Annotated in this window: 154 protein-coding genes, 2 tRNA genes and 4 pseudogenes (1 of these 160 cut by a window edge); 75 read left to right on the top strand and 85 right to left on the bottom strand. The window is 69.4% G+C overall.

Going from position 1 to position 165,713, the window contains the following annotated elements; all coding sequences use genetic code 11:
• Nucleotides 1-459 precede the first annotated feature (459 nt).
• Nucleotides 460-2,286 carry an acyl-CoA dehydrogenase gene (locus ACZ5U5_RS32275; protein WP_469028729.1) on the bottom strand — a complete coding sequence of 609 codons (1,827 nt, stop codon included), beginning with the start codon at nucleotides 2,284-2,286 and terminating at the stop codon, nucleotides 460-462.
• 144 nt (nucleotides 2,287-2,430) lie between these two features.
• Between ACZ5U5_RS32275 and ACZ5U5_RS32270 the strand changes: the two genes are divergently transcribed.
• The 3 genes from ACZ5U5_RS32270 (at nucleotide 2,431) to ACZ5U5_RS32260 (ending at nucleotide 5,117) form a co-directional block, all read left to right on the top strand.
• Entirely contained in the window at nucleotides 2,431-2,919 is a 489-nt protein-coding gene (locus ACZ5U5_RS32270) for an SseB family protein (protein ID WP_363210398.1), read from the top strand.
• Nucleotides 2,920-3,044: 125 nt separating this feature from the next.
• The gene (locus ACZ5U5_RS32265) at nucleotides 3,045-4,001 is read left to right on the top strand and encodes a pirin family protein (protein ID WP_469028727.1); all 957 of its coding nucleotides are present in this window, start codon (nucleotides 3,045-3,047) and stop codon (nucleotides 3,999-4,001) included.
• A 60-nt stretch (nucleotides 4,002-4,061) separates the two neighbouring features.
• Complete coding sequence (locus ACZ5U5_RS32260) at nucleotides 4,062-5,117, top strand: AI-2E family transporter (protein WP_469028724.1); 1,056 nt, start codon at nucleotides 4,062-4,064, stop codon at nucleotides 5,115-5,117.
• Nucleotides 5,118-5,189: 72 nt separating this feature from the next.
• Here ACZ5U5_RS32260 and ACZ5U5_RS32255 read toward each other — a convergent pair whose 3' ends face one another.
• Nucleotides 5,190-7,361 (bottom strand): SpoIIE family protein phosphatase, encoded by a 2,172-nt coding sequence (locus tag ACZ5U5_RS32255; protein WP_469028722.1) that lies wholly within the window; start codon nucleotides 7,359-7,361, stop codon nucleotides 5,190-5,192.
• Between the two features lie 199 nt (nucleotides 7,362-7,560).
• Here ACZ5U5_RS32255 and aspS point away from each other — a divergent pair, with 199 nt between their 5' ends.
• Entirely contained in the window at nucleotides 7,561-9,345 is a 1,785-nt protein-coding gene (gene aspS / locus ACZ5U5_RS32250) for an aspartate--tRNA ligase (protein ID WP_469028720.1), read from the top strand.
• A gap of 103 nt (nucleotides 9,346-9,448) precedes the next feature.
• On the opposite strand, the gene ACZ5U5_RS32245 is transcribed toward aspS, so the two are convergent.
• Entirely contained in the window at nucleotides 9,449-9,889 is a 441-nt protein-coding gene (locus tag ACZ5U5_RS32245; protein ID WP_469028717.1) for a hypothetical protein, read from the bottom strand.
• Between the two features lie 27 nt (nucleotides 9,890-9,916).
• On the bottom strand, nucleotides 9,917-10,828 hold the full coding sequence (locus tag ACZ5U5_RS32240) for an NAD(P)-dependent oxidoreductase (protein WP_469028715.1): 912 nt from the start codon (nucleotides 10,826-10,828) through the stop codon (nucleotides 9,917-9,919).
• 103 nt (nucleotides 10,829-10,931) lie between these two features.
• Between ACZ5U5_RS32240 and ACZ5U5_RS32235 the strand changes: the two genes are divergently transcribed.
• Entirely contained in the window at nucleotides 10,932-11,573 is a 642-nt protein-coding gene (locus tag ACZ5U5_RS32235) for a TetR/AcrR family transcriptional regulator (protein WP_469028714.1), read from the top strand.
• A 134-nt stretch (nucleotides 11,574-11,707) separates the two neighbouring features.
• Here the strand turns inward: ACZ5U5_RS32235 and ACZ5U5_RS32230 are convergent, their stop codons facing one another.
• The 3 genes from ACZ5U5_RS32230 to ACZ5U5_RS32220 form a co-directional block, all read right to left on the bottom strand.
• Complete coding sequence (locus ACZ5U5_RS32230; RefSeq protein ID WP_451215099.1) at nucleotides 11,708-11,893, bottom strand: hypothetical protein; 186 nt, start codon at nucleotides 11,891-11,893, stop codon at nucleotides 11,708-11,710.
• Between the two features lie 201 nt (nucleotides 11,894-12,094).
• Nucleotides 12,095-13,723, bottom strand: a complete 1,629-nt coding sequence (gene metG / locus ACZ5U5_RS32225) for a methionine--tRNA ligase (protein ID WP_469028711.1) — start codon at nucleotides 13,721-13,723, stop codon at nucleotides 12,095-12,097.
• A 106-nt stretch (nucleotides 13,724-13,829) separates the two neighbouring features.
• Entirely contained in the window at nucleotides 13,830-15,428 is a 1,599-nt protein-coding gene (locus ACZ5U5_RS32220; RefSeq protein ID WP_469028710.1) for a VWA domain-containing protein, read from the bottom strand.
• A gap of 257 nt (nucleotides 15,429-15,685) precedes the next feature.
• Here ACZ5U5_RS32220 and ACZ5U5_RS32215 point away from each other — a divergent pair, with 257 nt between their 5' ends.
• A complete protein-coding gene (locus tag ACZ5U5_RS32215; RefSeq protein WP_469028708.1) occupies nucleotides 15,686-17,785 on the top strand; it encodes a PhoX family protein in 2,100 nt (699 codons plus the stop codon).
• Between the two features lie 79 nt (nucleotides 17,786-17,864).
• Here ACZ5U5_RS32215 and ACZ5U5_RS32210 read toward each other — a convergent pair whose 3' ends face one another.
• Entirely contained in the window at nucleotides 17,865-19,019 is a 1,155-nt protein-coding gene (locus ACZ5U5_RS32210) for a hypothetical protein (RefSeq protein ID WP_469028706.1), read from the bottom strand.
• A 218-nt stretch (nucleotides 19,020-19,237) separates the two neighbouring features.
• Entirely contained in the window at nucleotides 19,238-20,176 is a 939-nt protein-coding gene (locus ACZ5U5_RS32205) for a LysR family transcriptional regulator (RefSeq protein WP_469028704.1), read from the bottom strand.
• Nucleotides 20,177-20,396: 220 nt separating this feature from the next.
• On the opposite strand from ACZ5U5_RS32205, the gene snpA reads away from it, so the two are divergent.
• Nucleotides 20,397-21,062, top strand: a complete 666-nt coding sequence (gene snpA / locus ACZ5U5_RS32200) for a snapalysin (RefSeq protein ID WP_469028702.1) — start codon at nucleotides 20,397-20,399, stop codon at nucleotides 21,060-21,062.
• 122 nt (nucleotides 21,063-21,184) lie between these two features.
• Here snpA and ACZ5U5_RS32195 read toward each other — a convergent pair whose 3' ends face one another.
• Together ACZ5U5_RS32195 and ACZ5U5_RS32190 are read right to left on the bottom strand one after the other, a co-directional pair.
• Nucleotides 21,185-21,577, bottom strand: a complete 393-nt coding sequence (locus ACZ5U5_RS32195; RefSeq protein ID WP_469028699.1) for a hypothetical protein — start codon at nucleotides 21,575-21,577, stop codon at nucleotides 21,185-21,187.
• 108 nt (nucleotides 21,578-21,685) lie between these two features.
• Complete coding sequence (locus tag ACZ5U5_RS32190) at nucleotides 21,686-22,129, bottom strand: SH3 domain-containing protein (protein WP_469028697.1); 444 nt, start codon at nucleotides 22,127-22,129, stop codon at nucleotides 21,686-21,688.
• Nucleotides 22,130-22,321: 192 nt separating this feature from the next.
• Between ACZ5U5_RS32190 and ACZ5U5_RS32185 the strand changes: the two genes are divergently transcribed.
• The 5 genes from ACZ5U5_RS32185 (at nucleotide 22,322) to ACZ5U5_RS32165 (ending at nucleotide 28,387) form a co-directional block, all read left to right on the top strand.
• Nucleotides 22,322-23,326: an ATP-binding cassette domain-containing protein gene (locus ACZ5U5_RS32185; protein ID WP_469028695.1), complete on the top strand. Its 1,005-nt coding sequence runs from the start codon at nucleotides 22,322-22,324 to the stop codon at nucleotides 23,324-23,326.
• Nucleotides 23,323-24,174: an ABC transporter permease gene (locus tag ACZ5U5_RS32180; RefSeq protein ID WP_469028692.1), complete on the top strand. Its 852-nt coding sequence runs from the start codon at nucleotides 23,323-23,325 to the stop codon at nucleotides 24,172-24,174. The genes ACZ5U5_RS32185 and ACZ5U5_RS32180 overlap by 4 nt, the downstream gene beginning before the upstream one ends.
• A gap of 123 nt (nucleotides 24,175-24,297) precedes the next feature.
• Nucleotides 24,298-25,152, top strand: coding sequence for a hypothetical protein (locus tag ACZ5U5_RS32175; protein ID WP_469028690.1), 855 nt, complete (start codon nucleotides 24,298-24,300; stop codon nucleotides 25,150-25,152).
• A gap of 165 nt (nucleotides 25,153-25,317) precedes the next feature.
• Nucleotides 25,318-26,349, top strand: coding sequence for an endonuclease/exonuclease/phosphatase family protein (locus ACZ5U5_RS32170; protein ID WP_469028687.1), 1,032 nt, complete (start codon nucleotides 25,318-25,320; stop codon nucleotides 26,347-26,349).
• A 70-nt stretch (nucleotides 26,350-26,419) separates the two neighbouring features.
• The gene (locus ACZ5U5_RS32165) at nucleotides 26,420-28,387 is read left to right on the top strand and encodes an FUSC family protein (RefSeq protein ID WP_469028685.1); all 1,968 of its coding nucleotides are present in this window, start codon (nucleotides 26,420-26,422) and stop codon (nucleotides 28,385-28,387) included.
• 213 nt (nucleotides 28,388-28,600) lie between these two features.
• On the opposite strand, the gene ACZ5U5_RS32160 is transcribed toward ACZ5U5_RS32165, so the two are convergent.
• Nucleotides 28,601-29,911, bottom strand: a complete 1,311-nt coding sequence (locus ACZ5U5_RS32160; protein WP_469028683.1) for an SGNH/GDSL hydrolase family protein — start codon at nucleotides 29,909-29,911, stop codon at nucleotides 28,601-28,603.
• A 166-nt stretch (nucleotides 29,912-30,077) separates the two neighbouring features.
• Here ACZ5U5_RS32160 and ACZ5U5_RS32155 point away from each other — a divergent pair, with 166 nt between their 5' ends.
• Complete coding sequence (locus tag ACZ5U5_RS32155; protein ID WP_469028681.1) at nucleotides 30,078-30,989, top strand: LysR family transcriptional regulator; 912 nt, start codon at nucleotides 30,078-30,080, stop codon at nucleotides 30,987-30,989.
• 16 nt (nucleotides 30,990-31,005) lie between these two features.
• Here the strand turns inward: ACZ5U5_RS32155 and ACZ5U5_RS32150 are convergent, their stop codons facing one another.
• From ACZ5U5_RS32150 to ACZ5U5_RS32140, 3 genes and pseudogenes are all read right to left on the bottom strand, one after another.
• Nucleotides 31,006-32,304 (bottom strand): ion channel protein, encoded by a 1,299-nt coding sequence (locus tag ACZ5U5_RS32150; RefSeq protein ID WP_469028679.1) that lies wholly within the window; start codon nucleotides 32,302-32,304, stop codon nucleotides 31,006-31,008.
• A gap of 178 nt (nucleotides 32,305-32,482) precedes the next feature.
• Nucleotides 32,483-32,881 (bottom strand): annotated as a pseudogene (locus ACZ5U5_RS32145) (DUF7144 family membrane protein); the annotation flags it as partial.
• A 67-nt stretch (nucleotides 32,882-32,948) separates the two neighbouring features.
• Nucleotides 32,949-33,413, bottom strand: coding sequence for an ATP-binding protein (locus tag ACZ5U5_RS32140; RefSeq protein ID WP_469028676.1), 465 nt, complete (start codon nucleotides 33,411-33,413; stop codon nucleotides 32,949-32,951).
• Between the two features lie 85 nt (nucleotides 33,414-33,498).
• Between ACZ5U5_RS32140 and ACZ5U5_RS32135 the strand changes: the two genes are divergently transcribed.
• Both ACZ5U5_RS32135 and ACZ5U5_RS32130 read left to right on the top strand, forming a co-directional pair.
• Nucleotides 33,499-34,347 carry a helix-turn-helix domain-containing protein gene (locus ACZ5U5_RS32135; RefSeq protein WP_469028675.1) on the top strand — a complete coding sequence of 283 codons (849 nt, stop codon included), beginning with the start codon at nucleotides 33,499-33,501 and terminating at the stop codon, nucleotides 34,345-34,347.
• Nucleotides 34,307-34,648 carry a DUF397 domain-containing protein gene (locus ACZ5U5_RS32130; protein WP_469028671.1) on the top strand — a complete coding sequence of 114 codons (342 nt, stop codon included), beginning with the start codon at nucleotides 34,307-34,309 and terminating at the stop codon, nucleotides 34,646-34,648. Before ACZ5U5_RS32135 ends, ACZ5U5_RS32130 begins: the two co-directional genes overlap by 41 nt.
• 51 nt (nucleotides 34,649-34,699) lie before the next feature.
• Here the strand turns inward: ACZ5U5_RS32130 and ACZ5U5_RS32125 are convergent, their stop codons facing one another.
• Both ACZ5U5_RS32125 and ACZ5U5_RS32120 read right to left on the bottom strand, forming a co-directional pair.
• Nucleotides 34,700-35,677 (bottom strand): SGNH/GDSL hydrolase family protein, encoded by a 978-nt coding sequence (locus ACZ5U5_RS32125; RefSeq protein WP_469028668.1) that lies wholly within the window; start codon nucleotides 35,675-35,677, stop codon nucleotides 34,700-34,702.
• Nucleotides 35,678-35,752: 75 nt separating this feature from the next.
• The gene (locus ACZ5U5_RS32120; RefSeq protein WP_160506205.1) at nucleotides 35,753-36,118 is read right to left on the bottom strand and encodes a PH domain-containing protein; all 366 of its coding nucleotides are present in this window, start codon (nucleotides 36,116-36,118) and stop codon (nucleotides 35,753-35,755) included.
• A gap of 159 nt (nucleotides 36,119-36,277) precedes the next feature.
• On the opposite strand from ACZ5U5_RS32120, the gene ACZ5U5_RS32115 reads away from it, so the two are divergent.
• Both ACZ5U5_RS32115 and ACZ5U5_RS32110 read left to right on the top strand, forming a co-directional pair.
• Nucleotides 36,278-36,751 (top strand): carboxymuconolactone decarboxylase family protein, encoded by a 474-nt coding sequence (locus tag ACZ5U5_RS32115; RefSeq protein WP_469028665.1) that lies wholly within the window; start codon nucleotides 36,278-36,280, stop codon nucleotides 36,749-36,751.
• A 60-nt stretch (nucleotides 36,752-36,811) separates the two neighbouring features.
• Entirely contained in the window at nucleotides 36,812-37,489 is a 678-nt protein-coding gene (locus ACZ5U5_RS32110) for a TetR/AcrR family transcriptional regulator (RefSeq protein ID WP_469028663.1), read from the top strand.
• Nucleotides 37,490-37,504: 15 nt separating this feature from the next.
• Here ACZ5U5_RS32110 and ACZ5U5_RS32105 read toward each other — a convergent pair.
• Nucleotides 37,505-37,578, bottom strand: a tRNA-Gly gene (locus tag ACZ5U5_RS32105).
• Nucleotides 37,579-38,088: 510 nt separating this feature from the next.
• Here ACZ5U5_RS32105 and dcd point away from each other — a divergent pair.
• The 5 genes from dcd (at nucleotide 38,089) to ACZ5U5_RS32080 (ending at nucleotide 40,991) form a co-directional block, all read left to right on the top strand.
• Entirely contained in the window at nucleotides 38,089-38,664 is a 576-nt protein-coding gene (gene dcd, locus ACZ5U5_RS32100; RefSeq protein ID WP_363210436.1) for a dCTP deaminase, read from the top strand.
• A gap of 8 nt (nucleotides 38,665-38,672) precedes the next feature.
• Entirely contained in the window at nucleotides 38,673-39,176 is a 504-nt protein-coding gene (locus tag ACZ5U5_RS32095) for a phosphoribosyltransferase (RefSeq protein ID WP_469028660.1), read from the top strand.
• A gap of 268 nt (nucleotides 39,177-39,444) precedes the next feature.
• Nucleotides 39,445-39,651: a hypothetical protein gene (locus ACZ5U5_RS32090; protein ID WP_469028658.1), complete on the top strand. Its 207-nt coding sequence runs from the start codon at nucleotides 39,445-39,447 to the stop codon at nucleotides 39,649-39,651.
• Complete coding sequence (locus tag ACZ5U5_RS32085; RefSeq protein ID WP_469028655.1) at nucleotides 39,635-40,159, top strand: DUF6879 family protein; 525 nt, start codon at nucleotides 39,635-39,637, stop codon at nucleotides 40,157-40,159. The genes ACZ5U5_RS32090 and ACZ5U5_RS32085 overlap by 17 nt, the downstream gene beginning before the upstream one ends.
• Nucleotides 40,149-40,991, top strand: coding sequence for a helix-turn-helix domain-containing protein (locus ACZ5U5_RS32080; protein WP_469028652.1), 843 nt, complete (start codon nucleotides 40,149-40,151; stop codon nucleotides 40,989-40,991). Before ACZ5U5_RS32085 ends, ACZ5U5_RS32080 begins: the two co-directional genes overlap by 11 nt.
• Before the next feature lie 918 nt (nucleotides 40,992-41,909).
• Here the strand turns inward: ACZ5U5_RS32080 and ACZ5U5_RS32075 are convergent.
• From ACZ5U5_RS32075 to ACZ5U5_RS32065, 3 genes are all read right to left on the bottom strand, one after another.
• Nucleotides 41,910-42,824 (bottom strand): major capsid protein, encoded by a 915-nt coding sequence (locus ACZ5U5_RS32075; RefSeq protein WP_469028650.1) that lies wholly within the window; start codon nucleotides 42,822-42,824, stop codon nucleotides 41,910-41,912.
• A gap of 48 nt (nucleotides 42,825-42,872) precedes the next feature.
• On the bottom strand, nucleotides 42,873-43,106 hold the full coding sequence (locus ACZ5U5_RS32070; RefSeq protein WP_469028964.1) for a helix-turn-helix domain-containing protein: 234 nt from the start codon (nucleotides 43,104-43,106) through the stop codon (nucleotides 42,873-42,875).
• A gap of 2,554 nt (nucleotides 43,107-45,660) precedes the next feature.
• Nucleotides 45,661-47,313, bottom strand: coding sequence for a recombinase family protein (locus ACZ5U5_RS32065; protein WP_469028647.1), 1,653 nt, complete (start codon nucleotides 47,311-47,313; stop codon nucleotides 45,661-45,663).
• 100 nt (nucleotides 47,314-47,413) lie between these two features.
• Between ACZ5U5_RS32065 and ACZ5U5_RS32060 the strand changes: the two are divergent.
• Nucleotides 47,414-47,494 (top strand): annotated as a pseudogene (locus ACZ5U5_RS32060) (phosphoribosyltransferase); the annotation flags it as partial.
• 100 nt (nucleotides 47,495-47,594) lie between these two features.
• On the opposite strand, the gene ACZ5U5_RS32055 reads toward ACZ5U5_RS32060, so the two are convergent.
• The 6 genes from ACZ5U5_RS32055 to ACZ5U5_RS32030 all read right to left on the bottom strand — a co-directional run bounded on the left by ACZ5U5_RS32055 (nucleotide 47,595) and on the right by ACZ5U5_RS32030 (nucleotide 57,487).
• Nucleotides 47,595-48,566: a Yip1 family protein gene (locus ACZ5U5_RS32055; protein ID WP_469028645.1), complete on the bottom strand. Its 972-nt coding sequence runs from the start codon at nucleotides 48,564-48,566 to the stop codon at nucleotides 47,595-47,597.
• A gap of 134 nt (nucleotides 48,567-48,700) precedes the next feature.
• A complete protein-coding gene (locus tag ACZ5U5_RS32050) occupies nucleotides 48,701-50,167 on the bottom strand; it encodes an FG-GAP and VCBS repeat-containing protein (RefSeq protein ID WP_469028642.1) in 1,467 nt (488 codons plus the stop codon).
• A 245-nt stretch (nucleotides 50,168-50,412) separates the two neighbouring features.
• Nucleotides 50,413-51,897, bottom strand: coding sequence for an FG-GAP-like repeat-containing protein (locus ACZ5U5_RS32045; protein ID WP_469028640.1), 1,485 nt, complete (start codon nucleotides 51,895-51,897; stop codon nucleotides 50,413-50,415).
• A 291-nt stretch (nucleotides 51,898-52,188) separates the two neighbouring features.
• Nucleotides 52,189-53,562 (bottom strand): FG-GAP-like repeat-containing protein, encoded by a 1,374-nt coding sequence (locus tag ACZ5U5_RS32040; RefSeq protein ID WP_469028638.1) that lies wholly within the window; start codon nucleotides 53,560-53,562, stop codon nucleotides 52,189-52,191.
• 109 nt (nucleotides 53,563-53,671) lie between these two features.
• Nucleotides 53,672-55,054 carry an FG-GAP repeat domain-containing protein gene (locus tag ACZ5U5_RS32035; protein WP_469028636.1) on the bottom strand — a complete coding sequence of 461 codons (1,383 nt, stop codon included), beginning with the start codon at nucleotides 55,052-55,054 and terminating at the stop codon, nucleotides 53,672-53,674.
• A gap of 147 nt (nucleotides 55,055-55,201) precedes the next feature.
• Nucleotides 55,202-57,487, bottom strand: coding sequence for a (Fe-S)-binding protein (locus ACZ5U5_RS32030; protein WP_469028633.1), 2,286 nt, complete (start codon nucleotides 57,485-57,487; stop codon nucleotides 55,202-55,204).
• Between the two features lie 344 nt (nucleotides 57,488-57,831).
• Here ACZ5U5_RS32030 and dnaK point away from each other — a divergent pair, with 344 nt between their 5' ends.
• The 6 genes from dnaK to ACZ5U5_RS32000 all read left to right on the top strand — a co-directional run bounded on the left by dnaK (nucleotide 57,832) and on the right by ACZ5U5_RS32000 (nucleotide 63,264).
• Nucleotides 57,832-59,706 carry a molecular chaperone DnaK gene (gene dnaK / locus ACZ5U5_RS32025; RefSeq protein ID WP_469028631.1) on the top strand — a complete coding sequence of 625 codons (1,875 nt, stop codon included), beginning with the start codon at nucleotides 57,832-57,834 and terminating at the stop codon, nucleotides 59,704-59,706.
• Nucleotides 59,703-60,443: a nucleotide exchange factor GrpE gene (gene grpE / locus ACZ5U5_RS32020; RefSeq protein ID WP_469028629.1), complete on the top strand. Its 741-nt coding sequence runs from the start codon at nucleotides 59,703-59,705 to the stop codon at nucleotides 60,441-60,443. The genes dnaK and grpE overlap by 4 nt, the downstream gene beginning before the upstream one ends.
• Nucleotides 60,444-60,484: 41 nt before the next feature.
• The gene (dnaJ, locus tag ACZ5U5_RS32015) at nucleotides 60,485-61,693 is read left to right on the top strand and encodes a molecular chaperone DnaJ (RefSeq protein ID WP_469028626.1); all 1,209 of its coding nucleotides are present in this window, start codon (nucleotides 60,485-60,487) and stop codon (nucleotides 61,691-61,693) included.
• 1 nt (nucleotide 61,694) lies between these two features.
• Complete coding sequence (locus tag ACZ5U5_RS32010) at nucleotides 61,695-62,159, top strand: heat shock protein transcriptional repressor HspR (RefSeq protein ID WP_469028623.1); 465 nt, start codon at nucleotides 61,695-61,697, stop codon at nucleotides 62,157-62,159.
• A gap of 92 nt (nucleotides 62,160-62,251) precedes the next feature.
• Complete coding sequence (locus ACZ5U5_RS32005; protein ID WP_469028620.1) at nucleotides 62,252-62,758, top strand: hypothetical protein; 507 nt, start codon at nucleotides 62,252-62,254, stop codon at nucleotides 62,756-62,758.
• Nucleotides 62,758-63,264 (top strand): nucleoside deaminase, encoded by a 507-nt coding sequence (locus tag ACZ5U5_RS32000; protein ID WP_469028618.1) that lies wholly within the window; start codon nucleotides 62,758-62,760, stop codon nucleotides 63,262-63,264. Before ACZ5U5_RS32005 ends, ACZ5U5_RS32000 begins: the two co-directional genes overlap by 1 nt.
• A gap of 5 nt (nucleotides 63,265-63,269) precedes the next feature.
• Here the strand turns inward: ACZ5U5_RS32000 and ACZ5U5_RS31995 are convergent.
• Both ACZ5U5_RS31995 and ACZ5U5_RS31990 read right to left on the bottom strand, forming a co-directional pair.
• Nucleotides 63,270-63,923, bottom strand: a pseudogene (locus tag ACZ5U5_RS31995) (helix-turn-helix transcriptional regulator); the annotation flags it as partial.
• A 38-nt stretch (nucleotides 63,924-63,961) separates the two neighbouring features.
• Entirely contained in the window at nucleotides 63,962-64,945 is a 984-nt protein-coding gene (locus ACZ5U5_RS31990; protein ID WP_469028615.1) for a helix-turn-helix transcriptional regulator, read from the bottom strand.
• A gap of 316 nt (nucleotides 64,946-65,261) precedes the next feature.
• Between ACZ5U5_RS31990 and ACZ5U5_RS31985 the strand changes: the two genes are divergently transcribed.
• Nucleotides 65,262-65,627, top strand: coding sequence for a hypothetical protein (locus tag ACZ5U5_RS31985; protein WP_453446072.1), 366 nt, complete (start codon nucleotides 65,262-65,264; stop codon nucleotides 65,625-65,627).
• 123 nt (nucleotides 65,628-65,750) lie between these two features.
• Here ACZ5U5_RS31985 and ACZ5U5_RS31980 read toward each other — a convergent pair whose 3' ends face one another.
• Nucleotides 65,751-66,179, bottom strand: coding sequence for a pyridoxamine 5'-phosphate oxidase family protein (locus ACZ5U5_RS31980; protein ID WP_469028612.1), 429 nt, complete (start codon nucleotides 66,177-66,179; stop codon nucleotides 65,751-65,753).
• A gap of 189 nt (nucleotides 66,180-66,368) precedes the next feature.
• Here ACZ5U5_RS31980 and clpB point away from each other — a divergent pair, with 189 nt between their 5' ends.
• Nucleotides 66,369-68,990 (top strand): ATP-dependent chaperone ClpB, encoded by a 2,622-nt coding sequence (clpB, locus tag ACZ5U5_RS31975; protein ID WP_469028963.1) that lies wholly within the window; start codon nucleotides 66,369-66,371, stop codon nucleotides 68,988-68,990.
• 103 nt (nucleotides 68,991-69,093) lie between these two features.
• Complete coding sequence (locus ACZ5U5_RS31970) at nucleotides 69,094-69,633, top strand: type III secretion system chaperone family protein (RefSeq protein WP_469028609.1); 540 nt, start codon at nucleotides 69,094-69,096, stop codon at nucleotides 69,631-69,633.
• Between the two features lie 99 nt (nucleotides 69,634-69,732).
• Here the strand turns inward: ACZ5U5_RS31970 and ACZ5U5_RS31965 are convergent, their stop codons facing one another.
• A complete protein-coding gene (locus ACZ5U5_RS31965) occupies nucleotides 69,733-70,941 on the bottom strand; it encodes a pyridoxal phosphate-dependent aminotransferase (protein WP_469028606.1) in 1,209 nt (402 codons plus the stop codon).
• A 167-nt stretch (nucleotides 70,942-71,108) separates the two neighbouring features.
• Here ACZ5U5_RS31965 and ACZ5U5_RS31960 point away from each other — a divergent pair, with 167 nt between their 5' ends.
• The 11 genes from ACZ5U5_RS31960 (at nucleotide 71,109) to ACZ5U5_RS31910 (ending at nucleotide 81,091) form a co-directional block, all read left to right on the top strand.
• A complete protein-coding gene (locus tag ACZ5U5_RS31960; protein ID WP_469028603.1) occupies nucleotides 71,109-71,357 on the top strand; it encodes a hypothetical protein in 249 nt (82 codons plus the stop codon).
• Between the two features lie 309 nt (nucleotides 71,358-71,666).
• Nucleotides 71,667-72,185 carry a DUF2617 family protein gene (locus tag ACZ5U5_RS31955; RefSeq protein ID WP_469028601.1) on the top strand — a complete coding sequence of 173 codons (519 nt, stop codon included), beginning with the start codon at nucleotides 71,667-71,669 and terminating at the stop codon, nucleotides 72,183-72,185.
• 86 nt (nucleotides 72,186-72,271) lie between these two features.
• Nucleotides 72,272-73,840: a polyamine aminopropyltransferase gene (locus tag ACZ5U5_RS31950; protein WP_469028598.1), complete on the top strand. Its 1,569-nt coding sequence runs from the start codon at nucleotides 72,272-72,274 to the stop codon at nucleotides 73,838-73,840.
• A gap of 54 nt (nucleotides 73,841-73,894) precedes the next feature.
• Nucleotides 73,895-74,668 (top strand): SRPBCC domain-containing protein, encoded by a 774-nt coding sequence (locus tag ACZ5U5_RS31945; protein ID WP_469028596.1) that lies wholly within the window; start codon nucleotides 73,895-73,897, stop codon nucleotides 74,666-74,668.
• Between the two features lie 203 nt (nucleotides 74,669-74,871).
• On the top strand, nucleotides 74,872-75,669 hold the full coding sequence (locus ACZ5U5_RS31940) for an aldose epimerase family protein (RefSeq protein WP_469028594.1): 798 nt from the start codon (nucleotides 74,872-74,874) through the stop codon (nucleotides 75,667-75,669).
• A gap of 30 nt (nucleotides 75,670-75,699) precedes the next feature.
• Nucleotides 75,700-76,251 (top strand): orotate phosphoribosyltransferase, encoded by a 552-nt coding sequence (gene pyrE / locus ACZ5U5_RS31935; protein WP_351167044.1) that lies wholly within the window; start codon nucleotides 75,700-75,702, stop codon nucleotides 76,249-76,251.
• A gap of 131 nt (nucleotides 76,252-76,382) precedes the next feature.
• On the top strand, nucleotides 76,383-77,414 hold the full coding sequence (gene fbaA / locus ACZ5U5_RS31930) for a class II fructose-bisphosphate aldolase (protein WP_451215145.1): 1,032 nt from the start codon (nucleotides 76,383-76,385) through the stop codon (nucleotides 77,412-77,414).
• Nucleotides 77,415-77,492: 78 nt separating this feature from the next.
• Nucleotides 77,493-77,906, top strand: coding sequence for a DUF3151 domain-containing protein (locus ACZ5U5_RS31925; protein WP_361829148.1), 414 nt, complete (start codon nucleotides 77,493-77,495; stop codon nucleotides 77,904-77,906).
• Nucleotides 77,907-78,064: 158 nt separating this feature from the next.
• Nucleotides 78,065-78,886, top strand: coding sequence for a tryptophan 2,3-dioxygenase family protein (locus ACZ5U5_RS31920; protein ID WP_469028591.1), 822 nt, complete (start codon nucleotides 78,065-78,067; stop codon nucleotides 78,884-78,886).
• The gene (kynU, locus tag ACZ5U5_RS31915; RefSeq protein ID WP_469028589.1) at nucleotides 78,879-80,090 is read left to right on the top strand and encodes a kynureninase; all 1,212 of its coding nucleotides are present in this window, start codon (nucleotides 78,879-78,881) and stop codon (nucleotides 80,088-80,090) included. Before ACZ5U5_RS31920 ends, kynU begins: the two co-directional genes overlap by 8 nt.
• Before the next feature lie 122 nt (nucleotides 80,091-80,212).
• Nucleotides 80,213-81,091, top strand: coding sequence for an alpha/beta hydrolase family protein (locus ACZ5U5_RS31910; RefSeq protein ID WP_469028586.1), 879 nt, complete (start codon nucleotides 80,213-80,215; stop codon nucleotides 81,089-81,091).
• 11 nt (nucleotides 81,092-81,102) lie between these two features.
• On the opposite strand, the gene ACZ5U5_RS31905 is transcribed toward ACZ5U5_RS31910, so the two are convergent.
• From ACZ5U5_RS31905 to ACZ5U5_RS31885, 5 genes are all read right to left on the bottom strand, one after another.
• The gene (locus tag ACZ5U5_RS31905) at nucleotides 81,103-82,320 is read right to left on the bottom strand and encodes a cytochrome P450 (RefSeq protein ID WP_469028584.1); all 1,218 of its coding nucleotides are present in this window, start codon (nucleotides 82,318-82,320) and stop codon (nucleotides 81,103-81,105) included.
• A gap of 19 nt (nucleotides 82,321-82,339) precedes the next feature.
• On the bottom strand, nucleotides 82,340-83,008 hold the full coding sequence (locus tag ACZ5U5_RS31900; RefSeq protein ID WP_469028581.1) for a response regulator: 669 nt from the start codon (nucleotides 83,006-83,008) through the stop codon (nucleotides 82,340-82,342).
• Entirely contained in the window at nucleotides 83,005-84,279 is a 1,275-nt protein-coding gene (locus tag ACZ5U5_RS31895; protein WP_469028961.1) for a sensor histidine kinase, read from the bottom strand. The genes ACZ5U5_RS31900 and ACZ5U5_RS31895 overlap by 4 nt, the downstream gene beginning before the upstream one ends.
• A 160-nt stretch (nucleotides 84,280-84,439) precedes the next feature.
• Nucleotides 84,440-86,050, bottom strand: coding sequence for an ABC transporter permease (locus tag ACZ5U5_RS31890; protein WP_469028578.1), 1,611 nt, complete (start codon nucleotides 86,048-86,050; stop codon nucleotides 84,440-84,442).
• Nucleotides 86,047-86,967 (bottom strand): ABC transporter ATP-binding protein, encoded by a 921-nt coding sequence (locus ACZ5U5_RS31885; protein ID WP_469028576.1) that lies wholly within the window; start codon nucleotides 86,965-86,967, stop codon nucleotides 86,047-86,049. Before ACZ5U5_RS31885 ends, ACZ5U5_RS31890 begins: the two co-directional genes overlap by 4 nt.
• Nucleotides 86,968-87,085: 118 nt before the next feature.
• Between ACZ5U5_RS31885 and ACZ5U5_RS31880 the strand changes: the two genes are divergently transcribed.
• Nucleotides 87,086-87,607, top strand: a complete 522-nt coding sequence (locus ACZ5U5_RS31880) for a GbsR/MarR family transcriptional regulator (protein WP_469028574.1) — start codon at nucleotides 87,086-87,088, stop codon at nucleotides 87,605-87,607.
• A 31-nt stretch (nucleotides 87,608-87,638) separates the two neighbouring features.
• On the opposite strand, the gene ACZ5U5_RS31875 is transcribed toward ACZ5U5_RS31880, so the two are convergent.
• Nucleotides 87,639-88,499, bottom strand: coding sequence for a diacylglycerol kinase family protein (locus tag ACZ5U5_RS31875; RefSeq protein WP_469028571.1), 861 nt, complete (start codon nucleotides 88,497-88,499; stop codon nucleotides 87,639-87,641).
• Nucleotides 88,500-88,630: 131 nt separating this feature from the next.
• On the opposite strand from ACZ5U5_RS31875, the gene ACZ5U5_RS31870 reads away from it, so the two are divergent.
• Entirely contained in the window at nucleotides 88,631-89,914 is a 1,284-nt protein-coding gene (locus tag ACZ5U5_RS31870) for an adenylosuccinate synthase (protein ID WP_249588735.1), read from the top strand.
• Between the two features lie 6 nt (nucleotides 89,915-89,920).
• Here ACZ5U5_RS31870 and ACZ5U5_RS31865 read toward each other — a convergent pair whose 3' ends face one another.
• The 4 genes from ACZ5U5_RS31865 to ACZ5U5_RS31850 all read right to left on the bottom strand — a co-directional run bounded on the left by ACZ5U5_RS31865 (nucleotide 89,921) and on the right by ACZ5U5_RS31850 (nucleotide 93,756).
• Complete coding sequence (locus tag ACZ5U5_RS31865; protein WP_469028568.1) at nucleotides 89,921-90,502, bottom strand: substrate-binding domain-containing protein; 582 nt, start codon at nucleotides 90,500-90,502, stop codon at nucleotides 89,921-89,923.
• Nucleotides 90,503-90,540: 38 nt separating this feature from the next.
• Entirely contained in the window at nucleotides 90,541-92,517 is a 1,977-nt protein-coding gene (locus ACZ5U5_RS31860) for a serine/threonine-protein kinase (protein ID WP_469028566.1), read from the bottom strand.
• 79 nt (nucleotides 92,518-92,596) lie between these two features.
• Nucleotides 92,597-93,163 (bottom strand): MarR family winged helix-turn-helix transcriptional regulator, encoded by a 567-nt coding sequence (locus tag ACZ5U5_RS31855; RefSeq protein ID WP_469028564.1) that lies wholly within the window; start codon nucleotides 93,161-93,163, stop codon nucleotides 92,597-92,599.
• Entirely contained in the window at nucleotides 93,160-93,756 is a 597-nt protein-coding gene (locus ACZ5U5_RS31850) for a DJ-1/PfpI family protein (RefSeq protein WP_469028562.1), read from the bottom strand. The genes ACZ5U5_RS31855 and ACZ5U5_RS31850 overlap by 4 nt, the downstream gene beginning before the upstream one ends.
• Nucleotides 93,757-93,907: 151 nt before the next feature.
• Between ACZ5U5_RS31850 and ACZ5U5_RS31845 the strand changes: the two genes are divergently transcribed.
• Together ACZ5U5_RS31845 and ACZ5U5_RS31840 are read left to right on the top strand one after the other, a co-directional pair.
• Complete coding sequence (locus ACZ5U5_RS31845) at nucleotides 93,908-94,573, top strand: DUF4956 domain-containing protein (RefSeq protein WP_469028559.1); 666 nt, start codon at nucleotides 93,908-93,910, stop codon at nucleotides 94,571-94,573.
• Nucleotides 94,570-95,382 carry a VTC domain-containing protein gene (locus tag ACZ5U5_RS31840; RefSeq protein ID WP_469028557.1) on the top strand — a complete coding sequence of 271 codons (813 nt, stop codon included), beginning with the start codon at nucleotides 94,570-94,572 and terminating at the stop codon, nucleotides 95,380-95,382. The genes ACZ5U5_RS31845 and ACZ5U5_RS31840 overlap by 4 nt, the downstream gene beginning before the upstream one ends.
• Here ACZ5U5_RS31840 and ACZ5U5_RS31835 read toward each other — a convergent pair.
• Together ACZ5U5_RS31835 and ACZ5U5_RS31830 are read right to left on the bottom strand one after the other, a co-directional pair.
• Nucleotides 95,315-96,706, bottom strand: coding sequence for a sensor histidine kinase (locus ACZ5U5_RS31835; protein ID WP_469028555.1), 1,392 nt, complete (start codon nucleotides 96,704-96,706; stop codon nucleotides 95,315-95,317). The two genes, ACZ5U5_RS31840 and ACZ5U5_RS31835, sit on opposite strands and share 68 nt — an antisense overlap.
• Entirely contained in the window at nucleotides 96,706-97,434 is a 729-nt protein-coding gene (locus ACZ5U5_RS31830; RefSeq protein ID WP_469028552.1) for a response regulator transcription factor, read from the bottom strand. The genes ACZ5U5_RS31835 and ACZ5U5_RS31830 overlap by 1 nt, the downstream gene beginning before the upstream one ends.
• A 72-nt stretch (nucleotides 97,435-97,506) precedes the next feature.
• On the opposite strand from ACZ5U5_RS31830, the gene ACZ5U5_RS31825 reads away from it, so the two are divergent.
• The 5 genes from ACZ5U5_RS31825 (at nucleotide 97,507) to ACZ5U5_RS31805 (ending at nucleotide 103,885) form a co-directional block, all read left to right on the top strand.
• Nucleotides 97,507-98,001, top strand: a complete 495-nt coding sequence (locus ACZ5U5_RS31825; protein WP_469028549.1) for a hypothetical protein — start codon at nucleotides 97,507-97,509, stop codon at nucleotides 97,999-98,001.
• 275 nt (nucleotides 98,002-98,276) lie between these two features.
• On the top strand, nucleotides 98,277-99,644 hold the full coding sequence (locus ACZ5U5_RS31820) for an aminotransferase class III-fold pyridoxal phosphate-dependent enzyme (protein ID WP_469028547.1): 1,368 nt from the start codon (nucleotides 98,277-98,279) through the stop codon (nucleotides 99,642-99,644).
• 330 nt (nucleotides 99,645-99,974) lie between these two features.
• A complete protein-coding gene (locus ACZ5U5_RS31815) occupies nucleotides 99,975-100,688 on the top strand; it encodes a GntR family transcriptional regulator (protein ID WP_469028545.1) in 714 nt (237 codons plus the stop codon).
• Complete coding sequence (locus ACZ5U5_RS31810; protein WP_469028542.1) at nucleotides 100,685-103,135, top strand: dolichyl-phosphate beta-glucosyltransferase; 2,451 nt, start codon at nucleotides 100,685-100,687, stop codon at nucleotides 103,133-103,135. Before ACZ5U5_RS31815 ends, ACZ5U5_RS31810 begins: the two co-directional genes overlap by 4 nt.
• A gap of 99 nt (nucleotides 103,136-103,234) precedes the next feature.
• Nucleotides 103,235-103,885, top strand: coding sequence for a hypothetical protein (locus tag ACZ5U5_RS31805; RefSeq protein WP_365829027.1), 651 nt, complete (start codon nucleotides 103,235-103,237; stop codon nucleotides 103,883-103,885).
• Nucleotides 103,886-104,046: 161 nt separating this feature from the next.
• On the opposite strand, the gene ACZ5U5_RS31800 is transcribed toward ACZ5U5_RS31805, so the two are convergent.
• On the bottom strand, nucleotides 104,047-104,853 hold the full coding sequence (locus ACZ5U5_RS31800; protein ID WP_469028539.1) for an SLATT domain-containing protein: 807 nt from the start codon (nucleotides 104,851-104,853) through the stop codon (nucleotides 104,047-104,049).
• Between the two features lie 281 nt (nucleotides 104,854-105,134).
• On the opposite strand from ACZ5U5_RS31800, the gene ACZ5U5_RS31795 reads away from it, so the two are divergent.
• The 7 genes from ACZ5U5_RS31795 (at nucleotide 105,135) to ACZ5U5_RS31765 (ending at nucleotide 111,853) form a co-directional block, all read left to right on the top strand.
• Nucleotides 105,135-105,476 (top strand): YbaB/EbfC family nucleoid-associated protein, encoded by a 342-nt coding sequence (locus tag ACZ5U5_RS31795; RefSeq protein WP_125514106.1) that lies wholly within the window; start codon nucleotides 105,135-105,137, stop codon nucleotides 105,474-105,476.
• 101 nt (nucleotides 105,477-105,577) lie between these two features.
• The gene (gene recR / locus ACZ5U5_RS31790) at nucleotides 105,578-106,177 is read left to right on the top strand and encodes a recombination mediator RecR (protein WP_125514107.1); all 600 of its coding nucleotides are present in this window, start codon (nucleotides 105,578-105,580) and stop codon (nucleotides 106,175-106,177) included.
• 88 nt (nucleotides 106,178-106,265) lie between these two features.
• Nucleotides 106,266-106,919 (top strand): DUF5063 domain-containing protein, encoded by a 654-nt coding sequence (locus ACZ5U5_RS31785; protein ID WP_469028959.1) that lies wholly within the window; start codon nucleotides 106,266-106,268, stop codon nucleotides 106,917-106,919.
• 278 nt (nucleotides 106,920-107,197) lie between these two features.
• Nucleotides 107,198-108,469: an aspartate kinase gene (locus ACZ5U5_RS31780; RefSeq protein WP_249588720.1), complete on the top strand. Its 1,272-nt coding sequence runs from the start codon at nucleotides 107,198-107,200 to the stop codon at nucleotides 108,467-108,469.
• On the top strand, nucleotides 108,466-109,530 hold the full coding sequence (locus ACZ5U5_RS31775; RefSeq protein ID WP_469028535.1) for an aspartate-semialdehyde dehydrogenase: 1,065 nt from the start codon (nucleotides 108,466-108,468) through the stop codon (nucleotides 109,528-109,530). The genes ACZ5U5_RS31780 and ACZ5U5_RS31775 overlap by 4 nt, the downstream gene beginning before the upstream one ends.
• A gap of 383 nt (nucleotides 109,531-109,913) precedes the next feature.
• Nucleotides 109,914-110,573: a SigE family RNA polymerase sigma factor gene (locus tag ACZ5U5_RS31770; RefSeq protein WP_363210486.1), complete on the top strand. Its 660-nt coding sequence runs from the start codon at nucleotides 109,914-109,916 to the stop codon at nucleotides 110,571-110,573.
• A complete protein-coding gene (locus ACZ5U5_RS31765; protein WP_469028533.1) occupies nucleotides 110,570-111,853 on the top strand; it encodes a hypothetical protein in 1,284 nt (427 codons plus the stop codon). Before ACZ5U5_RS31770 ends, ACZ5U5_RS31765 begins: the two co-directional genes overlap by 4 nt.
• Before the next feature lie 79 nt (nucleotides 111,854-111,932).
• Here ACZ5U5_RS31765 and ACZ5U5_RS31760 read toward each other — a convergent pair whose 3' ends face one another.
• On the bottom strand, nucleotides 111,933-112,787 hold the full coding sequence (locus ACZ5U5_RS31760) for an SURF1 family protein (protein ID WP_469028530.1): 855 nt from the start codon (nucleotides 112,785-112,787) through the stop codon (nucleotides 111,933-111,935).
• A gap of 95 nt (nucleotides 112,788-112,882) precedes the next feature.
• Entirely contained in the window at nucleotides 112,883-114,658 is a 1,776-nt protein-coding gene (locus ACZ5U5_RS31755; RefSeq protein WP_469028956.1) for a S9 family peptidase, read from the bottom strand.
• A gap of 179 nt (nucleotides 114,659-114,837) precedes the next feature.
• Between ACZ5U5_RS31755 and ACZ5U5_RS31750 the strand changes: the two genes are divergently transcribed.
• The gene (locus ACZ5U5_RS31750; RefSeq protein ID WP_469028527.1) at nucleotides 114,838-115,677 is read left to right on the top strand and encodes a class I SAM-dependent methyltransferase; all 840 of its coding nucleotides are present in this window, start codon (nucleotides 114,838-114,840) and stop codon (nucleotides 115,675-115,677) included.
• A 147-nt stretch (nucleotides 115,678-115,824) separates the two neighbouring features.
• Here the strand turns inward: ACZ5U5_RS31750 and ACZ5U5_RS31745 are convergent, their stop codons facing one another.
• The 3 genes from ACZ5U5_RS31745 to ACZ5U5_RS31735 all read right to left on the bottom strand — a co-directional run bounded on the left by ACZ5U5_RS31745 (nucleotide 115,825) and on the right by ACZ5U5_RS31735 (nucleotide 117,559).
• On the bottom strand, nucleotides 115,825-116,424 hold the full coding sequence (locus ACZ5U5_RS31745; RefSeq protein WP_469028524.1) for a GNAT family N-acetyltransferase: 600 nt from the start codon (nucleotides 116,422-116,424) through the stop codon (nucleotides 115,825-115,827).
• A gap of 134 nt (nucleotides 116,425-116,558) precedes the next feature.
• Entirely contained in the window at nucleotides 116,559-117,233 is a 675-nt protein-coding gene (locus ACZ5U5_RS31740) for a TetR/AcrR family transcriptional regulator (RefSeq protein ID WP_469028954.1), read from the bottom strand.
• A 41-nt stretch (nucleotides 117,234-117,274) separates the two neighbouring features.
• Nucleotides 117,275-117,559 (bottom strand): hypothetical protein, encoded by a 285-nt coding sequence (locus tag ACZ5U5_RS31735; protein ID WP_469028521.1) that lies wholly within the window; start codon nucleotides 117,557-117,559, stop codon nucleotides 117,275-117,277.
• A 186-nt stretch (nucleotides 117,560-117,745) separates the two neighbouring features.
• Between ACZ5U5_RS31735 and ACZ5U5_RS31730 the strand changes: the two genes are divergently transcribed.
• On the top strand, nucleotides 117,746-118,612 hold the full coding sequence (locus ACZ5U5_RS31730) for a VOC family protein (RefSeq protein ID WP_469028953.1): 867 nt from the start codon (nucleotides 117,746-117,748) through the stop codon (nucleotides 118,610-118,612).
• Nucleotides 118,613-119,075: 463 nt separating this feature from the next.
• Here ACZ5U5_RS31730 and ACZ5U5_RS31725 read toward each other — a convergent pair whose 3' ends face one another.
• The gene (locus ACZ5U5_RS31725; RefSeq protein WP_469028519.1) at nucleotides 119,076-120,092 is read right to left on the bottom strand and encodes a hypothetical protein; all 1,017 of its coding nucleotides are present in this window, start codon (nucleotides 120,090-120,092) and stop codon (nucleotides 119,076-119,078) included.
• A gap of 527 nt (nucleotides 120,093-120,619) precedes the next feature.
• On the opposite strand from ACZ5U5_RS31725, the pseudogene ACZ5U5_RS31720 reads away from it, so the two are divergent.
• Nucleotides 120,620-121,071: pseudogene (locus tag ACZ5U5_RS31720) on the top strand (LacI family transcriptional regulator); the annotation flags it as partial.
• A 56-nt stretch (nucleotides 121,072-121,127) separates the two neighbouring features.
• Here the strand turns inward: ACZ5U5_RS31720 and ACZ5U5_RS31715 are convergent.
• The 5 genes from ACZ5U5_RS31715 to ACZ5U5_RS31695 all read right to left on the bottom strand — a co-directional run bounded on the left by ACZ5U5_RS31715 (nucleotide 121,128) and on the right by ACZ5U5_RS31695 (nucleotide 125,263).
• Nucleotides 121,128-121,883: a hypothetical protein gene (locus ACZ5U5_RS31715; RefSeq protein ID WP_469028516.1), complete on the bottom strand. Its 756-nt coding sequence runs from the start codon at nucleotides 121,881-121,883 to the stop codon at nucleotides 121,128-121,130.
• 161 nt (nucleotides 121,884-122,044) lie between these two features.
• Nucleotides 122,045-122,833: a DUF1883 domain-containing protein gene (locus ACZ5U5_RS31710; RefSeq protein WP_469028513.1), complete on the bottom strand. Its 789-nt coding sequence runs from the start codon at nucleotides 122,831-122,833 to the stop codon at nucleotides 122,045-122,047.
• Between the two features lie 235 nt (nucleotides 122,834-123,068).
• A tRNA-Pro gene (locus ACZ5U5_RS31705) sits at nucleotides 123,069-123,142 on the bottom strand.
• 49 nt (nucleotides 123,143-123,191) lie between these two features.
• Nucleotides 123,192-123,974: a Pr6Pr family membrane protein gene (locus tag ACZ5U5_RS31700; RefSeq protein ID WP_469028511.1), complete on the bottom strand. Its 783-nt coding sequence runs from the start codon at nucleotides 123,972-123,974 to the stop codon at nucleotides 123,192-123,194.
• A 359-nt stretch (nucleotides 123,975-124,333) separates the two neighbouring features.
• A complete protein-coding gene (locus ACZ5U5_RS31695; protein WP_469028509.1) occupies nucleotides 124,334-125,263 on the bottom strand; it encodes a metallophosphoesterase in 930 nt (309 codons plus the stop codon).
• Nucleotides 125,264-125,338: 75 nt separating this feature from the next.
• Between ACZ5U5_RS31695 and ACZ5U5_RS31690 the strand changes: the two genes are divergently transcribed.
• Nucleotides 125,339-125,803 (top strand): GatB/YqeY domain-containing protein, encoded by a 465-nt coding sequence (locus ACZ5U5_RS31690; RefSeq protein ID WP_363210525.1) that lies wholly within the window; start codon nucleotides 125,339-125,341, stop codon nucleotides 125,801-125,803.
• 140 nt (nucleotides 125,804-125,943) lie between these two features.
• Here the strand turns inward: ACZ5U5_RS31690 and ACZ5U5_RS31685 are convergent, their stop codons facing one another.
• Nucleotides 125,944-128,229 carry a transglycosylase domain-containing protein gene (locus tag ACZ5U5_RS31685; protein ID WP_469028505.1) on the bottom strand — a complete coding sequence of 762 codons (2,286 nt, stop codon included), beginning with the start codon at nucleotides 128,227-128,229 and terminating at the stop codon, nucleotides 125,944-125,946.
• A 417-nt stretch (nucleotides 128,230-128,646) separates the two neighbouring features.
• Between ACZ5U5_RS31685 and ACZ5U5_RS31680 the strand changes: the two genes are divergently transcribed.
• Complete coding sequence (locus ACZ5U5_RS31680) at nucleotides 128,647-128,991, top strand: WhiB family transcriptional regulator (RefSeq protein ID WP_167828965.1); 345 nt, start codon at nucleotides 128,647-128,649, stop codon at nucleotides 128,989-128,991.
• A 104-nt stretch (nucleotides 128,992-129,095) separates the two neighbouring features.
• Here ACZ5U5_RS31680 and bagB read toward each other — a convergent pair whose 3' ends face one another.
• A complete protein-coding gene (bagB, locus tag ACZ5U5_RS31675; RefSeq protein WP_469028503.1) occupies nucleotides 129,096-130,520 on the bottom strand; it encodes an ATPase BagB in 1,425 nt (474 codons plus the stop codon).
• Nucleotides 130,517-131,497, bottom strand: coding sequence for an ATPase BagA (bagA, locus tag ACZ5U5_RS31670; protein WP_469028500.1), 981 nt, complete (start codon nucleotides 131,495-131,497; stop codon nucleotides 130,517-130,519). Before bagA ends, bagB begins: the two co-directional genes overlap by 4 nt.
• Before the next feature lie 82 nt (nucleotides 131,498-131,579).
• Here bagA and ACZ5U5_RS31665 point away from each other — a divergent pair, with 82 nt between their 5' ends.
• The 4 genes from ACZ5U5_RS31665 (at nucleotide 131,580) to ACZ5U5_RS31650 (ending at nucleotide 134,084) form a co-directional block, all read left to right on the top strand.
• A complete protein-coding gene (locus ACZ5U5_RS31665) occupies nucleotides 131,580-131,741 on the top strand; it encodes a DUF4177 domain-containing protein (protein ID WP_010986011.1) in 162 nt (53 codons plus the stop codon).
• Nucleotides 131,738-132,208: a RidA family protein gene (locus ACZ5U5_RS31660; protein WP_363210529.1), complete on the top strand. Its 471-nt coding sequence runs from the start codon at nucleotides 131,738-131,740 to the stop codon at nucleotides 132,206-132,208. Before ACZ5U5_RS31665 ends, ACZ5U5_RS31660 begins: the two co-directional genes overlap by 4 nt.
• Before the next feature lie 87 nt (nucleotides 132,209-132,295).
• A complete protein-coding gene (locus ACZ5U5_RS31655; protein ID WP_469028496.1) occupies nucleotides 132,296-133,189 on the top strand; it encodes an NUDIX hydrolase in 894 nt (297 codons plus the stop codon).
• A gap of 64 nt (nucleotides 133,190-133,253) precedes the next feature.
• Nucleotides 133,254-134,084 (top strand): MBL fold metallo-hydrolase, encoded by an 831-nt coding sequence (locus tag ACZ5U5_RS31650; protein ID WP_469028494.1) that lies wholly within the window; start codon nucleotides 133,254-133,256, stop codon nucleotides 134,082-134,084.
• 191 nt (nucleotides 134,085-134,275) lie between these two features.
• Here the strand turns inward: ACZ5U5_RS31650 and ACZ5U5_RS31645 are convergent, their stop codons facing one another.
• Nucleotides 134,276-134,950 (bottom strand): Crp/Fnr family transcriptional regulator, encoded by a 675-nt coding sequence (locus tag ACZ5U5_RS31645; protein WP_016642758.1) that lies wholly within the window; start codon nucleotides 134,948-134,950, stop codon nucleotides 134,276-134,278.
• 183 nt (nucleotides 134,951-135,133) lie between these two features.
• On the opposite strand from ACZ5U5_RS31645, the gene nth reads away from it, so the two are divergent.
• Genes nth through ACZ5U5_RS31630 form a run of 3 tightly spaced genes read left to right on the top strand, consistent with a single transcriptional unit; the run spans nucleotide 135,134 to nucleotide 138,267 of the window.
• Nucleotides 135,134-136,180 (top strand): endonuclease III, encoded by a 1,047-nt coding sequence (nth, locus tag ACZ5U5_RS31640; RefSeq protein ID WP_469028491.1) that lies wholly within the window; start codon nucleotides 135,134-135,136, stop codon nucleotides 136,178-136,180.
• Between the two features lie 55 nt (nucleotides 136,181-136,235).
• Nucleotides 136,236-137,015: an NUDIX hydrolase gene (locus ACZ5U5_RS31635; RefSeq protein ID WP_469028488.1), complete on the top strand. Its 780-nt coding sequence runs from the start codon at nucleotides 136,236-136,238 to the stop codon at nucleotides 137,013-137,015.
• A 49-nt stretch (nucleotides 137,016-137,064) separates the two neighbouring features.
• Entirely contained in the window at nucleotides 137,065-138,267 is a 1,203-nt protein-coding gene (locus tag ACZ5U5_RS31630) for a MarP family serine protease (protein WP_469028485.1), read from the top strand.
• 72 nt (nucleotides 138,268-138,339) lie between these two features.
• Here the strand turns inward: ACZ5U5_RS31630 and ACZ5U5_RS31625 are convergent, their stop codons facing one another.
• From ACZ5U5_RS31625 to ACZ5U5_RS31585, 9 genes are all read right to left on the bottom strand, one after another.
• Nucleotides 138,340-138,531 carry a hypothetical protein gene (locus tag ACZ5U5_RS31625; protein WP_469028482.1) on the bottom strand — a complete coding sequence of 64 codons (192 nt, stop codon included), beginning with the start codon at nucleotides 138,529-138,531 and terminating at the stop codon, nucleotides 138,340-138,342.
• 138 nt (nucleotides 138,532-138,669) lie between these two features.
• The gene (locus tag ACZ5U5_RS31620; RefSeq protein WP_451215196.1) at nucleotides 138,670-139,617 is read right to left on the bottom strand and encodes an alpha/beta fold hydrolase; all 948 of its coding nucleotides are present in this window, start codon (nucleotides 139,615-139,617) and stop codon (nucleotides 138,670-138,672) included.
• Nucleotides 139,614-140,120: a phage holin family protein gene (locus tag ACZ5U5_RS31615; RefSeq protein ID WP_469028478.1), complete on the bottom strand. Its 507-nt coding sequence runs from the start codon at nucleotides 140,118-140,120 to the stop codon at nucleotides 139,614-139,616. Before ACZ5U5_RS31615 ends, ACZ5U5_RS31620 begins: the two co-directional genes overlap by 4 nt.
• A 98-nt stretch (nucleotides 140,121-140,218) precedes the next feature.
• On the bottom strand, nucleotides 140,219-141,628 hold the full coding sequence (nhaA, locus tag ACZ5U5_RS31610) for a Na+/H+ antiporter NhaA (protein ID WP_469028476.1): 1,410 nt from the start codon (nucleotides 141,626-141,628) through the stop codon (nucleotides 140,219-140,221).
• 211 nt (nucleotides 141,629-141,839) lie between these two features.
• A complete protein-coding gene (gene acs, locus ACZ5U5_RS31605; protein WP_469028951.1) occupies nucleotides 141,840-143,777 on the bottom strand; it encodes an acetate--CoA ligase in 1,938 nt (645 codons plus the stop codon).
• A gap of 260 nt (nucleotides 143,778-144,037) precedes the next feature.
• Complete coding sequence (locus ACZ5U5_RS31600) at nucleotides 144,038-145,171, bottom strand: methyltransferase domain-containing protein (RefSeq protein WP_469028474.1); 1,134 nt, start codon at nucleotides 145,169-145,171, stop codon at nucleotides 144,038-144,040.
• On the bottom strand, nucleotides 145,168-146,040 hold the full coding sequence (locus ACZ5U5_RS31595) for a radical SAM/SPASM domain-containing protein (RefSeq protein WP_469028471.1): 873 nt from the start codon (nucleotides 146,038-146,040) through the stop codon (nucleotides 145,168-145,170). The genes ACZ5U5_RS31600 and ACZ5U5_RS31595 overlap by 4 nt, the downstream gene beginning before the upstream one ends.
• Nucleotides 146,041-146,113: 73 nt before the next feature.
• The gene (locus tag ACZ5U5_RS31590; RefSeq protein WP_469028469.1) at nucleotides 146,114-146,587 is read right to left on the bottom strand and encodes a hypothetical protein; all 474 of its coding nucleotides are present in this window, start codon (nucleotides 146,585-146,587) and stop codon (nucleotides 146,114-146,116) included.
• Between the two features lie 26 nt (nucleotides 146,588-146,613).
• On the bottom strand, nucleotides 146,614-146,853 hold the full coding sequence (locus ACZ5U5_RS31585) for a DUF7848 domain-containing protein (protein ID WP_469028467.1): 240 nt from the start codon (nucleotides 146,851-146,853) through the stop codon (nucleotides 146,614-146,616).
• Between the two features lie 412 nt (nucleotides 146,854-147,265).
• Here ACZ5U5_RS31585 and ACZ5U5_RS31580 point away from each other — a divergent pair, with 412 nt between their 5' ends.
• Both ACZ5U5_RS31580 and ACZ5U5_RS31575 read left to right on the top strand, forming a co-directional pair.
• Complete coding sequence (locus tag ACZ5U5_RS31580; protein WP_469028464.1) at nucleotides 147,266-148,129, top strand: helix-turn-helix domain-containing protein; 864 nt, start codon at nucleotides 147,266-147,268, stop codon at nucleotides 148,127-148,129.
• Entirely contained in the window at nucleotides 148,126-148,338 is a 213-nt protein-coding gene (locus tag ACZ5U5_RS31575; RefSeq protein ID WP_469028462.1) for a DUF397 domain-containing protein, read from the top strand. The genes ACZ5U5_RS31580 and ACZ5U5_RS31575 overlap by 4 nt, the downstream gene beginning before the upstream one ends.
• A gap of 62 nt (nucleotides 148,339-148,400) precedes the next feature.
• Here the strand turns inward: ACZ5U5_RS31575 and ACZ5U5_RS31570 are convergent, their stop codons facing one another.
• From ACZ5U5_RS31570 to ACZ5U5_RS31550, 5 genes are all read right to left on the bottom strand, one after another.
• Complete coding sequence (locus tag ACZ5U5_RS31570) at nucleotides 148,401-148,742, bottom strand: hypothetical protein (RefSeq protein WP_469028459.1); 342 nt, start codon at nucleotides 148,740-148,742, stop codon at nucleotides 148,401-148,403.
• Nucleotides 148,739-148,978: a hypothetical protein gene (locus tag ACZ5U5_RS31565; RefSeq protein WP_469028457.1), complete on the bottom strand. Its 240-nt coding sequence runs from the start codon at nucleotides 148,976-148,978 to the stop codon at nucleotides 148,739-148,741. The genes ACZ5U5_RS31570 and ACZ5U5_RS31565 overlap by 4 nt, the downstream gene beginning before the upstream one ends.
• A gap of 132 nt (nucleotides 148,979-149,110) precedes the next feature.
• On the bottom strand, nucleotides 149,111-150,031 hold the full coding sequence (locus ACZ5U5_RS31560) for a peptidoglycan recognition protein family protein (protein WP_469028455.1): 921 nt from the start codon (nucleotides 150,029-150,031) through the stop codon (nucleotides 149,111-149,113).
• A gap of 236 nt (nucleotides 150,032-150,267) precedes the next feature.
• Nucleotides 150,268-151,857, bottom strand: a complete 1,590-nt coding sequence (locus tag ACZ5U5_RS31555; protein ID WP_469028452.1) for a right-handed parallel beta-helix repeat-containing protein — start codon at nucleotides 151,855-151,857, stop codon at nucleotides 150,268-150,270.
• Between the two features lie 395 nt (nucleotides 151,858-152,252).
• Nucleotides 152,253-154,826 (bottom strand): hypothetical protein, encoded by a 2,574-nt coding sequence (locus ACZ5U5_RS31550; protein ID WP_469028449.1) that lies wholly within the window; start codon nucleotides 154,824-154,826, stop codon nucleotides 152,253-152,255.
• Between the two features lie 127 nt (nucleotides 154,827-154,953).
• Between ACZ5U5_RS31550 and ACZ5U5_RS31545 the strand changes: the two genes are divergently transcribed.
• A complete protein-coding gene (locus tag ACZ5U5_RS31545) occupies nucleotides 154,954-155,484 on the top strand; it encodes a hypothetical protein (RefSeq protein WP_469028446.1) in 531 nt (176 codons plus the stop codon).
• A 411-nt stretch (nucleotides 155,485-155,895) separates the two neighbouring features.
• On the opposite strand, the gene ACZ5U5_RS31540 is transcribed toward ACZ5U5_RS31545, so the two are convergent.
• The 12 genes from ACZ5U5_RS31540 to ACZ5U5_RS31485 all read right to left on the bottom strand — a co-directional run bounded on the left by ACZ5U5_RS31540 (nucleotide 155,896) and on the right by ACZ5U5_RS31485 (nucleotide 165,136).
• The gene (locus ACZ5U5_RS31540) at nucleotides 155,896-157,956 is read right to left on the bottom strand and encodes a phage tail protein (protein WP_469028443.1); all 2,061 of its coding nucleotides are present in this window, start codon (nucleotides 157,954-157,956) and stop codon (nucleotides 155,896-155,898) included.
• A 248-nt stretch (nucleotides 157,957-158,204) separates the two neighbouring features.
• On the bottom strand, nucleotides 158,205-158,675 hold the full coding sequence (locus tag ACZ5U5_RS31535; RefSeq protein WP_469028440.1) for a DUF7426 family protein: 471 nt from the start codon (nucleotides 158,673-158,675) through the stop codon (nucleotides 158,205-158,207).
• Nucleotides 158,675-159,202 (bottom strand): phage tail tube protein, encoded by a 528-nt coding sequence (locus ACZ5U5_RS31530; protein ID WP_469028438.1) that lies wholly within the window; start codon nucleotides 159,200-159,202, stop codon nucleotides 158,675-158,677. Before ACZ5U5_RS31530 ends, ACZ5U5_RS31535 begins: the two co-directional genes overlap by 1 nt.
• 12 nt (nucleotides 159,203-159,214) lie before the next feature.
• Entirely contained in the window at nucleotides 159,215-159,646 is a 432-nt protein-coding gene (locus ACZ5U5_RS31525; protein WP_469028436.1) for a minor capsid protein, read from the bottom strand.
• A complete protein-coding gene (locus ACZ5U5_RS31520) occupies nucleotides 159,643-159,993 on the bottom strand; it encodes a hypothetical protein (protein WP_469028433.1) in 351 nt (116 codons plus the stop codon). Before ACZ5U5_RS31520 ends, ACZ5U5_RS31525 begins: the two co-directional genes overlap by 4 nt.
• Complete coding sequence (locus ACZ5U5_RS31515; protein WP_469028431.1) at nucleotides 159,990-160,307, bottom strand: hypothetical protein; 318 nt, start codon at nucleotides 160,305-160,307, stop codon at nucleotides 159,990-159,992. Before ACZ5U5_RS31515 ends, ACZ5U5_RS31520 begins: the two co-directional genes overlap by 4 nt.
• Nucleotides 160,304-160,693, bottom strand: coding sequence for a head-tail connector protein (locus ACZ5U5_RS31510; protein WP_469028429.1), 390 nt, complete (start codon nucleotides 160,691-160,693; stop codon nucleotides 160,304-160,306). The genes ACZ5U5_RS31515 and ACZ5U5_RS31510 overlap by 4 nt, the downstream gene beginning before the upstream one ends.
• A 4-nt stretch (nucleotides 160,694-160,697) precedes the next feature.
• Nucleotides 160,698-160,886, bottom strand: a complete 189-nt coding sequence (locus ACZ5U5_RS31505; RefSeq protein ID WP_469028427.1) for a hypothetical protein — start codon at nucleotides 160,884-160,886, stop codon at nucleotides 160,698-160,700.
• A 3-nt stretch (nucleotides 160,887-160,889) separates the two neighbouring features.
• Nucleotides 160,890-161,897: a major capsid protein gene (locus ACZ5U5_RS31500; protein WP_469028424.1), complete on the bottom strand. Its 1,008-nt coding sequence runs from the start codon at nucleotides 161,895-161,897 to the stop codon at nucleotides 160,890-160,892.
• 15 nt (nucleotides 161,898-161,912) lie between these two features.
• Complete coding sequence (locus ACZ5U5_RS31495) at nucleotides 161,913-162,617, bottom strand: hypothetical protein (protein ID WP_469028422.1); 705 nt, start codon at nucleotides 162,615-162,617, stop codon at nucleotides 161,913-161,915.
• A 111-nt stretch (nucleotides 162,618-162,728) separates the two neighbouring features.
• A complete protein-coding gene (locus tag ACZ5U5_RS31490) occupies nucleotides 162,729-162,899 on the bottom strand; it encodes an Rmf/CrpP fold protein (RefSeq protein ID WP_469028420.1) in 171 nt (56 codons plus the stop codon).
• Nucleotides 162,900-162,901: 2 nt separating this feature from the next.
• Nucleotides 162,902-165,136, bottom strand: coding sequence for a phage minor capsid protein (locus tag ACZ5U5_RS31485; RefSeq protein ID WP_469028417.1), 2,235 nt, complete (start codon nucleotides 165,134-165,136; stop codon nucleotides 162,902-162,904).
• Between the two features lie 94 nt (nucleotides 165,137-165,230).
• On the opposite strand from ACZ5U5_RS31485, the gene ACZ5U5_RS31480 reads away from it, so the two are divergent.
• Nucleotides 165,231-165,713 carry the 5' portion of a hypothetical protein gene (locus ACZ5U5_RS31480; RefSeq protein WP_469028415.1) on the top strand. It continues 30 nt past the right edge of the window, so the window shows 483 of its 513 coding nt (coding positions 1-483); its start codon is at nucleotides 165,231-165,233; the stop codon falls past the right edge of the window.

The following is a 165,713-nucleotide window of genomic DNA, read 5'->3' as shown; positions in this document are numbered from 1 at the left end:
TGCCGCCGCTTCGCGCCGGGTCTTTCCCGCCCACCCGCCCGTTTGCCCGGCGTCCTGTCCTGAACGGACGTCGTCTGCGGCGCCGTCCCGGCCTGTGCCGCCGCTTCGCGCCGGGTCTTTCCCGCCCACCCGCCCGTTTGCCCGGCGTCCTGTCCTGAACGGACGTCGTCTGCGGCGCCGTCCCGGCCTGGCCCGCCGCTTCGCGCCGGATCTCTCCCGCCCACCCGCCCGATTGCCCGGCATCCCGCCCTGACCGGGCCCTGGATGACGCGGGGCGATCGGGTGGGTGGGCGGGAAAGTCTGCGCCGCGAAGCGGCGGGTCAGGACTGCCGGTGGAGAACGGCGGTGGCCCGCCCCCGCAGCCTGCGCCGCGAAGCGGCGGGCCAGAGCGGGCGGTGGAGGACGACGGCGGCCCGCCCCCGGTATCCGGGAGCGGGCCACAGCAAAGCATCGCGGAGGCTAGAACGCAGCCTCGTCCAGCTCCATCAGGCCCAGGTCCACGCCCTCGGCGAGCTTCCGCTCGGCGGAGACGCCCGGCAGGACGTTCGCGGCGAAGAACTTGGCCGCGGCGATCTTGCCCTCGTAGAAGGGCTTGTCCTTCGCGGAGGCCGTGGCCAGCTTCTCCGCGGCCACAGCCGCGCCCCGCAGCAGCAGGTAGCCGACGACCACGTCGCCGGAGACCATCAGGAGGCGGGTCGTGTTGAGGCCGACCTTGTAGATGGACTTGACGTCGGACTCCGTGGCCGCGAGGTCCGTCAGCATGACGCCGACGATGGCCTCAAGATCGACCGCGGCCTTGGCCAGCTCCTCGCGGGCCCCGGCCAGCGTGTCACCGCCCGTGCCGACGGCGAGGAACTTCTTGATCTCCTCGGCGAGGCCGTTCAGGGCGGCACCCTGGTTGCGGACGATCTTCCGGAAGAAGTAGTCCTGGCCCTGGATCGCCGTCGTGCCCTCGTAGAGGGTGTCGATCTTGGCGTCACGGATGTACTGCTCGACGGGGTACTCCTGGAGGTACCCCGAGCCGCCGAACGTCTGGAGCGACTGCGCCAGCTGCTCGTACGACTTCTCCGAGCCGTAGCCCTTGACGATCGGGAGCAGGAGGTCGTTGAGCGCGATCAGCGCCGACGCGTCCTCGCCCGCCGCCTCCTTGACCTGGATGTCGTCCTGGACGGCCGCGGTGTGCAGCACCAGGGCGCGCATGCCCTCCGCGTACGCCTTCTGCGTCATGAGGGAGCGACGGACATCGGGGTGGTGGGTGATCGTCACCTTCGGCGCCGTCTTGTCCATGAACTGGGCCAGGTCCGGACCCTGCACGCGCTCCTTGGCGTACTCCAGGGCGTTCAGGTAACCCGTCGACAGCGTCGCGATGGCCTTCGTGCCGACCATCATGCGGGCGAACTCGATGATCATGAACATCTGGCGGATGCCGTCGTGCTTGTCGCCGATCAGCCAGCCCTTGGCGGGGTGTTGGTCGCCGAACGTCATCTCGCACGTGTTGGACGCCTTGAGGCCCATCTTGTGCTCGACGTTCGTCGCGTACACGCCGTTGCGCTCGCCCAGCTCGCCGGTCTCCCAGTCGAACTCGTACTTCGGGACCAGGAAGAGCGAGAGGCCCTTCGTGCCGGGGCCGTGGCCCTCGGGGCGGGCGAGGACGTAGTGGAGGATGTTCTCCGACATGTCGTGCTCACCGGACGTGATGAAGCGCTTCACGCCCTCGATGTGCCAGGAGCCGTCCTCCTGCTTGATCGCCTTGGTGCGGCCCGCGCCGACGTCCGAACCGGCGTCCGGCTCGGTCAGGACCATCGTCGAGCCCCACTGCTTCTCGACGGCGATCGCGGCGATCTTCTTCTGCGCGTCGTTGCCCTCGTCGTGCAGGATGCCCGCGAACGCCGGACCCGAGGAGTACATCCACACGGCCGGGTTGGCGCCGAGAAGCAGCTCCGCGTAACCCCAGATCAGGGAGCGGGGCGCGGTCGTGCCGCCGATGCCCTCGGGCAGGCCGAGGCGCCAGTACTCGGAGTCCATGAAGGCCTGGTAGCTCTTCTTGAAGGACGCCGGTACGGGAGCGGTGTTGGTGGCCGGGTCGAAGACCGGCGGGTTGCGGTCGGCGTCCTCGAAGGACTCGGCCAGCTCGTTCTCCGCGAGGCGGCGCAGCTCCTCGAGGATGCTCTTGGCGGTGTCGACGTCCATCTCGGCGAACGGGCCGGTGCCGTACAGCTTGTCGCGCCCGAGCACCTCGAAGAGGTTGAACTCGATGTCGCGGAGATTCGACTTGTAGTGCCCCATGGCGACGGCTCCGTAAGCAGAAAGGGATCAACAGGATCAGTACCAGCAAGTAGCTACGATGATGCTACCCGCCAGTAATAAGAAGCAACCCCTAATAGGGCATCTGTGACTCAGTCCTCGTGCGGGCTCAGTACTCTTGCGGTCATGTACGGCTACGACCAGAGCCCAGGCGCCCAGCAGCAGTACGCCCCGCCCGGGGCCCAGCCGCCGCCGCAGCAGATGCCGGGCGGCGCGCAAGGGTACGCACAGCAGCCTCCGCTCTACCCCGAGCCGTCGCCCCCGTCCCTTGCGGACGCGGTGCGCGCCTTCACCACGGGCTCGATGTCCGCCGAGGACTTCCAGCAGGCCTTCGCCACCTCGAAGGTCTACTGCCCGCGTGGCGACAACCCCGGCTTCCTCGCCCTGCACAACACCCAGCAGCCGGTCATCCCGATGTTCACCTCCCTCAAGGAGCTGCGCCGGTACGCGGGCAAGGAGTCCAAGTACTTCGTGATCACGGGCGCGGAGGTCATCGACCTGCTCCCCACCGGCTACGGCTTCGTCCTGGACATGGAGGGCGAGCACCGCATGGTCTTCGACGCCAAGGCGGTCGAACAGATGGTCGACTTCGCGATGCGAAGGATGTACGGCTAGCCGCCGCCCGCGGAATCAGGCCACCCCGGACGCCCGGAGGGAATTCCCTCCGGGCGTTCCGCGTTCCCGGTGGCAAGAAGTTCTACGTTCAACTAAAGTGAGCGTACGAAGAAGGAGGCACCGACATGCCCGCTGTGACCGTCGAGAACCCGCTGACCCTGCCCCGTGTGGCCGCGTCCGGCGACGCCGTGGCCCGCCCCGTGCTCGCCGTGACGACCGCGCCCAGCGGTTTCGAGGGCGAGGGCTTCCCGGTGCGCCGGGCCTTCGCGGGGATCAACTACAAGTACCTCGACCCGTTCATCATGATGGACCAGATGGGTGAGGTGGACTACGGAGCCGGTGAGCCGAAGGGCACGCCCTGGCACCCCCACCGCGGCTTCGAGACGGTCACGTACCTGATCGACGGCACCTTCGTGCACCAGGACTCGAACGGTGGCGGCGGCACCATCCAGAACGGCGACACCCAGTGGATGACCGCCGGCAGCGGCCTCCTGCACATCGAGGCGCCGCCGGAGTCCCTCGTCCAGTCCGGCGGCCTCTTCCACGGCCTCCAGCTGTGGGTGAACCTGCCCGCGCGGGACAAGATGATGGACCCCCGCTACCAGGACATCCGCGGCGGCCAGGTCCAGCTCCTCACCTCGCCCGACGGCGGCGCGCTCCTGCGCGTCATCGCCGGTGAGCTCGACGGACACCAGGGCCCCGGCATCACGCACACGCCGATCACGATGATCCACGCGACGGTCCGCCCCGGCGCCGAGGTCACCCTGCCCTGGCGCGAGGACTTCAACGGCCTCGCGTACGTCCTGGCCGGGCGCGGCACGGTCGGTGCCGAGCGCCGCCCGGTCCACGTGGGCCAGACGGCCGTCTTCGGCGCCGGTGGCTCGCTGACCGTCCGCGCGGACGAGAAGCAGGACGGGAACACCCCCGACCTGGAGGTCGTGCTGCTCGGCGGACAGCCGATCCGTGAGCCGATGGCGCACTACGGCCCGTTCGTGATGAACAGTCAGGCCGAGCTCCAGCAGGCGTTCGAGGACTTCCAGAAGGGCCTGCTCGGCACGGTCCCGGCCGTGCACGGCATGTAGCAACCGGCTGTTCGGCGTACACGAAGTGCGGGGCCACGCGGCCCATGCTCGGGTAGGAGGGTGAGCACCCTTCTGCCCGAGCCCGTACGCCGTACCGCCGCCTGGTGCGTGGTCCTCCTGCTCGTCACCGGCGTGGCAGCCGTGGCGATCTGGCTCTTCGTCACCTTCAAGACGGCCGCGACGCCGGTGCTGCTCGCCCTCCTCGGCACGGCACTCCTTGGGCCCGTCTACCGCTGGCTCCTGAAGATGAAGGTGCAGCGGTCGCTGGCCGCCGGGCTCACCTGCGCGGCCGTCGTCGCGGTCGTGGGCGGTGCCATGTACATCGTGGTCAAGGCCCTCATCGACACCGGCGACCAGATCGTCGCCTCCCTGAAGCAGGCCGCCACCGACCTCTCGGAGCACTTCGGCGCCGCGGGGACCTCCCTGGACGACATGGCGTCCAACGCCAAGGACCTGCTCGGCAAGTTCGGCGGCTCGGCCGCGTCCGGAGTGATCAGCGGGCTCAGCGTCGTCGGCGAGATGATCGCCATGGCCGTCCTCGCGCTGCTGCTCGTCTTCTTCTTCCTGCGCGACTCCGACCGCGCCCTCGGGTCCATGCGCTCGCTCGCGCCACGCGGCACCGCCGACACCGTCGAGGCCATGGGGCGGCGCGCCTTCGAGGCCGTCGAGGGCTTCATGCGCGGGACCACGTTCATCGCCCTGATCGACGCCCTCTGCATCACCGTCGGACTCCTGATCCTGGGGGTGCCGGGGGCATGGGGGCTCGGCGCGCTCGTGTTCATCGGCGCCTACATCCCCTACCTGGGTGCCTTCATCTCAGGCGCCGTCGCCGTCCTGGTCGCGCTCGCCGACCGGGGCTTCGTCATCGCGCTGTGGGCGCTCGGGGTGGTGCTGGCCGTCCAAGTACTGGAAGGGCACGTCCTGCAGCCGGTGATCCAGTCACGGACCGTGCAGATGCACCCCGCGATCGTCATGCTGGCGATCGCCGCGGGGGCGTCCGTGGCGGGAATCCTGGGGATGCTGCTCGCCGTGCCGGTGACGGCGGCGGTCTTCGGGGTGATCGCCGAGCTCCGCGAACGCCATGCCGAGGAGGGATCAAGCCCGTCCGGCGTTTGAGGACGAACTCGGCGGAGCTGGTGATGGGCGGTGCCCGGGGCTTCGGGCTTAGGGAGCTTCGGGGCGCCGGACTCACTCGCCCGCGGCGCCTTCGTACAGCTCGAACCAGATGCTCTTGCCCTCGCCCCGCGGCTCCACCCCCCACTCGTCGGCGAGCAGCTCCATCAGGACCAACCCCCGCCCGGACGAGGCCAGTTCACCGGGGTGGCGCCTGTGCGGCAGGTCGTCGCTGCCGTCCGAGACCTCGGCCCGCAGGCGCCGCGAGCCCGGCTCCCCGATGACCTCGGCGACGAGCAGCGCGTCGCCGTCCGTGTGCACCAGTACGTTCGTGATCATCTCGGAGACCATCAGGACCGACGAGTCGACCTGGTCGGGGACCGCCCAGTCGTGCAGCAGCTCCCGCACATGACGCCGCGCCCCCGCGATCCGCTCCGGCTCGGCCTGCGCGACGGTCAGGACGGTGCGCCGGGCGGGCGTGCGGTGGGCGGGGTGGCCGGCCCTGCGCAGCAGCAGGACCGCGATGTCGTCCTCGCGCCGGTCCACCAGGGGCCCCGTGGTGTGGTGCGAGGAAGGCCCGTGCACGGCTTGTACGAGGGTGTCGGCGAGCTCTTCGAGGCCGTCGTCGTCACCGTCGCCGCCGTGCTCCTCCAGGATCTTGCGGATCCTCGTCCAGCCGCTGTCCAGGTCGTGGCCGCCGGTCTCGATGAGGCCGTCGGTGCAGATCAGCATCGTCTCGCCGGCCTCAAGGACGAGCCGGGTCGTGGGGTAGTCCGCGTCCGGATCGATGCCGAGCGGCAGGCCACCGGCCGTGGGCCGGAGCAGGACCGTTCCGTCGCTCATCCGTATCGCCGGCTCCGGGTGGCCCGCGCGGGCGATCTCCAGGACGCCGGTGACCGGGTCCGCCTCCACGTAGAGGCAGGTCGCGAAGCGCGGGTCGGCGGGGTCGCCGCCCGCGTCGCCGTCCGACCCGATCGCGATGCCGTCCGTGATCCCCGAGAGGAAGCGGGTCGCCCGGGAGAGCACGGCGTCCGGGCGGTGCCCCTCGGAGGCGTACGCGCGCAGGGCGATCCGCAGCTGGCCCATGAGCCCGGCCGCACGCACGTCGTGCCCCTGCACGTCGCCGATGACGAAGGCGATGCGGCCGTTGGGCAGCGGGATCATGTCGTACCAGTCGCCGCCCACCTGGAGCCCGCCACCGGTGGGCACATACCGCGCGGCCACCGTCATCCCCGGGATGCGCGGCCCGAGCAGCGGCAGCATCGAGCGCTGCAGCCCCTCCGTGAGCTCCCGCTCCGACTCGGCGACCCCGGCCCGCGACAGGGCCTGGGCCAGCATCCGGGCCACCGTCGTCAGGACGGAGCGCTCGTCCGGCGTGAACGAGACGGGGTAGGCGAAGGCCGCGAGCCAGGCGCCCATCGTGCGGCCCGCGACGGTCAGCGGCAGGAACGCCCACGACTGCCGGTCGAAGGGGCGGGCCAGCGGCCACGTGGCGGGATAGCGGCGGTGGTACTCCTCGGGCGAGGAGAGATAGACCGCGCGGCCCGTGCGGACCACCTCGGCGGCCGGATAGTCCGTGTCCAGGGGCATTGCCGAGAAGGGCAGATCGTCCCCCGGCTGGTGCCCGTAATGCCCGATGATCTTCAGCCGGTCGCCCTCGACCCCGAAGACACCGAGACCGTCGGGCGAGAACCCCGGCATGGAGAGCCCGCTGGCCACCCGCAGCACTTCCTCCGTGGACCGCGCCTCGGCGAGCGCGCGCCCCGCGTCGAGCAGGAAGGCCTCGCGGGAGCGCCGCCAGTCGCCGGTGACCGGGCTGCGGGCGGCGGCGCCCGGCGGCGGCTCGGTGACCTCCTGGAGGGTGCCGATGAGCTCGTACGCATGCGTGACCTGGTCCACGACCGGCTTGGAGCGGCTGCGCACGATGCGGATCACCCGCCCCTGGTCGTCCATGATCCGCAGGCGGGCCTCGGCGAGGGTGCCCTCGGCGACGGCGAGCTGGACGATGCCGTCGATCTCGTTCCAGTCGACGGGGTGGAAACGGGAGCGCACGCCGGCCTCGGTGAGGGTCTGGCCGTGCGGAGGGAGGCCGAGGAGCCGGGCCGCCTCGGCGTCGAGCGTGACGACGCCGGCTGCGTTGTCCCAGCGCCACAGGCCGGTGGCGATCGCGGCAAGGACGTCCCGGACGGGAGGCAGGGGTTCGTCCCCGGCCTGCCCCGCCTGCTGCAAGGGATCGTCGGTGCGCATTGACCCACTTTAGGAAGATCGATGGACAAGCCGCCACCGCCGGGGGCGGCGGGGAGGCCTTCGCGGGTGATGCTTCACGGGTGCACGGTGATGCTTCACGGGTGACCGCGGAGGTAATCCGGAAAGCGATCTCCGCCCGGACGGTAGCCTTAAGGCTTGTCTGCTCTCTCCCCTATTCGCGAAGACTGGATGAACGAAGATGCATCGGTACAGGTCCCACACCTGCGGCGAGCTCCGCGCCTCTGACGTCGGCTCCGACGTCCGGCTGAGCGGCTGGCTGCACAATCGCCGAGACCTGGGTGGCATCCTCTTCATCGATCTGCGCGACCACTACGGCATCACGCAGCTGGTGGCCCGCCCCGGCACGGCCGCCGCCGAGACGCTCGACAAGCTCTCCAAGGAGACGGTCGTCCGTATCGACGGCAAGGTCGTCTCGCGCGGCGCGGAGAACGTGAACCCCGAGCTGCCCACCGGCGAGGTCGAGATCGAGGCCGCCGAGGTCGAGGTGCTCGGCGCCGCCCAGCAGATCCCGTTCACGATCAACGCGGACGACGGCGTGAACGAAGAGCGGCGCCTTGAGTACCGCTTCCTGGACCTGCGCCGCGAGCGCATGCACCGCAACATCATGCTGCGCTCGTCCGTGATCGCCTCGATCCGCTCGAAGATGGTGGCCCTCGGCTTCAACGAGATGGCGACGCCGATCCTGGCCGCGACGTCCCCCGAGGGCGCCCGCGACTTCGTCGTCCCGTCCCGCCTGAACCCGGGCAAGTTCTACGCCCTGCCCCAGGCCCCCCAGCAGTTCAAGCAGCTGCTGATGATCTCGGGCTTCGACCGCTACTTCCAGATCGCGCCGTGCTTCCGCGACGAGGACGCACGCGCGGACCGCTCGCCGGGCGAGTTCTACCAGCTCGACGTCGAGATGAGCTTCGTCGAGCAGGAAGACGTCTTCCAGCCGATCGAGAAGCTGATGACGGAGATCTTCACGGAGTACGGAGGCGGCCGCGAGGTGACCTCCCCCTTCCCCCGCATCCCGTTCCGCGAGTCGATGCTGAAGTACGGCAACGACAAGCCGGACCTGCGCGCGAAGCTCGAGCTCACCGACATCACGGACATCTTCGCCGACTCGGAGTTCAAGGCGTTCGCGGGCAAGCACGTCCGCGCGCTGCCGGTCCCGGACACGGCGTCGCAGTCCCGCAAGTTCTTCGACGGCCTCGGTGACTACGCGGTCGAGCAGGGCGCGAAGGGCCTCGCGTGGGTGCGCGTGGCCGAGGACGGCTCGCTGACGGGCCCGATCGCGAAGTTCCTGACGGAAGCGAACGTAGAGGAACTGACGAAGCGCCTTGGGCTTGAGGCGGGCCACGCGGTCTTCTTCGGGGCGGGCGAGTTCGAAGAGGTCTCCAAGATCATGTCCGCCGTCCGCGTCGAGGCCGCCAAGCGCGCGGGCCACTTCGAGGATGGCGTCTTCCGCTTCTGCTGGATCGTCGACTTCCCGATGTACGAGAAGGACGAGGAGACCGGGAAGATCGACTTCTCCCACAACCCCTTCTCGATGCCGCAGGGCGGCATGAAGGACCTGGAGGAGAAGGACCCGCTCGACATCCTCGCCTGGCAGTACGACATCGTCTGCAACGGCATCGAGCTGTCCTCCGGCGCGATCCGTAACCACGAGCCCGAGGTCATGCTGAAGGCCTTCGCGATCGCGGGCTACGAAGCGGAGACGGTGGAGCGGGAGTTCGCGGGCATGCTCCGCGCCTTCCGCCTCGGCGCCCCGCCGCACGGCGGCATCGCCCCCGGCGTCGACCGCATCGTGATGCTCCTCGCGGACGAGCCGAACATCCGCGAGACGATCGCCTTCCCGCTGAACGGCAACGCCCAGGACCTGATGATGGGCGCCCCGTCGGAGCTGGAGGAGACCCGCCTCCGCGAGCTGAACATCCAACTCCGCAAGCCGGTCGCTTCCGGCAAGGGCGAGACGGAGAAGTAGCGCTCAGCTACAGAAAAATCCCGGCCCGCACCCCAGATCGGGGTGCGGGCCGGGATTTTTCTGCGATCGGACCTCGACGCGAGCGACGTACCGACGCGTCGGGTCAGTCGGCCCGCGTGCGCACGGTCTCGATCGCCGCGGCGATTGCCCGGCTGCGGAGGCCGGCCGCGATGAGTTCCATCTCGACCAGAGTGCCGACGAGCCCGGCGTCCCGGAGTTCGTCGGCCATCACACGTGCCTGGCCCAATGGCAGTTGAAGCACCTCGCGCAGGACGCGGAGCACCGGGGTGAGGCTCGGCACGGTGTCCGCGAGGCGGAGCCGGGCGGGCCCGTGCCGGTCGAGGAGAGCGAGCCGGATGTACTCGGGAGTCGGGCCCCCGGTGTCCTGCTCGCACCACGCGTTGGGGCAGGAGGCGCACGCGCCGTCGTCGGCCCACCACAGGCGCCCGTTGTCGATGAACTGGCCGAGGTCGCGCGTCAATACGCCCCCGCAGTCCTCGCACCGCGCGTCGACTGCGGTGACGGTCACCCCTTGTGCGATCACCGTGCTCCTCGGCGGCGTGGCACCGCATCAGCTCGTGGGTGTCTTCTCCTGGCTCAAGAGTTCCACGATGCTGGAGAAGCTGTCCTTTGCGTGGCCTGCCGCCATTCCACGGCGGAACAGGTCCGCCACCGCCGACGGGAGGGCCGCGTCCACCCCGGAGTCGGTGTGGGTGTCCACGACGTGCTCCATGCTCGCGAGGCCCATCGCCAGGCGGTCCACGTCGCCCTCGTGGTTGCCCGCGTCGATGCGCGACGAGTAGAAGGACAGGAACTCCGGCATCCCGGTCATGTTCAGCGAGGCGTACGGGAGGATGTCCGCCGCCGAGAGGCCGTTGGCCTTGGCGAGGGCGACCGCGTACCAGTAGCTCGACACGCTCGTCCAGAAGATGACCATGTTGAGCTGGTACATCAGCGCCGCGAGGCCCGGGTCCTCGCCCCGGTAGTCCGTCTCGCCCGTCAGCACCTCAAGGGTCGTGCGGTGCTTGTCGTACGCCTCGCGCGGGCCGCTGTAGAAGGTGGAGGCGTCCGGGGTTCCGATGCCGGAGGGTGGAGCGAGTACGCCGCCGGTGAGGTGCGCGGCGCCGTGGCCCGCGGCCCAGCTCGCCGCCTCGCGGGCCTTCTTCGGGGTGTCCGAGCTGAGGTTGACGATCACCCGGCCGGAGAGCGCGCCCGCCGCCGGTTCCAGTACGCGGTACATCGCGTCGTAGTCCGTGAGGCTCAGGATCACCAACTCGTTGGCGGCGACGGCCTCCTCGGGGGTGCCGGCGAGGATCGCGCCGCGCCTCACCAGGTCGTCCGCGCGGGACGCCGTGCGGTTCCAGAGGGTGACCTGGTGGCCCTTGTCGAGCAGCGCTGTTGCCATCGCGTGGCCCATGGGGCCGAGTCCGATGAGGGTGACAGAAGTGACAGGGGTGACAGAGGTGACAGGGGTGGTGTTCACGTGTGCCTCCAGGGCTAGAACGAGCGCTCTATTTAGCATGCTGGCACAACGTAGCACGGCTCTGGAACGAACGCTCTAATTAGGCGCGGGGTAAAGTGACCGCATGGCCAAGACCAGCGCAGCCGCAACGACCGGCACCCGCGACCGCATCGTCATCGCCGCCGCACGCCTCCTCCAGCGCCAGGGGTATGTCGGCACCGGCATCAAGCAGATCGCGAAGGACGCGGAGGCCACCCTCGGCTCCGTCTACCACTTCTTCCCCGGCGGCAAGGAAGCCGTCGCGGTGGCCGCGATCACCTACAGCGGGGAGGAGTTCGCCGACATGCTGCGCGCCGCCCTCGCCACGGCCGACGACCCGGGCGCCGCGATCGACGCCTGCGCTGCGGAACTCGCCGTAGGGCTGCGGGAGTCGGGCTGGGTCGACGGCTGCCCCGTCACCGCCGCCGCCCTGGAGACGCTGGGGACGGACTCGGAGATCCAGCGCGTGTGCGCGGCCGCGCTGGGGAGTTGGGAGCGCCTGGTCGAGGAGAAGCTGCTCGGCTCGGGCTTCGCCGCGCCGGACGCGCGGGACCTCGCGACCACCGTGATCAGCGCCCTGGAGGGCGCGGAGGTGACCGCCCAGGTCAACCGCAGCGAGGAGCCGCTACGGGCGGCAGGGCGCCAACTGGCGCGCCTCGTGGGGTCGTACGGGGTGCAGGGTGAGGATGAGAGTGAGAGTGAGAGTGTGGGTGCCGGGGGGCGTTAGCCCGCCTGGCGGGCGGGAGGTGTGCCCCGCTGGCCCCGTCGCCCCTGGTTCGCCGATGTTGGAACGCGTCCGCGGTGGCTCATGAAAGCCCGCTCAGTTGTTGAATCGCGTCGCGGCCGGGGCGCGCTGTCCGCTCATACGGCCGGGGAGTGCGAGGCCGCCGCAGCTGTCGCCTCGGCCCACTCCGCGACGAGCTTCTCGTACTCAAGGTGTTGTTCGGGGCGAAGATATCCGCCCGTCCGCAGCCAGAGCGCGCGTATCTCCTCGTTCACCTCGGCCGCGGGGCGCGGCCGGTCGGGGGTGTCGGGAGTCGTGGTCATACAGTGAAGCGTACGTACGAAGATGTGAAGACGGCGTGAGTTCTGGTCGAATGTGATCGGTATCGCTATTGGACCCACATGAATCAGCCAAGTTGGGCAAGAAGCAGGGGCCCGCGACGTGAATCGCGAGCCCCTGTGGGTCAGTTCAGGCCCGGCGGTCATAGCCGGACAGTCCAGCCGATTACGGCTGTCGGCGACCGCTTACGACTGCTTCGGCTCCTCCAGGCGCGGGAAAAGCACCGCACCCTTCGTGACCGTCGCGCCCACCGGCAGCTGACCCCACGTGCCCGCGTCCTGGACGTGCTGCTCGGCGAGCGCGCCGAGTGAGGCCTCGGCGCCGAGGGAGTCCCACAGCTTCTGCGAGGTCTCGGGCATGACGGAGTTGAGGAGGACGGCCACCGCGCGCAGCGACTCAGCCGCCGTGTAGAGGATCGTCGCCAGGCGGGCCTGGCCCTCCGGGGAGTCGTCCTTGGCCACCTTCCACGGCTCCTGCTCCGTGATGTAGCCGTTGACCTGCTTGACGAAGGCGAACACCGCGAGAATGCCGGCCTGGAAGTCCAGCTCCTCGCCGATCTTCGCGTCGGCCGTCGCGACGGCCTTGGCCAGGCCTTCCTGGACGGCCTGCTCAGCCGGGCCGACCGCCGTCGCCTCGGGAAGCGCGCCGCCGAAGTACTTGCCGACCATGGCCGCCACGCGCGAGGCGAGGTTTCCGTAGTCGTTCGCGAGTTCGCTCGTGTAGCGGGCGGTGAAGTCCTCCCACGAGAACGAGCCGTCCTGGCCGAACGCGATGGCACGCAGGAAGTACCAGCGGTACGCGTCGACACCGAAGTGCGAGGTGAGGTCCTGCGGCTTGATGCCCGTCAGGTTCGACTTCGACATCTTCTCGCCGCCGACCATCAGCCAGCCGTTCGCCGCGATGCGGCCCGGCAGCGGGAGACCCTGCGCCATCAGCATCGCGGGCCAGATGACCGCGTGGAAGCGGAGGATGTCCTTGCCGACCAGGTGCACGTCGGCGGGGAAGGTTGACTTGAACTTTTCCTCGTCCGCGCCGTAGCCGACGGCCGTGGCGTAGTTGAGGAGGGCGTCGACCCAGACGTAGATGACGTGCTTGTCGTCCCACGGGACCTTGACGCCCCAGTCGAACGTCGAGCGCGAGATGGAGAGGTCCTGAAGGCCCTGCTTGACGAAGTTCACGACTTCGTTGCGGGCCGACTCGGGCTGGATGAAGTCCGGGTTCGCCTCGTAGTGGGCGAGGAGCCGCGGGCCGTACTCGCTCAGCTTGAAGAAGTAGTTCTCCTCCTTGAGGAGCTCCACCGGCTTCTTGTGGATCGGGCAGAGCTTCTGCCCCTCGTACTCACCCTCGCCGTCGATGAGGTCGCCGGGGAGCTTGTACTCCTCGCAGCCCACGCAGTACGGACCTTCGTAGCCGCCCTTGTAGATCTCGCCCTTCTCGTAGAGATCCTGGACGAACTCCTGGACGCGGTCGGTGTGACGCTTCTCCGTCGTGCGGATGAAGTCGTCGTTCGCGATGTTCAGGTGCTCCCAGAGAGGCCGCCAGGCCTCGTCCACGAGCTTGTCGCACCACGCCTGGGGCGTGACGTCGTTCGCCTCGGCAGTGCGCATGATCTTCTGACCGTGCTCGTCCGTGCCGGTGAGGTACCACACCTTCTCGCCGCGCTGACGGTGCCAGCGCGTGAGCACGTCCCCTGCAACGGTCGTGTAGGCGTGGCCCAGGTGAGGAGCGTCGTTTACGTAGTAGATGGGGGTCGAGACGTAGAACGCCTTCGCGTTCTCGCCCGCTCCCTGCTTCTCGGATCCAGTGGCCGCCATGGTCGAAATCCTAACGGCCCCGGAGCGGGCGATTCACCTCGATTCCAGGGGGTGGACCCCGGGGGTCCGCCCCCTGGGGTCCACCTCGTGGGTCCCCTTGTGGGGGTTACGGGCGCCAGGCCGCCAGCAGGCCCTCGTACAGCTCCGCGTCCGTGAGCTCGCGGGGGGTGGGGCCCGCGTGGAAGAAGGCGGCGTTCTCCGCCTTCAGCTTGCGGAGGTAGTCGAAGCCCTTCGCCTCGTGCTCGCCGAACGCGACGAACTGGAAGAAGAGGGGGTGCTTGGCCGCGTCCGCGAGGGCCTGGTTGGCGGGGCCCTTCGCGTCCGGGGGGCCGTCCGTCTGGAAGACGACGAGGGCGGGGCTGCCCTTGTGCTCCGACTTCTCGTAGTGGGACACGACCTCTTCGATCGCGGCGTGGTAGCTGGTGCGGCCCATGCGGCCCGCTGCCGCGTGCAGCTCGTCGATACGGCCCTCGTGCTGGGGGAGGGTGAGGGTGCCGGTGCCGTCGATCTCGGTCGAGAAGAGGATGACGTGCACGGTGGCTTCTGGGTCGGTGTGCGCGGCCAGGGCGAGGACCTGTTCGCCCAGGCTCTGGGCGGAGCCGTCCTTGTAGTACGAGCGCATGGAGCCGGAGCGGTCCAGTACGAGGTATACGGGGGCGCGGACCCCCGTGAGCTCCCTCTTCTGGAGGGCTTCGGCTGCTGCCTTGTACGCGGCGGCGAGGGCTGGCTGCGCCAGGGCTGCGGCGATCTCTTCCCCACCCGAAGCTTCGGGCTCCGCCGGTGTTTCGGGCTCCGCGGGGGCTTCGGCAGCCGGCGGTTCCTCCGCCGCGGCGGCTTCGGCCTCCACCGGGGCTTCGGGCTCCGCGAGCTCCTCTGCGAGGGGGGCTTCCGGCTCCACGGGGGCTTCGGCAGCCGGCGGTTCCTCCGCCACGGCGGTTTCCGGCTCCGCCGAGGTCACGTGTACTTGCGTCGCTTCATCGGCACCCGGCGCCGAGGGCTGTGCCCACCCGTCCCGCCCAGCGGGACGATTGCCCACAGCGGTGGCGTCGACATCCTCGGCGCCGGCTTCGGGGGAGGCAGCGGCGTCGATGTCGGCGGTGGCTTCCTTCGCCTCGGCTTCGGGCGCGGCAGTGGCGGCAGCCTTGACGTCCTCTGCCCCGGGCTCGGTGCTGGTGGGGGTCGCCTGTTGTGGGCATTCGTCCCGCTGGGCGGGACGGGTGGGCACAACTGACGGTTCCGATTCAGCGGCGTCGGCGACAACTGCCTCGGGGGCGACAACCTCGGGGGTCACGGTCTTGGCTTCCGGGGCGGCAGCCTCCGCCTCGGGGGCGACAGCCTCCGGGGTGACCGCCTCCGCCTCCGGGGCAGCAGCCTCGGGCTCCGCGGCAGGCTTCGGCTCGGCCGCAGCCGCAGCCGCAGCCGCAGCCTCCGGCGCCGGCGAAGGCGAAGGGACCGATACCCGGTCCCTGTCGAACGCCGCCGCGACGAGATCATCCACCGCCGAAGGCGAAGGCTCGGACGAAGGCGACGGAACCGTCGCCTTCGGCTCGGCCGCCGGAGGCACCCGCTCGGACGAGGGCGCCGGCACCGTGGCGGAGGGGACGGCCTCCGAAGCCTCCGGAGTCACCGCCTCAGGCTCCGGAGCCTGATCCCCCTTGCGTGAAGACCGTCCGAACGCGTTCCGCAGGACACTCAGAATGCCCATGGGTGCACCCCTTCGCGTGAGTTGATTCCCGATAACCCCTGGCCAGGGCGGACACGTAAGGTTAGCCGTCGCGGCAGGCGATCTTGGTGAGGGTCGCCCAAGCGTCACCCCCGCCGGAATCCGGCCCCGCACACACAGCTCAACTGCCCTCTGTGCGCCCTCGGTTCACTTCCCGTTCACCCTCAGGCCGTCGCCCTGCCGACCTCCGCGCCTAGCGTCACGGCGGAATCAAGCCACGCCACACAACGGAGGAACCCGTGCGCAAGCTGCTGCCGATCATCACCTCGCACCAGGGGAGCGGCAACCGGTCCGCCCTGACCTGCCGGTTCCGTTGTGGTGACGCCTGCTTCCACGAGGTGCCCAACACCAGCGACAACGAGTACGTCGGCGACGTCATAGCGGGCGCGCTCAGCCGCCGCTCGGTGATGCGCGCCGCCGCGGTCGTGACCGTGGCGACCGCCGCGGGCAGCGCTGTCATCGCCGGGCCCGCCGCCCCCGAGGCGGCAGCCGCCGTACAGAAACCCGTGGCCCCGACGAGCAGTAAGAGCAAAAAGGGGGCGCGCGGTCTCCGCTTCACGCCCGTCGCGCCCAACAAGACCGACTCCGTGACGATCCCGGACGGCTACGCCCAGAACGTCGTCATCCGCTGGGGCGAGCCCATCCTCCGTGGCGCCCCCGCCTTCGACCCGGACAAGCAGACCGCGAAGGCGCAGGCAGGCCAGTTCGGCTACAACAACGACTTCCTGAGCCTCCTGCCGCTGCGCCGCGAGCGCGGCCGCCAGGTCCTCGTCGCCAATCACGAGTACACCGACGAGATCCTGATGTTCAAGGGATACGACGCCGCCAACCCAACCCGCGAGCAGGTTGAGATCGCCTGGGCCGCCCACGGCCTCTCCGTGGTGGTCGTCGAGGAGGAGCGCAGGAGCGGCAAGCTGACCGCCGTCAGCCGCCACCAGCTCAACCGCCGCCTCACCGCCACCAGCGAGTTCCGCCTCACCGGCCCCGCCGCGGGCAGCGAGTACGTCCGTACGAAGGCCGATCCGCGCGGCACCAAGGTCCTCGGCACGCTCAACAACTGCGCGGGCGGCACCACCCCGTGGGGCACGACCCTGCACGGCGAGGAGAACTTCAACCAGTACTTCGCCAACGCGGAGAAGGTCACCGAGCCCACCGCCGCCGCGCGCCTCAAGCGGTACGGCGTCATCGGTGCCGCGTCCGAGCGGAAGTGGGAGCGGTTCGACGACCGCTTCGACCTCGCCAAGGAGCCCAACGAGGCGAACCGCTTCGGCTGGGTCGTCGAACTCGACCCGTACGACCCGGAGTCGACCCCGCGCAAGCGCACCGCGCTCGGCCGCTTCAAGCACGAGGCCGCGCAGCCGCGCCTCACGCACGACGGGCGCCCGGTGGTCTACATGGGCGACGACGAGAAGTTCGACTACTTCTACAAGTTCGTCAGCAGCAAGCGCGTCGCCAAGGGGCAGTCGCGGGCCGCGCACGAGCACAACCTCACGCTCCTCGACGAGGGCACGCTGTACGTCGCCAAGCTGACCGGCGACTCCCCGGCCGCCGACATCGACGGCTCCGGCAAGCTGCCCGCCGACGGCGAGTTCGACGGCAGCGGCGTCTGGATCCCGCTCGCCACCGCGGGCCCCAAGGGCCACGCCGTCTCGCACGTCGACGGCATGACCGCCGATGAGGTGTACGTCTTCACGCGCCAGGCCGGTGACAAGGTCGGCGCCACGAAGATGGACCGCCCCGAGGACGTCGAGCCGTCGCCGCACACCGGCAAGGTCTACGTCGCGCTCACCAACAACTCCGACCGCGGCAAGGCGGGCAAGGCCGGTGCCGACGAGGCCAACCCGCGCAACCTGAACAAGCACGGGCAGGTCCTTGAGCTGACCGAGCGCCGCAACCGGGCCGAGGCGACGTCCTTCGCCTGGTCGCTCTTCCTCGTCGCGGGCGACCCCGAGGACCCGGCCACGTACTTCGCGGGCTTCCCGAAGGAGAAGGTCAGCCCGATCTCCTGCCCCGACAACGTCGCCTTCGACCCGCACGGCAACCTGTGGCTCTCGACGGACGGCAACCAACTCGGCTCGCACGACGGCCTGTTCGGTGTCGCGACCAAGGGTGAGCGGCGCGGTGAGCTCAAGCAGTTCCTGACCATGCCGAACGGCGCGGAGACCTGCGGCCCGATCATCCAGGACAACCGCGTGCTCGTCTCCGTGCAGCACCCGGGCGAGGTCGACGGCGCGTCCGTCGAGAAGCCCGCGAGCGCGTGGCCCGACGGACCGGGGAAGATCGTCCGGCCGTCGGTCGTCTCCGTGTGGCGCAAGGACGGCTGCGACATCGGCGTCTGAGCAGCGGTTCCATCGGGACGTACGTACGTGATGGGGGCACCCCGCGCCCGCGGGGTGCCCCCATCGGTGAGCCGCTACGTCAGTCGTTCTGCTTGCGGCGGTACAGCGCGAAGCCCAGGCCGGCCGCGCCCAGCGCCGCCATGCCGCCGCCCGCCGCCATCAGCGGGGCGCTGTCGCCTGCCGGGGACATGCCGTCGGCTCCGGCCTTGACGCCGCCCTTCGGGACGACCTGGGAGGTGCCGTTCTTCGGCTGGGTGTGCGACTGGGGCTTCGGCTGCGGCTTCGGTGTCGCCTTGCCCTCGGTCCAGCCCTTCATGGTGCCGTCCGGGTTGAGCACGAAGTGCGCGCCGTTGTGCTGTCCGTACGCGGGCTTGTCGCCCGACTGCTTGATCGTGTCCCAGACCGTCTTCGTGCCGGTGTCGGGAGCCTTGGCGATCATGTCGGCCTCGAAGCCGCTCCTGGTCTCGTAGACCTTCGCGTCGAAACCGCTGCCGCCGAGGTTCGTGTACTGGCGGACGAAGGTGCGCTCGTGGCCCGGCTTCGGGGTCGGCTCGGGCTGCGGCTTCGGTGCGGCGCCGGTCCGGGTGATGGTGCCGTCCGCCGAGAGCTTGAAGGTGTTGCCGTCGATCGTGGTGGTCCGCGGGCCGACGTACGCCTCCAGGGAGCCCTTGGCCTTGCCGTGGAGGGAGATCGCGGCTTTGGCGGTGCGCGCGGAGGCGTTGACGTCTACCTTCGCGGACCAGCCCTTGCCGAGGTCGGTGGTGCCCTTGGAGACCCAGCCGCCGGGGACGGGCTTGTCCTTGTCTTGGTCCGTCGTGTCCTTGTCCGTCGTGTCCTTGAGCTTCGCGGTGACCGTGCCGTCGGGCGTCAGGGTGAAGGTGTTGCCTTCGATGGCGGTGCTCGCGGACTTCTCGTACGCGGTGAGTGAGCCCTTGGCGGTGCCGTCGAGGGAGATCGCGGCTTTGGCGGTGCGCGCGGAGGCGTTGACGTCTACCTTCGCGGACCAGCCCTTGCCGAGGTCAGTGGTGCCCAGCGACTCCCAGCTGCCGGGCTGTGGCGTCTCCGTGTCCGTGTCCGTGCCGGTGTCCGTGTCCGTGGGCTTGTCCTGTTCCACCTGGCCCTGCGGGCTCGGCGGGGTGTCGGCGGCGAAGGCTGCCGTCGTCGGGACGGCGAGAGCGGCGATCGCCCCGGTGGCGATGGCGGCGGTGCGGAAGGTACGGCGGGTGGCGCGCATAGCGGATCCCTTGTGACTGGTCGGTCGAACTGTCCGTCTTTATGCCTCTTTGCGGCGGCGACAGACATGAAGCTACGGGCGCTGTGTGTGCGTCATCCGTAGGGAACGTAACAACCGGCCGCACAAGGCGACGCGGGACCGTGAGGTAGGAGAAACTGCAGGTCAGGAAGGGTTAGGTCGAAGGTCACCACTTCTCCGGGACCTACGTCACGCCGCCGTCACGCCGCCGTCGCCCGCCCTGCGAGCCACTCCCCGTAAGCGGGTGACTGGCGTGCCGCCTCCCAGTACGAGGCTTCGAGATCCCCGTACACCGCGTCGAGCGCCTGCACCGTACGGGCCGCCACCAGCAGCCGCACACCGAGCGGGTCGCCGTGCAGCCGCCTGACCGCCATGTCGGGCCTGTCGTGCGAGGTCGGCTGGCAGACCGTGACGACCTCGCCGGTGGCGACGAGCGAGGACGCGGTGAGGTAATCGCCGTGCAGGACACGGGGGTTGAGCCCGGCGGCCCGCAGCACCCGGAGCAGTCCGTCCCACTCGCCGTCCACCGTCGGGTCCACCATCCACCGGTCGGCGGCGAGGTCGGAGAGGTGGACGACGGGCTGCGCCGCCGCCGGATGGTCGGCCGGCAGGAAGACGAACTGCGGCTCACGCTCGACCAGTACGCGCCACCGCAGCCCCTCCGGCATCCGCAGCGGGCTCCCCTCCACCTCGTGCACGAAGGCCACGTCGAGCTGCCCGCCCGCGACCATCCGCAGCAACGCGTTGGCGGAGACGTCCATCTGGAGCGAGGTCTCGGTGGCGGGCAGGCGCACCCGAAGCCGCCGCAGCCAGCCCGGTATGGCACGGCTCGCGGTGGACCCGATGCGCAGTTGCGGCCCCTCGGTGGCGCGCGCGGCGGCCGCCTTGGTCTCGCTGACCAGTGCCCGCATCTCGCTGACCAGGGGGCGGGCGCGGCTGAGGACGACACGGCCGAGCGGGGTCGGGCGGCAGCCGGTGCGCTCGCGGGCGAAGAGCTGGCCGCCGATCTCCTGCTCGATGCGGCGCAACTGCGTCGTCAACGAGGGCTGGCTCATGCCGAGTTGGCGCGCCGCCTTGTGCAGGCTGCCGGTGTCGGCGATGGCGCACAGCGCGCGGAGGTGCCTCACCTCAAGCTCCATGGCCGTGAGCGTAGAGCGGTAAGGGGCGCCGCACCAGACTCACAAACCCCACGGGAACCACCTGAGTTGGGCACGCGTGGAACCCTGCGGCAGGTTGGCGGGCGGCAGCCGATAGCTCCGCGCTATCGCCACTTGCCATCATCCGCTCAGGCCCCCGGCTCCCTGACACTCCCGTTACCGAACCGTTCACCTTTCACCGAACGAGTAGGGAGCCCCCCACATGAACAAGCGTTACCTGTCCGTCGCGGCCGTCATCGGCCTCGCGGCAGCCGGTCTCGGCACGACGTCCGCGACGGCAGCGACCCCCACCGCGCCGTCCGCCACCTCCGCGTACGCCAACTACGCGGGCTCCGGCGAGGAAGCCGCGGCCAACAAGGCGTTCTTCGACGCCGTCCTCAAGTCGGTCGCCGAGAAGCGCGCGGCCAACCCGGGCGCGAAGCAGGTCACCGTGGTGTACGACGCCTCCGGTGCCCCGACCTTCGCACAGCAGATAGCCAGCAGCACCTCCATCTGGAATGGCGCGGTGTCCAACGTGAAGCTCCAGGAGGGGAGTGGCGGTGCGAGCTTCGAGTACCGCGAGGGCAACGACCCGCGCGGTTCGTACGCGAGCACGGACGGCCACGGCCAGGGCTACATCTTCCTGGACTACGCGCAGAACCAGCAGTACGACTCGACCCGTGTGACCACGCACGAGACGGGTCACGTCCTCGGCCTGCCGGACCACTACGAAGGCCCGTGCAGCGAGCTGATGTCCGGAGGCGGTCCGGGCCCTTCGTGCACCAACGCGCAGCCGGACGCGAACGAGCGGGCCGAGGTCGACCAGTTGTGGGCCAACGGTCTCGCGAAGGCGCTGGACAAGCTGGACAGACTGGAGAAGGTCGGCTGAGGCGAGCCGGGCTGAGGTGAGCCGAGAGCTGACCTCCTGCTGAACGCTGTACGACCCACTGTGCCCATCGGCGCGCTCGACGCCGGTGGGCACAGTGCGTTACGTGTGTGACGAGCGACCGGTCACTCGCGCGTGTAGTAGCGGTAGAACGTCATGGCGAACACCCCGGCCGTCACGCCGAGTGCCATGAAAACGGACCGCAGGATCGTCGCGTCCGTCAGGCTGTAGATGTAGCCGAAGGAGATTCCGGCGAAGGTGGCCCAGGCCGCCGCGCGCAGTTCACGAGGCAGGCCGGGCGCGGCCCTCCACAGGCCCATGAAGACCGCGGCGAAGACGATTCCGGCCACGAGGCCGAGCATGACGTTGCCGGTGGTGATGGGGCCGGCGTCCCGCGCGATCTGGGCGGCCCAGACGCCGTAGACGAGGCCGAGGACCAGCGCGACCGGCGCGATTCCGGTGACGTGGGAGCCCCCGCGGACGCGGGGTACGGACGGCGTGGATGCCACGTGAGCCATGACGGTTCCTCCAGACTCCTCCGCCCCCGGTCGCCCCCGGTCCTGCGTTTCACGCCCGCCCCACCATCCAGGGCACACCCGCCGACGCCGCCCGGCAACTCGGCGGCCTCAGTGGTCGCGGTTGTAGCCGCCCTCGCAGGTGTCCCAGCAGGGCTTGTACTCCTGGCACGGGTCCGCGGTGGCGCAGCTGGGCACGTGCTTCCCGCCGGTGTCGACGTACGCGGCGCTCGCCCAGCCCTTCACCCCGCCGAGCCAGTACCAGTACGAGTTGCCCCAGACGCTCGAACCCCGCGTCTGGCACTCGACGCGGTCCTGGCTCTCCCCGGGGAGCTTCGCGACGACCGAGGCGCTGGTGGAGGGCGCGTCCCGGATCTTCAGGTCCTTGGGGGCGACGATGGTCCCCCAGACCACGTCGTGGTCGTTGTGCGTGGGTGGCGCGGTGGCGGATGCTGGAGCGGCACCTCCGAGGGACAGCGCTCCCGCGGTCAGGAGCGCGGTGACGAGAGTTCCCAGGACGGCCGGAGTGGTTCTCAGGGCCGGAGTGGTCCGCATGTTCGACCTCCTCTTTCCGGAATTTCCCCGATTTCCCCCGATGTCCCCCTGTTCCCACCCTCTTCTCCCCCCTCCAGCAAACACCCGTTCGGGCTAAGGCTCCACCGGACGATGAGTTTGAGCCGCGCGGACGGTCTGACCTCGTAACGGAACGACACGTACTACCCGTACTGACGTGAGAGGGCGTACGACATGAACAGCGTGGCCATCGAGACCGCGGGCCTGGTGAAGACCTTCGGGGACAACCGCGCCGTCGACGGCGTGGACCTCACCATTCCGGCGGGCACGGTCTACGGCCTGCTCGGCCCGAACGGCGCCGGCAAGACCACCACCGTGAAGATGCTCGCCACCCTGCTGCGCCCGGACGGCGGCGACGCCCACGTCTTCGGTCACGACGTCGTGCGCGAGGCCGACGCCGTACGCAGCAGGGTCAGCCTCACCGGGCAGTACGCCTCGGTCGACGAGGACCTGACCGGCACCGAGAACCTGGTGCTTCTGGCCCGTCTCACCGGACACGGCAAGAAGGCGGCGTACAGCAGGGCGGCGCAGCTCCTGGAGGCCTTCGGCCTGACCGACGCGGCCGCCCGCCAGGTGAAGCACTACTCCGGCGGCATGCGCCGCCGCATCGACATCGCGGCGTCCATCCTCAACACCCCTGACCTGCTCTTCCTCGACGAGCCGACGACGGGCCTCGATCCGCGCAGCCGCAACCAGGTCTGGGACATCGTCAGGGCCGTCGTCGCGCACGGCACGACGGTCCTGCTCACCACGCAGTACCTCGACGAGGCCGACCACCTCGCGTCCCGCATCGCCGTCATCGACGACGGCAAGGTCATCGCCGAGGGCACCAAGGGCGAGCTGAAGGCGTCGGTCGGCGCGGGCTCGGTGCACGTGCGGCTCCGGGACGCGGACCAGCGCGAGGACGCGGCGCGGGCGCTGCGTGCCGCACTCGACGCGGAGGTGCAGCTCGAACCCGACCCGGTGGCCCTCACCGCCCGCGTCGGCAACGGCGAGGCGAACGGCTCGGGCGCCGCGGAGAAGGCGTCCCGCGCCCTGGCCGAACTGGCCCGGGCGGGGATCATCGTGGACAACTTCTCCCTCGGCCAGCCCAGCCTGGACGAGGTGTTCCTGGCCCTCACCGGCACACCCCATCACGCGACGGACATGGCGGAGAAAGAGAAAGAGGCACAGGCATGAGCACCGCGACCACCACATCCGAGGCCCAGGACCTGGCGCCCGTCAGCACCGAGTCACTCGCCGAACTGCTCGTCGCCGGTGACCGGCCGGCGCGCCCCAGCGCGCTCTCCGCGTCCCTGACGTTCGGCTGGCGCGCCATGCTGAAGATCAAGCATGTGCCGGAGCAGCTCTTCGACGTGACGGCGTTCCCGATCATGATGGTGCTGATGTACACGTACCTCTTCGGGGGCGCGCTCGCCGGGTCGCCGGGCGAGTACATCCAGTACCTGCTGCCCGGCATCCTCGTGATGTCCGTCGTCATGATCACGATGTACACGGGCGTCTCGGTGAACATCGACATCGAGAAGGGCGTCTTCGACCGCTTCCGCACGCTGCCGATCTGGCGCCCCTCGGTGATGGTCGGCTACCTGCTCGGCGACATGCTGCGCTACGCCATCGCGTCCCTGGTCATGCTGGCCGTCGGCATGATCATCGGCTTCCGCCCGGACGGCGGCGTCCTGGGCGTCGTGGCCGGGGTGCTCCTCCTGCTCGTCTTCTCCTTCGCCTTCTCGTGGGTGTGGACGATGTTCGGCCTGCTGCTGCGCACGGAGAAGTCGGTGATGGGCGTCAGCATGATGGTGCTCTTCCCGCTGACGTTCCTGAGCGACATCTTCGTGAAGCCCGAGACGATGCCGGGCTGGCTCCAGGCCTTCGTGAACAACAACCCCATCACCCATGTCGCCTCCGCGGTCCGCGATCTGATGGCGGGCACGTCTCCGGGCTCGTCGCTGGTGTGGGCGCTCGGCTGGGCGGTGCTGCTCGTCGCGGTCTTCGGCCCGGTGACGATGCGGCTCTACAACCGCAAGTAGGAGTTTTCGCTCCACGTTTCCGCCCCGCATCTTCGCTCCACAGGTGGGAGTTCTTGCCCCGTATGCACTCGTCCCGGTCGCGCCAGGCGTGACCGGGACGTCGCGGGACTTCTCCTGGGAGGCGTGTTCAGACGACCGCTGTCCGCCCTCCTCCTCGTCATCGCCGTCCTCCTCGTGCCGCTCGGCGCGCTCTCCACGTGGGCCAAGTACGAGATCGAGGACGCCGACGCGTACGTCGCCACGATGGCGCCGCTCGCCTCCGATCCCGACGTACGGGACGCGGTGGCCACAGCGGTCACGGACTCGGTGATGAAGGAGATCGACGTGGGCCCGCTGCAGGGCACCGTCGAGTCGTTCCTCGGGGACGCGGCGCGGTCCTTCGCCGGGACGAAGGCCTTCAGGACGGCCTGGGACGCGGCGAACCGTGCCGCGCACGACGCCGTGCAGCGGGCGCTCAGCGGCCAGTCGGACGGCGGCGCCGTCACCATCGATCTCGCGCCGATCACCGAGCAGGTCAAGCGCCAACTGGCCGCCGACGGCGTGCCGTTCGCCGACAGCATCCCCGTCACCCACACCGAGGTGACGCTCATGGAGTCGTCGGACCTCGGCCCCTTCGGGAAGGGATTCCACATGCTCCAGATGGCGGGCCTCTGGCTCCCGGCCGCGGCGGTGCTCCTCGCCGTGGCCGGCATCTCCCTGGCGGTCCACCGCCGCCGCGCGATCGTCCGCACGGCGCTGGGCGCGGCCCTCGGCGGGGCGGTCCTCGGCGTCGCGGTCATGGTGGGCCGGGGGCTGACCCTGGACGACCTGCCGAAGGACGTCTCGCGGGCGGCGGCGGGCGCGGTATATGACGCGTTGACGTCTTCGCTGAGCGTTGCGGCGTGGGTGATTCTCGGGGTGGGCCTTGCGGTGGCGCTTGCCGCGTGGCTGCTTCGGCGCCGGCGGTCAGCTGGCAGGTCAAGCCCGTCCGGCGTTTGAGGACATCTTTTCGGGGGTCCAGGGGGCGGAGCCCCATGCCGCGCGGCGGAGCCGCAAATCAGATGCAGCGGGAAGGGGCGGGCCTGGGGAAAATGCAACCCTCCCTCGCCCCCCACCGTCTCTAGGGGAAGATTCGCGCAGGACCCCCAGACGGAGAGGCCGGCCTTGGACAGCGCAACGGCAGCGAGGACGGCCCCCCAAGAGGACTGGCCCGAGCCGCAGGCGAAGCGGCGGCCTCGCCAGAAGCCCTCCGCCTGGCTCGCGGCTCTCCTCCTGGCAGGCGTCAGCGCACTCCTCGGTTTCCGTGTCGCCGACTCCGACGGCGCCACCCCCGTACCGCAGTTGCTCGCCTTCCTGCCCTGGTTCCTGGCCCCGGTGATCGCCGCCCTGCTGCTCGCGGCCCTCGCCCGCTGGCGCGTCGGCCTCGTCTGGGGCGTCGTCGCGCTCGGCGGTGTCGCCTGGTTCCTGGAGCCGTACGGGAAGACGGACGAACCGGCGGGGCCGGCCGTCGCCGAGATCCGCGTCATGGCGTCGAACGTGGAGTACGGCAGGGCCACCCAGGGGCTCCTCAAGGCGGTCCGCGAGGAGAAACCCGACCTCCTCTTCGTCCCGGAGTGCGACTACACCTGCTCGGACACCCTGCGCGACGAACTCCCCCGCGCCGACTACCCCTACCGCACCGCCAGCGAGGCAGGCGGCGCCGAAGGCTCGGTCATCGTCAGCAAGCTGCCCCTGAAGAAGGCGAGCGGCCTCGCGGGCACCCTGGGCATGCCCGGCGCCGTCGCCGAGCTGAAGAGCGGCCACCAGATCCGCGTCCAGCTCGCCCACCCGATGCCGCCGCTGCCCGAGCAACTCTCCACCTGGCGCACCGAACTCGCCGAACTGCGCGACTACGCCGCCGAGGGCAAGCGCGCGAAGCGGTCCACCATCATCGCGGGTGACTTCAACGCCACTCAGGACCACGCGGCCTTCCGCGACATCCTGGACACCGGCGGCGTACGTGACGCCGCCCGCCTCGCGGGATCGGCCCGCACCCCGAGCTGGCCCGCCGACCTGATGAAACCGCTGGGCACCCAGATCGACCACGTCCTTGCCACCCCGGACTTCGCGGCCCGTGACGCCCGCTTCCTGGACATCGGCGACACGGACCACCGGACGCTGGTGGTGGACCTGACGTTGCACGAGGCGGACCAGTAGTAGGTCCTAGGACCGGTAAAACGCAGGTCAGACCAGGCGTAGTGGCATCAGGCGCGGCAATAATGGCCGCATGCCCCGCCGCGATTCACCCGCACCACCGGGCCCTCTGAGCGCACTCGCCCCGCCTCCCTGGCTGGTCAGGACGCTCAAGCCGCAGACGGCGCCGGTCCCGTGGGCCGCGGTGGCGCGCGCGTCGGCCGGCCTGTCGCTGCCCCTTCTCGTCGGCCTCGCGGCGGGGCAGCCCGCGTACGGGGCGCTCGCCTCCATGGGCGCCCTGTCGGGGGTCATCGGCGACACCGCCGACGCGTACCGCATGCGGATCTTCAACATCGCGGTCCCGCAGCTCTTCGGGGCGCTCGGTGTCACCATCGGCTCGCTCGTCTTCGGGCACGGCTGGGTGGCGGTCGGCGTGGTCACCCTCGTGGCGCTGGTCTCCGGGATGATGTCCACGATCGGCGCCGTGGCGTCCGTGTCCGGCCTGCTCCTGCTGCTCAACTCCGTGGTGGGGGCGGGGCTTCCGATGCCGGGGGAATGGTGGCTCGCCCCGGTCCTGATGACCGGCGGCGGCCTCCTGGTCCTCGTCCTCGCGCTGCTCGCCTGGCCGTTCAGATCCGGCATCCCGGAGCGGGCCGCCGTCGCGGCGACCTACCGCAGCGTGGCCGCGCTGCTGGAAGCGGCGGGCACCGAGCGGTACGGCGAGGCGCGCACGGCCGTCACCACCTCCCTGAACCAGTCGTACGACCTCGTCCTCGCCCGGCGCACCCGCGCGCACGGCCGCAACCCTGACCTGGTCCGTCTTGTCGCCCAACTGAACGCGATCACACCGGTCATCGAGGCCGCGCCCGCGGCGCACCAGTGCGGGGTCCCGATGCCGCCGGAGTTCCCCGCGGAGGTACGGCGCCTGGCGGACGCGGTGGCGGCTCCCGGCCCCGCCCCGGTCCCCGACCCCGTGCTCCCCGAGCCCCTCGACCCCTCCGCGGACGCCGTCGACCACGCCCTGCGCCACGTGGCCGAACTCCTCAACGACGCGGACCCGCACGGCGTGGTGAACACCGACGACCGTCTCGGCCGCCCCGCAGCCCTGCGCGTCAGGGCCCGCAGGGCCGCCCGCAACGTGATCCTGTCGAGCGCGTCCTGGCGCTACGGCCTGCGCCTCGCCCTGTGCATCGGCATCGCGCAGGCACTGGTGTCCCTGGTCGAGGTGCCGCGCTCGTACTGGGTGGCGCTCACCGTCACGTTCGTCCTCAAGCCTGACTTCGGCTCGGTCTTCTCGCGGGCGGTGCTGCGGGCGCTGGGCACGGCGGCGGGGCTCGTGGTGGCGGCCGCGGTGCTCTCGCAGGTGCCGCGGGGGTGGTGGGACGTGCCGGTGATGCTGGTGCTCGCGGCGCTCATCCCGGCGCTCACACCGCGGGGTTACGGCTACCAGACGGCCGCCATCACCCCGGTGATCCTCCTCCTCTCGGACGTCCTGAACCACCAGGGCTTCGGGCTCGTCGTGCCGCGCCTCGTCGACAGCCTCATCGGCTGTGCGATCTCCCTGGTGGCCGGGTACTTGCTGTGGCCGGAGAGCTGGCACACGCGGATCGGCGACCGTCTCGCGGACGCGGTCGCCGATACGGCGTCGTACGTGGAGAGCGCGTTCGGGACTGCGGTGGATGTGGGGGCGCGGGCGCGGATGCGGAGGGGTCTGTACCGGGACCTGTCCGTCATCCGCACCGAATTCCAGCGCGCCCTGACCGAACCGCCCCCGATGGGGGCGAGGGCCGCGGCGTGGTGGCCTCTGGTGATCGCGGTCGAACGGATCGTGGACGCGACTACCGCTGCGCGGGTGCGGATTCGGCATGGGGCGGGGGAGCCGGGGCTCACTGAGGTGGGGGAGGTGGCGCGGCAGCTGCGTGAGCTTTCGCAGGGTCTGCGGGGTTCGGAGATCCTGGAGGAGGTTTCCGCGTCCTTCACCGGCCCTCAGGAGAGCGTCCTGGAACCTTTGCGCCAGGAGGTGGCGGCAGCCAGGGCGATTGCGTCGCCGCCGCGGGGGTGAGGTCAGGGCTTTCCCTGCGGGGCATTCCCCAATCCCGCCCCTTCCCGAAACTGGGGCTCCGCCCCAGACCCCGTACAAGATGGCCTCAAACGCCGGCCGGGCTGAGTGGTTCAGCCCGTCCGGCGTTTGAGGACGAACTCGGCGGAGCCGGTGATGACGGCGCCCAAGGCCCCCGCGCCAGAGCAGGTTTTCGGGAAGGGGCGGGGTTGGGGACTAAATCTTGGTCAGGTCCACCGCGTGGGCCATCGCCCGATACCCCGCGTCATTCGGGTGCAGGTGGTCCCCGCTGTCGTACTGGGGAGCAATCCGCTCACCGTCCGCCGGATCCGCCAGAGCCTTGTCGAAGTCCACGACCGCGTCGTACTCCCCAGAAGTCCGCACCCACTCATTGAACTCATCGCTCACCTTCGCCGCCCGCTCCCCGTAGTGATCAGAACCCCCCAGCGGCAGCAACGTAGCCCCCACCACCCGAACCCCCTTCGCCTTCGCGGCCCGGATCAACTTCCGGTGCCCCGCGATGAGTTCAGCGGCGCTCACCTCCGGCGCAGGCTTGTACGTGGGCGTATCGCTCTCGCTGAAACCGATGTCGTTCAGGCCCTCAAGGACGACCACGGTCCCCACCCCCGGCAGGTCCAACGCGTCCCGCCCGAAGCGGGCCGTACCCCGCTCCCCGTACCAGGCCGAGTCGTTGAGGACGAGATTGCCGCCGATGCCCGCGTTCAGGACGGGCCGGGGCGTCCCCGCCTTGGCGAGGCGCTCGGCCAGGGCGTCGGACCACCGGCGGTTGAGGTCGGTGGAGGAGGCGAAACCATCGGTGATGGAGTCGCCGAAGAGAACGATGCCGCCCCCGCCGCGCCGACCCCGGTCAGAGCCCGCGCCCGCACCCGCGCCCGCACTCACCCCCACGTCCACGCCCGACAGGAAGTACCAGGACTCCGTCGACTCGTCGAACGCCCCCGCCCCGGCCTCCCCGAGCCGATCCCCCTCCGCCCGGTAACTCGTCGCGAAGGATTGGGCGTGGAAGGTCGCCGGCCCCGTCGTACGGGCCAGGTGCAGCGTCACTGTCACCGACTCGAACGGCTTCAGCCGCAACCCAGCCGCGTCGCTGGAGAGTTGCCCGTGCGCCGGGATCGCGACCGACCGCCTCCCCTCGAACGTGAGGCGCCGCACCGAACCCTCCTCGACCGCAGCCCCCTTCTTCGTCCGCGCGATGGTCGCCCCCGCGATGTGCAGCGGCGACGTCCCGTACGCGTTGGAGAGCCGGATACGGGCTCTGTCGCCGCCCTCGGTGACGCGGACGACCTGGCGCAGGGTCTGGCCGGAGAATCCGTCTTCCGACCAGTTGGGCTTGAAGCCCGTGCTCGCGCGCTGCGGCGACGCCGCCCAGGCGGCGGTCCAGGCGGGCCCGGAAGACCCGGGGCCCGGCTTCGAGCCCGAGGCGTGGGCACCTGTCACCGCGAGACCGGCGGTCAGGGCGAGCGCGGCGGTGGCGGCGAGAACGGAAGTACGCGTACGTGAAAGCATCTGAATCTCCGGGAGTTGCGAGGAATCGAGAAGAGTTAAAGGCGTCCGTCGACCGGACTCCTCAAAGATCCGCCCCCACCAACCCCCGATCAACGACGATCCGTGAAACGATTGGTGCGATCAGGCTTATAGATGCAGGTCAGAGGCGGACGGGTGGTGCTGGACCATGGAACGGCAAGAGCTTGAGACCTTCCTGACCCTCGCCGAGGAACTCCACTTCGGCCGCACCGCCGAACGCCTCCTCCTCTCCCAGGCCCGCGTCAGCCAGACCGTCAAGAAACTGGAGCGCAAGATCGGCGCCCCGCTCTTCGAGCGCACCAGCCGCAAGGTCGAGATGTCCCCGCTGGGACGGCAGTTGTACGAGGACCTGGCGCCCCTGCACGTGCGGATGGAGGCCGCGGTCGCCCGCGCCAAGGACGTGGCGCGTGGCGTCGAGGGCGAACTGACCGTCGCCTTCCTCGGCTCGGGCGCGGGCTCGCTGACCTCGGCGATCCTGGGCACGTTCCGCGAGCGCTGCCCGCGCTGTGACATTCGGATGCGGGAGACCCAGTACGGCGACCCGCTCGGCGCGCTCCGCGGCGGTGAGGCCGACGTGCTGTTCACCTGCCTGCCCGTCGAGGAGCCGGACCTCACGGTCGGGCCCGTCGTCATCAACGAACCCCGCAGGCTCGCCGTGCCGCTCGGCCACCGCTTCGCCGGGCGCGACAGCGTCTCCCTCGAAGAGTGCGCGGGCGAGACGTTCTTCGGTGTCGTGAACGGCGCGCCCGCCTACTGGTGGGACTTCCACATCCCGCCCCGCACCCCCAGCGGCCTCGCGATCCGCCGCGGTCCGTCCGTCGCCGGTTTCCAGGAGCTGATGACGCTGGTGGCCACGGGCCAGGGGGTCTCGCCGGTCGTCGCGTCCGTGGAGAAGTACTACGCGCGGCCGGACATCGTCTTCGTGCCCCTCGTCGACGTCGCGTCCGCCGACGTCGCGCTGATCTGGCGTACGGCTGCCGCGGGCACCCCGCGCATCGACGCGTTCGTCCGCGCGGTGCGGGACGCCGTCGCGGCGAACGGAGGACCGGCGCCGTTCTGACGACGGCGCGCCGGGCTCAGCCCGCTGTCCGCGGCCGACTCTCCGTCTTCTTCTCCTCGATCAGCATCTCCGGGCGTCCCGTCACCAGCAGCCACGCGGGCAGGGCCGCGACACACAGCAGCGGCAGCACGGCGATGTCCATCACCACGACCGCCGCCGTGAACAGACTCAGCCAGCCCTGCCGCGTCGTGGCGAGCAGCACGCCGAGAATGGCGCAGGTGATTGCGAGGGCGGGCGGCACCGCGTCGACGAGCGCGTGCGCGAACATGCCGAGCGCGACGCCCACGAAGACCGCGGGGAAGATCCGCCCGCCCCGGAAGCCGCAGGTGGCGGCCACGCAGAGCGCGAGGAGCTTGACCAGGGCGAGCAGCAGCAGGTTGCCCGCGTCATGGTCGGAGGCGGTCGCGGTCAGCTCCTTCATCTCGTCCAGGCCCTTGAAGAGCGTCAGATGGCCGCCGAGCGCGCCAAGCGCGCCGAGCACGAGCCCGCCCACCGTCAGCATCAGCACGGGGTGCCCGAGCTGGCGGAAGGCGCGGTGGAGGTGGGGGAAGACGTACACCGCGCACAGCCCGACGGCCGCCGCCGCGGTGCTGATGACCATCGCGGAGAGGATGTCGCCCCAGTGCGGCCCGTCGTACGGCGCGATGTCGATCTGGAACGTGGGGTGCGCGATGAGCACGGTGGTCAGCGCACCCGCACCCGCCGCGACCAGCGGCGCGAACAGCCGGTCCCACAGGGGGCGCGGGTCGTTGCCGAGCACGATCTCGGAGAGGACGAGCGCCGCAGCGACCGGTGTACCGAAGAGCGCGCCGATCGTCCCCGCCGCCGCGAGCATGATCCAGTCCGTGGCGGGCGTACGCGGCATGGCCGCCATGCCGAGCGCGTACGCGAGGGCGATGTTGATCGCGGTGATCGGATTCTCCGGGCCGAGGCTGACCCCGCCCGCGAGCCCCACGATGACGGCGAGCGCGATGCCGGGCAGCATCCGCAGCGGCAGCGGCGGATCGACCAGGCCGAGCGTCGCCGGGTCGGGCCCCGCGTGCCCCGGGATCTTCCACACGATCAGGCCGACGACAAGGCCCGCCGCGGTGAGCACGGCGAAGATCCATCCGGCCGACGTGCCGGACACCCCGACCGCGTCCGGCAGCACGTCCCACAGCAGATCCTGCAGCCGCTCGGCGATGAAGCTGAGCAGCAGCAGGATCAGGCTGGACCCGACGCCGACGAGCAGGGCGGGCAGGACGAGCGGGAGCAGGGCGCGGGCCTGCGGTGTCCAGAGGGAGGGCCCGCGGCCGGACGTGGTCGTGTCGGTCATGGGCCCTCCGGGGCAGCTCCCGCCGCGCTGTCGGTCAGGTGGTGGGAGGCGGGGTGCGGCCGCCGGGGGGACCGGGGTCGGCGCCGGCGGAGCCCTCGGCGAACGGGCCGGGGCCGCTGGAGGTCTTGCGGGCCTCCCAGCCGCCCGGGGCCCCCGGGCCGCCATGGCGGGCGTCGCGGTCCGAGTGGTCCGTGCACAGCGCCCAGATGACGAAGGTGCCGATCGCGATGGCGATCAGCGCCCAGATCGGCTGATACGGCAGCCACATGAAGTGCAGGATGACGTAGAGCGAGGCGAGCGCGACACCGCACGCCTTGGCCCAGCCCGCGCCCTTGAGGATGCCGTAACCGGCGACCGCGACCAGGATGCCGAGGATCAGATGGATCCAGCCCCACGTCGTGAGGTTGAACTTGTAGACGTAGTCCCCGATGCGCGTGTAGACGTCGTCCTTGGCGATCCCCGCGATGCCTTCCAGGATGCCGAGGATGCCGCTGACCAGCATCAGGACACCCGCGAACGCCGTGCCGCCCGTCGCCCAGGGGCTCGCGCCCCGCGGGTTGCTCGCTCCGCTGCTCATGGGCACCCTTTCTTCGTCGTACAGGAGTTCACAGCGTGTGACAGCGCTACGGGCCTCGCGAGCGGGCTTAGGCCGAACGGGTGGGCCCCGCCTCCGTGGCATCGCACGTGGCATCGCCCTTGGCGTCACACTCGAACCAGGCCGTTTTCCCGGCGCCGTCCGCCCGCGGATCGAAGCCGCAGCGATCGGTGACTGCCGCGACGATGAGGAGGCCGCGCCCGCCTTCGTCCAGCTCCTCGCCGCCGCCTTGCGCGGGCAGCTGCGGGCACCGGTCCGCGACCTCGACCCGCAGCCCTCGCGGGCGCCGCAAGATGAGGAGGTCACAGCGACGGTCCGGCACGTGGCGCACGACGTTCGTGACGAGCTCGGTGAGGGCAAGCTCGGCGCAGTCGCGCAGCTCGCCCATGCCCCAACTCCCGAGATAGGCCCGCAGGATGAACCGCAGATGCCGGGCCGAGTGCTCACCGAGCGTGAGGCTCATCCGGTACGTGCCGCGAACGGGCAGGGGCGGAGGGGGAGTTACGTGATTCATGTCACCAGCGTGGAGTCGAATGATTACGCTGGGCTACGACTTGAACTGAACGCCGCGAGGCGTTGGTTATGGGGGTGGCCCGAGCATGGTCAACATCCGCGACCTCGACCCCAGCGCGTCACCGCTGGACTACTACGGCTCGGAATTGCGCCGCCTGCGGGAAGCGGCGGGTCTGAAGCAGGGGCAGTTGGGCAGCTGCATCTTCTGTACGGCGTCCTTGATCGGCCAGATCGAGACGGCGAAGAAGGTGCCGACGCGGGATTTCTCTGAGCGGGTGGATGCGGCGCTCGGTACTGACGGGGTGTTTTCGCGGTTGGTGGGGCTGGTGTTGAAGAGCCAGCTGCCTACGTGGTTTCAGGCTTATGCGGAGATGGAGGCGCGGGCGGCCTACATCTCCACGTATCAGTGCCAGTTGGTGCACGGACTGTTGCAGACGGCGGAATACGCGCGGGCGCTGCTGGGCGTAGACCATCCGGGCAGAATCGAAGAGTTGGTCGCGGCTCGTATGGAACGGCAGCGCATCCTGGAGCGCCAGCAGCCCCCTGCCCTGTGGGTCGTTGTGGACGAAGCTGTGCTGCACCAGGAGGTCGGAGACCGGGATGTCATGCGAGGCCAACTAGCGCGGCTGTTGGAGTTCCGTGACCGCCCGTGGGTGCAGGTGCAGGTGCTCCCGTACTCGATTGGCCAGCACGCCGGGATGATGGGGTCATTCACCCTCATGCGTTTCGATGACGACCCGGACCTGTTCTACTCCGAGAGCTACGACGCCGGCCATATGACCGCCAATTCGCAAGTGATCAGGGAGCGTTCGGTCGGCTACGCTCGCTTGCAGAGCTGTGCCCTCTCGACAGAAGGCTCGGCAAAACTGATCGCTCGTGTGATGGAGGAACGCTATGGGCACCGCACGGCACCTGACGGGCGCACAGTGGCGTAAGTCGTCCTACAGCGGGACCAGTGGCGGCGAATGCGTCGAATGCTCCCCCCTCAACGGCGCCGCATGGCGTAAGTCGACGTACAGCGGCAGCAACGGCGGCGACTGCATCGAACTCGCCCCCCTGCACGGCGCCGCGTGGCACAAGTCGTCCTACAGCGGCAGCGGAGGCGGCGACTGCGTCGAATTCACCCCCCACCAAGGAGCAATAGCTCTGCGCGACAGCAAGAACCCCGAGGGCCCCACCCTCACCGTCTCCGAAGGCGCCTTCGCCCGCTTCGTGCGGGCGGTCGCCGCGCCCTGAAGGGGCGCGGGGAACTGCGCGACAAGCCACGACGCACCCCGCAGGAAGGCGCTACCCGGCTGAGCCCACGGCCCGCACAATCTCCGCCGCCATTCGGTGGATCCCCGGTGAACGGGCGGGGCAAGGCCGGGACTTGGGCGTCGTCGGCGCCAGGCAGAAGTGCAGGTAGTCGTCCCCCCGGTGCAAGGCCGCGCGGCCAGACCCCGTGCAATAGGCCGGGTGGGACCTCTCCCACGCCGTGCACGGAAGCTTCTCCACCCAGGTGTAGCGCCCCGAGGCGGGGGCGACCGTACGGCCCGCGTCGGCCACGACATCACCCGAGGCTTCGGCCTGCGCCGCGTAGATCTCGTTGACGCGCCGTACGCGATCGGGCGTGATCGGATCGGGGCCCTGGAGGACCCACACGATGCGGGGCCCGCCGGCCCCGGCCCCGGACCCACCCGCACCATGGATCTGCGCGGCCAGCGCCTTCGCGTCGGCGGCGTACCGGTCGAAGTACTTCTGCTGTGCCTTGTCGTACGTGATGCCGTCCATGCAGGGCGTGTAGCCCCACGCGTTGCCCCAGAACTGGAGCACCACGTAGTCGGGCCGCTCCGCGCGGACCAGCGCGGCGGCCTTGTCCTTGTCGGGGACGAGGGAGTCGTCGCCGGTGCCGTCGAGGTAGTCGCAGAGGGTGGTGCCGGAGTAGGGCGCGCTGCGGTAGCGCGCGCCGAGGTCGTCGCGAAGCAGGTCGCCGAGGACGTTCTGGTTCTCCATGGCGAGGGAGTCGCCGAGGTACAGCACCTTGGGCGCGCCCCCACGCGGTGGCTTCTTCGCGGCGCGCTGCCGGGTGGTGGACGAGGGCGGCGACGAGGGCCGGGAGGCGGACGGCTCGGCGGCGGGCTCGCCCCGCCCGGCCCGCCCGGCGTCCGAGCTGCGCGCGGCGGGAGGCTCCGGGGCGTCGCCGGACGACCCCCCGGAGCCGGGGTCACCGCACGCGCCGAGAAGCAGCACAGCGGCCAGCACCCCACCGATCCACGGCTTGCGCATACGCCAACTCCCGTTCAGGCGACCGAAACAGCCCCTTAGGCAAGCACAGTCACCCGCGCGTGAGAAGGCGGCGTGTCAGCGCGCCACGTACTGCGTGAGGATCGCCTGCACCTCGTAGATGTCGACGCCCTTGGTGAAGGTCTTCTGGATGGGCTCGGGAGTGCCGGAGATCCAGATCTTCAGCTCGGCGTCGAGGTCGAAGTGCCCGGCGGTCTCCACCGCGAAGTGCGTGATGCTGCGGTAGGGGACCGAGTGGTACTCGACCTTCTTGCCGGTTATCCCCTGCTTGTCGACGAGGACGAGGCGGCGGTCGGTGAAGAGCATGGTGTCGCGGATCAGCAGGAACGCGGCCTGGACCTGCTCGCCGTGGCCAAGCAGCCGCGCGTAGTCCTGCTGCGCGGTCATCGGATCGATCGTGTGCGCGTTTCCGAACAGTGCCATGAGAAACCCCCCATTTAGTTGAACTCACAGGAAAAACCGACTGTAACGCGCACCCCTGAGGTACGGGCCACGGATCTGCGTGCTCCTCCTGCTGTCACATCTTGCCGAGCGCATCCGTCGTAGGGGTGGAAGCATCGTCATCGGCATTAGGAGATCACCATGGAAGCTCGGCTGAACCTGTTCGGCAGCCCGCTCGCGGGCAAGGTCCTCAAGCACATCAACGCGGCGGGCAAGGTCGTGGCCGACTCGGCGCTGCCCCCGGCGACACAGGAACTGGTGAAGATCCGCGCGAGCCAGATCAACGGCTGCGGCTTCTGCACCGACATGCACACGAAGGACGCAACGCACGCGGGCGAGACCTCGACGCGCCTCAACCTCGTCGCTGCCTGGCGCGAGGCGAAGGTGTTCACCGAGGCCGAGCGCGCCGCGCTGGAGCTCACCGAGCAGGGCACCCGGATCGCCGACGCGGCGGGTGGGGTCACGGACGAGGCCTGGGCGAACGCCGCCAAGCACTACGACGAGACCCAGCTGGCGGCTCTCGTGTCGCTCATCGCCCTGATCAACGTCTACAACCGGGTGAACGTGATGGTCCAGCAGCCGGCGGGGGACTACCAGCCGGGCCAGTTCGGCTGACGGCTCCCACCGATAGCATCCCTGCCGGGGAGTGGTCCCCGCTTGGCAGGGAGAGTGACGATGACCGGCGGCTCACACCGTGCGACGCCCCCACGGCGACGCGATGCGCGACGCAACTGGGATCTCCTGGTGGGGGCGGCCCGCGAGGTCTTCGCGGAGCAAGGGCTTGAGGCGCCGCTGGACGTGATCGCCCGCCGGGCGGGCGTGGGGAACGCGACGCTGTACCGGAATTTTCCCACCCGCGCCGCCCTCGTGGACGCCGTCTTCCGCGATCTCCTGACGGGCACGATGACCGCCGGTGAGGAGGCGCGGAAGGCGCCGGACGCGTGGGCGGCGCTGAACGCGTACCTGCGGGCCGTGTTCGTCACGCTGGCCGCGGACCGGGGCGCCAATGACCTCATGACCACGCACCTGGAGGGCGTCGAGGCGCTGCAGGCCGTGCACGCGCACAACCGCGAGACGATGGACGTCCTGCTGAGCCGGGGCCGCGAGCAGGGCACGATCCGCGCGGACGTCACCACCGAGGACGTCCTGTTCGCACTGGCGGCCCTGGGCCGAGCCATCCCGGCCCTGACGACGGCCACCACCCCCGAAGCCTGGCACCGCCCCTTGGCCCTGCTCCTGGCCGGCCTGCGCACCCAGCCGACCACACCCCGGCTGCCCGCCCCGCCCCTGACCGCCGAGCAGCTCGGCTCGGTCCTTCAGGAGCTGGGCGCGCAAAAAGGCCCAGGTCGCTGACCTGGGCCTCAACTGTGGAGCGGGTGACGAGAATCGAACTCGCACTCTCAGCTTGGGAAGCTGATGTTCTACCACTAAACTACACCCGCGAAAGACGCCGTCTGTGGCGGTGTCGTAACGTCGCACACTCTACCTCATCCCAGGCCCCGGGCGCTTTTGCCGCGGGGCCTGCGTGCTGTCCGGGGCGTGGATGGCGATGCGGGGCGCGGGAGTTGGGGCGTACCGTGAGTGGCCGGAGTGCCGCCTGGAGGGGCGCCCCATTCGTCCCGTAATGTGGCCTTTCGTCGCGCTCGCGAGCGGAGCACGGCGAGCTACGAGCTCAACCACGGCTTTGGGGAAGGGACTCAGGGACTTGATGGACCACACCGTCGTCCGATGTGCCGAAGGGCACGTGTTCAGCACTGCTTCGTTCCCGATGCAGAAGGCCGACCGGCTCGGACCCGGCCGGCTCATCCGCTGCCCACGATGCGCCCGATTGCGGCATGCCGTGCCGGTCGCGTCGCAGAAGCGGTAGCGAGGGCGCGGGGGAGAGCGGACAACGACAGCGCGCGGGACCGTCCGATTGGGGCGGTCCCGCGCGCTCTGCGTATCCTCGGTGCGTGCTTCTCTCAGACAAGGACATCCGGGCCGAGATCGACACCGGACGAGTACGGATCGATCCGTACGACGAATCCATGGTGCAGCCCTCAAGCATCGACGTGCGGCTCGACCGCTACTTCCGGGTGTTCGAGAACCACCGCTACCCCCACATCGACCCCTCCGTGGAGCAGGCCGACCTGACGCGGCTCGTGGAGCCCGAGGGCGACGAGCCGTTCATCCTGCACCCCGGCGAGTTCGTGCTGGCCTCGACGTACGAGGTCATCAGCCTGCCCGACGACCTCGCGAGCAGGCTGGAGGGGAAGTCCAGCCTGGGGCGGCTGGGCCTCGTGACACATTCCACGGCCGGTTTCATCGACCCCGGCTTCTCCGGGCACGTGACGCTCGAACTCTCCAACCTCGCGACGCTGCCCATCAAGCTCTGGCCGGGCATGAAGATCGGGCAGCTCTGCCTGTTCCGCATGACCTCGCCCTCCGAGGCGCCCTACGGCTCGGAGCGTTACGGATCGCGATACCAGGGACAGCGAGGCCCTACCGCCTCCCGCTCCTTCCTCAATTTCCATCGGACACAGGTGTGACATCCAGCATGAGTGACGTGCGCGAGAACCTTACGTACGAGAAGTTCGGCGGCGCGGTGCGCGAGCTCGCGCAGATGATCGCCGACGACGGCTACCAGCCCGACGTCATCATCTCCATCGCCCGAGGTGGCGTCTTCGTCGCGGGCGGGCTCGCGTACGCGCTCGACTGCAAGAACATCCACCTGGTCAACGTGGAGTTCTACACGGGCGTCGGGACGACCCTGGAAATGCCGGTCATGCTGGCGCCCGTGCCGAACGTGATCGACTTCACCGACAAGAAGGTGCTCATCGCGGACGACGTCGCCGACACCGGCAAGACGCTGAAGCTCGTGCACGACTTCTGCCTCGACCACGTGGCGGAGGTGCGGTCCGCCGTCATCTACGAGAAGTCGCAGTCGCTCGTGAAGTGCGAGTACGTCTGGAAGCGCACCGATGAGTCGGTCTGGATTAATTTCCCCTGGTCGGTTGAGCCGCCCATCACCAGGAAGCACACCACCGTTCTGGACGCGTAGCAGCAGGTCAGAGCCGGGGGACCACCGTGATGGTGGTCCCTCTTGCTATGTCCGGATCTGGGAGAGCAGGTGTGCCCTAGGCCATGCTCAACCCAGGGTGCCCCCGCCCTCTGCGCAGGGCGGGGGTCTGGGAAGCGTAGGCGCCCCGCGCTGCTCCCGTCTTTATGCGACTACGCGAATATCCGCGCTACCGCATAGACGCTCCTCACGGCCGCTCGTACGGTCAGCACAGACGCCCCAACAGGGGCCAGCCGAAGGGGTTTCCGGCATGACACGCGAGGAACTGACCCGACTGACAGGCAACGGCAACGGCGAGTGCGGCAAGGACGACTGTCCCAACGTCTACCGGACCGCCTCAGGTTCGTTCGTCGTCCAGGGCGACGTGTCCCAGGCATTCACACCGCCCGAGGGGGAAGGGCTCGTGGAGATCCCGGAAGCTGTACTCAGGGAGGCTTTCCATGCTCTTGGCTGGTGAGCAGTGGGCAGCACGATTCGAGGGCTTCACACACGAAGCATGGCGCCTGGAGACCCTGCCGCAGTACCTCATGCCGCAGGAAGAAGAAGAGTTCGCCGTGTTCCGGGCGGGCGCCCGTATAGACCCTGGCACGGTGGCGAACGAGTACACCGACCGGCTACGCCGACAAGCCGCAGAGGGCCGCACACAGGGACGCGTCCATGTGGTCACTCAGCCTCTGTCCGACTATCTCAGGTTCGAGTTCCACCACTACTACAAGGCCCATTCCTTGGCCGGTGAACAGATCCGCATTCTCGATGTGACCGAAAGGGCCAACCCCCTTGAGGGGGCCCAGGACTTCTGGATGTTCGACCGTGCCGAAGTGGTGCTCATGAACTACCACCCGGACGGTAGGCAGATCAGCCGTGAAGTGCACGACGGAGACACGGCACCATTCATCGAATACCAGCGGATCGCGGTAGCTGAGTCGGTGCCCTTTGAGGAGTACGTGAAGGGTCTTGAGCTTTGAACCTGAGCAGCTAGGCCAGTCAAGGTCAGACCTAGCGACCACCCTAAAGGACCAGCGAAAGCGGGCCGGTTGGACTCAAATCCGGCTCGCTAAGCGCTGCAACATGTCACAAACCAAGATCAGTAACATTGAGAGCGGAAAGCTCACCCCCGCCATTGTTGACGTTGAGCTAATCCTTGAAGCACTTGGTGCAGAGGGGCCCCTTGCGGGCGAGATACTGACTCTTGCCCGATCAGCGAATACAGAATGGCAAGACCACTGGGCATCTCGCCGTCGGGGCTTGGACAAGAAGCAGAACGAACTCGCGAGGCTCGAAGCAGTATCGATAGAGTTCCGGTACTTCCTACTCTCCATGATTACCGGCCTACTCGCCACGCCTGAGTATGTGCGTGCCAGCATCGCCGACGTTCCTGGGGACCAGTCCAAGACCATTGCGAAGAAGCTTGAGCGGCAGAGTGTCCTACTCGACCCCGAGAAAGCGTTCACCTTCCTACTCACAGAGCAAGCTGTCAGGTGGCCTCTCCTGCCACCCCTGGCAATGGCTATGCAACTTGACCGCATAGCGTCCGTCTCCCGGCTCCCCAATGTCCGCCTAGGTGTAATCCCTCTAAGCGGCCAAATCCCGGAAAGACCCCTCAACACGTTCACGGTCTACGACCGGCGCCTAGCCACTGTCGAAACCGGCACAGGCGCGCTCATCCTCCGTGACCACAGAGATGTGACCGCGTATCGACAAGACTTTGAGAGGTACGAGCAGTACGCCGTGTTCGGAGATGCCTGCCGGGAACTCTTGTCCGAGTGGTCCGAGATCTTTACCCGACAACGCGAATAAGAATAGGCCCCCGTCATCCGCAGGGCGACACTGGTTGGGTGTTCAGGACGGATGGCGGGGAGGCCACATCGTGACGCAGAAACCGCAGACCTACAGCGTACTGACGGAGCTTCCCCCCGAGCCCCGTGCAGTACCCGGTTGTAAACGCTGTTTGGGGCTCTGCAACAAGCGAGAGAACTTCAGATCGACTGGCAACTACAGCGCAGTTTCTGACACGAACGTGGAACTCAGGCAGCACCACCTAGACGACCACAGGTGAGGCCCGTGGACATCGATATGAATACATGGCGAGACAGCCTCAGGACAGCGTCTGACGCCAGCAACGCGCTCCAAGAGGCGCTCGCCGCCCTAGGACTCCCCCAAGAGGTCTGCGACGGCATCCGACCCATGGTGGGTCGCCCACAGGGGCACGCGTACGTCGCACTGCCCGCGCTTAAAGCAGAGCATGTTCAGCGGATAGCGGAGGCCGTGCGTATCTCGCCATCAGTCCGTTCGTGAGGGCCGTCCTGTGCGTGCAATGCCGCAGCGTTCACGTGATCCTGTCCCGCCCCCATGACCCTGCGACACGTAAGCCACGATGGCGCTACAGGTGCCTTGATTGCACCGTGGCGTGGTGGGTGGACGAGCACGGCGGACAGCCGGACGAGTACCGAGTTAGCCGCTAAGGACCCTGGTGCGCGAGGGACGGCAAAGCTCCAACTACGCCTAAGCGGACCAGGTTGGGAGTCAACCCGGACCCTGTTGACCCCAACACAGAGCCCCCTTCCGGCCGGAAGGGGGCTCTTGTGTTCTCTTTGGGAGCCATTTGACCGGTGTCCTGCTCCCACTCAATACTCAGATCGACGGACTATTCAATCCAGGGCTTCCCCTTCTCGGGAATCGGGTTAGGCCGGGGGTGATCCGGCCAATCCTTAGCCATTACTTCTTCGTAGTCTTGGCGTTCATGGCCTCGGCATTGAATGCACCAGACGACAGCTTCAGTCCAACCGAACGGGCGGGGTCGATCTCAGCCGTACCGACGAAAGCCTCAGCAATGATTCGCTGAGTGAGTGTGTCGTCGTGGAATGCTTGAAGAACGGTGAGCGCGTAGCCAACACTCGAAGTGGAGTCAGAGAACTCGGCAGATGCCCCGTTAGAGCCAGGCGGAGCGTACGGAGCGCGGATAGCCACGGCGAATGCGTCCTGCGCGTAAGCAACTGCACCGGCATCCAGGTAAGGCGAAACGACAACGTTGAAACCATGGAGCCTACCGATGACAGCATCTGCCAGAGCATCGTCACCACCAGAGGAATTGACCGCAGCCAGCATCGGATCAGCCAAAAGCAGCTTCTTGACATCAGGGGAAACAGCCAGCCAGCGGGTACCCGGAACCTTGGCCTTATCCAGCTTGACACCGGCGTCCAGGATCGCATTACGGACATTGGCAGGATCGATAATCAGGGCGTCAGTCGCAGCAATCTTCGGGTTAAGGCGTTCGGTCGCAATTGCATTCTCGATGTACTCGGCAACACCCTGGGAAGTCGGAACGACTGCCTGAACCTGAGTCGAGAAGACATTCAGGCTGTAGTCCTTCGGGCTCAGCGATACCGCAGAAACAGCGTGAGTACTGAGCTTGAGGGGAACAGTGCCCTCATTCACTGTCTGGACAATATCCGTGATGGTGGTCGTGCCTTCGATGAAAGGCTTGGCCGGAATAGCCTTAGGAACTCGGATGCGAATAGTGTCACCGTACCCACCCTCAAATTCCTTCTCTACATCGCGGAAGACGGTACGACCGAGAACCAGAGAGGCGCCCAGGGAAGCGGCGGCAACAGATGCCACCTTGTCAGTCACTGCAAAATTGTTAGCCATTTTCAATCTCCGTTCTTAGTGATCAATGGATCAGGCAGCGTCAGTGACGCGGACCTGGGTAACGAGCTGGCGGATTGCACCGTGTTCCGGCTGAGTGAAGCCACCGGGGCACAGTGCGGCAATCTCACGCTCGTTCTCACCCGCATAGGCCAGAAGTACCGAGATAGGCATACGGACCGCCTGAGCCCACTTCACAAGGTGTTCGTGAGTAGGGGCGTGCTGGTCCGACTCCCACCGGCCAACCGTCTGGCGGTCAACACCCACCAGGTCGCCAACATCTTCCTGAGTCAGGCCCAGGTTCCGGCGACGCCGCGCAAGGTCAAAGTTTGGAATCACTTGAATCACTTCACTTTCAGCTGATTGGGATGAATCAATCCCATCAATGGGCAATAAAAAGGGGTCCGTTGCTCCCAGGTGGACCAAGCCTGCTGTGACTCTTGCTTAGGGCCGGTGGTCACAGATACCGGCACCTCTCCGTATGCCAGTGAGAGGTAGGAATGAAAGGGGGTTGTTGCATCAGCCCATAAAGCGGCGGCCACATTCAAGACGCCGTGACCAAAGTCAAGACGTCCATCCCCCTCGCGAAGCTATGGGGTGGATGTTGAAGGCTGGTCATCGGTGGATGGAATGAAATGGAAACTGCCATCAGCACGCCCGAGCGTAAGGAATCCACCGTTAAGCACCGGAGTGCAGCGCAGGAGGTGTAGGTGGATTCGTGTAGTGAGGTTGCTAAGGTGCTGATGTCCATATCGAGCACGGAGCCGTAGGCGGAGTGTCAAGGTAGTGAAACCAGGAGGACAGATCCGCCCGGAGATGACTGCAAGGAATCTCAGGATCTAGTACCGACTGGGTATTTACTCATCTACCTGCCGCCTCAAAGCGGCATAGTCTTTCAGTGAGTAGAGACTGAGCATCTGGCTCCAATGGCCAGATGCAGCACCTGAGACACTGACTCCGCCGCCTTTAAGCGGCACAGCACTAAGCCCCTGGGGTTCATGTCCCAGGGGCCGGTCTCTCTATTCTTCAGATGAGTACTCACTCAGTCGTGATCTCCCTTGGTTCCGATCACTCTCTACTCTCAGTCGACGGGCGGGTTGAGCCGGTCTCTTACTATGTACATTGCTAGAACCACTACCTATGTACATTGCTAGCCGGATCCAACCGGGAGTCCCAGCTACCAGGCTCTTCTCTGTACATTGCTAGCTGTCGTCATCCAACCCCATGTGGGACCAGTCGATTCGGTCCCCCACTTGCAGAGTGAACGTCGTCTTAGCAGTACATCCCGCACCGATGGTGTGGTGAGTCAGCCATCCGGCATCCACCAGGCAACGCACTCCCCGTTGGGTATAGGCGATCTCCCTTCCCTGCTTGTCAGCCACGCCGACCGCATCCGCCAGTGAGCGCCACGTGACAGTCACCTGGGAGCCCTCTCGTGCCAGCCTGGCTATCTGCCTGGCTACGTCCCTGCCACTCCTGGGTACGTACTGCATGACTTCCTCATACCAGTGGGCAGCTTGTCCCGTTGGTGGGGTGTGGTCAGCAGCCAGAGGGAATCCCCTCTTACGCAGCTTCCAACTGTGCTCCCCAATCTCGACTGCATGGGTAGAGAGGAATCCACCCTGGACCCCCGCCACAGTGGGGGGTTCCTCTGACTCAGTGTCCGGAGCATCATCGGGGCATCCCCGGTAATGGCCCACCACGCTCCCGCAGGTATCGCAACCAACGGCGGCTGGGGCAGGAGGCTTCTCCGAGCACAGGTCCTGGTTCGTGTTCTTGTAACCCCCGTGGGTTCCATGCAGAGGATTCGTGGTACCGCAGTAGTCGCACTGCCACTCAGGCTGCTTGGGAATGACATCAAAGGGGCTGATAACAGTAGACATAGCTTCTCCATTAGGAAATAGAAAAGGGACCCAGCTCGAATAGCTAGGTCCCTCAATTGCCACCTAATTTTAGGCAGACCACTCCGGTGGCGGTTTGGTGGTCTCACTGGGTGCATCGCTGTAGAGAACAGATTCATTACAGCTTCTGGCTGTGTTGTGGGTCACAGGGTAGGGGGTGCCCCCTCTGACGCTCTCGGTCTCTGCAAGCCAGCCCCCATCTGAACAGGACCCCTGTGGTGCCTCTCTGCTCACTGCCAGGGGCTTACCCCCCTGCCCTCTCTCAGGATGCCTGGGTACTCCTTGGCTAGCCAGGCCCCCCACCTCTGCTAGCTCCCGCCCCCTTGGTGGGGGCAACGGACATCCGTTGTGGACATCACAACGGATGAATCCGAGAGGGGTCATGACTTCGTGATGCCCCCCGGTGGCCAGACAGCAGCTCAGGCCATTAGCGAGGCTCTTCAATCATGAATCAGAGAGCCGACCAAACAGAGCAGCTCAACAGCCCTGGCTGTACTTCTCAGAGCGGAACAGGCGGTGAACGAGCCAGAGGTTCAGCGGCTTCTATCGAGTCGCTTAGGCAAGCGTTCAGGCCGTTTAGCAATCATGTGATTAGAGACCTTGTCGCGGCTCATTCAAATTTGTTTACGAAGCGTGATGATGAGCACAGAGGGTAGCGGGGGTAGGGGGAGGGGTCCGGCTACCTGCATTACATTGATCGGGACGTCATAGCAAGCGAGATCCTGTACGGGTTTCCGTGACCAATGATGCCCCCAAAATGAATGCCATAAAGTGCTGTGGCCAACATCACGTGCCCTTGTGGCGACTGGCGAGCCAGCACTTCTGCCGACAAAGTGTCGACATTCGCTGTTCCTTATTTTGCAACAGGACAACGAAAAGGGAGGCCCCGGTGGAGACCTCCCTAGCGGCTGTCTTCGGCTCTAGATGCCGTCGTACTCCGCGTGCCTCTCGTTCTTCAGTTCCTGTATCTCCTCGTGTTTAGCTATCATGCCCTGAATCGTCTTCCGGTACGTTTCATGTACAAATTGGTCGTACTCCTTGGAGTCGTACTCTGTGCCTTCCGTGCTCACGATTTCTGTGGGAGATACCAGGACGAACAGAGGCCCGTCCATCTCCTCGTGGCCCACTGAGATCAGCCGGAAGCCAGAGCGGTGAAGGAACGGGCCCCTGTCGTCCCATGACGGCATGGCATCCCACTTCTGTCGGTAGGTCTCTCCGGTGCCACGTTCGGCCCAGGAACCGGGCCTGAAGGGTTCAGCTTCGAGCTTGGTCAGTAGTTCAGCGGTGTCCTCCATGGACTCAGTGAGAGAGCTGAGCACCATGGGGTTGGTCGCACTCTTGATTGCGGCTACCAGGTTCTCGTAAGCCTGCTTCAGTTCTTTGATCTGCTTCCTGTTGTCAGTGCCAGGAATCCAGTCTCGAACCACCACCTCTTTGTCACCCAGCCGGTGCAGGAACCCTTCTTCTAGTTCTTTGAGCAACAGGTCTCTCCGCCACGAAGTGCGGAAGTCGCAAGCTTTCCCCCTGAGGATTCGAGCACCACACCGGAAGTAGTGATTTACCTTCTTGCTGCCGTCCTTGCGGACCGAGGAAGCTGCTTTGTCCGGGTACTGCTTACAGCCACAAGGGCACAGGAACAGGCCCGAAGTCGGGTCACTGTTTCCTCGGATGCCGGTTCTGCTGCTACTCAGCTTCTCCAGAACTTTCTGTAGCTGGTCCCATTCTTGGTCGGTGAGAATAGGGTCAGCCCACCTGACAGGCTTACCGCCCCGGATCAGAGGTTCGCCGTTATGTACGGCGATTCCCTTAAGGGTCGGCTTTCGGAGAATGGCCCCCAGGGAACTTGTCTGCCATTTGGAGCCTCGGACCGTAGTCTGTGTGCCGACTTTCTTTTCGATGGCATTCACATTCCGCTGATGATCCTTGGGAGTCAGGATTCCCCGCTGATTCCAGTCGCGGACAACCTTGCCCATAGACCATCCTTCGAGGGCCAGCCTTTCGTAGGCTTCCCGGACAAGTGGAGCGGTCACCGGGTCAAGGAACAGCTTGTACCTGAGCTTCCCGTCCTCCTGCGGTACCGGTGTGGGCCGGTACCCGAATGGCCACGTGCCCCCAGCCCAGAGGTCTGCCTGCCGGTAGTGCTGAGTCTGGTTCTTCCGTTTGGCGGATATCGCCTCCCGGAACTTCTGTGCCTGTGCTGCTTTCAGGTAGGCGATCGTCCTACCGTCGGTGGTGTGAATATCCAGTGCCGGATCATCAAGGCAGATGATTTCCTTGCCTGCCTGGTGGCACTTCTCGGCGAATTGCTCCCAATGCCACTTGTCCCGAGTGATGCGGTCAAGTGAGGTCACCATGACTGCGTCCCACTCATTCCAGAGGGGGTCTCTCATCCACTTACCCAGAGACTTCCGGTCCGGGAGATTGATCGACCCTGACACCGTGGCGTCAACCACGTCCCCAGCTACCGGGCAACTGGTGCCAGCAAGTACGGCGTCCTGGTCCTGGTTCTGTCGGTCGAGTGCAGAGCTAGCCTCGGTGTCTCTGCTGATCCGACGGACTTTGAGCACCCTCATGCCGGACTCTAGATACGGGTATCCGTGCATCCTGCTTCCCCCCTCGGGCCCGTACCGCTCCCCCCTCGGGCGCGGCTCAGGGAGGCAAGTGTAAGTCCTTCAGACTGATGAGTGGATCAATTTCCCGTGGAGCGTCGAAGCTCCCGTCGTGAAGCGTGCCGGGCAGGTTCTCGACGCCTGAGCGGGCGGAGACGGCGACGTACATGGAGAAGGGCCCCGGCGGATGCGATGCACCGCCGGGGCCCTTCTCCGTCTCAAGTACTAGAAAGCTGTCTCACGTACTAGAACGTGCCGAGCTTGATGATCGCGAGCAGCGCGAGCAGCTGGATCGACGCGGCGCCGAGCGCCTTCGGCCACGGCAGGTCGTGCGACTTGCTCACCATCGCCGTGAGCAGCGCGCCCGCGGCGATCCAGGTCACCCAGCCGAGCAGCTGGACGAAGGGCTGGCCGCCGCCGAGGAACATCGCCACGACCACGCGGGGCGCGTCCGTGATGGACATGATCAGCATGGAGAGACCGACCGTCGGCTGCCACGCGCCGTCGCCGCCGAGCTGGCGGGCGAGGGTGTGCGTGACCACGCCCAGGACGAAGGCACTGATCGTGATCGCGACGGCCGTCGTCAGGACGTACGGCACGGCCGTGGAGAGCGTGGCGCTGATGGCGTCCTCGCGGGCGCCGTCGAAGCCGAAGATCGCGAGCAGGCCGTAGAGGAACGTCACGACGACGGCCGGGGCCCACATCGCGTAGTCCCGCATCTGGAGGAAGGTCGGCCCCGGGCGCAGCACGATGCCGCGCAGCAGGTCCTTCCAGTGCAGGCGCGGGCCCACCGGCGCGGGAGCCTGGCCCGCGCGATAGGTTTCGCCTTGGTTGTACGGATCCTCGCCCACGGAGAAGGCCTGGGTGTGACCGGGGTTGTTGGCGGCGTACGGATCGAAGCCGCCCTGACCGCCCTGCCCCGGCTGCCCGCCGAAGTACTCCGGCTCCCCGTGGTTGCCGTGGTTGCCGCCCGCCTGCGGCCATTGCTGTCCGCCGTATCCGCCCTGGCCGCGGCCGCCCTGGGGCTGTCCGCCCTGGGGCCGGCCGTACGGCGGCTGCTGCCCGCCGTACTGCTGCGAGGGCGGCTGAGGGTAGCCGTACGGGGGCTGCTGGCCCTGGGGGGCCTGCTGCCCGTACGGCTCCTGCCGCGGTCGTTGTTGGGGTCGCGCTTGCGGGGTGCGGTTGTCCCGGCCGCGTCCGATCCTGAATCCAGCCACGAATCGAACGTACCTGGTCTGGAGGGCCCGGGTCGTCCCTCCTCGGGAGGAGACGGGCTTTGCCGCTGACCTGTGACAACCCTTAGGGGGACCCTGAGGGGTTTTCCCCAGGGTCCTGGTGTTGCTGAGTCCCGTCAGCGGCCGAGCACCGCTCCGTACGCGTACGGGTCCAACGAGGCGGGAAGGCCCAGGGAGTTCGGGGTGACGACCGAGCCGCCCGCCTTGGCGCCGGGCAGATCCCAGACGCCGCCCGCGGCGGAGTTCTCGCCGGGCGCGGCGACGGACAGGTCGGGGACGCCGTCGCCGTTGTGGTCACCGAAGGCGAGCGCCGCCCCGAAGAGGTCGCCCGCCTGGGCGACGCCCAGGATGTCGGGGGAGTTCTGCTGGTACGCGACCGTGCCGGGGTTCGCCGCGCCCGCCGGGTCGAGCAGGCCCATCTCGCCGCCCTTCAGGACGGTGACACTGCCCGCCTTCGCCGCGCTGCCGATGGCCTCGCCGGGGGCGCCCGCGATCAGGTCGTCGTGGCCGTCGGCGTCGATGTCCGCCACGGCGAGCGCGTCGCCGAAGCCGTCACCGGTCTCGGCGACGCCGGGCATGCCCGCGGTGTCCTGGTTGAACGTCTGCTGCTCCCAGCCGAAGCTGCCGTTGGCGTCGCCGAAGCGGATGTGGATGCCGCCGCCCTTGGTGAGCTCCTCGGGGCCGCACGGGTCGTCGATGTTCTCGTCGGCGATCTCGCGGCAGTTGCCGACGGCGAGGTCGTCGAAGCCGTCGCCGTTGAAGTCACCGGACGCGAGGGCGTTGGCGGCGCCGTTGGAGTTGTTCCAGAAGTTGCCCATGGCGCCCTCCTCCTTGTTCCAGCCGTAGAGGCGGAGGTGGGACTGGGTGTAGGGCTGGTTCTTCGTGTAGTAGCCGAGGGCGAGGTCGGGGCGGCTGTCGTTGTTGAAGTCGCCGGTGGTCATGACGGGGGCGCGGCCGCCCATGCGGTCGGCCATGACCGGCTGGGTGTCGGCGGTGAGCGGATTGAGGTTGGCGACGACCTGGTCCTTGCCGCCGATGGCGAGGTCGACGTCGGTGTCGCCGGTGAAGTCGGCGGCGGCGAGGGCGTTTCCGTACACGTCACCGGACTTCGCGCCGCGGGCGGCGGTGTTGGCCAGCGCGAAGCCGTCGCCGGTGCCGTACAGGACGGTGACGGAGCCCGCGTCGGTCTTGGCGTCGATGTCCTCGCCGGGGGCGCCGATGACGAGGTCGGCGTACTTGTCGTCGTCGACGTGCGCGGCGACGACGGCCCCGCCGAACCGGTCACCGGCCTCCGGGGTGCCGGGCACCTCGACGGTGGCCTGGGTGATCCGCCGCACGCCGTGCGGTCCGGGCCCGTACTCCCCACCGAACACGACGCTCACGTACCCGGCCTTGGCCTTGCCACCGACACTGCCACTGGGCACGCCGACGAAGAGGTCGTCGTATCCGTCCCCGTTGAAGTCGGCTGCGAGGGCGGCGGGTTCGGGTGCGGGGGCGGCGGTGGCGGTCGCCGCGAGCGGGAGGGTGAGGCCGGTGGCGGCGAGGGCGGTGGCGGCGGCGAGGGTGAGGGTGCGTGTACGCAACGGAGCTCCAACTTGTCTGGGAACGCCGGGTGTTGGCTGGGTGCTTGCTCGGCGTCGGCTGATGTAGGCGCCGACGTCCACGTGGACGTCGGCACCTACACGTGTGACACACGGTGCGAACAGAAGGTTGCGGACGGCTTGCGTCAGGGGGCGACACCTACTGGGCGGACGTCCCGGGGGAAGGGCCGGGCCCGCACGGAGGGGTGCGGGCCCGGTGTAGGGAGAGGGGGGAGGAGAAGGGCGGGTCAGTCCGCGAAGTTGGTGCCGAAGCGGGGGGTGCCCGCCGAGGAGACGCCCACCGTGGACGTGTAGACGCCCGAGGTGCCAGCGAGGGAGCCGTCCGGGAGGGAGTCCAGGATGTAGACCGCGCCGTTGGAGCCGTTCTCGCCGTACGCGCCGACGGAGACATCGCCCCGGCCGTCCGCGTTCAGGTCGTCGATGTGGACGTCCGACCCGAAGAAGTCGTTCTTCTCGTCGGAGTTGGGGACGCCGGGGGTGTTCTGGCTGTAGAGCACGGAGCCCGCCGTGGACAGGCCGGAGCCGTCCGCCGCCCCGTAGATGACGGTGACCGAGCCCGCGTCGGAGACGCCGTTCAGGTCCTCGCCGGGGGAACTCGCGACCAGGTCGAGGTGGCCGTCGCCGTTGATGTCGCCGAGGTCGAGCTCCGCGCCGAACGAGTCGCCGTTCTCGCTGCCGCCCGGGACACCCGCCGAGTCCTGCGTGATGGCCTGGCTGTCCCCGTACGGGCCGTTCGCGTTGCCCTTCACCACGTACACCGTGCCGCCCTTGTTGGCGCCGTCGATGCCCTCGTCCCAGGTGAGGCCGATGATGACGTCGCCGTAGCCGTCGCCGTCCGTGTCACCCACGTCGGTGATGTGGCCGGCGGGCAGCCGCTGGACGCCGCTCGTGGTGACTCCGTTGGCGCTGCCCGGCAGCCAGAGGTTGGCGTTGTAGTCGTCTGCGGTGGAGAAGCCGTTGACGATCAGGTCGTCCTTGCCGTCGCCGTTGACGTCCCCGGAGTGCAGGTTGAAGGGGCCCCCGTCCTCGCCGCTGTGGATGGGCGGAAGCACGGTGTAGCGGCCGCCGGTGGCGCCGCTGCGGGAGATCCCGCCGTCGAAGATGTCGAGGGTGGCCGCGCCCGAGGAGGAGCCCACGGCGAGGTCGTCCTTGCCGTCGCCGTCGAAGTCACCCGCCTGGAGAGGGCCGCCGAAGAGGTCGTGCTTGGTGGGCCGCGGGTCCTTGATCGTGGCGCCGCCGGACAGACCGCTCGGGGAGCCCCACAGGACCTGGACCGTGCCGCCGTCGGCGTCCGTGCCCACGTCCTCGCCGATCGCGCCGACGGCGAGGTCGTCGTAGCCGTCGCCGTCGAAGTCCCCGTACGCGGTGTCGGCGCCGAAGACGTCGCCCTTCTCGGCGGTGCCGGGCACGCCCGCGCTGTTCTGGCTGTAGGTGACGTGGCGCTGCTCGGCGCCGCCGTACGTGACGACGACCTGGCCCGCGCTGTCCTTGCCGCCGACGGTGGCGCCCGCGGCGGAAGTGGCGAGGTCGGCCGCGCCGTCGCCGTTGAAGTCGGCGTCGTCCGGCTGGGTGGCCGCGGCGGGCGCGGCGGTCGCCGTGGTGGCCGTGAGGGTGAGGAGTCCGCCTGTGAGCGCGGCGGCGGTCGCCGTTGCCGCCGCGAGGCGGCCGCGTCTGGAGGGGGTGCGAGGGGTGGTGCGCTTGTGCTTGGGCATTGCCTGGGTCTCCTGCGGGTGCGTCTGCGACGGTTGTGGTCGTTTGCCTGGAGTTGGGCCCGATGTAGCGGCCCCGTTGGCGAGGGGGAGACCGTTGGTGGGCGGCAAGGGTTGTATGCGGGGCGGGTGTTGGGGGTGTTGCGGTGAAAGAGGCGACTCCGCCGCGTTCGCCCTCGAACGCACGGAAGGGACCGGAGATGTCTCCGGTCCCTCCTGCGTGCGGTGCTCCGGCCTGAGGCCGGTCGGCGGCCGGCGGCCGGCAGTCAGCTGTCAGCGGGCAGCGGCCAGCGGTCAGCGCAGCGTCTCGCCGAAGCTCCCGCCGCCGAGCCCGAAGTCCGTGCCGTTGAAGGACGCCGCGTACGACGACGTCAGGCCCGTCGTCGTGCCGCGCAGGACCCACACCGCGCCGGCGTCCACCGTCGTGCCGATGTCCTCGCCGATCGCGCCGGCGGCCAGGTCCGCCTTGCCGTTCTTGTTGATGTCCTTGAGGCGTACGGACGCGCCGAAGCTGTCGCCCGCCTCGGCGACGCCGGGTACGCCCGCGGTCTCCTGGTGCCAGGCCTTGCCCGAGGTGAACGTGCCCGCGCTGGACTTCATGAGCGTCACGCTGCCGGTGCCGTCCACCGTGCCGACCTCCTCGCCGGGAGCGCCCACCGCGAGGTCCGCGAGGCCGTCGCCCGTGACGTCGCCCGCGGCCACGGACCAGCCGAAGCCGTCGTCCGCCTCGTCGGCGCCGGGGATGCCCGCACTGGCCTGGTCGTACGTCACGGGGGCGCCGAACTTGCCGCTGCCGCCGAACCGCACGGTGACCGAACCGCCCTTGGCGTCACGGGGGTTGCCGGTGACCAGGTCGGCGTAGCCGTCGCCGTTGACATCTCCGGTGGCGGCGGCGTCGCGCGTGGCCGTCGGGTCGGAGCCCTCGCCGAGGATCTCGGCCCCGTAGCCGTAGTCACCGGCGCCGCCGTTCATGTGCGCGGTCCAGGCGCCGCCGTCCGCACGCTCGCCGTACAGGACGAGGCCGATGCCGTCCTTGCGCTTGAAGTTGCCCGAGACCATGCCGTCCAGGTGGGCGCCCTCGGGGATGAAGTCGACCTCCAGGCCGAACGACTGGCCCTGCGCGCCGGAGTAGTACCACCAGTTGTCGCCGCTGATCACAGCGAGCTGGGGGGCGCCGTCGTCGTCGAGGTCGCTCCAGGTGGTGGCCTCGCCGAAGCGGCCCGCGGTGTCGGCGGGGGCGTTCACGACGTGGCCGCCGGAGGTGAAGGCGTTCTTGCCGCCCTTGATCACGGTGACCGAGCCGGAAGGCTTGCCCTCGACCTGCTCGCCGGGGGCGCCCACGATCAGGTCGGCGTAGCCGTCGCCGTTCGTGTCGCCGCTGGTGACGTTCTCGCCGAACTCGTCCTCGTCCTCCATGACTCCGGGCACTCCGGCCGTGTTCTGGGTGACGGTGACGGAGCGGCCCTCGGAGACCCCGGAGGCCGAACCGAACGTCACGGTCACGGAGTTGGAGCGGGGCGTCCCGACGGCCAGGTCGCGGTAGCCGTCGCCGTTGTAGTCGTCCTTGAGCGTCGACGCGGCGCTCGCCGTGCCCGCGAGGGGCAGCGTCAGACCCGTGGCGGCGAGGGCCGCGACGCTCGCGGCGATGGCCAGATTACGTACGCGCACGTGGGACTCCCGGGAGTGGAGGACTGCTTCCGGGGGTGTGACATGCGGGGCGTACGGATGGTTGTGCGACGGGGGAGGCCCGGTGTCCGGCGGGTGAACGCCCCGGGCGTCAGCCGCCGTCCCCCAGCGCGAGGAACTCCGCGCTGGAGAAGGTCAGCCGGGGCTTGCGGGAGACCAGGTCGGTCTTCACGCCCGGATAGACCCCGATGGTGTCCTCGCCCTCTCCCCGGTACGTCCGCAGGACCAGATCGGCCCGCTTGTCCCCGTCGAAGTCCGCGATGGCGAGCACCTGCGTGGTGCCCTTGGCCGAGGGGACCACGAGCGCCGAGGCGTTGCGGTCGAGCGCCGTCGTACGTCCCCTGAAGACCCGCACCTCACCCGTGCCGCCACCGTCCCCGCTGCTCCCGCCGCTCAGGATCAGCTCGCTCAGGCCGTCGCCGTCGAGGTCACCCGTGTCCACGGCGACGTTCTTGGACTCCATGGCGCCGCGCGCGGTGCCGGGCACGTCGTAGCGCAGGGCGACCCCGTTCGGGCCCGCGACGGCCGCGTCCGTGCCCTTGCCCCTGCCGAAGCGCCCGAACGCGGTGTCCGTGCCCGCGGGGAAGAGCACCCCGGTCTCGGCGGGGCCCTTCGGGCCGCCCAGGACGAGGGCTCCGGCGGCGGCGCCGGACGCGTTCGCCGCCTTGCGGACGAGGACGTCGTCGTAGCCGTCGCGGTCGACGTCCGTGGCCCTGCCGGTCACGAGGTCGTTGCCGGGCGCGGCCAATGGCTTGCCCGCGGCGCGCGGGGCACCGGTCCGCTTGAAGGGGCCGCGCAGGAAGGTGAGCCGGGCGCCGCTCGCGTGCAGGACGAGGTCGCTCGCGCCGTCCCCGTCGAAGTCACCGCACACCGGCTGGTCGGACCAGTCGTTGCCGATACGGGACTGCTTGGGCACCTGCACCTTCACGGCCTTGCCCTTCAGACCCTGGGGCGAGCCGAAGAGGATCTGCAGCGGCACGGGCGGCTGGCCCACGCCGTCGTAGGGCGGGTCGGTGGAGACCAGCAGATCGGTGAACCCGTCCTTGTCGAGGTCGCAGGCGGCCTCCGACTCGAAGGCCGCGGGCAACTCACCCTTCGTACGGGCGCCGTTGGTCTGCGCGCTCAGCAACTGCCGCGCCCCGGGCCGCAGTCCGCTCTTCGATCCGTAGACGACGCCGATGCCCGCGTCGTCGCCGTGGCCGCTGTGCACCAGGTCGTCGAGTACGAGGTCGGGTGCGCCGTCACCGTTGAAGTCGTCGTCGGCCTTGCTGCCCTTGCCCTGGGGGACGGGCTGCTGGGGAGCGCCCTTGCCGGCCATGCTGACGGGCTTGTGCCGGGCGTCGGGCTTGGCCGCCTCGTCACTGCCGCCGCCGCACCCGGCGAGCAGCAGCGCACAGCTGACGACGGCTGCCGTGCCCATGACACCCCCGCGGATCGCGACACCCCCGCGCCGCGTCCGTCTGCCCTCGCGCACGCCACGTATCCCGGCACTCCGCATGCCCATCACCCGCCCCGACCGCCTCACCCGACAACAACCAGCACATGATGCCCCCCTTCCGCGGGACACGAAAGGCCGGTCCCGCCCTGAGGGCGGAACCGGCCTCGCGTACGCCAGGAGCGGTTACTTCACCGGCTCGGGCTCCGGCTCGTCCGCGGTCTCGGACTCACCGGCGGGGTCCACCGGGGTCTTCACGGAGTCGAGCAGCAACTGCGCGACGTCCACGACCTGGAGGGACTCCTGGGCCTTGCCATCGTTCTTCTTGCCGTTGACGGAGTCGGTGAGCATCACCAGGCAGAACGGGCAGGCGGTCGACACGATGTCGGGGTTGAGACTGAGCGCCTCGTCGACCCGCTCCGTGTTGATGCGCTTGCCGATCCGCTCCTCCATCCACATCCGCGCGCCACCGGCGCCGCAGCAGAAGCCGCGCTCCTTGTGGCGGTGCATCTCCTGCTGACGCAGGCCGGGGACGGCGGACATGATCTCGCGCGGGGGCGTGTAGATCTTGTTGTGCCGGCCCAGGTAGCACGGGTCGTGGTAGGTGATGAGGCCCTCGACGGGCGTCACCGGGATCAGCTTGCCCTCGTCGATGAGGTGCTGGAGCAGCTGCGTGTGGTGGATGACCTCGTAGTCGCCGCCGAGCTGCGGGTACTCGTTGCCGAGCGTGTTGAGGCAGTGCGGGCAGGTCGCGACGATCTTCTTCGCGGTCTTCGGCTTGGCCGAATCGGGCGTGACCTTGCCGTCGTCGTCGAGCTCCTCGCCGAACGCCATGTTCAGCGCCATCACGTTCTCCTGGCCGAGCTGCTGGAACAGCGGCTCGTTGCCCAGGCGGCGTGCGGAGTCACCGGTGCACTTCTCGTCGCCGCCCATGATCGCGAACTTGACGCCCGCCATGTTGAGCAGTTCCGCGAAGGCCTTGGTGGTCTTCTTGGCCCGGTCTTCGAGGGCGCCCGCGCAGCCGACCCAGTAGAGGTACTCGACCTCGGTGAGGTCCTCGATGTCCTTGCCGACGACCGGCACCTCGAAGTCGAGCTCCTTGAGCCACTCAAGGCGCTGCTTCTTGGCGAGGCCCCAGGGGTTGCCCTTCTTCTCCAGGTTCTTGAGCATCGTCCCGGCCTCGGACGGGAACGCGCTCTCGATCATCACCTGGTAGCGGCGCATGTCGACGATGTGGTCGATGTGCTCGATGTCCACCGGGCACTGCTCGACGCAGGCGCCGCAGCTGGTGCAGGACCACAGGACGTCGGGGTCGATGACGCCGTTCTCCTCGGCGGTGCCGATGAGGGGGCGCTCGGCCTCGGCGAGAGCGGCAGCCGGAACGTCCTTGAGCTGCTCCGCCGTCGCCTTCTCGTTGCCCTCCATGTCCTTGCCGCCACCGGCGAGCAGGTACGGGGCCTTGGCGTGCGCATGGTCGCGCAGCGACATGATCAGGAGCTTCGGGGAGAGCGGCTTGCCGGTGTTCCAGGCGGGGCACTGCGACTGGCAGCGGCCGCACTCCGTACACGTACTGAAGTCGAGGAGGCCCTTCCAGGAGAACTGCTCGACCTGGCTGACGCCGAAGACGGCGTCCTCGGCCGGGTCCTCCCAGTCGATCGGCTTGCCGCCGGACGTCATGGGCTGCAGCTCGCCGAGGGTCGTGGAGCCGTCCGCGTCGCGCTTGAACCAGATGTTCGGGAAGGCGAGGAAGCGGTGCCAGGCGACGCCCATGTTCGTGTTGAGCGCGACGGTGATCATCCAGATGAAGGACGTCGCGATCTTCACCATGGCGAAGAAGTACGTGAGGTTCTGCAGCGTGGAGAGGCCCATGCCGCCGAACCACGAGACGAACGGGTACGAGATGAAGAACGACGCCTCGTAGCTGTCCACGTGGTGCTGGGCACCCTCAAGGGCGTGCAGCGTGAAGATGCAGATGCCGACGATGAGGATGACGGCCTCGACGAAGTACGCCTGGCCCTTCTTGGAGCCCGCGAAGCGGGACTTGCGGCCCGGGTTGTTGTCGGGCTTGCTCAGCTGCCGGATGACGATCAGCGTCAGGATGCCGACGATCGTCATCGTGCCGATGAACTCGACGAACATGTTGTACGGGGCCCACTCACCGATGATCGGCAGCATCCAGTCGGCCTTGAAGAGCTGGCCGATGGCGTTGACGATGGTGAGGAGCAGCGAGAAGAAGCCCACCGCCACGAACCAGTGCGCGACGCCGACGACGCCCCAGCGGTTCATGCGGGTGTGGCCGAGGAACTCCTTGGCCACGGTGACGGTGCGCTGCACGGGCTGATCGGTGCGGGTACCGGCGGGAACGGGCTGGCCGAGCCGCATGTACTGGTAGATCTGCACGATGGCACGGCCGAACAGCGCGACGCCGACCGCGATTAGGACCAGCGACACGATGATCGCGGCGAGTTGCATTTGGGGGCTCCTCGGGCCTGCGAGGCGAACTATTACTAAGCGGTAACTTATGCAGTCCGTCTGAGACTACCCACTTACTCAGCCGCACTGTAGCCAGCGAGGCGGTGATCTGCGTCGCTCAGGTCACCCTTGCCGAGTCGTGCCCCGTAAGGGGCGCGGGGAACGGCGCGACCAGCCACAGCGGACCCGCAGTCGCATGTTCCGCACAAGGCGCTGGGGCCCTGACTTGCGCGTAAGCCCGGGATAAGAGTTGAGCCCCCCAGACTCAGCTCTGTTGACGCAAGCGCAACGGTCATGCATTGTTGAGTCAGATCCACTCAAGAGTTACATCTGGAGGAACCGAAATGGCACGTGCGGTCGGCATCGACCTGGGCACGACTAACTCTGTCGTCAGCGTTCTTGAAGGCGGCGAGCCCACCGTCATCACCAACGCCGAGGGCGCCAGGACCACGCCGTCCGTCGTCGCCTTCGCGAAGAACGGCGAGGTGCTTGTCGGCGAGGTCGCCAAGCGCCAGGCGGTCACGAACGTCGACAGGACCATCCGCTCGGTCAAGCGCCACATGGGCACTGACTGGAAGGTGGACATCGACGACAAGGGGTTCAACCCCCAGCAGATCTCGGCGTTCATCCTGCAGAAGCTGAAGCGCGACGCGGAGTCGTACCTGGGCGAGAAGGTGGCCGACGCGGTCATCACCGTCCCGGCGTACTTCAACGACTCGGAGCGCCAGGCGACGAAGGAGGCCGGCGAGATCGCGGGCCTGAACGTCCTGCGCATCGTGAACGAGCCGACGGCAGCCGCTCTCGCGTACGGCCTCGACAAGGACGACCAGACGATCCTCGTCTTCGACCTCGGTGGCGGCACCTTCGACGTGTCCCTCCTGGAGATCGGCGACGGCGTCGTCGAGGTGAAGGCCACGAACGGCGACAACCACCTCGGTGGTGACGACTGGGACCAGCGCGTCGTCGACTACCTGGTCAAGCAGTTCAACAACGGCCACGGCGTGGACCTCTCCAAGGACAAGATGGCGCTCCAGCGCCTGCGCGAGGCGGCCGAGAAGGCCAAGATCGAGCTGTCCTCCTCCACGGAGACCACGATCAACCTGCCTTACATCACGGCGTCCGCCGAGGGCCCGCTGCACCTGGACGAGAAGCTCACGCGCGCCCAGTTCCAGCAGCTCACGTCCGACCTCCTGGAGCGCTGCAAGACGCCGTTCCACAACGTCATCAAGGACGCGGGCATCCAGCTCTCCGAGATCGACCACGTCGTTCTCGTCGGTGGCTCCACCCGTATGCCCGCCGTCGCGGAGCTCGTCAAGGAGCTGACCGGCGGCCAGGACGCCAACAAGGGCGTGAACCCGGACGAGGTCGTCGCCATCGGCGCCGCCCTCCAGGCCGGTGTCCTCAAGGGCGAGGTCAAGGACGTCCTGCTCCTCGACGTCACCCCGCTGTCCCTCGGCATCGAGACCAAGGGAGGGATCATGACCAAGCTCATCGAGCGCAACACCACGATCCCGACCAAGCGCTCCGAGATCTTCACGACGGCCGAGGACAACCAGCCGTCCGTCCAGATCCAGGTCTACCAGGGCGAGCGCGAGATCGCGGCGTACAACAAGAAGCTCGGGATGTTCGAGCTCACGGGCCTGCCGCCGGCCCCGCGCGGTGTCCCGCAGATCGAGGTCGCCTTCGACATCGACGCCAACGGCATCATGCACGTGACGGCCAAGGACCTCGGCACAGGCAAGGAGCAGAAGATGACCGTCACCGGCGGCTCCTCGCTGCCGAAGGACGAGGTCGACCGCATGCGCCAGGAGGCCGAGCAGTACGCGGACGAGGACCACAAGCGCCGCGAGGCCGCCGAGTCCCGCAACCAGGGCGAGCAGCTCGTCTACCAGACGGAGAAGTTCCTCACGGACAACGCGGACAAGGTCCCCGGTGACGTGAAGACCGAGGTCGAGTCCGCCGTCGAAGAGCTGAAGGAAAAGCTCAAGGGCGAGGACACCGCGGAGATCCGCACGGCCACCGAGAAGGTCGCGGCCGTCTCGCAGAAGCTCGGCCAGGCCATGTACGCGGACGCGCAGGCCGCCGGCGGCGAGGGCGCTGCCCCCGGTGCCGAGGGTGACGAGGCCCCGAACATGTCCAAGGACAAGGACGACGACGTCGTCGACGCCGAGATCGTCGACGACGAGAAGCCCGGTGACTCGAAGGGCGGCGCCGCATGACCGAGGAGACTCCGGGCTTCGGCGACAACGCCGAGCAGCCTGACGTCCCCTCCGGCGCCACCCCTGATGACGCGGCGCCGCAGGCCGCCGAGCCCTCCGTCGAGGAGGGCACGGCGGCCCCGGCCGGGGACGCAAGCAAGGAATCGGCTCAGTCGGGCCAGTCGGATCAGTCCGCACCGTCCGCCCAGGACGTCGGTCTGATCGCCCAGCTGGACCAGGTGCGTACGGCGCTCGGCGAGCGCACGGCGGACCTCCAGCGACTGCAGGCGGAGTATCAGAACTACCGCCGTCGTGTGGAGCGGGACAAGGTCACGGTCAAGGAGATCGCCGCGGCGAACCTCCTGTCCGAGCTTCTCCCGACCCTGGACGACGTCGGCCGCGCCCGTGAGCACGGCGAGCTGGTCGGCGGCTTCAAGTCGGTCGCCGAAGCGCTCGAGACGGTCGTCGCCAAGATGGGCCTCCAGCAGTTCGGCAAGGAGGGCGAGCCCTTCGACCCGACGATCCACGAGGCCCTGATGCACTCGTACGCACCGGACGTCACCGAGACGACCTGCGTCGCGATCCTGCAGCCGGGGTACCGCATCGGTGAGCGCACCATCCGCCCCGCGCGGGTGGCCGTGGCCGAGCCGCAGCCGGGCGCGCAGACGGTCAAGGGCGATTCCGAGACCGCCGCATCCACGGACTCCGCCGACGCGGCGGAGGACAAGGAGACCGGTGGCGGCCCGGACGAGGGCTGACACATCGGAATCGTCGTGAAGCGAGAGGAGGGACGTCGGGGATGAGCACCAAGGACTTCATCGAGAAGGACTACTACAAGGTTCTCGGCGTCCCCAAGGACGCCACCGAAGCCGAGATCAAGAAGGCGTACCGGAAGCTCGCACGCGAGAACCACCCGGACGCCAACAAGGGCAACACCAAGGCGGAAGAGCGCTTCAAGGAGATCTCCGAGGCGAATGACGTCCTCGGCGACCCCAAGAAGCGCAAGGAGTACGACGAAGCGCGTGCTCTCTTCGGCAACGGCGGCTTCAGGGCCGGCCCCCCGGGCGCGGGCGGCGGCGGTTCGTTCAACTTCGACCTGGGCGACCTCTTCGGAGGCGGCGCCCCGGGCGGCGGTGGAGCGGGCGGCGTCGGCGGCGGCTTCGGGGGCGGTCTGGGTGACGTCTTCGGGGGCCTGTTCAACCGAGGCGGCACGGGCGCGGGCGGCGCGGGCACGCGTACGCAGCCCCGGCGCGGCCAGGACATCGAGTCCGAGGTCACGCTGAGTTTCACGGAGGCGGTGGACGGGGCCACGGTCCCGCTCCGGATGTCCTCCCAGGCGCCCTGCAAGGCCTGTTCCGGCACCGGCGACAAGAACGGCACGCCGCGCGTGTGCCCGACGTGCGTCGGCACGGGCCAGGTCACGCGGGGTGGCGGCGGCGGTTTCTCCCTCACCGATCCGTGCGTGGACTGCAAGGGCCGTGGGCTCATCGCCCAGGACGCCTGCGAGGTCTGCAAGGGCTCGGGCCGGGCGAAGTCGTCGCGCACGATGCAGGTGCGGATTCCGGCGGGCGTCTCGGACGGCCAGCGGATCCGGCTGCGCGGAAAGGGCGGTCCCGGTGAGCGGGGCGGCCCGGCGGGCGACCTGTACGTCGTCGTGCACGTCGACACCCACCCCGTTTTCGGCCGCAAGGGCGACAACCTGACGGTGACGGTGCCGGTGACGTTCGCCGAGGCGGCACTGGGCGGCGAGGTGAAGGTCCCCACCCTGGGCGGCCCGCCGGTCACCCTGAAGCTGCCTCCGGGCACCCCCAACGGTCGTACGATGCGGGCGCGGGGCAAGGGCGCGGTCCGCAAGGACGGCTCGCGGGGCGACTTGCTGGTGACGGTGGAGGTATCGGTCCCGACCGAGCTCTCCGACACGGCGAAGGAAGCCCTGGAGACGTACCGCGAGGCGACTGCGGACGACGATCCGCGGGCAGAACTGTTCCAGGCCGCGAAGGGAGCATGAGATGGACGGCCGTCGTCGACAGTCCACTTTTGGGCGTGCGTACCAACTGACCGACGAGACGCCGGTCTACGTCATCTCCGTGGCCGCCCAGCTTTCGGGCCTCCACCCGCAGACCCTGCGGCAGTACGACCGCCTCGGTCTGGTCTCCCCGGACCGCACGGCGGGCCGCGGCCGCCGCTACTCCGCCCGCGACATCGAACTGCTGCGCACGGTGCAGCAGTTGTCGCAGGAGGAGGGCATCAACCTCGCCGGCATCAAGCGCATCATCGAGCTGGAGAACCAGGTCGCCGCGCTCCAGGCGAGGGTGGTGGAACTGTCCTCGGCCGTGGAGGGCGCGGCTGCCGCGATGCAGCAGCGCGAGGCGGCGGTCCACGCCTCGTACCGCCGCGACCTGGTCCCGTACCAGGACGTGCAGCAGGCGAGCGCGCTGGTGGTGTGGCGTCCGAAGAGGACGTCGGAGCAGTAGCTCTTAGTAGTGTGGTGCGTAGGGGCCGGGAGGCAGGATCTCCCGGCCCCTACGCGCTGTTTCACGGTCTTAGCGGGGGAGTTGAGCTGTCGATGGCCATGGTGGGCCTGTTCTGGATCGCCGAGGGCGATGTGTACGTGGGTACGAAGCCGTTGGGCTTGGTGGCGGGGGTGCGGCTGACGCCGGAGGGTGTGGTGGCCCTCGGCGACAAGCAGTCGGCGTTCTACCCATGGGACGAGGTACTCGCCCTGACGGTGGAGGACGCCCCCATGAAGTCCCTCAAGCGCCGGGTGGGCGCCCTCGTGGGCATGGCCCTGACGGCGGGCCTGGGCGGCTCGGACGAAGCACCGGCCATGACGCTGCGGCTCACGAGGCCGGAGTCAGACGAGACGGAACTGACGGCGTACGTGGCAGCGGCGTCGGGCTACTCCCAGACGGAGTACGACCTGTCGCTCACGCTCCTGACCCGCATGACGGAGGGCGAGGCAACACTCCGCACGACGCTGGCGGCGATGGCGGAGTGGGGCAGGCGCCACGAGGGCGGCACGCCGAGACTGGCGGAACGCGAGGACCTGCTACGAACCTGGACGGAGTCCTGATGGAAGCCATTGACCTTGACGCCACGGACCTTGACGCCACGGACCTGAAGCACCTGCGCCGCTGCGTGGAACTGGCCAGGGAGGCGCTGGAGGCGGGCGACGAGCCCTTCGGCTCGATCCTGGTGTCGGGCGACGGCGAGGTCCTGAAGGAGGACCGCAACCGCGTGGCGGACGGCGATCAAACCCGCCACCCCGAATTCGAACTGGCCCGCTGGTCGGCGGACCACCTGACGCCTCAGGAGCGTTCGAGGGCAACGGTCTACACCTCGGGCGAACACTGCCCCATGTGCGCGGCGGCCCACGCCTGGGTGGGCCTGAGCCGCATCGTCTACGCGGCCTCCTCCACCCAACTGACGCAATGGCTGACGGAATTCAACGCCCCACCGCCCCCGGTCAACCCGCTCCCGATCAACGAGATCGCACCGGGCGTGAAGGTTGAGGGCCCCGCTCCCGAACTGGCGGAGGAGCTCAGGGAGTTGCATCGGCGGCTGCACGCGAAGGGCTGAGCGTGTCACTCCTGCTGGTCGAGGATGCCTGAACGGCCGATGAGATACCCGAGCTGCGCCCGGCTCTCGCTGCCGAGGATGGCGGCGAGCTTGGCTATGTGGAGGCGGGCGGTGCGGACGTTCATGCCAAGGCGTGCGGAGATCTCGGCATCGGTCAGCCCCTCGGTCAGGAAGGCGGCAATGGCTCTCTGCCGGGCCGTGATGCCGTTCTCCGCGGGCTCGGGGGCCGACTGGGGCCACATGGGGGTGCCCAGGCGCCAGAGGCGGTCGAAGGTGGTGGCGAGGTAGTCGACCACGGCGGGGTGGCGCAGTTCGAGGGCGAGGCTGCGGTCCTTGCTCGCTGGGATGAAGGCCACGGTCCGGTCGAAGACGAAGAGCCGCTCGGTGACCTCGTCGAGGGTGCGTACCTCGACGTCTCCTTCGAGCTGTTCGAAATGGGCGAGCGCCGGCAGCGAGTGCCGTGTCGTGTGCTGGTAGAGCGTCCGCATCCGGCAGCCCCGGCTGAGCAGGGCCTGCTCGCGCGGCAGGATGGCCTCCAGCACTTCGGGAGGGCGGCCTCCGCCGGGCTGGACGGTGAGCACTTCCTGGGTGGCCGCTTCCACTGCCCGACCTACGGCTTCGTTGATCCGGGGGATTCCCCGCAGCTCCGTGATGGTGGGCGCGCTCGTCGGGAGGACCGCGCCTTCCGCCGTCACTCTCAGTGCTCCTTTTCCAGGATTCCGGACTGGGCGATCAGGTAGCCGAGTTGGGCTCGGCTACCGCTGCCCAGGGCGGCGGCGATCTTGGCGATGTGGGCGCGGCAGGTGCGGACGTTCATGCCGAGGCGCCGGGCGATCGCCTCGTCGACGTGCCCCTCGATGAGCATTCTGGCGATGGTGCGCTGGACGCCGGTGATGCCGTTGTGCGCCGGGCTGTACGGGGTTTCTTCGCGCAGAGGAGTCGCCTGCTGCCAGAACTGGTCGAATACCGAGGCGAGGTACTCGACGAGGCCCGGATGGCGAAGCTCAAGGGCCACTTGCCGGTCGCGCCGTGCGGGGATGACAGCGGTGGACCGGTCGAAGATGATCAAGCGGTCGATGAGTTGCTCAAGCGTCCTGACCTGGATCTGGCGGGGGTCCAGCTGCTCCAGGTAGGCGAAGACACCAGGGCCGTGGCGCACCGTGTGCTGGTACAGCGTTCGCATGCGTACGCCACGGTCGAGAGGTTCCCGCACACGCGCCAGAGACTGGGAGAGCATGTCGCCGCCGCGGACTCCGCCGGGCTGGATGGTGAGTATTTCCTCCTTGCACGCGGCGGTTGCCGCGTCCAAGGTGGCGTTGATGCTCGCCAGACCTTCAAGGACCGTGATCGCGTGCGTGGCCACCGATGGTTGTGAGCTGATGTTCATGAAAGGCTCAAACACATCGGTCAGTTCAATGGTGAGCTTTCTGCGATCCCGGATCTCGCGCTCGATGGGGTGGAGACGCTGCGCGAGTATGGCCGAGGGCGGAACGGGGCGAAGCCAATTCGCGTCGTCCGGATCGGGGTGCAACAACGCGAATTCCACCAAGCAGGGAGCCGGTGCGATCTCCGACCGCGCGATGCGGCCAGCGCTGAGAGCGCTTGTGTAGAGACGCACCCCCTCATCGCACAGCTCGGTAATGGGGTGGGGATGTGTCGGTTTCGTGCTTGTTGTGAGCAATTCTCCACCCCCCAGGGTCCTGTACGTACAGGAACATGATGCATCGATCCTGTGGCCTGGACGTGCTGGATTAAGACATCGTCTTCTTGGAGCCGGGGGATAGGACCTACCAAGTGAGGACGAAGCTGACGATGTTCACGAGAATGCTTCGCTCGGCGCTAGTCATTACCTTCGCTGCCGCGGCGTTCACCCTTGCAACCGCAGGTGACGTCTCCTGGAACTCCCCGGGGGGTGCCTCAGGAAAGGGTGTTGCCACGCAGGCCGCCAAGGGGGATGTCTCTTGGAATGTCCTGCCTGGTGCTAAGGGCGTCGCGTCATGAGCACCCCTCCCGACGACCGCACCTTCCGCCGAGAAATGGCCACCGCCTACCGCTCCGGCTGGCACTTCATCGATCTCGCCACCGCGATACCCCACGCCGGCGACTCGTTGATGGTCACGCTCCTCGGTGAGCCGGTGGTCGTCACCCGGGACGACGAGGAGGAGATCCGGGCCTACCGGTGCCTCCGCAAGCCGCGCGGAGCCCCCCAGCCCGTGCGGTGCGCCATCCGGTACGGGATGGTCTTCGTCAATCTCGACCGGCGTGATCACCAGCTGGTCGGTGAGCCGGGCGGCCGGCAGCAGCAGGACCAGCAGAGTTCCACCACTACAAGAGCCATCACAGCCACCCCCCGCAGCGCCTGACGCGATCCCCCGTCGTTGTACATCGCGCAGGTGCTTCCCCCAGCAGCGGCGCCACCGTGGACCTGAACACGGTGGCGCCGCTGTGGTGTGCGGGGGAGGGCCGCCACCGCATTCAGGGTGGGGTCAGGGGGTGAGCAGGGTCTTCTGGCCCATCGCCCGCGTCAGCGTGATCTCGATGAGCGCCCGGTGCGGATTCGGCCTCGGCGGCCGCCCGTACCGCTCCTCGTAGCGACGCTCGCCCTCCGCGATCTCCGCCGCCTCCATGCGCACGCGCGCGTACCCCTCCAGCGTCGCCCAGCGCCGTCCGTCCACCTGGCAGACCGCCACCCGCGCCCCTGCCCCGTCCGCGCCCTCCGCCGCCAGGACGTGGCGGACCTTCGCGCTCGTCTTGCTCGCGAGCACACGGGCCACCCCCGCCTCCGGGTCGTACGTCACGCCGACCGGCACGACGTGCGGGGTGCCGTCGGGGCGTGGCGTCGTCAGGGTGCAGAGGTGCCGTTCACGCCAGAAGCTGAGGTAGGCGGGGGTCGGGTGGTGTGGATCGATGGCCATGGGCTGGAACCTAGCCGGTCGTGTGCCCCCGATCCTCCCTTGATCCGACTCCCCGCTCTTCCCTTGAGTGGAATAGACTCAACTTTATGTACGCTGTTTAGGTCAGGTGGGTTCGCGGAACCCGCCGACCCGTACGTCATGACCCGTACGTCATACGGATCGCACGGACGCAAGGAGGAGACGACACCCGTGGACGCCGAGCTGACCAACAGGAGCCGGGACGCGATCAACGCGGCCAGCAGCCTGGCCGTGAAGGACGGGCATCCCGACCTGACCCCCGCGCATCTGCTGCTCGCGCTGCTGGAGGGGCAGGACAACGAGAACATCACCGACCTGCTCGCCGCGGTCGAGGCCGACCAGGCCGCCGTCCGTGCCGATGCCGAACGGGCACTGAGCGGCCTGCCCAGCGTCACGGGATCCACCGTCGCGCCGCCGCAGCCCAACCGCGACCTGCTCGCGGTCATCGCCGACGCCTCACAGAGGGCGAAGGAGCTGGGCGATGATTACCTCTCCACCGAACATCTGCTGATCGGCATCGCCGCCAAGGGCGGCCCCGCCGCCGAGGTCCTGGGCAAGCACGGGGCCACCGCCAAGAAACTGCTCGACGCGTTCGAGAAGGCAAGGGGAGGACGTCGGGTGACCACACCGGACCCGGAGGGTCAGTACAAGGCCCTGGAGAAGTTCGGCACCGACTTCACCGCTGCCGCCAGGGAGGGAAAGCTTGATCCCGTCATCGGGCGGGATCAGGAGATTCGGCGCGTGGTGCAGGTCCTGTCCCGGCGCACGAAGAACAACCCCGTCCTCATCGGCGAACCCGGCGTCGGCAAGACCGCCGTCGTCGAAGGGCTCGCGCAGCGCATCATCAAGGGCGACGTCCCCGAGTCGCTGAAGAACAAGCGCCTCGTCTCCCTCGACCTGGGCGCCATGGTCGCGGGCGCGAAGTACCGCGGTGAGTTCGAGGAGCGGCTCAAGACCGTCCTCTCCGAGATCAAGGAGAGCGACGGGCAGATCATCACGTTCATCGACGAGCTGCACACCGTCGTCGGGGCCGGTGCGGGCGGGGACTCCGCCATGGACGCCGGCAACATGCTCAAGCCCATGCTCGCCCGCGGCGAGCTGCGGATGGTCGGCGCGACCACCCTCGACGAGTACCGCGAGCGGATCGAGAAGGACCCCGCCCTTGAGCGCCGCTTCCAGCAGGTGCTCGTGGACGAGCCGACCGTCGAGGACTCGATCGCCATCCTCCGTGGGCTCAAGGGGCGGTACGAGGCCCATCACAAGGTCCAGATCGCCGACAGCGCCCTCGTCGCCGCCGCCGCGCTCTCCGACCGGTACATCACCTCGCGCTTCCTGCCCGACAAGGCCATCGACCTCGTTGACGAGGCGGCCTCCCGGCTGCGCATGGAGATCGACTCCTCCCCTCTCGAGATCGACGAACTCCAGCGTTCCGTCGACCGGTTGAAGATGGAGGAGCTCGCCCTCAGCAAGGAGACCGACCCCGCGAGCAAGGAGCGCCTCGAAAGGCTGCGGCGCGACCTCGCCGACAAGGAGGAGGAGCTGCGCGGGCTCAACGCGCGCTGGGACAAGGAGAAGCAGTCCCTCAACCGCGTCGGTGAGCTGAAGGAGAAGCTCGACGAGCTGCGCGGCCAGGCCGAACGTGCCCAGCGCGACGGCGACTTCGACACCGCGAGCAAGCTGCTCTACGGCGAGATCCCCACCCTCGAACACGACTTGGAGGTCGCTTCCGAGGCCGAGGAGGAGGTCTCCAAGGACACGATGGTGAAGGAGGAGGTCGGCCCCGACGACATCGCCGATGTGGTCGGCGCCTGGACGGGCATCCCGGCCGGACGGCTCCTCGAAGGCGAGACGCAGAAGCTCCTCCGCATGGAGGACGAGCTCGGCAAGCGCCTCATCGGCCAGACCGAGGCCGTACGGGCCGTGTCTGATGCCGTGCGCCGCACGCGCGCCGGGATCGCCGACCCCGACCGCCCCACCGGCTCCTTCCTCTTCCTCGGGCCCACCGGCGTCGGCAAGACCGAGCTGGCGAAGGCCCTCGCGGACTTCCTCTTCGACGACGAGCGCGCCATGGTCCGCATCGACATGAGCGAGTACGGCGAGAAGCACAGCGTGGCCAGGCTGGTCGGCGCCCCGCCCGGGTACGTCGGCTACGAGGAGGGTGGCCAGCTCACCGAGGCGGTGCGCAGGCGCCCGTACAGCGTGGTGCTGCTCGACGAGGTGGAGAAGGCGCACCCGGAGGTCTTCGACGTCCTGCTCCAGGTGCTCGACGACGGGCGGCTCACCGACGGGCAGGGGCGGACGGTGGACTTCCGCAACACCATCCTCGTCCTGACCTCGAACCTCGGCAGCCAGTATCTGGTCGAGCCGACGACCTCGCCCGAGGAGAAGAAGCAGCAGGTCCTGGACGTCGTACGGTCCTCTTTCAAGCCAGAGTTCCTGAACCGGCTCGACGACCTCGTCGTCTTCTCCGCGCTCGACAAGGACGAGCTGGCGCACATCGCCAAGCTGCAGATCGACCGCCTCGCGAAGAGGCTCGCCGAACGGCGGCTCACGCTGGAGGTCTCGCCCGACGCACTGACCTGGCTGGCGGACGAGGGCAACGACCCGGCGTACGGCGCGCGGCCGCTGCGGCGTCTCATCCAGACGTCCATCGGCGACCGGCTCGCCAAGGAGATCCTCTCCGGCGAGGTGAAGGACGGGGACACGGTCCGCGTGGACACCTTCGAGGACGGTCTGATCGTCGGCCCGGCGACGGGCGGCAAGGCCGGAAACACCGCCGGCAAGTCCCTGTGAAGGGCTCCATGACGGCATAACCCGGTCACATCTGGGGCGGGGGTTGCGGGCCCCCGCCCGACATGGGGCAGGATGGCGGAATCCGTACGAAGGGACTAAGCACGTGAGCATCGACCCGTCCTCGATTCCGAATTTCGGGGGACAGCCCGAACCGCAGCAGGGCGATGGACCGGCGGGCCCCGTTGTCCCCGACCAGGACCTGGTCAAGCAGCTCCTGGACCAGATGGAGCTCAAGCACGTCGTCGACGAAGAGGGAGACCTCGCGGCGCCGTGGGAGGAGTTCCGCACGTACTTCATGTTCCGTGGCGAGGACGACCAGCAGGTCTTCTCGGTGCGGACGTTCTACGACCGCGCGCACGCGATCGAGGAGAAGCAGCAGCTTCTCGAGGCGATCGACGACTGGAACCGCCGCACCCTGTGGCCGAAGGTCTACACGCACACCCACGACGACGGCACCGTCCGCCTCATCGGCGAGGCACAGATGCTGATCGGCACGGGCGTCGCGCTCGAGCACTTCGTGTCGTCCACGGTCAGCTGGGTCCGCGCCGCGATCGAGTTCGACCGCTGGCTGGTCGAGCAGCTCGGCCTGGAGGCCGAGGTCGACGGCACCGAGGGTGAGACCAAGCCCGACGACGAGGCCTGAGCCTCGCGACTGGTCACGCCACGACGAGAGCCCGGCCGGGTCATCCCGGCCGGGCTCTCGTCGTCCCGGTCATGACCGGGATCACTGGAATTTTTTTGACTACAGCGTCTTGAGCCGGGAGACCGCCTCGGCAAGGACGTCGTCCTTCTTGCAGAACGCGAAGCGCACGAATGGTGCGCCCGCCTCCCTGTGGTCGTAGAAGACCGCGTTCGGGATGGCGACCACGCCGACGCGCTCGGGCAGGGCACGGCAGAAGGCGAAGCCGTCGGACTCTCCCAGGCGGCGGATGTCGGTCGTGACGAAGTACGTGCCCGCCGGGCGGTACACGTCGAACCCCGCGGCCGTCAGGCCCTCGCTCAGCAGGTCCCGCTTGGCGCGCATGCCTTCGGCGAAGGACGTGAAGTACGCGTCGGGCAGGGCCAGGGCCTCCGCGATGGCGTACTGGAACGGGCCCGCCGACACGTAGGTGAGGAACTGCTTCGCCGAGCGGACCGCCGTCACGAGCTCCGGCGACGACGTGATCCAGCCGACCTTCCAGCCGGTGTACGAGAACGTCTTGCCGGCCGAGCCGATCGTGACCGTGCGCTCGCGCATGCCGGGGAAGGAGGCGAGGGGGATGTGCTCCGTGCCCTCGCCGTCGTCGAAGACCAAGTGCTCGTACACCTCGTCCGTGACGACGAGCAGTTCACGCTCGACCGCGAGCCGCGCGATCTCGGCGAGCTCCGCGCGGGTCAGGACCGTGCCGGTCGGGTTGTGCGGGGTGTTCAGGAGCAGCAGCCGGGTGTGGGGTGTGATCGCGTCCCGCAGCTCGTCCAGGTCGAGGCGGAAGCGTCCCTCCGCCGCGTCCGGGCGCAGCGTCACGGGGACCCGCTTGCCGCCGGCCAGGGCGATCGACGCCGCGTACGAGTCGTAGTACGGCTCCAGGGCGATGACCTCGTCACCGGGCTCGACCAGGGCGAGCAGGGACGCGGCGATCGCCTCGGTGGCGCCCGCCGTGACCAGGACCTCGCGGTCGGGGTCGTACGCGAGGCCGTACCTGCGCTGCTGGTGCGTGACGATCGCCGCGCGGAGCTCGGGGACGCCGGGGCCCGGCGGGTACTGGTTGCCGCGGCCGTCGCGCAGGGCGCGGACCGCGGCCTCGCGGATCTCCTCGGGGCCGTCCGTGTCGGGGAAGCCCTGGCCGAGGTTGATGGCCCCCGTTTTCACCGCCAGTGCGGACATCTCGGCGAAGATCGTCGTGCCGAACTCTGCGAGGCGGCGGTTGAGCAGCGGGCGCCCGCTCCCGGATGTGGAGGTCATGGCCGCCATCCTGCGCCGAACCTCTGGACTTCCTCAACTCCGGCTTGGGCCGGGTTACGGGAGGGCATTCCCCTTTCACGCAAGAACAACATGCAAGAACAACGTGCGAGAACGGCACGGAAAAGGGCGGACCCACGGGGGGCCTGCTTCGGGGGAACGAAAGGGGCGTGAAGGTCATGATCTTGGTCTTCGTGTTGGTCGCGGTGGTCCTGGTCCTCGCACTCGCGGTGTACGCCGGCCGCGGGAGCGGAAGCGGTTCGCACTCCGGGGCGGCCGGTTCCAGCGGTTCCAGCGGCGGCTGGTGGGCCGGTGGCGGCGGCGGTAGCGGCGGTAGTTCCTGTGGTGGCGGTTCGTCCTGCGGCAGCAGCTCTTCGTGCGGCGGCGGTGGCGGCGGTGGCGGTTGTGGCGGTGGCGGAGGCAGCTGACACGGGGCAGCTGGTCCGTCCATCTGTTGAAGTGCCCGGTGGGAGACAACTCCTGCCGGGCACTTCGTCGTTGAGTCATTGAACAGTTGAACTGTGCAGCCCCCGCGGGGGTGGAAACCCTCCGAAGTTGGGTAAAAGCGCTGTGGCAGGGCAGCAGTCCATGATTCCCTCTTAACCGTCAGCACCGCCCTCGAACGGACGACTTGGACACCAGGGACGTTCTCGTGGGCACGAGCCGGCATTCCGACCACCCGTTCTCCGACCGGGTGCGCCGGCACCCCCTCCATTGCGTGTTAGCGGAGCCGACCCATGCTCACGACCCTGAAGACTGTCTATACCGACACGTGCGCCGCGGATCTCGCCTGGACCCTTGGGCGTGAGCCGCTGCCCGCACTCGCCACACTCGAACTGGAGCTTGCCGACGCGCGCATGGAGCTGAGACTCCTCGGGGCCTCGCACCAAGTGCTCCTCGAAGAGGAACAGGGCACCTGTTCCGAGACCGTCGCCTGCATCCCCGGCAGCAGTACGCCGCTCCCGCTCGGTGTCTCCAAGCGCCTCGGCGCGTGGGAGTACGAATTCGCGGCGCGCGTCGAGACCCTCTCGCGCGGCCAGTTCGCGGGCCGGGCACAGGAATTGCTCGCTCTGGTGGCCGAGCACCCGCACGGTCTCGCCGGGGTCTTCCCCGGCAGTCCGCACGCGTTCACGGCCATGCTGGCGCAGCGGCACGAGGGCGCGGTGCAATGGCGCACCTGGCACGCCTACCCGCAGGACGGGCAACTCGTGGCGACCCGCACCCGCGTGGGTGTGCGCATGCCGGCAGTGCTCTGACGGTCGCGCCCCATATACACCTCTGACGCCGAGATGCACCCTTGTGGGTGACCAGGTGTACGAGTCCGGTGACGTAGCGTTCCAGGATGATCGAGCCGTCAACGGATTTACCGGTGACGCCCAGGACGGGACGGTTCCTCGTCCTGCTGGGCGTCTTCATCTGCGCGGCCTGCGGTCTGGTGTACGAACTCGAACTGGTCGCTCTCGCCTCGTACTTGATCGGTGACTCGGTCACCCAGGCGTCGGTGGTCCTCTCGGTGATGGTCTTCGCCATGGGCATCGGCTCGCTGCTCGCCAAGCGCCTGCGGTGCCGGGCCGCGGCCGGGTTCGGCCTGGTCGAGGCGGCGCTCGCGCTGGTCGGCGGCCTGAGCGCGATGGCGTTGTACGCGGCGTTCGCCTGGACCGGCGATCAGGGCGAGGTCTGGGCGGGCGGCTCGCGGTATCTGCTGGTCGCCTTCTCGCTCGCCATCGGCCTGCTCATCGGCGCCGAAGTGCCGCTGCTCATGGTGCTCATGCAGCGGATCAGACGGCAGGACCCCAGCGGCGCCGTGTCCGACCTCTTCGCCGCGGACTACGTGGGCGCGCTGGTGGGCGGACTCGCCTTCCCCTTCCTCATGCTCCCCCTGCTCGGCCAGTTGAGCGGTGCGCTGATCACCGGCGCGGTCAACGTGATCGCGGGCGGCGCGCTCGTGTTCGGTCTGTTCCGTCGCGACCTGAGCGTGCGCGGCCGCTGGGTCCTCCTCGTCGCGAACGTCACGGTTCTGGGCGTGCTCGCCTCCGCCGCCGTCCTCGTCGGTGACTTCGAGACGGCGGCCCGCCGGGCGGTCTACGGCAAGGACGTCCGGGTCGCGGTGCAGACCGACGTCCAGGAAGTCGTCCTCACCGGCGGCAGGCACGATTCTTTGGATCTCTACCTGGACGGGCGCCTGCGGGTCAGCGGCCGTGACGAGCACCGCTACCACCGGGCGCTCGTCGGCCCCGCGATGACCGGGCGGCACGCGCGCGTGCTGGTACTCGGCGGCGGTGACGGCCTCGCGGCGCGCGAGGTGCTGCGGCACCCCGGGGTGCGGCGGGTGGACGTCGTCGAACTCGATCCGGGGGTCGTGCGGTTGGCGCGCCACGACCCGGCGCTGAGCGAGCTGAACGAACACGTCTACCGCGACCGCCGGGTGCGGGTGGTGCACGCCGACGCCTTCCACTGGCTGCGCTCGCCCCCGCGTACGTACGACGTGGTGATCTCCGATCTGCCCGATCCCGGCATCACCGCGAGCGCCAAGTTCTACTCCCAGGAGTTCTACGGCCTGGTGTGGCGGGCCCTGGCCGACGGCGGGCGCCTCGCCGTGCACGCGGGGCCGATGGCCGACCGGCCCCGCGTCTTCTGGACGGTGGAGGCCACGCTGCGGGCGGCGGGGTTGCGCACCGCGCCGTATCGCGTGGACGGCAGGATCTCCGGGTTCGCGGCGGGTCCCGAACGGGAGCCGGCCGGCGCGTCCGCTCCCCGCGACTGGGGCTTCGTCCTGGCGGCCAGATCCCGCCCGGTCCTCGCGCCGCCCGGGACGGTGGCGCTGCTGCGGGTGAGCGTGGAGTCCGCCGAACGGACGCGGATGCGGGGGTTGACCCCCTCCACACTGGTCCACCCGCGGTACGCGAACTGACGAACTGACGAACTGGCGTACATGTTCTCGGCCACGTGGGTAGGCTCGACTGCCATGGAGCATGAGGTGTTCGTTCCGGTTACCGTCGACCGTCTTCAGCAGGTGCTGGACGACCCCGAGCAGGTCGCCGGGGCGGTGCCCGGACTGCAGCGCGACGCCGACGAGTCCGCGTCGCCGCTCTCCGGCCGTCTCAAGGTGCGGGTCGGCGGGCACGCGATCACGTACCGGGGCGCGGCGCGGGTCGCTCCGCGCGGCGACGGTTCCTTCGCGATCGAGGGCGAGGGCGTGGAGGTGCGGGGCGGCGGCACCGTGAAGCTTTCGCTGACGGTGCGGCTCGAATCCGCCGAGGAGGATGGCGCCGGCGCCGGGACCCGGCTGGTCTTCGCCGGGACGGGCGCGGGGGAGGGGCGCGTCACGGAGGCTTCTCCCCAGGCTGTGGAGGGGGCGGTGCGAAGGCTCCTGGAGCGGTTCGCTGAGGGGCTCGGCCGGGCGGCCGAGCCGGAGTCCGCGGAGCCCGCGGCGCCTGAGCCCGAGCCCGTCGAGGTGGCCTCCGTCTTCGAGACGGAGGTGCCGCCGTCGTCGTTCGACGAGGAGGACGACGTCGAGGAGATTCTGGTGCCGCCCGCGGAGGCGGCGCATGCGCGGCGGACGATGATCGGGCGGAGCGCGGAGGAGGTCGACCACGCGCCGCCCCGGGGGCGGTACGCCCCCGCGCCCGCGGCCGAGTCGATGTCCACCTCCGCCACGCTGCGGTGGGCCGCGCCTGCCGCCGCGGTGGTGCTGGCCTCGGCGATTGTCGCGGGGCGCGTGCTTCGGCGTAGGCGCTGATTTTTCCCCAACCCCGCCCCTTCCCGAAAACTCGCTCGGCGCGAGGGCCCTCCTCAAACGCCGGAGGGGCTGAAAATTCAGCCCCTCCGGCGATTGAGGAGCGGGGGTCTGGGGGCGGAGCCCCCTGCGCGGCGGAGCCGCCAATCGATGCAGCCGGGAAGGGGCGGGGTTGGGGAGAGATCTCTGGCCGTAGGGTCGATCCCGTGAGTAGCGAAGAAGACGTGACACTGACCGCGGGTGACGCGGAAGTTACCGTGCAGCCGGGCAACGGCTGCCGAGTGGGGAGCCTCAAGCTCGGCGGCAGGGAACTGCTGAGGCAAGGTGCCAGATACGGCTGCTTCCCCATGGCCCCCTGGGCCGGCCGCATCCGCGAGGGCAGGTTCCGCAACGGCGGCACGACCCACCAGATGCCCCTCAACTCCCCGCCCCACGCCATCCACGGCTTCGCGAGGGACGCCGCATGGCGCACGGCCCGCGCAGGCAAGAGCGAGGCCGTGTTCACGTACGACCTGACCGACCCCTGGCCCTACGAAGGCCGCGTCACGCAGATCGTCGCCCTCACCGAGGACTCCCTCACCCTCACGCTCGGCATCGAGACGTACGGCGACAGCTTCCCCGCCCAGGTGGGCTGGCACCCCTGGTTCAACCGCAGCCTCGGGGGAGAGGGCGAGGACGTGCAGATCGACTTCACCCCCTCCTGGCAGGAGGAGCGCGGCGACGACCACCTCCCCACCGGCCACCGCATCACCCCCGCCCCCGGCCCCTGGGACGACTGCTTCGGGATGCCCGACGGCGTCGACGTCACCCTGACCTGGCCGGCGCAGATCGAGCTCAAGGTGCAGAGCCGCGAGCCGTGGGTCGTCGTGTACGACGAGCAGGAAGCCGCCGTGTGCGTGGAGCCGCAGACAGGGCCGCCGAACGGGCTCAACACCCGGCCCCGCCTCGTCACCCCCATCGAGCCCCTGGAGGCGTCGACGACCTGGACCTGGACGCGGCTCTGAGCCGCTGTACGCGGCTTTAAGCTGACAGGCATGACTGACGACGTACGTGGCGCCCTGCTGCAGCAGATCAAGGACAAGGCCGTGGTGCACGGCAAGGTGACCCTCTCCTCGGGTCTCGAGGCCGACTACTACATCGACCTGCGCCGCATCACCCTCGACGGCGAGGCCGCGCCCCTGGTCGGCCAGGTCCTTCTCGACCTCACCGCCGACCTGGACTTCGACGCCGTGGGCGGCCTCACCATGGGCGCCGACCCCGTCGCGGGCGCGATGCTGCACGCCTCCGCCGCCCGCGGCAAGCGCCTCGACGCCTTCGTCGTGCGCAAGGCCGCCAAGGCGCACGGCATGCAGCGCCGGGTGGAAGGCCCCGACATCAAGGGACGCCGCGTGCTCGTCGTCGAGGACACCTCCACCACCGGTGGCTCCCCGCTCACCGCCGTCGAGGCCGTGCGCGAGGCGGGTGCCGAGGTCGTGGGCGTCGCGACCATCGTGGACCGCGCCACCGGCGCCGGCGAGAAGATCACCGACGGCGCCGGGGTGCCGTACCTCTTCGCGTACTCCAAGGACGACCTCGGCCTGGACTAGAGCCGGACCGGTTCCAGTATTCGGCGGGCGGCCTGAGCCGACCGGTGGATCTGGAAAGATGGGGGCGACGATGACGTCGCCCCCTTAGGTCAGGGCCAAGCACACACCCGCACATCACAAGGAGCGGACACATGCCCATCGCAACCCCCGAGGTCTACGCCGAGATGCTGGACCGGGCGAAGGCAGGCAAGTTCGCCTACCCGGCCATCAACGTGACCTCCTCGCAGACGCTGCACGCCGCACTGCGTGGTTTCGCGGAGGCCGAGAGCGACGGCATCATCCAGATCTCCACCGGTGGTGCGGAGTTCCTGGGCGGCCAGCACAACAAGGACATGGTGACGGGCGCCGTGGCCCTCGCCGAGTTCGCGCACATCGTCGCCGCGAAGTACGACATCACCGTCGCGCTGCACACCGACCACTGCCCCAAGGACAAGCTGGACACGTACGTCCGTCCGCTGATCGACGTCTCCGCGGAGCGCGTCAAGGCCGGTCGTAACCCGCTCTTCCAGTCGCACATGTGGGACGGCTCCGCCGAGACCCTCGCCGACAACCTGGCCATCGGCCAGGAGCTGCTCGCGAAGGCCGCCGCCGCGAAGATCATCCTCGAGGTGGAGATCACCCCGACCGGTGGTGAGGAGGACGGCGTCACGCACGAGATCAACGACGAGCTCTACACGACCGTCGACGACGCGCTGCGTACGGCTGAGGCCCTCGGCCTGGGCGACAAGGGCCGCTACCTCCTGGCCGCGTCCTTCGGCAACGTCCACGGCGTCTACAAGCCGGGCAACGTCGTCCTGCGCCCCGAGCTCCTCAAGGACCTCCAGGAGGGCGTCGCCGCCAAGCACGGCAAGGCCGCGGGCTCGCAGCCGTTCGACTTCGTCTTCCACGGCGGCTCCGGCTCCACCGCCGAGGAGATCGCGACCGCCCTGGAGAACGGCGTCGTGAAGATGAACCTCGACACGGACACGCAGTACGCCTTCACGCGTCCCGTCGCCGACCACATGTTCAAGAACTACGACGGCGTCCTGAAGGTCGACGGCGAGGTCGGCTCGAAGAAGACGTACGACCCGCGCACCTGGGGCAAGGCCGCCGAGGCGGGCATGGCCACGCGCGTCACCGAGGCGTGCGCGAACCTGCGCTCCACGGGCACGAAGCTGAAGTAACCGCCCCGGCGGTCCGTACGGGCCCGGCACCCTTCCCTGGGTGCCGGGCCCGCACGCGTATGGAGCAGACTGGAACCCATGGCCATTCACAAGGATCTGCTCGGGGGACCGCCCCCGACCCACCTGCCCGACGACCCGGAGCCGCGCGAGCTGCTCGCGAACGGGGCGGCGCCCGCCGACGTCGCCGCGAAGTACCCCACCTCCTCGCTCGCCTGGGCGCAGCTCGCCGACGAGGCGTTCGAGCGGGGCAGCGTCGTCGAGTCGTACGCGTACGCCCGTACCGGCTACCACCGCGGCCTCGACTCGCTGCGCCGCAGCGGCTGGAAGGGCCACGGCCCGGTGCCGTGGGAGCACGAGCCGAACCGCGGCTTCCTGCGGGCCCTGCACGGCCTCGCCCGCGCCGCGCAGTCGATCGGTGAGCAGGAGGAGTACGAGCGCTGCGCCGGCTTCCTGAGGGATTCCTCCCAGACGGCGGCGGACACTCTGGGTTAGCCCCCGCACACGCGCATGACCTGCCTGGACGCCGCTGTGACCAGGCAGGTCTTGCCGTTTTGTGGGATGTTGCGGAGGATGCCGGTGGGGACCGGGGCCCCCGTGTCGGTAACGGCAGGGGCGGACCGCTACCCGGAGTACGTATCAAGGAGATCGCGATGTCCCAAGAGGCGGACACCCCGAACCTCGACTTCGCAGGAACCACCCCGTACGAGGACTACGTCCAGGCGGACGTCCTCACGCACCTCCAGCACCTGCGCTCGGATGACCCCGGAGAGATGGTCTTCCTGGTCACCACCCAGGTCATGGAGCTGTGGTTCACGGTCATCGTGCACGAGTGGGAGACCGCGACGCACGCCCTGCGCCGCGACGACATCCCCACCGCCGTGGCCGCGCTCAAGCGCAGCCTGCGCGAGCTGGAGGCGCTGAACGCCTCCTGGCGCCCGCTGGCGCAGCTCACCCCCGCCCAGTTCAACTCCTACCGCGGTTCGCTCGGCGAGGGATCCGGATTCCAGTCCGCGATGTACCGCCGCATGGAGTTCCTGCTCGGCGACAAGTCCGCGTCCATGCTGGTGCCGCACCGGGGCGCGCCGCGCGTCCACGCGGAGCTGGAGAAGGCGCTCCAGGAGCCGAGCCTGTACGACGAGGTGCTCGCCCTGCTCGCCCGCCGCGGCCACGCCGTCCCGGATGCCGTCCTTCAGCGCGACCTGACGAAGAAGTACGAGCCGTCGCCCGAGGTCGAGAAGGTGTGGACCGACCTCTACTCCGGCGACGAGAGTTCTGAACTCGCCCGCCTGGGCGAGGTGATGACGGATGTCGCCGAGCTCGTGTGGCGCTGGCGCAACGACCATCTGGTGGCGACCCGGCGCGCGATGGGCTCCAAGACGGGCACGGGCGGTTCGGCCGGTGTGGCGTGGCTGGAGAAGCGCGCGACGAAGAACGTGTTCCCCGAGCTGTGGACTGCGAGGAGCCATGTCTGAGGCCGACCTCAAGGCGCAGGCGGCGAAGAGGGACGCCGACGACGAACTCGGCCCCAAGCGTGCGGAGTTCGTCCTGGATGACTCCGTCTACCTGGACGGAAATTCGCTGGGCGCGCTCCCGGCGGTCGTCCAGGCCCGCGTGGCAGACGTCATCACCCGCCAGTGGGGCCAACTCCGCATCCGCTCCTGGGACGAGAGCGGCTGGTGGACGGCCCCCGAGCGCATCGGCGACCGCATAGCCCCGCTCGTGGGCGCCGCCCCCGGCCAGATCGTCGTCGGCGACTCCACGAGCGTGAACGTCTTCAAGGCGCTGGTGGCCGCCGTACGCATGGTGGGTGACCCGCGCGAGGGGCGGGACGAGATCGTCGTTGACGCGACGACCTTCCCCACGGACGGGTACATCGCCGATTCCGCCGCGCGGATGACGGGCTGCCGTCTGGTGCCGGTCGCCCCGGGCGAGGTACGCGACGTCCTCGGACCGCGCACGGCCGTGGTCCTGCTCAACCACGCCGACTACCGCACGGGAAGGCTGCACGATCTGCCCGGCCTGACGGCTGCCGTGCACGATGCCGGCGCGCTCGTGGTCTGGGACCTGTGCCACACCGCGGGCGCGCTGCCCGTCGGCCTCGACGCGCACGGCGTGGACCTCGCGGTCGGGTGCACGTACAAGTACCTGAACGGGGGGCCTGGTTCACCTGCCTACCTCTACGTACGGGCGGATCTGCAGGCCCGCTTCGACTCCCCGCTGCCCGGCTGGAACTCGCACGCCGAGCCCTTCGGGATGCGGCCGGAGTTCGAGGCGGCGGACGGCGCCCTGCGGGGGCGGGTCGGTACGCCGGACATCCTGTCGATGCTGGCGCTCGATGCGGCGCTCGACGTCTGGGACGGGGTGTCCATCGAGGCCGTACGGGCCAAGTCCCTCGCCCTGACGGACTTCTTCGTCGAGTGCGTGAGCGCCTACGTCCCCGATGGCAGGGTCGAGGTGCTCACCCCGGCCGCCCACGCGGAGCGCGGCAGCCAGGTCGCGCTGCGGTGTGGCGACGCGGGTGACGTGATGCGGCGCCTCGTCGAGCAGGGCGTGGTGGGCGACTTCCGGGCGCCGGACGTGCTGCGGTTCGGCTTCACGCCGCTGTACGTCGGCTTCGCCGATGTGGAGCGGGCGGCGGGCGTGCTCGCCCGGACGCTGGGCGACTCCGCGAGCTGACGGCGGCAGCCGTTACCGGGCAGGGGCGGGGTAGGGGAAGATCGCACGGACACCCCGCTGGGAAGATCGAACGAACACCCCGCCCCAGCTCCTGGCACCCAACCCCGCAGAGAGGCCCTCGCATGCCGGACGACGCCGCCGCCGTGGCCCGCGATGCCGCCGAGGCCGCCGCCGCCTTGTCGCACCCCGCGGTCACGCCCGACGCCACCGCCGCGTACGGCGAGCACCCCGACCAGGTGGTCGACTTCTACGAGCCCCGGACCGGCGGTGACGCCCCGGCCCCGCTGGTCGTCGTGCTGCACGGCGGCGCCTGGCGCGCTCCGTACGACCGCCTGCACATCACGCCCTTCGCGGACTTCCTCGCCCGGCGCGGCTTCGCCGTGGCCAATGTCGAGTACCGCCGCGGCAGTTCGATCCCCGCCCAGGGCGAAGGCCCCGTCGCGGGGCGCTGGCCCGAGACCTTCGACGACGTGGCCGCCGCCTTCGACGCGCTGCCGGGTCTCGTACGGGAGCATCTGCCGGTGGCCGACATGCGCCGCACCGTTGTCACCGGCCACTCCGCGGGCGGACACCTCGCCCTGTGGGCCGCCTCCCGCCATGTCCTGCCCGAGGGCTCCCCGTGGCGCATCGGCAGGCCCGCCCCCTTCCGCGGTGTCGTGGCCCTCGCGCCGATCGCCGACCTGCGTGCGGCACAGGAGCTCGGCGTCTGCTCGGACGCCTCCCTTCAACTCCTCGGCGGCGCGCGCAAGTTCGAGGAGCGGCTGCCGCACGCCGACCCGGCGGCGCTGCTGCCGACCGGCATCGCCACGACCGTGGTCCAGGGGCGCACCGACATCGTCGTGCCGCAGGCCGTCGCCGAGGCGTACGCGGACGCGGCGGCCAAGGCGGGCGAGGTCGTCGGGGTGACGCTGCTCGAAGAGGTCGGGCACTTCCCGCTGATCGACCCGGCGGCCGACGCGTGTGCGGTGGTGGCGGAGGAGATCGCGCAGCTGGCGTTCTGAGGGTGACGGACTCACACGTCGACGACGAGCTCCCGTAGGCCCCGGATCACGAAGTTGGGCTTGCGTTCCGGCTCCGCGGCGAGCGTCAGGCCGGGCGCCCGGCGCAGCAACGCCCCTAGGGACGCCGCGAGTTCGATGCGGGCCAGGGGTGCGCCGATGCAGTAGTGGATGCCCGCGCTGAAGGAGATGTGCGGGTTGTCGGCGCGGGCCAGGTCCAGTTCGGCGGGGGCGGTGAACACCGCGGGGTCGTGGTTCGCGGAGCCGAAGAGGAGGGCGACCTCGCTGCCGCGCGGGATCACGGTGCCGTCGATCTCGATGTCGTCGAGGACCCACCGTTCGAAGAGCTGAAGCGGGGTGTCGTACCGCATCAGCTCCTCCACGGCGGTGGGGATCAGGCGCTCGGGGTCCGCGCGCAGGGCGGCCAGTTGGGCGGGGTTCTGGAAGAGCGCGTACCAGCCGTTGACGGTGGCGTTGACCGTCGCCTCGTGCCCCGCGTTGAGCAGCAGCACGCAGGTGGAGATCATCTCCTGCTCGCTGAGGGACTCCCCTTCGTCGTGTGCGGCGATGAGCCCCGAGATCAGGTCGTCGCCCGGCTTCTCGCGGCGTGCGGCGATGAGTCCGCGCAGGTACGCGGAGAATTCGAGCGAGGCCGTGACGGCGCGCCCCGCGGTCTCCTCGGACGGGTTCAGCTCGTACATCCCGCAGATGTCCGCCGACCAGGGCCGCAGCTGGTCCCGGTCGCTCTCCGGGATGCCCAGCATCTGCGCGATCACCGCGACGGGCAGCGGCTCGGCGACGCGGGCGGCGAGGTCCCCGCCCCCGTCGTCCACCAGATCCCGTACGAGCCGGTCGGCCAACCCCTCCACGTAGGGCCTGAGTTGCTCGACCGTGCGCGGTGTGAACGCCTTCGACACCAGGCGCCGGATGCGGGTGTGGGTCGGGGCCTCCAGGTCGAGCATGCCGTTGTCGTTCAGGACGTGGAACGGCTCGTGCTCGGGCGGCGGGGCCTGCCGCCCGAACTCCTCGTGCGTGAAGCGGTGCAGATAGGTGCGCCCGAGGCGCCGGTCCCGCAGCAGTGCGGACACGTCGGCGTGGTGCGGGACGAGCCACTGGCCGGTCGGCTCGAAGTAGTGCGCGCGTCCGGCGGCCCGCAGCTGCGCGTAGGCGGGGTACGGGTCGGCGATGAACTCCGGGGCCCAGGGGGCGAAGGGGTATTCAGGCGCGTCCATGGAGGGACGGTAATGGCGCTCAGCCCGGTGTGACCAGCCTTGCCTCATACGCGAATACGGCAGCCTGCGTACGGTCCCGCAGGCCCAGTTTCACCAGGATGCGGCTGACGTGGGTCTTGATGGTGGACTCGGCGACGACGAGGCGCGAGGCGATCTCGCCGTTGGACAGGCCCTGGGCGATGAGGACGAGCACCTCCGTCTCGCGCTCGGTGAGCTCGCCGTACTGCTGTGCCTGCACCGTCGCCGAGAGGCGCGGCGTCTCGCCCAGCTTGGAGAACTCCGTGATGAGGCGGCGCGTCACGGAGGGCGCGAGCAGGGCCTCGCCGGCGGCCACCACCCGTACGCCGTCCGCGAGTTGGCGCGCAGAGGCGTCCTTCAGCAGAAATCCGGAGGCCCCGGCCCGCAACGCCTGGTAGACGTACTCGTCCAGGTCGAACGTGGTGAGGACGAGGACCTTCGACGTGACGTCGGCGGCGACGATCTCGCGGGTGGCCTCGATGCCGTTCAGCTCGGGCATGCGGATGTCCATCAGGACGACGTCCGGGCTGAGCTCGCGGACGCGGTCGACCGCCTCGCGGCCGTTGACGGCCTCGCCCACGACCTCGAAGTCCGGCATCGCGTTGAGGAGGACCGAGAAGCCTTCGCGGACCATCATCTGGTCGTCGGCGATCAGTACGCGGATCGTCATTCCTGGCCTCCGGTGGGTTCCGGCGTGTGCGCGACCGGCAGGAAGACGGTGACCTCGTAGCCCCCGTCGGCCGTCTCCGCCGTCGTCATCTCGCCGTCCAGCATCGTGACACGCTCGCGCATGCCGGTCAGGCCGTGGCCCGCTCCGGGCGAGGGCTTGGCCAGGCCGGTCGCGGGCCCATTGACGATGCGCAGGCCGAGGCCTCCCAGCACATAACCGACCTCGACGCGGGCCGTGGCGCCGGGGGCGTGGCGCAGCGTGTTGCTCAGCGCCTCCTGGACGATGCGGTACGCGGAGAGCTCGACGCCCTGCGGGAGTTCGCGGACGGCTCCGGTGACGATCTTCTCGACGTCGAGGCCGGTCTCGCGGACGTTCGCGATGAGCCGGTCGAGGTCGGCGAGCGTGGGCTGCGGGGCGTCCGGCGCCTCGTAGTCCTCCGCGCGTACGACACCGAGGACGCGGCGCAGCTCCGTCAGGGCGGCCACGGCGTTCTCGCGGATCGTGACGAACGCCTGCTCAAGCTCCGGGGGCGGGTTCTCGACGCGGTAGGGGGCGGCCTCCGCCTGGATGGCGACCACGGACATGTGGTGCGCGACCACGTCGTGCAGTTCGCGCGCGATGGTCGTCCGCTCCTCGAGGAGCGTGCGCCTGCCGCGCTCCATCTCGGTGACGGTCCGCTGGACGCTGACCTCGTGCTTGGCCTCGCGGCGGATGTGCACGAGGGAGGCGGCGAGGAGGGCGAGCGCCGAGAAGAAGAGCATTTCCGGCAGGTTGGTCGAGTACCCCGGGCTGAGGAAGACCTCGGCGGCGATGCCGTAGAGGGCCGTGCCCACCCACATCCAGGCTCCGGTGCGGGGGCGGGTCCGCAGGGTGATCACGGTCATCACGGTGAGGTGCGCGATGAAGACGCTGTCGGACCAGGGATAGCCGCTGTCCCAGTGGGTGCCGATGGCGCCGGAGAAGGGCGTGCTCGCGACCAGGACCCACCAGGCGGCGATGGGCCTGAGCAGGGTCATGGCGACGGCGGCGGCCGGGATGAGCCCGGTGAGGACGTAGTCGAGGCCGCCGGAGTCGTCCGCGTACGCGACGAGGAAGGTGAGGAAGGCGGCCGCCAGGACCGCCGCGTGCGGGGTCCAGCCGGCGTACTGGCGTATGCGGGCCGGGAGGCGCCGGGTCAGCGGGCCGTCCGTACGCATCGCCTGCAGCGGGCGGTAGGCGAAGGCATCCCGGAAGAGGTCCTGCCGAAGTCCTCCGAGCGCGCCCGCGGCCATACGGAACTCCGGGCTGCGGTTGCCGCTGGTCGCGGTCTTGGTCGCATTGGTCACGCTTACGAAGGTACGGGGACGGAGCCAGGGGGTCGTCCCGCCAGGGAGGGGTCCTCGGGGGTCCGTCGCAGGTACTACACGGGGTGACCGGGCGGCTGCCGCGGGGTCAGGTCGTCAGGTCCCTGTGGTGTAGGCGGGACAGGGCCGTGGCCGTCAGTGCCGTCGCCACGGCGAGGAGAGTGATCACCGGGCCCCAGGCCATCGTGGAGCCCGGCAGCTTCGGGAGGTGGCCGAAGGGGGAGACGTCCAGCGCCACCTGCGGAAGGTCAAGCGCGGGGCCGATCCAGCCGAGCGCCAGGCAGACCCCGGCCACCCCCCACGCAGCCACCGCGGCCCGAGGGAACGCCCCCACAAGCAGCACCGCGAGCCCGCCCACCGCCCAGACCGCCGCCACCTGCACCAGGCACGCCCCCAGGATCGGCCCGAGGTCCTTCCCGTACCCGAGGAAGAGCCCGAACCCGCCCACCAGCATCAGCAGCACCGCACCGCCGAAGGCGATCACCAGGTGGCCGCCGGCCCACCGCAGCCGCCCCACCGCGCCCGCGAGGACCGGCTCCGCCCGCTGCGACGTTTCCTCGCCGTGCAGTCGCAGCACCGAAGCGACGACGTACAGCGAGGTGACCATCCCGAGCAGGCCGACCATCGTGGCGAGGAAGGCGTCCGTGAGGCCCGACTGGCCGCCCATCCGCTCGATGATGTCCCGGGTGCTGGCGTTGTCGCCGACGATGTCCGCCGCTCCCTCGACCATCCCGCCGAAGACGACACCGGCGAGCAGATACCCGAGCGTCCAGCCGAGCACGCTGCCCCGCTGCAGCCGCCACGCGAGCCCGCCCGCCGTGCCGATCGCACCCTTCGCGGGCCCCGGCCGGGTCGGCAGGAAGCTCATCCCGACGTCGCGCCGCCCCGCCAGGCCGTATGCGAAAGACCCCTGCACCACGATCGCGGCGGCGATCAGGAGCAGCACCCACCACCGCTCACCGGCGTAGGCCCGCAGGTTCTCCGTCCAGCCGAGGGGGGAGAACCAGGTCAGCACGGACTCCCCGCGCTCGCTCCCGGCATCACCGGCCGCCTTCAGCACGTAAGCGGCCCCAAGCACCCCGGACGTCAGCCCCTTGGCGAGCCGCGCGCTCTCCGTGAGCTGGGCGACGATCGCCGCCATGGTGGCGAAGAGCATGCCGGTGCCTGCGACGCCGAGCCCGAGCGCGAGGGCCCCGGCCGAGCCCTGCCCGGCCATCCCGCCCGCGACGAGCAGCCCCACCGCCGCGTTCGCCGTGAACGCGGCGAGCAGCGCGGCGCTCAACGGCGCACGCCGCCCCACCATCCCGGCGGAGAGCATCTCCTGGCGGCCGGTCTCCTCCTCCTCGCGCGTGTGCCGTACGACGATGATCAGGCTCATCACGGCGGCGAGGATCGCGGCGTAGACCCCGATGCGCCAGGCGGACAGAGCGCCGACGGAGTCCCCGAACACCGGCGAGTACAGCGCCCGCATCGAGGAGTTGGCGTTCATCGTCCGCATGGCGTCGGCCCGCTCGGCGGCCGTTCCGTACGTCTTCTCCAGGGAGCCCGGCATCGAGAGGACCAACCCCGTGACGACGATGACCCAGACCGGCATCATGACGCGGTCGCGGCGCAGGGCGAGCCTCAACAGGACCCCGGTGCCCGCGAGTTGACGGGTTGTGCGGGAAGCGAACCCCGGAGCTCCGGTGACGGCGGTCATCGCGCGACCGCCCCCGCGTCGTCCTGGTAGTGCCGCAGGAAGAGCTCCTCCAGCGTCGGCGGCGTGGAGAGGAGCGAGCGGACCCCGGACTCGGTGAGCGAACGCAGTACGGCGTCCAGCTTGTCGGTGTCGACCTGGAGCGTGACGCGGTGCCCGCCCGCACCACCTTGCCCGGACACGTCGACGTCGTGGACGCCGGGCAGCCGCGCGAGCCCGTTGGGCGGCCCCGCAAGCTCGGCGGTGACGCTGGTCCGGGTCAGATGGCGCAGGTCGGCGAGCGAGCCGGACTCGACGGTCTGCCCCTTCCTGATGATGCTGACGCGGTCGCAGAGCGTCTCCACCTCGCTGAGGATGTGCGAGGACAGGAGGACGGTGCGGCCCCGCTCCCGCTCCTCCTCGACGCACGCCTGGAAGACCTCTTCCATGAGCGGGTCGAGCCCGGAGGTCGGCTCGTCGAGGATCAGCAGGTCGACGTCGGACGCGAAGGCGGCGACGAGGGCGACCTTCTGCCGGTTGCCCTTGGAGTACGTGCGGCCCTTCTTGGTCGGGTCGAGTTCGAACCGCTCGACGAGGTCCGCCCTGCGCCCCCGGTCCAGGCCCCCGCGCAGCTTCCCGTACAGGTCGATGACCTCGCCGCCGGAGAGGTTGCGCCACAGGGTGACGTCACCGGGGACGTACGCCACGCGCCGGTGGAGTTCGACCGCGTCGCTCCACGGGTCCTTGCCGAGGAGCTGGGCGGCGCCGGAGTCGGCGCGGAGCAGGCCGAGCAGGACGCGGATGGCCGTGGACTTCCCGGCGCCGTTGGGGCCGAGGAAACCGTGCACCTCACCGGCCTCGACATCGAGGTCGAGGCCGTCGAGCGCATGGGTCCGGCCGAACGACTTGTGCAGGCCGGAGACGGTGATTGCCTTCGTCATGTTTCAGAACGTACGCGGCTTTCACAAATTTGTGAAGTTAAGGAAGCGTATAAACTCGGCGACAGAGGGACCGGACGTCCGCCCGTCCGCACGACCGCACAGGGGAGATGATCAGCACATGCCCAAGGAGTCAGCGCCGCCGCCGAGCGATCGTGACGGCGACGGCGATCGTGACGGCGAGCTCGTCGGCCGCTTCGTCGAACAGTTCGCCTCGCAGCTGGTCGAAGCCGGAATGCCGAGGATGCCCGCCAGAATCTTCGCGGCGCTCCTCGCCGCGGACTCGGGCGCGCTGACATCGGCGCAGCTCGGCGAGCAGCTCCAGGTGAGCCCCGCGGCCGTGTCGGGCGCGGTCCGCTACCTCACGCAGCAGCACATGGTGTCCCGGGAGCGCGAGCCCGGCTCGCGCCGGGACATCTTCCGGGTGCACAGCAACCAGTGGTACGAGGCGCTGGCCAACCGTGACGGCATCCTCAAGCGCTGGGAGAGCGCCCTGAGCGACGGTGTCGCCAGCCTGGGCGCCGACACCCCGGCCGGGCGCCGCTTGGCCGAGACACTCGCCTTCTTCGAGTTCGTCGAGCACGAACTGGCGGAGATGCTGGAACGCTGGCGGGTGCACCGGGAGAGCCTGTTCGGCAAGTAGGCCCCCCGGCGAGCAGCCCGGTGCGCCGCCCTCACCGAGGCAGCGTCAAGCCCCAGGCACTGGCCCGCACCGACCACGTACGCGTGCGCACCGGACCCCCCACCACCGTGTCCGCCCGGTAGCGGAAGTCCGCCCCCGACACCGTGACCGTCCGGGCCCGCACCCGGAGCGGTGACGCCTCGGCGCCCACCGACGAGGGGCGCACCTCCACCTCGGCGAAGCCGTCCTCGGCGGGGTTCACCGCGATCCCCTCGACCGGCTGGTCCAGGTCCACCACGAGCAGCCCGTCGGCCTCCACCCGCAGCCGTGCCGGAGCGGGACCCGGCGCCGAAGCGACCCGCGAGGGCCGCGCGGCGAGCGTGCGCACGAAGGACTGGCAGGTCCGCAGCCACGGGTGGCCGTCCATCGGTATGCCCCCGGCGACCGAGGCGGCGACCGGCGGGATCCGCAGTTCCCCGAGGACCACCCCGTCCCGGTCGTCGACGAGCAGATCCAGCCGCCGCTCGGCCCCTTCGAGCACCGCCCGCGCCGCCGCGACCGCCCCGGCGGGCACTCCGAGCGCCCGCGCGAGAGTCTGCGATGCACCCACGGGAACTACGGAGAGTGCGCATCGAGCCAGCTCCCGCTCCCGGTGGAGCACCCCCACCGCCCGCGCCAGAGCACGGTCGTCACCGATCACCACAGGGCGCCGCGCACCCCTCCTGGCCAGGGCTTTCGCGAAGTCCTCGGGGCCTTCGGGCAGGCAGATGCGAACGGACGCGCCCGCACCGAGCACATCCTTCGCGATCCTTACCGACTCACCGTCCGTGCGCCGGGCGACCGGGTCGATGACGACTAGCAGCTGGTCGCGAGCCGACAACGTGCGCCCCTTTTCTGAGTCCTCGGGTAGCATCTTTGTGCAAGAGCCCCTTGCGCTATTGCGCCAGGGGCTTCGTCTATTCCGGGGCAGCATCCAAGGCACACCCATATGGCGGCTACGGCCCCTGACCTTGGACATGCCCCGCCCGGAAGGGGTGTACGCCTGTGCCCGCACTTGTGCTGCTCGGTGCTCAGTGGGGTGACGAAGGCAAGGGAAAGGCCACCGACCTGCTCGGTGGCTCCGTGGACTATGTGGTGCGATACCAGGGCGGCAACAATGCCGGCCACACGGTCGTCGTAGGCGACCAGAAGTACGCGCTGCATCTCCTCCCTTCCGGGATTCTCTCCCCGGACTGCGTGCCTGTCATCGGCAACGGAGTCGTCGTCGACCCGTCGGTCCTGCTCTCCGAGCTGAGCGGTCTGAACGAGCGCGGCGTCGACACGTCGAAGCTGCTGATCAGCGGTAACGCGCACATCATCACGCCGTACAACGTGACCGTCGACAAGGTGACGGAACGCTTCCTCGGCAAGCGCAAGATCGGCACGACCGGCCGCGGCATCGGCCCGACGTACGCCGACAAGATCAACCGCACCGGCATCCGCGTCCAGGACCTCTACGACCAGTCGATCCTGGAGCAGAAGGTCGAGGCGGCCCTCGAGGTCAAGAACCAGCTCCTCACCAAGCTCTACAACCGCCGCGCCATCGAGGTCGGCCAGATCGTCGAGCAGCTCCTGGAGCACGGCGAGAACATCAAGCAGTACGTCGCCGACACCACGCTGATCCTCAACAACGCGCTCGACGAGGACAAGGTCGTCCTCTTCGAGGGCGGCCAGGGCACCCTCCTGGACGTGGACCACGGCACGTACCCCTTCGTCACCTCCTCGAACCCGACCGCGGGCGGCGCCTGCACGGGTACGGGCGTCGGCCCGACGAAGATCAGCCGCGTCATCGGCATCCTGAAGGCGTACACCACGCGTGTCGGCGCGGGCCCGTTCCCGACCGAGCTCTTCGACCAGGACGGCGAGGACCTGCGCCGCATCGGCGGCGAGCGCGGTGTCACCACCGGCCGTGACCGCCGCTGCGGCTGGTTCGACGCACCGATCGCCCGTTACGCGACCCGTGTGAACGGCCTGACGGACTTCTTCCTCACGAAGCTGGACGTCCTGACGGGCTGGGAGCAGATCCCGGTCTGCGTCGCGTACGAGATCGACGGCAAGCGCGTCGAGGAACTCCCGTACAACCAGACGGACTTCCACCACGCGAAGCCCGTCTACGAGTACCTCCCCGGCTGGTCCGAGGACATCACCAAGGCCCAGACCTTCTCCGACCTGCCGAAGAACGCGCAGGGTTACGTGAAGGCCCTGGAGGAGATGTCCGGCGCCCCGATCTCCGCGATCGGCGTGGGTCCTGGCCGCACGGAGACGATCGAGATCAACTCGTTCATCTAGCGGTTCTCATCCAGCGGACCGGTTCTCCCCGCACATCCGCAGTCCCACGGGCGTCTGGCACGGCAGATGCCCGTGGGTGCGGACCACGTCCTGCCCGTTCCCGCGGATCGCGTACGCGAGGAAGCTCGACGCGAGCGAGTCGGCGGGCGGGCTGCCGTAGGTGTAGGCGTACTCGATCTCGCGGTACGGGTAGCCGCTGGACTGGATGTGGTCGACGGACGGCGTGTGGCCGTCCAGGCTCACGCGGTGCACGCCCTTGAGAGTGGCTGTGTCCCGCAGCTCGCTGTAGCCGACCGCGCCCGGGGTGGCGGCGACCGTGTCCAGGACCTGTTCCGTGGAGTCGAGTTCGCAGCGGATCACCGGCGCCCGGGGGCCGATGTCCCTCGTCAGGCAGTCGCTCGATGACTCCTGGATCTCCGGTGCGCCCTTGAGGACCCGTTGCTGGAGGGTGACCCGCGTGCCGGAGCTCGACCCCCGGCTGACCAGGACCACCGGCAGGTCGGGGCCGCCCCGCAGCTCCTTCCAGTTGCGGATCTCGCCGGTGAAGAGGCGGCGTACGTCCCTCGTGGAGAGGTTCTTGACCGGCACCCTGTCGGCTGGTTCAGCCCTCCTCGTCAGCGGCTCGGTCAGCCCTCCTTGTCGTACGTGAGGCCCTTGTCCGTGCCCGTGTTCTCGCGGTGCAGCCTGCCGTTCGAGAGCAGCGTCACCGTGCTCGCCTGGCCCGGCCTGCAGGAGCTCGCGGGCTGGCCGACGATCACGTCCGTCGGCCCGATGCGCAGGGTGTTGCCGCTCGCCGACTCCAACTTGCCCTGGAACACGCAGTGATACGTGCCGCCCGTGTCGGTCGGACCGTCCGCCGTGATCGAGATGACGGTGTCGCCGACCTCGCCCTGCTGGAGGACGAGCTGACGGGAGTTGCTGCCCAGGTCGTTCTGGATGGACCCGCTCCACGTGCCGAGGAACTTGTCCGGGACCGCGCCGTCCTCGGCCTTGCCCTTGTCCTCGGACGCCGGGGACGTGGGCGGGTCATCGGGCTCCGATGAACCCTCCTCGGAGGGCGTGCCCGGCGTCGAAGGCGCGCTGTTGGACGGCGAGCCGGAGCTCGTGCTGCCCGCCTTCGTGCCGCCCTCGCCCTTCATCACCGCGTACACCGTGCCGCCCGCTCCTATGGCCACTATGACGGCGACCGCGATGAGCGCGGCGGTGGAGCGGCTGCTGCGACGCGGGGGCTCGCCCTGGGGGTGGACGAGGGGGCCGTACGGAGGTGTGGGCCCGTAGGGAGGCGTGGGGCCGTACGGCCCCTGCTGGGGGTAGCCGTAGCCGGGCGGCGGTGGTTGCTGGGGATGCTGCTGCTGGGCCTGGGGGTGCTGCTGGGGATAGCCGTACGCCTGTCCTGGCGGGGGAGTGGGCGGCGGGGTCTGCCCGGTGATCATCGTGGGGAGGTGGTCCAAGGGGGTCGCCGCGCCCGGCCTGCCCGGCGGCGGCGGGGTGTCACCGGCGACGGGCCCTGGCCCGGCACCGTTCCCTTCAGGGGAGGCGGAGGCTGCGGCTGCTGCGGCGCCCCCGCTCCCCGCGGCCAGCTCCTTCGGCGGCGCGAGCGAGACCGGCGCATCGGGACCCTTCGCCGCAGGGTCCTTGGTCGCAGAGTCCTTAGCGGACGACGCCTCCGCACCGCCCTCGTCCGGATTCTCCGTGTCGAGCAACTGGACGGCATGGCGCCCCAATTGGGCCACCAGCCCGCCCGGCAGCCAGGGGTCACGCGTCCGGCCGCCGTCGCCGAGCGTGTCCTCGGCCCCCGTCCGCTCCAGGAGCTGTCCCAGCGTCGGCCGGTCGGCGGGGTTCTTGCGCAGGCAGTCGCCGACCAGCTCGGCCAGCTCCTCCGGCAGCCCCTGGAGGTCCGGTTCCTCCTGCGCGATACGGAACATCATCGCGTGCACGCCGCTGTTGGCCGTGCCGAACGGCAGCGCGCCCGAAGCCGCGTACGCGAGGACCGAACCCAGGCAGAACACGTCACAGGCCGGCGTGATCCGGTCGCCCCGCACCTGCTCGGGCGCCATGAAGCCGGGCGAACCGACGAGCGCGCCGGTGCGGGTCAGGCCGCCGTCGGTCACGGTTTCGAGGGCGCGGGCGATGCCGAAGTCGATGACGCGCGGTCCGTCGATCGTGACGAGCACGTTCGACGGCTTGAGGTCGCGGTGGATGAGGCCCGCCGCGTGGATGTCCTTGAGCGCGTTGGCGAGCCCGGCCGCCAGGATCTTCACGGACCGCTCGGGCAGCGGCCCGTGGTCCTGCGAGATGACGCTCTGCAGGGAGGGGCCCGCCACATATCCCGTGGCCAGCCAGGGGATCGTCGCCTCGGTGTCCGCGTCGAGCACCGGCGCCGTCCACGCGCCGCCGACCCGCCGCGCCGCAAGGACCTCCTGCCGGAAGCGGTTCCTGAACTCCTCCTGCTCGGCGAGTTCTTCCCGCACGAGCTTCACCGCGACCGTCCGCCCTCGGTCGGACCGCGCGAGATAGACGTGCCCCATGCCGCCCGCGCCGAGTCGCGCGAGCAGTCGATAGGCGCCTATTCGCTGCGGATCCCCGGAACCCAGTTTCTCCATCGCCGCGCCGACCTCCCCCGTTGGTGTGCAACAGATCGAGGATAGTGGGGCGGTAGGACATCGGGGTGCGGACTGCCTGCTACGGCTCCGTAACGGGTTGTTCCGCATCCGCCGCCGTATCCGCCGCCGCATCCGCCGTCGGGTCCACCGCCGTGTCCGCCGCCGTATTTCCTTCCATGCCGGGGAGGATTTTCTCGGCCAGCACTTCGGTAAGCCGATCCAATACCCGTACGATCTGCGCGAATTCCTCCTCGCCGAGCGCTTCCGCGAGCCGCGCGGCCACGTCCGCGTGGCCGGGGCTGATCCTGCGGACGGCGGCCAGGCCCTCGTCCGTGGGGCGCAGGAGCTTGGCGCGGCGGTGGGCGGGGTTCGGCACGTACTCGGCGAGGCCGCGCCGCACGAGCAGATCGGCGATGCGCTGCACGCTCTGCCGGGTGATGCCCATCGAACGGGCGATCCCGGCCACGGGCAGGGGCTCGCGCAGGACGGCGCCGAGCACCTGCCACCAGGCGGCGGTGAGCCCGCCCGGCTTCGCCAACTCGTCGGCCACGGAGAGGAACTGTCCGTTGAGCCTGAAGACCCCGAGGGCGGTACGGGAGAACAGCTCCTGCTGCTCCCGCACCCCGCGGTCCGCGTCGTCGCTCACGATTCGAGCACCTCGTAAGCCGAAGCGTCCGAGTCGTGGAACAGGCGGTACCAGGCGTCGAGCTTCGCGCCCTCGAAGGCGCCGAGCCGCCCGAGGATCTCGCGCGCGAAGGCCACCGGCTCGGTCGGCCCCGCCGTGGTCAGCCCGCCGTCGGTGACGGCGTCCACGTCCACGTACCGCTCGCCGCCCTTGTAGCCGGTGACCGCCAGGTAGAACGACACCGCGCTGGTGTGCGCGCGGTCGTCGAGCAGCCCCTCCCTGGCGAGGCCCGCGGTGGCCCCGCAGATCGCGGCGACCGGGACGTCCGCGTCGAGGAAGGCGCGGGCCGCGCGGCCGAAGGGGGCGAGGTCGTCGCCCGCGTCCCACAGGTCGGCGCCCGGCAGGATCAGCAGCGCGCTGTCCTCGGGCCGCAGGTCGGCGAGGGCCACGTCGGGCTGGATGCGGACACCGCCCGCCGTGGTGACGAGGGCCGACGGGTCGGCGGCGACGGTACGGATCTCGTACCCGGCGCGGGCGAGGAACGCCGTGGCGAAGCCGGGCTCCCAGTCGGCGAGCGTGTCGTAAACGGCGAGGTGCACGGGCTTGCGGGACATGGCTGCCTCCGTTGGCTGAGCTCCGGCGTGCTGTTGTGTAAGCATGCTGTCATCTCGACAGCATGCTGTCAATGATCCGCGAAGGCCCGGCTCCAGCTCGTTAACCCTCACCGGGGGCGCCCTTAACCCGCCGGTCCCTAGCGTCCTGGTCATGGACAGCGCAGAGAACCTCGGACAGATGGCCGCCCACCTCGGCCTCGACCTGGTGGCCGTGACCCTTCTGACCTTCGGGGTCTTCTATCCACGGCACCGCAGAAGGGAGTTGGTCCCCGCTTATCTCGCCCTGAACGTCGCGCTCTTCGCGGTCGTCTCCGCCCTCGCGAGCGCCGGCGGCAACGGCGGGCTCGCCCTCGGGTTCGGGCTCTTCGGGGTGCTCTCGATCGTGCGGCTCCGCTCGGACGCACTGCAGCACCAGGAAGTGGCGTACTACTTCATCACCCTCGTCCTGGGCCTCCTCTGCGGACTTCCGGGCCTGGATCTCCCGGTCGCCGCCGGGCTCGCGGCCGTACTGCTCCTGGTGATGTACGGCGCCGACCACCCCCGCCTCTTCGCCGGTGACCGGCGCGCGGTCGTCACCCTGGACGCCGTGTACCGCGAGGAGACCGCGCTCCGCGCCGAACTGGCGCGGCGCCTCGGGCAGCCGCTCGGCTGGAACGTCCGCGAGGTCGACTACGTACGGGACCTGATGGTTCTGGAAGTCCGTTTCCGGCAACCGGAACCTTCCGAGCGGGCCGGGGAGTTCGTACGTACAGCACCACGACGCCGCACGACCCGGTCCCGCACGCCTGCCGTCCCCCACCAGAAGGAGACCGTGTGAACCCCGCCGTACGCGCCATCGGACGGGCCGCGCTCGCCGCGCACCCCATCTCGCTCGACGAGGTCAACGCGCGGGCCGAACTGCTCGCCCGCTACGACAACAGCTACCTCGTGCCGGTCGAGATCTTCGACGACCTGGCGGCGCTGCTCACGGACCCGCGCCGTGCCTCGGGCCCGTTCCGGGCCCTGAGCATCGGCGGAAAGCGCTGGTTCAGCTACCACTCGACGTACTACGACACCCCCGAACTCCTCACCTACCACCACCACCGGCAGGGCAGACGGCTGCGCTACCGCATCCGGGAGCGGGTCTACCAGGACAGCGGCGAGCGGCAGTTCGAGATCAAGCTGAAGAGCGGCCGCGGCGAGACGGTCAAGCACCGTCAGCGCCTTCAGGGCGAGGACCGCGTGCTCGACGCCGAGCGGCAAGGGTTCCTCGCGGGGGTGCTGCGCGGGTCGTACGGGATCGAGGCGCCCGGCGGGCTGACCACGGCGCTGGTCACCGAGTACCAGCGGGCGACCTTCGTGGCCGACGGACAGCGGATCACGTGCGACGCGGGGCTCGTCGTGCGGGACGTGGCCACCGGGCGGTCGGTGGCGGCGGACTCCGGGCTCGTCCTGGTGGAGACCAAGACACAGGGCCACCTGACGGAGGCGGACCGGGTCCTGCACCGGTACGGGGTGCGGGCCGCGGAGTTCACGAAGTACTGCGGCGGGTTCGCCGCGCTGCGCCCCGAGCTGGGGGTCAACCGGTGGGCTCGGGCCGTCCGGGTCGCGTTTCCGCGGGCCGCGGGGGCGACTGCGGGAAGGTGAGGGTCACGCGGGTGCCGCGGGTGGCGTCCGACGTGATGTCGAAGGTGCCGCCGGCGTCCTCGGCCGTGCGGCGCGCGATGTCCAGGCCGAGACCGGTGGAGCCGCCGCCGCTTGTGCCGCGTTCGGCCGCGTACGTGGGCGGGAGGCCGGGGCCTTCGTCGGCGACGGTGAGCTCGGGGCCACCCGCCGGGCCGGTGCGGACGGTGATGCGGAACGGGGTGCCCTGGGGGGTGTGGTCCAGGACGTTGCCGATGAGGGCGTCGATGGCGGCGGCGAGGTCGTCCTCGGGAACGGGGACGGGTACCGGGACGGGTACGGAAACGGGGCGCGTGGCCTTCCCTGCCGTGTCGATCCCTGCCGTTTCGATCTCGGTCGTACGCCCCTGATCCTCGGCCAACGGCAGCCAGAACGTGGCACGTTCGCGGGCCACGGCCGCCAGGTCCGCGTACGGGGCGTCCCGGAAGGGCCGACGGGCCTTGCGGATCACGTCGTCGACACTGCGCTCCAGGGCGGCGACGTCCGCGGCGATGCGGTGCGCCTCCTCGGAGTCGCTGCGGGCGAGGAGGGTCTCGGCGTCCAGGCGCAGGGCGGCTACAGGGGTGCGCAGGCGGTGGGCGAGGTCGGCGGCGTTCTCGCGCTCGGCGGCCAGGAGTTCGTCGATGCGGGTGGCCAGGCGGTTCAGCTCGCCCGCGACCAGGCGCAGTTCGGGCGGGCCCTCGGGAGTGGCGCGTGCGGTGAGGTCGCCCGCGGCGAGACGGTCCGCGGTGCCGGCGAGCCGGCGGGTGGCGCCGACCAGACGGGCACCGAGCCGGTCGGCGAGGAGCAGCCCGATGAGCACGAGGCCGACCCCGATCCCGGCGAGCACAAGCCAGGACGTCATGGTGCCCGCGTACAACTGCCGCTCGGTCACCGTGACCTGCACGACCGCGGTGCCGCCGGTCGCGCCCTGGACGGGGACGAGGACCTGACGGCCGCCGGTGGAGGGCTCGTAGGTGAAGGCGCGACCGGTGCGGGCCAGACGGACGGCGTCCGAGGCGCGCCCCCGGGGTCCTGGCCCGATGACGGTGCCGTCCCCGAGAACGATGGAAGTGGTCGGCAGATCCTGGGTGTTGACGCTCTCCACGGTCTGCTCGGCGGTCTCGCGCTCGTCGGGTCCCGCGAGGGCGGGCCCGAGCGCATGCGCCACCCACTGGGCCCGAGCGGTGGCCTCGGCGGTGGTGCGGTCGGCGGCGTGGGTGCGGGTGAGCAGGGTGAGCGGCACGAGGAGGGCGGTGAGCACGAGGGCGGTGGTGGCAGCGGTGAGGAGGAGAAGCCTGCGGCGCATCAGCGGGCCCCGGGGCCTTGGGCGGGGAGTGCCGCACCGTCCGGCGCCTCCGGTGGGGTCAGCTTCACGCCCACCGTGCGGACCGTATGGAGGTAGCGCGGGGCCTGGGCCGTCTCGCCGAGTTTTCTGCGGAGCCAGGAGAGGTGGACGTCGACCGTCTTGTCGGCGCCGCCCAGGGGCTGTTGCCACACCTCGGCGAGGAGTTCGCGGCGGGATATCACCTGGCCGGGGCGGTGCGCGAGGTAGGTGAGCAGGTCGAACTCGCGCGGGGTGAGGTCCAGGGCGCGGTCATCCAGGGTGACTTCGCGAGAGGCCGGGTCGATGGCCAGACCCCCGACCCGCAGGGGCTCCTCCGCCGCATCGGCCGCGCCGAGCCGCCGCAGGACGGCCTTGACGCGGGCGTCCAACTGGGCGGCACCGAACGGCTTGACGATGTAGTCGTCGGCCCCGCCCTCAAGGATCGCCACCATCTCCGGCTCGTCGTCGCGCGCGGTCGCGACGATGACGGGTACGTCGCTGACGGCACGCAGCATGCGAAGGACCTGCCCGCCGTCCACGTCCGGCAGCCCCAGGTCGAGCACGACGAGGTCGGGGCGGTGGGTGACCGCCGCGTCCAGGCCCGCCATGCCGCTGGGCGCGGTGGCGACGGCGTGCCCTTTGTCGCGCAGGGCCCGCACCAGGGCACCGCGCAGCTGGGGATCGTCCTCCACGACAAGAAGATGGGCCATACATCCACCGTAGTCAGGTGCTTTGGGCAGCTCTTAACCGGGCGTTAGGAAACTGTGCGGCACAGTGGCCCGATGAGGAAGTGGCGGAGCGCGGTGGTGACCGCGGCATGGGTGGCGGTGGGTACGGCCGCCGGGGCGCTCGGCGCCTGGCAGTTGGCCACTGCGGACAGCGGCGGAGCGGCACACAGCCGTCCGCTGGACGAGGCCGCGGTGGAAAGGGCGCTGGCGGCGACGTCGGCGTCAGCACAACCCTCCGCGTCCACGTCCGCGCCCCCGTCCTCGGGCAAACCGAGCGCGCCGGCAAAGAAGCCCTCCGACCGGTCGACCCTGCGGTTCACGGGCGGCACGGCGACGGTCGAGTGCCGTTCTGACGGCACGGTGTACCTCGTCTCGTGGAGCCCGGCGGACGGTTTCCACATCGACGACGACGTGGAACGGGGCCCGGCCGCGGTGGCCCGCCTGGAGGCGGAACCGAGCGATGACGACGAGGACCGGGACGATCTGCCGTACGAGATCCGCTGCGGGGAGGGGGGCGAGCCGCGGGCGAAGGTGGTGGCGGATGACTGATCCAGCCTGTTCCAGCCCGTCCGGCGGCTGGGTTTTCAGCCCGTCCGGCGTTTGAGGACGAACGCGGCGAAGCCGGTGATGGGCAGCGACCAGGATGGGCCCCCGCGCCGAGTGGGTTTTCGGGAAGGGGCGGGGTCGGGGAGAAAGCAGTTCGGACCACCCCAAGGCCCAGGGGCCAGACAAGGCAAGGCCCGACATACTGTCCAGTCCCCCCGACCCCCGCAAAACACACCGCCCATGTCCCATCCGCATCGTGGACATTTACCCTCGCCCACATGACCCCTCAGCCGAACCCGAACCCCCAGGTCGGCGCCGCCGTCAAGGCAGCAGACCGCGCGCACGTGTTCCACTCCTGGTCCGCACAGGAGCTGATCGACCCCCTCGCCGTAGCCGGCGCCGAGGGCTCGTACTTCTGGGACTACGACGGCAACCGCTACCTCGACTTCACCAGCGGCCTCGTCTTCACCAACATCGGATACCAGCACCCCAAGGTCGTCGCCGCCATCCAGAAGCAGGCGGCGGAGATGACGACCTTCGCCCCCGCCTTCGCCGTGGAAGCCCGCTCCGAGGCCGCACGCCTCATCGCCGAGCGGACCCCCGGCGACCTCGACAAGATCTTCTTCACCAACGGCGGCGCCGAGGCCGTGGAGAACGCGACCCGCATGGCGCGCCTGCACACCGGCCGCCCCAAGGTCCTCTCCGCCTACCGCTCGTACCACGGCGGCACCTCCACCGCGATCAACCTCACCGGCGACCCCCGCCGCTGGGCCTCCGACAACGGCACGTCGGGCGTCGTCCACTTCTGGGCGCCGTTCCTCTACCGCAGCCCCTTCTACGCCGAGAACGAGCAGCAGGAGTGCGAGCGCGCCCTCCAGCACCTCGAGGACACCATCGCCTTCGAGGGCCCGCAGACGATCGCGGCGATCATCCTCGAAACCGTCCCGGGCACGGCCGGCATCATGACCCCGCCGCCGGGCTACCTCAAGGGCGTACGCGAGATCTGCGACCGCCACGGCATCGTCTTCGTCCTCGACGAGGTGATGGCGGGCTTCGGCCGCACTGGCAAGTGGTTCGCCGCCGATCACTTCGACGGCGGGATCGTGCCCGACCTGCTCACCTTCGCCAAGGGCGTGAACTCCGGTTACGTCCCGCTCGGCGGCGTCGCGATCTCCTCGGCCATCGCCGAGACGTTCGCCCGCAGGCCCTACCCGGGCGGTCTCACGTACTCCGGGCACCCCCTGGCCTGCGCCGCCGCCGTCGCGACGATCAACGTCATGGAGGACGAGGGCGTCGTCGAGAACGCGGCCCGCGTCGGCACGGAGATCATCGCCCCCGCCCTCGCGGAGCTCGCCGCGCGGCACCCGAGCGTCGGCGAGGTCCGTGGCCTCGGCATGTTCTGGGCCCTCGACCTGGTCAAGGACAAGGAGACCCGCGAGCCCCTCGTCCCGTACAACGCCACGGGCGAGGCGAACGCCCCGATGGCCGCGTTCGGCGCCGCCGCGAAGAAGCAGGGCCTGTGGCCGTTCATCAACATGAACCGCACCCACGTGGTTCCTCCGTGCAACATCACGGACACGGAGGCCAAGGAGGGCCTCGCGGCGCTGGACGCTGCGCTGAGCGTGGCCGACGAACACGTGTCCTGACCCGGGGTCCAGCCCCCTGCCGGGGTCCAGCCCCCTGCCGTGGGCGGGCTGCCTGCGTCTGAGGGGCTGCTGCGGGTAGGCCCCACCCGGGACCGCAGCCGCCGCCTCGCGGCGGATCACCCGACCCGCCCACCCGTAACGCCGCAGGGCAATCGGCTGGGCGGGCGGGCAAAGATCCGCCGCGAAGCGGCGGCCAGGAAGAAACGGCCCGCACCCGGAAGCGGCCCCGCCCCGGGAGAACGGCCTCCGCCCCCGGGAACCCCGACCGCGTAGTCTGACGTGCTCGTAAGCGAACGACGACCGCCAAGACGACTCCGCGAGGGAACCCAGATGCCCGGCACCGACGGCTCCGCCGTCATCCGCAGCACTCTGCGCCAGCAGATCGCCGACGCGCTGCGCGACGAGATCCTCGGCGGCCGTCTGGAGCCGGGGCAGGAGTTCACCGTCAAGGAGATCGCCGAGCAGTACGGCGTCTCCGCGACCCCGGTCCGCGAGGCCCTGGTGAACCTCGCCGCGCAGGGCCTCCTGGACGCCGACCAGCACCGCGGCTACCGCGTCCACGAGCATTCCCTCGCCGACTACCGCGGCATGCTGGAGGCCCGCGGCCTCGTCGCCGACGGGATCTTCCGCGACCTCGCGAGGAACGGCACCCCGCTGGGCCCCAAGAGCCAGAAGGAAACGACCGCCGCGCTGATCTCCGTACGCCGTCGCGGCGAGGAGGCGGCGCGCGCCGCCTGCGCGGGCGACCTGAACGTCCTCATCGGCTACGACCTGCGCTTCTGGCGCGAGCTCAGCGCCCTCTTCGGCAACCCCTACCTCTCGGACTTCCTGCACCGCATCCGCGTCCAGTCCTGGGTCTGCGCCGTCACCTACCTGCGCCGCGCCGCCGAACGCGGCGACGGCGACCTGCGCGGCACCCTGTGGGCCCGGCACACCGAGCTCGTCGACGCCCTCGCGCACCGCGACCCCAAGGCCGCGCACGCGATCATCGACGAGTACAACGCCCACTCACTCGCCCTCATCGAGCGGCTGGCCGCTGCATGAGCGTGGATCTGACCGTCGTCGTCCCCGCCTACAACGAGGAGCGGCGCCTGGCCCCCACGCTCGCCGCGATCCGGGCGTATCTCGACGCGGAGTACGCGGAGTCCGCGGGGTACCCGGACGGCGACCGCGCCCGGTGGGAGCTGATCGTCGTGGACGACGGCTCCACCGACGGCACCCTCGACATCGCGGCCGACGCCGAGGCCGCCGACCCCCGCGTCCGGCTCATCCACTCCGACCGCAACCGCGGCAAGGGCCACGCCCTGCGCCTCGGCGTCCTCGCCTCGCGCGGCGACCGCGTCCTGATCACCGACGCCGATCTGGCCGCGCCCATCGAGGAGCTGGAGTGCCTCGACAAGGCGCTCACCGACGGCCACGCGGCCGCGATCGGCTCCCGCGCGGGCGCCGACGCCACGATCGAGGCCCACCAGCACCGCCTGCGCGAGCTCCTCGGCCGTACCGGCAATTTCCTGATACGCACGGTCGCCGTCCCCGGAGTCCGCGACACCCAGTGCGGCTTCAAGCTCTTCGACGGCGACCGCGCCCGCGAGGCCTTCGCCGCGTCCCGGCTGCGCGGCTGGGGCATAGACGTCGAGATACTGCAGTACTTCCGCCGCTCCGGCTGGCCGGTCGCCGAGGTGCCGGTGCGCTGGGCACACCAGGAGGGCTCGAAGGTCCGCCCGTTCGACTACGTGAAGGTCCTTGCCGAGCTGACCTCGCTCAAGGTCCGTACGGTCCGCCCGAAGGACCTGCTCGTGGCGGCGCTCTTCCTGGCCATGGCGGTCACCCTCTACTCGGGCCGCTTGATCGCACCGGGCGACCGCTATCTCCCGGACTCCCTCCAGGACCAGAATCAGTGGGAGTGGTTCTTCGCGGTGACGGCGGACAACATCCGCCACCTCCAGAACCCCCTCTTCACCCATCTGCAGAACTTTCCCGACGGCGTGAACCTCATGGCCAACACGGTCATGCTCGGCCTCTCCGTCCCCTTCGCCCCCGTGACCTGGCTCTTCGGCCCGGCGGTCACCCTGAACGCGGCGATGACGCTGGGCCTGGCCGCGACCGCCGTCGCCTGGTACCGGCTGATCCGCAAACGCCTTGTACGCCACCGGGGCGCGGCAGCCGTCGGCGCAGCACTGGCGGCCTTCGCGCCACCGATGATCAGTCACGCGCACGCGCACCCGAACTTCATGGTCCTGTTCATGATCCCGCTGATCATCGACAGGGCGCTGCGGCTCTGCGAGGGCGGGGGCTCCCGGGTCGTACGCGACGGGGTCGTCCTCGGGCTCTTCACGACGTACCAGATCTTCCTCGGCGAGGAGCCGCTGCTGCTCGCGGCGGTGGGCATGCTGCTGTTCGCCGTGGCGTACGGCGTGGTGCGCCGCGATGTGGCGAGGGAAACGTTCCGCCCCTTGGCGCGCGGCCTCGGCGTGGCGGTGGCGGTGACCCTGCCGCTGGTCGCGTTCCCGCTCTACTGGCAGTTCTTCGGGCCGCAGAGCTACACGAGCGTGCTGCACGGCGACAACGCGGGCAACAGTCCGCTGGCGCTCATCTCCTTCGCGGAACGCTCGCTGGCGGGCAACGAGGAGACGGCGTCCGCGCTCTCCCAGAACCCGACCGAGCAGAACGCGTTCTACGGCTGGCCCCTGGTCGCGCTTGCCTTCGCGATCGTCGTGCGTCTCTGGGAGCGGACGGTGGTGAAGGCGCTGGCCTTCACGGTCCTCGCGGCGGCCTTCCTCTCCCTCGGCCCGAAGTTCCGCATCCCGCTGACGGACGTCGTGCTGCCCGGCCCCTGGGCGCCCCTCGCGCACGCACCCCTCTTCGAATCGGTCATCGAGTCGCGGGTGGCCATGGTGTGCGCCCCGGCGCTCGGCATGCTGGTGGCGCTCGCGCTGGCCGACCTCCTCACCTCCGCGCGCCGCATGACGGCCGCGCGGTACGCGGGCGTGGCCGCGGTCGCCCTCGCGCTCCTTCCGATCGTGCCGGCGCCGCTGAAGGCGGTGGAGCGGGCGAGGCCCCCGGAGTTCATCGCCGACGGGACGTGGCGGGAGTACGTGGGCGAGGGCGAGACCCTCGTACCGATACCGCTGCCGGACCCGGCAGGCGCCGAGGCCCTGCACTGGCAGACCACGGCCGACCTGGGCTTCGCCCTCCCCGGCGGCTACTTCAACGGGCCGTGGGGCCCGGACCGCATCGGCATCTACGGCGCCTCCCCCCGCAACACCTCCAACCTCCTGCGGGACGTCCGCTCGGCGGGCCGCGCCCCGCAGATCACGGACGCGTGGCGCGGGGCGGCGCGCGAGGATCTGGCGTACTGGAACGCGGGAGTCCTGGTCCTCGCCCCACAACCGCACGACGCCGAACTGCGGGAGACGGTGGAGGGACTCCTTGACCGGCCCGGAAAGTGGGTAGACGGGGTGTGGATCTGGGATCTGCACAAGGGGAGCTAGGGGGCGCCCGCCCGGACTACGCTGCCTGCACGTGAGACACATCCGACGTCCGATATGCCGCCCGAGTATGAGCCTTTGAGCCTGACCTGAGGAGCACCCTTGGCCTGTGACCTGTGGCTGGTCCCGCTCGTCGACGTGCTGTGCCACAGCCCCGACAACCCCTTCGCGGAGGAGATCGCGACGTACGACAAGGCGCTGCACGAGGCCGGTCTGCCGCCCGTTCCCGTCTTCGCCTACATGCCGGGTCTCTCCGGGGACGTGGCCCCGGTCGCGGGCTTCGACTACGACGCGCTGCACTTCCTGCGCCGGGCGTACCTGCTCCAGGTCTGCGGCCTTGAGGTCACGCCGGTGGACGAACTGGGCGGGGACTACGAGCAGTTGCTGGAGATGTTCGACGCGACGGCCCAGCAGTCGCATCTGGTCTGGCACTACGACCATGCGGGGGCGTACGTCCCCGTCGACTTCCCCGCACCGCTCTCGAACGACGAACTTCTGTCGGGCGGCGGGCCGTTGGGCTCGTCCCAGGCGCTGCTCCGGGAACTGGAGTTCGTGGCCCCGTCCATCGGCATCGACGCGGCCAACCCGCCTCGCCCCCCGACCCCGCCCGAGGCCCCCACCTCCCTGGAGGAACCGGCGGCCCCGGCCCCACCGGACGCCAGCCCCTTCGCAAGGGAACGCCACGTATGGCTGGGCCTGCACGCGGCAACGACCCGAAGCCTGGCCCAGGGCTCAATGATCATCTACAGCTGACCACTACGTTTCAGCCCGTCCGGCGTTTGAGGACATCTTGTTACGGGGGCCTAGGGGGCGGAGCCCCCTGGTTTCGGGAAGGGGCGGGATCGGGGAAAGCCCCGCAGGGTCCCGCCCCTCGCCCCCCCGCCCCCGCCTCCAAGGCCCCGGGGCCAGCCCCCTCACCGCGGCTCAGGCGGCCGCTGCCGAGGCATGTTGGGGCGCGCCCCCGGCGGCAAGGCGGCCCGTACAGGAGAGGCACCCGCCTCCCCCCGGGAGGCGGGAACCACCGCCTGCATGGCCAACGGCGCAGGCCCCGACCGAAACTCCACCATCCAGTCCGCCGTCTCGGCCCGCACAAGCTCCGTCACATCCTCCGAGAACCGCCGAAGCACCCCCAGACACCGCTCGGCAGCCTCACTGGCGGTCCCCTCGGTGGGCCCGAGAACCTCCCGCACACTCTCCGACGCCCAGTCGAACTGCAACACCTGAAGCCGCCGCTGCACGGCCTGAGCGGTGGCCACGTCCCGCATCCACCCGGACGTGAGCCCGAAGAACCGGTCGCACGCCACGCACGCCGCCCCCGCGAGCAACGAGACGAACCCCCAGGTGGCGACACCCGCCACCGCCCCCGCCAGATCGAGCAGCGGAAGAACCCCCGCGCCCACGGCCCCCGCCGCCGCCCCCACCCGCGCGAGCCGCGCCCCGCGCCGCTTCCAGGCCCGGTCGGACAGGTACCACTCCGCGGTGTTGAGCGCCCCCCGCTCCACCCACCGGTACAGCTCGTCGAGCCGCTGGGCGGGCTCGCCCCAGTCGCCGACAGGAAAGGCCCGCCCCGTCAGATCCCCGGTCCGAGAGCCGTCCGCGCCCCCGGGCACCCCACCGGGAGCACCCCCGGGGACACCTCCAGGACCGCCCTGGTGCGCACCCGCCCCGGCACCCTGCCCCTCCTGGGGCACCCCCTCGGGCTGCATCTCCGGCTGGCTCACCCGGCACTCCCTCTTCTGTGACAGTTGGTGCGCATGCGCAGCCCCAGTCCTACCGCCCAATGGGTGGCCATGAGCCCGTTTTCGCAGTATTTCCGCCCGGAAGAGGTGCTTGATCAGGTATAGGAGGACGGCTGGTCTCACTCGAAAGAGTGCTGGGGCGAGGGAACCCTCGACCACGTAGGCTCATTGCAGGTGGAAAAAGCACTGCCAGACCCATCAACAGACCCATCAACAGACCCACCAACAGACCTGCCGACAGACCAACAGAACAGGAGCTGATCGTGATCCCCGGTGGTGGCCAGCCCAACATGCAGCAGCTGCTCCAGCAGGCCCAGAAGATGCAGCAGGACCTCGCGACCGCGCAGGAGGAACTCGCGCGCACGGAGGTCGAAGGCCAGGCGGGCGGCGGTCTCGTCAAGGCGACGGTCACCGGATCCGGTGAGCTGCGCGGCCTGGTGATCGACCCCAAGGCGGTCGACCCGGAGGACACCGAGACCCTCGCGGACCTGGTCGTCGCGGCGGTCCAGGCGGCGAACGAGAACGCGCAGACGCTCCAGCAGCAGAAGCTGGGCCCGCTGGCACAGGGCCTGGGCGGCGGAGGCATCCCGGGCCTTCCCTTCTAAGAGGGCCATCGGCCAACTACCGTACGTATCAGAGCTCCATACTCGGCAAGAGCAGGAGCTGAGGCACAAGGCTCAAGAAACAGGAAAGGGAAAGGCACCCCGTGTACGAAGGCGTGGTTCAGGACCTCATCGACGAGTTGGGCAGGCTGCCCGGCGTCGGTCCCAAGAGCGCGCAGCGGATCGCCTTCCACATCCTGCAGACGGAGCCGACGGACGTACGCCGCCTCGCCCACGCCCTCCTTGAGGTGAAGGACAAGGTCCGCTTCTGCGCGACCTGCGGGAACGTCGCGCAGGAAGAGCTCTGCAACATCTGCCGCGACCCGCGCCGCGACCTCAGCGTCATCTGCGTGGTCGAGGAGCCGAAGGACGTCGTGGCGATCGAGCGTACGCGCGAGTTCCGGGGGAAGTACCACGTACTGGGCGGAGCGATCAGCCCGATCGAAGGGGTCGGCCCGGACGACCTGCGCATACGAGAACTCCTCGCGCGCCTGGCGGACGGCACGGTCACCGAGCTGATTCTGGCCACGGACCCGAACCTGGAGGGCGAGGCGACGGCGACGTACCTCGCACGGATGATCAAGCCCATGGGCCTGAAGGTCACCCGCCTGGCCAGCGGGCTCCCTGTCGGGGGAGATCTGGAATACGCGGACGAGGTCACCCTGGGCCGCGCCTTCGAGGGGAGACGACTCCTAGATGTCTGAGAAGCAGCAAGAGAAGTCCACGAATCCGGCAGAAACCCCGGCCCCGGCCCCGGCAATCGCGCCTACAGCGGTCCTGGCCTCCGAGCCAATGGTTCTGCTGCACGCCTCCGCCCAGGACCCTGACTCCTTCGCGGTGCAGATCTCGGACCAGATCGAGAGCTTCATCGTGGCGGTGACGGAGGTCGCCAAGGGCGACGAGCCGGACTCGGCCGTGCCCTTCCTCCTCCTGGAGGTCTCCCAGCTCCTGCTTGCAGGCGGCCGCCTGGGCGCGCACGAGGACATCGTCCCCGACGAGCGGTACGAACCGGACCTCGGCCCGGAGCGCGACGTGGACGACCTGCGTGAACGCCTGGCGGCCATGCTGGAGCCGGTGGACGTCTACTCCGAGGTCTTCGACCCGTACGAACCGCGCAAGGCTCCGGTGCCGGCCCGCATCTCGGACGACCTCGCGGACGTCGTCGCGGACCTCTCCCACGGCCTGGCCCACTACCGCGCGGGCCGCACGACCGAGGCCCTGTGGTGGTGGCAGTTCTCGTACTTCTCCAACTGGGGCTCCACGGCCTCGGCCACCCTCCGTGCCCTCCAGTCCCTGGTGGCCCACGTCCGCCTGAACCAGCCCCTGGAAGACCTGGACGGCCTGGACACGGACGAGGACCTGGCGGAAGAGGCCCTCGCGGAAGCGGCGGGCAGGGTCATGGCGGAGGAGATCGCCGGGCCCCTGGGCCTCCGGACGGTCAAGTAGCCCCTGGAAGGAGCTGGGCCGGGGCCGTCGCCCCGCGCCCGCCCTCCGCGGCTCGCTGTGACCCGCCCCACTTTCCGGAGTGTCCGACTCCCCGCTGGGCATGTGCCAAGCCGAGCGGTCGAAACGTACGCCCCGAGCAGCGGGAGCGTATGCCGCCGGATGGTCACCTGGTGGGCGGGACATCTCACCATGTGATATCTGTGCGGCGAATTTCGGCCGCTCGTTAGACTGAGCCGACCGCAGCAGTGCGGTGAAGACGGACTGAGCGAGGAGCGCACGTGAGCCTTGTCGTGCAGAAGTACGGAGGCTCCTCCGTAGCCGATGCCGAGGGCATCAAGCGGGTCGCCAAGAGGATTGTCGACGCCAAGAAGAACGGCCATCAGGTCGTTGTCGTGGTGTCCGCCATGGGTGACACGACGGATGAGTTGATCGATCTTGCCGGGCAGGTATCCCCGATTCCTGCCGGGCGTGAATTCGACATGCTGCTGACCGCCGGGGAGCGGATCTCCATGGCACTCCTTGCCATGGCGATCAAAAACCTGGGTCACGCGGCCCAGTCGTTCACGGGCAGCCAGGCCGGTGTCATCACCGACTCCGTCCACAACAAAGCGCGGATCATCGATGTCACGCCGGGCCGCATCCGGGCCTCGATCGACGAGGGCAACATCGCCATCGTCGCGGGGTTCCAGGGTGTCAGCCAGGAGGGCAAGAACATCACCACGCTGGGCCGCGGCGGGTCGGACACGACCGCTGTCGCCCTCGCCGCCGCGCTCGACGCCGAGGTCTGCGAGATCTACACGGACGTGGACGGCGTTTTCACCGCCGACCCCCGTGTGGTGAAGAAGGCCCAGAAGATCGACTGGATCTCGTTCGAGGACATGCTGGAGCTCGCGAGCTCCGGGTCCAAGGTGCTGCTCCACCGCTGCGTGGAGTACGCCCGCCGTTACAACATCCCGATTCACGTGCGCTCGTCCTTCAGCGGACTTCAGGGCACGTGGGTCAGCAACGAACCGCAAGGGGACCGCAAGGTGGAGCAGGCCATCATCTCCGGTGTCGCGCACGACACCTCGGAGGCCAAGATCACGGTCGTCGGCGTGCCGGACAAGCCGGGCGAGGCCGCCTCGATCTTCCGCGCCATCGCGGACTCCGGGGTCAACATCGACATGATCGTCCAGAACGTCTCGGCCGCTTCGACCGGGCTCACGGACATCTCGTTCACCCTGCCCAAGGCCGAGGGCCGCAAGGCCATCGACGCCCTGGAGAAGACGCGGTCGGCCATCGGCTTCGACTCGCTCCGCTACGACGACCAGATCGCCAAGATCTCGCTGGTCGGCGCGGGCATGAAGACGAACCCCGGCGTCACCGCCGCCTTCTTCGAGGCGCTCAGCGACGCGGGCGTGAACATCGAGCTGATCTCGACCTCCGAGATCCGCATCTCGGTCGTGACCCGCGCCGATGACGCGAACGAGTCCGTGCGCGCCGTGCACACCGCCTTCGGCCTCGACTCCGACACGGACGAGGCCGTGGTCTATGGAGGCACCGGGCGATGACCGGAAAGCCGACGCTCGCGGTCGTCGGAGCGACCGGGGCCGTCGGCGCGGTCATGCTCCAGATCCTGTCGCAGCACGCCGACATCTGGGGCGAGATCCGACTCGTCGCCTCACCGCGCTCGGCCGGCAAGAAGCTGGCCGTGCGCGGTGAGGAGATCGAGGTCCTCGCGCTCGCCGAGGAAGTCTTCGACGGTGTCGACGTGGCGATGTTCGACGTCCCCGACGAGGTCAGCGCCCAGTGGGCGCCCATCGCGGCGTCCAAGGGCGTCGTCGTCGTGGACAACTCCGCCGCCTTCCGGATGGACCCGGACGTCCCGCTGGTCGTCCCGGAGGTCAATCCGCACGCCGCGCGCGTACGCCCGCGCGGAATCGTCGCCAACCCCAACTGCACGACGCTCTCGATGATCGTGGCCATCGGCGCGCTGCACGCCGAGTTCGGTCTGCGCGAGCTGATCGTCTCCTCGTACCAGGCCGTGAGCGGCGCCGGACGGGACGGCGTGGAGACCTTGCGCCGTCAGCTGAAGCTGGTGGCCGGTTCGGAACTGGGCACGAGCCCCGGTGACGTACGCCGTGCTGTCGGCGACGACACCGGGCCCTTCCCGGAGCCCGTGGCGCTGAACGTGGTGCCGTGGGCCGGGACGCTGCGGGACGACGGCTGGTCGTCCGAGGAGATGAAGGTGCGGGACGAGTCCCGCAAGATCCTCGGCCTGCCCGACCTGAAGGTCGCGGCGACGTGCGTACGCGTGCCGGTCGTGACCACGCACTCCCTGACCGTCCACGCGCGCTTCGAGGACGAGGTCACGGTGGACCGCGCGCGCGAGATCCTGGCCACCGCCCCCGGTGTCGTGCTGTTCGACGACCCGGCCGCCGGGGAGTTCCCGACGCCCGCCGACGTGGTGGGCACCGACCCCACGTGGGTGGGCCGGGTGCGGCGCGCACTGGACGATCCGACGGCCCTGGAGCTCTTCGTGTGCGGGGACAACCTGCGCAAGGGGGCCGCGCTGAACACGGCCCAGATCGCGGAGCTGGTGGCGGCGGAGCTCACCGGGCGCCAGGCCTGACCGGTCCCGGTCTCAGCCCCTGGCCGGTGTCGATCTCAGCCCCTGGCCGGTCCCCGGCGCCGGAGTGCCTGTGGGATCTGTGTAAATTCTGTGTCCAACTTGGTGGCCGGGATCGCTTGATCTGGACCATTGCCACGTTCGAAGATTCGCCATAAGCGTTCGAAGATATTCGTCCCCGTCCTCTGCAACCAGCAGCAGGGCGGGGCGCGTCTTTGCGATCGCCCTCCCGGGGGCGTGACCTGAGCGCTGCGAAAATTGGGCATAGGGGAAGAGCTGGTACGCATGGGGGCAATTGATGCAGCGTCACCGACGGCGACGCTGCCTGCCACAAACGCGCCGCGCGATGCGTACAACCCTCCAGGGGGTAGGCGTGTCCAACTGGCGTGGCAGAGGTTCTCGATTTCACAGCGGTACAGGCGAGGGGCGCGACCCTGCGCCCGCCCCGCCGTCCCCGTGCGCCCGCCGGCATGCCGGTGATCGCCCCCATGCCCACGACGAGATCGGCCCGCATCCCGACGCAGCGCGAGGGCGCTGAAGAGGCGATGAGCGCCGGCACCACGGTCGACCACCTGACCGAGACCTACCGCGCCCACTACAGGTCGCTCCTCGGCCTGGCGGCGCTGCTTCTCGACGACACGGCCTCCTGTGAGGACGTCGTGCAGGAGGCGTTCATCCGGGTGCACTCGGCGCGCAAACGCGTGCGGGACCCGGAGAAGACGCTCGCCTATCTGCGGCAGACCGTCGTGAACCTCTCGCGGTCCGCGCTGCGTCGCCGCATCCTCGGGCTGAAGCTGCTCTCGAAGCCGATGCCCGACATGGCGAGCGCCGAGGAGGGGGCGTACGACCTCCTTGAGCGGGACGAGCTGATCAAGGCGATGCGCGGCCTCCAGCGCCGTCAGCGCGAGGTCCTGGTCCTGCGGTACTTCGCGGACATGACCGAGGCGCAGGTCGCCGAGACCCTGGGCATATCGCTGGGGTCGGTGAAGGCGTACGGCTCGCGCGGGATCGCGGCTCTGCGGGTCGCCATGGAGGCACCGGCATGAGCAAGGATGAGTACGGGCGCGAGCAGGACGAGAGCGCCGAGTTTGAGCAGCGTGCTGGGGACGGAACTGTGAAACACGGCCAGGGTGACGAGCCCACCGCCTCCGAGAACGAGACAGGCGCCGCGGAGGGCGGGACGGGGTCCGAGGGTTCCGGGGCCGAGGAGCCTGGGGCCGAGGGGTCTGGGGCCGACGAGGCTGCCGAGGCCGTCGAGGCTCCTGAAGCCGCCGAGGCCGTCGAGAGCAAGGGCTCCGGGGCGGGTTCCCCGCTTGACTCCCTCTTCGGCGGTGACGAAGGCTCCGGCGCCGACGAGCTGGCGCTGCGCAGGATGATGCGCTCAGCGGTCCAGGAGATCGAACCGCGGGACAGCGCCCTGGAGCGGCTGCGGCACGCGGTGCCGGCGCGCAGGCAGCGCAAGCGGCAGGCCGTGGTCGGCATGGCGGCCGCCGCGCTCTTCATCGGCACCGCCATCCCCGCCCTCGTGCACGTGACGAACTCCGGCGGCGGCTCGGACGACCGGCCGTCGATCGCGGGCAACAGCGAGCAGACGCAGGGCGGTTCGAGCCAGGGCAAGGGCCCCGGCGGCGGGGAGAAGGGCGAGAGCAGCGGCTCCGGCCCCTCCAAGTCCAAGGACAAGAAGGACAAGAAGGGCAAGAAGGACGGCAAGGGGAAGGGCGAGGCCAGCGGCGGCGCGACCGGCGGCCCCGACGACCCGGCGGGCACGGAGTCCGCGGGCTCGCCCGCCTGTGCGGTGGACCAGCTCGGCAGCGCCTCGGGCAGCGCGGGTGTGGCCGAGGCCGACGGCAAGGTGTACGGCACGTTCCGCGTCGCCAACGTCTCCGGCAGCAGTTGTACGGTCAGCGCCCCGGGCAGCGTGAGCACGTCGACGACGGGGGCCGCCGATCCCGCGAAGATCGTCGTCACCGACCACGTGGCGGGCGACGCGGCGACGGGCCTTCCGGACCCGTCACAGGCGGTCAGCTCGCTGGTCCTCCAGCCGGGTGCCGCGTACGAGGTGAAGTTCGCCTGGGTGCCTTCGGAGGCATGTCCCACGGACAGCGGAGAGCCTTCGCCCGACCCGAGCCCCACCGAGAACGGCGGCACGGACGGCGGCACGCCGGGTGGCGTGGAGCCCCAGATGGTCCGCGAGGACGGCGGCACGCTGGACGGTGGCGTGACGGTGTCCCTGACCGCCCCCCAGGGTTCGCCCGCCGCGGGCGCGACGATCGTCAACGCGTGCGCGGGGACGGTGTACCGAACGGGGATGCTGTCGGCGTCGTAACGTCGGCGTCGCTAGGACAGAGACGGCCGGGCCGGAACCTTTGAAAGGTTCCGGCCCGGCCATCGTCGTATGGGTGGAGTCAGCCCGCGCGGACCCCGGCAGCTGAGTCGGTCGTTCCGCCACCCGCGCCGCTCGCCCCGTCACCCGCGGCGGCAGGATCCTCCGGCAGCAGCCCCAGCTCGGCGTCCCGCGCGAACTCCCGCTCCCGCCGGAACAGCCGGAACCACATGAAGACGACGAACCCCGCGAACACGAACCACTCGCCGGTGTAACCGAGGTTCTGGAAGGCCTTGAGGTCGAGCCCGGAGTTCTCCGGCGCGGCCGCGGGCACCGCCTTCATCCCGGAGTCGCCCTTCGCCAGGGTGACCCAGGCGTCGTACACATCGCCCTGGACCACGTTCACCAGCGATGCCGCGCTGATGGCGCCCAGCTGGCCATCCGGCAGCCCTCCGGCCGCGCTGACCCCGTTCGAACCGGGGCTTTCGGAGGCCTGGAGCGCGCCCGTCACGGTGACCTTGCCGGAGGGCGCCGGGGGAGCCTTCGCCGCGCTCGCCTTGCCGGGGAGCCAGCCACGTACGACGGGCAGGCCCTTGCCGTCCTCGGTGCGCAGCAGAGTCAGGACGTAATACCCCGACTTGTCGTCCAACTCCCGGCCCGGCACCAGCAGTTGCCTGCCGTACTGCCCCGTGGCCGACACCTGTTCCCCGGACGTCTCCTGGCTCACGGGGAGCATCGAGTCCAGCGGCCGGGGCTTCTCCTCGGACCGGGTGGGCGAGGCCTGCCGGTCCGCCTGCTGCTGCGCGGCGTCATGCGCCTCGACGCGGTCCTCGAACCGCCCCAGCTGCCATGACCCCATGAAGACGCACACGGGGATGGCCAGCAGTACGAAGACGTTGATCCCCCACCAGCGGGGCGTCAGCAGGAACCGGTACACACCCCCACGGTACGGGGGCGTCCGCCGGGGAGAGGCCGCGGGGTTGCCGAACCCACCGCCCCACCCGCGCCCCGGACCCCGCACCGGCGGCCCGGCTAGCGGAGGTGCCGCTGGGCGAAGTCCAGTTCCAACCGCACCTGCTTGATCCGCTCGTCCACGACGAGCGAGCCGTGCCCCGCGTCATAGCGGTACACCTCGTGGACCGCGTCCCGCGCCTTGAGCCGGTCCACGTAGTTCTCGACCTGGCGGATCGGGCAGCGCGGGTCGTTCACGCCCGCGGAGATGTAGACCGGGGCCTTCACCGCGTCCACGTACGTCAGCGGGGACGAGGCCTCGAAGCGCTCCGGGACCTCCTCCGGCGTACCGCCGAGGAGCGTGCGGTCCATGGACTTCAGGGCCTCCATCTCGTCGTGGTACGCCGTCACGTAGTCCGCGACGGGGACCGCGGCCAGGCCCACCGCCCAGGAGTCGGGCTGCGTGCCGACGCCGAGGAGCGTGAGATACCCGCCCCAGGAGCCGCCGGCCAGGACGATGCGGTCCGGGTCCGCGAGGCCCGACGTCACGGCCCACTCCCGCACCGCGGCGATGTCCTCCAGCTCGATCAGGCCGACCCGGTGCTTGAGGGCGTCCGTCCACTCCCTGCCGTACCCGGTCGAGCCGCGATAGTTCACGCGCACCACCGCGTACCCGTGGTCCACCCAGGCCGCGGGGCCCGCCGCGAACGCGTCGCTGTCGTGCCACGTCGGGCCGCCATGGATCTCGAAGACCGTGGGGAGGGGGCCGGTCGCGTCGGCGGGCTTCTGCACGAGGGCGTGCACCCGGCCGCCGGGACCCTCCACCCATACGTCCTCCACCGGCACGGAGGCCGGGGCCTTCATGCCGGGCGGGTCCAGGACGACGCCGCCCGACGTCGAGCGCACCACCGGCGGCTCGGCGGCCGACGACCACAGGTACTCCACACTGCCGTCCGGCCGCGCCGTCGCCCCCGACACCGACCCCGCGGGCGTATCGACCCTGACGAGGTCACCCGAGGCGAAGCCGTACCGGAACAGCTCGCTGCGGGCCTCGAAGCTGTGCGCGATGAGCAGGGCGGAGCCGTCCGGATACCACTCGGCGCTCACATCGCCCGGCAGGTCGAGCGCCAGGTCCGTCTCCTCGCCCGTGGCGACGTCCCACACCATCGGCTCCCAGCGGCCGCGCCGCTGATGCCCGACGAGGAGCCGCGTGTCCCCGTCGACCGGCGCGAAGCCGAGGACCTCGAGGCCCAGCTCGACCGTGCCGCCCTCGGTGTCGTCGAGCTCGGCGACCGTGGAGCCGTCCGGCCTGATCACCCGGAGGGTGGAGTGCATCGCGTCGCCGTGCTCCGTGTGCTCGACGGCGACCAGCGAACCGTCGTGGGAGAGGTCGCCGACGCCCGCGGACTCGCGATGGCGGTAGATCTCGACGGGGTCCGCGCCGGGGGACCGTACGACATGGATCGTCGAGCCCTCGTCGTCCGTGGAGCGGCCGATGACGGACATCCGGCCGTCCCGCGCGAGGACGAGGCCCGCGGGATACGACGGTTCGAGTCCCGGCACCGCGGGCTCGTCGGCGCCACCGCCGGCGAACGGCTGGCGCATCCACACGCCGAATTCGTCGCCGTCCGTGTCGTTGAACCACCAGATCCACTCGCCGTCCGGTGTGAGCACCCCGTCCGTCGTGCCGTTCGGCCGGTCCGTCACCTGGCGCTGCTCGCCGGTCGCGCGGTTCCACGCGTACAGCTCGTACGTCCCTGTCGCGTTCGACACGAACAAGGAGCGGTCGGGGGCGTCCTCCGCCCAGTCCGGCAGGGAGACCCGCGGCGCACGGAACCGCTTCTCCCAGTCCGGCATCGGCGCACCCGCGTCCCCGCCCGCAGCCGTGTTCCCTCCGCCCGCAGCCGCGTCTCCGCCCGCGCCCGTCGGCGTCGTCTTCCCTGCACCCGCACCCAAGTCGCTCATGGACCCCATAGTGCACGTACGCGCCGACAATCCGCTGGCGAGGGTCCCCAGCCTGTGGATAACTTTCTGGAATGTACTCACCGACCCCCTCCGACTGGCGCGAGGCCAACCGAAAACGCTGGGACGAGCGTGTGCCTCTCCACCTGGCCAGCGACTACTACGACCTCTCGTCCTTCCGCGCGGGAAAGGACCCGCTGCGCGCCTTCGAGCTCTCCGAGGTCGGTGACGTCACCGGGCGCTCCCTGCTCCACCTCCAGTGCCACCTCGGCCTGGACACCCTTTCCTGGGCCCGGCACGGAGCTTCCCGCGTGGTCGGCCTGGACTTCTCCGAGCCCGCCGTGGACGCGGCCCGCGACCTCGCGGCCGAGCTGGGCCTCAGCGCCGACCAGGCGTCCTTCGTGGCCGCCGATGTGTACGACGCGGTGGATGCGGTGCCGGACTCCTCGTACGACATCGTCTACACCGGGGTGGGCGCCCTGTGCTGGCTCCCCGACATCCAGCGCTGGGCCGAGACCGCGGCCGCGCTCGTCGCGCCCGGCGGCTTCCTCTACCTCTCGGAGTTCCATCCGCTCGCGGACATCCTGGACGACGCCACGGGCTCACGGATCGAGTACGACTACTTCGCCCGCGACGCCTGGATCGAGGAGACCCCCGGCGGCTACGCGGACAACACCACCCCCACGGTCCACAACCGCACCGTGGAGTGGCAGCACCCGGTGGGCGAGGTCGTCTCGGCCCTGGCGGCGGCCGGCCTGCGGATCGAGTTCCTCCACGAGCACGACACGACACTCTTCGAACGCTTCGGCACCCTCGAACTCCGCGACGGCACCTACCAGTTCCCGGCATCGCGCCCCCGCATCCCCCTCATGTACTCCCTGCGGGCGAGCAAGGCCCGCAATGCGAGGGCCTGAGGATGCCGCTGTGACGAGGGCCTGAGGATGCCGCTGTGACGAGGGCCTGAGGATGCCGCTGTGACGCGGGCCTGAGGATGCCGCTGCGACGCGGGCCTGAGGATTTCGCTCCGCCGAAGTCCTGAGGATTCCGTTCCGACGAGCAGCTCAGGGCCGCGCGTCCGTCGGCCGCATCCACCCCTCCCACACGAGCTCGTCGGGGTGCGCCGCCTCGCTCTCTCCCCGGCGGGGCGGGGCCGTCGAACCCGGTCCTGCCGGATCGAACTCCCCGAGCTTCGTCCAGCCCCACGAGCGCAGGACCTCGCGCCCCAGGTCGTCGTCCAGTTTGATGACCGCGACGACCAGATCCGTGCTGTGCCGTACGAGCAGCAGAGTGCGCAGGCGATCCGAGATGCCCAGGCGCCGATAGGCGGGCACCACCATCAGCTCGGTCAGGACGAAGACCCGGCCCGAGGCCGTGCGTTCCTCCACCTCCGGGGGCAGAACGCCCCGGAACCCCTCCCACCAGTCGCCGGTACGCGCCGCGCGGTAACCGTAGAGACAGCCGACCAGGCCCGCCGCGTCGGCGACGACCATCTCGAAGTCGGGCCGCTGCACGGTGCTTTCGAAAAGCCGCAGGAACCCCTGCCGGTCGCGGTACTCGGCGCCCGCGTCCCCCTTGTAGGCCTCGACATAGACGTCGGCGACCGCTTCCCGCTGCTGCTCCGCCTGCCACCGGGTCAGCCGCCGCAAGAACACGTCAGCCATTCGTTCCTCCACCCGCCCCCGCCGAGGGTCCCCTCGACATCCCTCGACACCCCTGGACTCCGCATGGTGACACCACGGAACGACGAGGGGAACGGGGCGTATGGGGACCATTTCCACGGCGACGTCATGAGGAGTCAGTCGGCGGCGGGGCGTTTGCCGAGGGCGGCGGCGAGGAGGGCGCGGAGGTGATCGGCCTCCGGGAGCAGCGTGGCCTCGATGTGGTCGTTGGTGTGACCGTCCAGGGTGAGTTCCTGGATGCGCCGGAACAGGAGCCGGTCCGCGGCGGCGATCAGGGCTGCGTCGGCCCTGTGCGCGATGGCCGGGGCGGTGTTCGGGCCGACGCCCGGGCCAGATTCCGGGCCGGTGTCCGGGGAGGCGGCGGGCAGCGCGGCGGCGGCCAGCGCGGCGGCGAGTGCCTCCTCGCGCAGGTCGTGGAGTTCGCGCAGACGGGCGGTGAGGGTCGGGCTGTCGGCGACCATGCGGGCGAAGGCGGGGCCGGTGAAGCCGACGACGGGGCTGTGCGCGAGAAGGGCGGCTCGGAACGTCCGCTTCAGGGCGGCGAGCGGCTCCTCGCCGGGCTCGCGCTCGGCGACGGCCCGGGCCAGGCCCTCGGTGAACGCCTCGTGGTGGTCGAGGGCGAGATCTTCCTTGCGAGGGAAGTAGTTGGTCACCGTTTTCTTGGCCACGCGGGCCGCGGCGGCGATCTCGGTGATGGTGGTCTGCTCGAAGCCCTGATCGATGAAAAGCCTGGTGGCGCAGTCGGAGATCAGCTGCCTGGTCTCCTGCTTCTTGGACTCGCGGAGGCCCATCTCGGTGGTGGTCATGAGGGAATATTACATCGGGGGCAAAATTATGCTTGACCGATGAAGGGGCTACATCTAAAGTTACGTCCGTCGCAAAAATACCCCGAGGAAACGGACCCAAATTTGCCCAAGCCAAAGCGCTCCACGGCTGCCACCACCGCCACCACTTCCGACGGCACCACCGACAGCACCTTCGAAGCCGCCACCACCCCGGACGTCACGGAGGGCTTGCCGCCTTTCCTGACCGCCAAGTTGGCGGCAACGCCCCCCACCCGCTTCGACGCGGCCGCGGCGGCTAGCGGGACGGGCGACCTGTTCACGACCACGGTCATGGCCCGGCCCCTGCACCCCTCCATGGCGGCCCACCCCCTCCCGCTCGCTCACGACCCCGGCCCCGGCGGTGGAACTCGCCGACGAGGGCCAGCTCACCCGGGCGGGCAAGCACAAGCGGGAGCCCGCCCCCGGGACCTGCCACCGCAGCGGCACAAGTCGCCCCGCTCAACTGCCGGACGAGGCCGCTGATTCCGCCCAGGCTCGCAAAAGCGCCCACCGCCCCCTCCTCACACCCCGACTGGCCAGGAGTTGCCCTGAACGCCACCGCTTCCACCCTCTCCCTCACCGTCGCCGACGTGGACGCCTCGCGTGAGTTCTTCGCCACCCACCTCGGCTACCAGATCGCCATGGCCGCCGACGGCTTCGCGTCCTTGACCCGCGGCGACGGAGCGGCCGACATCGTGCTGCTCCGTCGCGGCAGCGAGGTGCTCCCGCCCGAGCAGCGGGACCAGCGGGCGACGGGCCTGATCTTCGCGCTCACCATCACCGGCATCGAGGCCGAGGAACAGCGCCTGCGCGAGGCCGGCGCCCCGATCACCATGCCGCTGCGCGAAGAGCCCTGGGGCGAGCGACTGTTCCAACTGACCGACCCGAACGGCGTCATAGTCCAGTTCGTCGAGTGGGCAACGCAGGAGGAGCCCCCGCAGACCGAGGAGCCGGAACCGAAGCCGGAGCCCGCCATGCGCGTGATCACCCCCACCGACGAGAACGTCACCGAGTCCCCGAACGCCCGCATGACGGGCCTGGCTGCCCCCAGCCGGGGCAGTACGGAACTCAGCACCTGGACCGTCGCGATGGCGGCTGGCCAGACCGGCCCCGAACACGTCATCAACCGCGAACAGGTCTGGACGGTGACCGACGGCGCCCTCGACGTCACCTACGACGGCCACACCGAAAAGATCACGGCCGGCCAGACCTTCGTACTCCCACCGGACGCACTCCGCCAGATCCACGCCCCACAAGCGGCCGAGGCCCACGTCGCCATGCAGGCGGACGGAGTCGCCTCGACCCCCGACACCGAGGGCACACGCACCCTGCCCTGGGCCCAGTGAGGCAAAGGCCTGACGACCTCAGTCGGGCCTGACACACACAGAACCAGGCGAGGCGCCCACCGAATCCGGCAGGCGCCTCACCTGTTGTTTCAACTGTCGGGGTGGCGGGATTTGAACCCACGACCTATTCGTCCCGAAGCAACTTGGGTGGGGGCCGGCACCTTGGGCTGGTGCGCGTTTCACCTGCGCTAATAATGCTGACGAATTGGCTGCGTGGGATTCACCGATCGCCTCGCCGCAACGATCCGGAAGAATGCCGGAGCTGGGCCGACCTATCGGATCGCGCAGCCGCGCGGCGGCGCTCTGTCAACTGCCAGCGCCGACGGCGGTGTTCGAGGACTGCCTTCCACAGTTCCAGGCGATGGCGAGAGCCCTTCGGGAACGTGAAGCGGAGGACTCCGAGGACGACGGTGGTCACCAGCACGGAGACAGACTCCGGATGGTCGGTGAGAAGTGACACGGATCAGTCCTCCCCCTCGCACAGATCCATCGAGGCGGTGCCCAACAGCACCCGGAAGGCATCGCCGTGGCGGGTGACTCTCGCGCCCTTGATTCCGGCCTCCCGGTGGGTCAAGGCCCGGGCCAGGTCGTGGGGTTCGGGGTAGCCGGTCCAGCGGAACTTCCATGAATCCCCAGCGCCCCAGAGCCGGCGCACGGCACCGTTCCGGAGCACAGCCGGCTCCCTCCTGCGCTCGACCCCGGGGCGCTCCAGGGGATCCCAGGACAGGCTGGTCGCCCAGCGTCTCCGTCGGTCCACCAGGTTGTAGCGGGACACGAGGCCAGCCAGCAGGGTGGCGGCATCATCCGAGATCGGGGGAACCTCTGCCAGTGCACGACGCTCGTGCGCCATGAGGTCTTGGTCGACTGTGAGAGAGCGGTCCCGGGGCCCGATGCTGGGTTTGCCGTCACGGGGGCATCCAGCCGGGTCCGCGGTGATGGTCAGCCGTGCACCAGTCGGCAGATGATGCAGGAGGACAGAGACGTGTTCATGGCAGATGTACGTGTCCTCGTATCGCAGCCCAGGAACACCGCGCGAACTGCCCGTAGCAGCGGGCAGCAGTCGGGTGGCCACGTTCTCCGGGGCGCGCTCCGCCACCATCACCAACCGGTCCCGACGGGGCGACATCACCGGGTCGTACGAGGCGACAACTGCGTAGTTCCACTTCGCCGTCGGGCCTGTGTATACGTTGCCGTTGAAGAGCGCGAGGGCCAACAAGGCTCGAAAGGAACGCTGTTCGTCTGAGCAGTGATCCAGGCCCAGTCCATGAGTGCCGCCGCGGATCGCGAATCCGGCTGCGTCCACGCTCTCGCCGGTGTACTGGGCGCGGAGCTCAATCCGGTCCTCGGCCGACATGCTGTGGACGGGCAGTCCGCCCAACTCCATCGCGGCGGCCAACCTTGCCCTCTGGTAGGGGACGGCGTCCCCCGACTCGCCCTGAATTCGGCGTGCGAGTTCGGTGATGTCACTATCGAGCGTCATGTCTGGCTCCTGGTGGGCGCGCCTCAGTGCTCCCGCCCACTGCGCCCCATAGGAGGAACAACAGCTCTACTTCACGCGCGCCCGACGGCACTTTGCGCCCTCAACCCTGGACGACTGCGGGAGGAGCCCAGGTCCGACGTAATGGCGAGCGTGGTCGCCTCATCGGATCATAGCGCCTTCGCAGCAAGTGGACGGCATGTGTAACTACGCTAAGCGGTAGTGCAGTTGGTAAAGGGGCCGGTCGATTTATTGCCTGCTGGGCGTTACCACTTACGCATCGCTTACGAATGACCGGCCCCCGCGCCTTGGGAGGCGGAGCGCATCAGTTGCTCGAAGTTCTCCACCCAGTAGCCGCTCACCAGCTCACCATGCAGGGTCAGCCCCAGGGCCCGCGAGGACGCCCGGTTCGGCTGGCCGTTGCCTGGCGGGGGACGGGCTGTTTGTGACGCGAGGTGCCCCGGCGCCCGTGCCGATCAGACTCGTTGGCTGCGAGCCCGCGGAACCCCTACTTGCTGTCCTGCGCCAGCCGCGTAAGTGGCCTCGCCACCTGGCTGTTCACCCCGGCGGTCTCCGGCTGGTACCCGAAGAAGGCGCCGCAGGAGGCCCGTCCGGTGCCGATCCTCGGCGATCCGTGGCCCGGCATCCCCGCCAGGGGCCGAGCAGCAACCATTCGAGCGGACGCCTGCTGGCTCCCGATCACGAAGGGCCTTACGCCGCACGGCCTCCGCCACACCCACCGGACGATGATGGAGGACCTCGGCACCGAGAAGGTCCTCATGGACGAACGCATGGGCCACATCGACGGCTCTACCTCGGCGCGCTATGCCCACGTCATGGCTGGCATGCGGAAGCGACTCATGGCCGGTCTAACCGAGCAGTGGGAGGGGCAACTGAAACTCGACTGGCCATGGCCCCCCACTCGCCGGTACGAGTGCTCGACAAGATCTTGCAAACGCGGGCAACCGCAGGACGAACGTAGTCTCTATCGGGATTGCGCTCTGGGGCCACCGCATGCGACGGCGGAGGGGGCTGCTGCTAGGTGTCACTCCTGCGGCGCGGGCCTTGCCCGTCCTGTTGGGGCACAGGAAGGCGGGCCGAGGCGTAACGGGCGGAAGGGCGCAGATGCCGTTCCGGATCACGGATACCGGCGATCTCACCCAGTCCGATCACATACGGCCGAAGGCGGTTCTGCAGTTGGCGGAGGTCTGTGCGAAACGCGGTGTTCTGGGGCCACTCGGACTCGTCCTTGTCCGGGTGGCTGTTCTCGAACTCCGTCAGGCTTGGGTGCCACCTAGCTAGAAACGGAGCCAGCTCAAAGTTAATGACGTCCAGGGCCAGTTCATACACTGAGTCACCCTTGGAGGGGGGAGGCGGAGCGGTAGGGCCCTCCAGGGGATCGCGGTAGAGGTCGAAGAGGGTCTTGAGGGAGGTTAGGGCCTCGCGTAGGTTCCCGCTTCCCTCATCCAGCGGGCGAGTGGCTACTCGTGTGGCAGCTTGGAAGAACATCCGTTGGGCGGCCTGACGCATGTCCGTTTTGGCGATGAACGACATCTCGTTACCAAGGAGGGCGAGGCGCACCTCGGTCAGTTGAACAGACCTCCGGTACAGCTCCAGGCCGAATGCTGCGGCCACACCGGCGAGGCAACCGACGATGATCGACAACCGCTGCCCGCCGGTCTGACTGATGGAATAGGCGGCGATGCCGATCACGCTGCCCGTGAGGCCGGCTAACACAGCTCGCAAGCCCATCCGAATCGCGCCGGCGCCCTCATGTCTGCTTCGTCTGTCCACCGGACCCCCATCCCCTTGACGTTCCGTCTTGTCTGGTGGCTCTCGCAGAGGTGCGGAGGCCATCTCGCACTCTCGGAGCACCTCAGACTGCGCCAGTAAACATGGTCATGCCACTTTAGAGGGGGCGCGTCGACAGCTGACTTGGCGATGGTCTTCCTGTGCTACGCGGCATCTTCCTCTCGAACCACGTCGGCGATCTGTTGTGCGATCTCCTCAATGGAGTATTCGCTGGTGCTCATCGCAACCTTGTCCGCGAGAGAAGGGCTGTGGCGTCGGACGTCATCGCCGGTCAAGTCGTGCCAGATCGGCAAGAGTGACTGTTCGCCAGCCACGTTACGGGTGACGAGCCCGTCGAGTTCGTGGTTGGTCCAGCCCTTGGCGAAGAACGGTTTCGAGAGTACGACGACGCCGAATCGGCTTGCCCGAATCCCTTCATCAATCTTGCGACGGAGGCTGTGGCCGATCCGCATCTGGGCTTCATCAAGCCAGACAGCCACGCCTAGCTTGGTCAGCGCGTCTCGGAGGGGTCGTGCAACGGCTTCTTTGTCCTCGGATGCGTGGGAGATGAAGACGTCCCAAGTCTGGCCTCCCAGGACGTCGCCAACGGGCTCCTCCGGCTCATGGACTGCGACGGAGCGGGCCGGGCTGCCTTGCGGTTCGCGAGCAGGAGGAAGGAAGCCACGCGGAGGCGGTTGAACCTGAACAGAGGAGGCGATTCGGCCGGTGCGGCCGCCGAGGTCGATGGCCGCGACCCAGTGTCCGTTACTCGGGATGGTGATTCGGTGTGGAGACCGATCGACGCGGCCACCCAGATACCGGTACCTCTTCCCCGACTTGTACTTGTTGTACTCACTACGCGTCATCACCTGGACGTTGGCTTGGTTGCGCAGGGTGACGACGACCGTGGACCCTCTCTTGAGGCTGCCAAGGTCGTAATGGACGTGTTCCATAAGCGCTCCTGAGGGACGTGCGGCTAGCGCATCTCAGGGTAGGAACTGGCACTGACAGTCGGTGGGTTCTAATGGAAGGAGGAGCTGTCGTCGACTGGACGCTTAAGGCTCGCGGGTGCCCGTGCGAACTGACTTCCTGAAGGTGGCTCCCAAACGGCTCCCAGATCGTCCTGAGGAACCACTCAGGGGCCCGACCCGCGATGCGGATCAGACCCCTGACCTGGTGTTTCAGCTGTCGGGGTGGCGGGATTTGAACCCACGACCTCTTCGTCCCGAACGAAGCGCGCTGCCAAGCTGCGCTACACCCCGATGTCGTTGCTCCACCTGCCCGCATTGCTGCTGGCCGTGGCGACATCGATTACTTTAGCGGACCGGCGCCCGGAGACGAAATCCGGTTTTCGCGGGCCGGGGTTCCGGGCCTGCGGCGGCGTGGGCCCGGGCGGAGGCGGTCCAGGGCCACCAGGAGCAGGGCCAGCGCGTAGCAGGCCAGGCCGAGGATGACGGCGTTGGTGAGGACCCCCGCGTAGCCGTGGGCGTCGACGTCCAGGAACGGGTAGGGGTAGCGCGCCGGTGAGCCGGGGGCCATGAGCGCCCCGCGGATCAGGGCGAAGCCCAGGTAGGCGAGCGGGTAGAGCAGCCACAGCGTCGCGTGGCGCCAGCGCAGGCCGCCGCGCGAGGGGGAGCCCAGGGCCCGAGGCGGTGCCAGCAGGAGCCAGTCGAGGAGCGCGCCGATCGGGGTCACGGTGTGCAGAAGGTGATTGGCGAGGGAGCGCCAGCCGGAGAGCGATTCGATGTCGTCCGTCATGGCGAAGCCGCTGGAGCCGTTGGCGAGGACGAAGTGGTAGACGAGGCCCGTGATCGAGATGAAGAGAAGCGTGCCGCCGGTCACCACGGGAGGCAGCTCACGCCGGCCCTGCCACGCGCGGCGTGCGCCGAGCGCGAAAACCACCGCCACCAGGACGTTGCTCTGGATGGTGAAGTAGCTGAGCACACGCAGCGGGCTGCCGATGGCCAGATCGATGACGATGCCGGTGACCGCGGCCAGGGCGATCAGCGCCCGGAAGGCCGCGGTCACCGGGCGGCACACTCCGGGCACCGTGATGTCGGTCGGGACGTACGACGACGTTGTCCGCGTGATCATGCCCCCACGCTAAGCACCGTCCCGCTCCCGCGCGCGCCGCCAGCGCCGGGCACCCGCCACCGCGGCCCGCCCCGAAGCACCGTCCCGCTCCCGCGCGCGCCGCCAGCGCCAGGCACCCGCCACCGCGCCCCGCCCCGCAGCGAAGCACCCTCCCGCCCCCGCTCCCGCGCGCACCACCAGCGCCAGGCACCAGCCCCCGCGCCCCGCAGCCCCGCTGACCTCAAGCCCCCGCAGCCCCGCTGACCTCAAGCCCCCGCAGCCCCGCTGACCTCAAGCCCCCGCGCCCCGCAGCCCCGCTGCCCTCAAGCCCCCGCAGCCCCGCTGACCTCAAGCCCCCGCGCCCCGCATCCCCGCTGCCCTCAAGCCCCCGCAGCCACCAACGTCAGCAGCGTTGCCTCCGGAGGGCAGGCGAAGCGCATGGGGGTGTAGCGGTTGGCGCCGCAGCCCGCGGAGACGTGCATGTACGACGTCCGGCCCTCCGCCTCGTGTGTCGAGAGGCCCTTCACGCGCTCCGTGTCCAGGTCGCAGTTGGTGACCAGCGCCCCGTAGAAGGGGATGCACACCTGGCCGCCATGCGTGTGGCCCGCGAGGATCAAGGGGTAGCCGTCGGCCGCGAAAGCGTCGAGCGCGCGCAGGTACGGAGCGTGCACGATGCCCATCGAGAAGTCGGCGCCGGTGTCCGGACCGCCCGCCACGCGCGCGTACCGGTCGCGTTTGATGTGCGGGTCGTCCAGGCCGGTGAGCCCGATCTCGTAGCCCTCGATCTTCAGGGCGCCCCGCGTGTTCGTCAGGTTCACCCAGCCCGCGGCGTCGAAGCCGTCGCGCAGGTCCTCCCACGGGTTGTGGATCACGCCGACGGCGGGTGCGTTGCCGTTCAGGCCGTGCTTGCCCTGCGACTTCTCGACCAGGTAGCGGACGGGGTTGCGCGGCTTGGGGCCGTAGTAGTCGTTCGAGCCGAAAACGTACGCCCCGGGGAACTGCATCAGCGGGCCGAGCGCGTCCAGCGTCTCCGGGACGCCCTCCGGGTCGGAGAGGTTGTCCCCGGTGTTGATCACGAAGTCGGGGCGCAGACCCGCGAGCGAACGCAGCCAGCGCTGCTTCTTGCGCTGCCCCGACACCATGTGGATGTCCGACACCTGGAGAACTCTGAGCGGTCGCATCCCGGGCGGCAGGACCGGCACCGTGATCCTTCGCAGTCGGAAGAAGCGGGCTTCGAAGCCCACCGAGTAGGCCAGACCGGCGGCGGCCGTCGCCGCGATTCCCAGGGGTACTGCGTATTGCGCGCGCATCCTCCCATCGTGTCAGACCCGAAGGCCCCGTAAATCGGCGGGCGTCGGGCCGTACGCACCTGCGACAATCACCGCATGACCACGCTCAAGTCGAAGCTTCAGGAAGACCTCACCGCCGCGATCAGGGGGCGTGACGAGCTGCGCTCCTCCACGCTCCGGCTGACCCTCACCGCCATCACGAAGGAGGAGGTCTCGGGCAAGACGGCCCGCGAACTCTCCGACGACGAGGTGCAGAAGGTGATCGCCCGCGAGGCAAAGAAGCGTCGCGAGGCCGCGGAGGCCTTCGCCCAGGGCGGTCGCGCCGAGCAGGCCGCCAAGGAGAAGGCGGAGGGCGAGGTCCTCGCCGAGTACCTGCCGAAGCAGCTCTCCGAGGACGAGCTTCAGGCGATCGTCGCCCAGGCCGTCGAGGAGGCGAAGGCCGCCGGTGCCGAGGGGCCGCGCGCCATGGGCCAGGTCATGAAGATCGTGAACCCGAAGGTCGCGGGCCTGGCCGAGGGCGGCCGCGTCGCCGCCGTGGTGAAGCAGCTGCTCGCGGGCTGAGCAGGCAGGTACGTCGATGGGGGCGCCCCCCCGATCAGTAGGGGCGCCCCCATCCAGTACGCGAATGGGGGCGCCCCCTGATCAAAAGGGGCGCCCCCATTCACGTACTGGTACTGGAGAGAGGGAGTGGCCGGGCCGGCCTACCGCCCCCAGCCGCCGATCCCGCCCCCATTGCCGTTACCGCCCCCGCCGTTACCGCCGCCACCGATGACGTCCGGCGGCAGGGAGATGTCCGGCCAGGGGTCGCCGCCTCCGCCGCCACCGCCGTTGTTGCCGCCGCCCCCACCGTCACCATTACCGCCACCGCCGTTGCCCGGCGGCTTGTTGTCCTCGTGGTGCTCGTCCCCGCCCTTGTCCTTGTCGCCGCCCGGGATGTGGACGGTGTTGAAGCCCGGCGCCGGCTTGCCCGCGAGCGCACCGCTCATCGCGTCCCGCCAGATCGGGCCGGGGACCTCACCACCGAAGACCTTGCCGTACGTGCGTCCGCCGATGGTGATGTCGACCATCTGCCGCTTGTGCTCCGGGTCGCCGACCCACACCGCGCCCGACATGTTCGGGGTGTAGCCCACGAACCAGGCGGCGTAGCGGAAGTCGGTCGTACCCGTCTTGCCCGCGCTCGCACGGGAGCCGAGGCCGGCCTGCTTGCCGGTTCCGTCCTCGACCACGCCCTTCAGGAGGGTGTTGATCGTGTCCGCCGTCTTCGTCGACATCGCACGCGAGCACGTCGACTTCGGCACCGGCAGCGACTTGCCGCCCGGAGCGGCGATCGACTCGATCGCGACGGGCGAGCAGTACTTACCGCGCGCGGCGAACGTCGCGTACGCGCCCGCCATCGTCAGCGGCGACATCTCCTGGGTGCCGAGCGCGATCGACGGCGCCTGGTCGATCTTCCTGCCGTCGGCCCGCTCGACGCCCATCTTCTCGGACATCTGCGTCACCGGGCAGATCCCGATGTCGCCGATCATCTCGACGTAGTAGGTGTTGACCGACTTCGCGGTCGCTTCCCGCATGTCGTACGGGCCGACCTCGGTCTCGTTCTCGTTGGTGAGCTTCCAGTTCCCCGTGTTCGCCCACTTCTTGCCGTCACACGCCGCGACGCTGCTGGGGTACGGCATCTCGTACGGCGAGTCGTAGCTCTTCGTGGCGGGCATCCCGCCCTCCAGGGCGGCCGCTGCCACGATCGGCTTGAAGGTCGAGCCCGGCTGGTAGCCCGCGCCGCCGCCCATGGCGTGGTCCACGGACAGGTTCATCGAGGTCTCGTTGTCCTTGAGGTTGATCCCGTACGGCCGCGACTGGCCCATGCCCAGGATCTTGCCGGTGCCCGGCTCGACGATGGTGGCCGCCGTCGCCACGTCGTCCTTCTGGTTGACGTGATCCTTTATCGAGGCCTGCACCGACTTCTGTGACTGCGGGTCGAGGGTCGTCTTGATCCGCAGACCGCCCTGGTTCCAGACCTTGGCCCGGTCCTTCTGGGTCTTGCCGAAGACCGGGTCGGAGAGGAAGACCTCGCGTACGTAGTCACAGAAGAACCCGGCGCCGCTGACCGCCGTGATGCAGCCGTTCTTGGGCTTGCTCACCTTGAGTCCGAGCGGCTTCGCCTTCGCCTCCGCGGCCTCCGCCTGCGTGAGGTCGTGCGTCTCCGCCATCCGCTGCAGCACGGTGTTGCGGCGCTTGGTGGCTTCCTCCGAGTCGTTCACGGGGTCGTACCGGCTGGGGGACTGCACGATGCCGGCGAGCAGCGCGGCCTCCTGGACCTGCAGATCCTTGGCCGGCTTGGAGAAGTAGCGCTGGGCCGCGGCCTCGACTCCGTACGCCTGCTGCCCGAAGTAGGTGATGTTCAGGTAGTTGCTGAGGATGCGCTTCTTGCCCAGCTTCTCCTCGACCTGGATCGCGTACTTCAGCTCGCGGATCTTGCGCCCGAGGGTCTGCTGGGTGGCCTCGGCGACCTTCGTCGGGTCGTTGCCCGCCTCTTCGACGAAGACGTTCTTCACGTACTGCTGCGTGAGTGTGGACGCGCCCTGGGAGACGCCGCCGCTCTGCGCGTTCTGGTTCAGCGCGCGAAGGATGCCCTTCGCGTCGATCGCGCCGTGCTCGTAGAAGCGCGAGTCCTCGATCGCGACGATCGCCTTCTGCATGTACGGCGAGATCTCCTTGAGGGGGACCACCGTGCGGTCACGCGAGTAGACCGTGGCGATGGAGCCGCCCTCGCTGTCGAGGATCGTGGTGCGCTGACTCAGCGGCGGCTGCTCCAAGTTGGACGGGATCTCGTCGAACTCCTCCACCGAGCCCTTCGCCGCGAGGCCGAGCGCGCCGGCCGCGGGCAGGGCGATGCCTGCCAGCACGGCTCCCGCAAGCACGCTGACACCTAGGAACTTCGCGGCCTGCTGAGTTGGTGACAGACCACCGCCCGAGCGCTTCTTTCCCATGGGGGCAGCCTACGTTCTGATTCGCCGGACACGCCTCAATGCCTTGGCCTAAGCTGCTCTCAACTGTCACAGCAGTGCGGTTCGGCAACAACCCCTCTCTCGGTCCCGAATCCCGAATGGGCTCCCCCCTCTGCTCATCCAGATGGCCCGGGGAAGTGCCCGAATTCGCCTCATGCGGCATTCGATGCCCGTTGTGACTCAGCTGAAGTGCCCGCATTTGCCGGGTTAATCACGCATGTCGCCAGCTCACTCCGTCGGGTGATCTGCCGCTTACGCATAGTCCGTTCGGGCCATTCAAGATTGGGCCCGAAGGGGGTGTTGCGCTGTGCCCACCTTCCGTAACGTCCTCAACTGGCGGCGGTGAATATGCCGCTGCCGCCGTGGGGGAGCCTCGATTCGGGAGAGGACGGCGCCGGTATGGGCTGGGTAACCGACTGGAGTGCGCAGGCGGCCTGCCGCACTACCGATCCAGATGAACTGTTCGTTCAAGGAGCAGCGCAGAACAGGGCCAAGGCGGTGTGCACCGGATGCCCGGTGCGCACGGAGTGCCTGGCCGACGCGCTGGACAACCGCGTCGAATTCGGCGTGTGGGGTGGCATGACTGAGCGGGAGCGCCGCGCATTGCTGCGCAGGCGTCCCACGGTCACCTCGTGGCGCCGTCTGCTGGAGACGGCGCGCTCCGAGTACGAGCGTGGCGCGGGCCTGCTGCCCGTGGACTTGGAGGACGACGAGACGTACGAGAGCTACGCCGCAGTGGGGTAGCGCCCGTCGGCCGCATGGCGGCGGGGAGCCCCCGTAGGGGTGCCCCACCGACCGCGTGGCAGTGGGTGAAACCTGCTGCTCGGGCAGCTCGGCTGCTCAGTGGCTCAGGCTGCTCCGGCCGCATCACCATCAGCACCGGCCGCGAGCCGTTCCCCGATGGCCCGAAGGCCTGCCAGGTCGTGCACGTCGCCCGGCAGCGCCGTCACTTCGGCCACGGCCACCTCGGGGTGAAGCGCGGTGAAGCGATCGCGCGTGCGCTGTTCGCGCGCGAGCAGCCGCATGCGTTCCGCGTGCAGGCGCAGCAGACCGGCCGTCAGCTGCGCCACGGGCTGCTGAGCGTCATGAGGCTCGGCGGAGGTCGCAGACGTCTCTGCGGAGGCTTCAGAGGTCTCTTCGGAAGGCGTGTCAGAAGGTGCGGGGGTCTCGGAACTGCCGGGGGCCTCGTGGGAGTTGCCGGGAGCCTCGGGGGATGCCTCGTGGGGCGCCTCGGGGGAGGCCTCGCGGGAGCTACGAACACCTTCCTTCCCGTCCTCCTGATCCACAATGCGGCTCTCATCAAGATTTTCCGCGGCGGCAAGTGCCCGCTCGGCCGAGAGCTGAGCGGCGCCGCTGCTGTGCACCCTGTTCAGCACGAGACCCGCGAGCGGCATGTCGTCGGCCGCCAGGCGCTCCACGAAGTACGCCGCTTCCCGCAGCGCGTCCCGCTCAGGCGACGCCACCACGAGGAACGCCGTGCCCGGCGCCTGGAGCAGCCGGTACGTGGCGTCCGCGCGGGTACGAAAGCCGCCGAACATGGTGTCCATCGCGGCCACGAACGTCTGGACATCACGCAGCAGTTGACCGCCGAGCAGCTTGCCCAGGGCCCCCGTCATCATCGACATCCCGACGTTCAGGAACTTCATCCCGGCCCGGCCGCCCACCTTGGCGGGGGCCATCAGCACTCGGATCAGCTTCCCGTCCAGGAAGGAGCCGAGGCGCTTCGGCGCGTCGAGGAAGTCCAGGGCCGAACGCGACGGCGGCGTGTCGACGACGATCAGGTCCCACTCGTCACGGGAGCGCAACTGCCCCAGCTTCTCCATCGCCATGTACTCCTGCGTGCCCGCGAAGCCCGCCGAAAGCGACTGGTAGAAGGGGTTGCCGAGGATCGCTGCCGCGCGCTCCTTGTCCGCGTGCGCCTCGACGATCTCGTCGAAGGTGCGCTTCATGTCGAGCATCATGGCGTGCAGCTCGCCGTCGCCGGAGGCGCCCTCGATGGCCTTGACCTGGCGGGGGACGTTGTCGAGGGAATCGATCCCCATGGACTGCGCGAGCCGGCGCGCCGGGTCGATGGTCAGGACGACGACCTTGCGGCCCCGTTCGGCGGCGCGCAGGCCGAGCGCGGCGGCCGTGGTCGTCTTGCCGACGCCTCCGGAGCCGCAGCACACCACGATGCGGGTCTTCGGGTCGTCGAGCAGGGCGTCCACGTCGAGCGTGCGGGCCGGGTCCAGGGGACGAGTCGTGTCCGGGTTCCGTGCCGGGTCCGAAGTCATGCGATCCCTTGCTTCCGCAGTTCCGTGGCGAGTTCGTAGAGCCCCGCCAGGTCCATTCCCCCGGCCAGCAGGGGGAGTTCGTGCAGGGGGAGGCCGAGATCGCCCAGAACGGCCCGCTGGGAGCCCTCCAGGGCGTGCCGCTCGGCGTACTCGGCGGCCTGCTCCAGGAGCGGGTCCACGAGGCGCTCGGCGACGCCGCCGCGGCGTGCCCCGCCGAGCCCGGCGGCGGACAGGGACTTGGCGATGGCGGTACGCGGGGTCTGGCCGAGGCCGAGTTCCAGGGACGCCTCGTCGAGGAGCGCGGGCCGCACCATGTTCACGATGACGCGCCCCACGGGAAGCTTGGCCGCGCGCAGCTCGGCGATCCCGTCGGCGGTCTCCTGGACGGGCATCTCCTCAAGGAGCGTCACCAGGTGGACCGCTGTCTCCGGAGACTTCAGGACGCGCATCACGGCCTGCGCCTGGTTGTGTATCGGGCCGATCTTGGCCAGGCCCGCGACCTCGTCGTTCACGTTCAGGAAGCGCGTGATGCGGCCGGTGGGCGGCGCGTCCATCACCACGCAGTCGTACGCGTAACGCCCGCTCTTGTCCTTGCGGCGTACGGCCTCGCAGGCCTTGCCGGTCAGCAGGACGTCCCGCAGACCGGGAGCCACCGTGGTGGCGAAGTCGATGGCGCCGAGTTTCTTGAGCGCGCGTCCCGCGCCCCCCAGCTTGTAGAACATCTGGAGGTAGTCGAGCAACGCCAGTTCTGGATCGATGGCAAGGGCATACACCTCCCCGCCCCCGGGAGCGACGGCGATCTTCCGCTCCTCATACGGCAGCGCTTCGGTCTCGAAGAGCTGCGCGATGCCTTGTCTGCCCTCCACCTCCACGAGGAGGGTGCGCTTGCCCTCCGTCGCGAGGGCGAGCGCGAGTGCGGCGGCCACCGTGGTCTTGCCGGTACCGCCCTTGCCGCTGACGACCTGGAGCCTGCTCACACTTCCGAGCCTAACCAGTCGCCGTCCGGGCTAAGCAGGAGGCCACCGTGAGCAGTGCCTCACAACGGCTACAGTCGGCCATATGACCAAGTGGGAATACGCAACCGTGCCGCTGCTCGTCCATGCCACGAAGCAGATTCTGGACACCTGGGGCGAGGACGGCTGGGAGCTCGTCCAGGTCGTGCCCGGGCCGAACAACCCTGAGCAGCTCGTGGCCTACCTGAAGCGGGAGAGGCAGGCATGAGCGGCAACGTCGAGGCGAAACTGGCCGAACTCGGCCTGACGCTGCCCGAGGTCGTGCCGCCGCTCGCCGCCTACCAGCCGGCTGTCCAGTCCGGTGTGTACGTCTACACCGCGGGCCAGCTCCCGATGGTGGAGGGCAAGCTTCCGATGACCGGCAAGGTCGGCGGAGAGGTGACCCCCGAGGAGGCCAAGGAACTGGCCCGCACGTGCGCGCTGAACGCGCTCGCCGCGGTGAAGTCCGTCGCCGGTGACCTCGACCGGATCGCCCGCGTCGTGAAGGTCGTCGGTTTCGTGGCCTCGGCCCCGGACTTCACGGGCCAGCCCGCGGTGCTCAACGGCACGAGCGAGCTGCTCGGCGAGGTGCTCGGCGACAAGGGCGTGCACGCCCGCAGCGCCGTGGGCGTGGCGGTCCTGCCGCTGGACGCGCCGGTCGAGGTCGAGATCCAGGTGGAGCTGACCGAGGCGTAGTCCGTCCTCCGCGTGGCCTGATCGCTGCCTTCTGGCACCCGATAGTTGCCTCTCGAACATCCGCCCACCAGGGGATAGCCTCCGCCCATGGCTAATGGGCAGTGGTACCCCCCGGAGTGGCCCGACCGCATCCGTGCGCTGAGCAGCGGCGAACTGACGCCGGCGACTCCGCGCCGGGCGGCCACGGTCATGCTCCTGCGGGACTCCCGGGTTTCCGGTGACTCCCGTGACTCCGTGGTGGGCCCCGCCGTACACATGCTGCGCAGACGCGCCTCCATGGCCTTCGCCGGAGGCGCGTACGCGTATCCGGGCGGGGGCGTGGACCCGCGTGACGACGACCGCCTCGTGCGCTGGGCGGGCCCGTCCCTCACGACGTGGGCGGCGCGCCTCGGTGTGGACGAGCCGGGGGCCCAGGCGATCGTGTGCGCCGCCGTACGCGAGACGTTCGAGGAGGCGGGTGTACTGCTCGCGGGGCCGACCCCGTCGAGCGTCGTCGGCGACACCACGGGCGACGACTGGGAGGCCGACCGGGAGGCGCTGGTGGCCCGCGCGCTCTCCTTCGCGGAATTCCTCGACCGCAGGGATCTGGTCCTCCGTAGTGACCTGCTCGGCGCCTGGGCCCGGTGGATCACTCCGGAGTTTGAGCCGAAGCGCTACGACACGTTCTTCTTCGTGGCGGCCCTCCCGGAGGGGCAGCGCACGCGCAACGCCTCCACGGAGGCCGACCGTACGGTGTGGATCGCTCCGGGGGAGGCCACGGCGGGTTACGACAAGGGCGACCTCCTGATGATGCCGCCCACCATCGCCACCCTGCGCCAACTGAGCCGCTACGGGTCGGCCGCGGACGCCCTGGCCGCAGCCCCGGAGCGCGACCTCACCCCCGTACTGGCGCAAGCGCGCCTGGAGGACGGCGAGTTGGTGCTGACCTGGCCGGGCCACGAAGAGTTCACCAAGCACATCCCTACGGGGGGTTCAGCATGACCACGGCCACGGCCACGCCTGATCCCGCCGCCCCTGCCACGAACCGGACGGGAGTCACCCCCGCATGACCGAAGCCGCCGCCCTTCCCGGGCAGCCCCGGGGCGGAGTCCTCAGCGGTCCCGCCACCGCCCGCGCGGTCAACGTCCTGGCCCCCAACGCCTCCGCGATGACGCTGGACGGGACCAACACCTGGATCGTCTCCGAGCCTGGCTCCGGTCTTGCGGTCGTCGTCGACCCGGGGCCCCTGGACGACGGACACCTCCAGCACGTCATCGCCACCGCCGAGAAGGCCGGGCAGCGGGTCGCGCTCACCCTCCTCACCCACGGCCACCCCGACCACGCGGAGGGCGCCGCGCGCTTCGCCGAGCTGACCGGCACCAAGGTCCGGGCCCTCGACCCGGCGCTGCGTCTGGGCGACGAGGGGCTTGGCGCGGGTGACGTGATCACGACGGGCGGCCTCGAACTCCGGGTGGTCCCGACGCCGGGTCACACCGCGGACTCCCTCTGCTTCCATCTCCCGGCCGATCAGGCGGTCCTGACGGGCGATACGGTCCTGGGCCGCGGTACGACGGTCGTGGCGCACCCTGACGGCCGCCTGGGGGACTATCTGGACTCCCTGCGGCGCCTGCGGTCCCTGGCGGTCGACGACGGCGTGCACACGGTCCTGCCGGGCCACGGTCCGGTCCTCGATGACGCCCAGGGCGCCGTCGAGTTCTACCTGGCCCACCGCGCGAACCGCCTCGCCCAGGTCGAGACGGCCGTGGAGAACGGCCACGCGGCCCCGTCGGACGTGGTCGCCCACGTCTACGCGGACGTGGACCGCTCCTTGTGGCCGGCAGCGGAACTGTCGGTCAGGGCACAACTGGACTACTTGCAGGAACACGGCTTGATCTAGCCCCAACACCAGCCTGCTCGCTCCGGGGGGTCTCGCGCCCACCCACCCCACCAAGGCGCAACCCACCCACCCCACACCGCGGGGCAATCGGGTGGGTGGGTGGGAAATGCTTGTGCGGAAGCACGGATGGGGCCCAGCCTCAGAGAGGCGGGACCCCATCCACGTACAAGAAACAGCGTCAGCGTCCCGCGTCAGCGAGAACGCTTCGCCAACCGCTCCACGTCCAGCAAAATCACCGCGCGAGCCTCAAGCCGAAGCCAGCCGCGCCCGGCGAAGTCCGCCAGAGCCTTGTTGACCGTCTCGCGGGACGCGCCGACCAGCTGGGCCAGCTCTTCCTGCGTGAGGTCGTGCACCACGTGAATACCCTCTTCGGACTGCACGCCGAAGCGGCGCGACAGGTCGAGAAGGGCGCGGGCCACACGCCCGGGCACGTCGGAGAAGACCAGATCGGACATCTGGTCGTTCGTCTTGCGCAGGCGCCGAGCGACGGCACGCAGCAGCGCCGCGGCCACCTCGGGCCGTGCGTTCAGCCACGGCTGAAGATCACCGTGGCCGAGGCCGAGCAGCTTGACCTCGGTGAGCGCGGAGGCGGTGGCCGTACGCGGACCCGGGTCGAACAGCGAGAGCTCACCGATGAGCTCGCCGGGACCGAGCACCGCGAGCATGTTCTCGCGGCCGTCGGGTGAGGTGCGGTGAAGCTTCACCTTGCCCTCGGTGACCACGTAAAGGCGGTCTCCGGGGTCACCTTCATGGAAAAGCGCATCCCCGCGCGCGAGCGTCACCTCACTCATGGAGGCGCGGAGCTCCGCGGCCTGCTCATCATCGAGCGCCGCGAAGAGCGGGGCGCGCCGCAGAACGTCGTCCACGAGTTCTCTCCTTGTCGGCCTGCATCAGGGGACTGTGGCCCCCCATTTTGCCGGACGGTCCAAACAGTGTGATCAGTCACAAGTCTGCCGCACCGGCGTCGCAAGCTGTGCGGGAGGGGGCCAATTGGGGGCCGATCCATGGGGTCAAGGGCGGATGTCAGTGTCGGGCTCTAGGCTGGCCGGGTGTCCAAAAAGCCGGTGGGAGCCCAGGCCAGGAGTACCGGGAAGGCTACAGCCCAACCGGATTCCGCTGTGGGCGAACATACATCCACTGAGCCAGAGAATGCGACAAAAGGGACAAGGGTGCCACCGGTGAGCAAGCCTTCGGAGCAGATTCAGGCCACCGCCGCCGCGGCGAAGTCCACCCCGGCCAAGAAGGCCCCCGCGGCCAAGAAGGCCCCGGCAGCCAAGAAGACCACCCCCACCAAGAAGGCCGCTCCGACGAAGGCCGAGACCAAGGGCAAGCCCGAGTCCCACACCTCCCTCGTCCGCCGAGCCCGCCGCATCAACCGTGGGCTCGCCGAGGTGTATTCGTACGCCCACCCCGAGCTGGACTTCGAGAACCCCTTCGAGCTCCTCGTCGCCACGGTCCTCTCCGCGCAGACCACCGACCTGCGGGTGAATCAGACGACCCCGCGCCTCTTCGCCGCGTACCCGACCCCGGAGGACCTCGCGGCCGCCAGCCCCGAAGAGGTCGAGGAGTTGATCCGGCCGACCGGCTTCTTCCGGGCGAAGACAAAGTCGATCATGGGGCTCGCCACGGCCCTCAGGGACCACCACGGCGGCGAGGTCCCCGGCCGCATAGAGGACCTGGTCAAGCTCCCCGGCGTAGGACGCAAGACCGCGTTCGTCGTGCTCGGGAACGCCTTCGGGGTCCCCGGCATCACCGTGGACACCCACTTCGGACGCCTCGTCAGGCGCTGGAAGTGGACTGAGGAGACCGACCCGGTGAAGGTCGAGGCCGCCGTCGCCGACCTCTTCCCGAAGAGCGAGTGGACGATGCTCTCGCACCGCGTGATCTTCCACGGCCGCCGCATCTGCCACTCCCGCAAGCCCGCCTGCGGCGCCTGTCCGATCGCCGATCTCTGCCCGGCGTACGGAGAGGGCGAGACCGATCCCGAGAAGGCGAAGAAGCTCCTGAAGTACGAGATGGGCGGCCTGCCGGGCCAGCGCCTCAAGCCCCCGCCGGACTATCCGGGGAAGGCCGCGCCCCCGCTGGGCGCCGCATGAGCGAGGAACCAACCGAGGGTTCACAGGCGTTGTCCACAGTTGGACGGGGGTGCAGATGACGCACGCGAGCGACACGAGCGAGACAACCGACACGAGCGATACGCACATGAGCGATGGGAACGGCTTCCAGGGACGCGGCGGCACAGCTGGCCCCGACGGAAACGTGCGCCCTGTGCGCCTCAGTACTGAAGGCCTCCCCGCCTGGCTGGATCCGGTCGCACACGCGGCCGAGACGGTCCGACCGACCCAACTCAGCCGCTTCCTGCCCCCGGAGAGCGGCGCCGGACGCCAGTCCGCCGTACTGGTCCTCTTCGGAGAGGGCACACACGGCCCCGAGCTGCTCCTGATGGAGCGTTCCGGCAGCCTTCGCTCGCACGCGGGCCAGCCCTCCTTCCCCGGCGGCTCCCTCGACCCCGAGGACGGCGATCCGCTCGACGACGGCCCCTTGCGCGCCGCCCTGCGCGAGGCCGAGGAGGAGACCGGGCTCGATCCCCGGGGCGTCCAGCTCTTCGGCGTGCTGCCCAAGCTCTTCATCCCGGTGAGCAATTTCGTCGTCACGCCCGTACTGGGTTGGTGGCGATCACCCAGTCCCGTCGGCGTCGTCGATCCGGCCGAGACGGCCCGCGTCTTCACGGTCCCCGTGTCCGATCTCACGGATCCCGGCAACCGCGCGACGACGGTTCATCCGAGCGGCCACCAAGGCCCGGCCTTCCTCGTCGAATCCGCTCTGGTCTGGGGTTTTACGGCTGGAGTGATCGACAGAATCCTGCACTTCGCAGGCTGGGAGCGCCCCTGGGACCGCACCAAGCAGGTGCCGCTCGACTGGCGCGCATGACAAGGTTGCGGGGACGTGGCGACCGCGATGCGAGGCGAGGATTGAATCGGTGAACGTGCTGGACATCCTTTTGGTGGTCGCCGCCGTATGGTTCGCGGTCGTCGGCTACCGCCAGGGATTCGTCGTCGGCATCCTGTCGGTGATCGGTTTTCTGGGCGGCGGACTCGTCGCGGTGTACCTGCTGCCCATCATCTGGGGCGCCCTCACGGACGACGAGGGAGCGGTGGGCACGACGGCCGCCGTCGTGGCCGTGGTCATCGTGATCGTCTGTGCCTCCATCGGCCAGGCCTTCACCACGCACCTGGGCAACAAGCTCCGCCGGTACATCACTTGGCAGCCGGCCCGCGCCCTGGACGCCACGGGCGGCGCGCTGGTCAACGTACTGGCGATGCTCCTGGTCGCCTGGCTGATCGGCTCCGCCCTCGCGGGCACGACACTGCCGACGGTCGGCAAGGAAGTACGCAACTCCAAGATCCTGCTCGGCGTTTCGCGCACGCTGCCCGACCAGGCGGACACCTGGTTCGCGGACTTCTCCTCGGTCCTTGCGCGCAACGGCTTCCCGCAGGTCTTCAGCCCGTTCTCGAACGAGCCCATCACCGAGGTCCAGGCCCCCGACCCCAAGCTCGCCAAGAGCGAGGTCGCCACGAAGGCCCGTCGCTCCATCGTGAAGGTGCAGGGCGAGGCGCGCGGCTGCGGCAAGGTCCTCGAAGGCACCGGCTTCGTCTTCTCCGAGCGCCGCGTGATGACCAACGCGCACGTGGTCGGCGGCGTGGACGAGCCGACGGTGCAGATAGGCGGAGACGGCAGGACGTACGACGCGAAGGTCGTGCTCTACGACTGGGAGCGCGACATCGCCGTACTGGACGTGCCGACGCTCGACGCGCCCGCGCTGCAGTTCACGTCGAAGGACGCGGCCAGCGGTGACAACGCGATCGTCGCGGGCTTTCCGGAGAACGGCCCGTACGACGTCCGCCCCGCGCGCGTGCGGGGTCGCATCACGGCCAACGGCCCGGACATCTACCACCGGGGCACCGTGCGCCGCGACGTGTACTCGCTCTACGCGACCGTCCGCCAGGGCAACTCGGGCGGGCCGCTGCTCACGCCCGAAGGCAAGGTGTACGGCGTGGTGTTCGCGAAGTCGCTCGACGACCCGGACACCGGATACGCCCTCACCGCCGACGAGGTCCGCGAGGACATCAAGGCAGGCCGCACCGCCAACCAAGAGGTCGACAGCGAGGGCTGCGCGCTCTAGCCGGCGCGCAGTCGGGGGAGCAGCCGGATCGGTCCGGATCAGTCGCGCGTATGCCCAGGTCGCGCGTATGTCTCAGTCGCGCGTATGCCTCAGCCGCGCCGAGACCCAGCGGGCCCTGCGGCGCAGGATGCGGGGGATGCCGATGCCTTGAGCGGGGCCTTCATGGCCCGGATCATGGGGACCGCCCCTCATCTCACGGCTGTTCAGCGCGATGGCTGAGCGGCGGTTGCGTGCTGCGTCACTGTAGTCGTGCGTCCAGCCCATACCCCGACGTGTGCCCGTGCCCCAAGGTCGGTAATCGCGCGCACGGGCCCCAATTGGCCTATGCGGGAGGCAATTGGCCGTTCGAAGAACTGGTGTTCCCCTGGCTTGGATTCGACCCCGCACACGCGTCCGTACGGCCTACCGGTCCGGCTCGGGATCCTTCAGCCAGTTGACCAGCTCGGTGGAGAAGGCGACGGGGTCCTCCTCCTGCGGAAAGTGCCCCAGACCGTCGAACAGCCGCCACCGGTACGGTGCTTCGACGTACTCGCCCGAGCCGGCGGCGCTGCGCGTGCGCATCACGGGGTCCAGCGAGCCGTGCAGATGCAGCGTGGGAACCCGCACGGGGCGCTTCATGCGCCGGTTGAACTGGATGCCGTCGGGGCGGGCCATCGACCGCACCATCCAGCGGTACGGCTCGACCGAGCAGTGCGCCGTCGACGGGATCGTCATGGCACGGCGGTACGTCTCCACCGACTCGTCGTCCGGCAGCCGCGGCCCCGACCAGTCCCGCACCAGACGCCCCACCAGAGCGGCGTCATCGGCGACGAGTTGACGCTCCGGCACCCACGGCCGCTGAAAGCCCCACACGTACGAGGCCGCGGCGGTCTGCCTGCGGTCCGACAACATCGCCGAGCGCCAGCGCCGCGGGTGCGGCATCGAGGAGACGGCGAGGCGGCGCACCAGTTTGGGCCGCATCACGGCCGCCGTCCACGCGAGGTAGCCGCCCAGGTCGTGCCCGACGAGCGCGGCATCCGGCTCGCCGAGCGACCGTACGACGCCCGTGATGTCGAGCGCGAGGTTCGCCGGGTCGTAACCCCGTGGCGTACGGTCGCTGCCGCCCACGCCCCGCAGGTCCATCGCGACCGCCCGGAAACCCGCGTCGGCGAGCGCCACCATCTGGTGCCGCCAGGTCCACCAGAACTGCGGGAAGCCGTGCAGCAGCAGGACGAGCGGCCCGTCACCCATCTCGGCGATGTGGAAGCGGGCGCCGTTGGCGGCGACGTCCCGATGGGTCCACGGTCCTTCGATGCGTACGAGTGACGCGGGTTGGGCCGGATGGGGGGCGGGCGTGGCGGGGTCCGTCATGAAGACGAGCGTGCCACAGCCGCAGGCTTCTCACCGCCACGGTCGAGGGTGGCGCCCACGGCGGGCGCGGGGCCGATCGAACGCGGGTGCGGCTTCACGTTCTGCAGTACGGCAGCCGTCTGCTTGGCCGATGCGGCGGCCTTCTGCGGCCCCTTGCCCTTCTTGGCCTTCTTGGCGAAGACGACGCCGATCAGGGCGAGCACGCCCGCGACCAGCACGTTCGCCGCGAAGGAGAGCACGAAGCAGATGGCCATGTTCCAGCCGCTCCAGGTACGGATGCCGTACGCCAGGGCGAAGCTCAGCATCGGCAGCGAGAAGAGCAGCACCGCCCCCGCGGCGGCGAACGCGCCGCCGCCGACCGCACCCCGCTTGACGTCCTGCCGCAGCTGGGCCTTGGCCAGCGCGATCTCGTCGTGCACCAGCGCCGACATCTCGCTGGTCGCCGTGGAGACCAGCTGGCCGAGGCTGCGTTCGGTGCCGACGGGCCCGTCGGGTGCGCTCATCGCTTCTCCCCTTCTCCGTAAGCCTGCGTAAGCCTGCTCACATACGTCTGTTCCGGTACGACCGCTCAGCTCAGTCTGCGCAGTCAAGTCTGCTCAGATCATGCCGGACCGTCGTCCTCGGCGCGTGCCCCGGCCGACACTTCGGCAAGCCTGCGGTGTTCGGCCGCCTTCTTCTCATAGATCGCGGCCATCCGCAGGTGGTACTCCGGCTTGTCCTGTTCGTACACGTCCGGGATGCCGTCGAGGTCGTCGTCGCGCTCCTCGTGCTCGTACAGCGCGCGGTAGCGGGCGTTGCGCACCTTGAGCAGGATCCCTGAAAGCACGGCCGCGATGAGAGACCCCATCAGGACGGCTGCCTTGATCTCGTCGGTGAGCAGTGGGTCCTCGGCGAAGGCGAGTTCACCGATCAGGAGCGAGACGGTGAAGCCGATACCGGCCAGCGAGGCGACCGCGAACACGTCCGCCCAGGCGAGTTCCTCGTTGAGCTCGGCCTTGGTGAAGCGGGCCGCGAGCCAGGTGCCGCCGAAGATGCCGACCGCCTTGCCGACCACGAGACCGAGGACGACACCGAGCGTCTCCGGCTTGCTGAACACGTCCCCCAGCGCGCCGCCCGACACCGCGACACCGGCGCTGAACAGCGCGAACAGCGGTACGGCGAGTCCCGCCGAGAGGGGACGCACCAAGTGCTCGATGTGCTCGCCCGGCGAGTGCTCCTCGCCCTCGCGGCGGGTGCAGCGCAGCATCAGGCCCATCGAGACACCGGCGATCGTGGCGTGGATGCCGCTGTTGTACATCAAGCCCCAGATGACCAGGGCCAGCGGAACGTAGACGTACCAGCCGCGTACTTCCTTGCGGAGCAGCAGCCAGAAGACCGCGAGGCCGATGAACGCGCCGCCGAGCGCCGCGAAGTCGAGGTCGCTGGTGAAGAACACCGCGATGATCAGGATCGCGAAGAGATCGTCGACGACGGCGAGCGTGAGCAGGAAGGCGCGCAGCGCGGACGGCAGCGAGGTGCCGATGACCGCGAGGACGGCGAGCGCGAAGGCGATGTCGGTGGCGGTCGGCACCGCCCAGCCACTCAGGGAGCCGCCGCCGACGGTGTTGACCAGGACGTATACGAGAGCGGGTACGGCCATGCCGCAGAGCGCGGCGATGACGGGCAGCGCGGCGGCCTTCGGGTCGCGCAGGTCGCCCGCGACGAGCTCACGCTTGAGTTCGATGCCGGCGACGAAGAAGAAGACGGCCAGCAGTCCGTCGGCCGCCCAGTGCGCGAGGGAGAGGTCCAGGCCGAGGGCGGAGGGCCCGACGTGGAAGCCGCTCACGGTCTCGTACGATCCGCCGGCGGTGTTCGCCCAGATCAGCGCGGTGACCGCGGCCACGAGGAGGAGGACGCCACCGACGGTCTCGGCACGCAGCGCGTTCGCGACGAAGTTCCGTTCGGGCAGCGAGAGCCGGCCGAGGACCTTGCGGTTGTTGCGGGGTGCGTTGCTGGGTGCGGGCGCGGCCACGGGGGTCGACCTCCGGTCGGTAGGCAGGACAAAACACTTGCCGACCAGACTTCCCGGCGCACCTAGGTTCTTCTTGTCGCGATGTTGTCGCGATGTTGACGCGGTCCTCAGCGTACCCAACATGCGACCGGACCTATCCGGCGATCGTCACTTTATGCGCAAGAGGGGCACCCGGCGCGGTGCCGGATGCCCCTCGTCGACTCGGTTCTGACTAGTCCTCGCTCGGCGCGGCCGGCAGCTTGGTCTGGATCAGGTCCATCACGGAGGAGTCCGTGAGGGTGGTGACGTCACCCAGCTCGCGGTTCTCGGCGACGTCGCGGAGCAGCCGCCGCATGATCTTCCCGGAGCGCGTCTTCGGCAGCTCGGCCACCGGGAGGATGCGCTTGGGCTTGGCGATCGGGCCGAGCGTCGCGCCCACGTGGTTGCGCAGGTCGGCCACGAGGCCCTCGTCGTCGGCGTTCGCCGTGCCCCGCAGGATCACGAACGCGACGATGGCCTGCCCGGTGGTCTCGTCGGCCGCGCCCACGACCGCCGCCTCGGCGACCGAGGGGTGGGAGACGAGGGCGGACTCGACCTCGGTGGTGGAGATGTTGTGCCCGGACACGAGCATCACGTCGTCCACCCGGCCCAGGAGCCAGATGTCGCCGTCGTCGTCCTTCTTGGCGCCGTCCCCGGCGAAGTACTTGCCCTCGAAGCGTGACCAGTAGGTGTCCAGGAAGCGCTGGTCATCGCCCCAGATGGTGCGCAGCATGGAGGGCCACGGCTCGGTCAGGACGAGGTAGCCGCCCCCGCCGTCGGGCACCTCGCGGGCCTCGTCGTCGACGACGGTCGCCGAGATGCCCGGCAGGGCGCGCTGGGCGCTGCCCGGCTTGGTCTCGGTGACGCCGGGCAGCGGCGAGATCATCATGGCGCCGGTCTCGGTCTGCCACCAGGTGTCCACGATGGGGCAGGTGTCGGCGCCGATGTTCTTGCGGTACCACATCCAGGCCTCGGGGTTGATCGGCTCACCGACCGAGCCGAGGACGCGCAGGCTGGACAGGTCGAACTTCGCGGGGATGTCGTCGCCCCACTTCATGAACGTCCGGATCGCGGTCGGTGCGGTGTAGAGGATGGTCACGCCGTACTTCTGGACGATCTCCCAGAAGCGCCCCTGGTGCGGGGTGTCGGGCGTGCCCTCGTACATGACCTGCGTCGCGCCGTTGGCCAGCGGACCGTACGTGATGTACGAGTGCCCGGTGACCCAGCCGATGTCGGCCGTGCACCAGTAGACGTCCGTCTCCGGCTTGAGGTCGAAGACGGCGTGGTGGGTGTACGCGGCCTGCGTGAGGTAGCCGCCGGAGGTGTGCAGGATGCCCTTCGGCTTACCCGTCGTCCCCGAGGTGTAGAGGATGAACAGCGGGTTCTCGGCGTCGAAGGCTTCGGGGGCGTGCTCGGCCGACTGGCGCTCGGTCAGCTCGTGCCACCACACGTCGCGGCCCTCGCTCCACGCCACGTCCTGCCCGGTGCGGCGCACGACGAGGACGTGCTCGACGGAGCTTCCCTCGCGTGAGACGGCGTCGTCCACGGCGGGCTTGAGGGCGGCGGGCTTGCCCCTGCGGTAGCCACCGTCGGAGGTGATGACGACCTTGGCGTCGGCGTCCGCCACGCGCTTGGCGATGGCGTCGGCGGAGAACCCGCCGAAGACCACGGAGTGCGCGGCGCCGATGCGGGCGCAGGCCAGCATCGAGATGACCGCCTCGGGGATCATCGGCAGGTAGACGGCGACGCGGTCGCCCTGCTGGACGCCCAGCTCGGTCAGCGCGTTGGCCGCCCGGCTGACCTCGTCCTTGAGCTCGGCGTAGGTGATGGCCCGGCTGTCGCCGGGCTCACCCTCGAAGTGGATTGCCACACGGTCGCCGTGGCCCGCCTCGACGTGACGGTCCACGCAGTTGTACGCGACGTTCAGCTTGCCGTCGGCGAACCACTTGGCGAACGGCGGGTTCGTCCAGTCGAGCGTCTCGGTCGGCTCGGTGGCCCAGGTCAGCCGGCGGGCCTGCTCGGCCCAGAAGCCGAGCCGGTCAGCCTTGGCCTGTTCGTACGCCTCCGCGGTGACGTTGGCGTTGGCCGCCAGGTCGGCCGGCGGCGCGAACCTTCGCTCTTCTTTAAGCATGTTGGCGATGGACGGACGCTCGTTCACTGGTGGGCTCCCAACAACATGCAGACAATTCCGGCTCGTGGTTTAGACCAATCTCGCAACCGCTTGGATTCTTCTGCGGTTGTGAGTGCAGGTCAACCCCTTCCGATCCTGGCACTTGGGGCACGCTGGGGTACAGCGGGGCGGCATGTGTTGCTGTGCCCGACGTGCGCGCGAACGGATACAGCAGCGCGCCCCCTGAGGCTCACCTAGGGGGCGCGCTGCGCCGTCAACGGTTAAAGCGTGGCGTGCCACTTGCCGCGGGCGAGGACGGTGCGGCCGTCGGGGCTGATGAAGACTCGGGCGCCCCGCACGGGGAGTTCCCCGGTGGCGAGCCAGTCGTGACGGATGCCGTCGAGGATGTCCCACAGGCGGCGGGGCCCGCCCTGGTGGACGGTGGGCCGGTCGGTGCCGCTGGCGGTCGCACGGGCCCATGAACGGTCGGCGTGGACCATGATCGCGGTGCGTTGTCCGTCGTGCTCGCGGTACTCGTGCACGATGCCGGGGGCTGTGACGCTGAGCATGGAATCGAGGTCCCATGCCTGCTCGACGTCGACGACTGGATACGGGCCGGTCGTGACCCTGTCGCCGTCCTGGTGGCGGGCGACGTCGAGCACTGGGGCGAGGCTGGGCGGGTAGTCGTCGCCGTGGCGTACGGGCATGAATCCCGCGCGGTCCCACAGCACGCGGCCGGTGGCGCCGCCGTCGTTGTCCTTGTCTGCGGTGATGAGGAGTGAGGTGCCCGCGATGGTGGTCACGAGTCGCCCGCCACGGCAGAGCGCGGTGAGCCAGCTTGGCGGGATGGTGCGCACAGAGACCATGGACACGAGTCGGTCGGTGCTCTCGGCGGCGACGGGGAGTGGGCCGGTGGCGTCCGCGGTCTCGACGCGGGGGCCGAGGGCGATGGTGTCGAGCCGTTCCCGTGCGGCCTCGACGAGGTAGGGGTCGACGTCCACGCTCGTCACCTGCTCGGAGTGCAGACGGCGGGCGGCGAGGGCTGTGCCGTATCCGGTGCCGGTGCCGACGTAGAGCAGTTGGTCGCCGTCTTCGAGGTAGGCGTGTCGCAGCATGTTTACGACGAGAGTTGGCAGGGTGGCGGAGGATGTGGGGCGGCCGGCGGGGTGGTCGTCGGCCTTTGCGCGGTCGGCGTGGTGTGGGCCGACGCGGGTCACGAGGGATGTGTCGCGGTAGGTGGCGGCGTACCACTGGCCTTCGTCGTGTGGGGCTTGCGGGGTCCATCCGTCGTCAGTGCGCTCCCACCAGCGGGGTACGAACAGGTGGCGCGGGGTGCCTGCCACGTGTTCGCGCCATCGCGATGAGCGGTGGGTGACGTCCTCGGCGAGGGCTTGCGCGTGTGGTCGCCAGTTCACGCGGTGGCCTCCAGAGAGAGGGGGGCGGCGGGGGTGGTGTAGGCGGGGTTGCACGCGGGGGTGTTGCTGGGGTCGCAGTCGTTGGTGTCGTCGGGGGTGCATCCGGCGCGCGGTGTGGGGATGGTCGCTGTGATTTCAGACCATAGGGCGTCGTGCAGGATCTCGCGTAGGGGCCGTTCGCGGACGTTTCCGGCTTCCAGGAAGCGGCTCAGGATGCAGCCGGACACGTTGCCGTCGGGGTCGATGGATACGCGGTGGCGGAAGCAGTGGCCGCACAGTTCATCGACGGTGGGGATGGTGTCCGCGGCGGCGCGGCCCACCTTGCGGGCGCGGTCGACGTCGACGCGTTTCACGCCGAGGGCGTGTAGCTCGGCCTCGGCTTCCGCGACGCGTTGTCCGGGGTTGACCTCGACGACTCCGACGCGCAAGGGGATGCCGCGGTCGAGGGCTTCGAGGATGTTCGCGCGGGTGCGGTTGTGGCTGCCCTTGCCCTGAGTGATCTGCTCGTGCTGCTCGGCCTGGTCGGAGTAGTAGGAGGTGGCGAGGACGACGCCGGGGCGGTCGAACGCATGCCAGAGGGCGGGGCGAATGTGGGTCAGGTTGCTGTAGATCTCGACGAACAGGCCCAGTTCCGCGGCGCGTTCGATGTAGTGGGGCAGGTACGGCGAGAGGGTGGGCTCGCCGCCGATCAGCTGCACGGCGGGGATGCCGAGGGCGGCGACGTCAGTGATGACCTCATCCCAGTTGTCGCGGGTCATGAGGCCCGAACTCACCTTGGGGCCGGACATGGTGCAGCAGTGCGTGCATTGGAGATCACAGGTGCCGGTGATCTCCAACTCGACAGAGCGGATGGTGTCGAGGGCGTTCATACGTGCGTCCTCTCGGTTGGGTGAGAGACGCGGCCCGGCTCGGGGTGAGCGCGGGCCGCTGTTGGGCCCGCCCCTACCGCAGGAAGGGCCGTTGCGGGGGAGCCTCGACCGGTCGACCGCGGTAGGGGGCGGGAGCCTGGGGCGGCGGTAGGTAGCCGCGCGCGTGGGTGAGGATGGGCCGCGCTGTAAGTGCGTAGCTCGTTTGGTCGTCTGTGACGGTGAAGGCGTAGAGGCCGCCGTCGCGCATCGCGGTGAGCGCCTGGTCGTGCTCGGCGACGTCAGTGGGCCATGCCCGCAGGGCGGTTGCCGGGTCGAGGGCCGGGTCGGATGCGGCGACTCGCAGGGCACGCGGCGGCATCCACTGTGTGTCGAGGGGTGGGTCGATCAGGTCGGCTAAGCGCGATGCCTGGGAAGTGAGCCAGCGCAGGGCGAGGCGTGGCGAGGGTGCGGCGTACCCGGCGAGCAGCCACTCGCGGTCGCCGTGCGCTGCCGGTTCGGCGAGCGTGCACTCGCACCACAATCCGTTGTGCGCCGGTGGCACGTGCACTTGCCAGGGCTCGCACATGAGGGCCGTCACAGGATTGCCCTGGGCTCGGCGCGGTAAGGGCGCGTGAGGTGCTCGCGGTATGCGAGGTGCGTCGGGTTGGTCTTCAGGTGGTTGACCACCCAGTCGAGCGGCTCGTCGACGTTCTCGGCTGTGGGGCTGGCTTGCTCGCAGTGCGCGCATTCCATGCAGTGGGTGATGGGTTCGCCGTCCGGTTCCGGGTTCGGCTCTAGGTGGTACTCGCGGAACGCGTAGAGGGTGCGCGTCATCTCGGGCCCTCGCTTCGCGGAATGCCGAGGTGTGCGTCGATTCGGCGCGCTAAGTCCTCGGCCAAGGCGTCGAGTTCGGATAAGGGGCACATGCCGTCGGGTGCCTGGCTCGCGCTGTCTTCCGCGCTCGACGCGTGGTCATCGGGGTGGGGCTGGTAGTTCATGGGGGCGGCCTTCAATCAAATGTGGCGGCTTGGTGCATGACGGCACCTGTCCCATGCACTCAGTCGCGAGATGAGTGCACTACGTCACACCCAGAGTGCTCCTCAACTCACCTCGCGTGCAACCTACTCACTCAATAAATGCAAAATTGCACGGCGTCGTTGACGATCCGGCATAGCGTGCACGTGGGCGGTAGCCTCACGATCACGCAGGCGGCAGACTGGCCGGTAAGGGGAAGGGGGTAGGGCCCTTGAGCGCTCCGACAGTGCGCAGGAGACGACTGGGCGCGAAGCTGAAGACCCGTCGCGATGAACTCGGTTGGACGCTTGAAGATGTCGCCGAGAAGAGCGGCGGACGTCTCAACACGGCGAAGGTCAGCCGGATCGAAGCTGCACGCGTTGCCGCGCGACAGGCCGATGTCGAGCTACTGCTCGACCTCTACGGCATCGACGACGCGGAACTTCGTTCTGCCTTGCTCGCCCTCACTCGCGAGGGTGCTCGCCGCGGCTGGTGGCAGTCGTACCGCGCCGTCCTGTCTCCCGTGTACGAGGACCTGATCTCTCTTGAGGCCGACGCGACATCGGTTCGTACATGGCAGATAGGCGTGATTCCGGGGCTTCTCCAAACGGGTGACTACGCCCGCGAGTTCATGACCAGTATCGGCATGTCGGCGGCGGTCGAGGACAAGATCGACGCGCTTGTCGAGGTCAGGCTCGCCCGTCAGGCCGTACTGACCTCGCGCGAGGGACCCCTCACCCTGTGGGCCATCATCGGAGAGGGCGCACTACGTACGCAGTGCGTCGGCCAAGGCGTCATGCGGGACCAACTCGCCCGCCTGCTCGCGCTAAGTCGGCGACCCAACATCAACATTCAAATCCTGCCGACCGACGCCCCACCCCATGTCGGTCAGATGGGTTCTTACTCGATCCTCGGATTCGAGGATCACGTCGACCTCGATGTCGTCCACGTAGAGAGCCTCACTTCAGCGATCTACGTCGAGGACAGCACGCAGGTAGGCGACTACCGAGACGCGTTCGAACGATTGCGCGCTGCTGCTCTACCAGTTGAGGCGTCCGTGAAACGCATCGCACAGATAAAGGAAGAACACACATGAGCCACCACATCGCCGACGCTTCGACTCTCGCCGTGACGTGGTGGAAGTCGTCCGCATCCGGGACGCAGTCCGACTGCGTCGAGGCGGGGATCATCGACGAGCAGTTCGTCGCCCTTCGGGACAGCAAGCGTCCCACCGGTGCGGCGCTGCTCCTCGACCGCCACGCGCTTCAGGCATTCGTCGAGGGCATCAAGGCCGACCAGATCTGACCACAAACACAAAGAGCGCCCCCCGCACAGCCGCGAACGGCCGTACGGGGGGCGTGGTGCGTCTATCGGGCGGCGAGCTGCCACAGAGACAGAGTGAGGCCGGTGAGGGCGACCAGGCCGGCCACGGATGGCAGCGGCCACCGAGCGCGTTCGAGGGCGTCGAGGCGGGCTAGGTCGCGCTTCTGGCGTTCGGTCTCCCCGCGCTCGACAGTGTCGAGGCGGGTGTCGTGGTCGTCGATCCGGCGCGCGTGCTCCTTGATCGCTTCGTCGGTCTGGTCGTGCCGTTGCACCAGTAGCGCGAGGGCGCCGTCGGTGCGGGTGAACCCCACCTCGATCGTCCGCCTGATTCTCTCCAACTCCAGCGCGACGGCGTCCGGATCGGATGGTGAGGGCGAGGTCGTCACGGCGCGGTGGGCTCCTTCACGTCGTCGACCAGGCCGAGGCCGAACCGGTCGAGGATGGCCTCGACGCTGGGCAACGCCATCACGCGGGCGAGGCCGCCCGCGACGGCGAGGCCGCCGGCCACCCACGGCAGGGAGTCGGGCACGCCGGATGCGGTGACGATGCCGGGGAGGGCGACGGCGAACGCCACGGCGCCTTGCAGGACGGTGCGGATGGTGCGCTTGTTCTCGGGGGTCATGGAGGGTTCCTCATTTCGTGAAGTGGGGGAACGGCAACGCCCGCTCCGCGGCGCGGCGGCGGAGCGGGCTGGGCGTGCTCAAGTGTTCGCGTCGGTATGACGAAAAACTTGAGGTTTTTCTCGGCGCGGGGCCTACTTGGCGTAGGCGAGGCGGTGCAGGGCGGCCCAGCCGCGCGGGCCGATGGCCGGGTCGTGGGACTTGCCCGCGGCGCGGTAGGCGGGGTGGGCGTTGTGGAAGCGAGCCACGGCGGCTTGGGTCTGCGGGCCGTATGTGGTGGCCTCGGGCACGCTCTTGGCGAGGTATCCGGCGGCCTTCAGCGCGCGCTGTAGCGGCTTGGCGGACGGGCTCTTTCGGCCGGGGGCGAGGCCCTTGGGGAACGGCGGCGGGGTGTAGGGCTTGGGCTTGCCCGGCGTCGGGGGCTTGCTCGGCTCGTCGTCGTCGAGCAGCTCGTCGACGCGGGCGCGGATCTTGGCCATGGTGAGTGCGGGGCCGCCCTTCTTGCCGATCGGGCCGCGCGGGTCGACCTTGCCGGGCTGCCATTCAAGGTGACCGATGACGGATTCGGCGCCCCACCCGTGCTTGCGGCAGATACCGGCGGCGGCGCGGGCGATGGCCTCGACCTGGACCTCGGGCCACGGGTCGACGTTGTCGCCCATGTTCACGCACTCGAACCCGTAGAAGTAGCGGTTGCCGTCGGCGTTCGCTTCGTTGTCGGCGGGCAGCTTCCGTTCGGCGGTGACGGCGGCGAGTACGTCGTCGTCGCCGAGGCCGGCATGGTTGGCGCGGCCGTAGCCGACCAGGTGCAAGCGGCCGGACTTGTCGATGACGCCGTGACACAGCGGGCCGGGCAGGATGGCGTGCCCGGTGCGGCAGAGGGCGACCGAGTGGGCAGTGCCGGACGTCACGGTGTGGTGGATCATGACGCCGCGCATGGGCCCCCAGGGGCCCTTGTGGTTGCGGTTGTGGCGCGTCCAGTCGCCGACGCCCACGACGTCGACGCCCTCGCCTTCGATGGCGTCGCGGAAGGCGGAAGCAGACAGAGGCGGGGCCATAGAGGAGTCTCCAGACATGAAAAGAGCCCCGGCGCAGTGCGCGGGGCGTGGGTGAGCGGTGGTTGGCCGGGTGGTCTCGCGGCGTAGAGGAAATGCGCTGTGCGGAATCTGTTTGTGCGCCTACGAAGGAGGAGCCTGGGAGGGGGCAGCACCGGCCGCGATTGAGCTCCCCTCCACGGCCGGTCCCGCCTCAACCGTGGTGCCGGTGCCGCGGGAATGCATCGGCACCACGGGACTCAGGCGAGGTCGGTCGCGAGGGTCTGCGGGGCCGGGGACTTGTCGTCGAGGGCGCCCCCGGTGAACTCCGAGCCGCGCCAGTCGTTGCCGTAGCGGGCAACGTTGCTGCACGTGTTCGTCGCGGAGAAACCGTTGATCGCTTCGTTGCCCGACCCGTTGGGCCGGACCTTGTTCCCGGACAGGGAGATGGATGATGCGGTACTACTCAGGCGGATGCCGTAGTACGTGTTGTTCGCCGAGCGTCCGGGGCTCTTGATGTAGCTGTCGCGGATGTGGATGTTGTTGCCGTCCTGGACCAACACCCCATTTCCGCCCGGATACAGGACCTGATTCCCGGTCATCGACGTGTGAGTGCAGGTGACGGCGGTGAGGCCGTGCGAGCCGGGGGTGTAGATCTGGTTACCGGTCACCGCGCCGTTGTCTGCGTTCTCCATCGACACGGCGGTGCCGTCCACGCTGGAGATGGCGTTCCCGGAGATGGCGAACCGCTGTACCTGCTGAAGACGGATGCCGTTCTGTGCGCCGGTGCTTCCGTCGATGGCGTTGTCGCCGATGGTCAGGTTGAGGATCTGCCCGGACGTCTCGCCGAGAGCGACGATCGGCTCGTCGTAACCGCCTCCGCTGCGGAACGTGCAGCCGGTCACGGTGAGGTTGCGCATGGCCTGTGAGGCGCCGGTCTGCGTGCCGTCAGGCCGCTTGGTGTCCTCGGTGTCGGTGAGGATCACAGTGCGGAAGCGCACCCCGGAACCACAGCTGCTGAAGTTGCAGCCGGTCACGGCGACGTCTTCCCAGTTGTAGGCACTGACGGCGTACTGAGTGACGCCCTCAAAGGTGCAGTCGGAGACCCGTATTCGGCGGTGATATTTGGTGATTGTCGCGGAGTGCGAACCGACACCGCGCGGCCACGCCGTGGTGAGGCTGGTGCCGGACGCCCCGAAGTAGCAGCCGGATATGAGGATGTCTTCGCACGGCGTGTGGTCGTAGGGACCGAACCCGCCGAACACCCCCGTTGACTTGGCCAAGTCGAGTTGCACGGCCTCGGAGAAGTCGCGGGCGCCGGGGTCGTAGTAGCCCAGGAACCGGCAGTTCTCGATGGTTCCGCGCTTCGTCGAGTTGAGTTCGATGGCGTGGTAGCCGGACACGTCCCGTATCTCGACGTCCCGAATGGTGATGTCACGCGCGTGCCCGATGCTGATGCACATCGCCGACGCGGTCAGGCCCGGTGCGGTGCCCTGGCAGTCCCAGACACCCCCCTCGATCGTGATCCCGCCGTGGCCGGTGTAGCCGCCCAGGTTCTGTGCGGCGTCGCCGTTGATGAGCATGGTCTCGGCGGCGCCGCGCACGAAACGGGCTCCAGGGAGCAGGGTCAACCGGGTGTTGCGGTAGATGCGGAGCGGAAGTGTCGCGAGCAGGTAGGTACCGGGCGGGACGATGACCCAACCCCCGCGGATCTTGGCGGCGTTCAGCGCGGCCTGAATCGCGGGGGCGTCGTCTATGGTCCCGATGCCGACGGCCCCGTACGCGGTGACGGTGAGAGACTCGGAGAGCCTCTCCAGCATGTATTGGAGGCGTCCGGCAGTCATCTGCATGCCGGGTAGCCACTGGGCAACGGGCGTGGACAGGGGAGACCTCCGGAGTTGTAGTTTCGGGGGATTGGTGTTCAAGCGGGGGCATCTATCGGCCAAACAGGCCCAGTTCCGCTGACGTCCTGAAAGAGTTGCCCTAGGCTGTGAACAGGGCGGTTGTGTATGCGCCGCCCGCAGGCTCCTAGACCCCGGGCCGCGATCACTCGCACAAGGCCAGCTGGAGCCGTGTCGCCGACATCAACGGCCCCAGCCCTGCCCTTGCGGTACGCAGGGCACTCCCGCGCTCTGCTGACGCAGGGGCGTCCTGTGCAGGGACGCGAGCGAGGGGAGCCCTTGTGTCCTTGCAGAACGGCCGTCGCCGCGGTTGCGGCGGCGGCCGTTGGGCGTAGAGGCGTCAGCTACAGGGCGGCGAATGCGGGGCGGCCGAGTTGCACGGCGGCGCTCGCGGGGTGATTCAGGACGAGGCCGTCTGTGCCGCGGGTGACGGTGAAGGCGAGCCGTCCGGCGGTCGTGGACGGTGCGATGCCGTGCACGTCGAGGTGTTCGCCGCCGATCTGTACGGCGATGGGGAACACGCCGGGCGCCTCGCCGTCGAGGGTGGGGCGCAGGGTGAGGCGGGTCGCGATGAGCACGTCGACGATGGGTGGGTGGTCGGGGACGGTGGCCGCGATGTTGGCGAACGCGCTACCGGCCGGTGCGGTGAACGTCTCCTCGAACCAGACCCATGCGCCCGCGGCCACGGCCTGACTGCTGGCGGAGGTGTCGAGGTACTCGCCCGCGGCGTCAAACCAGTTGATGTCGAGGTCAACGGTTCGGGCGGTGGCGGAGCGCAGCCACCCCGCGACGGTGTAGCGGGTGCCTGCGGTGACGGGCAGGAGGTCACTGCCGACGTTGGGGTACTCCTCGACGCCGTCGGGGGTGAACTGCACGGCCCATGCGCCCATCCCCGCCCCGCGGTCCGGGGTGGGGATGCGGGCCAGGGTGCCGCCGTAGGGGGTCCAGCCGTCGAGGCCGGCGGGCATGTCGCCGTTGGTATTCAGCGGGAGTGCGGCCGTGGGCCACGGCGGGCCCCCGGTGACCTGGACGTCGAGCACGGTCGCGGCCTGGTCGACGGCGGCGGCCAGTTCGGTGCCGTCGCTTCCCACGACCGCGTACTCGACGTCGTCGAGGGTGACGACCAGCCACGGCCCGCCGGGCGAGCACGTGAACTCAACGTCCCACGTGCGCACGCCCAGGGTCTCGGTGTAGCCCTCGACCAGCAGCTCGACCGTGCCCGGTGGGAGCCACGGCGGCGGGTGGAGGATGCGGGCGCGGGCGCCGACGTCGACCGCGGCGACCGCCTCGGCCAGATGCGGCGCCTCATGCAGAGCCACCGACACGGACGGGTAGCGCGCCTCGTCCCACGTACCGCGGTGCAGCCCCCACCACGCGTAGGGCGAACACTGATCGTCGGAGTACAGGTTGAGAGTCCGGCTCTCGGTGTACCGGCCGATGCCGTCCGGCGGCGCCAGAACCGAAAGAGGGCCGCTCTCGCACACCGCGCGCGCCGAGCTGCCGCCCGTGCGCGCCACCGTGACGTCGTTGCGCACGGCCTGGTCGTCGTCGACCGGTTCGAGCGGGGCGACAACCTCGCGGGCGGCGTAGTCGAGGGTGAGCGCGGGCGCCTGGGTGTACAGAGTGGCGCGGGTGCGGTAGGCCAGTGCGAGCGCGTCGCGCTGCTCGTGGAACATGCCGCCGTCAGCGTCCGCGGCCTCCTGGAAGAGGTCGAGCAGGGCGGCGACGGACTGCGCGCCGAGGCGGGTACCGGCCGCGTTGAGGCGGCCGGTGTAGATGAACGGAATCCTTTCCTCGCGGGCGATGCGTTGCAGACGGGTAGACAGGCTCTCGCCCGCCCATCCGACCAACGCGGCGCCGGTCCCGGTGTACGCGGCGGCGGTGTTGGCTAGGACGACATGCCCGACGGCGACCTCGCCCGCCGTGCCGCCGCCCACTGTGATGTGAGTGATCCGGCCGACGGCGTTGTTCACCGTGTTGCCGCTCCACGACGGGACCGGACCACCTTCGTAGGTGTAGGCGTCGAGGTCGACGTAGTAGAGCCGCCAGTCGGTGACAGGGCCGTCGTCTATGAGGTCAAGGCCGATGTTGACTCTCTTGCCGAGCAGGGAGTTACCGCCGCCCGTCAGGCGGACGAACTCCAGCCCCAGAACGGTGCGGCCGTACATGCTCAGCCGCCCGTCAGGGCGCAGCGTGATGGTCCACCGTGAGACGATGCCGGTAGTGGCGAAGCTGCACAGCACGGTCTCGGCTTCGGGCGCGGTGTCCGGGAACGCGGCGAAGAAGCGCAGGGCGTTTTCCCCGGTAGCAGGGTAGGCCGGCACGGTGCCGGTAGCCGCGCCCTCGCCCACGGTGGGCAGCGCGTCGGATGCCTCATGACCGGTGTAGGCGGCAGGTTTGATCCCGGTCATGGTGATGCGCATGGGAGCCGCGCCGGGCATCGCCGAAGCGAACTCGGTCGCCCCCGCCCCGTCCTCCAACGGCCAGTACGCCACGACGGACGTGCGGGCGGGGTTGGAGAACTCGCGACGCATCGCAGATTGCAGCGGCGCCGCACCCTGCCCCAGACGGCGCAGGATGCCCGCGGCCGTCACGGACACGCGCACGTCGTGCGGAGTACCCCACTTCACGGGCCATCCGGGGACCTCGCCCACAAAGCGCACCAGGCGCGGCCCGGCGGGGCCGAACGGAGCGATGGACACGCGCACGGGGGTGTTGCGGCCAAGGCGCCCGTACAGGTCAGAGCGCGGGTTGCGCGGGCTGTACCTGCCGGTCTCGTTGTTCAGGACGAACGCGCAGGTAGCCGCATCCGTGCGGGCGCCCTCGTCGGGGCGCCCGCGCGTGATGGTGATCGGATTCCCGGTGTAGACGTCGAGGGTGATGTCCAGCCATGTGCCGTTGAGTTGCAACTCGACCAATGCGCAGAGCGGATCATTAGGGAAGGACAAAAGAGTACCTGCCGACGGAAAAATGGTGCCTGGTGAGAGAAAGCGGGGCGGAAGTTTTAGGAGTGAGCTACGGGTCGTATTTTGGATCTTACGGATAGTGGCCCGATTCTCCTTAGGGCGGTTGCAGGATGGTTCTCCTGGTAGTAACTTCCGCCATCAGTTGCAACGCAAGGGGGAGGAAATGTCGTACCTGCTAAATCCGAGCTTTGAGGACCAAAAGAACGCCCAATGGCGGCGCGTAAACATCGAGCACGCGGTCAGCTTCGATGTAGTGCAGGGGAATGCGCAAATTCCCGCGAAATCCGGAGATTTCTATCTCGCAGTCCGCTCGACGGTGCCGGGTGGATCGATTGCGCAGGATTTCACTGTGCAGGGCGTCAATAGCATTTCGGCCTTCGCGTGGGTGCGTGCTGGTGTGGGGCAGGTCAGGGGAACGCTGGCCATCTGGCAGCTCGGCCAGCCGGATCGACCGATGCCTGCGCGCTTCACAGCGACAAACGCAGACTGGTCGCTAGTGACATCTACATTGGATCTGACGAGTGTCGCATCCAATAAAACAATTCGTATCGAGTTTTATCTCGATACGCCGAGTGCTGATCTCTTGGTCGACAGTGTGAACGCGTTCTGACGTGCTGCATTAGATTCTGTCCTGAGAGGGGCAGGATCTGATGGTTGTGGCACTTCAGGTAATCCAGTCATGGTGAGGCGCGTCGTCAGACGGTCGAAGACTTGGGTGGCGCGCTGTCCATTATTGCGTCCTGGTCAACCCTCTGTTCCCAAGTCGCAACACACGCCCCCATTCCAAAGGTGACGATATCCTGCATATGGCAGAGAGGGGGGTGTATGGCTGACTGGTCCTGGAAGCCGGAACCGGGAGAGCCATGGAGCTGCTGGGGGTGTCTCGGATTCCTCGCAGTGCTGGTTGGGCTTGCCCTCCTGGGCATGATGTTCCTTCGAGGGGAGATTGGGCCTGACTTGCGCTAAATAAGAACGATCATTACGGAGCAGCCCTTAACCCCTCCCAAGGGGCTAAGCGGTGTCAGGTGCCGAATGCAGTCTGTACGCTGCCGCGCCCGTCGACGCGGACCATACGGCGGATCACGCGCTTCCATTCACCGTCTGCGCCGGTGACGTCGATGACGATGCGTGCGCCACCCGCGCCCGCACCGCCAGTGGCGGCGTTGGTCTGGGCGGCCATGGCGGCGGCCGTGGCCTGTCCGGGGGTGGGCGTGGTGACGAGATTGCGCATGGTCCGATCGACCGCGCCCTGTCCCGACTCGATGCCGTCGACGACACCCGCGGGAATCCACTGACCGATCTCCTGCGCCATGACGCGAGAGGGGCTGTTGATGCCGAGGGCGTCGGCAATCGGCCCCGGAATCATGGCCTTGGCCCAGCCGATCAACTTGTCTTTGATCCACCCGCCCATGGCCTTGATGCCGTGCCACAAGCCGCGCACGACGTCGCGGCCCTTGCCGGTGAGCAGGGAGGCAAGAGAGCCGATGCCGCTTGCGATGCGGCGGGGCATGCCGCGAACCCACGCGATGAAGTCGGATGCCTTTTGGCCGGCGGCCGTGCGGAACGCCTGAAAGCCGCGCGAGGCGGAGGCGCGCAGACTGCCCGGCAGACCAGACAGCGCGGATACCGCGCGGCCGGGCAGACCAGAGAGCCAGACGGTCAGTTCAACGACCTTGGCAACCGCGGCATCCTTCGCACCGCCGAACCAGCCGGACAACTTCCCAGGCAGGGAGGCGAACCAGTTCAACGCGGTGCCGATGCCAGATACGGCCGTGTCGGTAGCCGACTTGATGAAGCCCCACGCAACCGACCACGCCTGTTGCAGCCAGTCGGTCTTGGTCGCGATCAACACGACGATGGCGACCAGGGCGACAATCGCGGCGATGATCCAAAACACCGGGCTTGCGAACATGCTCGCGTTGAGCGCCCATTGGCTACTCGTCCAGATCGCGTTACGCGCGGCCACGACCGTTTGAGCCAGCGCCCACGCCTTCGTGGCCACGGTCACGGAACCGATGACCACGGCAAGCGCCGTCAGTACCGGGGTCGGAACAGCGCTGATCATCTTCGCGAGGTACAAAGCGAGTTGGACCGTGACGCCGAGCAGTGGTGAGAGGGCGACGAGTAGCTCGACGGCGGCGCCGGCGAGACTGGCCAGGGTGGTGCCGCCCTGTTCGGCCAGGTCGAGGAAAGCCGCGAAGCCTGCGGAGTCGTCGAGCGAGGTGCCCCAGTCGGCGAATGCGGCGGACATGGAAACCAGGCCGCCGGTCACCCCCGCGGAGGCGGGCAGGAACGCTTGCAGCATGCCCGCGAAACCCACCGCGAAGTTCTTGATCACGGTGAGGATGTCGCGGAGCGCGGGTCCGGCGACCGCGGCTGTCTCGCTTACCCACTCCTTGAACTCCGCGGACTTGATGCCCGCTGAGACGTCGTCGAAGAACCCTGAGAAGGCTGTCGCGGCGGCCTCGACGAACGGGGTCAGGCTGGGGAGCAGGTCACGCAGGACCGTGATGCCCTTGGTGACCACGGGCATGGTCGTGGTCGACAGCGCGTCCGACCATGCTTTGTAGTCCGACTTCAGGCCGATGAACGCGGTTGCCGCATCCCGCGTCGCGGGCGGGAGTTCGGCGAGCGCGTCTGTGTATGCCTTCTGCTTCTCGGCCGCGTCCTCGGCGCCCTCGGCGGCGGCCTTCTCCGCCTCGGCGGCGAGGTCGGCGACCCCCTGTACGGCCTCCATCTGCGGGCCGACCGCGGCAGAGAACGCCTTGACGGCCAGACCTGCGGCGAGGGTGCCCGCGGCCAGGCCGCCGAGCGCGGCCGTTCCGGCGGCCACCAGCGGGACCGCGCCGCCGACCAGGGCAAGGCCCTTGGCCGCGCGGACCGCGCCGGACCGGATGTTGTCGCCGAGCGCGCCGCCCATCGCGGCGGAGTCCGCGACGAACCGGCCGCGCAGGTCCCGCAAGCGGCCATCGGTGCCGCGGGTGAGTTCGTCGAGTCCGGCCCGCGTACGCGCGAGGCCGCGCTGTGCACCGGAGTCGTCAAGATCGATATAGCCGGTGAGTTCGCCGACGGTCAGCGCCACCGCGCCCACCTCCCGTCGTGCTTGGTGGTGGGCGCGGGCCGCTACAGCAGCGGACTACCGCGGGGGTTGTTCAGGCGGTGCGAAGTGGCGCGAGAGCCTGCTCTCGGCCGAGAGCAGGCCGAAGATTCTCACGCGCAGCCATCGCCAGGAGCGGGCGCGCATGAGGGTCCGGTCGCCGACGTCGACGCCGTAAATCTCGTGTAGGTCAGCCTCGATCAGCGGCCACTGGTCGAGGAGTTGGAGCCAGGTCAGCGACGCTTGCGCCGTGCGCGGGCCGGTGCCGGGCGGCCACTCGTACCACTCGTGGAGCCCTGAGACTGGGTCGTATTCGCCCCGCCCGATCGGCGCTGCTGCCGGTTCGGGGCCAACCGAGAAGGGTCGCCACCACTGGACCAGACGCGTTCGGCGCTGGCCTTGTCCTGCACCACCCACGCAATCGCGGTACGTGCGGCGTGCTTGAGCGCTGGCCAGGACACGCCGTCGGCGAGCATCTCGTCGTAGGCGGGGCCGAGCAGGTCGCGGTACAGGTCGCCCTCGGCGGCATCGCCGAGGGCTTCCTCGTCCACCTGCCCGCCGCTCGCGGCGACGGCGGCGGCCTGCACGATGGTCTGCACGCGCAGGCCGGTATCGGCCGAGGGCGCCAGGATCGTGTAGCGGCGCCCCTTGATGGGGAGCACCAACGTTTCTTCGAGCAGCTCGTCGAGGGCCTCGAACGCCATTACGCGGCCACCTCCTTGACGAGAGCGAACGTGCCGCCCCCGGCGGGCGCAACCGGGTTGGTGATCTTCTTGCGGGGGCCCTTGCCGGTCAGCGTGACCTTGACCGTGTCGAGGTCGTCGGACGCGCCGCCCTCGGGCTCCCAGGTGACCAGGGCGCGGCCCTCGTACGCCTCGTCGCGGCCCTCGCGGTCGTAGTAGCGCACGTGCACGCGTGAGGCGACGCCGAACGTTTCGGACGCAAGCCGGATCTTTTCCTGTGCGGCGTTGAACGCGCCGGTCTCGGGGTGGCAGCGGTGAGCGATCTTGGCCTCGATCGACCAGGCGAGTTCGGTCACGGTGCTGTCCGCCCACCCCTCGTCGTCGTAGGTCGTCGACTTCTGCTGAGTGGGCTCGACCTTGGGGGCGAACTCCTGGATGCCTGGCACCAGGGTCCATACGGGCGTGGTGTCGGTGCCGGTGTTGAGTTCGAGGCGGTAGCGGCGCGCGAGCGCGGTCTCGGTCTCCGCCGGCGGGGTGGGCGTACTCATGGCGGGGTCCTCCTATTCGAGGCGGGGGTGCGGGCGGTGCCCCCGCAGGCGGTAGTTACTGGTGCGCTCCTGGCGGCCGTTGGCATCGGCGCCGAGCGGAGCGGAGGAAAAGCGGTAGATCAGCGAGATACGGGCACTGCCGAACGTGTGCCGTCCGGAGGCATGCAGCACGGCGAATACGGCGTCGTCGAGGGCGGCCACCTCGCGCGGGTCGGGGCCCGCGCGGGTGCGCACCTGCACGGCGAGCACGGTGTCGGTCAGGGCCGCGGACTCCTCCACCGGATACGGGGTCAGGCAGATGACGCGGCCGGGCCCCTCGGGCATGACGGTGTCGGTGATGGCGGTCTCGCCCGCGGCATAGACGCCGTCGGGCCGGTAGGTGCCGACGTTGTGCTCGTCGAGCAGGCGGGCCAGGCCCTCGACGACGTCGGGCAGGAAGCTCACCGCAGCGACCGCCGCACCTGTGCGGCGATGATCTCGCCGACCGCGTCGGCCTCTTCGATCAGGGGGCGTTCGAGGTACTTCGCGGTACGGCCCGCGTCGTGCTGGTAGTCCATCTCTTCGTGTTGCCTGATGGCGTAAGGAGTGTCGTAGGCCACCGCGGCGGTGAGCGCGCTCTCGTCGACGGTCGCGGTCCCGGAGCGTTCGAGGGTGGCCTCTTCAATGGGCACGCGGCGGCGGGACACTTCGAGAACGTGCTCGGCGCCGAGCCGCAGACCGCGGGCGGCGCCCTGGCGGGTCGCCGCGATGATCGCGTCGCCGTTCCATCGCAGTCGGGTGCGCTGGGTCATTCGCACATCACCTCCGTACTGGCGGGCACGGGCAGACCGGGCGCGGTGTGGTGGGCGACGCTGATGGCGGTCGTCTTGCGGCTGTCGGGCAGGGTGATGCGCGACTCCGCCGGGCAGGCGAGGCCCGGCTCGGCGATGATCTGCGCCGTGCTGATGACCTCGCGCCCCTCGCGGTTGCGCACGGTCTTGACGGTCTCGGAGACCAGGGCGGGCACGTCCGCGACCGCGGGCCCGTACTGCTTGCCGTACGCGGAGGTGCCGAGGTAGGGCTCGATGGTGATGCGGTGGCGCAGTAGCCAGCGGGGAACGTTCACCAGATCACCCCCGGCAGCAGTCCCGTCCGCGTGAGCGCGCGGTGCGCGCGCGGGGCGAGGTCGACGTCGCCGGGTGCCTGCGGGCCGCCCTTGCGGCCGGACATGGCCACGGGCCCGATGCTCACGGAGTCCCAACGGCCCGCCGCTCCGGTGCCGTCATCCCCCGTGGCGAGTTGGTACTCGACCTGAGCACAGACGGCGTCCCGGAGCGCGGCGACGATGGTCGGGTCGGTGGGCATGCCCGCGTCGTCGGTGAGGTAGACGGCCCGTACGAGCGCGTCGTCGATGTCCTCGGACGCGCGGGCGAGCAGCCGCTCGGCATCAGGCGGCGTCGGTTGGCCGGTCCACGCCGTGAGCTGCTCGGGGGTGGCGTAGACACGGGACACGGGGTTACTCCTTCGTTGCCTCGGGCTTCGCCGCGGGCTTGCGCTTGGACGCGGTGTCCTCGACGTCGTAGCCACGGCGACGGGCGTAGGCGATGGCGGCCGGGTCGTCGGTCTCGGCCTGGCCGTCGACGAAGTGCAGGCCAGCTACGCCGGGCCCGCTGAATCCCTCAACAGGGGTGCGGATCACTGCCATGGGTCAGCCCACCTTGACGTTGCGGAAGACGGACGCGGCCTTGGTGCTCTTGAGCGCGACGCCGACGGGGCCGAGTTCGACCTCGCCGAACTTGACGGCGCCCGGAGTGTCGAAGCTGGGGAGCCACTGACGGACGACGATTCCGCCCATGCAGGCCACGCCGAAGAATCCGTCGAGGCCGACGCGGTAGGCGTACAGGTCGGTAAGGCCGGTCACGTTGGTCTGCGCGCCGACGGTGCGGGTCTCAACCGGGATGATCGGGTTGTTCGATCCGGCCTTGTCGCCCGGGTCGGCGAACACGATGTCGCCGTACTGCTCGCGGACGATCGGGCGGCCGTTCGGGCCGAGCAGACCGTCGAGCGGGTTCTGTGTGTACATGCCCGCGCGGCGCGCGGCGGCGCGAACGCGGGCAAGGGCCCGCTTGTTGCCGAGGATGATGGTGGGCGAGCCATCGAGCAGCGAAAGCCACTCGTCGATGGCGTCGAGTGCCTTGTGTTCGGCGCGCGCGTTCGTGTCGAAGTCGGACCAGTCGGTGACGATGCCGGCGCGAAACTCGGTGGCGGTGCCGGTCAGTGCCTTGTCGAGGCCGTCGAACGACTCGGCGTCGACCGACACATCGCCGTTGATCACGGTGTCTTGGAACTGGGTGCGGGTCGCCTTGATCTTCTGGGTCATGTTCAGCGTGACGGCGCCGGACGCGGCCGGGCCGACCCGGGCAACGACGCGGTCGACGCGGAATGCTCCACCCATCACCTTCAGGTCAACGGTGTAGCGCTGCGTCTGGACTTCCGACGCGGTGTACTCGGTGTTGATCGGGCGGAATGACGCGGTCGGCTGAGTGATCAGTCGCCGGTATCCGTAGGTCAGGGTGTCGCCCCCATCGGCAGGGTTGACGACGTCGGCGAACGTGAGCGAGTCGAGGATCGCGGATTCCTTGCGGAACTCGTCGATCACGGCAACGTCGATGTCGTCCTGTGCGTTGTTCTTCGCCTCGGCGAGAGTGACGGGCATGGGGTGCTCCTAGGTTCAGGCGCCCAGACGGGCGGCGATAGCGTCGTGCAGGGAACCGGGCTTGCGCTCGGGCGGGGTGGCGTTGCCAAAGTCGGCGCCCCCTCGGGCGGGGCCGAGCGCGGCGGCGAGGTGCGGCTGTGCCTGTACGGCGGCCTTGATCGCCTCGGTCACTGCGGCCTGGTCGGTGGGGTCGACCGCGGCGAGCGCGGTCATGGCGGACTGGCTGTCGAGCAGGGCGGCGACGTTGGCGCCGGCGTCCGGCGCGGCCCGCAGTACGGCGGCCTGAATCGCGGCGGTCTTGGCCTGCTCCTGCGCCTGCGTGAGCTGCGTCTGTGCCCACTTCGGGAGCTTGGCGAGGTCGCCCTCGGCGGCCTGCTCGGGCGCAGTCTGGGCGGGTGGCGCGGTCTCCCTCGGGGCCTGCTTCTCCGCGCTGCGGATACGTTCCTGCGCCCACTCCGGGAGCGCGGACAGGTCGCCCTCGGCGGGCGGCTGGGGCGGTGCCGGGGGCGTGTTCGGCGGGGTCTGACCACCCGTGCCCTGGGTGCCTCCCTGCTCGCCGCCCTGGGCTCCCGTGCCGCCCTCGCCGGAACCGGTGCCGCCGTCGCCGCCCTGCCCGCCGTCCGCGTAGATGATCGGCGACCAGGGCGACAGGGCGTAGGGGCGGGCCCACCCGGCGGCGTAGGCGGCGCTGCGGCGGCGGGTGAGGTGGCGCGTGTTCATACGGTGCACTCCTGTGCAGTCGGGCCCGCCGGGCGGGCGCGTGCGGGCATGCGAAAGGGGGGCCCGCCGTGGTGGCGGACCCCCCTTCGGGGTGTGTGCGGTGTTCGGGTGTCAGTCGCTGACGTCCTGGTCGGCGACGGGGCGGCGCTCGGCGTAGCCGCGTATCCACGCGGTGGTGAGTGTCGAGGTGAGCGGGTACGGGCACACGGTCGGCGGGTCGCCCCGCTCGCCTGCCTCGCGGCCCGCCGTGAGTGCCTTCACGATCTCCTCGCGCGTGCCCATGGTCACCTCTTGTTCTGCTGGTCGGACTCGTTCTTACGGGCGCCGTCCGCCCATCGTTGGGCCTTGCCGGTCACCTGCTCGATGAACTCGGCTTGCGTAAGCCTGCCGTGTGCCTCCCACCACTCTTTCAGCTCGTCGGACGCGCGCGCATAGGCGATGCGCGCGGGCCCGCTGAACAGACCGATCGGGCTGTGTCCGGCGGCCTGGGCCTTCTTGTTGAGCAGGTAGCCGCGGCAGTCTTCTTCGGCCTTCAGGTACTGCCGGTAGACGTACTCGTCGTACAGGGCGCGGGCCTCGCGGCGCGTGATCGTGTGCCGCTCGTCCTGGTCCTCGTCGTCGCCGCGGTGCAGTACGGCGGCGGCGTCGCGTAGGTCGGCCCAGAACGCGTCGTCGTCGGCGTGGTCGTCGAGGGCCTGGTCGGCGGCGAGGGCGCCCCAGGCGGCCGGTCCGGGCACGTGATCGCCCATGGCCTCGGCGAGGGCGTCGCGGTCGGCGAGCAGGTCCTCGACGGCGTCGCTGGTATCGGCGGGCGGTGGGAGGTCGACGGCGTCGCGACGGTCCATCTCAGCGGCGATGCGCAGTAGTTCGGCGTTGTCGGCGTACTGCATCGCCCACGCGAGGTCGTCGTCGGACACGTCCGACAGATCGGCGCGCAGGCGTCCGCCGGGGAACAACCGGGCGAGCAGGTCGCGGCGGGCGGCCTCCGCTGCGATGGCCGCGGATTCGGGCCCGCTGGTGTCGCGGTAGCGGGCGGCGAGCTGCGCGTCGGACAGGCCGACCAGGTCGGGCCGCACGTCGGACAGGTGTCCGGCGCGGTCGCGTCGGTCGGCCTCGGCCATGATGCGCACCTGGTCGGCCTCGTCGACGTGGGCAAGCACGCGGGCGAGGTCATCGTCGGACAGGCCGAGCAGATCCTCGGCCAGACGTCCGCCGGGGGCGGCGCGGTCGAGCAGGGCGTCGAGGTCGCGGCGGTCGGCCTCGGCCTCGATCCGGCGGCGCGCGCGGTCGTCGAGCAGGTTCGAGCGCATGGCGGCGGCGAGGTCGTCGTCGCTCATGGCGCGCACGCTGGCGTCGTCGCCCGACCACACGCGGGCGGCCTCGACCTGCTCGGGCGCGGCCTCGGTCCGCTTCTCGGGGAGGTTCCCGGCGCCGATCTGCTCGCGCACGCGGTTGCGACGCAAGTCGGGGTGGTCGGCGAGGTGTTGGCGCATGGCGCCTTGCCACTGCCTGACCTTGGCGCGGGCGACGCGCTGCGCGACGGGGTCGACGGCGGCGGCCTCGCGGCGGCGCCACTTGCGGATGGTCCGCTCGATCTCGCGCTGACGCTGTCCGGCGGCGTACCCGTCCGGGTCGCTGGTGGCCTGCTCGATCCGGGTAAGGCCGGGCGAGTACAGGCTCACAGAGTGGCGGCAATTGGGGTGCTGCAACCCCTGGGCGCGGGCCTCGTTGAGGCTTCCGGCGACGCGGACGGGCACCATGCGGCCGTCTTCGGTGGCGTGCTCGGCCTCGACTGTGCGCGGGCCTGGGGGCCCGCTGATCGTCAACACGCGGCCTTCCCACGGGGCGCACAGGGGGCACTCGCGCGGGGCGTCGCTGACGACGACCAGGTCGACCCCGGCGGTCTCCAGGGTGCGCATGTGAGCTTCGGTCGCGGCCCGCGCGGTCGCTGTCCTTACTGCCATCTCGGCATAGGTGGGGAGCGACCAGCGGCGCCCGGCGCGGTCGACGAACGCCTGTATTCCTCGATCGGCAAACGTGCGCATCGCGTCCTGTGCGGCCTGTCGACGGGTGCCGGTGCCGAGTAGGGGGGTGGCGGCCACGGACGCGATGACGGCCCGGAAACCGTCGACGACGGCGCGGAGGATCGACCGGTGCGTCGCGGTGACGACGTCGACGGCTTCCTGTGCGAGGCGGTCGACGGCCTTGGCGTTCGGTGTGCGCTCGTCGACTAGGGCGCGGGCGTCGTCGGACAGGGCGCCCAACTCGGCAACCGCGGCGCGGTGCCCTCGGTTGTAGGACTCGGCGACCGCGTCGAACACGTCGAGGCCGGTCGCCTTGGCGAGTTCGTCGACGACGGCCTGTGCGGCGCGGCGTACCTGCTGGATCGCGGCGAGCTTGGCCTCGACCCAACCGGGCGCGTCGAGGTCGGCGGCGAGCTGTCGCGCGATGATGCCGAGTAGCCGTTCTTCGGCCGCGGCGTAGCTGTCGCGCGTCGTCGCGGCCAAATCCTCAACCATGCCCGGATGGATTGGCACTTCCCACCCCCTGCGGCTCTACCCCTACCGACTGGGGTGTCGTACCTGCCATGCTTCGCCGAGGGGGAGGGGTGCGATGTCAAGAGACAAGCCATACCGTTTCTACGATTGGGGCCCGAAGGGGCCTCCTCCCGAGTGGATGCGTGGCCCGCAGCCATCGGGCGATGGGCCAGGCGGCGTCAGCCTCTTCGTTCTGGGGATGACCGCAGCTCCGTTCCTGCAAGCTGTCTCGTCGTACTTCGGGAATCGGCTTGCTGGTCGAATCGACGATTCGACGCGCAGGGCTTTACGCCGCTTCTTGCGGCGTGAAGCACGTGAGCTAGACGTAATGGTGGGCGGTGTCCCTACCGTCAGGCTGTACACAAGCTACGGGTGGGCAGTGGACGTTCCAGAAGATCTCGGCCCTGTGGCCATGAAGAAACTCCTCGTGCTGCATGATGCACCCCACCCAATTTTTGACCCCGAACCCGTCCCCCGACTGCACTATGAATATGGAAGAAATTCAGCATGGATTGTGCAAGGAGTTTGGGACGGCTATCTGTGGCGTTTCGCATGGGAT

This window comes from Streptomyces sp. NPDC033177, assembly GCF_055577715.1.
The sequence above is the reverse complement of the archived record's forward strand: the minus strand, read 5'-3'. Positions and strand labels throughout refer to the sequence as shown.

Coding starts and splice junctions, on each gene's coding strand:
- ACZ5U5_RS31695 (WP_469028509.1), bottom strand. CDS start 125,263: ATGCGCGCGCAATACGCAGTACCCCTGGGAATCGCGGCGACGGCCGCC.
- ACZ5U5_RS31960 (WP_469028603.1), top strand. CDS start 71,109: ATGATCTTGGTCTTCGTGTTGGTCGCGGTGGTCCTGGTCCTCGCACTC.
- ACZ5U5_RS31885 (WP_469028576.1), bottom strand. CDS start 86,967: ATGACGAAGGCAATCACCGTCTCCGGCCTGCACAAGTCGTTCGGCCGG.
- ACZ5U5_RS31585 (WP_469028467.1), bottom strand. CDS start 146,853: ATGACGCGCACCCTCTACGCGTTCCGCGAGTACCACCTAGAGCCGAAC.
- ACZ5U5_RS31735 (WP_469028521.1), bottom strand. CDS start 117,559: ATGACCGTGGTCGTGAACAGGTCGCCCGTCCCGCTAGCCGCCGCGGCC.
- ACZ5U5_RS32125 (WP_469028668.1), bottom strand. CDS start 35,677: ATGCGCAAGCCGTGGATCGGTGGGGTGCTGGCCGCTGTGCTGCTTCTC.
- metG (WP_469028711.1), bottom strand. CDS start 13,723: ATGGCGGCCACTGGATCCGAGAAGCAGGGAGCGGGCGAGAACGCGAAG.
- ACZ5U5_RS31815 (WP_469028545.1), top strand. CDS start 99,975: ATGCCCGGCACCGACGGCTCCGCCGTCATCCGCAGCACTCTGCGCCAG.
- ACZ5U5_RS31560 (WP_469028455.1), bottom strand. CDS start 150,031: ATGGCCCCGCCTCTGTCTGCTTCCGCCTTCCGCGACGCCATCGAAGGC.
- fbaA (WP_451215145.1), top strand. CDS start 76,383: ATGCCCATCGCAACCCCCGAGGTCTACGCCGAGATGCTGGACCGGGCG.
- ACZ5U5_RS31620 (WP_451215196.1), bottom strand. CDS start 139,617: ATGACGGACCCCGCCACGCCCGCCCCCCATCCGGCCCAACCCGCGTCA.
- ACZ5U5_RS32190 (WP_469028697.1), bottom strand. CDS start 22,129: ATGCGGACCACTCCGGCCCTGAGAACCACTCCGGCCGTCCTGGGAACT.
- ACZ5U5_RS31555 (WP_469028452.1), bottom strand. CDS start 151,857: ATGCAGATGACTGCCGGACGCCTCCAATACATGCTGGAGAGGCTCTCC.
- ACZ5U5_RS31900 (WP_469028581.1), bottom strand. CDS start 83,008: ATGACGATCCGCGTACTGATCGCCGACGACCAGATGATGGTCCGCGAA.
- ACZ5U5_RS31850 (WP_469028562.1), bottom strand. CDS start 93,756: ATGTCCCGCAAGCCCGTGCACCTCGCCGTTTACGACACGCTCGCCGAC.
- ACZ5U5_RS31505 (WP_469028427.1), bottom strand. CDS start 160,886: ATGGCAGTGATCCGCACCCCTGTTGAGGGATTCAGCGGGCCCGGCGTA.
- ACZ5U5_RS31925 (WP_361829148.1), top strand. CDS start 77,493: ATGGCCATTCACAAGGATCTGCTCGGGGGACCGCCCCCGACCCACCTG.
- ACZ5U5_RS31565 (WP_469028457.1), bottom strand. CDS start 148,978: ATGACCCCCGAGAACAAGCGCACCATCCGCACCGTCCTGCAAGGCGCC.
- ACZ5U5_RS31575 (WP_469028462.1), top strand. CDS start 148,126: ATGAGCCACCACATCGCCGACGCTTCGACTCTCGCCGTGACGTGGTGG.
- ACZ5U5_RS31625 (WP_469028482.1), bottom strand. CDS start 138,531: ATGGGCTGGACGCACGACTACAGTGACGCAGCACGCAACCGCCGCTCA.
- aspS (WP_469028720.1), top strand. CDS start 7,561: ATGCATCGGTACAGGTCCCACACCTGCGGCGAGCTCCGCGCCTCTGAC.
- snpA (WP_469028702.1), top strand. CDS start 20,397: ATGAACAAGCGTTACCTGTCCGTCGCGGCCGTCATCGGCCTCGCGGCA.
- ACZ5U5_RS31910 (WP_469028586.1), top strand. CDS start 80,213: ATGCCGGACGACGCCGCCGCCGTGGCCCGCGATGCCGCCGAGGCCGCC.
- ACZ5U5_RS32140 (WP_469028676.1), bottom strand. CDS start 33,413: ATGAATCACGTAACTCCCCCTCCGCCCCTGCCCGTTCGCGGCACGTAC.
- ACZ5U5_RS31710 (WP_469028513.1), bottom strand. CDS start 122,833: ATGGAACACGTCCATTACGACCTTGGCAGCCTCAAGAGAGGGTCCACG.
- ACZ5U5_RS31635 (WP_469028488.1), top strand. CDS start 136,236: ATGACGCACGCGAGCGACACGAGCGAGACAACCGACACGAGCGATACG.
- ACZ5U5_RS31665 (WP_010986011.1), top strand. CDS start 131,580: ATGACCAAGTGGGAATACGCAACCGTGCCGCTGCTCGTCCATGCCACG.
- ACZ5U5_RS31530 (WP_469028438.1), bottom strand. CDS start 159,202: ATGAGTACGCCCACCCCGCCGGCGGAGACCGAGACCGCGCTCGCGCGC.
- ACZ5U5_RS32065 (WP_469028647.1), bottom strand. CDS start 47,313: ATGAGGGTGCTCAAAGTCCGTCGGATCAGCAGAGACACCGAGGCTAGC.
- dnaJ (WP_469028626.1), top strand. CDS start 60,485: ATGAGCACCAAGGACTTCATCGAGAAGGACTACTACAAGGTTCTCGGC.
- ACZ5U5_RS31700 (WP_469028511.1), bottom strand. CDS start 123,974: ATGATCACGCGGACAACGTCGTCGTACGTCCCGACCGACATCACGGTG.
- acs (WP_469028951.1), bottom strand. CDS start 143,777: ATGCTTAAAGAAGAGCGAAGGTTCGCGCCGCCGGCCGACCTGGCGGCC.
- ACZ5U5_RS32010 (WP_469028623.1), top strand. CDS start 61,695: ATGGACGGCCGTCGTCGACAGTCCACTTTTGGGCGTGCGTACCAACTG.
- ACZ5U5_RS31950 (WP_469028598.1), top strand. CDS start 72,272: ATGATCGAGCCGTCAACGGATTTACCGGTGACGCCCAGGACGGGACGG.
- ACZ5U5_RS31535 (WP_469028440.1), bottom strand. CDS start 158,675: ATGGCGTTCGAGGCCCTCGACGAGCTGCTCGAAGAAACGTTGGTGCTC.
- ACZ5U5_RS31890 (WP_469028578.1), bottom strand. CDS start 86,050: ATGACCGCCGTCACCGGAGCTCCGGGGTTCGCTTCCCGCACAACCCGT.
- ACZ5U5_RS32275 (WP_469028729.1), bottom strand. CDS start 2,286: ATGGGGCACTACAAGTCGAATCTCCGCGACATCGAGTTCAACCTCTTC.
- ACZ5U5_RS31810 (WP_469028542.1), top strand. CDS start 100,685: ATGAGCGTGGATCTGACCGTCGTCGTCCCCGCCTACAACGAGGAGCGG.
- ACZ5U5_RS32085 (WP_469028655.1), top strand. CDS start 39,635: ATGCTCTTGGCTGGTGAGCAGTGGGCAGCACGATTCGAGGGCTTCACA.
- ACZ5U5_RS31745 (WP_469028524.1), bottom strand. CDS start 116,424: ATGGCTGACGTGTTCTTGCGGCGGCTGACCCGGTGGCAGGCGGAGCAG.
- ACZ5U5_RS32270 (WP_363210398.1), top strand. CDS start 2,431: ATGTACGGCTACGACCAGAGCCCAGGCGCCCAGCAGCAGTACGCCCCG.
- ACZ5U5_RS32135 (WP_469028675.1), top strand. CDS start 33,499: ATGGTCAACATCCGCGACCTCGACCCCAGCGCGTCACCGCTGGACTAC.
- ACZ5U5_RS31725 (WP_469028519.1), bottom strand. CDS start 120,092: ATGACGCTCGATAGTGACATCACCGAACTCGCACGCCGAATTCAGGGC.
- ACZ5U5_RS32195 (WP_469028699.1), bottom strand. CDS start 21,577: ATGGCTCACGTGGCATCCACGCCGTCCGTACCCCGCGTCCGCGGGGGC.
- ACZ5U5_RS31980 (WP_469028612.1), bottom strand. CDS start 66,179: ATGGCCATCGATCCACACCACCCGACCCCCGCCTACCTCAGCTTCTGG.
- ACZ5U5_RS31775 (WP_469028535.1), top strand. CDS start 108,466: ATGACCGGAAAGCCGACGCTCGCGGTCGTCGGAGCGACCGGGGCCGTC.
- ACZ5U5_RS31660 (WP_363210529.1), top strand. CDS start 131,738: ATGAGCGGCAACGTCGAGGCGAAACTGGCCGAACTCGGCCTGACGCTG.
- ACZ5U5_RS31485 (WP_469028417.1), bottom strand. CDS start 165,136: ATGGTTGAGGATTTGGCCGCGACGACGCGCGACAGCTACGCCGCGGCC.
- ACZ5U5_RS31750 (WP_469028527.1), top strand. CDS start 114,838: ATGTACTCACCGACCCCCTCCGACTGGCGCGAGGCCAACCGAAAACGC.
- ACZ5U5_RS31690 (WP_363210525.1), top strand. CDS start 125,339: ATGACCACGCTCAAGTCGAAGCTTCAGGAAGACCTCACCGCCGCGATC.
- ACZ5U5_RS32000 (WP_469028618.1), top strand. CDS start 62,758: ATGGAAGCCATTGACCTTGACGCCACGGACCTTGACGCCACGGACCTG.
- ACZ5U5_RS31965 (WP_469028606.1), bottom strand. CDS start 70,941: ATGGCGGCCATGACCTCCACATCCGGGAGCGGGCGCCCGCTGCTCAAC.
- ACZ5U5_RS31945 (WP_469028596.1), top strand. CDS start 73,895: ATGGAGCATGAGGTGTTCGTTCCGGTTACCGTCGACCGTCTTCAGCAG.
- ACZ5U5_RS32185 (WP_469028695.1), top strand. CDS start 22,322: ATGAACAGCGTGGCCATCGAGACCGCGGGCCTGGTGAAGACCTTCGGG.
- ACZ5U5_RS32210 (WP_469028706.1), bottom strand. CDS start 19,019: ATGCGCGCCACCCGCCGTACCTTCCGCACCGCCGCCATCGCCACCGGG.
- ACZ5U5_RS32045 (WP_469028640.1), bottom strand. CDS start 51,897: ATGCCCAAGCACAAGCGCACCACCCCTCGCACCCCCTCCAGACGCGGC.
- ACZ5U5_RS32110 (WP_469028663.1), top strand. CDS start 36,812: ATGACCGGCGGCTCACACCGTGCGACGCCCCCACGGCGACGCGATGCG.
- ACZ5U5_RS31755 (WP_469028956.1), bottom strand. CDS start 114,658: ATGCCGGACTGGGAGAAGCGGTTCCGTGCGCCGCGGGTCTCCCTGCCG.
- ACZ5U5_RS31685 (WP_469028505.1), bottom strand. CDS start 128,229: ATGGGAAAGAAGCGCTCGGGCGGTGGTCTGTCACCAACTCAGCAGGCC.
- grpE (WP_469028629.1), top strand. CDS start 59,703: ATGACCGAGGAGACTCCGGGCTTCGGCGACAACGCCGAGCAGCCTGAC.
- ACZ5U5_RS31860 (WP_469028566.1), bottom strand. CDS start 92,517: ATGGAGAAACTGGGTTCCGGGGATCCGCAGCGAATAGGCGCCTATCGA.
- ACZ5U5_RS32205 (WP_469028704.1), bottom strand. CDS start 20,176: ATGGAGCTTGAGGTGAGGCACCTCCGCGCGCTGTGCGCCATCGCCGAC.
- ACZ5U5_RS32130 (WP_469028671.1), top strand. CDS start 34,307: ATGGGCACCGCACGGCACCTGACGGGCGCACAGTGGCGTAAGTCGTCC.
- ACZ5U5_RS32255 (WP_469028722.1), bottom strand. CDS start 7,361: ATGCGCACCGACGATCCCTTGCAGCAGGCGGGGCAGGCCGGGGACGAA.
- ACZ5U5_RS31615 (WP_469028478.1), bottom strand. CDS start 140,120: ATGAGCGCACCCGACGGGCCCGTCGGCACCGAACGCAGCCTCGGCCAG.
- ACZ5U5_RS31985 (WP_453446072.1), top strand. CDS start 65,262: ATGAGCACCCCTCCCGACGACCGCACCTTCCGCCGAGAAATGGCCACC.
- ACZ5U5_RS31905 (WP_469028584.1), bottom strand. CDS start 82,320: ATGGACGCGCCTGAATACCCCTTCGCCCCCTGGGCCCCGGAGTTCATC.
- ACZ5U5_RS31820 (WP_469028547.1), top strand. CDS start 98,277: ATGACCCCTCAGCCGAACCCGAACCCCCAGGTCGGCGCCGCCGTCAAG.
- ACZ5U5_RS32150 (WP_469028679.1), bottom strand. CDS start 32,304: ATGACCGACACGACCACGTCCGGCCGCGGGCCCTCCCTCTGGACACCG.
- ACZ5U5_RS32220 (WP_469028710.1), bottom strand. CDS start 15,428: ATGGGCATTCTGAGTGTCCTGCGGAACGCGTTCGGACGGTCTTCACGC.
- ACZ5U5_RS31895 (WP_469028961.1), bottom strand. CDS start 84,279: ATGGCCGCGGGCGCGCTCGGAGGACTTCGGCAGGACCTCTTCCGGGAT.
- bagB (WP_469028503.1), bottom strand. CDS start 130,520: ATGACTTCGGACCCGGCACGGAACCCGGACACGACTCGTCCCCTGGAC.
- ACZ5U5_RS31680 (WP_167828965.1), top strand. CDS start 128,647: ATGGGCTGGGTAACCGACTGGAGTGCGCAGGCGGCCTGCCGCACTACC.
- ACZ5U5_RS32030 (WP_469028633.1), bottom strand. CDS start 57,487: ATGCAACTCGCCGCGATCATCGTGTCGCTGGTCCTAATCGCGGTCGGC.
- ACZ5U5_RS32095 (WP_469028660.1), top strand. CDS start 38,673: ATGAGTGACGTGCGCGAGAACCTTACGTACGAGAAGTTCGGCGGCGCG.
- ACZ5U5_RS31920 (WP_469028591.1), top strand. CDS start 78,065: ATGTCCCAAGAGGCGGACACCCCGAACCTCGACTTCGCAGGAACCACC.
- ACZ5U5_RS31880 (WP_469028574.1), top strand. CDS start 87,086: ATGCCCAAGGAGTCAGCGCCGCCGCCGAGCGATCGTGACGGCGACGGC.
- ACZ5U5_RS32120 (WP_160506205.1), bottom strand. CDS start 36,118: ATGGCACTGTTCGGAAACGCGCACACGATCGATCCGATGACCGCGCAG.
- ACZ5U5_RS32090 (WP_469028658.1), top strand. CDS start 39,445: ATGACACGCGAGGAACTGACCCGACTGACAGGCAACGGCAACGGCGAG.
- ACZ5U5_RS31785 (WP_469028959.1), top strand. CDS start 106,266: ATGGTTCTGCTGCACGCCTCCGCCCAGGACCCTGACTCCTTCGCGGTG.
- kynU (WP_469028589.1), top strand. CDS start 78,879: ATGTCTGAGGCCGACCTCAAGGCGCAGGCGGCGAAGAGGGACGCCGAC.
- ACZ5U5_RS32165 (WP_469028685.1), top strand. CDS start 26,420: ATGCCCCGCCGCGATTCACCCGCACCACCGGGCCCTCTGAGCGCACTC.
- dnaK (WP_469028631.1), top strand. CDS start 57,832: ATGGCACGTGCGGTCGGCATCGACCTGGGCACGACTAACTCTGTCGTC.
- ACZ5U5_RS32230 (WP_451215099.1), bottom strand. CDS start 11,893: ATGACCACGACTCCCGACACCCCCGACCGGCCGCGCCCCGCGGCCGAG.
- ACZ5U5_RS31765 (WP_469028533.1), top strand. CDS start 110,570: ATGAGCAAGGATGAGTACGGGCGCGAGCAGGACGAGAGCGCCGAGTTT.
- ACZ5U5_RS31490 (WP_469028420.1), bottom strand. CDS start 162,899: ATGGGCACGCGCGAGGAGATCGTGAAGGCACTCACGGCGGGCCGCGAG.
- ACZ5U5_RS31740 (WP_469028954.1), bottom strand. CDS start 117,233: ATGGGCCTCCGCGAGTCCAAGAAGCAGGAGACCAGGCAGCTGATCTCC.
- ACZ5U5_RS31495 (WP_469028422.1), bottom strand. CDS start 162,617: ATGAACACGCGCCACCTCACCCGCCGCCGCAGCGCCGCCTACGCCGCC.
- ACZ5U5_RS31595 (WP_469028471.1), bottom strand. CDS start 146,040: ATGAACGCCCTCGACACCATCCGCTCTGTCGAGTTGGAGATCACCGGC.
- ACZ5U5_RS32155 (WP_469028681.1), top strand. CDS start 30,078: ATGGAACGGCAAGAGCTTGAGACCTTCCTGACCCTCGCCGAGGAACTC.
- pyrE (WP_351167044.1), top strand. CDS start 75,700: ATGACTGACGACGTACGTGGCGCCCTGCTGCAGCAGATCAAGGACAAG.
- ACZ5U5_RS32160 (WP_469028683.1), bottom strand. CDS start 29,911: ATGCTTTCACGTACGCGTACTTCCGTTCTCGCCGCCACCGCCGCGCTC.
- ACZ5U5_RS31835 (WP_469028555.1), bottom strand. CDS start 96,706: ATGCGCCGCAGGCTTCTCCTCCTCACCGCTGCCACCACCGCCCTCGTG.
- ACZ5U5_RS32265 (WP_469028727.1), top strand. CDS start 3,045: ATGCCCGCTGTGACCGTCGAGAACCCGCTGACCCTGCCCCGTGTGGCC.
- ACZ5U5_RS32115 (WP_469028665.1), top strand. CDS start 36,278: ATGGAAGCTCGGCTGAACCTGTTCGGCAGCCCGCTCGCGGGCAAGGTC.
- ACZ5U5_RS32235 (WP_469028714.1), top strand. CDS start 10,932: ATGGCCAAGACCAGCGCAGCCGCAACGACCGGCACCCGCGACCGCATC.
- ACZ5U5_RS31830 (WP_469028552.1), bottom strand. CDS start 97,434: ATGGCCCATCTTCTTGTCGTGGAGGACGATCCCCAGCTGCGCGGTGCC.
- ACZ5U5_RS31655 (WP_469028496.1), top strand. CDS start 132,296: ATGGCTAATGGGCAGTGGTACCCCCCGGAGTGGCCCGACCGCATCCGT.
- ACZ5U5_RS31520 (WP_469028433.1), bottom strand. CDS start 159,993: ATGACCCAGCGCACCCGACTGCGATGGAACGGCGACGCGATCATCGCG.
- ACZ5U5_RS32180 (WP_469028692.1), top strand. CDS start 23,323: ATGAGCACCGCGACCACCACATCCGAGGCCCAGGACCTGGCGCCCGTC.
- ACZ5U5_RS31500 (WP_469028424.1), bottom strand. CDS start 161,897: ATGCCCGTCACTCTCGCCGAGGCGAAGAACAACGCACAGGACGACATC.
- ACZ5U5_RS31845 (WP_469028559.1), top strand. CDS start 93,908: ATGGACAGCGCAGAGAACCTCGGACAGATGGCCGCCCACCTCGGCCTC.
- ACZ5U5_RS32005 (WP_469028620.1), top strand. CDS start 62,252: ATGGCCATGGTGGGCCTGTTCTGGATCGCCGAGGGCGATGTGTACGTG.
- ACZ5U5_RS31875 (WP_469028571.1), bottom strand. CDS start 88,499: ATGCTACCCGAGGACTCAGAAAAGGGGCGCACGTTGTCGGCTCGCGAC.
- ACZ5U5_RS31825 (WP_469028549.1), top strand. CDS start 97,507: ATGAGGAAGTGGCGGAGCGCGGTGGTGACCGCGGCATGGGTGGCGGTG.
- ACZ5U5_RS31650 (WP_469028494.1), top strand. CDS start 133,254: ATGACCGAAGCCGCCGCCCTTCCCGGGCAGCCCCGGGGCGGAGTCCTC.
- ACZ5U5_RS31955 (WP_469028601.1), top strand. CDS start 71,667: ATGCTCACGACCCTGAAGACTGTCTATACCGACACGTGCGCCGCGGAT.